We start from the raw sequence: 202,963 nt of genomic DNA, 5'->3' as shown, positions 1-202,963 counted from the left end.
CCTGATCACGCACAAGGTGGACTCTGGAGCTTAGGTCGAGCGATTGGTGTCACCCCACGAATCGCCGGCGCTAGAAGCTCAACGACGCCGCGCCGATAAGCGCGTTTCTCATTGAATGACTTTAAGCCCAAAGCCGGCAAATCGTCTGCTTGCCGGTTCCCCTGCGTCAGGCTTAACCTGCGTGCCATGCGTGGAGGCGCGTGCGGTTGCAAGGGGAGGACATAGCAATGACAATACAAGGCGCATCACCGGACCTGTACAATGAGGATCTCGCTCCGGCGAAGGTTCGAAACTGGGGACCGTTCTCGATCTTCAACGTCTGGACGTCGGACGTCCACAGCCTGTGGGGCTACTATCTCGCTGCCAGCCTGTTCCTGTTCTGCGGCGGCTTCGTCAACTTCATCATCGCCATCGGTATCGGTTCGCTGATCATCTATGCGTTGATGAACATGGTCGGCTATGCCGGCGTGAAGACCGGGGTGCCCTACCCGGTCCTGGCGCGTGCTTCCTTCGGCATCTGGGGCGCCAACATACCGGCGCTGGTGCGCGCCATCGTCGCCTGCTTCTGGTACGGCGCGCAGACGGCGGCCGCCTCCGGGGCGATCGTAGCCCTGCTGATCCGCTCGCAATGGTTCGCCGACTTCAACCAGAGCACACATTTCCTCGGCCACTCCGGGCTCGAGGTGATCTGCTTCGCCGTCATCTGGGCGCTGCAACTCCTGATCATCCAGAAAGGCATGGAAACGGTGCGCCGCTTCCAGGATTGGGCCGGACCGGCGGTGTGGGTGATGATGCTGATCCTGGCGATCTATCTTTGCATCAAGGCAGGCACCTTCGCTTTCACCAGCGACATCCCGATGGATGTGCTGCTGGAAAAGACAAAGGACGCGGGCGTGCCGGGCACGCCGGGCTCCTGGACCTCGCTGTTTGCGGTGGCCGCGATCTGGGTGACCTATTTCTCCGCGCTCTATCTCAACTTCTGCGATTTCGCGCGCTACGCCCCGGACAAGACATCGCTGCGCAAGGGCAACATCTGGGGCCTGCCGGTCAATCTTATCCTGTTCTCGCTGGTCGCCGGCGTTACGACGATCGCCGCCTTCGACGTCTATGGCGAGGTGCTGCTGCATCCCGACCAGATTTCGGCGAAATTCGACAGCTGGTTCCTGGCGGCGCTCGCAGCCCTGACCTTTGCGGTGGCGACGCTCGGCATCAATGTGGTGGCGAACTTCGTGTCGCCGGCCTTCGACTTCTCCAATGTCTTTCCACGCCAGATCGACTTCAAGAAGGGCGGCTACATCGCGGCGCTGATCGCGCTGGTGCTCTATCCATTCGCGCCCTGGGAAGGCAGTGCCGCCTCCTTCGTCAACATCATTGGCGCGACAATGGGGCCTATCTTCGGCGTGATGATGGTCGACTATTACCTGATCCGGAAGGGCGAGGTCGACGTCGAGGCGCTCTACAGGGAGAATGGCGAATTCCGCTTTCAGGGCGGCTGGCATGTCAATGCCTTCATCGCCGCCGGTATCGGCGCGGTCTTCTCCTCGATCCTGCCCAATTTCACCAGCCTGCTGCCGTCATGGTGGGGCGTCTATGGCTGGTTCTTCGGCGTGGCAATTGCCGGCGTCATCTACTACGTGCTGCGCACGATGGCACTCGGTGCCGGAGCCAGGATAGCCAAGGCCTGAGCGATTTGGGGCGGCGCGAGCCGCCCCGTTTATTCTGCGACCATCTTGGCCAGGCGGCGCACCGTATTCCAGTTGCGCGAGGTGCCGATGCCCAGGCGTTTGTGACTGACCGCCGCAAGCAGCCGCGAACTCGGCGTCTCGCTGGAAAAGACGATCCAGATGTCGCCGCCGACAATCCGCAGCTTCTCGTCCTTGCCGGCATACGCCTCAAGCGCCGCGGCGGTCTCGGCGGGAACGGGCGCCCGCATCACGCGCACCGCCACCTGGTCCGCGGCCTCAGCCGATTCGGCTGGGAACGGATTGCCGGCCGCCATCCTCAGCCAGCCGTCGGCGCGGCGCACGATGATGTCGACGTGGCGGCCGAAAGTCTTTGCGAACGTCACCTCCAGCCGCTGCTCCAACGCCGCAAGTTCTGTTTCTTGCGCCTCGAAAACCAGATTGCCGGTCGCCACCAGCGTGCGCGGGTTATTCAGACCCAGGCCTTCGGCCATCGCCTTCAGATCGGACATGACGACCCGCCGCCCCTCGCCCAGGACAATGCTGTAGAGCAGCGCGACGTAAGTTTGCATGGGCGGCTAGTTAGACCAGCCGCGACTGCTCTACCGCCGCCTCGATGAAGCTGGCAAACAGCGGGTGCGGATCGAGCGGCCGGCTTTTCAACTCGGGATGGTACTGCACGCCGATGAACCAGGGGTGGTCGGGATATTCGACCGTTTCCGGCAGCACGCCGTCCGGCGACATGCCGGCAAACACCAGGCCGCAATCCTCGAGCCGCTCCTTGTAGTCGACATTGACCTCGTAGCGGTGGCGATGGCGTTCGGAAATCTGCGTATCGCCATAGATCTCGGCGATCTTCGATCCCTTGGCAAGGTCGGCCTGGTAGGCACCGAGCCGCATGGTACCACCAAGGTCGCCGGTTTCCCTGCGCTTTTCCAGCATGTTGCCCTTCAGCCATTCGGTCATCAAGCCGACAACCGGCTCCTCGGTTGGACCGAACTCGGTCGATGATGCGTGCTCGACGCCGGCCAGCGAACGCGCCGCCTCGATGCAAGCCATCTGCATGCCGAAGCAGATGCCGAAATACGGCACCTTGCGCTCGCGCGCGAACTTCGCCGCCAGGATCTTGCCCTCCGAGCCGCGCTCGCCAAAACCGCCGGGGACGAGAATGCCATGGACCTTCTCCAGCCACGGCGCCGGGTCTTCCTTCTCGAATATCTCGCTTTCGATCCAGTCGAGCTTGACCTTGACCCGGTTGGCGAGGCCGCCATGCGACAGCGCCTCGATCAGCGATTTGTAGGCGTCCTTGAGGCCGGTATATTTGCCGACGACGGCAATGGTCACTTCGCCTTCCGGATTGTGGATGCGGTTGGACACCGCTTGCCACCGTTCCATGCGCGGCTTCGGCGCCGGATCGATGCCGAAGGCCGCCAGCACTTCCGAATCCAGCCCTTCATTGTGATAGGCCATCGGCACGTCGTAGATATGCGGGACGTCGAGCGCCTGGATGACGGCGCTTTCGCGGACATTGCAGAACAGCGACAGCTTTCTGCGCTCTTCCTTGGGGATCGGCCGGTCGGCGCGGACCAGCAGTATGTCGGGTGCAATGCCGATGCCGCGCAACTCCTTGACCGAATGCTGCGTCGGCTTGGTCTTCAGTTCGCCTGCCGTCGGAATGTAAGGCATCAAGGTCAGGTGGACGTAGACGGCGTTGTTGCGCGGCAGGTCGTTGCCGAGTTGGCGGATCGCCTCCAGGAACGGCATCGCTTCGATGTCGCCGACGGTGCCGCCGATCTCGCACAGCACGAAATCGTAGTCGTCATTGCCGTTGAGGACGAAATTCTTGATCTCGTCGGTGACGTGCGGAATGACCTGCACGGTGGCGCCGAGATAGTCGCCGCGCCGCTCGCGCTCGATGATGTTCTTATAGATGCGGCCGGTGGTGATGTTGTCCTGCTGGTTGGCCGAGCGGCCGGTGAAGCGCTCATAATGGCCAAGATCGAGATCGGTCTCGGCCCCGTCATCGGTCACGAAGACTTCGCCGTGCTGATAGGGCGACATCGTGCCGGGATCGACATTGAGATAGGGATCGAGCTTTTTGATGCGTGCGCGATAGCCCCGCGCCTGCAAGAGAGCCCCAAGGGCCGCTGCAGCAATGCCTTTTCCAAGTGAGGAAACCACGCCGCCTGTGATGAATACATATCGCGCCATGGGAGTCATCGCTTAACGCGGCCGAATTGATTCCGCCAGAGAAAAAACCGCCGCGAAGGCTTTTTCCCAAGAAGGCGCTCTGGTCGTTGGCGTATCAAAACAAAAGGGCCGGCGAGGCCGGCCCTTTTGGCACGATCTGTCAAAGCGTCAGATGATGACGACTTTGGTGCCTACTTTCACCCGGCGGTAAAGATCCATGACGTGCTCGTTGATCATACGGAAGCAGCCATTGGAGGCGCTGGTTCCGATTGACTGCGGCGCGATGGTGCCGTGAATGCGCAGGTGGGTATCTTTCTTGCCGTCGTAAAGATAGATGGCGCGCGCACCGAGCGGATTGTCGCCGCCGCCGGGCATGCCGTCCTTGTACTGGCCATAGTGCTTGGGTTCGCGCTTTTGCATATCCAGCGTCGGAATCCAGCGCGGCCATTCCTGCTTGTCGCCGACGGCAACCGTACCCTTGAACTGCAGGCCTTCCCGGCCGACCGCGATGGCATAACGGCGGGCGGTTGACGATGATTCGACGAGGTAGAGACGACGGGCGCTGGTATCGATGACGATGGTGCCGGGGTTGTAGCCGGTGAATTCGACCTCCTGCGGCACGAATTCCGGCTTGACCTTGAACTGCCGCTTGGCCTGCTTCCTTTCGAGCGCGGCGTCGAGCGCGCGTGTTTCCGGAAGCAGCGACATCGACGAAGAGGATGTGCCGCCGAACAGTCCCGCGAACAGCCCGACGCTCTGCGGCTTCTGCCCGACCGGTTCGCTGCGCAACTCGCCATTGTTGCCGGTCAGCGCAACGTTCATGGCCTCGGCCGGGATCGGCTCGGCCGACTGGATCGGCGCAATGGGCGTAATCGGTTCGATGATGTTGACGGTCTTCTTCTTGGCCGGCGTGGCGTCAGCCACCTTGGCCGTTGCGAGCGGCTGGCTCTTCTTGGCAAGGAACGCCTGGCGTTCCGCATCGGCTTTGCCTTTCGCCGCCTCGCGCATCGCCAGCTTCCTGGCTTCGAGTGCCTTGGCGCGAGCGGCGTCCTTGTCGGCTGCGATCTTGGCTTCGATCTTGCGGATCTGCGCAAGGTCGTCCGGCGTCGGATCTTTCTTCTTCTTGAGAAGCTTCAATTGCGCTGCATCGCTTTTGGCAGCGACCTTGACGACGTCGGTTGTTGTTGCGGCTTTGTGGGCCGAGTTTGCCGTCGGCATGGCCGCGAAAGCGGGCGCACCTAGGCTGAGCACGGCACAAAGGCCGGCAAAAATGAAGCTGCGAAGCTGCATGGGGAAGATCCGATCGTTCAATGCTTGTTGCCCACGGCGTCGCCCGGCGCCCCCCAAGGACGCCGAGAATGCCGCGTGCAACGTATAATCGATTAGCCGGAAGCGCCTCAAGCGTGAGGCGCAGTCGAATCTTCGTGATCGTGCGGCATTTGCCGCGACTGTGTTCAAACGACAACAGATCGCGGCATAAGTTGCCCTATTACTGGTTGGGGACCTGCGGCGTAGCCGGCGCGGTGGCGCCGTTTGTCGCTGGCGGCGTCGCCGGAGCGGTTGCCGGCGGCGTCGTTGCCGCGCCATTGCCGGACGGCGGGGTCGGCGCCGTGGTGCCTGAAGGCGGCGTCGGCGTCGTGGTTCCAGGCAATTGGTTGAGTACGCCCTTGCCTGCTCCGTCCGAGGTCGCCGGCACGCGATCGAGAATGTCGATCGGCTTCTCGCCATAGCGCGCAACGATCGACAGTGTCAGCGAGGTGACGAAGAAAGCGGCAGCCAGGATCGCCGTCGCCCGCGTCAGCGCATTGGCGGCGCCACGCGCGGTCATGAAGCCCGATCCGCCGCCGATGCCGAGGCCGCCGCCTTCGGAGCGCTGCAGCAGCACCACGCCGACAAGCGCGAGCACGACCATGAGGTGGACGACGATCAGTACGGTTTCCATAATTTACCCTGGCAAGGCCTTGTGCGGCCGCTGATTTGGAGGCGGCTCAATACAATGCTTTGACGGCATTTCCAAGCCCGTGGCCGGAATATGGGAAGCAATGCGTCCTTTGCAACGATTTCGACGCCGGCCGTCCGCTCAAATGCAGCAACCAGCCCTTGTATCAAGCGATGTTTCGATAGGCTTCCGCGATGCCGAGGAAGTCCGCCGCCTTTAGGCTGGCGCCGCCGACCAGCGCGCCATCGACATTCCTGACGCCGAGCAACTCGATGGCGTTGGACGGCTTGACCGAGCCGCCGTAGAGAATGCGCATCTTGGCCGCCGTATTGCCGAGCTTCCGTGCCAGTTCTTCGCGGATATGCGCATGTGCCTCGGCGACGTCGGCGGCGGTCGGGGTCAAGCCGGTCCCAATCGCCCATATTGGCTCATAGGCAATGACGGTGTTGGAAGCCGTGGCGTTTGGCGGGACCGAGCCAGCGACCTGGCGCGACAGCACGTCGAGCGTGGCTCCTGCTTCTCGTTCGGCTCTTGTCTCACCAATGCAGATGATGGCCACCAGCCCGGCGCGCCATGCGGCGGAGGCCTTGGCCTGGACCAAGGCATCGTCCTCCTTGCGATCGGCGCGGCATTCGGAATGGCCGACGATGACATGGCTGGCACCTGCATCCTTCAGCATCTCGGCCGAAATGCAGCCGGTATAGGCGCCGCTTTCCTCGGTGTGGCAATCCTCTCCGCCGGCCCGCACCGGCGTGCGCGACAGAATCTCGGCGGCGTGCGCAAGCAAGGTCGCCGGCACGCAGACCACCGCTTCGGTCTCGGCGTCTAGCCCACTCATGAAGCCGTTGCCGATCATCCTGATCTCGTTGAGCGAGGCGCTGGTGCCGTTCATTTTCCAGTTGCCGGCGACGAGCGGGCGGATTCCAGTGGTCATGGGATTTGTTTCTCCGGGCAATTTCCAGCTGGCCCTCACTATCAAAATCAGGCCACAAAGCAATCGACAGTGGGCAGGAAGGGCGCTATTGCGCTTGTTTCAGACTCGGCGCATGCGAAATGCGCAAAAATCGGAAGTACTCATGCTTGGTATGTTGAGAAGCGCGGCGGGGACCTGGGTCGCGAAACTGCTGCTGTCATTGTTGGTGTTGAGCTTCGCCATCTGGGGCATCTCGGGGCGGCTGATGGGCGGTCTTGCCGGCCATGACGCCGTGATTACGGCCGGAGGCACCAAGGTCTCGATCAACGAATACCGCCTCGCCTACGATCGCCAGCTCAGCGTCATGTCGCAGCAATTCGGCCAGCGCATCAGCCGTGAGCAAGCGACGGCGCTCGGCATCGACAACCAGGTGCTGGCGCAACTCGTGTCGGGTGCCGTCCTCGACGAGCAGGCCCGCAAGCTCGGCCTCGGCCTTTCCAAGGACCGGCTCGCCGAACTGACGCGTGAAGACCCGGCGTTCAAAGGGCCTGCCGGAACCTTCGACAGGAGAACCTTCGAGTACCTGCTTCGGCAGGTCGGCATGCGGCCGGAAGACTATTTGAAGAACCGCGCCCAGGTCGCGGTCCGCCAGCAGATCGTCGAGGCGGTTTCGGACGGCCTCAAGGCCCCGGATACATTCTTCAAGGCGGTCGCGCTCTATCGCGGCGAAGATCGCACCATCGACTACCTGACCTTGCCGAAATCGCTGGTCGAACCGATAGAAGCGCCGTCCGACAGCGCGCTTTCGGCCTATTTCGAGGAAAACAAGAAAACCTACGCCGCTCCCGAATACCGTAAGTTCTCCTATGTCAGGCTCGAACCGGAGGACATCATGGATTTGAGCGCGGTGACCGACCAACAGGTCAGCGACGACTACAATAAGAACAAGGCGCGCTACACCACGCCGGAGATGCGCACCATCGAGCAGCTTGTGTTCAAGACACCTGATGCCGCAAAGGCGACGCTCGATTCGCTCAGGACCGGCGCGACCTTCGACAAGATCGTCGCTGCCGAAGGCAAGACGCCGGCAGACACGCTGCTCGGCACGCTGGCCAAGGACAAGATCGCCGACAAGGCGGTCGCCGATGCTGCCTTCAAACTGAACGTCAATGAGGTCAGCCCGGTCGTACAGGGCGCCTTTGGTCCCGTTCTGCTGCGCGTCACCGAGATCAAGCCCGAAGTGGTGAAGCCGCTGGCCGAAGTGTCCGAGCAGATCCGCAAGGACCTGGCACTGGGCGAGGCAAGCCGCATCTTGCTGGACGTGCACGACAATTACGAGGATACGCGCGCCTCGGGCAGTTCGCTCGCCGAGGCAGCCGCCAAATTGAAGCTGAAGGTCGTCACCATCGATGCCATCGACCGCACCGGCCAACGGCCGGATGGAAGTATCGTCAAAGACCTGCCGGAATCGCCGGCACTCATCAAGGCGGTGTTCGAATCCGAACCCGGAACCGACAATGAAGGCCTCACCACCGCCGATAACGGCTTCGTCTTCTACGACGTGAGCGCGATCACGCCTGCCCGCGACCGCACATTGGACGAAGTCCGCCAGAAGGTCGTGGCCGACTGGACCGCGGCGGAGACCACCAAACGGCTCACCGCAAAAGCACAGGAGCTCGAGAAGCGTCTCAAGGCTGGCGTCACGCTCGAGGTGATCGCCGGTGAGCTCAAGCTCGAAAAGCAGACCAAGCGCGGCGTCAAGCGCGATGCGGACGACGTCGATTTCGGCAAGGAAGGCGCCGCCGCGATGTTCGGCGTCGGCGAAGGCGGCACCGGGTTGATCCCCTCGCCCACGGGCGACGGACAGATCCTGTTCAAGGTTGCCGAGGTATTCGAGCCTGCCGGGGCCGATGCCAGCTCAGTGCCCCAGGACGCACAGAAGTCCTTCACCTCCGGCATGTCCGACGACCTGCTCGACCAGTTGGTCGCGCAGTTGCAGACGCAATATGACGTCCGCATCGATCAGGCGGCCGTAACCCAAGCCCTGGCCAGATGAGCGCGCTGAAGATCCACATCGCCAAGGTCGCCGCCGGCAGCGCTCTTTCCTTCGAGGAGGCGCGCGAGGCCTTCGACATCATCATGTCCGGCGATGCTACCCCCGGCCAGATCGGCGGCTTCCTGATGGCATTGCGCGTGCGCGGTGAGACCGTCAGCGAGATCGCCGGCGCCGTCGCCACCATGCGCGCCAAGATGCTGCGTGTCGAAGCTCCCGAGGGTGCCATCGACATTGTCGGCACCGGCGGCGACAATTCGCACAGCGTCAACATTTCGACCGCATCCGCTTTCGTCATCGCCGGCAGCGGCGTGCCCGTCGCCAAGCACGGCAATCGCGGGCTGTCCTCGCTGACCGGCGCCGCCGATGTGCTGATCGCATTGGGCGTCAAGATCGACATCCCTCCGGAGACGATCGGCCGCTGCATCCACGAGGCCGGCGTTGGCTTCATGTTCGCGCCGGCGCATCACCCGGCGATGAAGCATGTCGGCCCGACCCGGGTCGAGCTCGGAACCCGCACCATCTTCAACCTGCTGGGCCCGCTTTCCAATCCGGCGAGTGTCAGACGGCAGATGGTCGGCGTGTTCCTGCCCGAATGGATCATGCCGGTGGCAGAAACGTTGAAGGAACTTGGTGCCGACCATGCCTGGATCGTCCATGGCGACGGCTATGACGAGATCACCACCACCGGCGAGACACTTGTCGCCGAATTGGCCGGCGGCGAGATCCGCAGCTTTACGCTGACCCCGGAAGCCGTCGGACTGAAGCGGCACACCAAGGACGAGTTGCGCGGCGGCGACGCCGCCCACAACGCCCAGGCACTGCGCGACATGCTGGGCGGCGCCGCCGGCGCCTTTCGCGATACGGTGCTGATGAATGCCGGCGCCGGGCTGGTGGTGGCCGGCAAAGCGACGACCCTCGCCGACGGCATGGTAACGGCGGCGCAGGCCATCGACAGCGGCCGCGCGCTGAAAGTGCTCGACAGGCTGATCGAGATTTCGAACGGTTAAAACCATGTCCGACATCCTGCGCAAGATCGAGGCTTACAAGCGCGACGAGATCACGGCGGCCAAGGCGCGCGTCCCGCTGGCCGAGATCAAGGCACGGGCGACGGATGCCGACGCGCCGCGCGGCTTTCTTTCCGCCCTTGAAGCAAAGCGCAAATCCGGCAGGTTCGCGCTGATTGCCGAAATCAAGAAGGCTAGCCCATCCAAAGGCCTGATCCGCGCCGATTTTGATCCGCCGGCGCTGGCCAGGGCCTATGCGAAGGGCGGTGCCGCCTGCCTTTCGGTGCTGACCGACGCACCCTCCTTCCAAGGCGCGCCCGAATTCCTCACCACTGCGCGCGCTGCCGTCGAGCTGCCTGCCCTGCGCAAGGATTTCCTGTTCGACCCCTATCAGGTCTACGAGGCCAGGGCATGGGGCGCCGATGCCATCCTGATCATCATGGCCAGCGTCGACGACGCGTTGGCAAGAGAACTCGAAGCGACAGCGTTCGGGCTCGGCATGGACGGGCTGGTCGAAGTGCATGACGAGGCTGAAATGGAACGCGCGCTGCAGCTGTCGTCGCGACTGATCGGTATCAACAACCGCAATCTCCGGACCTTCGAAACCAGCCTGCAGACCTCGGAGCGGCTGGCAGCGATGGTGCCGGCCGACCGCCATCTGGTCAGCGAGAGCGGTATCTTTTCGCACGACGATTGCCGCCGGCTGGAGCAGAGCGGAATTGCGACTTTCCTGGTCGGCGAGAGCCTGATGCGCCAGCAGGACGTGGCCGCGGCAACGCGCCTGCTGTTGACGGGCAAGGCGCCGGCAGAGGCCGTTTGAGGATGGCGGCCACCCTCACCCATCTTGGCGCGCAGGGCGAAGCCAACATGGTCGATGTCGGCGACAAGGCTGAGACGGTGCGCACGGCAATCGCAGAAGGCTTTGTCGCGATGCGGCCCGAGACGCTGGACATGATCCTCGCCGGCGACGCCAAGAAGGGCGACGTGCTGGGCACCGCGCGCATTGCCGGCATCATGGCGGCCAAGAAGACGCATGAACTGATCCCGCTTTGCCATCCGCTGCTGCTGACCAGGATATCTGTCGATATCGAGGCGGACGCCGCGCTGCCCGGCCTGAAGGTGACAGCATTGACCCGCGTCACCGGCAAGACCGGCGTTGAGATGGAGGCTCTGAGTGCCGTCTCGGTCGCTTGCCTGACCATCTACGACATGGCCAAGGCGGTCGACCGCGCCATGGTCATCTCCGGCATCAGGCTGGTCGAAAAGACCGGCGGCAAATCCGGCGACTACAAGATCACCGGAGACGGGGCCACCGAGGCAGGCCGATAATGGCGCTGGTCCCAGTTGCCGAGGCGCTCGAGCGCCTGCTGGACGGCGCAGCAGCGCTGCCGGGCGAACGCGTCGCACTGCTGGATGCCGCCGACCGCGTGCTGGCGGAGCCGGTTGTGGCGCTCCGCACCCAGCCGCCGTTCAACGCCTCCGCCATGGACGGCTATGCCGTGCGGGCGGCCGATATCGCGTCCGTACCGGCAAGGCTTTCGGTGGTCGGCATGGCGCCGGCCGGACGCGGCTTTGCCGGAACGGTGCAGCAGCGGCAGGCCGTGCGCATCTTTACCGGCGCGCCGCTTCCCGAAGGCGCCGACACTATCGTCATCCAGGAGAACGTCCGCGATCTCGGTGGCGGCAGGGTCGAAGTGACGGAACGGACGGTGCAGGGGCGCAACATCCGCCGCCTCGGGCTCGATTTCGCCAAGGGCGATGTCCTGCTGCCCAAAGGCCGCCTGCTCGACCCGGCGGCCTTGTCGCTGGCGGCATCGGCCAATCACCCCGAGGTGCGCGTGGTCAAACGGCCGCTGGTCGCCATCATCGCCACCGGCGACGAATTGCTGCCGCCGGGCAGCGATCTTGGCCCCGACCAGATCATCTCCTCCAACGCCTATGGTGTCGCCGCTGCCGCACAGTCGGTCGGTGCGCGCGCGCTCGACCTTGGCATCGCGCCGGACCGCAGGGAGGCGATCGCTGCGCTGGTTGAAAAGGCCGTGAAGGCTGGCGCGAACGTCATCGTCACGCTGGGCGGTGCCTCGATCGGTGACCACGACTTCGTCCATGACGTGCTGACCGGGCAAGGCATGACGCTCGATTTCTGGAAGATCGCCATGCGGCCGGGCAAGCCACTGATGTTCGGGCGGCTGGGAGACATTCGCTGCATCGGCCTGCCCGGCAATCCGGTGGCAAGCCTGGTCTGCACTCAGCTCTTCCTGAAGCCACTGCTGGCGCGGCTCGGCGGCCGCGCCTTTCAGCAGGATATACGTCGGGCACGGCTCGGTGCCGCCATGCAGGCCAACGATCTCAGGCAAGATTATCTGCGGGCTGTTGTCATAGATGACGCCGGTACGCTCGTGGCGACGCCGTTCGGCATCCAGGACTCCTCGATGCTGAAAATGCTGGCCGATGCCGACGGGCTGATCGTTCGCGCGCCGTTCGCGCCTGCCGCGGCGGCGGGCTCCCCCTGCGACGTACTGATGCTACGCTGAACCTGCCTCACTCCGAAATCAAGGTCCGGGTCAGCGGATGGTCTGGATCGGCCAAACCGTCGATGATGTTGAAATGATGCCGGCCAGGCTCGACCACCGAGCTGGTCGCGGTACCCAGGCCGATCCAGATGTTGGCCAGCAACGCGCTCTGACGCAGGAATTCGGCGCGCTCGCCGCCGCCGGCCCAGCAGGTCAGGCGGGCCTTGTCCATCGGGCGCAGCAGCACCGGACTTTCGGCCTGCGCCTCGGCCTCATCGATCGCCAGCGTCTCGTTCATGCCGGTGCGCATGATCGGGCGCAAATCGTGCACCCCCGAGATCGACACCACATGACGAACGCGCCGGACCACTTCGGTCGCCAGCGGCGTCGTCGCCGTAACCATCCGGCTAACAAGATGGCCGCCGGCCGAGTGCCCGGTCAGCATCAGGGGCCCTGCAACGATCGCCGCCGCCTTGCCGATCGCCGCGCCGACCTCCTTGACGATGCCGCCAATGCGTATCTGCGGACAGAGCGTGTAGGACGGCATCGCCACCGCATAGCCGCGATCAACAGGGCCAGCGGCAAGATGCGACCAGAAATTCTTGTCGAATTCCATCCAGTAGCCGCCATGGACGAACACCACGAGTCCCTTGGGCTTGATGGGAGGCAGGAAAAGATCGAGCCGGTTGCGTGGGTTGTCGCCATAGGCCATGTCCAGCCGCGCCCTGCCCTCGGTCGAAAGCACGTCGCGGAAAATCCGCGCGGGCTCGATCCAGGCCGCCGGCCAGCGATCGCTGCCGGCTATGTTGGCGCCGTTGGCATAGGCGTTGTCCCAATCTGCAATGTGACGTTCGAACACCCTGCGCCCTCCCTGGCATATGGCCTTGCAGCGTAGCCGTAAGCATCGCGCGGCGCGTCGTCGCCAGCCTCACGATTCCAGCTCTCGCATCAATCTCAAGTGACAGCTGCTTTGATGGCGAAGCGCGCATCCTTCCACGCACTGGTGTGCAGGATGTCCTCAAGCACTTTGACGGCCTGCCAGACATCGGCATAGCCAACATAGAGCGGGGTGAAGCCGAAGCGCATGGTCGATGGCGCGCCAAAATCGCCGATCACGCCACGTTCGATCAGCGCGCGCATGACCTGGTAGCCATGCTCATGCATGAATGAAATCTGGCTGCCGCGTTTTTCCCCATCGCGCGTGCTTTCGAGCGTGAGCCCGTAAGTGCCGCACTTTGCCTCGACAAGCTCGATGAACAGATCCGCCAGCGCGATGCTCTTCTTGCGCACCGCCGTCATGTCGACATCGTTCCAGATGTCGAGCGCGCCCTTCAGCGTGCGCATCGACAGGACCGGCTGCGTGCCGCACAGAAACCGGCGGATGCCGGTGCCGGCCGCATAGCCTGGCTCGAAGGCGAAGGGCCGTGCATGGCCCCACCAGCCGGTGAGCGGCTGCTGGATGTCGGAAAGATGCCGCTCAGCCGCATAGATGAAGGCAGGCGCGCCGGGGCCGCCATTCAGATATTTGTAGGTGCAGCCAACGGCAAAATCGGCGTTTGCCTTGTCGAGCTCGACTGGCATCGCGCCGGCGGTGTGGCAGAGATCCCAGACGATCATCGCCCCGGCTTCCTGAGCCCTGCGCGTCAGCGCCGGCATGTCGCGCAGTTCGCCCGACTTATAGTTGACGTGGTTGACCAGCACCACGGCGGTGCGTTCGTCGATCAGATCTTCGATGGTCGGCGCGTCGACCCCCGAGAGGCGCAGCAGCGTATCTTTTCGCGTCGAAACCACACCCTCGGCCATGTAGAGGTCCGTCGGAAAACTATCGCCCTCGGCGACGATGACCTGCCGCTCCGGTCGCATGGCCATGGCGGCGTGCAGCAGCTTGTAGATGTTGACCGATGTCGTGTCGCAGACCACTGTCTGGCCGGCCGCGGCACCGATCAGGCGCCCGAGCTGGTCGCCAAGTTCAAGCGGCATGTTGAACCAGCCGGCCGTGTTCCATGCGCGGATGAGATCATGCGACCATTCTTCGGTCGCGGCCTTGTGCAGTTCATCGAAAGCGGTACGTGAAGCAGCTCCTAGCGAATTGCCGTCGAGATAGATCACTCCTTGCGGCAACACAAAGCGGTCGCGCATCGCGCGCAGCGGATCCGCGGCATCCATCGCCTTTATGGCCACGAGATCGGGAATTCCTGTCATGATTTGTCTGCTCCCCCAAGATCCAACGCAACGCCGGACACGCATCGACTGTTCTTCCATTACCTGGTTGCGCGCAGCAAGGCTCCACCGGCGAGAAGCAGCCTGACCAGGCGGTGGAAACTGGGACTTAACCCGAGGTTGGCGTTTTGAGTTCGTTTCGTTCACGGTGCATCGACCAAACCGCACAGTCGATAAGGGTTCAATTCCGTGCCTTTTACCGACCGACGGCCGATGCCAGCGCCGCCTTCTAGGAGGCCAGAAGGGCGCAAACGAAAGCAGAATCAAGGCGATGAGGCTCGCGGCGGTGAAAATGCGGTACGCCGGTAGGGGACGTCGTTTGTTTCCCGAGCCTTAACGCATTCATTAAACTTTAAACAGTTGCGGAACACAACTGGAACAGATAGTGTTTGTTCTGGGTTTGTTTTTCTGATTCTGTTGGGGGTCGCTATGCTGACACGCAAACAACACGAACTGCTTATGTTCATCCACGAAAGGTTGAAGGAAAGCGGTATCCCGCCTTCATTCGACGAGATGAAGGAAGCGCTCGACCTGGCTTCCAAATCCGGAATCCACCGGCTGATTACGGCGCTGGAGGAGCGCGGCTTCATTCGCCGTTTGCCCAACCGGGCCCGTGCGCTGGAGGTGCTACGCCTGCCTGACTCGATCGCCCCCGGCCTCAATGCGGCACGCAAGTTCTCGCCGAGTGTCATCCAGGGCAGTCTTGGGCAAGGCGCCCCTCGGCAAGGCAAGCCGACATCGTCGCGCGTGCCCGCAGCCGGAAATGACGACGATGTCGTCGCCGCCGTTTCGATCCCGGTGATGGGCCGCATCGCTGCCGGTGTGCCGATCGACGCCATCCAGCACCAGACGCATTCGATTTCGGTGCCGCCGGATATGATCATGGGCGGCGAGCATTATGCGCTTGAGGTCAAAGGCGATTCGATGATCGAGGCCGGCATTTTCGACGGCGACACGGTGATCATCCGCAATGCCGATACGGCGAGCCCCGGTGAGATCGTGGTGGCACTGGTCGACGAGGAGGAAGCGACGCTGAAGCGGTTCCGCCGCAAGGGCGCCTCGATCGCCCTGGAAGCCGCCAATCCGGCCTACGAGACGCGCATCTTCGGACCAGACAGGGTCAAGGTGCAGGGCAAGCTCGTCGGACTGATCCGCCGCTACTGAGCTCCGCCCTTGGCGCCGGCTTTGGGGTTGTCGGCCCGGCGGTATGGCGGCAGGCCCCGTGCCGCGCGTGAAAATTTCCGCTGCACGTGCCAGGGCCGGTATGATTTTTCGACGGCGAAGCGGATCTCGGCGCGTGTTGCCGCTTGTGGATCGAAATAGACGGCGGCACTTCCCGCGCGCGCCAGTTGCCGTTTGGTGACGACGAGGACCAGCCGGTCGTAGTAGCAGGGGTTATGGGCGGTGGCGTCGTCGATGACGATCAAGCTGGCAAAGGCGCAGGCTGGCCGCGCAGTATCGCGGTCCTTGGCTTGCGCGATGATCGCGCCGGATGGATGCCTGGCAAGGCAGAGGCCGTCCGTGCAAATGAACGGCATGCCCGGCGGTAGGTCGGCCGGATCGGCAATGTCGAATTGCGGGTCGTTCTTTCCAGGTGTTTCCGGCGCGACGATAGCCTCTGATGTGAGCGCGCGTTTCCAGTTGTCGATGGTGAACTCATTCGGGCGTGCCCGGTTGACCGCGAGTTCACCGCTGCCGATCGGCAGCGCGACCAGCCGTGCGTCCTCCGAGACCAATACGTCGGGTATGCGTGTCTGCGTTGTCGTCAGCAAGCCGGCGAGCGCAAAAGGAAGTGCCGCCAGCCGCAACCACGTCGTCGCCATGCTGGCAATGACGAGGGCGATCGTCACCAGAAGGACGGATCTCAGCGAAATCAGCCCGACCGCATCGATCGGCGAGCGCTCCGAGATCCACCCGGACAGGGCGATCATCGCCGTCAGCCCCTTGCCCATGACATAGAGAAAAGGGCCATCCGCACCGAACGGCATCGCCAGCGCGCTGAGAACGGCGAAGGGCATGACGACCAGTGACACGATGGGCATGATGGCCAGATTGGCGAACAGGCTGAGCGGCGCCACGCGCTGGAAATGCCATATGGCGAAAAGCGCCGTGGCGCTCCCTGCAATGATCGAGGTCATCGCCAGACCGCACATGCCCAGCAGGACCTTTCGAGTGGCAAAGCGTAGCGGCGACTGCCGCGGCGGCGGCGTGGTGGCCCTGCCGGCGCGGTAATCGGACCAGCCTGCATAGGCGCCGACAAGGGCCGCCGTCGCGGCGAAGGACATCTGGAAACTCGGACCGACCACCTCGTGCGGCGACACCAGGATGACCGCGATGGCCGAGATCGCCAGGTTGCGCATGGTGAGCGCGGCCCGGTCGAACAGCACGGCGATAAGCATCACCGCCAGCATGATGAAGCTGCGTTCGGCCGCCACGACAATGCCGGAAAAGACGAGGTAGGCCGCAATCGAAAAAAGCGCGGCGGCCGCGGCATATTTCTTGACCGGCCGTCGCGATGAGAAATCGGGAAACAGCGCGAAGGCACCCCGCAGCAGCGCCATGATGGTGCCGGCGACCAACGCCATATGCAGCCCCGAGATGGAGATGATGTGGTAGATGCCGGTGCGCCGCATCGCTTCGTTGATCTCCTCGGGAATGCCGGCGCGCACGCCGACGATCAGCGCAGTAGCAATCTCGCCCTCGGCACCGCCGATGCGGCTGCGGATATGGTCGGCGATGGATTCACGCGCGTCTTCGATCGCGGAAGAAAGCTGCGCGGCAAGCGGCATGCTGTCCGACGACACGATTTTCGGATTGCCGAGAAAAAAGCCGCTGCCGCCGATACCGGCGAAATAGCTGTCGAAGGAGAAATCATAGCTGTCGGGCCGCACCGGGCCGGTCGGCGGCAGCAGCCGCACATAGCCGGTGATCTCGGAACCGGCGGTCAGCTCAGCCGGTATCTTCATCGCCGAAACGCGGACCCGTTCCGGCATGTAGCGCAGTGTCGGCCTGGCGGTTGAGATCACATCGATTGTCAGCCTGATGCGGCCGCTCGCCATGGACTCGTACGATACGACGCGACCCGTCAGCCGCGTCGAGATTTCGGAGCCGAGCATATGCGTTCCGACACGCCATGTTTCGAACTTGGCGGCAAGTACGCCAAGCGCGCAGAGCAGCGCCACCATGAAGCACAGGCGCGTCCTGGGCCATGACCGCGAGACGACGGCACAAAGGGTCGCGAGGAGCGCGATTGCGATCGGCTGTGGAAAGGCCGGCTCCACCGACAGCCCGAAATAAACGACCACCCCGCATGCGAGGAACACCGGCACCAGCAGGAAGGCGATGCCGCGGTCGAGTTCCAGACCGGCCGCTGTGGTTACGCTGTTGCGGATACGGGACGGTGACGGGAGGCGGAAACGCCTGCGCAGGCGTACGATAGGCTCGCCCGCGGGCACGAGAACCGTTGCTGGGTCGCTGGCCGGCAGCGACGGAGCATCGAAGCGCGGAGCAGGTAGCAATGCCGGTGCCGGCAGGACAGGCGGGGGAGCGGCAAACAGCAAGCGTTCGCTGACGTCGCTGCCAACGTCCTCGCCCTCGCCCGCACCACGGCCTCGCACAGCCATCGGGTCTGCCCCTTGCGCCCTCGACCTCCTATGCTACATGAACGCGCAACGCGCGAAAGTCCGCAAACCCACTTCCTTCGCCCGCCTGAGAGTTCCATGCCCGATAAGGTCGTCACCCGTTTTGCCCCCTCGCCCACCGGCTATCTGCACATTGGCGGCGCGCGCACGGCGCTGTTCAACTGGCTGTACGCCAAGCACACGGGCGGCACGATGCTGCTGCGTATAGAGGATACCGACCGTGAGCGGTCGACGGATGCGGCGACGGCAGCCATTCTCGACGGGCTTTCCTGGCTCGGACTCACCTGGGACGGCGCGCCTGTCTCGCAGTTCGAGCGCGCGCCGCGCCATCGCGAGGTGGCCGAGGAGCTGGTGCGCGTGGGCAAGGCCTATTACTGCTACGCGACGCCGGCGGAGCTGGAGGCGATGCGCGAGGCAGCGCGAGCCAAGGGGCTTCCGCCCCGCTATGATGGGCGCTGGCGCGACCGCGACCCGTCGGAGGCGCCGCCCGGCGCCAAGGGGGCGATCCGCATCAAGGCGCCGACAGACGGCGAGACGGTGGTGCATGACCGCGTCCAGGGCGACGTGCGCTTTCCCAACAAGGATCTCGACGATTTCATTATTCTGCGCTCGGACGGCAATCCCACCTACATGCATGCCGTCGTCGTCGACGATCACGACATGGGCATCACCCACATCATCCGCGGCGACGATCATTTGACCAACGCCGCACGCCAGACCGTAATCTATCACGCCATGGGCTGGGAGGTGCCGTCGATGTCGCATATCCCGTTGATCCACGGTGCCGACGGCGCCAAGCTGTCGAAGCGGCACGGTGCGCTTGGCGTCGAAGCCTATCGCGCCATGGGCTACCTGCCGGAGGCGCTGCTCAACTATCTGGCGAGGCTTGGCTGGAGCCACGGCGACGATGAGATCATGTCGATCGCCGACATGATTACATGGTTCGACATTGGCGACGTCAACAAGGGCGCCGCCCGTTTCGACTTCGCCAAGCTCGAGGCGCTTAACGGCGTGCATATGCGCCGGATGAACGACGCGGCGCTGCTCGACATCTTCATCGCCACTCTGCCCTATCTAGAAGGCGGCCCGGCAATCGCCGCTCGCCTCGACGACAGACGCAGGGCGCAACTGCTTGCCGCGTTGCCGGGCCTGAAGGAGCGCGCCAAAACGCTGGTCGAACTTGTTGAAGGGGCTGCATTCCTTTTCGTCGAACGGCCGCTGCCGGTCGACGAGAAGGCGGCGGCGCTGCTCAGCGGTGAGGCGCGCGCGATCCTGCGGGGCGCTCATGCGGCACTAGCCACGGTTTCGGCGTGGTCTGCCGCCTCAGCCGAAGCCGCGATCCGCGACTATGCGCAGGCCGCCGGCCATAAACTCGGCGCCGTGGCCCAACCTTTGCGCGCCGCGCTCACCGGCAAAAGTACCTCGCCAGGTGTGTTTGATGTGCTTGCCGTGCTTGGCCGCGAGGAAAGCCTGGCGCGGATCGCTGATCAAATCGATTAGCAAACTGGCCCAAGAAGATTGGCATTGAAAGGTGTGTTTCGCAGTGCAACATTGGGTCTTGGCCTAATCTGCCGCGCAGATTCAATTGCGGGCGCAAATGTGCGTATTCCGATGCTTTTGACGTGTTGGGTTCAGATATTTTGCCTTTGCCGGCCTGTGGAAACAAAAAGGAGTTTGCTATGACCGAACCTGCGACAAAAATGGAATTTGGCGGCAAGACCCAGGCATCGACGGCCAAGCTGGAACTCGGCGGCAAAACCCATGAATTCAAGATACGAAGTGGTTCGGTAGGACCGGACGTCATCGACATCGGTTCGCTCTACAACACCGCCGGCGTCTTTACCTACGATCCCGGTTTTACGTCGACGGCGAGCTGCGAATCGGAAATCACCTTCATCGATGGCGATGCTGGCATTCTTTTGCACCGCGGCTACCCGATCGACCAATTGGCCGAGCACGGCGACTTCCTCGAAGTCTGCTATCTCTTGCTGTATGGTGAACTCCCGACCAAGGCGCAGAAGGACGATTTCGACTACCGGGTGACGCGCCACACTATGGTGCATGAGCAGATGTCGCGCTTTTTCACCGGCTTCCGCCGTGATGCGCATCCGATGGCGGTGATGTGCGGCGTGGTCGGCGCGCTGTCGGCCTTCTATCACGATTCCACCGATATCTCGGACCCCTATCAACGCATGGTCGCGTCAATGCGGCTGATCGCCAAGATGCCGACGATCGCGGCGATGGCCTATAAATACCACATCGGCCAGCCATTCATTTACCCGAAGAACGAGCTGAATTTCGCAGCCAACTTCCTGCATATGTGCTTCGCCGTGCCTTGCGAGGAATACAAGATCAATCCGGTGCTGGCCCGCGCGATGGAGCGCATCTTCATCCTGCACGCCGATCACGAACAGAACGCCTCGACTTCGACCGTCCGCCTAGCCGGCTCGTCGGGCGCCAATCCTTTTGCCTGTATCGCTGCCGGCATCGCCTGCCTGTGGGGTCCCGCACATGGCGGCGCCAACGAGGCAGCCCTGAACATGCTGGGCGAGATCGGTCATGTCGATCACATCCCGGAATTCATTGCGCGCGCCAAGGATAAGAACGATCCGTTCCGATTGATGGGATTTGGCCACCGCGTTTACAAGAATTACGATCCGCGCGCCAAGATCATGCAGAAGACCGCGCACGAGGTCCTGGGCGAGCTCGGCATCAAGGACGATCCACTGCTCGACATCGCCATGGAGCTGGAAAGGATCGCACTGACCGATTCCTATTTCATCGAGAAGAAGCTCTATCCGAACGTCGATTTCTATTCCGGCATCACGCTGAAGGCGCTGGGCTTTCCCACCACCATGTTCACCGTGCTGTTCGCGGTCGCCCGCACCGTCGGCTGGATCGCGCAGTGGAAGGAGATGATCGAGGACCCGCACCAGAAGATCGGTCGCCCGCGCCAGCTCTATACCGGCGCGCCGGAACGGGACTACGTGCCAATCGCGAAGCGGTGAAGGTGGTGAATGGTGAATGGTGAATGGTGAATGGTGAATGGTGAATGGTGAATGGTGAATGGGAGTAGCGAAGCGTCGCTCCCTGTCCATAGAAACCGCTATTCACAATTCACTATTCACAATTCATAATTCACTCACTTCCTCACCATCCCCATCACCACCCCCGCGGCAATCTCGCCTGACGGCTTGGCGGTTGCCATACGCCCGGCAATGTCGGCAAAACCATGCTTCTGCCAGGTGCGGTAGGCGGTATCGGAGCACAGCGCTTCCAACTGCCGCGCCAGATAATGCGGCCGCACATATTGATTGTAGTGTTCCGGCACAACCGGTCGGTCGGCAATGAGATTGGGCAAGGCTGCGCTCCATACTTTGATCAGCGGCTGCGCCATCCGCATGACCGGATCGAGCCGGTAGCAGGAGATCATTGGCACACCCGCCAGTGCCAGTTCCAGCGATACCGTCCCCGACGCGATCAGCGCCGCATCCGCCTTGCCGAAGGCCTGCCATTTGCGTTCGGCATCAAGGATGATCTCCGGCTTCTCGTCCCAGCTCGCGACCGAGGTCCTGACCAGGTCGGCGACGTGCGGCACCGTCGGCAACAGCAGGCGCAAGCGGTGCCCGCGCGCCCGCAGGATCGACAGCGTTTCGCCGAACGGCCCAACCAGGCGCCGCACCTCGCCGCGACGCGAACCGGGCAATACAAGCAACGTTTTCACACGGTCAGCGGCGAGGTTACGCGGCTGCGCCTGCGCCCTTGCGGCACTGACTATGCCCGGATCGTGTGTAAGGCGATGCCCGACATAGGTGCCGGGCGGCCCGCCCAGGCGAGCGAGTTCCTTCACCTCGAACGGCAGGATGCAAAGAATGTGATCGACATATGGCTTCATCGCCGCCGCCCTGCCCGGCCGCCAAGCCCACACGCTCGGGCAGACATAGTGGACGATCGGGATAGTCGGATCGGCGGCACGCACCTTCTTGGCGACGCGCAGCGAGAAGTCCGGACTGTCGATGGTGATAAGGCAATCGGGCTTTTCACCGGCACTCGCGTTTGCCGTCTGGCCGATCCGCCGCATCAGGCGCGGCAGGTCGCGCAGGATGGCGCTAAGCCCCATCAGTGCGATCTCGCTGCCGTCGAACAATGGCGCCAGGTCGAGCGCCTGCAAATGGCGGCCGCCGATGCCGACAAGCCGAACCTCGCGCCCGGTCATGCGCTTGAGCGCCTGCACAAGGTCGGCGCCAAGCAGGTCGCCGGACTCCTCGCCGGCGACGACGGCTATCTTCAACGGCCGCTCATTCGCCATGCGCCGGCTCCGCAGCAGGCAGGCCGATTACGAACAGGCCGAGCGCATTGGCACGTCCGATGGTGGCGGGACCTTCGAGCACTAGCGAGCGACCGGCTTCGACGGCAATGCCGGCCAGTCCGGCGGCATGCGCCGCCTCGACGGTCAGCGGGCCGATGGAGGGCAGATCGGCACGCAGTTCCTGACCGGGCTTGGCGCATTTGACCAGAACACCGCGGCTCCCGCCGGCCAGCCTGCCGTGCCCGCGCAACTCCCTTGTCCGCTCGAGCAGCCCGTCGGTGCCTTCGACGCCTTCCAACGCAATGGCGCGGCCGCCGACCGCAACAGCCGCTTGGCCGATATCCAGCGCGCCGATGGCTTTTGCCGCCGCGTGCGCCGCCTCGATGTCACGCCAGTCGGATTTGCGTGGCGCCGCCTTGGTCAGCAGGCCTTCGGCGGCGACCAGCTCCGGCACGATCTCGTGAGCGCCGACGACCTTGATGCCGCTGCGCTCGATCCTGCGCACGAACAGTTTCAGCACCGTATCGTCCCCCCGGGTTACACCGACGAAGAGGCTGGGTAGCCACGCGAGCAGGCCCAAATTGAGGCGCATGGCGCTCAGCCTGGGGCGGCGCGTGATATGACCCGCGGTTACGAGATGCGTGACGTGGTGCCGCTTAAGGATCGGCAGCAGCGAGCCGACGTCTTCCAGCCTCAAGGTTGCCTGCTCATAGGGCTCGAAATCGGCTATGCGATCGACCTCGCCGGCCGCCATCACGACGAAGGGCAATTTGCCTTGCCGGGCGAGCGCTCGGGCAATTTCGACCGGGAGACTGCCGCCGCCGGCGATGATGCCGACCTTGGCATTTGGCGCGAGATCAAGGCCTTTTCCGGCAGCCTCAATCTTCGTCATCTGCCCTCAGTCTTCATCATCGGTATCGTCGCCGTCGCTACCCTTGAGGGACGGCACGGCGTAGTGCCGCTTGCCGCGACCGGCGATGAAGTCGACGATCTTCATGGCAGTCGGCGACGAGGCGAATTCCGCCTTGGCAAATTCGATGTTTTCGCCGACGGTCCGGGAGCGATCGAAGATCGTCTTGTAGGCTTTGCGCAGCAAGTGGATCTCCGAACGCGGCAGGCCGGCGCGCTTCAGGCCAATGATGTTGAGGCCGCGAAGGCTGGCACGGTTGCCAACGGCGATGGCGTAAGGAATGACGTCGCCGACGATCGCCGAGCAACCGCCGAGAAAGGCGTTATCGCCGATGCGGACAAACTGATGAACCGCGGTAAGGCCGCCGATGTAGACATTGTCACCGACTTCGCAATGCCCGCCTAACGTCGCTTGATTGGCGAAGGTGGCGTTCTTGCCGACCACGCAGTCATGGGCAATATGGGCATAGGCAAGGAAATTGCCGTTGTCGCCGATCGTCGTCTCGCCGCGACTGGAATCGGTGCCGACATGCATGGTGACACCTTCGCGGATCGTGCAGTTCTCGCCGATCACCAGCGTGGTACGGCCGCCCTTGTGCTTGGTGTTCTGCGGCGGCCCGCCCAGTATCGCCATCGGATAGACCTTGGTCGATGCACCGATGGTGGTCGCGCCAATCACCGAGACATGGCTGACCAGTTCGACGCGGTCGCCGATCACGGCGTCGGGGCCGACGTGACAGAAGGGCCCGATGCGGGCGCCTTCGCCGATTTGGGCGCCTGCCTCGATGACCGAGGATGGATGGATGACTGTCTGGATTTTCATTAGCATTCGTTTGTCAGCCGCTTGCGACCATCATCGCCGAGATCTCGGCTTCCGCCGCCTTGGCGCCATCGACGAGGGCCTCGCAAGCGAATTTGAGAAGATTGCCGCGTTTCTTGATTTTCTTCACATGAATTTTCAGCTGGTCGCCTGGAACGACCGGCTTGCGGAACTTGGCATTGTCGATGGTCAGGAAATAAACCAGCGACGGCTTTTCCGTACCAAGGCTGCGGATGCAGATGGCGCCGGCCGTCTGCGCCATCGCCTCGATGATCAGCACGCCGGGCATGACCGGCTGGTCGGGGAAATGACCTTGGAAATGCGGCTCGTTTATGGTGACGTTCTTGATGCCGACGGCGGATTCGTCGCCATCTATGTCGACAATACGGTCGATCATCAAGAACGGATAGCGGTGCGGCAGGAGCTTCATCAGCCGCATTATGTCAACCGCTTCGAGCGTCGCCGCTGCGATGTCAGCCATTTCCCCCCTCACCCTGTTTGCGCGTCCGTGCAAGTCTGCGCAAGGCCGCTATCTCGCGCATGGCTTCCGCCATCGGCTGCGCCGGATATCCTCCCCAAATCTCACCGGCAGGCACATTGCTCATAAACCCGCTTCTTGCCGCAAGCTTGGCCCCGGACCCGATGGTCAAATGATCCGCAAGGCCGACACCGCCACCCATGGTGACGTTGTCGCCTACCGTCACGGAACCGGAAATACCCGAAAGCCCGGCTATAATGCAATTGCGGCCGATGCGAACGTTGTGCGCGATCTGCACCAGATTGTCGATCTTGGTGCCCTGGCCGATGATCGTGTCGGACATGGCGCCGCGATCGACGGTCGTATTCGACCCGATCTCGACGTCGTCCTGGATGATGACACGGCCGATCTGCGGAACCCGCTCCGGACCCTTGGCGCCGGCCACGAAACCGAAGCCATCCTGGCCGATCCTGGCACCGCCATGGATGATGACGCGATTGCCAATCAACGCATATTGCACGCTGGCACCTGGACCGACATAGCCGTCGCGGCCAATCTGCGAAGACGGACCGATGACCGCATGCGGGGCAATGACGGTCCCGCTGCCGATGGCAGCGCGAGGTCCGATGACCGCACCCGCTTCGATGATCGCACCGGACTCGACATGGGCGGTCGCATCGATATGGGCGTGCGGCGAGATACCGGTTTCGCCGGTCATCGGTCCAGGCGTTGCAGCGGCCGGAAAAAGCAGACGCCCGACCATTGCGAAGGCCTGCTGCGGGCGCGGATGCACCAGCACCGCGATGCCCGCCGGCGCCTTGCCGGCAAATTCGGCAGGGCAGAGAACCGCCGCCGCCCGCAGTGACTGCATCAGGGCGAAATTGCGCCTGCCATCGACGAAGACAAGGGCGTTCTCGCCGCCTTCGTTGGCGGGCGCCAGAGCCTCGATCGATACATCGAAGAGACCGGAATCAACAAGCGTCGAGCCGGTCAGATTCGCGACTTCGCCGGCCGTATACCGGCGTGAGGGCGCGAAGAACACCGGATCGGTCATTCCAGAAGCAATATCCAGCTAGCGCATGACCCCGAAATCGGAAATCGACCCTCGGAAAGGATCATGCGCAAATCAAAATGCTACAACGTCCTTTGCGCGTCCGATAGGACGCGCTGCGCTGTAGTGTCGGATCACTGCCATCCGGATCCAAACGAGCCGGAAGCATCATTGCCCGCACATCAGAAGCGGGTCGATATGCCGAAGTTGAATTCCTGCACGTCGTCGGTCTTTTCCTTCTTGACCGGGATCGCATAGTCGATGCGGATCGGGCCGAAAGGCGATGCCCACATCAAACCGACACCGACGGAAGCGCGCCATTCCATGCCGGTTGTCGAAGAATTGACAAGGCCACTTGCGATTTTGCTGCCGTAGAGCGTTGCCGCATCGGCGAACACAGCGCCACGCAAACCGAAGCTTTCGGGGATGACCGGCAGCGGGAACTGAGCTTCCGCCGAGGCATTGAAGTAGGTGGTGCCGCCGAGATGGTCATTGCTGTTGTCCAAAGCAACCGGGCCGATGCCGCCATATTCGAAACCGCGGATCATACGGTCGCTGCTCTGGAAATGATCGAAGACACGCAGATCGCCGTTGCCATAGCCTTGGACATGGCCGGCGCCGCCCGAAACGAGGCCCACTAGGTCCAATTGTTCGGACAGCGTCTGATAAATGCTGCCGCGCGCCGTGACCTTGATGAATTTGGCATCGCCGCCGACGCCGGCCACTTCGGTGCCGACATTGGCATAAATGCCGTCATGCGGGTTCTTCATGTCGTCGATCGTATTGTAAATCAGACCGAGACTGACCGAAGACTTGAGCCATGGGCTCTCGTTAACGCCGTTTTGGATCGCCTTGGAGACGTCGCAACTGCCCGTTGGAGGGGGGGTGCAGCCCTCGTCGAACTCGTACTTCTCTTGCGCAATATTATAAGCGAGTTGCGTCGAGATATTGTCGGTGATCGGCAGGCCGAAGCGAACGGTCGCGCCTGTCGTGTCGCTGTCGTAATGGTCGTAGTTTCGGCTCTGCTTGTAGATGTCGAAGCCGGCCGCGATGCGGCGTCCGAGGAAATAGGGTTCGGTGAAAGAGAAGCTGTAGTCGCGCGAGTTCTTGCCACCGCCCGCTGCCACCTTGATGAATTGGCCGCGACCGAGGAAGTTGCGCTCACTGATGGAGCCTTCGACGGACGGACCTGACGTTTCACCGCCGCTCGAATAACCGGCGCCGACGGTGAACTCACCGGTCGATTTCTCGACCACATCCACCACCAGCACAACCTGATCCGGCTCAGAACCCGGAACGGTGGAAATTTCGACTTTTTCAAAATAATCGAGCGCTTCCAGCCGCCTCTTCGCGCGCTGGATGAGGACCTGATTGAAAGCGTCGCCTTCGCTGACATCGAACTCGCGGCGAATGACGTAGTCGCGCGTCCGATCGTTGCCGCGAATCTCGATGCGCTCGATATAGGCCTTGGTACCCTGGTCGACCGTATAGACGACCGAGATCGTGTGGTTCTCGAAGTTGCGGTCGCCGCGCGGCGTCACCTGGGCGAAGGCATAGCCGGATCCAGCGACCTTTTCGGTCAAGGCGATGATCGTGTCCTCGACGTTCTTGGCGTTGTAGACATCGCCCTTGTGGGTCTCGACCACCGATTCAAGTGACTTGGCGTCGACCTCGGGGATCGTGCTTTCGACGCTGACATCCCCGAACGTATAACGCTCGCCCTCCTGCACCGTGATGGTGACGGTGTATTTGTTGGTGGTGTCGTCGAGTTCGCCGACAGCCGAGACGACCTGGAAGTCGGCATAGCCATGATTATAATAGAAGCGGCGCAGCAGTTCCTGGTCGGCGCGCAGCTTGTCCTCGTCATAGACGTCGTCGCGCAGCACGAACGACAGGAAGGACGAACGCTTGGTGGAGATGATGTCCGACAGCCGGCGGCTCGAATAGGCGCTGTTGCCGACGAAATTGATCGCTGCGATCTGGGTGCGGCCGCCTTCGTTGATGTTGAAGACCACGTTTACCCGGTTGTCGCCGAGATCCATGATCTGGGTGGTCACGGCGGCATCGTCGCGGCCGATACGCCGGTATGCGGCCTTGACCGCCTCGACATCGGCGTCGAGCTGCTGTTGCGAGAAGGTGCCGCGCGGCTTCAATTGCACCGCGGCCTCAAGCGCGTTGTCCTTGAGCTTCTTGTTGCCCTGGAACAGCACCTGGTTGACGACCTGGTATTCGGACACCTTGATGACCAGCGTCGATCCGACCTGGTTGATCTGCACATCCGAAAACAGCCCGGTGCCAAACAGCGCCTTGACCGCATCGTCGATATCCGAACTGGAAAACGCCTTGCCGGGCTTGATCGTCACGTAATTGCGGATGGTGTCCGCGTCGACACGCTGATTGCCGGTGACTTCAACTCTGGAGACGACAGCCGCCTCGGCGGCCGATGTGGCAACGAACTGCACTGCGAGCGCGCCTGGTACAACCAGAGCGGCGGACATAGCCACCGCGGACGCGGCGCTCAGAAACTTGGATGCTGCCTTCATCGGGCTTTTGTACCTTTTCTCGAAGTCCCCACGGCGAGAAAACCGGACGTGCGGTAATTTCCCCTACCGTATTAACCGGATTTTCCCTACACGCAAGGCTTCTGGTTAATTTGTATTTACTTAACCCTGCGGCGTGGCTTTCGCGTCACGCATATCCCCACGCATGGTAAACGGCGTCTCAACATTGCTCGTGCCGAAGCCAAATTCCTTCATGATTTCAGCACCCAAACAGATCGTTCCAGAAAACAAAGCCCATGAACCCGAGCACCAATATGAGGCCGCTTCGGTAAGCCATTTCCATCATGCGTTCGGACACCGGCCGCCGGATGACAGCCTCCACGCCGTAGAACAGAAGATGCCCTCCGTCGAGGGGGGGAATCGGCAAAAGGTTGAGAATCCCTATCCCGACTGACAGGAATGCAACAAGCTGCACGAGCCATTCAAAGCCGAGCTTTGCCGCCTGACCCGACATCTTGGCGATCTTGATGGGGCCGCCCAGCTGGCACTTGTCCTCGCGACCGACAACGAAACGTTGCAGGAACTGGCCGGTACGCTGGATGACGTGTCCGGTTTCCTGGACCGCTGCCCCGACCGCCCCGGCCGGACTATAGGTGATCAGCCGCGGCTGGCCGAGTTCGTTGTTGTTGACGACGCCGATCACGGCCACCTGGACCTTGTTGCCCAGTGCGTCTTGTTGTTCCATCAAGCGCGGCGTCGCCGTGACGGTGATTTCCTTGCCGCCGCGTAGCATGACGAAGGTGATGCTGTCGCCGGCGCGGCCAGAGACCAGACGCTGGACGTCGGCGAAGGTCTCGACCTTGCTGCCGTCGACGCTGACGAATCGGTCGCCGGGCATGATGCCGGCCGCGGCGGCCGGACTGCCGACAGTGACCTCAGCCACCATCGGCTCCAGCACGGGCCGGCCATGGACGGAAAACAGCACGGCAAAGACGGCGATCGTCAGCAGGAAGTTGAACAGCGGCCCCGCCACGACGGTCGCCGCGCGCTTCCAGATCGGCTGCGTGTGGAAGGCCACCTTGCGTTCTTCGTCGCTCAGTGCCTCGATCTCCTCCGAGCTGGGCTGGCTCGACGTCGCGTTCATGTCGCCGACGAACTTGACGTAGCCGCCGAGCGGTATGGCGCAAAGCTTCCAGCGCGTGCCGCGGCTATCGTTGAAGCCGATGATCTCTGGGCCGAAACCGATGGAAAAGGCTTTTGCGCCGATACCGCACCAACGCCCGACGAGGTAATGGCCCATTTCGTGGACAAAAACGACCACGGTCAGCACGAACAGGAAAGGCACCAGCGTGCCGAGGACAAAGCCCTCTGTGCTGAAAACCGCGTGAAAAATCTCGTTCAATTCATGCCCTCAAATTCATCCACGGCACAGATCACGCCGCGACTGTGACATCAATCCAGGCGAATCCATGACGCAGCCCCGCGTCGGCCCACCGACGATGCCGTTCAAACCGGAAACAGCCCCTGTGCCGGATGGTCGGCGGTCGCGGAAATCCAGCCGATGACGTATAGGGCGAAAGCCGCCGCGACAAGCCCATCTACCCGATCCATGATGCCGCCATGGCCGGGTATCAGCGTGCCGGAATCTTTACGGCCGTGGCGTCGCTTGACCCATGATTCGAACAGGTCGCCGGCCTGCGCGACAATCGAAAGCACCAGTGCGACCACGCCAAGCACGACGAGGTTGCCCGTTCCGGCTACGGCGGCCAGAAGCAGCCCGGCCACTACGCCGCCGACCAACCCACCGAGCGCCCCGCTCCGCGTCTTGCCCGGCGAGATCGACGGCGCCAGCCTTGGACCACCGATGGAGCGGCCGACGAAATAGGCAAAGATATCGGTCGCCCAAACCACGGCGAATAGGAACAGAATGGCCAGCAGCCCTGAATGGTCGCCGTCACGCAAGAAGGCCAGCGACAAGCCGGACACGGCCGCATAGGCAAGGCCGGATGCTTCCCACGGTCCTGCCCTGCGCATGGAAGAAGCGACGGCAGTGACAGCAACCAGAGCCGCGACGAGCGGCAGCAGCAAAGACGCAGGCAGGCCGGCGACGAGGGCACCAATAAAGACCACGATCAGCGCCTCGGGCAGAAAGCCGAGACCTGCCGTAGCACCAGCACCTGCCGGGGCAACGGGGCGGCTCATCCGCGTCCACTCGTAGAAGATGACCGCCGCCATGGCAGCGCAAAGCAACCGGAAGGACAGTCCGCCGAGCCAGGTCAGGGCAAGCGTGACGATGGCAAGCACGACGGCCGAAATGACCCGGAGTTGGAGGTTGCTCATTCCTCAGCCTGAGGCGACATCTTGGGCGGCAAGTCCGCCGAAGCGGCGCTCGCGGCCGGCGAAATCGCGCAGTGCATCGGACAGGTGCTCGCGACTGAAGTCGGGCCAGTAGCAAGGCAGGAAAACGAGTTCGCTATAGGCTGCCTGCCATAACAGAAAGTTGGACAGCCGAAGCTCGCCGCTGGTGCGGATGACCAGTTCCGGGTCCGGAATGCCCTCTGTATCGAGCGAGCTGGCAAAGGAATCGGCCGTGATCGCCTCGCTCTCGATCTCACCGCGCGCCACCGCCGCTGCGAGCTTGCGCGCGGTGCGCACGATCTCGTCGCGCCCGCCGTAATTGAAGGCAATGACCAGTGTCAGCGCCTCGTTGCTGAGAGTGAGCATTTCGGCTTCCTCGAGCAGCCCCCTTATGTCGGGCTGCAGCCCCGCCCTGTCACCGATGACCCTGATCCGCACCCCACTCTGGTGCAGCTCGGCGAGGTCACGTCGGATGAAAAGCTTAAGCAGGCCCATGAGGTCGCTGACTTCGGATTTCGGCCGTGACCAGTTTTCCGACGAAAAAGCGTAGACGGTCAGGAAGGAGATGCCGAGGCCGGGTGCGGCGCGCACTGTCTTGCGCAGCGCCTCGACGCCGGCGCGGTGACCGGCCAGCCGCGGTAAGCCGCGCGCCTTGGCCCAGCGTCCGTTTCCGTCCATGATGATCGCGACATGCGCGGGCGTTGCCATATTCTCGCTTCCGGGCCAGGCGTGGCCAGACCCTAGACCTGCATGATTTCCGCTTCCTTGTCGGAAAGCAGGTGGTCGATGGTGCTGATTGTCTCGTCGGTCAGTTTCTGAACCTGGTCGGCCCGTTTGCGATGGTCGTCCTCACTGATGTCGCCGTCCTTTTCCGCCTTTTTCAGAAAGTCCATGCCGTCCCGGCGAACGTGGCGTGCGGCGACGCGGGCATTCTCGGCATAACCGTGCGAGATCTTGACCAGCTCCTTGCGGCGCTGTTCGTTGAGCTCGGGCAGCGGAATCCTGAGATTGGTACCGTCGACGATAGGATTGAAGCCGAGATTGGCTTCACGGATGGCGCGGTCGACTGCGCTGACCATCGACTTGTCCCAGACCGAAACCGAAATCATGCGCGGTTCCGGCACCGACACTGTTGCCACCTGGTTGATCGGCATGGTGGTGCCATAGGCCTGCACCTGGACGGCATCGAGCAGGTTGCTCGACGCGCGGCCGGTGCGCAGCGAAGCCAGATCATGCTTGAACGCGGCGATCGCCCCGTCCATGCGCCGTTTGAGATCGTCGTACTCGCCACTCATCATCGTCTCCTCGACCCGTTAACCCGGGTTCACTGCTTAGGCCCTGTTCGAGCCTCATCCGCAACCGGTCCCTTTCGGGTTCATGGTCCGGTCAATCGTCTGCGACAACCGTGCAACGGCCGCCGCCCCTCAGGATATCGCCGAAGCCACCCTTCTCGTGGATCGAATAGACGATTATCGGAATGTTGTTTTCGCGCGCAAGTGCAATCGCCGCCGTATCCATGATCGAAAGCCTGCGTTTGATGACTTCGTCATGGCTGATCCGCTCGAAACGTGTCGCATCCGGGTCCTTCTTGGGATCAGCCGAATAGACACCATCGACCTGGGTGCCCTTGAACAGAGCATCGGCGCCGATCTCGGCGGCGCGAAGGGCTGCAGCCGAATCGGTGGTGAAGAACGGATTGCCGGTGCCGCCGGCGAAGATGACGACCTTGCCCTGGTTCATGTAGGCGGTCGCCTGACGCTGCGAAAAACTTTCGCAAAGCTCGGGCATGGCGATCGCCGACAGCACCACGGCGTCGACGCCGATCTTGTTGAGCGAGGTGCGCAACGCCAGCGAATTGATAACCGTGGCAAGCATGCCCATATGGTCGCCGGTGACGCGGTCTCCGCCTTTTGACGCAACCGCGACGCCACGGAAGATGTTGCCGCCGCCTATGACGACACCGACTTCGATGCCCAATGCGCGGGCCTCGGCGATGTCGGCGGCGATGCGGTCGACCACCGATACGTCGATGCCGAAATGCTGCTCGCCCATCAACGCTTCGCCCGACGCTTTCAGCAAGACACGTCGGTAGAGGGGCTTCACCGTCATCTGGTCCTCGTCATCGTGCGTGTGACGCGTTTCGGTGCGCCCCGAAACACTGGGCGTTCCGATACACGAAGGGCGCCGCGATGTCACGCGGCGCCCGAGCCGGAAGTTGAGATCGTGGACCTGGATAGCCGTCAGCTCACGCCGGCAAAAGTGCCTCGCATGAGCAGATCCGGCAGATAGCTTGCCGGCTTACCGCCAACCGCCTGCCCACCGGTCAGGCCGCCTTGTATTTCAGGGCCGAAGAACGAATACGGAAAGGGCGTGACCGGCCGGCTCACCGCATCGAGCCGTACCCGAAGATCTTCGGGAATGTCGAAATCAAGCGCGCCGAGATTGTCCTTGAGCTGGTCAAGCCTGGTGGCGCCGACGATGACGGACGCAATGCCTGGCCTGTTGGCCGTCCAGTTCAGGGCGACCTGGGCCATGCTGCGGCCGAGCTGGCCGGCAACCCTCTCCAGTTCGGCGACGATTTGCCAGTTGCGATCGGTGAATTTCTGGAAACCGGGATTGGTCGAACCACGCATTGTCTCCAGCCGGCCACCATCCTCGACGACTGTATCGAAACGGTATTTTCCGCTGAGCAGGCCGCTGGCCAATGGACTCCAGACCATGATTCCGGCGCCATAGCGCGTGCCGAACGGTACGAACTCGTGCTCGATGTTGCGCTCGGCCAGCGAATATTCGAGCTGAAGCGCCGAAACCGGTTCATAGCCGCGATGCTCGGCGACGGCCTGCGCCCGGCTTGCGTACCAGGCCGGCACGTCGGACAGACCGACATGCCGGATCTTTCCGGCGCGCACCAGATCGTCCAGCGTCCGCATCACCTCCTCCGGCGGCGTCAGCCTGTCCCAGGTATGGAGGATGTAGAGATCGATGTAGTCGGTGCCGAGCCGCTTCAGCGAACCGTCTATCGCCCGCAGGATGTTCTTGCGGCCGTTGCCCCCGGCGTTCGGGTTGCCCGGTTCGGCGTTGTAGGTGAATTTGGTACTGATCACCGCCTTGTCGCGCAGCCCGCGCTCGGCGATGAATTCGCCGAGCCAGGTTTCGGCCGTGCCACCGGTATAGAGATCGGCGGTATCGAAGAAATTGCCACCGGCTTCGACATAGGCATCAACCAAGGCGCGCGCGGTTTCCTTCTCCGCGCCCCAGCCCCATTCCGTGCCGAACGTCATGGTGCCGAGCGCCAGGCGGGTGACACGCAGCCCGCTGTTGCCGAGCGTGTAGTAGGACATGGTCATGGATTTCTCCTGAAGTTTGAAAAGCGGGATTGAGGTCTTGCCTGGGATACGCAGTCAGGCCTTGGCCAGCGCATCGACCACCACCTGGAAGCGGCGCGGATCGAAATAATCGTGGTAGGCGCTGATCAGACCGCTCTTGAAGTGGAAAATCGCGATATTGCTGTTGGTGTATTCAGTGCCGCCGATCAGCACCGCGCGGTTCTTGTACTCAACGACGATCGCGTCCGAATCCGCTGCCGGATAGATGGCTGTCAGCTGCGAATCGAAGGATTCGAAATTACCGAAGAGGCCTCGGAAGGCCGCCAGGATCGCGGCCTTACCATCGATGCTGTTTCCAAATCCTGCCGGCGGGTAGAAGACAAGTATACGGCCATCTTCAGCCCAAAGGTCGCCCCATGCCTCAATGTCCTTGCGGTGCATCAGATCAAAGAATTTACGCACGGTCTCGATATTACGGGTTCGTCCGGAATCGAGGTCGGTCATTAGACGTCTCCTTGGCTGCTCGGCGATTGCCGTGTGATGTAGCCAAAGATGCGCCCTCCTTTCCCCACCGATAAGATTGCATTATCCGAATGGACTATGCGATATCATGCATGAATGGACCGCGATCTGCTTAGCCACCTACCTATAATCGTTGCCGTCGCGCGGCGTGGCGGCTTCGCGCCGGCAGCCGCCGAGCTCGGCATGAGCCCGTCAGCGGTCAGCCATGCGGTTCGGCTGGTAGAGGAGCGAATCGGCCAGCCGTTGTTTGCCCGCACCACGCGCAGCGTCTCGCTGACCAGGCTGGCACCGCGCTTGTCGCTGCGGCGGAGCCGGCGCTGGAAGACATTGCCGACCGGATCGAACGTATCCGCTCTGTCAAAGGCCGGGCAAGCGGACTGCTCAGGATAAACGCGCCGCGTTTGGCGCTGCCTCTGGCGCTGATGCCCATCCTGACGGCGATGGCGGAACGTTACCCTGACGTGACGGTGGAGATCGTCACCGACGAACGTCTGAGCGATATCGTCGGCGAGGGTTTTGACGCCGGCATCCGGCTGGGCGAGATGATCGCCGAGGATATGGTGACGGTGCGACTGACAGGGCCTTTCCGCAGCATCATCGTTGCCTCGCCGGCCTATGTCGCCCGGCGCGGGCGGCCATGGGCGTTGGCCGATCTCGCCGTGCACAACTGCATCGGCTATCGGCTGTTGCGATCACGTGCGCTCTATCACTGGGATCTATCCGATCAGGGCAAGGATATCAGCGTCGAGACACGCGGCAGCGTGGTCGTCAGCGATCCGCTGTCGGCAAGGGAAATGGCGCTTGCCGGCATCGGCCTCGCCTATCTGTTCGAGCCGCTTGTCAAGCCTGACATCGAGGCAGGCCGGCTGGTCGAAGTCCTTGGCGAGGCATCGATCGAGGAACCGGGACTGTTCCTCTATTTCCCGCGCCGCGCCGCGATGGCCCCGAAGCTCCGCGCCTTCATCGACACCGCGCAAGAAATCGGCCGGGCATCCTCGCGGATACCCGGCCGAAAAAAGCCTTTCAAACGAATAGTTACTTCTTGACCGCTGCCGCGACTTCCGCCGCGAAATCGGTCTCTTCCTTCTCGATACCCTCACCGAGCGCGAAGCGCAGATAGGCAGCGATTTTGGCTGGCGCGCCTATTTCGCTCTCGGCATCCTTCAGCGCCTTCTCGACGGTAATGTCGGGATTGAGCACGAAAGCCTGCTTGAGCAGCACGACCTCTTCATAGAACTTGCGCAAACGGCCTTCGACCATCTTCTCGATGATCGCTTCCGGCTTGCCGGACTGGCGCGCCTGGTCGGCGAAGATCGCCTTCTCGCGTTCCACTGCGGCCGGATCGAGCTCTTCGGTGGTCAGGGCCATCGGATTGGTGGCAGCGACATGCATGGCAACCTGACGGGCGAAGGCGTTGGCGGCATGCGCGTTGCCCGTCGTCTCGATGGCCACCAGCACGCCGAGCTTGCCAAGGCCGTCGGCGACCGCATTGTGAACGTAGGTTGCGACAGCGCCGTGCTCGACCGTGAGCTTGGCCGAGCGGCGGAAGCCCAGATTCTCACCGATGGTGCCGACAGCGTCCTTGATGGTCTCGGCGACCGATTTGCCCGATCCCGGATAGGGAGCGGCGGCAACGGCCTCGGTCTTGCCGCCATAGGCAAGCGCGACCTTCGCGACATTGGCGACGATCTCCTGGAACGCAGCATTGCGGGCAACGAAGTCCGTCTCGGAATTGACCTCGACGATCGCTGCCTCGCGGACGCCGGAATCTACGCCGATCAGGCCTTCGGCAGCGGTACGGCCAGCCTTCTTGTCGGCCTTGGAAATGCCCTTCTTGCGCAGCCAGTCGATGGCTTCTTCCATATTGCCGTTGGTCTCGTTCAACGCCGCCTTGCAGTCCATCATGCCCGCGCCGGTCAAGTCGCGGAGTTCTTTGACCTGTGCAGCCGAAATGCTCATTGTCGCCTCTTTGTCTAAATGCACTGACGCACCATCGATTTTCGATGATGCGCCTGGTGCTGGTAGCGCTTACCGCGCCAACATATTGGAAAGATGAAGGCCGCAGCCGGCCTTCGCTACTATGCTTCCGGGGTCTGGGCTGCCGGGCTCTCGGCGGCCGGGGTCTGATCGAGCGCCGGCTCGACCGGAGCCTCGACCGATGCGCCGATATCGACACCGAGCGCGCCCTGCTGACGGGCGATGCCGTCGATAGCTGCCTTCGCGATCAAATCGCAATACAGCTGGATGGCGCGGGCCGCGTCGTCATTGCCGGGGATCGGGAAGTCGATCTTGTCCGGGTCGCAGTTGGAATCGATGATGGCAACGACCGGGATGCCGAGACGCTTGGCCTCGAGAATGGCGATCGCTTCCTTGTTGGTGTCGATCACGAACATCAAATCGGGCGTCGAACCCATATCCTTGATGCCGCCCAGCGCCTTGTCGAGCTTCTCACGCTCGCGGTCGAGGTTGAGGCGCTCTTTCTTGGTCAGGCCCTGAGCCTCGCCGGCCAGCATTTCGTCGAGCTTGCGCAGGCGCTGGATGGAATTCGAGATCGTCTTCCAGTTGGTCAGCATGCCGCCGAGCCAGCGCGAGTTGACATAGTACTGGGCCGAGCGCTGCGCGGCATCGGCGACGATGTCGGAGGCCTGGCGCTTGGTGCCGACGAACAGCACGCGGCCGCCCTTGGCAACAGTGTCGGAAACCTGCTTCAGCGCCTGGTGCAGCAAAGGCACCGTCTGCGAGAGGTCGATGATGTGTATGTTGTTGCGGGCGCCGTAGATATAGGGCGCCATTTTCGGGTTCCAGCGGTGGGTCTGGTGGCCGAAGTGAATGCCAGCTTCCAATAGCTGGCGCATGCTGAAATCAGGCAGAGCCATTCTTATTTCCTTTCCGGTTAGCCTCCACGGACACAGGCATTTTTGGACTTTGTCCTCGAACGCCACCGGAGGTTTCAGCCGGATTTCTCCCGGGCAGACACCAAAGTCCGTGTGTGGAATGAGCGCGCATATAGAGGGGAAGCGCGACAAACGCAAGCGTTGTGGCATCTTGTGGTTCAGCGCGCGGCGATCAGCGCACCGGTGTCATCGCAGCATCTTCCCCTTCGGCACCCGCACACGCCGGAAAACGGCGACGATCTCCTCGCGGCTGCACTCGATGGCGCCTAACCGCACTGCGCGGTCGCGCTCGAACCCGGTTATGTCATAGTGCGGCGCAGATGTCTTTGGCGGTCCTTGGTAGGACGCGCGCTTGATGCCGAGCTGCCCGGCAAAGCGATGCAGCTCGTCGGTGTCGTCTGCCAGCAGATGACACCAGCGGTGGCCGACCCATTTCCAGATCGCCGCATCGACATAGACCGCCACAGGCTTGCCGCACTCCTTCATCTTGCGCCGACCAACACACCGCTAACGATGATAGAAGGGATTGGCATAGAAAATGAAGCCGCCGCCAGCCTCGAGTTGCGTCATCGTCTTGGTGACGGTCTCCTGCATCCGGTCGTGCAGTTCGGCGAGTGCCTCCTCGACGGAGCCTTGATAGGCGTGCAAGCCTAGCGGCTCCGGTACCCGGACATAGGCGCGACGTGGGCCTGCCGGCTGCGGCACGAAACGGTTGATCGCATCGCGCAGCGTACCCTTGCAATAATCGTTGCGGATCCGCTTCAAATGTTCGGCGATCTCCTCCTGCGTGATGCGCGGGTTGGCTGAGGCCCACGGCCCGACACGCTGCAGGCGCTGGATCGCATCTGCCAGCGTTCGGACCTGCTTCTGGCTTCCGCTGCCATCCGTGCTTTCCCGCAGCCAGCGCCGCGAACGGCGCAAAAGGTCGGCATTGTCGAGCGTGCCGGCGTCGACCGAGACAAGTTCGGCAAGGCGACGGCCGAGTTCGGTCAGCAGGTCCTTTTGACGTGCGTCATACGAAGCCCGCTCATCGGACCGCAGGCCATATGCAGCCTCATCGCGAGACAGCAACGTCGCATAGATATGATGGATGCGCTCCGGCAGCGAATCGGCGGCACGGCGTTCGATTTTCAGGCTGTGCTCGACATAGGCGCATTCCTTTGCCAGCGCTGCCTCGACATTCCCCGTGAAAGCAAGCTTCCAGATCACGGGCGCGATCCAAACCTTGAAATCCGGATCCGTCAGGCGGCCGCGCTTCAACGCCTCGAACCCCATTTCGACCGCGCCCGGCAGCAGCGGGGCAATGATGTTGGCATGCCAGCCGACACCGCCTTCGGGATGCAGGAGCACGCCGTGCCCCTTCAGCGCCCAGGCCACCGAATGTTCCTTGGCGGCCGCGCTGTTGCCCGGGATTTGCGCGATCAGATTGTTGGCCAACCAGAATTTCTGCATCAGCCGGCCAAGCCCGTTGACGACGCCGTGCGTGGCCCAGGATGCCGCCAGCGGGCTTACCCGCGAGACGACCTCCTTGTCGATCATCCAGTCGGTAAAGAATTCAGGATGGTTGGGCGTGATGAACGTCGCCTTGCCCGCGCCGCAACAAGCCTTCAGCCTTTGCCGGTCATCCTCCGGAAAATCGATGTGGCGGACATTGGCGACGCCGCGCAAACCGGCCAGACGGTTGAATGGCAACAGGTCGCGAAACCCCGGAATGCCGTGCAGCATGACAATCCGGTTGACGAATGTCATAGCGTTGATCAGTGTCGCATTGGGCCGCGGCGCCACAAAAACGTCGATCCTGCTCAACCTGCTCCCCCGCGGCGCATACGGTAATAAAACGTTGATAGGCAATTGCGGCATGCTCAAGTCGATGCGACTTGCCCCGCAAGATTAAGCGCTACTATCCCGGATAGCGGCCGGCGGCTTGCCGTTCACTCGAGCTTATTTAGACGGGCAGGTCTTAGGCTGATCGAACAGTGACAGATTGACCAATTTGCCGGTCATCGAGAACTCGCCATAGTCCATGACGAGATCGCGCGTGATGCCGTTCTTGTGCAGCTTGAAGCTGATCCGGTATTCCGGCACCTCCTCGCCGCCTTTGTCGGCATCATCGAAATAGGCGATGTCGACCGGCCAGTATTTGTCGGTGGCGAGCTTGGCCAGCGCCGGCGCTTCCGGATCGGCATTGTCGGCATCGGCTTGCTTGCCGACGACGACGGTGGTGGTCACCACCTTGTTGGCGTCCTCAGAGCCGTCGAACAGGTTGGTTTCGTAGAAACGCTCGCCCTTTTCCGCCTTGCCGATCATTTCGACCATTTGCTGGGTCGGGAACTGGGTCGGCGCGAGTTCCAGGCTGTTCTTCTCGGGCTTGTCGATATCGACCTTGAGACCGTTGGCTTCCTTCGTTGCGGTACCCTTGACCTCCTTGTCGAGGTTCTGGTCGACAAAGGATTTGTTCACGAAGGAGAAGGTCTTGCCCTCGGCATCCTCGAAGGTGGTCATCTGCTGGTCGGTCAGCCTTGTGTTGTCGCTGGTTACGATCTGGGTCACCAAACGGAACTTTACCGTATAGCCCTCGCAAGGCGAGCCGTTGAACTCGTAGACCATGCGGCCGGTGATGCCGGTAATGCCGGAACGGTCTGAAGCCTTGTCGAGTGAAATGTCGTAAACAGCACGATGCGCCTGCAGCGCAGGCACCGCAAAAGCGGGAGCCGCCCAGGAAGCCGCTGTCAAGAGAACGGCGTTGAATGCGAGGCGCGTTGCGCGCATGGGGTGCTCCGATCATCGCGGCTAGTGGCAAGCCGCATGGAAAGATGGTCCAGCTTAAAAAAAGTCGTGGCGGAAGCGAGGCAAAAATAGCAATTTCGGCCCGGCCTGCGCGGCACCTTCAAGCAATAGGGAAATAGCATGAGCGAAACAATCGAAAAGCGGCTAAGCGATCTCGGCGTGACGCTGCCGGCCGCCGCCGCGCCCGCCGCCAATTACGTGCCCTATTGCCGGACCGGCAATCTGCTGTTCACCGCCGGGCAGTTGCCGCTCAAGGAGGGCAAGCTCCAGGCGAGCGGACTGCTTGGCCGCGATGTCGACACCGCGACCGGCAAGGAAGCCGCAAAATACTGTGCGATCAACATATTGGCCCAGGCTCAGGCGGCACTTGGCGATCTCGAGAAAATCCGTCGCTTGGTGAAGATCACCGTCTTCGTCGCCTCGGCACCGGATTTTGTCGAACAGCATCTGGTTGCCAACGGCGCCTCGGATTTTCTCGCCGCCGTGCTCGGCGATCGTGGCAAGCACGCTCGCTCCGCCGTCGGCACCGCCTCCCTGCCGCTTAATGCCGCAGTGGAAATCGAAGCGATCTTCGAAGTCGAATGACCGGGACTGCAACCATGACCGATCTTTCCTGGCTGACCGCCCGGCCCGTCGCCCATCGCGGCCTCCACGACATGAACAAGACGCGCTGGGAGAACACCCTTTCCGCCTTCGCTGCGGCGACCGAGCGCGGCTACGCGATCGAATGCGATGTGCACCTATCATCCGACGGCGTCCCCGTCATCATCCACGATGGCGATCTGCGGCGGCTGACCGGCGAGGACGGCTTCGTCTGGCAGCGTACGGCTGCCGAGATCACGGCGCTGAAGGTCGGCGGCACCGCCGACCATTTGCCGACGCTGCAGCAGGCGCTTGATCTGGTCGACGGCCATGTGCCGATGGTTGTCGAGCTGAAAGGTGCTGCCGGGCACGACGAAGGCCTGGTCGAAAGCGTCGGCAAGATGCTCAAGCATTACAAGGGCAAGACCGCGATCATGTCGTTCGACCATTGGCTGATCCGCGAGTTCCCGAAATATGCACCCGGCATACCCGGCGGGTTGACCGCCTATGGCAACGACAACCACCTGATCGAGGCGCATTTCGCCATGCTGGCGCATGACATCGCCTTCACCTCCTACGCTGCCGGCGACCTGCCGAACCGGTTCGTCTCCTTCGTGCGAGAGAGACTCGGCATGCCGGTGATCACCTGGACCGTGCACGACCAGCCTGCCGTCGACCTGACCTTCAAATATGCCGACCAGATGACGTTCGAAGGATTCGAGCCAGATCTGGTACGGCTCGCCTGAGCGGGCTTGTATGGGTCCGCAGCGAGCTTAAGTAAACCTCATGGATCAAGGGGACGACTGCGAAAGACAAACGGCGAATGCGGAGCTGTCGATCCGCATCGCCGCGGGCATCGGCGCCTTTACCAGCGCTGAATGGGACAGCCTCGGCGGCACTACACGCGGCGATGCAGAATACGGCTACAACCCGCTTGTTTCATTCGCTTTTTTGAGCGCGCTGGAAGATTCCGGCTGCGCTGTTCGGCGCACAGGCTGGCAAGGCCATCACCTCAGGCTGGAAACCGCGCGAGGCAAGTTGCTCGGAGCGGTCCCCTGCTATCTGAAGTCGCACAGCCAGGGCGAATATGTCTTCGACCATGGCTGGTCGGACGCGTTCGAACGCGCCGGCGGGCGCTACTATCCGAAGCTGCAATGCGCGGTGCCGTTCACACCCGTCACCGGCCCTCGCCTGCTGGTCGGCAGGGGCGAGGACAGCCCCACCGTCAAGGCCGGTCTTGCGGCGGGCCTGAAGGCGGTGACGGATAAGCTCGGCGTGTCTTCCGCGCATGTTACTTTCGCGCCGGAGGACGACGTCCAGGTATTGGCGGCGGCCGGCTTCCTGCATCGCACCGACCAGCAGTTTCACTTCTTCAACGAAGGCTTTTCGAGCTACGACGATTTTCTCGCAACGTTAGCCTCGCGCAAGCGCAAGGCAATGAAGAAAGAGCGGCGCGAGGCCCTCGCCGACGGCATCTCGATCGACTGGCTGACCGGCAAGGATCTGACCGAAAAGGCCTGGGACGACTTTTTCGCGTTCTACATGGATACCGGCAGCAGGAAATGGGGCCGGCCCTACCTCAACCGCGATTTCTTCTCACTTATCGGCGAACGCATGGCCGACGACATCCTGCTGGTCATGGCCAAACGCAGCGGGCGCTACATTGCAGGTGCCATCAACTTCATCGGTTCAGACGCGCTCTACGGCCGCAATTGGGGCTGCATCGAGGACCACCCGTTCCTGCATTTCGAGGTCTGCTACCATCAGGCGATCGATTTCGCCATCTCGCGCAAGCTGAAGGTGGTTGAAGCCGGTGCGCAGGGCGAGCACAAGCTGGCGCGCGGCTACCGGCCCGTGACGATGCATTCGGCGCACTACATCGCCCATCCAGGTCTGCGCAATGCAGTGGCCGACTACCTCCAGCGCGAGCGGCGCGAAGTCGAGCGGATGAGCGAATATCTGGAAGAGCACACCCCGTTCCGCAAGGACATGGCGGAGTAGAGCAGCGAGACCCCACTCGCTCAGCCGCACGGGCCGCATGGCCGATGTCGGCCGATCGTCTTGCCCGCCCGGAATAGCTTCGCTACACCAGACAGCGAGCCAAGAACCGGAGCGCGCCGCATGGCCGAAGCAACCTACGACAGCAGCAACATCTTCGCAAAAATCCTGCGCGGAGAAATCCCTTCGCACCACGTCTACGAAGATGACGCGGTCATCGTCTTCATGGATGTGATGCCGCAAGGGCAGGGTCACACGCTGGTGGTGCCGAAAGCGCCGTCGCGCAACCTGCTCGACGCGGATCCGGCGGTGCTTGGCCCGCTCTTCGTTCACGTCCAGAAAGTTGCGCGGGCCGTAAAGAAGGCCTTCGATGCCGATGGCGTCACGGTTATGCAGTTCAACGAACCAGCTTCGGGGCAGACCGTTTTCCACCTCCATGTCCATGTCATTCCGCGCTTCGACGGCATTCCCTTGAAGCCGCACAGCGGACAGATGGAAAAGCCTGAAGTCCTGGCCGAAAACGCCGGCAAGATACGGATGGCGCTGGCAAGCTGAACCGGCGCAACCGCCCTGGCGGGCGCCGGGCGGTTAACCGGAAAATGTCATAAAAAAAGCCCCGGTGCCGGGGCTTTTTTGACTTGTGGATTCGTCAGTTCTTACGCGGCAGTTGCGGCACAAGGCTGCGCTTGCCACCATCCTTGCCTTTCGGCTCCGGCTTCGGCGCCACCGCCTTTTTCGCGGCGGGCTTCTTCGCCACGGCCTTCTTGGCCTTCGGCACGTCGTCCGGCTCTTCCTTCTTCGGCTTCACCGGCGCCTCGTCGGCGAGCGATTCGAGCTTCAGGCCGGTCTCGCCGGTTTCCTTCTTCTCGACGGTGACACGTACCGTGCCGCCCTTCTTGAGCTTGCCGAACAGCACCTCGTCGGCCAGCGGCTTCTTGATGTGCTCCTGGATGACACGGCCAAGCGGCCGGGCGCCCATGCGCTCGTCATAGCCCTTGTCGGCCAGCCATGCGATCGCCTCCTGCGACAGGTCGAATGTCACGCCGCGCTCGGAAAGCTGCGCTTCCAGCTGCATGACGAACTTCTGCACCACCTGATGGATGACCGGCACCGGCAGCGAGCCGAACGGAATGATCGCATCGAGACGGTTGCGGAACTCCGGCGTGAACAGCCGGTTGATCGCTTCGACATCGTCGCCTTCGCGCTTGGTCGAACCGAAACCGATGGCCGCGCGCTGCGCATCGGACGCGCCCGCATTTGTGGTCATGATCAGGATGACATTGCGGAAGTCGATCTGCTTGCCGTTATGGTCGGTCAGCTTGCCGTGGTCCATGACCTGCAACAGGATGTTGAACAGGTCCGGATGCGCCTTCTCGACTTCGTCCAGCAACAGCACGCAATGCGGATGCTGGTCGACGCCATCGGTCAGAAGGCCGCCCTGGTCGAACCCGACATAGCCGGGAGGGGCACCGATCAGCCGCGAAACGGTGTGGCGTTCCATATACTCCGACATGTCGAAGCGGATCAGCTCCACGCCGAGCGACGCGGCGAGTTGCTTGGCCACTTCCGTCTTGCCGACACCGGTCGGACCCGAGAACAGGTACGAGCCGATCGGCTTTTCCGGTTCCCGCAGGCCGGCTCGCGCCAGCTTGATGGCCGAAGTCAGCGCGGTGATCGCGGTGTCCTGGCCGTAGACGACGCGCTTCAACTCGATGTCGAGGCCTTGCAGCACCTTCTCGTCGTCGGCGGAAACCGTCTTCGGCGGGATACGCGCCATCGTGGCGATCGTCGCTTCGATCTCCTTGATACCGATGGTCTTCTTGCGCTTGGCTTCCGGCACGAGCATCTGCGAGGCGCCGGTCTCGTCGATCACGTCGATCGCCTTGTCCGGCAGCTTGCGGTCGTTGATGTAACGCGCCGAGAGCTCGACCGAAGCCTTGATCGCCTCGCTCGTGTAGCGGACCTTGTGGAACTCCTCGAAATAGGGCTTGAGGCCCTTCATGATCTCGATGGCGTCCTCGACAGTCGGCTCGTTGACGTCGATCTTCTGGAAGCGCCGCACCAGCGCGCGGTCCTTCTCGAAGAACTGGCGGAACTCCTTGTAGGTGGTCGAGCCGATGCAGCGGATCGCGCCCGAAGACAGCGCCGGCTTCAACAGGTTCGACGCATCCATGGCCCCGCCGGAGGTGGCCCCTGCCCCGATCACGGTGTGGATTTCGTCGATGAACAGCACGGCGCCGGGATAATCCTCGAGCTCCTTGACGACCTGCTTCAGCCGCTCCTCGAAATCGCCGCGATAGCGGGTGCCGGCCAGCAACGTGCCCATGTCGAGCGCGAAGATGGTGGCATTGTGCAGCACTTCGGGAACGTCGCCCTCGACGATGCGCTTGGCGAGGCCTTCGGCGATTGCCGTCTTGCCGACGCCAGGATCACCGACATAGAGCGGGTTGTTCTTGGAGCGGCGGCACAGCACCTGGATGGTCCGGTTGATCTCGCTCTCGCGACCGATCAATGGATCGATCTTGCCGGCCTTGGCCTTATTGTTCAGGTTGACGCAATAGGCAGTCAGCGCGTCCTGCTGCTGCTTCTTCTTGCCGCCTTCCTCTTGCGGCTCGGCTCCGCTCTGGCTGCCTTGCTCGTCGTCGGCGCCGCGCGGCGTCCGCGTCTCGGAAGCGCCGGGGCGCTTGGCGATGCCATGCGAGATGTAGTTGACCGCGTCGTAGCGGGTCATCTGCTGTTCCTGCAGGAAGTAAGCGGCGTGGCTCTCGCGCTCGGCGAAGATGGCGACGAGCACGTTGGCGCCGGACACTTCCTCGCGGCCTGACGACTGCACATGGATCACCGCGCGCTGGATGACGCGCTGGAAACCGGCAGTCGGCTTGGAATCTTCATCGTAGCCGGTGACGAGGTTGTCGAGCTCGGTGTCGATATAGGTGAGGACCGTATGCTTCAACTCGTCGAGATCGACGTTGCAGGCACGCATGACAGCGGCCGCCTCGGTGTCGTCGATCAGGGCGAGCAGCAAATGTTCAAGGGTTGCATATTCATGGTGCCGCTCATTGGCGAGCGTCAGCGCTTGGTGAAGCGCCTTTTCCAGGCCTTGGGAGAAAGCCGGCATGTTACCTCACTTCTTCTCCATCACGCATTGCAGCGGATGCTGATTCTGTCGGGCGAAATCCATGACCTGAGACACTTTGGTCTCGGCCACCTCGAATGTATAGACCCCGCACTCGCCCACCCCATGATTGTGAACATGAAGCATTATGCGTGTGGCGGCTTCGCGGTCCTTCTGGAAAAAGCGCTCCAGCACGTGGACCACGAATTCCATGGGTGTGTAGTCGTCGTTAAGAATGAGGACCCGATACAGACTGGGCTTCTTGGCCTTGGTTTTTGTGCGCGTGATGACGGCCGTGCCGCGACCGGCCTCATTGCCGTTGCTGCCGTTCTGCATTCGCACCACGTAGCTCGTGGCAGTCAAACCTATAGTCACGTAGTCCTGCCTCTTTCGAATCCTCATGCATGCTCGACATGTAGGTGTTCGATGGACGATTTTAAGCCCTTCTGTTTAGCTGACAATATGGCTAGGTGGCCAAACTTGACCGATTTTTCAAATCGTGAAGACCGCAGGCCCCCGATTTCGAGCTGGCATGAAAAAACCCGGCCGCGCGTTCGCGACCGGGTCTGTCTTTGCAAGCCCAAGGGCCGGCTCGGAATGTTCGTCGAATTTACTTCGCCTTGGCGACGATCGATTCGAACGGCTTGTAAGCTTCCTTGGCGAGTTCGGCATAGAGATCGCCAAGCTTGGTGGCCTCGGTGACGAAGCTCTCATAGGACTGCTTGGCATAGTCGGACTGGATATCGATCGCCTTGTCCAGCGACTTGGCGGAAAAGAGCTTCTCGACAGCGGCGCTACCGGCTTCGAAGCTTTTCTTGGTGTACTCACCCGCCTCGGCGGCGATAGCCTGCGCCCCCTTGGACAGCGAGGCGAAGCTCTTCAATCCGGTGTCCGCAAATTCCTTGCCGTATTTGCTGAAATCTTCATAGGTCTGGGTCATTTCACGCATTCCCTTGAACGGTTGCCTTGGACGATAGACGCGGCTTGTCCGGGCCGCGTTGTGCAATGCGTGTAAATATATTGTGCAGTGCACAAAAGTCAAGATTCCCGCGGCAATGCGGATCGTGAGCTGCCGGCATTCGCTAAGATTCGAATAAAGAGAAGCTCAATCCCACAGAAAATGGTGAACGCGGCGGTTACCATAAACGGATTGGTAACGCTGCTTGCGTTAGCGTGGCCGGAGGTGAGGCAGGACCCTTTGCCGCCTCCAAGGCAACGGAAATTCAAAGGAACTATCAGTGCGTAAGGCGTTGTCGGGCTTCGTTTCCAAATCCGTGTCCCCCTTCAAAACGATCATGATCCTCGCCATGGCGATGAGCTTCGTCGTCGCGGACGCGGCTTCATCCATGGCGGCCAAGTCGGCGGCCATCGTCATCGATGCCAAGACCGGCAAGGTGCTTTATTCGTCGGATGCCGATGGCCGGCGCTATCCGGCTTCGCTTACCAAGATGATGACGCTCTATCTGACGTTCGAGGCGTTGGCGAAGGGCAGGATCAGCAAGAATTCCCCGGTCGTGTTCTCGGCCAATGCCGCTGCCGAACCGCCGACGAAGCTCGGCGTCAAGCGGGGCGGCTCGGTCACGGTCGAGACCGCGATCCTGTCGATGGTGACCAAATCGGCAAACGATTCCGCAACGGCGCTTGGCGAGACGCTCGGCGGCAACGAAGCCAATTTCGCCCGCATGATGACCGCCAAGGCGCGGGCGCTGGGCATGAGGGGAACCGTTTTCCGCAACGCCAACGGCTTGCCTGATCCCGGCCAGTTCACGACCGCGCGCGACATGGCGATGCTCGGCATCGCCCTGAGAGAGCATTTCCCGCAATATTACGGCTATTTCTCGCAGCGCTCCTTTCTTTACGGGCGGCAGCGCATCAACGGCCACAATCGTCTGCTCGGACGCATCAAGGGCGTCGACGGCATCAAGACCGGTTACACCCGCGCCTCCGGTTACAATCTGGTCTCCTCGGTCTCGGATGGCGATCGGCGCATCGTAGCGGTGGTCATGGGCGGCAGGTCCGGAGGCAGCCGCGACAGCCAGATGGCCGGGTTGATCAATGCCTACATGCCGCAGGCGTCGTCGCGCGGCGGCGGCGTGCTGATTGCCAAGGCCGGCGGCGGCAATCCGATTTCAGCCTTGGCCAAGGTGCTTCTACCGAAGCATGACGCGCCGACACCGGACAGTAAGCCGGACGACGATGCCGTTGCCTCTCTTGTCGAGGAAAATGCGCCCGTCGTTGTAGAGACCGCTCCGGTCGTTCAGGCCAAGAGGGTCAAGACGACGGCTGTGTCGACGGTGGACGACGTGGCGACAGCCCGGGTCGCCGCAGCCTATGCCGAACCGGCGGCAGAGGTCGATCCGGTCAGCACGGCGTCGGTGCCATCCGGCTGGGCAATACAGGTCGCCTCTTCGCCAAAACAGGCCGAAGCGAAGGCTTTCCTCGACAAAGCGACGAAGCAGGCGCCCTCCGTTCTGACCGATGCCTCCGGTTTCACCGTCGCCTTCGACAAGGACGGTGTCACCTACTACCGCGCCCGGTTCGGTGGTTTCGGTTCGAAGACGGCTGCCTGGAAAGCCTGCAACGCTTTGAAAAAGAAGAAGATCGAGTGCTACGCCGTCCAGCAGTAAGCGGCGCGCGAAACGATATCTGTCCCGAAGTTCTTGCGTCGAAGGAGACTAGTTGTGATTGGAGAGCAAGACGTCCTTGGCTTCATTGATCCGCGCCGCCAGGAAAGACGTGCCACCGATATCGGGGTGCAGGCGCTGCATCAGGCGGCGGTGCGCCTTGCGGACATCCGCCGCGGCAGCCCCCGCTTCAAGACCAAGGATCTTGTAGGCCTCCTCCTTAGTCATGGCGCCAGAACCTGGCGCAACACCCAGCCCTTCGCCACCATTCGCATCAGCGTCTTTGCGCCAGATGGGAAATCGGCCGTCAAGATACGTCTCTAGCAATTGGCGGCTCTCCGGATCGCCGGAGAGTTCGCGATAGAGTTGCTGCAATTCGGCAAGCCCCATCGAGCCAAGCATCTTGCCTTCATGGCGCCCGGCCAGCACAAGGCCTTCGAGGCCGCCGGTATCGTGATCGAGTTCCATCTCAAGCGCCGCCGTACGAACTGTCGAACGCTTGCCTGCCGCCAGTTTGGCTGCCGGCCGATTCATGCGCATGGAGCCGTACCAGGCGAGCGCAGCCGACAGGATCAAGCCCCCGATGCCCTCGCGCCCGACCAGCAGCACGGCGACGCCGACCAGCGCGAGCAGCACAGGTCCAAGCGTCCTCATGCCGCCTGCAAGCTTCGCCGGATCGGCGCGCAGGAAGATGGTGAGCATGCCGAGAAACACCAGAAGCAATGCTACGAAAGCGATAATCGCGCCCATCAGTTTCCGCCGCCCCGCATATGCTCGATCATCAGTCGGTCCTCCGGCCTACCCCGGGCCTCCAGTGCCTTCAGCCCGCCGGTCGCAAACACGGCGACGGACGAAAGCAGGCCGGCCAACGTCGCGGCAGCCCGCCGATCGAACCGGAACCAGGCCCCTTTCGACAGCCGCGCAATTTCCCTGAACGCCTTTTCCGCAGCGGCATCATGGCCCTCCTGAAAGACGAAGACAGGAACGCCGTGCAGACCGAGGCTGCCGGCCTTTTCGGCCAGATCATCTATGTTTTCTTCCATCGCGTCGCCGATATAGACCAGCGCGTTGACCTTGGCCGCCGCCGTCTGTTTCAGCGCGTGGGCGAGCACCTTGCCGATCTGGGTATGGCCGCTGCGGCAGTTGATGCGCGTCATCAGCTGTTTCAGAGCTGCGGTATCGGTGACGAATGCGGATGAGCGGCACTCGCCAAGGCCGCGAAAATAGACAAGTTGAACCTTGAGCGCCCCGGCCTTGCCGACGGCGTCGAACATCTCGGCCTGCAGCGCACAGGCGAGATCCCAGGTCGGCTGGCGGCTCATTGTCGCGTCGAGGGACAGGATCAGCCTGCCTGAACCGGTGGCGGATGCAGCGAGCGTCCTTGCCTGACGGAGAAACGCGTCGATCTCGCCGGTGCTCGATTGAGACTCGACCGGCGCAGGATTGGCCCTTGCAGGCACGGGCTGCTTCTTGTCGCTCATGACATTCAAGATGTGGCGTTGTTCCCCGGCTTGCAAGCCCAGATGAGGCGACCTGGAGGACCTGTGATGATGGCACCTGCGGACAGCGCTTCGGCTGGTGGTCTTGGCGTTTGCGTTTCTCGGCGTCAGAGCAGGCCGAGATCGGCAAGCTCACGCCTGAGCTTCGGCGGCATCTCGATCAGCCCGGCTTTGCCCTTGCCGAGATCGGCCGGCGCGTCCGCCGGCTTCAGGTAGCGCCACCCCTGGAATGCACGGCGCGGTTGCCAGTCAGTGCGCACGACCTCGGGATCGAGGATCAGATGGCAACGGCCGATGCCCTCGTCATCGGTGAAGGGCCGGATTTCGGTGATCAGCTGGCGGCATTGGACATTGCCCTTGATCACCCAGTAGAGCGAGCCGCCGTCGGTAATCTCGGCGCCACGCGTCGGCACCATGCGGGTGGTGTGGTAGTGCTCGGCCGGTTCGCCGGCGCGGCGCCGCTCGTCGAGACGGAAGGCAATCCACTCTTCCAGATCCTCGACGCTGTCACAGCCGACGCAAAGCTTTATGAGATTGAGAGACATCGTTTAAGGTTTAGTCCAGCACGCGAACGCGTCAACGGCCTGATCGACTTCTCCACAGTGGTGGTCCATGCCGCCAGATTGGCGCTCAGCACTCCACGACATTGACGGCCAATCCGCCAAGGCTGGTTTCCTTGTACTTTTCGTTCATGTCGAGGCCGGTCTGGCGCATCGTCTCGATCGCGGCATCGAGCGGCACGAAATGAACGCCGTCGCCCTTGATGGCCAGCGAAGCGGCGGTCACCGCCTTGACGGCACCAAGCGCGTTGCGCTCGATACACGGCACCTGCACCAGGCCGCCGACCGGATCGCAGGTCATGCCGAGATGATGTTCCAGCGCGATCTCGGCAGCATTCTCGACCTGCTCGGGCGTGCCGCCCATGACGGCGCACAATCCCGCCGCAGCCATTGCCGAAGCCGAACCGACCTCGCCCTGGCAGCCGACTTCCGCCCCCGAGATCGAAGCATTGGTTTTGATGATGCCGCCGACGGCCGCCGCCGTCAGCAGGAAATCGCGGATGCTGGGCTGGTCGGCTTCGGGATGGAAATGCAACCAGTAGCGCAGCACTGCGGGCAGAGTGCCGGCCGCCCCATTGGTTGGCGCGGTGACGACACGGCCGCCGGCAGCGTTCTCCTCATTGACCGCCATCGCATAGATCGACAGCCAGTCGTTGGCGAGCAGCGGGTTAGGCCGGTTCTGCTGCCATTGCTCCTGCAGCTTGTCGTGCAGCATCCGGGCACGGCGGCGCACCTTGAGTCCGCCCGGCATGATGCCGTCTTGCGACAGGCCGCGCTCGATGCAGCCCTTCATGGCGCTCCAGATGCCGTCGAGGCCGGCGTCGAGCTCCCCGCGCGACATCTGTGTCTCCTCGTTGACGCGCTTCATCTCGGCAATGGAAAGCCCGCTTTTCGCTGCCATGGACAGCATTTCGACGGCGTTCTTGAACGGATACGGAACCTTCTTGCCTTCGGTTGTCGCCGAGCCCCTCGCCTTGATCCGCTGCAGTTCTTCCTCGGACACTACGAAGCCGCCGCCGATCGAATAGTAGACGCGCCTCAGCAGCAACCGGTCGCCGGCATCATGGGCAGAAAACGCCATGCCATTGGCGTGACCCGGCAGCGGCGTCTTGCGATCCAGCACAAGATCCGTTGCCGGGTCGAAACGGTAGGACGGATGGCCGGGCGGCGAAATCCGCTTCTCGGCGGCGATGCCAGCGACGATGCCGTCTGCTAGGTCGGGATCCACCGTCTGCGGCGTCTGGCCGGCGAGGCCGAGCACCACGGCACGATCGGAGCCATGGCCGATGCCGGTATAGGCGAGCGAGCCATGCAGGCTGGCAGCGATCCGGTCGACCTTGGCGCCGGCCGGGCGCGGCCAGTCGTCTCCCGCAATCTCGTCGAGAAACCGCCGCGCGGCCGTCATCGGCCCCATCGTGTGCGAACTCGATGGGCCGATGCCGATCTTGAACAAGTCGAAAACCGAAAGGAACACGTGGGCGTTTTCTCCTGGGACCCTGTTGAGGTCTACATATAGGAATTCCCATCGTGTTTTCCGCTGTTTTGAAGATTGCGGCGCTGCGCCTGCCGACCTTGTTTGCTCCGGCAGCGACATTCCAGCTTCGGCCATCGAAGCGTTACTGCCGCCTGTGGTAAAAGCAACGCATGAGCGATTCCTTTCACCTATCGACGGCCGACCTTGCGGCGCTGGGGTTCTTCCTTACCGCGTGGGTGCTGCATACGCTCGCCGCCGATGGAATGCTGGTCAGCCGCATGTCGCTGACGAGGGCTATGAACACGCAGCGCGAGGCCTGGATGCGGACCATGGCCGAACGCGAGATCCGCATCGTCGACACCGCCATCATGAGCGGGCTGCAACAGGGGACCGCCTTCTTTGCCTCCAGTTCGCTGATTGCGATCGGCGGCTGTTTTGCCCTGCTCGGCGCCTCCGATCAGGTTCTGACCGTGCTGAGCGACCTGCCGTTTGGCGCCACGTCCTCACGCGCAGCCTTCCAGACGAAGGTGCTCGGGCTGGTGCTGATCCTGGCCTTTTCCTTCTTCAAATTCGGCTGGGCTTACCGGCTGTTCAACTATTGCTCGATCCTGATCGGCGCCGTGCCGATTCCGCATGGCGAGGCGTCGCGCAATCCGGTCACCGAAACGGCGGTGTGGCGTGCCGCGCGCATGAACATGTTGGCCGGAAAGCATTTCAATTCGGGCCTGCGCGGCGTGTTCTTCTCGATCGGCTATCTCGGCTGGTTCGTCGATCCCACGGTGTTCGTCCTGTCGACGCTGCTGCTCCTGGCGGTGCTGGTGCGCCGGCAGTTTTTCTCCGCGGCGCGACAAGCAGTGCTCGGTCAGCCGCCCGGCCCAACATCCGGCGCCGGAAAAGGCCGGTCTATCCGGCCTGACAGCCAGTAGGCAATCAGCCCGATCCATTCACGGGTCGCGATGGTTGTGGTCTGCAGTGCTTCGTTGGCATCCGTGCGGAACAGGCCGATGCCTTCCTTGCCGGAGGTGCGGTAGTCGACCGGCCACGGAACCGTCGGAAAGCCGGCTTTGTCGAACAGCGCCTTGGCGCGCGGCATGTGGAAGGCCGAGGTCACCAGCAGCCAGGTCTCGCCCGGTTTTGGCGTGATCAGTTGCTTGGTGAAGACCGCATTCTCGTAGGTGTTGCGTGATTTGCCCTCAAGGACCAGCCGATCGGCCGTCACGCCGAGCGCAGTGAACAGGCGTGGAGCTGTCGCCGCATCGCCCTCGTCTTCGCGGACCATTGCAATGGGGCCACCTGAAATGACGACCTTAGCTGTCGGAAAACGCAGTGCCAGCACCGCTGCCTCGACCATTCGATCGCCACTGGCGTTGAGTTCATAGCCGCTGCGGACGAAGTTGATGGCGCTCTCCATACCGCCGCCGAGCACAATGATTCCGTCAACTCGTTCCGGCAGGGCTGGCCTAGGGAAACGCTCCTCGAGCGGATTAAGCATCACTGCGCCGAGCGAGGTCCACGCCGAGAGTCCAAGGACAAGGAATGCCAGCACGCTGCCGGTGGCAAACAGCCTCTTGCGCCCGACCAATGCCGCAAGCAATCCAGCCAGCAGCAGGATGATCGCGAGATTAAGCGGCTGGACGAAGAGCCACAGAACCTTGGAGACATAGAAGAACATCCCTCACCCCTCAGATGAGAAACGATCCTACCACCATTTTTCCGGCTGAAATGTGCCGGCCGCCTGTTCGATGACGTGGGCGGTCTGGAACAGCGTCTCCTCGTCGAAAGGCCGGCCGATCAGCTGCAGGCCGAGCGGCAGCCCCTTGGCGTCGAGCCCGGCTGGAACCGCTATGCCTGGCAAGCCGGCCATGTTCACCGTCACCGTAAAAATGTCATTGAGATACATCTTGACCGGGTCGGCGGCCATGTCCTCGTCGGCGATGCCGAAGGCAGCGGAAGGCGTTGCCGGCGTCAGGATGACGTCGACGCCTGCTGCAAATACATTTTCGAAGTCACGCTTGATCAGGGTTCGAACTTTCTGCGCCTGCAGATAGTAGGCATCGTAATAGCCGGCGGAAAGCACATAGGTGCCTATCATGATGCGGCGCTTGACCTCCCGCCCGAAGCCGGCGGCGCGGGTCTTTTCATACATGTCGACAATGTCCTTGCCGGGCACGCGCAAGCCATAGCGGACGCCGTCGTAACGGGCGAGGTTGGACGAGGCTTCGGCCGGCGCCACGATGTAATAGGCCGGCAGCGCGTATTTTGTGTGCGGTAGCGAGATATCGACGATCTCGGCGCCGGCATCCCGCAGCCAGGCAATGCCTTTCTGCCACAGCGCCTCGATCTCCGCGGGCATGTCGTCGACACGATATTCCTTTGGGATGCCGACCTTCATGCCTTTGATCGGGCGGCCGATCGCCGCCTCGTAGTCCGGCACCGGCAGGTCGACGGACGTCGTGTCCTTCGGGTCGACCGAAGCCATCGACTTCAACAGGATCGCGGCATCGCGGACGTCGCGCGCGATCGGCCCGGCCTGGTCGAGCGAAGAGGCGAAAGCTACGATCCCCCAGCGCGAGCAGCGGCCATAGGTCGGCTTGATGCCGACTGTGCCAGTGAAGGCGGCGGGCTGGCGGATCGAGCCGCCGGTGTCGGTGGCGGTGGCGCCGGCGCACAGGAAGGCCGAGACCGCTGATGCCGAGCCTCCGGACGAACCGCCCGGCACCAGTTGGGCATTGTCCAACGTGCGCGCGGTCCTGGTGCCGCCCGCCGAAACGAAGCCGCCCTCGCCCTGATGTGTCGTCGGCATCACAACCGTGTCGAGGCGCGAACGCCGCCACGGGTTGATGACCGGCCCGTAATGCGAGGTCTCGTTGGACGAGCCCATGGCGAACTCGTCCATGTTGAGCTTGCCGAGCATGACGGCACCATCCGCCCACAGATTGGCGGTGACCGTCGATTCGTAGCGCGGCTTGAAGCCGTCCAGCACATGGCTGCAGGCCTGGGTGTGGACGCCTTCGGTGCCGAACAAATCCTTGATGCCGAGCGGGATACCCTCGAGCGACCCGCCCTCGCCCTTGGCCAGTTTCGCGTCGGAGGTCTTGGCCATGTCGCGCGCCTTGTCGTCGGTGACCACGACGTAGGCATTGAGCGCCGGATTGGCTCGCTCGACCGCCGATAGATAAGCCTCGGTGATTTCGGTGGCTGTGATCTCTCTGGAGCGCAATTTGGTGCGGGCCTGCGAAATCGTCAGCTGGGTAAGGTCGCTCATCAGGCAAGGCTCTTTTCGTAAAACACCGACCACTCGGAATCGGGATAATTCAGCACCGGCCCGCAACGCGAAAAACCGGCGCGTTCGTAGACGGTCCAGGCGGCGGGATGACGGTCGCCCGTCTCCAGAACCAGACGCTTAAGCCCTTCTTGGCGCGCCAGCGCCTCGATACGCTCGACAATCTTCGCGCCGATCTTGCGGCCGCGATGCGAAGGTCGCGTATACATGCGCTTGACCTCGCCGACGACAGCATCGTGGCGCTTCAGTGCGCCGCAACCGATGGCAAGGCCGTTGTCGCGGGCGATGAAGACGGTCGTGTCGCGGTCCGCCATCTGCTCGACCGTCAAATGGTAGCAATGCTCCGGCGGCGTCAGCTCCAGCAATGTGGCGTTGAGCTCCTCGACCAGCCCACGCACATCGTCCTGCAGCGGCGTCTCAGCCGCGATGTCGATTGCCATCGGCCTGCTACTCCACGACCTTCGGCACAAGGAAGAAATTTTCTTCGGTCGCCGGTGCATTGGCGACGATGTCGGCTGCCTTGCCGCCGTCGGTGACGACGTCCTGGCGCTTTTTCATTGCCATCGGCGTGACCGAGGTCATCGGCTCGACGCCGGAAACATCGACCTCGTTCAACTGCTCGACAAAGCCCAAAATGGCGTTCAATTCGCCGGTCATGCGCTCTGCATCCTCCTCGCTCACCGCAATACGGGCAAGATGCGCGACGCGCTTCACAGTTTTTATATCAACGGACATGTTTGTGCCTCTGGAAAACCAGCGCTATAGCGGCGCGGCGCGTGCCACGCAACATGCATCGTGCCTTCAACTGCCCTATGGCATCGCCACGCCGTCGCAGAGGAAATAACTGCCGCCGTTGCCGCTCTGCTCGCCTTCGTCGGCGGCAGGCCGAACCGATACCAGGTCGATCTGCTTCGGGCTCATCTGTGTCAGTGAGAGAACATCGGGAAAGACGTAGCCCGGCTCCTGGCATATAGCGGTCACCGCCCAGCTCGGTGAGCGTGTCGCTTTGGTGATCTGCAGGAATTCACAATTATATTCGATGCTTTCCAGGCCATTTGCCGACAGCACGATATTGCCGCCCTCGATCACCGTCTGCAGCGTATCCTTTTTGGCCTGCGCGCAGAGGTCCTCCGATTGCAGATAGACGCCCTCGATGAAATTTTCCGCGGCCAGCGTCGGCGACGCGGCAACCAGCATTGAAATGCAAAGAGAATTTCTCAAGCGCATCGTATCGTTCCGGACCGGCTTTCTTTACAGCGTAATCGTCTCGCCGATCTTCGGCAACGCAACTTTCACACCCGATCCATCCAGCCCGGCCACGAATTTGTCGGCAGTCTGATCGATCATCGGAAATGTGCCGAAGTGAGCGGGAACGACCGTCTCGAACTTGAAGAAACGCTGGCAGGCAAGGGCTGCTACCGCGCCACCCATGGTGAAGCGGTCGCCGATCGGCACGATGCCGATCTTCGGTTCGTGCAACTCGTTGATCAGCGCCATGTCGGAAAAAATGTCGGTGTCGCCCATATGATAAAGCGTCTTGTCCTCGGGAAAGTGCAGGACGAGCCCGCCCGGATTGCCGAGATAGGTATTCTGGCCACCCTCGCCCGGAAAGGACGATGAATGCAGAGCCTGAACGAAGGTGGTGGTGAAGCCGCCGCAATCGACGGTGCCGCCGATATTGCCGGGATTGATCTGCTTGTCACCGACACCCTTGCCGACCAGGTACATGCAAATCTCGAAATTGGCGACCAGCATCGCGCCGCTCTTCTTGAGCACTTCGACGGCGCCGCTGATGTGGTCACTGTGGCCATGGGTGAGCAACACGTGCGTGATCCCTTCGGCCGGCCCTTCCCAGCCGCCCGCCCATGACGGATTGCCGACCAGATAGGGGTCGATGAGGATTTTCGCGCCTTCGATTTCGATTCTGAATGCCGAATGTCCGTACCAGGTCAGTTTCATCAATGCTTTCCTCGATTTTTGCTTCGGTAGAGGATAGAACGCCGACGGCGAAATTAAAGTGCCGCGCACGCTTTGCGCGTATAGGACGTGCGGCGTCGCGGTCAAAGGAAAAGCCGTTGGGCATCATCACCATCGAGGAGTTGCCGGCCCGGCTGGGCGGCGGCAAGACCCTGGCCGGTCTCGACCTTGGCGACAAAACGATCGGCGTGGCGGTTTCGGACCGCGGCTTGTCGTTCGCGCACCCGCGCCCCGTCATCATGCGCAGGAAATTCTCGCTCGATGCCGCAGTGCTGCTCGCCCTATTGCAGAAGGAGAATGCCGGCGCCGTGGCAATCGGCCTCCCCATCAACATGGACGGCTCGGAAGGCCCGCGCGCCCAAAAATCCCGCGCTTTCGTCCGCAACATGGCTGGATTGACCGATCTGCCGTTCGTCTTTTGGGACGAAAGGCTGTCGACGGTGGCGGCCGAGCGAACACTGATCGAGATGGATTTTTCCCGCAAGAAACGCGCCGGCAAGATCGATTCAGCGGCGGCCGCTTTCATCCTCCAGGGCGTTCTCGACCGGCTTCAGGCGCTCGGCGTCGATGCCTGGTCGAAATAGCGGTTGCGCATCGCCGTGATCCAGCCACCAATCGTCTTGCGGCGGCGAAATGCCCAGAACGCCACCAGCAGCACGCCGTCGAATACGCAAGCTTTCGCCACCATGCCCGGAATGAGCGCCGGATCGACGCCCAGCATCTGTCCATAGAGCTGGAAGACGAGATCGTGTAATTGGCGGCTCAGCATGACATAGCCGAAATTGATGTCGTTGAGCGACAGAAAGAACCAGCCCCAAAACAAGAGGAGCGGAGCCGCCCACAGCGCGAACAAGGTGCGCATCAGCGGTCATCCCTCGAATCCAGCCGGCCGGAAATGCGGGCAAGCGAGGAATTATGCGCCGCTGCCTTGGCCATGACATGCGCGGCCGCTCGGATTTCGCCGGTCCCTGGAACTGCCGCGGCAACGGTCGACCGCCGCTCCGCGAGCACCGCGACATAGGACGCCAGAAGTGCCGCCAATTGCACCGCGACAATCATGAACAGCCCATTGATGCCTTGCGCGGCGCCGCCGATGACGATCAGCGACAGCACGCCTAAGGCGGAAATGAAGGCGATTCGCATGACGCTGTCGGCGGGATCCGGGTTGGTCGTGTCGCTGGTCAGTGCTTCAACAAAGGCCCAGCAGAACAGCACCGCGACGACAAGCAGTGCCACGGCGAGCGGCGCCACGACGACGGCGTTTTCGAGATCGGCAAATCGAGTGTTCTGGACGGGAACGCCCAGTACGCCAAGGGCCGTCGCCACGCCTCGATTCCCGTCGATGCAAATGAACGCCAGCAGGGCGAAAACGGCCGCCCAATGCAATGCCAGAAAAGAGCTCAGAATATGCCGCATGACGCTCCTGCTTCGCAGGGCAAAGCCGCTCAAGCTGAACAATCCTTGCCTTAACCATAACACTGGGCTTTGCCACCGGCCGCCGCAATGGAAACCATTCGTTAAGGTTAACGGCCATCCAAAGGCTCGCGAGAGCGGCTGCGAATTGGGCGACGGCCCTTAGTTGATCGGCGGGTAGAGCGTATCGATGATCATGCGCGCATCATGGCGGGAATCGATCATGCCATAGGTATTGCGCCACTGGCCGGCGAGGCGCGTTTCGACGAAGGCGTCGGCGATCCGCCCTGCCCCGAGCCTGCGAAGCTCTGCCGCCGCCGCCGACAATGCCAATTGCTCGGTCAAGAGCCGCGCCGAGCCCTCGTCGGTTGCAGCGACCTGCATTGCCGCCTTGAGCACGCCGACGGTGCCGCGTCCGCCGGCGCCGAGATCGCGGTCGATGCCGGCCAGCACGTCATCGAACAGGCCGGGTGCACGCCCCAGCACACGTAGCACGTCGAGCGCCATGACGTTGCCGGATCCCTCCCAGATCGCGTTGACCGGAGCTTCGCGATAGTAGCGGGCGAGCGGCCCCTCCTCGACATAGCCATTGCCGCCGAGGCACTCCATCGCTTCATAGAGCAGCGGCGGCGCAATCTTGCAGACCCAGTATTTGACGACCGGCGTCATGGCGCGCGCGAAGGCCGCCTCGCCGCGGTCGCCGGCCGCCTCGTCGAAGGAGCGCGCCAGCCGGAACGACAGCGCGGTAGCGGCGGCAACGTCGAGCGCCATATCGGCCAGCACACGCTGCATCAGCGGCTGCTCGACCAGATTGGTTCCAAACACCTTGCGGTGACGCGTGTGGTGGACGGCCTCGGCCAGTCCGGCCCGCATGATCGCCGATGAGGCGACGGCACAGTCGAGCCGCGTCAGGGTCACCATGTCCATGATCGTCTTCACGCCCGCGCCCGGCTCGCCGACCATCTCGCCGATAGCGTTGACGAATTCCACCTCCGACGAGGCATTGGAGCGGTTGCCGAGCTTGTCCTTCAGCCGCTGAAAGCGGAAGCCGTTGCCGGATCCGTCGCCGAGCAGGCGGGGAACAAGAAAGCACGACAGTCCCTCCGGCGCCTGTCCGAGCACCAGGAAGGCATCCGACATCGGCGCCGACATGAACCATTTGTGGCCGGTCAGGCGATAAAACCCGCTGCCCGCGCGCTCCGCCCTGGTGACGTTGGCGCGGACATCGGTGCCGCCTTGCTTCTCGGTCATGCCCATGCCGAGTGTCAGCCCGGCTTTTTCGACCGGCGGCTTTTGGCTTTGATCGTATTTGCGCGTCGTCACCCGGGGCGCCCATTCGCGAAACAGCTTCGGGCTGGCCATCAGCGCCGCCAGCGAAGCGCTGGTCATGGTGATCGGGCAGAGATGCCCGGTCTCGAGCTCAGCCGTGAGGTAAAAGCGCGCGGCGCGCACCTGATGGCGGCGGCCTATCTCGGCATCGCCATTCTCCCAGACCGACGAATGCAGCCCGTTGGCGACTGAGCGGCGCATCAGTGCGTGATAGGCGGGGTGAAACTCGACCTGGTCGATGCGCCGGCCCTGGCGGTCGTGGGTCCTGAGCTTCGGCGTCTCGACATTGGCAAGACGGGCCAGTTCCTGCGCCTCATGGGTCAGAACGAAACGGCCAAGCCCGTCGAGGTCCTTGCGCACCGGATCGGAAAAGCGCTCGGCTAGCTGGATCAGCAACGGATCGCCCCGCCAGGCGTTGCCGCCGGCCAGCGGCGGCGGCTGGTTGGTCACGTCGTCGGTCACGCTTCGTCCTTATCACCTGAAGTCTGCGAATCCAAAGTCATCGCGGTTTATAGCCTATGGCCGGCGGCGCGCGACGAAAATACCGGGGAGAACCAATCCAATCCCAAGCCAGTGCTTGCAGCCGCGGAGCCTCCCCCCTATAGCAGCGACTTGAGATGACCGACGCATCGTCCCTGCCACTTTATCCCCACCGCCATCTTCTGGGCATCCGCGACCTTTCCCCTGCCGACATCGAGCTTCTGCTCGACCGGGCGGACAGGGCCGTTGCCATCTCGCGGCAGTCGGACAAGAAGACATCGACGCTGCGCGGCCGCACTCAAATCAATCTCTTCTACGAAGCCTCGACCCGTACGCAATCGTCATTCGAGCTGGCCGGCAAACGGCTCGGCGCCGACGTCATGAACATGTCCGTAGCGAGTTCGTCGGTGAAAAAGGGCGAGACGCTGATCGATACGGCGATGACGCTGAATGCCATGCGTCCCGACATATTGATCATCCGCCATCAATCGGCCGGCGCGGCAGCACTTCTTGCCCAAAAAGTCGGCTGTTCGGTGGTCAATGCCGGCGACGGCGCCCATGAGCACCCTACCCAGGCGCTGCTCGACGCACTGACCATCCGCCGTGTCAAGGGTCCGCTCTCGAAGCTGATCGTGGCGATCTGCGGCGACATCCTGCATTCGCGCGTGGCCCGCTCCAACATCATCCTGCTCAACGCGCTTGGTGCCCAGGTCAGGGTCGTCGCCCCTTCGACGCTTTTGCCCGCCGGCATCGAGAAGATGGGCGTCATCGTCACACGTTCCATGGCCGAGGGTCTGAAGGACGCCGACGTGGTAATGATGCTGCGCCTGCAGCGCGAACGCATGGAAGGCGCTTTCGTACCGTCGGTGCGCGAATATTTCCGCTATTTCGGCCTCGACGCGGAGAAGCTGAAGGCGGCCAAGGACGGTGCGCTGGTCATGCATCCCGGCCCGATGAACCGCGGCGTCGAGATCGCCTCCGAGATCGCCGACGGCCCGCAAAGCGTTATCCAGGAACAGGTTGAGATGGGCGTCGCCGTGCGCATGGCGGTTATGGAAGCGCTGCTCGACCCCCGTCGAAATCACGAGGGCCGCGCCTAATGAGCATTACGGTCTTCCGCCGGGCCCACATCGTCGACCCGTCGCGCGGCATCGATGAGGTCGGCACCGTCATCGTTGAAGGCCGCAAAATCGTTGCCGCCGGCAAGGCGGCCTTGAACCAGGGCGCGCCCGACGGCGCCACCATCATCGACTGCGCCGGCAAGACTATCATCCCCGGATTGATCGACGCGCGCGTCTTCATCGGCGAACCCGGCGGCGAACACCGGGAGACCATTGCTTCGGCGAGCATCGCTGCGGCGGCCGGCGGCGTCACCTCAATCGTCATGATGCCCGATACCGACCCGGTGATCGACAATGTCGCACTGGTCGAGTTCGTGCTGCGCACCGCCAAGGACACCGCCATCGTCAACATCTTGCCGGCAGCAGCGATCACCAAGGGGCTGGAAGGCCGCGAGATGACCGAATTCGGCCTGCTGCGCGAGGCCGGCGCGGTCGCCTTCACCGATGGCCGGCATTCTATTGCCAGCGCGCTGGTGATGCGCCGCGCGCTGACCTATGCGCGCGATTTCGGTGGCGTCATCGCGCATGAAACCCAAGACGCCGACCTCGCTTCGGCCGGCGTGATGAACGAAGGCCTTTACGCAAGCTGGCTTGGCCTTGCCGGCATTCCGCGCGAAGCCGAATCGATCGCCTTGGAGCGCGATCTCGCGTTGGCTCGCCTGACCGGCGGCGCCTATCACGCTGCCAAGATTTCGACGGCTATGGCGGCAAGCGCGGTAGCACGCGCGAAAGCCGATGGCGCCAATGTCACATCAGGCGTGTCGATCCACAATCTGTCGCTCAACGAGAATGATGTCGGCGAGTACCGCACCTTCTTCCGGCTGACGCCGCCGCTGCGCGCCGAGGAAGACCGGCTGGCGATGATCGAAGCGATCAAGGACGGCACCATCGACCTCATCGTCTCCTCCCACGACCCGCAGGACGTCGACACCAAGCGCCTGCCCTTTGCCGATGCCGCGGCCGGCGCCATCGGGCTGGAAACGCTGCTAGGCGCAGCGCTGCGGCTCTATCACAATGGCGACGTGACGCTGCTCCGGCTGGTCGAGACACTGTCGACCGCGCCGGCAAGATTGTTCGGCCTGCCCGGCGGCACGCTGAAACCGGGGGCATTGGCCGACCTTGCGCTCGTCGATCTGGACGAGCCATGGGTCGTCAGCGAGAGCGGCATCCGCTCACGCTCGAAAAACACCTGTTTCGAAGGCGCACGACTGCAAGGCAAGGTCTTGCAAACGATGGTGGCGGGCCGCACAGTGTTTTCGGCCTAGGACGAAAACAGGCGTCACGGCTTAAAATCCGCTCAGCCAAGGAAAGTTCGGGGGAACAATGGCTTACAGTCCCGTCTTGGCATTGGTGTTCGGCTATCTTCTCGGCTCGATCCCGTTTGGCCTGCTGATCACCCGTGCCGCCGGCCTCGGCGACGTGCGCAACATCGGCTCCGGCAACATCGGCGCCACCAATGTGCTGCGCACCGGCAACAAGAGCTTGGCCGCGGCCACGCTTCTGCTCGACGCCCTTAAAGGCACCGCGGCGGTGCTGATCGCAGGCCGCTTTGCGCCCGAGCTCGGACTTTGGGCCGGCTTCGGCGCGTTTTTAGGTCATCTCTTTCCGGTCTGGCTCGGCTTCAAGGGGGGCAAGGGTGTCGCCACTTACCTTGGCGTGCTGATCGGCCTTGCCTGGCAGGCGGCGCTGATCTTCGCCGTCGTCTGGCTGGCGGTGGCCTTCCTGTTCCGCTTCTCCTCGCTTGCGGCACTGACGGCAGCAGTCGTGGTGCCCATGGCGCTGTATTTCCTGAGCACGCCGCAGATTGCCGGGCTTTTCGCGGCGATGAGCCTAATCGTCATCGTAAAGCACCGCGCCAACATTGCGCGGCTGCTTGCCGGCACCGAGGGTAAGATCGGGGCCAAGGAGTGAGCGAGCCCGACGCCGGGCCGCGCCTCAGCGACCGGCAGCGGCTGAGCTGGCTTCGTCTGATCCGCACGCCGAATGTCGGCCCGGCTTCCTTTCGCGACCTGATCAACCGGTTCGGTTCGGCCGAAGCAGCGCTATCGATGCTGCCCGAGCTGATGATTTCGGGTGGCGCCAAAAAAATCGTCCGCATCCCGTCCATTGCCGAGGCCGAGGCGGAGCTGGAGACCGCCCGGCGGGCTGGCGCCCGCTTCGTCGGCATCGGCGAAGCGGATTATCCGCCGCTGATGAAAAGCATGGATCATCCGCCGCCGCTGCTCGCGGTCAGGGGCAATAGCGCGGTGTTCCGCTTGCCAGCGGTCGCCATCGTCGGCGCTCGCAACGCATCGCTGGCCGGCATCAAGATGGCGCGGATGCTGGCGGCGGATCTTGGCCGCGACGGCTATGGCATCGTCTCCGGCCTGGCGCGCGGCATCGATACGGCCGCGCACCAGGGCAGCCTTGCGACTGGCACAATCGGCGTGCTCGCCGGCGGCCTCGATTTGCCCTACCCGCCCGAAAATGCCGGCCTGTGCGACGAGATCGCCGAGCGCGGCGGCGCCATCATTTCCGAAATGCCGTTTGGCTGGCAGCCACGCGCACAGGATTTTCCGCGCCGCAACCGGCTCGTCGCCGGTGCTGCATTGGGATTGGTGGTGGTCGAGGCCGCACAGCGCTCCGGCTCACTGATCAGCGCCCGGCTTGCCGGCGAGATGGGCCGGCTGGTTTTCGCCGTTCCCGGTTCGCCGCTCGATCCGCGCGCTGCCGGCACCAATGGCCTGCTCAAGGACGGCGCCATCCTTGTCACCGAGGCCGCCGATATCACCAGTGCGATAGCGCCGCTGGTCGGCGGCTGGTCGCCAAGGACATCGCCGCTTGAAGAGCCGCCCGACTTTTCAGCAACACCGCCGCCGCGCGAGGACGACCGCGACCGCGTCGTCGAGGCGCTCGGCCCGACGCCGGTAGCAGTCGACGAGATCATCCGTCACACCGGCCTGCATCCCGCTCAAGTGTTCATGGTGCTGCTGGAGCTCGACCTCGCCGGACGGCTCGAACGCCATCCCGGCGGCAACGTCTCGCTGATCTGACCGAGAGCTTGCGCATGTCACCGCAAGCAATCCCGACGTGATTCCGATGGCCGATCCGAGCAACAAACCAAAGCAGATGCTGTTCACTCGTATGACGGCCCTCGTCTGGTCAGCACTGAGTGTCATGCTGGCGCTGCAATGGTCGATGGATCTCGGCATGTCGGGTTTTCCCGACGGCTACATAACGCCCTTCGCAAGAGCGACCAGCACGCTTCTGGGCATTCTGACGGCAGCCTGCATGGCCCAGGGTCTCTACTTTTTCCTGGCCGGTGTGTTCGGCAGGAAGGTAAGCGCCGTCGGTCTTTGCCTGCAAATCCTTGCCGCAGCGGTTCTCACCGTGGTGCCAGTGCTTATCTTGAAGGATTGTCCGCATTCACAGCTGTGCAGCAGAGCGTATGAGGCGCTCACCGGCACGATGATGGACGATGGGGCGGGCGGCTAAAGCCACTGCATGCGTTCGGCACGAGGTTGTCACCCATGTCTTAGGTACAATCTGTTACCTATGTCTCCGGGTTGGACAATCTTGATTTTGGTGAGCGCGATGGGATTCGAACCCATGACCTACTGATTAAAAGTCAGTTGCTCTACCGGCTGAGCTACGCGCTCCCGCGGGCTCAGAAAGGCCGCCCTCGAAATTGCGCGGAACATAGGGAGAGTGCCTCTGCCGGTCAACCGGAAAAAGACGGCTCCCAAACCGGACTTTCCTGCGGCGTCATCATGCCGTGCGGTGCGCTTCGGCGTTGACGGAACTGCCTCCCTCTAGCGCAAGGCCGAAGCTCGCGCTTTGCGGGACAAGCGCAAGCAGCGAATCGAGAGAACCTTTGCAGATCAGCAACTTGGGATTTTTGGCGGAACAATTTGCGCAGCCTGTCCGTTTTTCCGCGACAAGGGACACGCGTTTCAAGGAGAAGATCATGAATAGGATCATGTCGGGCCTGCTGGCGACCACCCTTTCGATCTCATTCGCTGCCGCGGAGATCGTGCCAGTCAACGCTCAGCCCAGCTATGCGCCCCCTGCCCAGGGGCTCACCTCGAATGTCCAGACCGTCCAGTACGAGCCGTGGCGGAGGCACCGGGGTTTCAATCGCGATTTCTCGCGTCGCAATTTTTCGCGTGACGACGGCATGTACTGGCGTGGCCATCGCGGCTATCGCTACTACCGTCCCGGCTACCGCCGCCACGGCGACTTCTGGTTCCCGCTGGCCGCGTTTGCTACCGGAGCGCTGATCACCGGCGCGATTGTCAACCAGAATCGTGTCTATCGTGGCGATGCCCACGTGCAGTGGTGCTATGATCATTATCGGAGCTATCGCGCTTCTGACAACACTTACCAGCCCAACTACGGTCCGCGCCGGCAGTGCCGGTCGCCTTACTGAGTCCCAGATTAGAGGCTGCAAGCCCGCGCCCGCAACGGCGCGGGTTTTTCATTAGTGCGAATCCGGTGGCATCCCTGCCTATTGCGCACTTAGCGTCCTGCGCACAGCGTGGCGCCAACCTGCCAGCTTGGCGGCACGTGTCGAAGCATCCATGTCCGGCTTGAACCGGCGCTCGAGCGCCCAGCTCCTGGCGAATTCCGCGGCCTTCGGCCAGACACCCGCCTTCGAGCCGGCCAGCCAAGCCGCACCGAGTGCTGTCGTCTCGAGAATTGTCGGCCGGTCGACCGGCGCATCGAGAATGTCGGCCAGCCGCTGCATCGTCCAGTCCGACGCCACCATGCCGCCATCGACCCTGAGCACGGTCTTGACCGAGGCGCCTTTCCAGTCCCGGCGCATGGCGTCAAGCAGATCGCGCGTTTGGAACGCAACGGATTCCAGTGCCGCGCGGGCAAATTCCGCCGGCCCCGAATTGCGGGTCAGCCCGAAGATGGCGCCGCGCGCCTCGGCATCCCAGTGCGGTGCGCCGAGCCCGACGAAAGCCGGCACCAGATAGACGTTCTGCGTTGGATCGGCTTCCGCCGCCAATTTGCCGCTCTGCTCGGCCTTGCCGATCACTTTGATGCCGTCCCGCAGCCATTGCACGGCGGCGCCGGCGATAAAGATCGAGCCCTCCAGCGCATAGGTGGTCTTGCCGTTCAGCCTGTAGGCGATGGTGGTCAAAAGCCGGTTCTTAGAACGCACGAGATCGCTTCCGGTGTTGAGCAGCGCAAAGCAACCGGTGCCGTAGGTCGACTTCATCATGCCTGGCTCGAAACAGGCCTGGCCGATTGCCGCCGCATGCTGGTCGCCGGCCACACCGAGGATTCTGATCTCTGCACCAAACAGGCTTTTGTCGGTTATTCCAAAATCATCGGCACAATCTTTCACCTGCGGCAGCATTCTTGCAGGTATGCCAAGAACGGCCAGCAGCTCGTCATCCCAGGCGTTTTGTTCGATGTTGTAGACCAGCGTGCGCGAGGCATTGGTGGCGTCAGTGGCGTGGATATTGCCGCCGGTCAGCCGCCAGATCAAAAAACTGTCGATGGTGCCGGCCAGCAGTTCGCCCTTCTCGGCGCGTTTTCTGGCGCCCTTCACCTTGTCCAGCATCCAGGCGATCTTGGTGCCGGAGAAATAGGGATCGAGCAGCAGGCCGGTCTTTTTCGTGAATTTCTTCTCCAGCCCCAGCTTCTTCAGTTTCTGGCATAGCGGCGCGGTGCGGCGGTCCTGCCAGACAATCGCGTTGTGGATCGGCTTGCCGGTCTCCTTGTCCCAGATGACGACGGTTTCGCGCTGGTTGGTGATGCCGATCGCGGCGACTTCCGCTGCGTTGCGGCCGGCTGTCTTCAGCGCAGCCTCTACCGTTTCCACGACACTCGACCAGATCTCCTCGGGATCGTGCTCGACCCAGCCGGAGGCCGGATAATATTGGGTGAATTCCTTTTGCCCGCTGCCGACGACCTTCATCTTGTCGTCGAACAGGATCGCCCGGCTCGATGTCGTCCCCTGGTCAATTGCAAGGATATATCCGGTCATTCTCTCTCCCGTCGAAGCGAATTCAAGGTGCTACGATGTCTCGACGCCAGATGGCGCGGAGCCGTTCACGCAAACAGGGGAGACGGCAACATGCCGCCTCCCCTGAGCGTGGCGATGCGGGCGCGGACGCCCGCATCAAACGGTCCTATTGCTGCCAGCTTTTCACCAGCTCGTCGTAGTTGATGGTGACCGGCTTTTCCTTCTCGTTCTCGATCTTGAGCTGAGGAGCGAGATTGCCCTTCTTGACCGCGTCCGCATTCCAGTAGGCGAGGTCATGCTCTTCGGCCATCTTCGGGCCAATATCGCCCTGGACGCCCGACTTCTCGATGCGGCTCATCACCTTTTCCTGCTCGGCGCAGAGCGAGTCCATCGCTTCCTGCGCGCTCTTGGCGCCCGACGAAGCATCGCCGATCGCCTGCCACCAGAGCTGTGCCAGCTTCGGATAGTCCGGCACGTTGGTGCCGGTCGGCGACCACTGGACGCGTGCCGGCGAGCGGTAGAACTCGATCAAGCCGCCGAGCTTTGGCGCACGTTCGGTGAAGCTCTTGTCGTGGATCGTGCTCTCGCGGATGAAGGTCAGGCCGACATGGCTCTTCTTCACGTCGACCGTCTTCGAGGTGACGAACTGCGCGTAGAGCCAGGCGGCCTTGGCGCGGTCGGTCGGCGTCGACTTCATCAGCGTCCAGGAACCGACGTCCTGATAGCCGAGCTTCATGCCGTCCTTCCAGTAGACGCCATGCGGCGACGGCGCCATGCGCCACTTCGGCGTGCCGTCGTCGTTCAGCACCGCCTTGGCGCTGGCGTCGACCATGCTGGCGGTGAAGGCGGTGTACCAGAAGATCTGCTGGGCAACCGCGCCCTGCGCCGGAACTGGCCCCGATTCGGAGAAGGTCATGCCTTGGGCTTCCGCCGGTGCATAGGCCTTCAGCCAATCGAGGTACTTCTGGATGGCATAGACGGAAGCCGGACCATTGGTGTCGCCGCCGCGCGCCGTGCAGGAACCGACCGGACGCGAATTCTCGTCGACCTTGATGCCCCATTCGTCGACGGGCAGACCGTTCGGAATGCCCTTGTCGCCATTGCCGGCCATCGACAGCCAGGCGTCCGTGAACCGCCAGCCGAGCGACGGGTCCTTCTTGCCATAGTCCATATGGCCGTAGACCTTCTTGCCGTCGATCTCACGCCCGGTGAAGAACGCTGCAATGTCCTCATAGGCCGACCAGTTCACCGGCACGCCAAGGTCGTAGCCGTATTTGGCCTTGAAGTCTGCCTTGTTCTTCTCGTCGTTGAACCAGTCGTAACGGAACCAGTAGAGGTTGGCGAACTGCTGGTCGGGAAGTTGGTAGAGTTTCTTGTCGGGCGCGGTGGTGAACGAAGTGCCGATGAAATCCTTCAGGTCGAGATTCGGGTTGGTGACATCCCTGCCGTCGCCTGCCATCCAGTCGGTCAGGTTGCGCACCTGCTGGTAGCGCCAGTGCGTGCCGATCAGATCGGAATCGTTGACCCAACCGTCATAGAGGTTCTGGCCGGTCTGCATCTGGGTCTGGATCTTCTCGACGACGTCGCCTTCCTGGATGACGTCATGCGTAACCTTGATGCCGGTGATGGCCGTAAAGGCCGGCGCCAGCACCTGCGATTCATACTGATGCGTGGCGATGGTTTCGGAAACCACCTTGATATCCATGCCGGCGAAAGGTTTCGCGGCATCGATGAACCATTGCATCTCGGCTTCCTGGTCGGCGCGCGAAAGCGTCGAAAGGGGCCCGATTTCCTTATCGAGGAAGGCCTTGGCCTCGTCCATTCCGGCATAGGCATTGCTTGCCCCGAGCAATAGGACAAGCGCAGTTGTTGATGTCAAGAATTGCCGTCGCATGTATTTCCTCCACTGTTAAAGTTCAAAGTGCGATCTGGATCGGCGGCCGGCACGCCGCCGTTCCAACAGTTTCCCCCTCTATACGTAGCGGAACACGCCGACGGCGTAGACCACGGAGAGAGCGAGAGCCCACCACAGATTGGGTCCGACTAGACCCAGCCAAGCGAGATGGATAAAGGCGCTGCCAAGCAGCGACAGGAACAGGCGGTCGCCGCGCGTCGTTTCGAACCGCAGCACGCCGACGCGCGGATTGCCGCCCGGCGAGACGTATTCCCACACCGCCATGCCACAAAGCAGCAGAAAGATGGTTCCAAAGAAGGCCGCGGTCGGCCACGTCCAGGCCATCCACGAAAAATCGAGGTTGGACGAGAGGTTAAATCCCCACAGGCGGATATTAGCCGGATCGCTGAAGCCTACCGTTATTGCCACGAAATCGATTTGAAGTGCCACCCAGGCCACGACGACCAGAGCGAGAAGCAGCACGGCCCACCACCATGGGCTTCTGTCGACCTTCTCCATCATACCCTCCCCAGGGCAAAGCCCTTGGCGATGTAGTTGCGCACAAACCAGATGACGAGCGCGCCGGGAATCAGCGTCAGCACGCCGGCTGCGGCGAGCAGCCCCCAATCCATGCCGGCGGCCGAAACGGTGCGGGTCATGGTCGCGGCGATCGGCTTGGCATCGGTTGTCGTCAGCGTACGGGCGATCAAGAGCTCCACCCACGAGAACATGAAGCAGAAGAAGCACGCCACGCCGATGCCGCTCGCAATCAGCGGCATGAAGATCTTGATGAAGAAGCGCGGGAACGAATAGCCGTCGATATAGGCGGTCTCGTCGATCTCCTTGGGCACGCCCGACATGAAGCCTTCGAGGATCCACACCGCCAGCGGCACGTTGAACAGGCAATGCGCCAGAGCCACGGCGATGTGGGTGTCGATAAGGCCGAAGGCCGAATAAAGCTGGAAGAATGGCAGCGCGAACACCGCCGGCGGCGCCATGCGGTTGGTCAGCAGCCAGAAGAACAGATGCTTGTCGCCGAGGAAGCGATAGCGCGAAAAGGCATAGGCAGCAGGCAGTGCCGCAGCCACCGAAATCACCATGTTCATAACCACATAGGTGATCGAGTTGATGTAGCCCGAATACCAGGACGCGTCGGTGAAGATGGTGCGGTAATTCGCCAATGTCGGTGCGTGCGGGTAGAGCGTCAGCGACGAGACGATCTCGCCATTGGTCTTGAAGCTCATATTGATGAGCCAGTAGATCGGCAAAAGCAGAACGATGATGTAGAGCGTCGGCACGATCCACCACCAACGCGACTCCTCGCCGCGACGGCGCATCAGCCGTGCGATCTCGTCCTGCCGTAGCCTGCTGGCGAGCCCTTCCGAAGCTGTCGTCTCGCTCACCCTGTCGGCTCTCTCTTCGGTGCGGCTCATCTCAACGCTCCGCGTCGTAATTGGTCATCACGGTGTAGAACACCCATGACAACAACAGGACGATAAGGAAGTAGACCAGCGACATCGCCGCCGCCGGGCCGAGGTCGAACTGGCCGAGCGCCGTCTTGACGAGATCGATCGAAAGAAAGGTCGTCGAGTTGCCGGGTCCGCCGCCGGTCACCACGAACGGTTCGGTGTAGATCATGAAGCTATCCATGAAGCGCAGCAGCACGGCGATCAGCAGCACGCGGTTCATCTTCGGCAGCTGGATGTAGCGGAACACCGCCCAGCGCGAGGCACCGTCGATCTTGGCCGCCTGATAAAAGGCATCCGGGATCGAGACCAGGCCGGCATAGCAGAGCAGAACGACGAGGCTGGTCCAATGCCAGACGTCCATGATGATGACCGTGACCCAGGCGTCGTATGGGTCTTGCACATAATTATAGTCGATGCCGAGCGCGTTGACGTAATAGCCGAGCAGGCCAATGTCGTTGCGCCCGAACACCTGCCAGATGGTGCCGACGACGTTCCACGGGATCAGCAGCGGCAACGCCATCAAAACAAGGCAAACAGGCACGCCCCAACCCTTCTTCGGCATATTGAGCGCAATGAAGATGCCGAGCGGCACTTCGATCGCCAGGATGATGAAGGAGAAGACAAGGTTGCGGATCATCGCCTGCCAGAAGCGGCTGGAGGAAAGCAGTTCCTCGAACCATTCCGTGCCGGCCCAGAAGAAGACGTTATTGCCGAAAGTGTCCTGCACCGAATAATTGACGACCGTCATCAGCGGTATGACCGCCGAGAACGCCACCAGCAGCAGCACCGGCAGCACCAGGAACCAGGCTCTGTTGTTCCAGGTCTTTTCCACTTCAGGCTCCCATCTCGACGCGCCAGGAATTGGCATAGATGTTGATGCCGGCCGGGTCGAACCGCACCTTCGGATCAGCCGGAACTGTCTCGTCCTCGCCGATGACGGCGGCGATCTCGCGCCCTTCAAGATTGGCACGGACCACCTTGTGGCGGCCGACGTCCTCGACCTTCCTGATCCGGACGGCCATGCCCTGGCTGCCTAGGCGCACATATTCGGGACGGATGCCGAGTTCGATGGCGCCGCCGCCCGCCTTGGGCACGCCCGGCAGTTCGATCTGCTGCGAGCCCAGCTTCGCTGTCTTGCCGTCGATCGCCACCGGCATGACATTCATGCCGGGCGAGCCGATGAAATAGCCGACAAAGGTGTGGCGCGGGCGCTCGAACAGCTCTGCCGGTGTGCCGATCTGCACGATTTCGCCGTCATACATGACGACCACCCTGTCGGCGAAGGTCAACGCCTCGGTCTGGTCGTGCGTGACATAGACCATCGTATAACCGAAGCGGCGGTGAAGCTGCTTCAACTGCGAGCGCAGCACCCATTTCATATGCGGGTCGATGACTGTCAAAGGCTCGTCGAACAGGATGGCGTTGACGTCGGAGCGCACCAGCCCGCGCCCGAGCGAGATCTTCTGCTTCTGGTCGGCGGTCAGTCCGCGCGCCTTTCGTTTGGCCATATCGGCCAGCCCGGTCATCTCCAGCGTCTCGCGCACCTTGCGGTCGACGTCGGGCTCCGGCACGCCGCGATTGCGCAGCGGGAACGCCAGATTGTCGTAGACGGTCATCGTGTCGTAGATCACCGGGAACTGGAAGACCTGGGCGATGTTGCGCTCTTGGGTCGACAGATTGGTCACGTCCCTGCCGTTGAACAGCAGCTGGCCATGCGAGGGATGCAGCAATCCCGAAATGATGTTGAGCAGCGTGGTCTTGCCGCAGCCGGATGGGCCGAGCAGCGCATAAGCGCCGCCATCCTCGAAGGTGTGGTGCACTTCCTTCAGCGCGAAATCGGCATCCGTGCGCGGGTTCTGCAGATAGGAGTGGCGGATATGATTAACATCGATGCGCGCCATCGCTTCCTCCTAGGCCGCCAGCTTCGGCGCGGCCACGGCACGGCCGTGCTCGTCGAAGACCATGATGTGGCGCGGGTCGATGAACACCTCGACCTCCTCGTCCGGCTCGAAGTCGCGAATGCCATGGGTCAGCATGACCCAGCGCGCATCGGCAAAATCGAGATGGACGAAGCTTTCCGATCCGGTGATCTCGGTGATCGTCACCTTTGCGCGCACCGGCACTGCGGCGGCGTTGGGCCGATCGAGGGACAAATGATGCGGCTGGAAGCCGATCGTATAGATCGCATCGGCAATGCCGAAGAGTTCCGCCGGCACCGGCAATTTCACGCCGCCCTCGAGCAGGAAATCCAGACCCTTCTTGGCAAGCACGATGGTGTTGAGCGGCGGATCGGCGAAGGTTCTCGCCGTCACCAGATCAACCGGTTTGCGGAACACTTCGATGGTCGGCCCGAACTGGGTGATGCTGCCTTCGGAAAGCGTCGCCGTGTTGCCGCCGAGCAGCAAGGCTTCGTGCGGCTCGGTCGTGGCATACACAAAGATTGTACCGGCGGCCGCGAAGACTTTCGGCAGTTCCGCGCGTAATTCTTCGCGCAGCTTGTAGTCGAGATTGGCGAGCGGCTCGTCGAGCAGCACGAGGCTGGCATTCTTGACGATCGCGCGGGCCAGCGCGGTGCGCTGCTGCTGGCCGCCCGACAGACTGAGAGGCGTCCGGTCGAGATAGGGCGTTAGTTTGAGAAGGGCGGCGGCATTGCGCACCTCCCTGTCGATCGTTGCCTGCTCAGTGCCGGCCACCCGCAGCGGTGAGGCGATGTTTTCGTAGACCGTCATCGCCGGATAATTGATGAATTGCTGGTAGACCATGGCGACGTTGCGCTTTTGCACCGGCATGCCGGTGACATCCTTGCCATCAAACCAGACCGAGCCCGAGGTCGGCACGTCGAGGCCCGCCATCAGCCGCATCAGGCTGGTCTTGCCGGAGAGCGTCGGCCCGAGCAGGACGTTGAGCGAGCCGTGCTGAAGCGTCAGCGAGACGTCGCGGATATGTTCCGCCGCACCCACCGTCTTCGTCACGTTTCTCAGTTCAAGCATGATGCCTCCTCCCAGGCTTTCTCCATCAGTCGGCCGTTCCTATTCGGCAGCCGCCACGTGCTGCCGGCTTATTCCGCGCATGAACTCGTCGAGCACTGCCGCCTGCTCACGGCTGAGACGCAGGCCGCGCTTGGTCCGGCGCCACAATACATCCTCGGCAGTCATCGCCCATTCGTTTTCGACGAGGTAGCGCACCTCGGCTTCGTAGAGATCGGCGCCAAAGTTGCGGCCAAGATCGACGTTCGACTTGGCGAGGCCCAGCAGCTTCCTTGCGCGGGTGCCGTAGAGCCGGGTCAACCGGCGGGCCAGCCGGGCGTCGAGGAACGGGTACGCCGTTTTCAGTTTCGCCACCTCGGCATCGAAGCCGGTGACGGGAAAGTCACCGCCGGGCAGCGGCGCGTTTGCCGTCCATGGTTTGCCGCGCTTGCCGAGAAAACCCTCGATCTTCTCAAGCATCGATTCCGACAATCGGCGGTAGGTCGTGATCTTGCCGCCAAAGGCGTTGACAATCGGGGCGGCACCCTCGCCTCCATCGGCCTTCAGCACATAGTCTCGGGTGGCTTCCTGCGCCTTTGAGGCGCCATCGTCGTAGAGCGGTCGCACCGCGGAATAGGTCCAGACGATATCCGACGGCTTGACCGGCTGCGCGAAATATTCGCTTGCCGCAGCGCAGAGATAGTCGATCTCGGCGTCATTGATCCTGACGTTGTGCGGATCGCCGGGATAGTCACGGTCGGTGGTGCCGATGAGCGTGAACTCGTCCTCGTAAGGGATGGCGAAAATGATGCGCCCGTCCTTGTTCTGAAAGAAATAGGCGCGTGGGTCGTCGAATTTCTTGCCCACGACGATGTGGCTGCCTTGTACGAGGCGGACATTGTGCACGTCGTTCAAGCCGACGGTGGCCGACAGCACCTGATCGACCCACGGGCCGGCGGCATTGACCAGCAGCCGCGCCTTGACCTCCTCGGTATCGCCGGTCCGCACATTTTCAAGCCTGACCGTCCAGAGATTGCCTTCGCGGCGTGCGCTGACGACCTTTGTTCGGGTTCGAATGGTTGCACCGCGTTCGGCAGCGTCGCGGGCGTTCAACACAACCAGCCGGGCATCGTTGACCCAACCGTCCGAATATTCGAACGCCTTTCGAAACAGCGGCTTCAGCGGCTTGCCGGCCGGATCCTTAGCCATGTCCAGCGTTTTCGTCGGCGGCAGCAATTTGCGCCCGCCAATATGGTCGTAGAGGAAAAGCCCGAGCCGGATCAGCCAGGCCGGACGCAGCCCCTTGGCGTATGGCAGCACGAAGCGCATCGGCCAGATGATGTGCGGCGCGTTCCTCCACAGGACCTCGCGTTCCATCAGCGCTTCGCGTACCAGGCGGAATTCGTAGAATTCGAGATAGCGCAAGCCGCCATGGATCAGTTTGGTCGAGCCGGAAGAGGTCCCGCTGGCCAGATCGTTCATCTCGGCAAGAAAGACCGAAAAGCCACGTCCAACGGCATCGCGGGCGATGCCGCAGCCATTGATGCCGCCACCGATGACGAAAATGTCATGAATCGGTGATGCGCTCAAAGAATCCTCCCTCGACTTCGCATTGCAGCATTTTTGGGTTCTTGCGAAACCGTAGCGGAATTATTTCGAAATGATAACGAATGTCAAACGAAATATGATGGGCGGAAGATGCCGCTACGGCATCTCTAGGAGAGCGACGTTTCGATCAGCTGAACTTCTGCCTCCTGGCAGATCTTACGCACCGACGGGATGTCGCAACGATCGGTGATAAAGGTGTTGACCTGCGACAGATGGCCGATGCGGACGGGCGCGGTGCGCTCGAATTTGGTCTGGTCCGACACCAGGATCACATGTCGGGCGTTGGCGATGATCGCCTGAGCCACCTTCACCTCGCGAAAATCGAAGTCGAGCAGTGCGCCGTCATGGTCGATGGCCGAGGCGCCGATCACCGCAAAATCGACCTTGAACTGCCTGATGAAATCGACCGCGGCCTCGCCGACCACACCGCCGTCGGAACCGCGCACGACACCGCCGGCGATCACCACCTCGATCGAAGGATATATACGCATCCTGTTGGCAACATTGATGTTATTGGTGATGACCATCAGGCCGCTGTGATCGAGCAGCGACTTGCTGACAGCTTCCGTCGTTGTCCCGATATTGATGAATAGAGACGCGTTATCGGGGATCAGCCGGGCTGCTGCGCGGCCGATCGCCTCCTTCTCCTCGGCGGCGATCTTGCGCCGAGCCTCATATTCCATGTTCTCGATGCCGGAGGGGAACAATGCCCCGCCATGGATGCGGGACAAAAGCCGCTGGTCGCAGAGATCGTTGAGATCCTTGCGGATCGTCTGCGGCGTCACGTTGAAATGCGTCGCCAGCTCCTCGACCAGTACGCGGCCATGGTCCTTGGCCATCTGGATGATTTCGGAATGACGCGGCGACAGATACATCTAGCAACCTCTCATTTTCGTTTTTCTCGTCTATAGCTGAAAACGAAAGCCATGAACAGGTATGGGCCGGCTAATGAAAATCGGGCGACTGCAGCGAGAAAAGCTCCGGCGCAATCTCGACGAGGCTATCAACTCAGCCCCCGCGCGATCTCAGTGATGACCGAGAAAGCAGTATCGACGTCCGCCGCAGTCGTTTCGAACTGCCCGACCTGAAAGCGGATCGCCACCTGCCCGTCCACCCGGGTCTGCGTCAGGTAAATGCGGCCGTCATCGTTGATCGCGCTGACCAACCGCAAATTGTGCTCGTCAGAGTCGATGGCCGCAGCCGCGAGATGGCGGAATGAGAATAGCGACAGCATGGGTTCCGTGACGATCTCGAAATCCGGTTCCCGAGCCAGCCGCGCGGCGAGGCTCTCGCTCCAGGCAACATGGTTGCGGATCATGTTCCGCAGATTTTCCAAGCCATACGCACGCAGCAGGAACCAAAGTTTCAGAGCGCGGAACCTCCGTCCGAGCGGCACCGACCATTCGGAGTAGTTGATGACCCCGTCGCGGCCATGCGTTTTCAGGAATTCGGGCTTGATCGCCAGCGTGCGGACCAGCTCTTCCGGCTGGCGGATGAACTGCATCGAGCAATCGAACTGTGCCCCCAACCATTTATGCGGGTTGAAGACGATGGAATCGGCATTTTCGGCGCCGGTCCAGAAATGCCGGAACTCGTGGCAGATCATGGCGGAGCCGGCCCATGCGGCATCGACATGCAGGTAGAGCCCGTGCCGCTTCGCCACCTCGGCAACAGCCGCCACATTGTCGGTGCCGCCGGTACTTGTGCCGCCGACGCTGGCGATGATGCCCGCCGGCAGCATGCCGTTTTCGCGGTCGGTAACGATCGCGGCTTCCAGAGCCGCCGTCTGCATGGCGCGGAAGCGTCCGGCGACCGGAATGCGCACGAGGTTCGCCTCGCCGATGCCCGACACCCAGATCGCCCGGTCGATAGAAGTATGGACCTGGTCGGAAGAATAGATCCGCACGACCGGCTGCCCTTGCAAGCCGTTCTTGTTGCCTTGCCAGTCGAGCGCGCGCTCGCGCATTGTCAGCACGGCGGCAAGCGTCGCCGATGAAGCCGAATCCTGCATGACGCCGGAAAATCCCTCCGGCAAACCAAGCGCCTGCCGCATCCAGTCGACGACACGCGTCTCGAGCTCGGTTGCCGCCGGCGAGGTCTGCCAGAGCATGCATTGCGCGGCCATCGCGGAAACCAGATACTCGGCCACGACGGAGACCGGTGCCGCGTTAGCCGGGAAATAGGCGAAGAAACGCGGATGCTGCCAGTGCGTCATGCCCGGCAAGATCTTTTGTTCGAAATCGGCGAAGATTGCCTGCATCGTTTCGCCGTCTTCCGGCGGCGCGGCATCGATGCTTTTGAAGATTTCGCCCGGCTCGACAAGCGGCCGCACCGGTTTTTCGCGAAGGCTGTTTCTGTAGTCGGCGCCCCATTCAGCCGCTCGCAGCGACCATTCGCGGAATTCGTTGCTATTCATCTTCGCCTCCGTAGCGCCTCATCGAGCCGCGATCAAAGAGCACGAAAAACGAAGGTTTTCATTCGGGAAAATCAGGCAGACTGGCAAAGGCGGTCTTCAGCGCGTTCGACCAGCTATCCGAGATCGTACGATAATATTGATCGTCCTGGGTTATTCGCTTTTTGAGGCCGACCTTGAAAGTGTCCTTTTCATAGAACAGCAGGTCGAGCGGCAGGCCGACCGACAGGTTCGACTTCAGCGTCGAGTCGAACGACACCAGCAGCAACTTCACCGTCTCGGCGAAACTCATGGTCTTTTCATACGCACGGATAATGATCGGCTTGCCGTATTTGGTCTCACCGATCTGGAAGAACGGCGTGTCGTCGGTGGATTCGATGAAATTGCCTTCCGGATAGATCATGAACAGGCGCGGCGCGCTGCCCTTGATCTGACCGCCGAGGATGAAGGAGGCGTTGAAGTAGGAATCCGCCTTTTCGCCCGCCGGCGACGAACTGGCGATGACCTCCTTGACGGTGTCTCCGACCAACCGGACTGTCTGGTACATGGAGGGCGTTTCGAGCAGTGTGGCACGGCGCTCCGCCACTGCCTTGGTGCGTTCGTCGAGCAGGCTGACCACGGCCTGCGTCGTCGCCAGATTGCCGGCCGACATCAAAACGATGACGCGCTCGCCCGGCTCTTCCCAGACATGCATCTTCCTGAAGGTCGAGATCGAATCCATGCCGGCGTTGGTGCGCGTGTCCGACATGAACACGAGCCCGCGATCGATCTTCAGGCCGACGCAATAGGTCATCGAATCTCTTTGGCAACAATCTTGCCGGGGATTACTGCTCCACGGTGACGGTGACCGCAAGCTGTTCTTCCGCCTGTCCCAGCCGAATTCCAGATACCGGCGTGGCGTCGCGATAATCGCGGCCGGTCGCCACCTTCACATAACGCTCGTCCGGAGAAATGCCGTTGGCGACATCGAAGGCGACCCAGCCGAGGCCCGAGACATGCGCCTCGGCCCAGGCGTGGCTTGCCGCCTGCTCGATGGCCGCATCCATCATCAGGTAGCCGCTGATATAGCGGGCCGGAAAATCCATGGCACGCGCCGCGGCAACGAAGATGTGGCTGTGGTCCTGGCAAACGCCGGTCTTGAGCGCCAGGGCCTCTTCGGCCGGCGTCGTCACGTTGGTGGTGTCCGGCGTATAAGCGACGCGCTCGCCGATCACCGCCATCAACCGGTGCAGCCTTTCGATGTCGGTACCCTTGCCCACCGAGGCAGCAAGCTCGCGAATGCCGCTGCCGATCGTCGTCAGCGGCGTTTCCTGGCCGAACAGCCAGAGCGGCGCGAAACCCTGGTGCGGTCCGCAGACGCCAGCGGTGTCGCGCGTCACCACTTCGCCGGCTGCTTCGACGGTGATGAAGTCGCGCTCGCCCTCGACGCTCAACAGCCGGGTATCATTGCCGAAATGGTCGGTGAAGCGCACTTCCTCGCGTGCGCCTTCGATCTTCAGCGCCCAGGACAGTACCGTCTGGGTGCGCCCGTTCACCGGGAGCAGCCGCAAACGCTGCAACAGATAGTGCACCGGCGCATCGTAGCGGTATTCGGTCCGGTGGGTGATCTTCAGCCGCATCGCACTCGTCCCTGGAGCATGAGCTTTTCCGAAAACCGGTCTCCGCTTTTTGGGATCATGCTCAATAGAACCTGTAATCCTGCGCGATCTCGTCGCCGAGCCTGGTGTTGTCGCGGATGAAATTGGCCAGGAATTCGTGCAGGCCGGCGTCGAAAATATCCTTGATCGACCCGGCCGTCAGCATGGCCTGGGTCTTGGCAGCCGTCGCATGACAGGCGTGGCGCTCCCCATAGTCGTCACCCAGGAATTTGAGATGCTCCGTCAGGAAGCGGTAGCAAAAGGTCAGCGAGCGCGGCATGCGGACGTTGAGGATCAGATAATCGGCGATGTTGCTCGGCTTGTAGTCGGCATCATAGACCCAGCGATAGGAACGGTGCGCCGACACCGAGCGCAGGATCGATTCCCACTGGTAGTTGTCGAGCGTCGAGCCGACCCAGGAGATCGACGGCAACAGCACGTAGTATTTCACATCCAGGATGCGCGCGGTGTTGTCGGCGCGTTCGACATACGTGCCGAGCTGCGAAAAATCGAAAATTTCGTTGCGCAGCATCGTGCCGTAGAACGAGCCGCGGATCAGCGCCGTCTCGCGCTTGATTGCGTCGAGCGCGTTGGGCAGGTCGCGCTCGTCGATCGGCTTGGCCAGTATCCGCTTCAGCGACATCCAGGCTTCGTTGATGCTTTCCCAGGTCTCACGCGTCAGTGCGGTACGCACCATGCGGGCATTGTTACGGGCCGTTTCGATAGACGACATCGTGCTCGACGGGTTCGATGTGTCGCGCAGCAGATAGTCGGCGACATTGGCGGCGGTGTAGTCGGAATATTTCTGCGTGAAGCTGGCGTCCGAACCGGCGCTGAGCAGCACCGAATTCCACTCCTCCGAAGCGTTCTGAGTACGAGTCAGCGCCATGCGCAAGCCGGCATCCACCAGCCGCGCCATGTTTTCCGCCCGCTCGATGTAGCGGTTCATCCAGTAGAGCCCGTTGGCGGTGCGGCCGAGAAGCATGTCAGGCGGTCCTGTGGTGAATAGTGAAAGGTGAATGGTGAATGGTGACTATCCGGATTCCAGGGCACGATTCCGCGCGCTTCACTTCAGGGCATTTCACCAACATCAACGACCCACATCCTTACCTATTCACTATTCACTATTCACTATTCACTATTCACTATTCACTACTTTCACTCTAATCATCCAACACCCACGTATCCTTCGTGCCCCCGCCTTGCGAGGAATTGACGACCAGCGAGCCTTCCTTGAGCGCTACTCGGGTCAGCCCGCCGGGCACGATCTGGATACGGTCGGAAACCAGCACATAGGGGCGCAGATCGACATGGCGCGGCGCCAGCCCCTTGTCCGTCAGGATCGGACAGGTCGACAGCGCCAGCGTCGGCTGGGCGATGTAGTTCGACGGTTTTGCCGCGAGCTTTTTGGAAAACTCTTCGCATTCCTTCTTGGTCGCCGCCGGACCGACCAGCATGCCGTAACCGCCGGAGCCGTGGACCTCCTTGATCACCAATTCGTCGATGTGTTCGAGCACGTATTTCAGGCTGTCCGGCTCCGAGCAGCGCCAGGTCGGGATGTTGCCGAGGATCGCCTTGCGGCCGGTGTAGAATTCGACGATCTCGGGCATGTAGGAATAGATCGCCTTGTCGTCGGCGATGCCGGTTCCCGGCGCATTGGCGATCGTGATGTTGCCGGCGCGGTAGACGTCCATAATGCCCGGCACGCCAAGTGCCGAGTCGGGGCGGAAGGTCAGCGGATCGAGGAACGAGTCGTCGACACGACGGTAAAGCACGTCGATCTGCTTGTAGCCCTCGGTGGTGCGCATCGCGACATGGCCATCGACGACGCGCAGATCCTGCCCCTCGACAAGCTGCACGCCCATCTGGTCGGCAAGGAAAGCATGTTCGAAATACGCCGAGTTGAAGCTGCCCGGCGTCAGCACGGCAATGGTCGGCGCGCCCTTGGTGCTTTGCGGCCGCACTGCCGCCAGCGACTGGCGCAAGAGCTGCGGGTAATTCTCAACCGGCCGCACCTTGATCTGCTGGAACAGCTCGGGAAAGAGCTGCATCATCGTCTCGCGGTTCTCCAGCATGTAGGAGACGCCGGACGGCGTGCGCGCGTTGTCCTCCAGCACGTAGAACTCGTTCTCGCTGATGCGTACGATGTCGACGCCGATGATGTGCGTATAGACGCCGGCCGGCGGCCGCACCCCGATCATCTCGGGCAGGAACGCCTCGTTCTTGGCGATCAACTCCTTCGGCACCCGGCCGGCGCGTAAGATCTCCTGGCGATGGTAGATGTCGTCGAGAAAGGCGTTCAGCGCCTGGACGCGCTGCTCGATGCCTTGCGTCAGCCGTCGCCATTCGTTGCCCGAAATGATGCGCGGAACGATATCGAAGGGTATCAGCCGCTCCGATGCTTCCTGCTCGCCGTAGACGGCGAAAGTGATGCCTGTCTTGCGAAAGACGCGTTCGGCGTCCTGCATCTTCTCGGTAAGTCTGGCCGGGTCCTGTTCCTTCAGCCAGCGATCGTAAGCCGAATACGGTTTTCTCAGCCCGGAAACTTCCGGAAGCATTTCATCGAACGCTGCCAATCGCATACTCCCCTGTGGCGCCATTTCACTGGCCTGGCTGGAGAAAATCAAGCGCAATCGGTGATTTGTTGGGCGCCGGCGATCAGTATATCGCACTTGCCTAAAATTAAGGCAGCACCAATAGGGCCTTGATCAGGCTTTGCCTGGTGTCCGGGCAGATGCCGGATGCGGATCAAAACGCGCGAAAGGTGACGACCGTGAACGTGTCCTTGATGCCGGGAAGAATCTGCACTTTCTCGTTGACGAAGTGGCCGATGTCTTCCTCGTCGTCGACATAGAATTTGGCGAGCAGGTCGTAGTTTCCGGCTGTCGAGTAGATTTCCGAAGCGATCTCGGCATCGGCCAGGGCGCTGGCAACGTCGTAGGCCTTGCCCAGATCGCATTTTATCTGCACGAAAAATGCCTTCATTGCCTGGTCCTGCTCACATCGCACGCTCTAATCGAGCGGCCCTTGTGGCAGACTGCCGCCCGGCTTTCAAGCATCGGCAATCGCTCAGGCTGTTCTCGCCTCGACAATGCTTTCTCGGCTCGGACACGGACTGCCACGCCGAATGTTTGCGCTCGGCTGAAACCCTGAAGCACTGCAAAGCGTATGGTATCATGTACCTTCAGGCAGCGATTTCTCAGGGACAACGGAGACAGGCCATGCGCCGCGCGTTTTTCGCATTCGCAGTCGTTCCATTCATTTTCGCATCCCAGGCCTTTGCTGGCGACGCCGAAGTCAAAGCGGCGCAGACAGTCATCGATGGGCAGTTGAGGGCGTTCATCGCCAATGACGGAATGACGGCCTACAGCTTTGCCGCACCGAATGTGAAACGCATCTTTCCGACCGTCGATACCTTCATGAACATGGTGACAAAAGGCTATCCGCCGGTGCGCCAACCGCAGACCTACTCCTTCGGCAAAGTTCGCGAGACGAGCCCGACCTCGATCATCCAGCAAGTGCTGATCGTCGGCCCGGATGGCAAGGACTACGAGGCGGTCTACACGCTCGAACTACAGCCTGACGGCAGCTTTCGGATCACCGGCTGCAGCCTGCGTGCGTCCACGTCGCTCAGCACCTAAAGGGGTGTTTCAATCCTGTCGCCGGTAGAGCGTCCAGCTCAGGCCTGAAAACCCCCAATGCCTCGACGCATCGGCCCGTTCATACGCCAGAGCGCATGCGGCCGTAGGTTGGACATGTTCGGCTTGTTTGTCCACGTCCCCTTCGAGGACCAGCCAGGCGGGCCGTTCGGTGCACATCCCGTCGTCTGTGACCAGCAATGCCCGACGATCCATTCGCGCCGCAAAATAGTTGACGACAATGGGGGTGCGGAAATTACCGTCGCTGGCATAGGTGGTTGCGCCGTTCCTGGTCATTTCATCAACGATAGCGGCGTAGGAGCCGCGTCCATATTGATAGAACTGAAGCACCGACGAAATGCTTCCACTCACCACGATCGCCAGCGCTCCCATCGCAAGCAGCCTGGCAGTTCCGCGAGCATCCAGGCCGCGGCCAATCATCTCGCCGGCCCAGAGCAGCAGCAATGTTCCGCTGATGATGAAATAGCGCGGGAACTCAAGGTTGGGCAGATGCGCCGCCGCCATGAGCAAAGGCAGTCCGATAATCCCGATGGCATAAAGGCTGGCTCGACGACCGCGCCAGACACCGGCGGAGAGGCCGACAAGACCGCAGGCGGCAACGATATAGGGCCCGTCGCCAAACCAGGGTGGCAGGCCGAACAGAGAGCGGATCATCCCGCCATAGCCCTGCGCGAAGGCGGCAATCGAGAATGGCGAAACACCACCGACACTGAAGCCGAACAGCCTGCAGCCGACAAACACGCCGACAGCCAGCGGCAGCACGGCAAGCAAGCCCGGCAGGAAGATCGACGCCAGGTCCGCAACGACGCGGCCGACCTTCGCCGTACGCTGCCAGGCGAGCCAGGCGGTCCAGATTGCGAGGACCGCCACCATTCCGATCATTGTGAGATGGCACAGGAAGCCGAAAAGGATCGCCGCTGCCAAGGCCGCGCCAGACCACCGTCTATTGTCGAGCCGGCGCTCCAGAAAAACCACCGAAAGCAGCGTGAACAGCACAAGGCCGGCATAGCCGCGCGCCTCCGAGCCGTAATGGACCATTGGGTAGCTCACGGCAAACAACAGGCTTGTGGCAATCATCGCCTGTCGTCCGCGCGATGCGGCGCTCGCTGCCGCCGCAGCGATCGTGGCAACGCCTAATGCTATCGACAGACCTCGCTGGATCAGCGGCGAAGCATCGGGGCCAATGAGATAGAGATAGACCGAGTTGAGGAAATGATTGTTGTCGTGATTGACGTGCCAGAATATCTGGTCGATCGACGTCAGCGGCTTGATCAGCGCAAAGCTCCAGATCTCGTCCAGCCAAAGGTCGCCGCGCGCGCCAAGCAAGCGCAAGACCAGACCGGTCACGGCGATTATCAGAGCGGCAAGCAACGACCCAGCCGTCCATCGCTGGACAGCCACGGAGGGCGAAGGCGAAGCGATGCCGTTCGTCCGCACCGTCGTGCCAGGAACTGAAACGTGCCGCGAAACGAACAGGTTCTTGATCCTCGCCCGATGTCGTCCGGCAATGCTTATTAGGCAGTCGTTTCAAAACAGTTCATGGCAGGGGCAACTCCTCCCTGGAGCCGGATTCCTGGCGAGCATGCCTACCGGACGGCGAGGTCACCGTTTGCCCATTGCTGCGTGATGATCTCGGCTTGTTCGGCGAACCTGCCAGCCTCGATCGCTTCACGAATATCGCGCATCAGCTGCTGGTAATAGGACAGATTGTTCCAGGTCAGGAGCATCGCCCCAAGCGCCTCTTGCGAGCGCACCAGATGGTGCAAGTAGGCCCGCGAATAGTCGCGTGCGGCCGGGCAGTCGCTTTCCTCATCGAGCGGACGCGGATCGTCGGCATGGCGGGCGTTGCGCAGATTGACCTTGCCGCGCCGTGTGTAGGCAAGGCCGTGGCGCCCTGCCCGCGTCGGCATCACGCAGTCGAACATGTCGATGCCGCGCGCAACCGACTTCAAAATGTCGTCCGGGGTGCCGACGCCCATCAGGTAGCGCGGCCGGTCAGCCGGCAGCTCCGGGCAAGTGATGTCGAGCATCTCCAGCATCACCGCTTGCGGCTCGCCGACAGCCAGCCCGCCGATCGCGTAACCCTTCAGCTCCATTGCCTTCAGCGCCTGCGCCGAGCGCAGCCGCAGATCCGGCACGTCGCCGCCTTGCACAATGCCGAACATCGCCTTGCCGGGCTGCTCGCCGAATGCCGTCTTGCAACGCTCGGCCCAGCGCAACGACAACTCCATGGCACGCTCGATCTCGTTCTGCTTGGCCGGCAGAGCCGTGCATTCGTCGAGCTGCATCTGGATGTCGGAATCGAGCAGCCCCTGGATCTCTATCGAACGCTCTGGCGACATCTCGTAGGCGCCGCCGTCGATATGCGAACGGAAGGTAACGCCGTTCTCGGTCAGTTTCCGCAGCTTCGACAGCGACATCACCTGGAAGCCGCCGCTGTCGGTCAGGATTGGATGCGGCCAGCGGGCGAATTCATGCAGGCCGCCGAGCCGCGCCACGCGCTCGGCGCCGGGTCTTAGCATCAGGTGGTAGGTGTTGCCGAGGATAATGTCCGAGCCGACGCCGCGCACCTGATCCATATACATGGCCTTCACCGTGCCGCCGGTACCGACCGGCATGAAGGCAGGCGTGCGGATTTCCCCGCGCGGCATGGTGATTGCACCACGCCGCGCCCTGCCGTCGGTCGCCAGCACCTTGAAGGTGAATGCGTCAGTCATTGAATTCCCTAGCCATCGAACTCCTTGTCGAATACCGGCGCGTCCGGGGCCTGCTTGTCGAGTGATTGCCGGTAGCGGATGCAGCCGCGCATGAATTTCGGCCACGGCGGCACGGCAATCGCCGGGTCGGTCTTTTCGGGCAAAAGTGACCAGAGGTCGGGATGGTGCCAGCACAGATCATGGCCGGTGGCGTCGCGGTGTTGGCGGATGCCGGCGCGCAGTTTCCTGACCTCGGCGATCAAGGCTTCCCGGTCGAAGGTTTCCAGGTCATCGTCCATCGGTATCCTCCCTGAACAGAAGACTTGCGTCTCCATAGGAATAAAACCTGTAGCGATTCTCGATGGCATGCGCATAGGCCGCCCGCATCGTCTGCAAACCGCAGAAGGCCGAAACCAGCATGAACAGCGTCGAACGCGGCAGATGGAAATTGGTCATCAGCAAGTCTGCGGTCTTGAAACGATAGCCGGGCGTGATGAAGATGTCTGTCGGGCCTGACCATGCGGCCAGCCTGCCGTCCTCGCCAGCCGCGCTCTCCAATAAGCGCAGCGATGTCGTGCCGACGGCGATAATGCGCCCTCCTTTTGCTTTCGCCGCATTCAGCGCCTCGGCGGTTTCCGGGCTGACCGAACCGGTTTCGGCGTGCATCTTGTGGTCGGCGGTGTCGTCCGCCTTCACCGGCAGGAACGTGCCGGCGCCGACATGCAGCGTGACGAAACGGCGCTCTATGCCCTTGGCGTCGAGCGTCGCAAACAGCTCCGGCGTGAAATGCAGCCCTGCCGTCGGCGCGGCGACCGCGCCCTCCTCCCTCGCATAAATGGTCTGATAGTCGCTGCGGTCGCGTTCGTCGTCGTCACGCTTGGAGGCGATGTAGGGCGGCAGCGGGATGTGGCCGACTGCATGCAGCGCCTCGTCGAGGAACGGACCTGACAGGTCGAAGCCGAGCAGCACCTCGCCGCCTTCTCCCTTCTCGATCACGGTCGCGTCGAGCTGGCCGAGAAGGCAGGAATTGGCGTCATGACCGAAATGGATACGATCGCCGGCGGCGATGCGCTTGCCCGGACGCATGAAGGCGAGCCAGCGGTCGGGCGCCATCCGCATATGCAGCGTGGCTTCGACCTGCGCCGCCGCCTCGCCGCGCCGCCTGATGCCTTTCAGCTGTGCCGGAATGACCTTGGTGTCGTTGAAGACCAGCACATCACCGGCCTTGAGCAGGGCCGGCAGGTCGCGCACCGTCCGGTCTTCGAGCCCCTCACCCGGCCTGACCACCAGCATCCTGGCACTGTCGCGCGGCTCGGCTGGGCGAAGCGCGATGCGCTCCTCCGGCAGATCGAAGTCGAAAAGGTCGACGCGCAAGAGATCCCCGCCTCAAGGTTCCGGGCAGGTCACCGCCCAGGCGCCGACACCGTCTATGCTCAATGTGCCGCCCATCGAGAAGCTGGACTGCTCGCTGGCCTTGACCAGCCGCAATTTGGCGACGATCGAGCTGATGCCTTCGTCGGTGAGGTCGATCAGCATGCGCTCGTCGTCTTCGAATGCCCGTCCAACGATGACTTTCGTTGAGCCTGGCTGTCCATCCGTGGTCCATGTCTTGCCGCCGGCATCCAGCCACACACGCGCGACCGCAATGACGGCCGTGTGTCCCATCAAAACGTCGATCGATGCCGCGCCGCCGTCGGCGCTGCAGACGATCGATTCCGTTGCCAGCGCCGGAGTGGCCGCCGCGACGAGCACAAATGCGATTGCCGCGACAGCCCGGCCGGTCATTTCACGTCGGCCGCGACCTTGAGCGACACGATCTTGTCAGGATCCTGCACCGGTTCGCCGCGCTTGATCTTGTCGACGTTGTCCATGCCTTCGATGACCTGGCCCCATACCGTGTACTGGCGGTTGAGGAAGGCGGCATCGTCGAAGCAGATGAAGAACTGCGAATTGGCCGAGTTCGGGTTCTGCGAGCGCGCCATCGAGCAGGTGCCGCGGCCGTGGTTGGCGTTGGAGAACTCGGCCTTCAGATCGGGTTTGTCGGAACCGCCAGTGCCGGCGCGCGATGGCGCGAAAGACGGCTTGTTGGAATTGCCGAACTTCACGTCGCCGGTCTGCGCCATGAAGCCGTCGATGACGCGGTGGAAGACCACGCCGTCATAGGCGCCTTCGCGCGCCAGCTCCTTGATACGGTCGACATGGCCGGGCGCCAGATCTGGAAACAATTCGATGACGACCTTGCCCTTGGTCGTGTCCATGATAAGCGCGTTCTCGCGGTCCTTGATTTCGGCCATGTCAGAAATATCCTTTTGAACAATTGGGGTTACTTGCCGTCCGCGGCGATGCGCACCTTGATCATGCGATCGGGGTCGGTCACCGTGCCGTTCTGCGCCTCGTCGCCTTTCTTGATGTGGTCCACCAACTCCATGCCGCTGACGACATTGCCAACGATGGTGTACTGGCCATCGAGCGGCGGTGCCGGCGCGAACATGATGAAGAATTGCGAATTGGCGGAATTCGGATCGTCGGAGCGGGCCATGCCGACCACGCCGCGCTGGTAGTGCTCCGTGCTGGAGAATTCGGCCGGCAGGTCAGGAAGATCGGAGCCGCCGGTGCCGACAGCGTCGGCATTGAAGCCGCTCTTCATGTTGCCGAACTTGACGTCGCCGGTCTGCGCCATGAAGCCGTCAATGACGCGGTGAAAGGCGACGTTGTCGTAGGCGCCCTGGCGCACCAGCTTTTTGATCTGCGCGACGTGCTTCGGCGCAAGGTCGGGCCTCAGCGCGATGGTCACGTCGCCGTCCTTCAGCGTTACGATCATGGTGTTTTCCGGATCGGCGGCAAAGGCCGACACGGATGCGGTCACAAGACCGGCAAGCACGGCAAGCAAGAAGGCAAGCTTTTTCAGCTGCATGGGATCTTTCTCCGAATATCTTCGTTCATGCATGTCGTTACCCAAAGCCGGGTTCCACTTTTGGGTGACATGCATTTTATTTCGCGAATTTGGCGGTGAGCGCGCCGGCCACGGCCGCCGGCACGAAGGGGCGGATGTCGCCTCCCATCGAAGCTATCTGGCGCACAAGTGTGGCGGTAATGGTGCGCACTGAAGGGCTGGCGGGCAGGAACACCGTCTGCAGCTCCGGCGCCATGGTCTCGTTCATGCCGGCCATCTGCATCTCATAGTCAAGGTCGGTGCCGTCGCGCAGGCCGCGGATCATGATCGAGGCGCCATGCTTCCTGGCCGCGTCGATTACCAACCCGTCGAAGGCGACTACTTTGATACGCGCACCGTCGCTGCCGAATTCTGCCTTCGCGGCCGTTTCGATCAGGCCAACCCGTTCCTCGAAGGAAAACAACGGCTTCTTGCCGGGATGGATGCCGATCGCCGCATAGATTGTATCCGCCACGGCCAGCGACGCCTTCAGCACGTCGAGATGGCCGTTGGTCAGCGGGTCGAAAGAGCCGGCATAAAGGGCGATGCGTTCGGTCATGGCAGGTGCTTCTAGCGAGCCTCTCTCCTAAAGGCAAATCCGATCGCCAGCCCGCGCCGTGAACCTTTTGGCCGACGTGAACGACAGATGAATGTGCCGCTCACAACAGCTTCACGCAGTGTTCACTAAGTTGCAGCTGCAGGAGATGAAACCAAACACCCATCTAATCGTTGTTAGGCGCAGGAGAACACGCACATGCTGATCTACATGCTCGCCACCGCAATGACCGTCGCCATGCTGATCGCCACCGTATTCGGGTTGCATCAGGAAGCACAGCGCGTCCGCGCCAAGGCCAACACCAAGCGGTTCGAAGGCTTCGGCAACCGCAGGCCTTATCGCCGCTTCTAGATTGCGGGTGTCTTCACACGCCGGCCCACAGGGCTGGCGTCGCCGTGCCAAACTCACTCGACGGAAGTATCGGGCTCCCTACCATCGGCATCGGCAACAGCGCCGCTTTCAGCATTCTCTTCGATCTCTTCATCCGCTTGCGGTTCTGAAATTCGCTCCACCGAAACGACCTTCTCGCCCTCTGCGGTATTGAAGATGGTAACGCCCTTGGTGGCGCGGCTGGCGAAACGAATGCCGTTCACTGGAACACGGATAACGGTGCCGCCATCCGAAACCAGCATGATCTGATCGTCATTGCCGACCGGGAAGGTCGCCACCAGGCGGCCGATTTCGGCCGTTTTCGAGACGTCGGTGGCGCGAATACCCTTGCCGCCACGGCCGGTCAGGCGGAAATCGTAGGACGATGAACGCTTGCCGTAGCCATATTCCGTCACCGTCAACACGAACTGCTCGTGCGCCTTGAGGAACTCATAGCGGTCGTCGGAAAGCTCCGCCTCTTCGCCGACCTCTTCATTGGTGAGCTGGATTTCTTCCTCCTCGCCGGCCGCGATGTCAGCAGCGAGCCGGCGTTCGGCCACCACCCGCTTGAGGTAGGCGGCACGTTCCGCCGGCGGCGCATCGACATGCTCGATCACCGCCATCGAGATCACCCGGTCGCCATCGGCCATCGCAATGCCGCGCACGCCGACCGAATTGCGGCTCTGGAAGACGCGTACGTCGCTGACCGGAAAGCGGATGCACTGGCCGGAACTTGCCGTCAAAAGCACGTCGTCATTGTCGGTGCAGGTCTCGACGCCGAGGATCTCGTCGCCTTCCTCGTCCAGCTTCATGGCGATCTTGCCGTTGCGGTTGACCTGGACGAAGTCCGACAACTTGTTGCGACGCACGGTACCGCGCGTGGTGGCAAACATGACGTCGAGCTCGCCCCAACTCGTCTCATCCTCCGGCAGCGGCATGATCGTGGTGATGCGCTCGCCCTGTTCGAGCGGCAGCATATTGATCAGCGCCTTGCCGCGCGATTGTGGGTTGCCGATCGGCAGGCGCCAGACCTTTTCCTTGTAGACGATACCGCGCGAGGAGAAGAACAGCACCGGCGTGTGCGTGTTGGCGACGAACAGCCGGGTGACGAAATCCTCTTCTTTGGTCGACATGCCGGAGCGGCCCTTGCCGCCGCGGCGCTGCGCCCGGTAGAGCGACAGCGGCACGCGCTTGATGTAGCCGGAATGGCTGACCGTGACGACCATGTCCTCGCGCTGGATCAGGTCCTCGTCTTCCATGTCCGCCCCGCCCTCGGCGAGCTCGGTACGGCGCGGCGTGCCGAACTCGTCGCGAACGGCGATGAGCTCGTCCTTGACGATCTGCTGGACGCGGGCGCGGGACGAGAGGATGTCCAGGTAGTCCTTGATCTCGTCGCCGATCGTGTTCAGCTCGTCGGCGATCTCGTCGCGGCCGAGCGCGGTCAGGCGCTGCAGGCGCAGTTCGAGGATGGCGCGCGCCTGCTCCTCGGAGAGATTGTAGGTGCCATCCTCGTTGATGCGATGGCGCGGATCGTCGATCAGAAGAATCAGCGATTCCACGTCGCCCGAAGGCCAGCGCCGCTCCATCAACTGCTCGCGCGCCGTCTGCGGGTCCGGAGCGCTGCGGATCAGCTTGATGACTTCATCGATGTTGGCAACAGCGATGGCAAGGCCGACCAGCACATGGGCGCGGTCGCGCGCCTTGCGCAGCAGGAATTTCGTGCGCCGGCTGATCACCTCCTCACGGAAGGCGACGAACGCCTTCAGCATGTCGGTCAGAGTCAGCAATTCCGGCTTGCCGCCGTTCAGTGCCACCATGTTGGCGCCGAAGGACGTCTGCAGCGGGGTGAAGCGGTAAAGCTGGTTGAGAATGACATCGGCGACGGCATCGCGCTTCAGTTCGATGACGACGCGGTAGCCCTGGCGGTCGCTCTCGTCGCGAATGTCGGAAATGCCTTCGATGCGCTTGTCGCGCACCAGCTCGGCCATCTTCTCGATCATCGACGCCTTGTTCACCTGATAGGGAACCTCGGTGATGACGATCGATTCACGATCGTTGCCGCGCGCCTCGACGTTGACGCGGCCGCGCATGACGATGGAGCCGCGGCCGGTCGAATAGGCGCTGTAGATGCCGGAGCGGCCAAGCACGATGCCGCCGGTCGGGAAATCCGGTCCCGGAATAATCTCCATCAGCGCCGGAAGGTCGATCGCCGGATTATCGATGAGGGCAATGGCGCCGTTGCAGACCTCGCCCAGATTGTGCGGCGGGATGTTGGTGGCCATGCCGACGGCGATACCGCCGGAGCCGTTGACCAACAGGTTCGGAAAGCGCGCCGGCAGGACTTTCGGTTCGCTGCCCGACGCATCGTAAGTGTCCTGGAAATCGACGGTGTCCTTGTCGATGTCTTCCAGCAACTCATGCGCGACCTTGGTCAGCCGCGATTCCGTGTAGCGCATCGCCGCCGGCGGATCGCCGTCGATCGAGCCGAAATTGCCCTGCCCGTCGATCAGCGGCACGCGCAGCGACCAATCCTGCGCCATGCGCACCAAAGCGTCGTAGATAGAGGCGTCGCCATGCGGATGGTATTTACCCATCACGTCGGCGACCGGGCGTGCCGATTTCACATATTTGCGGTTCCAGTGATAGCCGCTCTCATAGGCAGCGTAGAGGATGCGGCGATGCACCGGCTTGAGGCCATCGCGCACGTCCGGCAATGCGCGGCTGACGATCACGCTCATGGCGTAGTCGAGATAGGAGCGCTGCATCTCCTCGATGATGGATATCGGCTCGATGCCGGTGGGGCCGCCGTCGGCGCCGCGCGGTGTCTTTTGGTCGGTCAAATCGGATCACAATCTAATCAGGAATCACTTGGTGCTTATATAGGAAGCCAGCCTGAAACTCCAACAATCGCGGCAGTTTTCCAGTGTGGTTTTTAGCGGCAAATTCAAAAGGATAAACCAATTGCGACGATATGGCCGTGGCACCATTTTCACGGGCCTCGCCGGCGGGCGCGATAAGTACCCGGCGCCTCGCCCATCAGCCGCCGGAAACGGCGATTGAAGGTTGATAGATCGTTGAATCCCGCCGAAAAGGCAATCGCCGAAATCGTCCGATCCGACGTCCGCAGACGCACGGCTGCCCTGTGCAGCCGCGCTCTCAGCAGGAATTGGTAGGGCGTCATACCGGCAACGTGCCGGAAGGTGCGCAGGAAATGGTAAGGGCTGGTGGCGGTCTCGTCGGCGAGTTCGGCAAGCGAGATCGGCCGGTCGGCATCGACTTCGATGCGCCGCACCGCTTCGGCGACACGCTTCTGGTCACGGCGGCTCGGCGTCCGCCCCCGATCCGTAGCGCTGCAAGCCGCTGTTACCGCGGCACCGGCAATGCGCAGGGCGAGTTCCTCGAACGCGCCGGTGTCGGCCATCTCGCGCGCCGCCTCCGCTTCGGCAAGCAGCGACACCAGCGCCGGCAAGGGCGGCAGGCGCGGCGTGCCGAAATCGAGCGTCTTGGCGCCCGGCACGTCGGCGACGATCCGCTCCATATAGGCCGGTCCGAAATGGAAGGAGAGGCAACGGTCGCCGGCGCCATGCTCGTGCCCGCATTCGTAGCATGTGCCGGGATTGCCGAGCAGGAGCGCGCCTGGCGCCAGCATCGCCGTGCCCTCGCGCGCACGATAGCGGAAGGTGCCGTTGGTTACGGCGGCAACGCAGAAATCCCGATGCTCCTCCTCGAATGGCCTGTCGGCGGCGCTAGCGGTGCAGATGACATCCGACACCTGCCAGCCTCGGCCCGACGCCAGCCCGTGCGCGCTCGTCGTCATCGCCGAAACATAGCAACTTTTCCCAAGCGCAGAACCCCTGTCGGCCTCTATGCTTGCCGGTCTCCTGACAAGATGAGAGCGAAGCCATGTCCAATTCCTTTACCACGGTGCTGCACAGCGATGGGCCCGTACCGGCCCTTGCCGAGAAACTGAATCTTTATGGCCGCTTCGTCGGCGCCTGGACGTTCGACGCCACGCGCCATCTCGAGGACGGTCAGGTGCTGACCGGGCGCGGCGAAGTGCATTTCGGCTGGGTGCTCGAAGGCCGCGCGATCCAGGACGTATGGATCCTGCCTGCCCGTGACGCCGGCCCCTCGCCCTCGCTCGGCAAATGGACCTTCTATGGCACGACGTTGCGTGTCTATGATCCCGGCGTTGACGCCTGGCACATCTTCTGGAGCGATCCGCGCAATCAGTACTACAGCCGCCAGCTCGGCCGTGCCGAGGGCGACACCATCATCCAGCAAGGCGCAGACGGCACCGGATCTGCTGTGCGCTGGAGCTTTTCGCGCATCACCGAAAATTCGTTCCGCTGGCTGGGCGAACGCTCACAGGACGACGGCGCCACCTGGCGTCTCGAAGTCGAGTTTCTGGCGCGCCGGGCCGTCAGCCCCTGATCCGCACGGTTTCCACTGCCTCCGCTTTGCTCTACCAATCCCGTTATCCGGCTTTGCCGGCGGGGGAGGGTCAGCATGCCGAGCTTCGACAGCCTGTTCAACGCCTTCGTCACCATACTGGTGACGATCGATCCGCCCGGCCTGGCGCCGCTCTTCCTCGCCGTGACCCGCGGCATGAACCGCGAGGAGCGCAACCAGGTCTCCGTGCGCGCCTCGGTCATCGCCTTCCTGGTAATGGCGTTGTTCGCAATCGCCGGCGCGTCGATCCTGTCAGTCTTCGGCATCACTCTGCCGGCCTTCCGCGTCGCCGGCGGCTTTCTGCTGTTCTTCATCGCCTTCGAAATGGTGTTCGAGCGCCGGCAGGACCGCAAGGAGAAGATCGGCGACGTCGCCATCACCAGGGACATGATCCACAACATCGCCGCCTTTCCGCTGGCGATCCCGCTTATTGCCGGTCCCGGCGCGATTTCGGCGACCGTCCTGCTCTCAAGCTCGTTTCAGGGTTTGGGCGCGCAGACAGCCCTTGTCGGCATCATCGCCATCTGCCTCGTCATCACCTACCTGGTGTTCGTGCTGTCAGAGCGCATCGACCGTATCCTCGGCCAAACCGGCCGTTCGATCCTGACAAGGCTGCTCGGCGTCATCCTGGCGGCGCTCGCCGTACAGTTCGTCGCCGACGGCATCAAGGCGCTGATGGCGACGTAGGAACAGCCCTACTTCGCTGTCGTTTCAATGACTTCGAAGTCGTGGGTAATCTCGGCAGTCTTGGCCATCATTGCCGAGGCCGAGCAGTATTTCTCGATCGAAAGCCCGATCGCCCGCTTCACCTTGTCGTGTGATAGCGCCCGCCCCTTGACGACAAAATGCATGTGAATGCGGGTGAACACCCTGGGATCGGCTTCTGCACGGTCGGCATCGAGTTCGACCACGCAATCTTCGACCGCCTCGCGCCCCTTTTCGAGGATATGGACCACGTCATAGGCCGAGCAGCCGCCAGTGCCGATCAGCACCAGTTCCATTGGGCTCGGCCCCGGCGTCTTGCCCTCCGGCCCGAACGCAGTGCCTAGCACCAGCTTGTGCCCATTGGCGGACTCGCCAACGAAAGTGCGCTCCTCGACCCATTTGACCCTTGCCTTCACCTGATACGTCCTTTCACCGCTCAAACGCACAACGTCCCAAAAATCCAAGACAGATTTTCGGGACGCCATTTCGTGGCCAAGGTGCCGGCGCTTTTCGCCGCAAGGGCAGTCCGCTCCGAGAAATCAGAACGGGATTTCGTCGTCCAGCTCGCGCGACGAACCACCGCCGCCGCCCTTGTTGGCGCCACCGCGATTGAAACTTTCGCCCGGGCCGGACTGGCCGAAATCGGAACCGCGGCTCGCACCACCACCGGCATAGTTGCCGACCTGGCCGCCGCCCTCGCCCCGCGCATCGAGCATCTGCAGCTCGCCGCGGAATTTCTGCAACACGATTTCGGTCGTATAGCGGTCATTGCCGGTCTGGTCCTGCCATTTGCGCGTCTGCAGCTGGCCCTCGACATAGACCTTCATGCCCTTCTTCAGATACTGCTCGGCCACCTTGGCGATCTGGTCGTTGAAGATCACGACATTGTGCCACTCGGTCTTTTCCTTGCGCTCTCCGGACGTCTTGTCGCGCCAGCTTTCCGACGTCGCGATGCGGATGTTGACGACCGGGTCACCCGAATTCAGGCGGCGGATTTCAGGGTCCGCCCCGAGGTTGCCCACCAGAATGACCTTGTTGACGCTACCCGCCATGATACTTCTCCGCGCTCATCCGAAACCGAATTTTTGTCGCCGCACCTTACAGGCTATGGACAATCCCTGCCTGCCGTCGCTGCCTTTTCCCACAAGGTTTTTGTTCTCTTTTCGTTCTATAGGAGAGGCCCTGCACTGTCAATAGTTGTCAGTAAGAAGTAGTGTCTTGGCGTCGAATTTCCACAGACCATGGGATCGAGGCGAACGCATGAAGATGGTTGCGCATAACGATCAGCCGCAAGAAGAGTGGCGGACGGGAGTAAAGACCCGCATGCATGTCTCTGCCCGCAACGGCGCAACTCAACTTTGCATGTTTGAACAATGGGTCGAACCCACCGTTGGCGCCCCGACACATTGGCACCCGGTCGAGGAAGTACTTACCGTCATCGCTGGCAGGGCCGAGATGTGGATCGACGAAGAGCATCTCGTCTTGACTGCCGGACAGTCGCTTGTTGTCGCCGCGTACAGGCAACATGGCTTCCGAAACGTCGGCTCCGAATTGCTTCATATTCATGTTGTGCTCGCGTCACCAGTTTTCGAGGCGACGTTCAACGGATCCCCCGACATGGTGAGACGCTGGCTTCCAGCGAGTTTGTAAAACCTCGCCTGTCTTAAAAAATACCGCCTGTCTTAAAAAACATGGCTTGCCAAACCGATAAGTATTGACTTATGCTTTCGGCATGATCGAAGCAGACATTTTTCGGGCACTAGCGGATCCAACGCGTCGCGCCGTCTATGAGCGGCTCGCCGACGGCGAGATGACGGTGTCGGAACTGCGCACTGGCATACCGGTATCGCAGCCGGCGGTATCGCAACATCTCGCAGTGCTGCGCGGCGCCGGCCTCGTGGTCGAGCGCCGGGCCGGTCGCAACGCCTATTACCGCGTCGATCCGAAGGGGCTTGCGCCACTGCTCGGCTGGATCGAACGCTACCGTGCGTTCTGGCCAGAGCGCATCGAAAGGCTCAAGACGGTTTTGAAGGACATGGACCAATGACCAACCGAGGCAAAGAACGCGCCGAAATGGCCGCAGACAAGATCGAGTTCGAGTGCGAGCTGCCCGAACCGCCGGAACAGGTGTGGCGGGCGCTGACGGTGCCGGACCTGCTCGCGGCCTGGATGATGCCGAACGACATCAAGCCCGAAATCGGCAACCGCTTTGCCTTTAAAGCGCCGAATGCGCCGATCGAGTGCGAAATCCTCGACGCGGATCCCGGACGGCTGCTGCGCTATTCCTGGCGGGAGCGGCCGACGCCCGGCGATACGCAGGTGCCGCCCGGCAATCCCCTGGACAGCGCAATGAACGACAGCCCAGTGGACAGCATCGTCACCTTTACGCTCGACCGCACCGTTTCCGGCGGCACGCATCTGCGCATCGTCCATGATGGTTTTGCTCGGGCAGCAGTGCCGGAGATCGCGATGGCAGGCGCCGGTTGCCGGCTTTCCTTTGACGCGCACACTCCCAGGCACAAGCAGATCGCCGCAAACACCCCGCGCCTCTTCCTGCGCGCGGCCTGAACGACAACAGTCAACGGAGACAACCGATGAGCGGCCTTGCCAATCTGGTGCCGATGGTGATCGAGCAGTCGAGCCGCGGCGAACGTGCCTTCGACATATTTTCGCGGCTGCTGCGCGAGCGCATCGTCTTCATCAACGGCCCGATCGATGACGGCACCTCAGCGCTGGTCTGCGCCCAGCTTCTGTCGTTGGAATCCGACAATCCCGACAAGGAGGTCTCGCTCTACATCAACTCGCCGGGCGGCGTGGTGACCAGCGGTTTCGCGATCTACGATACGATGCAGTATATCAGTTGCCCGGTCTCCACGGTTTGTATGGGCTTCGCCGCCTCGATGGCCTCGTTCCTTTTGATGGCCGGCACACCGGGGCGGCGCATCGCGCTACCCAACACCAGCATCGTGCTGCATCAGCCTCTCGGCGGTTTCCAGGGCCAGGCCTCCGATATCCAGCGCCATGCCGAGGGCATCCTTCGCACCAAGCGGCGCATGACCGATCTTTACGCCGGCCATTGCGGCCGCACCTACGAAGAAGTGGAACGCACGCTCGACCGCGACTTTTTCATGACCGCGCAGGAGGCCAAGGATTGGGGCCTCGTCGACCATGTTTTCGACACTCGCAAGCAGGCCGCATGAACGTGCCGGGCCGGCGGACGGAACTGAGGCGATTGAGCGCCCGCAATTTCAGCGCCATCGGTCTGGTCTTGCCGCTATCGCGGCACTATAGTCCGGCGATGACCGCCAGCCGCTCATCCAGCCTGTTATGCCTTGCCATCGCTACCGTTGCCGGCACGAACATGCTGGTGGGTATGGCACTTGCCCAAGATAATTCGACGTCTTCGCAAAAGGGCACCCTGCCCGGTGTGACCAGCGATTATCGCATCGCCGAGCCAGCGCCGCGGCCTGAGCCTGACGATATGGCTCTAGGCAGCGGCAACGGCACCTTCAAGATTGGCGATACCGACGTTCGGATTTCCGGTAGCATCACCATTGATGTCGCTACCGGCGGGATCAGGCCCTCCAGCCGCTAAGTTCGCCTGGTGTGAACCACAAATATTGCGCTTCAAACGAACAGCCCCGCCATTGCTTTGCAACTGACGGGGCTTTCTTGGATCTGAAATCCAAATTGCCGGGAGTGTACTGCCGGCTTTTTATTTCGGATGCTTCGCGGCGTTCAGCCGACGATCCGACTAGCAGTCTCTGATTGTTGTGGGGATCGGCAGGTCAATGTGGGCAGGTAGCGCTAAACGCCTGACCTGGCTACTTATACCTGCCGCGGCTCCAGCGACACGTGGAGCCTCAAGGAACAATCCGGTGGAGTCATGCCTCTGCTCTCCTTCTGTTCGTTGCGACTGTCGTCGAAGCGCTCATCGCATAACCCGCGGCGTCTCGCAGGCTAGCCCCAGGCCGCGAGGCCATCGAAAGACGGCCGGCTTCGTTGACAATTGGATTCTGCCCCCATGACGCGGGGACGTCAACCTTGAATAGCCGGGTTGCCGAAAAATGTGATCGCGAGACGCTTTGTGAAGCCGGCTGCGCGGGCAGCTTTTGTCAGGAGCGTGTTCGGCCTTTGTTCTTTCCGCTTGCCCGTTCGCGCGAAAGGCGGTTAAACGCTTTGGTCGGGAGTTGTGGCGTCTCTCGAAAAGGCGGCGAAATTACCTACATAGGGGGTGGTCGGGAAAACCCGCCCATCCCACGAATTCCAGATTCTGAGGCGGCGACCGGCGATGGCCGACCATAAATATCTCTCCATTCGCGGGGCACGCGAACACAATCTGAAGAATGTCGATCTCGACCTGCCGCGTGACAGCCTGATCGTCATGACCGGCCTGTCGGGGTCGGGCAAGTCGTCGCTTGCCTTCGACACCATCTACGCCGAGGGCCAGCGCCGCTATGTCGAGAGCCTTTCGGCCTATGCACGGCAATTCCTCGAAATGATGCAGAAGCCGGACGTCGACCAGATCGACGGCCTGTCGCCGGCCATCTCCATCGAGCAGAAGACCACCTCGAAGAACCCTCGTTCGACGGTCGGCACCGTCACCGAGATCTACGATTATATGCGGCTTTTGTTCGCCCGCGTCGGTGTACCCTATTCGCCGGCCACCGGCCTGCCGATCGAGAGCCAGACGGTCTCGCAGATGGTCGACCGGGTGCTTGCGGTCGAGGAAGGCACCCGGCTGTTCATTCTGGCGCCGATGGTGCGCGGCCGCAAAGGCGAGTACCGCAAGGAACTGCTGGAGCTGCAGAAGAAGGGTTTTCAGCGCGTCAAAGTCGATGGCGTCTTCTATGAGATCGCCGACGTGCCGGCGCTGGACAAGAAGTACAAGCACGACATCGACGTCGTCGTCGACCGCATCGTCGTGCGCGGCGATCTGGCGACGCGGCTCGCCGATTCTATCGAGACCGCGCTGAAGCTGGCCGACGGGCTGGCGGTGGCGGAATTTGCCGACAAGCCGCTCGACGCCAGCCAGACCGGCGAGGATTCGGTCAACAAATCGAAGAACGAGACGCATGAACGCATGCTGTTCTCGGAAAAGTTCGCCTGCCCGGTGTCCGGCTTCACCATTCCCGAGATCGAGCCCAGGCTGTTCTCCTTCAACAATCCGTTCGGCGCCTGCCCGACCTGCGACGGGCTCGGCAGCCAACGCGCCATCGACGCCAGCCTGGTCGTGCCCGACGAGAATGTCTCGCTGCGCGCCGGCGCCGTCAGCCCGTGGGCGAAGTCGACCTCGCCCTATTATGCGCAGACGCTGGAAGCGCTGGGCATTGCCTATGGCTTCAAGCTCGGCGACAAGTTCAAGGATTTGAGCGAGGAGGCAAGGCAAGCCGTCCTGCACGGCACCGGCGAGCGCGAAATCACCTTCCATTATGATGACGGTCTGCGCTCCTACAAAACGACGAAAACCTTCGAGGGCGTCATCCCCAATCTCGAGCGCCGCTGGAAGGAAACCGAATCCGCCTGGATGCGCGAGGAGATCGAGCGCTTCATGTCGGCCACGCCCTGCCCGGCCTGCCGCGGCTATCGGCTGAAGCCCGAGGCGCTCGCGGTCAAGATCGCCGGCAAGCACATTGGCGAGGTCACCGAGCTGTCCATCCGCAAGGCCGACCAGTGGTTCACCGATCTGCCCGCTTCGCTCAACGACAAGCAGAACGAGATTGCGGTGCGCGTGCTCAAGGAAATCCGGGAGCGGCTGCGCTTCCTCAACGATGTCGGTCTCGACTATTTGACGCTGTCGCGCAACTCCGGCACGCTTTCAGGCGGTGAGAGCCAGCGCATCCGTCTGGCGTCGCAGATCGGCTCCGGCCTGACCGGCGTACTTTACGTGCTGGATGAGCCGTCGATCGGTCTGCACCAGCGCGACAACGCCCGCCTGCTCGACACGCTGAAGCATCTGCGCGACATCGGCAACACGGTCATCGTCGTCGAGCATGACGAGGACGCCATCCTGCATGCCGACTACGTCGTCGATATCGGCCCGGCGGCCGGCATCCATGGCGGCCACATCATCGCCCAGGGCACGCCGCAGCAGATCATGGCGACGCCCGCTTCGATCACCGGCAAATACCTGTCGGGCGAGCTCGAAGTGGCGACGCCGGCAGCGCGGCGTGAGGCCAAGAAGAACCGCCGGCTGAAGGTCGTCGGCGCGCGCGGCAACAACCTGAAGAACGTCACCGCCGAAATCCCGCTCGGCACGTTTACCGCCGTCACCGGCGTATCCGGCGGCGGCAAGTCGACCTTCCTGATCGAGACCCTGTTCAAGGCGGCGTCGCGCCGCATCATGGGCTCGCGCGAGCATCCGGCCGAGCACGACCGCATCGAGGGGTTGGAATTCCTCGACAAGGTCATCGACATCGACCAGTCGCCGATCGGGCGCACCCCGCGCTCCAACCCCGCCACCTATACCGGCGCCTTCACGCCGATCCGCGACTGGTTCGCCGGCCTGCCGGAGGCCAAGGCGCGCGGCTACCAGCCGGGCCGCTTCTCGTTCAACGTCAAGGGCGGCCGCTGCGAAGCCTGCCAGGGCGATGGCGTCATCAAGATCGAGATGCACTTCCTGCCCGATGTCTACGTCACCTGCGACGTTTGCCACGGCAAGCGTTACAATCGCGAGACGCTCGACGTCCTGTTCAAGGGCAAATCGATCGCCGACGTTCTCGACATGACGGTCGAAGAAGGCGTCGATTTCTTCGCCGCCGTGCCCGGCGTGCGCGACAAGCTGGAGACGCTGAAACGGGTCGGCCTCGGCTACATCCATGTTGGCCAGCAGGCAACGACTTTGTCGGGCGGCGAGGCGCAGCGCATCAAGCTCGCCAAGGAACTATCACGCAAGGCGACCGGCAAGACGCTCTACATCCTCGACGAGCCAACCACCGGCCTGCATTTCCACGACGTAGCCAAGCTGCTCGAAGTGCTGCACGAGCTGGTCGACCAGGGCAACACGGTCGTCGTCATCGAGCACAATCTCGAGGTGATCAAGACGGCTGACTGGGTACTCGATCTTGGCCCCGAAGGTGGTGACGGCGGCGGTGAGCTGGTGGCGTCCGGCACGCCGGAGGACATCGTCCGCGAAAAACGCAGCTATACCGGGCAGTTCCTGAGGGACTTGCTGGAGCGGCGCCCCGGAGGCAAGCGCGAAGCGGCGGAGTGATGGCAAAGAACGGTCTCATCACGGTCCAAAGCCGCTTCGGCGTGGCCGAAACGATCGATCGCCTGGTCGGGACTGTGGAACGTGCAGGATTGCTGGTCTTCGCCCGCATTGACCACGCCGCCGGTGCGCGCATTGTCGAAGCTTCCCTGCGTCCGACCCAGCTTCTGATTTTTGGCAACCCGAAAGGCGGCACGCCGCTGATGCAGGACCGGCAGCTTGCCGGCATCGATCTGCCGGTCAAGGCACTAGCTTGGGAGGACGAGCAAGGCAAGGTCTGGCTCTCCTACAATGACGCGCACTGGCTCGCTGAGCGCCACGGCTTGGGCGACGCCAGTCGCAATGCCGTCGCCGCGATAGCGGCCGGTATGGACAAGGTGATTGCGGCCGCTGCCGGCGCGGGCCAGTTTTGATCATGAGAGCCGCTCGGGCCGATGATCTCCCCACGGTGATCTCGCTCACCACCGACGCCTACGCGCCCTACACTGCCCTGCTCGGCGCACCGCCGATCCCTGTCACCGAGGACTACGCGCCGCGCATAGAACGCGGCGAGGTCTGGCTTTCGGAGCAGGACGGACACCCGGCCGGCTTGATCGTTCTCGAACGACATGCGGACCATACAATGATCTTCAGCGTCGCCGTTGCGCCCGCCTTTCAGGGCAAGGGTTTCGGCATCGGGCTGCTCGACTGGGCCGAGCAACAGACGCGCCTGTGGAGCTTGCCTGAAATCCGACTCTACACCAATGCCAGAATGGAACGGAACGTTTCGTTGTATAAGGCCTACGGCTTTCGCGAAACGGGTCGCCGGCCCAATCCATATCGGCCAGGATGGACGGTCGTCGACATGGCGAAAGCCGTCGAGACGACCGCCATCGCGTGATCCTTTTCTGCAAACCGGGAGGACGACCATGACTCAATCAGGAACAATCCGCGCCGGCATGGGCGGCTGGACCTTCGAGCCGTGGGACACGTCCTTCTACCCGGACAAATTGTCGAAGGCCAAGCAACTGCATTATGCCAGCCGGCAGGTGCCCACTGTCGAGGTCAACGGCACCTATTATTCGAGCTTCAAGGAGCCGACCTTCGTCAAATGGGCCAACGAGGCGCCGGATGGTTTCGTCTATTCGCTGAAGGGCAACCGCTTCGTCACCAACCGCCGCGTGCTCGGCGAGGCCGGGGAATCGATCATGCGCTTCCTCGGGTCGGGCGTCGCGGCACTTGGCGACAAGCTCGGGCCGATCTTGTGGCAGTTCGCGCCGACCAAGAAATTCGACCCGGACGATTTCGAGGCCTTCCTCAAGCTGTTGCCGGAAAAGCAGGACGGCGTTGCGCTGCGCCACGCGGTCGAGGTGCGCAACGACAGCTTCGTCGTGCCGGAGTTCGCCGCCTTGGCGCGAAAGCACAAGGCCGCCATCGTCTATGCCGACCACGCCAAATATCCGGGGATTGCCGACGTCACCGGCGATTTCATCTATGCCCGGCTGCAGACCGGCAGCGACGACAATCCCGATTGCTATACGCCAAAGGCGCTCGACGAATGGGCGGCGCGCGCAAAAACCTGGGCGGAAGGCAAGGTGCCGGCCGACCTGTCGCGCGCCGATCCTTCAACCGACGCGCCGGTCAAGCCACGCGATGTGTTCGTCTACTTCATCACCGAGGGCAAGGTCCGCGCTCCATTCGGCGCCATCGCGCTGATGAAGCGGGTCGCAGGCTGACGCCCCGCTGTCGGTGGTCCGCCTGGCTTGGTCCTAAACTACCGGCTATGCGGCGCGTTCGTCCGGACGCCGATCAACCCTGACGATCTCGTTAAAGGCATCGAGATCGACATAGAAGACCTTGGTGATCTCCGCGATGAGTTCGTCGTGGTCATACCCCTGCGATTTCAGAATGTTGATGGCTGTCAGGATGTCGACGCGCTCCGTGAGCCGTCGTTTCTGGTAGTCCTCGACATAGCGCTCCATTGACTGGCCCTGGCTCCCAAGCACCCGAAATGTTGGACGACAACAGATCGCTGGAAGGGCTTGCGCGCAAGCGTGCGGACGCAGCCGCGCCTTCCCCTGATCTGCCAAGTTGAAACTGGTACGGAAAGCGGCCGACTCACCAAGGCCAAGCAAAATCTAGCACGCAATCTGCAGCGCGCCAGAGTTGCAAAGTAATGGAATCAATAAGAATTCAGACAGTCAGGAATTTGCGGACGTCCGCCCGGTCGAGATCCTCGGCGGGGCCGGTATGGACGATCTGACCGCGGTCCATGATGTTGACCTCGTCGGCCAATTCCCGGCAGAAGTCGAGATATTGTTCGACCAGAAGCACGGCGATACCGGCCTGGTCGCGCAGATACCGGATGGCGCGGCCGATGTCCTTGATGATCGACGGCTGGATGCCTTCGGTCGGCTCGTCGAGCACCAGCAGCTTCGGCCGCATCACCAGCGCCCTGCCGATGGCAAGCTGCTGCTGCTGGCCGCCGGAAAGATCGCCGCCGCGGCGCGCGAGCATCTGCTTCAGCACCGGAAACAATTCGAAGACGTGACCGGGAATGTTGCGATCGGCGCGCTTCAACGGCGCAAAACCCGATTCGAGGTTTTCCCGCACCGTAAGCAGCGGAAATATCTCCCTGCCCTGCGGCACGAATGCGATGCCCGACCGGGCGCGATCATACGCCGCGCTCCGGTCGAGCGCCTTCCCCTCGAAGGCAACGCTTCCGCTCGTCAGCCGGTGATGGCCGACGATCGATCTCATCAAACTGGTCTTGCCGACGCCGTTGCGGCCGAGCACGCAGGTGATCTTGCCGGCGCCGGCCTTCAGCGAGACGCCGCGCAGCGCCTGGGCAGCGCCGTAGTGCAGCGCGGCATTGGAGACTTCGAGCATGGTCAGCGCTTTCTCCAACGCGTGAAGAACGAAAGATCGAAATGATAGAACGGAACGCGCCAGACCATGTTCATCTCCCCAGATAGACTTCGACGACGCGCTCGTCGGCCGAAACGAAGTCGAGACTGCCCTCGGAAAGCACCGAGCCTTCGTGCAGGCAGGTGACCTTGACGCCGAGCTCGCGCACGAAATGCATGTCGTGCTCGACGACGATGACAGAATGGTCGCGCGCGATGTCCCTGAGCAGCCGCGCGGTTTCCTCGGTCTCGGCGTCGGTCATGCCGGCAACCGGTTCGTCGACCAGCAGCAGCTTCGGATCCTGCGCCAGAAGCATGCCGATCTCGAGCCATTGCTTTTGGCCGTGGCTCAGATTGGCGGCGAGTTCGTCACGCTTGTCGCCAAGCCGAATGATGCCGAGGATGTCGTCGATCTGCCGCACGTCCGCGGCCGAGCGACGGTGGAACAGTGCCGGGAAGATCGAGCGCGGGCCTTTCAGCGCCAGCATCAGATTGTCCTCGATCGTGTGGCTTTCGAAGACCGTTGGCTTCTGGAATTTACGGCCGATGCCCATCATGGCGATTTCGGCCTCGTCGTGTTTGGTTAGGTCGACCTCACCGTTGAAGAAAACTTCACCCGCGTCGGGCCGCGTCTTGCCGGTGACGATGTCCATCATCGTCGTCTTTCCGGCGCCGTTGGGGCCGATGATCGCCCGCATCTCGCCCTTGTCGAGCACCAGCGAAAGGTTGTTGATAGCGCGAAACCCGTCGAAGGAAACCGACACGCCGTCGAGATAGAGGATGGTGTTGCTCTTCGACATCAGGCCATCACTCCGCCGGCTGCGGTTCGGCGCCGGAGGCCGACCAGTCGCCCGGCCTTCTCGCCGCCGAGCGGTCGGTTTTCGGCGGCACCGGCGCATCGGGATCGATGCCGACTTCCTCGGCAACCGAGGCCGCCCGCAGCGCCTTGGCGTTGCCGCGCCAGGAATCCCACATGCCGATGATGCCCTTGGGCAGGAACAGCGTGACGGCGACAAACAGTCCGCCCAGCGCAAACAGCCAGAATTCCGGCAGCACGCCGGTGAACCAGGATTTACCGGCATTGACCAGAAGCGCGCCGATGATCGGCCCGACGATGGTGCCGCGCCCGCCGACGGCCGCCCACACCACCACCTCGATCGAATTGGACGGCTCGAATTCGCCAGGGTTGATGATGCCGACCTGCGGCACGTAAAGCGCACCGGCGATGCCGGCCATCACCGCCGACACGGTGAAGGCGAACAGTTTGACGTTCTCCGCCCGCCAGCCGAGAAAGCGCGTGCGGCTCTCGGCATCGCGCACCGCCATTAAAAGCTTGCCGTACTTGGAACCGACGATTGCCCAGGTGACGAAGACGGCAAACGCCAGCATGACGGCGCTGGCCGCGAACAGCGCCGACCGCGTCATGTCGGCCTGCACGTTGAACCCTAGAATGTCCTTGAAATCAGTCAGGCCGTTGTTGCCGCCGAAACCCATGTCGTTGCGGAAAAACGCAAGCAGCAGCGCATAGGTCATCGCCTGGGTGATGATCGACAGGTAGACGCCGGTGACGCGGCTGCGGAAGGCAAACCAGCCGAAGACGAAGGCGAGCAGGCCGGGCACCGCAAGCACCATGATCGCGGCAAACCAGAAATGGTCGAAACCATACCAGAACCATGGCAATTCCTTGTAGTTAAGGAACACCATGAAATCCGGCAGCAGCGGATTGCCGTAGACGCCGCGCGAGCCGATCTGGCGCATCAGATACATGCCCATCGCATAGCCGCCGAGTGCGAAGAAGGCGCCGTGGCCGAGCGAGAGGATGCCGCAATAGCCCCAGACGAGATCGAGCGCCAAGGCGAGCAGTGCGTAGCAGAGGTATTTGCCGGTGAGCGCGACGATATAGGACGGCACGTAAAACGCACTTGTCGGCGAGACCGCAAGATTGAGCAGCGGCACGACGATTGCAACCGCCAGCAGGATGAAGATGGTGATGGCGACGCGGCGGTCGGCGCCGGCGGCAAAGAAGCGTCCCGTGATCATGCTTCCACCGACCGGCCCTTTAGCGCGAACAGACCGCGCGGCCGTTTCTGGATGAACAGGATGATCAGCACCAGGACGACGATCTTGCCGAGCACTGCTCCGGCATAAGGTTCGAGGAACTTGTTGACGATGCCGAGCGAGAAAGCGCCGACCAGCGTGCCCCAAAGATTGCCGACACCGCCGAAAACGACGACCATGAAGCTGTCGATGATGTAGCCGCGGCCGAGATTGGGCGAGACGTTGTCGATCTGGCTGAGCGCGACACCGGCGATGCCGGCAATGCCGGAGCCGAGTGCAAACGTCAGGGCGTCCACCCACGGCGTCCTGATGCCCATCGAGGCAGCCATGCGGCGATTGGCGGTGACGGCACGCATCTGCAGCCCCCAGGGCGTGCGTTTCATCACGTAGAGCAGCACCGCGAACACGCCGAGCGCGAATACCAGGATCCAGAGTCGGTTCCAGGTCACGGCAAGCTGGCCGATATTGAACGAGCCGGACATCCAGGACGGGTTGCCTACCTCCTGGTTGGTCGGTCCGAACATGGTGCGTACGGCCTGCTGCAGGATCAGCGACACACCCCATGTCGCCAGCAGGGTTTCCAGCGGCCGACCGTAGAGGTAGCGGATCAGCCCGCGCTCGATGACAAGGCCGACGAGCGCCGCCACCAGGAAGGCCAGCGGCAGGGCGATGACCAGCGACCAGTCGAACAGGCCGGGAAAGGAATTGCGGATAACCTCCTGCACGACGAAGGTCGTGTAGGCGCCGAGCATGACCATCTCGCCATGCGCCATGTTGATGACGCCCATGACGCCGAAAGTGATGGCAAGGCCAATCGCCGCCAGCAGCAGCACCGATCCAAGCGATATGCCATACCAGATATTCTGGCCGGCATCCCACAGCGCCAGCGTCGAATTGATGTTGGCGATCGCAGCCGTCGCCGCGTCCTTCACCGCACCTTCGGAACTGGCCTCTACCGACGTGAGCAGCGACACCGCATCGCGGTCGCCGCGCGCACCGATGAGCGCGATCGCGCCCAGTTTGTCGGTCTCCGGCCTGTCGGAAACGAGAATCGACGCGGCGCGGGCCTGTTCTAGCAGCGCCTTGACGCTTGCCACGCTCTCATTTGCGATCGCGGTGTCGAGCGGCTCGATGTTTGCCGCGTCCGGCGTCTTGAACATTGTGTCGGCGGCGGCAATGCGCACGGCCGGATCCTTGGAGCCAAGCGTCAGTGTGCCCAGCGCGTCGCGGATAACGCGGCGCAGCGTGTTGTTGACCTTGATCTTGGTGATGTCGGCCTTGGCAGCTTCGCCCGATCTTTCGCCGGTAAGCGCATCGAGCAGCTCGATGCCGTCGCCGCTCTCCTTGCCGACAAAGACCAGTGAATCGGCCTTGCGCACGTAAAGGCTGCCCTCCGCAAGCGCGGCAAGCGGCCGTTCTACGGCCGGATCGCCGGAAGCCGCAAGCTCCCGCACCACGGCTTCTATCGCCGGAAAATTGGCGGCGGTAGCGAATTTGGCGATGACCACGCGCAGATCTGCTTCGCTGGCGTTCGACGGCAGCAGCATCCCCAGGAGAAGGAGCAGCATCAGGCCAATCGCGCGGATCAGGATCATTGGTTTCTGGTGGCTCTTGAAGATTGAATGTCGCCTCCGGGCAGGCTGGAGGAGGAGCCTGCCCGGAGGCTTGCGGGTCTGGGAGGACAGACCGGGAGGATCAGTTGGTTCCCTTGCCGCCGCATTTGCCGGTGGCAACGTTGAAGTTGCCGCAGGACAGAGGCGCGCGCCAATCGGAGATCAGGTCCTTGGAGTCAGGCAGATAGTCGGACCACTCGTCGCCCATCACCAGGCCGGGCGTCTGCGAGACGGTTTCGAACTGGCCGTCGGCCTGGATTTCGCCGATCAGCACCGGCTTGGTGATGTGATGGTTCGGCATCATCGTCGAATAACCGCCGGTCAGGTTCGGCACCGAGACGCCGACCATGGCGTCGATGACCTTGTCCGGATCGGTGGTGCCGGCCTTCTCGACCGCCTTCACCCACATGTTGAAGCCGATATAATGGGCTTCCATCGGGTCGTTGGTGGTGCGCTTGTCGTTCTTGATGAATTTGTGCCAGTCGGCGATGAACTTCGCGTTCTCGGGCGTGTCGACGCTCTCGAAATAGTTCCAGGCGGCGAGATGGCCGACCAGCGGCGCAGTGTCCAGACCGGCAAGCTCTTCCTCGCCGACCGAGAAGGCCATGACCGGGATGTCCTCGGCCTTGATGCCCTGGTTGCCGAGCTCCTTGTAGAACGGCACGTTGGCGTCGCCATTGACGGTCGAGACCACGGCGGTCTTCTTGCCGGCCGAGCCGAACTTCTTGATCGCCGAAACTTCGGTCTGCCAGTCGGAGAAGCCGAACGGCGTGTAGTTGACCATGATGTCTTCCGCAGCGACGCCCTTGGCCTTCAGATAGGCCTCGAGGATTTTGTTGGTGGTGCGCGGGTAGACGTAGTCGGTGCCTTCGAGAACCCAGCGCTTCACCGAACCGCCGTCCTCGCTCATCAGATAGTCGACCGCGGGAATGGCTTGCTGGTTCGGCGCCGCACCGGTGTAGAACACGTTGCGTTCGCTCTCCTCGCCCTCATACTGGACGGGATAGAAAAGGATGTTGTCGAGTTCGCTGAACACCGGCAGCACCGATTTGCGCGACACCGAGGTCCAGCAGCCGAACACCGCCGCGACCTTGTCCTTGGAGATCAGCTCGCGCGCCTTTTCGGCGAACAGCGGCCAGTTGGAAGCCGGATCGACGACCACCGCCTCGAGCTTCTTGCCGAGCAGGCCACCCTTGGCATTCTGCTCTTCGATGAGCATCAGCATGGCGTCCTTCAGCGTCGTCTCCGAGATCGCCATGGTTCCCGACAGCGAATGGAGGATGCCGACCTTGATGGTGTCGTCGGCCGCCTTGGCGGGAACGCTCATCAGCAAGCCGGCGGTGACCACGCCGGCCGAAAACATTTTTGTTATTGTCGAGAAACTGCCCCTCATACTTTTAAACTCCCAAGCTGGTTAACTGCATCGGAACAGACCATGCAACGGCTGTGCCAATCACCGGCGAAAGATCGGAACGTTTGAGATTTCCAAGCTCTGTCAGTCGGTTAATGTATTAGCCGCAGGAGATGAACCTCGCCTGCCAGGTTTGAAATGAGAAAAGATCACTCGTATCAGCCTAAGTTTTACTCATATACAGGCCAATGCCCGAATTTTGAGCAGCATCATATGAGCGCTGGCGAGGATTGCAGCGCCGCAGCGAAATGGGGCAAGTTCGAACCCTTAAACGAGCGACGCCATGGCCTTCCGAACGTCTTGCATTTTCATCACCATGCTTCTGTTGGCGACGACGACCGTAGCGCGCGCCGGCTTCAGCGACGGCAAGCTGCCGGACGGCTCCTATCATTGCGAAGTCTATCTGCTGGGCATGTTCCTCAGCCTCGGCGACATTACCATCAAGGGAAACGTCTATAGCGGTCCGGTTAGCTTCGGCACCGCGCCGCAGAGTTATAACTACCAGATGGATGCAGACGGGGTGATTACCTGGCTGGGTCCGCTGGGCGGCTACACCAGCGGTGGCAACTCGATCTCGCTTACGCAAGCGACGCTGGAAAGCGGAACCACCCCGTCCTTCGACATCATCATGAAGCAGCCAGACGGCGCCTTTACCGCCTCGACCTGCACGAAGCGTTGAAAAGTACGGAACCTGGCGAGCTTCCCTACTCCGAAGTAGAAGCCGCCTAGCTCTCCGCCGCCATGTCGAGCGCCAGCCGGGTCATATCGGTGAAAAGCCCCTGGCGTTCGGAATAGTCGGTCTGCTCGCCGGTTGCCACATTGTCGACGACGGTCAGGATGGACAGCGCCCGGGCGCCGAAATCGGCCGCAATGCGGTAGAGTGCGCTGGTTTCCATATCCACGGCGAGCGCCCCCTGTGCCTGTGCTTCGGCAAAGCGTTCGCGCCCCAGCGGATGATAAAAAATGTCGCTGCAGATCGTCAGCCCGGCCCGATGGTCGATGCCGAGTTCCGCAGCCCGGGCCAACGCCTGGGCCAACAATGCCGGATCGGGGCCGGCATCGGCACGATAGAGCCCAAAAACCTGGCCGCTCTCGGCATTTTCGCCACGCACCGATTGTGCGATCACCAGGCTGCGCAGCGCCGTCTCGGCGGTCAGGCCACCGCAGGTGCCGGTGCGGATCAACGTTTTCGCACCGTAGAAATCCAGCAGCTCGTGCACGTAGACCAGGAATGACGGGACGCCAATGCCGGTGGACTGGACGCTGACAGGCTTGCCGCGAAACAACCCGGTAAAGCCGAGCGCGCCGCGGCGGCGGTTGACGCAGCGCGGCGCTTCCAGAAAGGTCTCCGCCATCCATTCAGCGCGCTGCGGGTCGCCCGGCAGCAGCACCGTGCTTGCGTAGTCGCCTTTGCTAGCCTCGTTGTGTGGCGTCACGGCATGCTTTCCAAAACCCGTCGCCCGTTTCGCCTGCAATCATGGCAGTCTCACGACATTGCGCAAGCGGAGCGTTGGAAGGGTCAGGATTCCAGCATGTCCTTTACGATCGTGGCCAATTGCTTGAGCGAAAACGGCTTCGGCAAGAAGCCGAAATGCGCGTCGGCCGGCAAGTTCTTGGCGAACGCGTCTTCGGCATAGCCGGACACGAAGATAAACTTGATGTCGGGTTGCCGTTTGCGCAATTCGCCAAGCAGCGTCGGGCCATCCATTTCCGGCATCACCACGTCCGACACCACGACGTCGACCTTGCCGCCGAGCGCTTCGTAGACTTCAAGCGCCTCGACGCCCGACGACGCCTCGTGGACGGTGTAGCCGCGCGATTTCAGCGCCCGCATGCCGCCCATGCGCACGGCGTCCTCGTCCTCGACCAGCAGCACCGTGGCCGAGCCCGACAGATCCTTGGCTGAGTCGGCGATCTTGGCAGGGGCGGCCGGCACTTCTCCAGCCTCGCCCGCCGTCCTTGCCTCCGCAATGTGCCGCGGCAGGAAGATGCGGAACACGGATCCCTTGCCGACTTCGGAATCGCAGAAGATAAAGCCGCCTGTTTGCTTGATGATGCCATAGACCATGGACAGGCCGAGGCCGGTTCCCTTGCCAACCTCCTTTGTCGTGAAGAAGGGCTCGAAGATCTTTTTCAGCACATCAGGCGCGATGCCGCTGCCGCTGTCCTCGACCTCGACCAGCACATAGTCGGCCGGAGTGAGTTCGCGGTAGGAAAAGGTCTTGCATTCCCCGGCGCTGACGTTGCGGGTGCGCACCGTGAGGTCGCCGCCGGCCGGCATCGCATCGCGCGCATTGACCGCCAGATTGACCACCACTTGCTCGAACTGCCCGATATCGACCCTGACCGGCCACAGGTCGCGGCCATGGTCGATCTTGAGCTTGATGTCGTTGCCGACCAGCCGGGCAAGCAGCATCCTGAGATCGGCGAGCACGTCGGTCAGGTTGAGCACCTCCGGCCGCAGCGTCTGCTTGCGCGAGAAGGCCAGCAACTGCCGCACCAGCGAGGCCGCCCGGTTGGCATTCTGCTTGATGTTCATGATGTCCGGGAATGACGGATCGGACGGCCGGTGGTTGGTCAACAGCAGGTCCGAGGCCATGATGATGGCGGTCAGCACATTGTTGAAATCATGCGCGATGCCGCCGGCGAGTTGGCCGACCGCCTGCATCTTCTGGCTCTGCGCCATCTGGCCCTCGAGGGCCTTTTGCTCAGTGGTCTCCACGGCATAGACGATGGCCGATTCCTCGGCGCCCTCGCCACCGGTACCGTCTGCGACCGCGTTGACGTAGAAGCGTATGTGGCGCTCCTCATTGCCGGGCAGCACCGTATCGATCGGCTCGATGTCAGCCTGTTGCTGGCGTGCCTTTTCAAAGGCCGCGGCGAAAGCCGGCCGGTCGCGCTCGTGGATCACCGTATCCAGCCGCACACGCCGATCGACCGCGTCGCGGTCGACGACCGAGGAAAACAGCGACAGGAATGGCGCATTGGTGCGCAGGATGCGGCCGGCATGGTCGACGCCGGCTATCGCCATCGGCGTCGAGTTGAAGAACCGCGTGAAGCGTATTTCCGATGCGCGGAGGTCGGCCGAAGCGTCCTCGCCTTGCGTCCGGTTGAGCACGATGGTGCGAGTCGGGCCGTTGAGACCCTCTCGGCTGGCCGAGACACGATGCATGAAGCGCACCGGCAGCGCCTCGCCGGTCATCGTCGTCAGATCGAGGTCGATAACGGCATTGCGGGTGGTACCAGCGTCGGCCTTGACCGAACGGACCAGCGCCATGCCGTCCCCGGCGACGATCTCCGGCAGCGTGATGGCGCCGGGAGTGAAGCTGGCCAGGTCGATGCCCAGCCACTCCGCAAGGGTCGCGTTGATATAGGTTACGCGGCCTTCCTGGTCGGCCGAAAAGAAACCGGCCGGCGCATGGTCGAGGTGATCGATCGCCTTTTGCAGGTCGAGAAAGAACCGCTCCTGCTCGGCCCGTTCCTGCGAGATGTCGGCAAGCTGCCAGGCAAGCATGGGCAGCCGCTGGCCGGGAACGCTGAAGGCGCGGGCCCGAACGCGGTACCAGCGAGCGCCGGGTTCGGCGCCTGGCCGAATGGACTGCGCGAGCCGAAACTCGCCGTCGCCAGGCTGGCCGTCACGCAGGCCTGACGCCAGCCGGTATATGGTCACCGAGGCCTCGGGAACGTCTGAAAGCAAACCTTCGACGGTCTTGAGGTCGGCGGCCGACTCGGCACCCGTCATATCGGCATAGGTCCGGTTGGCGTAGATGATACGGCCTTTGGTGTCGGTGACCAGGAGACCTTGCGACATCGAATCGACGAAAGCTTTCGACAGTTCGTCGCTTGTCGAGCGCGGCGTGATGTGCACGAAGCCGATCGCAGTGGCGAATAGAAAGCCGACGCCGATCATCGCCAGCACGCCAAGCATGCCAAGCAGGAATGGATCGCCAAGGCGCTCGCGGAAAAGGCCGAAGACGATCGCTGCCCCAGTCAGGACGACGATGAAGACGATGAGCCGGGTGACCGCTCCCGGTCGCGTGTTCTGGTCGACGATAGGTACCGGATAGAAATCGCCGCGCGCTTCCTTGGCCATGTGCCCCCTGCTCGTGAATTCCGGTGTCGGTTGAATCATATTCTCAGGGTTGGGAAAAGGCCCGGCTGCAGATGTCCGCTAAAAATGACGCCGTTCGGCTCCCGGCGTTTCAAGCTGTTCACGAAGCGTGAAAGGCAACTTGCGGTGGCCTGCCGCAACAGTCTAGTGTCGCTTCTCTTCGAAAGCTGATTTTGGGGGAACCAATGCTGCAATGGCTGGATGGCGTGGCGGGTCCTGGTTATGCCGCAGCAATCCTATGGACGTTTGCAGTACTTGTCCTTCTGCTCATCATTCTTCTTATCATCAGGCTGGTCCGCAGCCTGACGTTCGGGACATTCGTCGCCGGCGGCAGGAACCGCAAGACGCGGCTGGCTGTCATGGATGCCACAGCGGTCGACAGTCACCGGCGGCTGGTGCTGGTGCGCCGTGACGATATCGAGCACCTGCTATTGATCGGTGGTCCGACCGACGTCGTCGTCGAGCGCGACATCAGGCTCTCGGCGTTGCGGCGCCCGGCATTGACCGGAGACAACGGCCACCAGCCGGCAGCAAGGTCTGCTTCGACCACAGCCGCGCCGGTGAGGCAAGCGCCACCGCAGCCGGCAAGCGTAACCGCGACCCCTGTCCGAGCCCGCCAGACGGCGACGATGCCGGCAACAATGCCGGCGCCGGCGCCGAAACCGGCATCGAACGTCACGCCGTTGCCAAGTTATGGATCCGTCAACGCCAGTGCCTCGCGGCATGCGCAGCCGCCGGCAAGACAGGACTCCCCGGCAAGATACGAGCCGCCGGCACAGCACGAGTCGATTGACGATGCGCTGATGAAGGAGCTGGAGGTTTCCCTCGACGAGCCACGCTTCAGCCAAACGCCGAGCAAGCCGGTGGCGAAGGCATCACCCTCTCTCGACGACGAGATGACGAAGCTCCTCGGCGAGTTGTCCAATCAGAAAAGATAGGCCGATAGCGAACGGCCAATGAAAATGGCCGGAAAACCGGCCATTGTGAACGCTTTACCGATGCCGCTGTTTTTCCCGGCGACTCAGTCGTCGCGGTAGACCTTCTCGCGCCGCTCATGGCGCTCCTGTGCCTCGATCGACAAGGTCGCGATCGGGCGCGCGTCGAGCCGCTTCAGCGCGATCGGCTCGCCCGTCTCCTCGCAATAACCGTAAGTGCCTTCGTCAAGGCGCTGGAGGGCCGAATCGATCTTGGAGATGAGTTTTCGCTGGCGATCGCGGGCGCGAAGTTCGATGGCGCGGTCGGTTTCTGAGGAGGCGCGATCGGCGAGGTCGGGGTGGTTGGCGTTTTCCTGCTGCAGGATTTCGAGAGTTTCGCGCGCTTCGCGCAAGATGTCGTTCTTCCAGGTGACGAGCTTCATGCGAAAGTAGGATTTCTGCCGCTCGTTCATGAACGGCTCGTCTTCGGAGGGTACGTAATCGGCGGTAACGATGTCGTTCATTCGACTCACCCAACAAACCCCAAATTTGGCGCCTATATATTCGCGGACCGAAAGCTGCACAAGGTCAATCGACGACAGTTTCACGCAATTGTTAGTCTCGGACAAAACGGCATCGGCGATGCCCTTTTTGCGAAGAATACGACCGAATCCGTACATGATTCGCTATGCTTGAGGGGCGCTTGCCATTGCGCACGGAGCTCTTCTGATGGCAAATCCTGCGGCGTGCTGACGGGTTCGGTGCCCGGCACAACGGGGATCCGGTGACCAGACTGTACCTGCTGAGGCATGCGAAGGCCGGCTGGGCGCTGCCTGGTGTGGCTGACTTCGACCGCCCGCTCGATCCATCCGGCTTCGCCGATGCCGAAGCGATGGGCGTCCTGATGCGTTCCCGCAAATACGCACCGGCCCTCACCCTTTGCTCAAGCGCCAAGCGCGCCCGCCAGACGCTGGAAAGCCTGGCTGGCCACACGGACACGGGCCGGGTGCTGTTCTGTGACACCCTCTACAGCGACGATGCCGCCGCGTACCTCACTGCCATCCGGCAGAATGGCGGGCTGGATGCCTTGCTCGTCATCGGCCACAATCCGATGATTGAGGATCTCGCCATGGCGCTCTCGGGCGACGGCGACGAGACCGCGCGGGTCATGCTGAACCACGGCTTCCCGACCTCCGCACTTGCGGTGGTCCGGTTCGACGGCAGACTTGCCGAGGCTGCGCCAGGCACCGGCTATCTCGGAGCCTTCCTGACGCCTGCCGATATCTGAGGCCATTTCAAAGCCGCGCATCAAAGCCTATATCGGATCCTGACCGGCCCGCGAGAACAGATTTGCCATCAGCGCTGACGACTTTTACCGACGAGGCGAAGATTGCCTTGGATACGTTGTCAGGCCGCGCTGCCGGGCTTTTCGCTCCGTCGCTGCGTCTTGGCGTGACCGGGCTGTCCCGCGCCGGCAAGACGGTGTTCATCTCGGCCCTTGTGCACAATCTCGTCCATGGCGGACGCTTGCCGCTGTTTGAGGCACAAAAATCGGGGCGCATCGCCCGGGCTTTTCTCGAAGAGCAGCCGGACGACGCGGTCCCACGCTTCCAGTACGAGGATCACATCGCGGCTCTTGTCGACGATCGCGTCTGGCCGGATTCGACGCGTGCGATTTCCGAACTGAGGCTCACCATCGAATACGAATCGGCCTCTGGCTGGAGCCGCATGTTTTCCGCCGGCAAATTGTCGGTCGACATCGTCGATTATCCCGGCGAATGGCTGCTCGACCTGCCGCTGCTCGGCAAGTCCTACGCCGATTTTTCGCGTGAGGCCTTCGAGATGGCCGTGTTGGCGGTGCGTGTCGACCTTTCGCGGGAATGGCGGGCGCTCTCCGATCCGGTCGACCCCAACGCCGAGGCCGACGAGATGACGGCGCGCCGTCTCGCTGAGAGCTTCGCGGCCTATCTCAAGGCCTGTAAACTCGACGAGCGGGCGCTTTCGACCTTGCCGCCCGGCCGCTTCCTGATGCCCGGCGATCTTGAAGGCTCGCCCGCTCTCACCTTCGCGCCGCTGCCGAATCTGGGCGGCCGGCGCGCCCGCTCGGGATCGCTGCAGGCTATGATGGAGCGGCGCTACGAGGCTTACAAGACGCATGTCGTCAAACCGTTTTTTCGCGAACACATCACGCGTCTCGACCGCCAGATCGTGCTGATCGACGCATTGCAGGCATTGAATGCCGGCCCCGGTGCGATGGCCGATCTAGAGCGCGCGGTCACCGAAATCCTGTCCTGTTTCCGGCCCGGCCGGGGCAATTTCCTGACCGACCTGTTTTCGAGGCGTATCGACCGTATATTGGTGGCCGCGACCAAGGCCGACCATCTGCACCACGAAAGCCACGACCGGCTGCAGGCGATCGTGCGGCGGCTAGCCGACCGAGCCGTGGCGCGGGCGAATTTCACCGGCGCCGACGTCAACGTCGTCGCTATGGCTGCCATGCGCGCGACCCGGGAAGGCACGGTCAAGCAGGGCCGCGAGACTTTGCCGGTCATTATCGGCATGCCGTTGCGCGGCGAAAAAATCGATGGCGAAACCTTTGACGGAAAGACAGAAACAGCCATATTTCCCGGTGACTTGCCGGAGAAAGTTGATGCGGTGTTCGATGTTTCCGAATCGACCCGCCGGCAGAACGATGACGACCCCGCGATCCGCTTCGTGCGCTTTCGCCCGCCGAAACTCGAGCGCACCGCCGAGGGCGTCACGCTGTCGCTGCCGCATATCAGGCTCGACCGCGCGCTGCAGTTCCTGATCGGAGATCATCTCGCATGAGTGCGCCCCGCAGACCGGCGGCCTTTCGCATCGAGCCGGAGCCCCAGCAGAAGGAAGATTCGACGGCTCACCATGCTGCGTCCGGGGCCGCGCCGGCGCGAAAGCCGCGTACCGTGACGGCGGATCTTGCCGTGGTCACACCGGCGGAGATCGACGTCTTCGACGAGCCTGATATCGTCGCCGCCGAACCGCCGCCGGCGATTGCGCCGCGAAAACGTTCGCTGCTTGGCAGCCTGTTCTTCGGCGCGCTGGGCGTTCTGGTTTCGCTCGCCGTCGGCCTCTGGACCGACCAGCTGATTCGCGACCTGTTCGAGCGCGCCGAGTGGCTGGGCTGGCTGGCTGCCGCTATGGCCGCGATCGCCATCCTGGCGCTTCTGATCATCCTCGTGCGCGAATTCATGGCGATTGCCCGCCTTGCCGAGGTCGAAAAGTTGCAGAAGCGGGCGCTCGATGCGATTGCCCGTGACGATCCGAAGGCCGCCCGCGCCGTGGCCGACGAGTTGTCGGTCTTTGTCTCGGCCAAACCTGAAACCGCGGCCGGCAGGCGCTCGCTGGCCGAATTGCGCGGCGAGATCATTGACGGCGGCAATCTGGTGCGGCTGGCCGAGACCGAGATACTCGGCCCGCTCGACGCCCGTGCCAGGGTGATGATCCTCGAAGCGGCGAAGCGCGTCTCCCTGGTGACCGCGGTCAGCCCCCGCGCGCTGGTCGACGTCGCTTATGTCGTGTTCGAAGCCGGCCGGTTGATTCGCCGGCTGTCGGAGCTTTATGGCGGCCGCCCCGGCACGCTTGGCTTTTTTCGCCTGGCGCGCAGCGTTCTGGCCCATCTCGCGGTCACCGGGTCGATCGCCGTCGGCGACAGTTTCGTCCAGCAGATCGTCGGCCACGGCCTTGCCGCCCGGCTCTCGGCCAAGCTCGGCGAAGGCGTCGTCAACGGCATGATGACTGCGCGCATCGGCATTGCAGCGATGGAAACCGCAAGGCCCCTGCCCTTTTACGCGGTCAGGCGGCCCGGATTGGGCGATTTCCTCTCCGCGCTGACCTCCTTTGCAGCAAAGAAAGAAAAAGAAACATCCGCTTCCGGAACGTGACTATTGCCTTGGGGTGACAAAGCATTAACCAATCTTGTCCATGGTCGGAAGCGTCCAAACCAGTCTCTTTGTTGCCGGGTGTCGTCGATGAAAAGCGTTATTCTGTCCAGCGGGCTGCCCGTGGCGCTCGCGCTTGTCGCAACCGTCGGCATTGCCGGAAAGACCTCGGCGGCGGAACCGGACAAGCAGTTCTTTCGGTCGGTCGAAGGCAAATGGGTCGGCCCCGGGGAAATCGTTGCCGGCAAATACAAGGGCACGAAATTCACCTGCAGCTTCATCGGCTCGACGCCTGACGGCAAGGTCGGCATGTCGCTCGACGGCGGCTGTCGGGTAGGCATGTTCACCCAGCAGATGTCGGCAACGATCGAACACAAGGGCCGGCAGGGCTACAAGGGCAGCTTTATGGGCGGGGCCGCCGGCTCCGGCCTCGACATTATCGGCGGCAATGTCGTCGATGCGCACAAGGTGGTTTTCACCATCAATCGCAATCAGTTGCGCGGCGTTATGCAGGCGCTTGTCCCCGACGACAATTCAATGACGGTGACCGTTGCCGTGCGCGTCGACCAGCTGCTGGTCCCGGTCATCGGCATGAAGTTGAAGCGGATCGATGCAGTCGAGGTCGGCTCTGTAACTCCGAACTGAGCTTTCGGCGTGAAAAAGGCGGCGGCCAAACGGCGCCGCCATCTTTTGATTTGCAAATAAGTGCTCAGCCCTTGATCGCGGCAATCACCTCGTCATAGGCCTTGCAGGCCTCGGCTGCTGTCGTGCCGCCCTGATACTTGGTTGTCACCGCCTGAAAGGGCCGCGACTTGATCGACGCTCGCCCTTCACTGGCCGAAGCCGGGCGTCCTTAGCGCCGGACTGCTGGAACAAGCAACGCGCGGGAGCCCATTATCCTGTTCGGTGCGCCTGCAATATCGCCTTCACAACGCGCCGGATTCGCACTGTTCGATCCGCCCCGAAGCCCCTATCTTGGCCGCTTGTTGCAAGAGAGCGGAACGGCAGGCATGGCGGCAGAGGCATCGAACGGCGATCTGATCCAGGTGGTGGCGCTGCTTGCCGCCGGCGTCGTTGCGGTGCCGATCTTCAGGCGTATCGGACTTGGCTCCATCCTCGGCTATTTGACGGCCGGCGTCGTGATCGGTCCGTTCGGGCTGCGCATTTTTTCCGAATCGGAAGCCATTCTTCATGTCGCCGAACTCGGCGTCGTCATGTTCCTGTTCATTATCGGGCTGGAGATGCAGCCGTCACGGCTATGGGGCATGCGCCGCGAGATTTTCGGGCTTGGCGCGCTGCAGGTCGGCGTCTGCGCGGTCCTGCTGACCGGCGTCGGCCTGGCGGGAGGTTTCCCGATCGCGCAATCCTTCGTCGCCGGCGCCGGTTTCGTACTCACCTCGACGGCAATCGTCATGCAATTGCTGGAAGAACGCGGCGACCTGGCCACGCCCAAGGGCCAGCGCATCGTCTCGGTCCTGCTTTTGGAAGACCTGGCCATCGTGCCGCTGCTGGCGCTGATCGCCTTCCTCGCGCCGGGCGGCGCCGACATGAGCCTGTCGGATCGGTTGACGGAGGTCGGCATCGGCCTTGCCGCGATCGTCGGGCTGGTGCTTGCAGGACGCTATCTGCTCAATCCGTTCTTCCGTATCCTGGCGGATGCGCGCGCCCGTGAGGTGATGACCGCAGCCGCCCTTCTGGTCGTGCTCGGGTCGGCGCTCGCCATGCAGCTTTCCGGCCTGTCCATGGCGATGGGCGCCTTCCTGGCCGGCGTGCTTTTGTCGGAATCGACCTTCCGCCATCAGCTGGAGGCGGACATCGAACCGTTCCGTGGCATTCTGCTCGGACTGTTCTTCCTCGCCGTCGGCATGTCGCTCGACCTGCATGTGGTCGTCGTCAACTGGCAGCTCATTGCCATCTATGTCGTCGCCTACATGATGATGAAGGCGATCGGCATCTATATCGTCGCCCGCATTCTCAAAACCGGCCACCGGGAAGCGCTCGAGCGCGCGGTCTTCATGGCGCAAGGCGGCGAATTCGCCTTCGTCCTCTATTCCGCAGCGGCGGCTGTCGGTATCATCGATAGCCAGGCCAATGCGATGCTGACCGCCATCGTCATCATTTCCATGGTGCTGACGCCCTTAGCGATCATAGCATTGCGGTATCTGACGCCACGCGACGAGCAGTCGCTTGAAGGCGTCGATGTCGCCGAAGGCCTGACCGGCAGCGTGCTGATCATCGGCTTTGGCCGGTTCGGCCAGATCGCCAGCCAGCCGCTTTTGTTGCGCGGGATTGATGTGTCGATCATCGACAATGAGGTCGAGATGATCCAGGCGGCGGCCGATTTCGGCTTCAAGGTCTATTACGGCGACGGCACGCGGCTGGACATTCTGCGTGCCGCGGGAGCCGGGCGCGCACGCGCCGTCCTGATCTGCGTTGACAAGCCCGATGCCGCCGTGCGCATCGCCGAGCTCATCAAGGCGGAGTTTCCATTGCTGACGGTGCTGGCGCGGGCTTTCGACCGCGGCACGGCATTGCAGCTCATTCGTGCCGGCGTCGACTATCAGCTCCGCGAGACGTTCGAATCGGCGCTTGTCTTCGGCGGCTCGACACTGGAAGCTCTCGGCGTCGATCCGGAAGAGGTCGCCGAGGTAGTCGAGGACGTCCGCCGCCGCGATGCTGCCCGTTTCGAACTTCAACAGGCAGAAGGCATCCGCGCCGGGCGGCGCTTCCTCAAAGGCAATATCGGCACCCCCATCCCGACGCCGCTCAGCACGCCACGGCGCGTGGGCCAGGCGCTCAACGAGGAGACCGCCGGCGTGCTGCAGAAATCCGAGCCGGCCGATTAAACGTTGGAAAGACGCGAATGATGAACGAACTGGACGAGCGCGCTGTCTCCATCACCAGATTCTGGCGCGACGCCGGGGAGGACGCGTGGTTCGAGAAGAACGACGCCTTTGATGCCGACTTCCGCACCCGGTTTCTCGATTTGCACTTTGCCGCCGCCCGCCGCGAATGCGACGGCTGGTCCGAACACGCCGAAGGGTCGCTGGCACTGATGATCCTGCTCGACCAGTTTCCGCGAAACTGCTTTCGCGCCACCGGCCACATGTACGCCACGGACCCTCTGGCGCGGCATTTCGCCGGGAAAGCGATCGCTGCCGGCCATGACCTGGCACTCGACGAAGAGCTCCGCGTTTTTCTCTATCTGCCCTATGAGCATTCGGAGGACCTCGCCGATCAGCTCAAATCGGTAGAGCTTACCGCCGCCAAAGCCCCGATCTATCTGAAATATGCGATCGAGCATCGGGACATCATCCAGCGCTTCGGCCGCTTTCCGCATCGAAACAGGATGCTTGGCCGCGAGACGACACCGGACGAACAAATGTTCCTCGACGGAGGTGGGTTCTCCGGCTGATTTCAGGCACCGATGGCGACAGCATCAGGTTTTCCACCAATCCCGGCCTGACGCCAGCCGTTCAATGCCCGATGTGTCGACGGCGGCCAGCCGCTCCGATACGCTCTTGCCGTCGACCACAAGCTCCGGCGCAATTTCTGCCAGCGGCGCCAGCACGAAGGCGCGCTCCAGCATGCGCGGATGCGGCACCTCCAGTCCGGTCTCGTGGATGATGCGGTCGCCGAACACCAGAATGTCGATATCGATCAGGCGTGGACCCCAGCGCTCCTCGCGCACCCGCTTCAGTTTTCGCTCGGCGTCGAGGCAAAGGTCGAGCAAAGCCCGCGGCGCGAGCGCGGTCGAGATTTCGGCCGCCGCGTTGAGGAAATCCGGCTGATCGAGCTTGCCCCAGGGCGGCGTGCGGTAGAGCGACGAAACGGCAACGACGCGTGTTCTCTCGTTGGCATCCAGAATGCCCAGTGCCGCAGCCATCGACTTCGCCGGATCACCGAGATTGCCGCCAAGGCTGAGATAGACGGTGTTGTTGTTGTTACTATTCTGGCCAGACAACGGTCACCTCGACATGATCGAGCACACCCGGCACCGGGGCGTTCGGCTTGCGCACGGTGATCTCGGCCTTCTTGATCTGCGGAAACCGCGCCGTCAGCGCCCTCGCCACTTCGAGCGCCAGCGCTTCGATCAGAAAGCGCCGTTCGCCGGTAATGATCTTCTCGATGACCGCAAAGGCGATGCCGTAATTGACGGTGTCCTCAATGGAATCCTCGACCAGCGCCCGCCCGGGATCCACCATGAGTGCCGCATCGACATAAAAGCGCTGGCCGAGCGTCTCTTCTTCGTCCAGCACACCGTGCCGGGCAAAGAAGGCGCAGTTCTTCATGCGGATGACATACATGGCTCAGCTTTCCCCGATCTCACGTGCCAGCATAGCATCGGCGATGGCCAGCGCATCCACGTTGATTGCGACATCGTGGACGCGAAAGAGATGCGCGCCTTTGAGCCTCAGGATGACGCTGGTGGCCGCGGTCCCGGCGCCTCTTGCGGCTGCGTCGCGGCCGGTGACGGTGCCGATAAAGCGCTTTCGCGATGTGCCGGCCATCAGTGGAAAACCCAGCGCATGAAGTTCCGAAAACCGTGCCATCAGGTCAAGATTTTCCGCTGCCGCCTCCTTGGCAAAGCCGAAGCCCGGATCGAGCACGATATGATCGTCGGCAACACCGCTCCGCCGCGCGATTTCCAGCGACTTCCTGAGGAAGAAGAGCTGATCGGCAATCACGTCGGGCAGTTTCTGCCGGTCCCGTCCCGTGTGCATGACGACAAGGCCAGCGCCGGTTTCGGCCGCGACGCGGGCAATGCCCGGCTCGCGCTGCAGGCCCCAGACGTCATTGACGATATGCGCGCCGGCTTGGACGGCAAGCCGGGCCGTATCCTCGCGATAGGTATCGACCGAGATCAGCGTTCCGCCGGCCTTCACCAGCGCCTCGATGACGGGCAGTATGCGGGTTTGTTCCTCCTTTGCGGAGACCGCAGACGCCCCGGGACGTGTCGATTCTCCGCCGATGTCGATGACGGAGGCCCCCTCCTCGACCATGCGGCGCGCCTGGGCCACTGCCTTTTCCGGCGCATCGAACAGGCCGCCGTCGGAAAAACTGTCCGGCGTAATGTTGAGGATGCCAACGACCACGGCCTTGCCGCCAAGGTCGAGATGGCGTCCGTGCGCCAACTGCCATCGCCCTGTCATCATTGCCCATCAACCATGTTCGATCCCGCGGCGTGGCGGGGGGATCAATTCCGTTGCGCCGAGGACGGCGGTAAAGCAAGGTGGGGAAAGAGGCAACACGATGAAACGATCCCTCCTCTGCACCCTGATGCTCGCTCTGACCGCATTCCCGGCCGGCGCTGCAACTCTCGTCAAGACATATAGTTATTTCCCGATCGGCGGCAGGACGCTCGACGACATCGAGACCCAGCTGTCGAAACTCGGGCCTCAGGTGAAAAGCACCGGGTCGCGGCATCCGGGAGCTACCCAGATGGCGTTCACCACCCGCGTCAGCTATGCGCAAAAGCCGGGCTCGTGCTGGATTGCCGACGCTGTCGTCACCGTCAAGGTCAAGGTCATCCTTCCTGAGTGGCTTCGCCCGCGCAAAGCCGATGCCGGCGTCAGGCTGTTCTGGGATACGTTGTCCGCCGACATCAAGCGCCATGAGGAACGCCACGTCGAGATTGCCAAGAACCACGGCCGCGAACTAGAAGACGCCTTGAAGGCGAGCTACCCGGAAAAGACCTGCGAACTGGCAAAGGCCCACGCCGCAAAAATCACTGCGGCCATGCTTGCCAAACACGACCAGGACCAGATGCGCTTCGATCGCGTCGAAAGCGCCAATTTCCAAAGCCGCATCCTGCGGCTTTTGCACTATCGCATCGAGCGCATTGAGAACGGCCGACTCGCTCCCGGCTGAACTCCGCGTCGTCGGACAAAGCCAATTTTGCCGAAACATAGTGCCAGCTTCGGAAAACTTTCGAGCCGCTGTCGAAATCGGCCTATAGCGAACGACATATGCCAGGTTCGCAGGGATCAGCCTCCGGCAAACGCCAATCGGCGTACTGGATGCTTCCCAGCCCGTCGCGGACGTGCACGCAGGCATAATGGATGAACGGATATGGACCAGGCTGTCGACAAGCAAACGATGGTGGAAACCAGCGCGCCGCTGACCGAAACCGAGAAAAACGCCATCATCGGCGGCGTGCTTTTGTCGATGCTGCTGGCGGCGCTCGACCAGACCATCGTCGCGCCGGCGATGCCGACGATGGCACGTCTGCTCGGGCATGCCGAATATCTGCCATGGATCGTGACCGGCTATCTTCTGACCGCGACCGCCGTGGCGCCGCTCTACGGCAAGATCTCCGATATTTATGGTCGCCGGCCGACCGTCTATGCTGCAATCCTGATCTTTCTCGCCGGCTCGCTGGTCAGCGCCACGGCCCCTAACATGCTGGTCCTGGTTGTCGGCCGGGCGATCCAGGGCGCCGGTGGCGGCGGCCTGTTCGCCCTGACGCAGACCGTGATCGGCGACCTCGTGCCGCCGCGCGAGCGGGCCCGATACGCCGCCTGGATCTCGGGCACATGGGCCGTCGCCAGCATCGCCGGGCCGCTGCTCGGCGGCACCTTCGCCGAACATCTGCATTGGTCGCTGATCTTCTGGATCAACATTCCGCTCGGCCTGCTGGCCATGGCGATCATCAACAACCCGCTCAAGAAGCTGCCGATCGCCGCAAAACATCACCGCATCGACGGCCTCGGCGCGCTGCTTCTGGTCGCGGCCACCTCGCTGCTGCTGCTTGCCTTGAACTGGGGCGGCAGCGAGTATCCGTGGCTGTCGCCTGAAATCCTTGGACTGCTCGCCTGCTCGGCGGTGTTCTGGAGCGCGTTCGCGCTGCGGCTCATGCGCGCGGCCGAACCGCTGATCTCGCTCGAAGTGCTCGGCAATCCGATCGTTCTCGCCGGCACATTGTCGATGTTCCTGCTGCAGGCCGCCAATGTCGGCTTGTCGGTCTATCTGCCGGTCTACCTGCAATCGGTCGTCGGCCTGTCGGTCAGTCAATCGGGCACCGCGTTGCTTGGGCTGATGCTCGGCACGGTGGCCGGTGCGACCTTCAGCGCGCGAATGATCCCGCACTTTTTCCACTATAAGCGCATTGCCATGATCGGAACTGTTTTCTCGATCCTGTGCCTCGGCGTGCTCAGCCTGGTCGCCGGGCATGCCTCACTGTTGCTCGTCGAGGTGTTGACGACCTGCGTAGGCCTGGGCACAGGCACGACCTTTCCGGTTGCCACCGTCTCGGTCCAGAACGCCGTCGATCGTATGCACCTTGGCGTGGCGACCGGCGTTCTCACCTTCCTGCGCTCGCTGGGCAGCGCGCTTGGCGTCGCTATGCTCGGTGCCGTCGCCCTTGGTTACGGGCTGCCGCTGGCCAGCGAAGGCACGCAGCCGGCCGGCCATATCGCCTCGGCCATGCCGTTCGTGATGATCTTTCTTGCCGCGGCCGCGATCTTGCTGTTGTCGCTCATCACGCTCTGGCTGATGCCGGAGAAAACGCTTCGCGGCCATGCCGAGGCTGTGGCCCCAACCCTGGCCGAATAGACCTGTCCGGCGAAATCCGGCGAGCTTCAGTCGACCACGCCGAGCTTCTTGTGCAGGCTGGTCGACGAGGTCGTATACTGGAATACGATGCGCTCGCCGGGGCTGATGATGCGCTTGGCTGCCTGCGCCATTAGAGCGACCTCATGGAAGCCCGACAGGATCAGCTTCAGCTTGCCGGGGTACCAGTTGATGTCGCCGACGGCGAAGATGCCGGGCACCGACGTCTGGAATTTTTCGGTGTCGACCGGGATCAGGTTCTCGTGGAGGTTGAGCCCCCATTCGGCGATTGGGCCGAGCTTCATCGTCAGGCCGAAGAACGGCAGCATCCGCGTGCACGGCACTTCGACATCGCCCTCCGGCCCCTTGATCGTGGCCGAGACTAGCTGGCCGTCGCTGCCGGTCAGGCCAGTCACCTGTCCAACCTGGAATTCCAGCTGCTTCATCTCCTGCATGGCATACATCTTGTTGACACTGTCGGGCGCTGCGCGGAATTCGGGCCGCCGGTGCACCAGCGTCACGCTCTTGGCGACCGGCTGCAGGTTCAGCGTCCAGTCGAGCGCCGAATCGCCACCGCCGACGATGAGGAGGTCATGGCCGCGAAAGTCCTCCATCCGGCGCACCGAGTAGAACACGCTCTTGCCTTCGTAGGGTTCGATGCCTGGAATCGGCGGCCGCTTCGGCTGGAACGAACCGCCGCCGGCGGCAATCACCACAATTTTGGCTTCGAACACCTCGTTTTCGTCGGTAATGACGCGGAAGCTGCCGTCGTCCAGCCTTTCCAGGCTCGAAACCATGCGGCTATAGGTGAATTCGGGCTTGAACGGCGCGATCTGCTCAAGCAGCTTGTCGACCAGGCCTTGCGCCGAGATCGAGGGCCAGCCCGGAATGTCGTAGATCGGCTTTTCCGGGTAGAGTTCGGCGCATTGCCCGCCGGGCCGGTCGAGTATGTCGATCAGATGGCACTTCATGTCGAAGAGGCCGAGCTCGAATACGGCAAACAGGCCGACAGGCCCTGCCCCGACAATGAGTACGTCCGTCTTGGTGATAGCGGTCATGAAGCATGCGCCTTTATGGGAAAACGGCGCGACACTGCATGACCATTGGTCCGCTGCCAAGCGGCAGCCGCAAAAATCGGCTTCAGCCCTGGCGGGCCGGCACGCGCACGACCAGCCCGTCGAGAGCGTCGCGCACCTTGATCTGGCATGACAGCCGCGAGTTCGGCTGGACCTCGTAGGCGAAATCCAGCATGTCCTCTTCCATGGCTTCCGGCTCGCCGACCTCCGCCGTCCAGGCTTCGTCGACATAAACATGGCAGGTCGCGCAGGCGCAGGCGCCGCCGCATTCCGCTTCTATTCCCGGCACCGCATTGCGGATCGCATTTTCCATGACGGTCGAGCCGTTTTCGGCATCCACGTCAAAATGCGTGCCGTCATGGGCGATGAAGGTCAGTTTGGTCATTTGTCACCTGAAGGGAGTCTGAGCCGACATAATCACTCTGCCGGACAAGTCAACTGCGGCGCCAAAGCGCCCGTGCGTGGCGTCTTTGGGATAAGTCCTATCGGCTGATGGCGGCGACGAAGTCGCGCACTTCTTCGATCAGCGAGCCAAGCCGCTTCAGCGTGCTGGCGTCTTCGGGCCGGCATTCGATCGCGCTGGCGCAATCGGCAATGGCGAAGGCGCCGACCCCGCGCGCCGAACCTTTGAGCCCGTGTGCCAATAGCAGCCGCTGCCTGACATCCGCATCGACGATCTTGTCGCGCACCGACAGCGCCTGCTGCACGAACAGAGTCAGCACCTCCTGCTCGAGGCTCCGATCGCCCATCGTCTGGCGCGCAAGATGCGCCAGGTCGATCGGCCGCGCCCCGGCTGTCCCCGACACGTCGCCACCGGGCATCGAAAAGGCAATGCCGTTTTCGCCACGTATCACTTTGAGACTCCGTTCTTCGACCGCCGCAAAAACTAGGCGTATCCGGTGGACAACGGGTTAATGATTGGCCCGGAAAAATGTCGCGATAACGGCGCCGGAATCACGGCTGTGTTAACCTTATATTTAAAGTTTTACGTATCGGGCGGAATGCATGTTTTCTTTACCCGGCTGTGTCATTACGATACGACAGGTCCATTTTCAGCCTCCTGCGTGGGACACGCTAGGCAGAATCAATAAGCACAACCATAAGTCCCGCGGCAGCTTGTACAGGGTAGCGAAGGCATGGCGAAGAAACCAACGACGACAAGAACGCTCGACAGCGACGTAGCCAGGGAACTTGAAAAGGCACTTGATATCGATCTGAGCGGCGATGCCGGCGGCGACTTCGACATGGCTGCATCCATGGAAGATCTCGAAGCACAAATATCGCAAGCCGCCGACGAACTGGCGCGCGAAGGTCGCAGCCAGAACGAAGCGCCTGCCCCGGACCAGACCCAGAACGCGGCACCTGCCGCCAATCAAGGCCAGATCGCAAATCCCGCGCCAAAGGCCAAGCCGGCTGAGTTGCGTCCTGTCGCAACGCGCAATGGCTCCCAGCCGGCAGCTTTCTCGCCGGCCAACGACGATCGTCAAAAAGACTATAAGACGCTCCTGCACACCCTCAATCGCCGCGCCTCGAACACGATCTACTGGGTCGTGGCTTTCGTTTCGCTGGCCTGGATCGCCGGCGCTGGCGGCCTTGCGAACCTGTTGTTCGGACCTGGCATCTGGAACATCCGCACCTTCGATCAGTTTTTCGCCCGTCCGGAGCTGATCGGCCTGGCGGTCGCGGCAATAGTGCCCGTCATCCTGTTCTGGGCATTCGCAGTGATGATTCGCCGCGCTCAGGAGATGCGCCTTGCCGCGCAGTCGATGACCGAGGTGGCCTTCCGTCTGGCCGAGCCGGAAAATCTTGCCCAGGATCGCGTCATGATGATCGGCCAAGCGGTTCGCCGCGAGGTGGCAGCCATGGGCGAAGGCATCGAACGCACGCTTGCGCGTGCCGTCGAGCTCGAAACGCTGGTCCACAGCGAGGTGAACCAGATCGAGCGCTCCTATTCAGAGAACGAGTCCCGCATCCGCTCGCTGGTCGACGGGCTGGGCAGCGAGCGCGAAGCGGTCGTCACCCATGCCGAGCGCGTGCGCGCCTCGATCACCGGCGCCCACGAGACACTGAAAGACGAGATCAACGCCGCCAGCGATATCATTCGCGACAGCATTCTCAACGCCTCGACCAAGCTGTCGATGACGATCAACGAATCCGGCGACACGCTGATCGACAGGATCAACGGAAGCTCGATGTCGATCTTCGATTCGGTGGAAGGCCGGCTCGAATCGATCACCGATCGGCTGTCGACGTCGGGCGAGGCCTTCGCCAGCCTGCTCGACACCCGGATCGCCAAGCTGACGGACACCACCGACGGCCTGACGCGGTCACTGACCGACCTGCTCGACGACCGCACGAGCGGCATGGTGTCGCTGCTCGGCGGTGCCGCCCGCACACTCAATTCGGAATTCGAAGCCAGTCTCAACGGCATCGAGCGGACGCTTGCTGAACGTGGCCAGGCGCTGATCAGCGAGTTCCAGACCCGCGCCGAGGCGCTCGACACCGGCACGCAGAAGCTCAACGCCGCGCTGGAGGCTCGCGCACGCCAGATCAACGAGACGCTGGTCGAGCGCGCCCGCGAAATCGCCCACACCTTCCAGGATAGCAAGGAGACGCTGTCGGCGATGATCGATCAGGGCAAGACCCAGATCGGCGCCGACATGGCCGACATCATTTCATCGACCTCGACCATGCTTGAAGCCCGCGCCGGCGATTTCGCCGGGCGCATGGAAGCGGCGCGCCATGTCGTATCGCGTTCGTTCGATACGGACATCGAGCGGCTTGCCGATGCTCGCGCCGGCATCGAGGAAGCCGTCGAGAACCACAGCCGCAAGCTTTCCGAAAGCCGCGACCGGATGGCGGCGGCAATGCAGGCCGATCTGGCGAAGTTCGCCGAAGGTCGCGCCGAAATCGACGCAGCGGTGGCTAACCAGGTGCAGAAGCTAGCCGAAGGCCGCGGCCTGATCTCGCGCGCCCTTGAAGAGGATCTGCGCAAGGTCAACGAATCGCGCGCAGCGATCGACGCTTCGCTGGGCAGCCATCTCGAAAGCCTTGAAGAGGGTCGCAACAGGCTTGCCCAGGCCTTGAACGAAGACTCTGGAAAACTCGTGCAAGCCCGCACGATAATTGATGAAATGGTTGCCGGGCATGTCGGCAAGCTCGCCGAGGGCCGCAGCATCCTTTCGCGCGCGCTCGAGGCCGACCTCGGCAAACTGGCAGAGAGTCGCGCCAGCATCGACGGCCTCGTCGCCGGTCAAGTCGAAAAGATCGCCGAGGGTCGCGCCATACTCGCCAGTGCGCTGGAAGCCGACATCGCCGGCATCAATGGCCTCATTGAGGCCCATTCGGCGAAATTGGCGCAAGACCGCAGCGGGCTTTCCCAGTCACTCGATAACGACCTGTCCGACATCAGGAGCCTGATCGCCGATCATTCTGGCAGGCTCGCCGACGACCGCAGCCTGCTTTCGAAGACGCTTGAAGACGATCTTGCCAAGCTGGCCGAAAGCCGGTCGAGCATCGATGGGCTGGTTGCCGGCCAGGTCGAGAAGCTGGCCGAAGGCCGCGACATCCTCAAGCGCGCGCTTGAATCGGACCTAAACGCGATCAAGGGCGTCATCGCCAGCCAGTCTGAAAAGCTGGCGGAAGACCGTGGCCAGTTGTCGCGGGCACTGGAGAGCGACCTGGAGGCTGTGCGGGGCGTTGTCTCCGATCACATGAACAAGCTCGCCGAAGACCGTTCGACCCTTTCGAAGGCGCTCGAAGACGATCTCGCCAAGTTGGCCGAAAGCCGCTCGAGCATCGATGTGATGGTTGCCGGCCAGGTCGAAAAGCTGGCAGAGGGCCGCGACATCCTCAAGCGTGCGCTCGAAGCCGATCTGAGCACCGTCAAGGGCGTCATCGCCAGCCAGTCCGAAAAGCTGGCGGAAGACCGTGGTCAGCTGTCGCGGGCACTGGAGACCGATCTCGAGACCGTGCGGGGCGTCGTCTCCGAACATATGAACAAGCTTGCCGAAGACCGTTCGGCCCTGTCGAAAGCGCTCGAGGACGATCTTGCCAGGCTGGCAGAGAGCCGTTCGAGCATCGACGGGCTGGTCGCCGGCCAGGTCGAGAAGCTGGCTGAGGGTCGCGACATCCTCAAGCGCGCCTTGGAAGACGATCTTGCCAAGCTGGCCGAAAGCCGCTCGAGCATCGACGGACTGGTTTCCGGCCAGGTCGAGAAACTGGCCGAAGGCCGCGATATCCTCAAGCGCGCCTTGGAGGCCGATCTCAACACGATCAGGGGCGCCATCGCCGATCAGTCGCAGCTATTGACCGATAATCGCGCGCAGTTTTCGCGTGCGCTGGAAGCCGATCTCGGCAACGTCAACAGCCTTGTCGCAACCCACGCAGAGAAGCTCGTCCAGGACCGCTCGACCCTGTCGAAGGCGCTCGAGGACGATCTCGCCAAGCTGGCCGAAAGCCGCTCGAGCATCGATGGGCTGGTTGCCGGCCAGGTCGAGAAACTGGCGGAAGGCCGCGACATCCTCAGGCGCGCGTTGGAAGCCGACCTGGAGAGGCTTGCAATGAGCCGCAGCGAGGTCGACGAGATTGTCGCCGGTCATGTCGGCAAGCTGAGCGAGGGTCGCGACATGCTGACCCGCGCACTGCAGGACGATCTCTCCAGGCTCGCCGAAACGCGCAAGGATGTCGACCGTTCGCTGTCCGGCCATATCGACCAGATCGCCGCCAGGAGCACCGACATCTCCGATGCGATCGCTGCGGACGTAGAAAAGATCGAGCAGGCGTTCAGCCGGCAGACAGGCATCATTGAAGAGCGCGCCAGCACAATGGAGCGGGCGCTGTCGACGGGTGTCGACAACGTGCGCAGTGTGCTCGAAAGAAGCGCGGTCTTCGTCGCCGGCGCGCTGCGCGAGAAGGTCATGGAAGTTACCAGCGCGCTGCATGAGCAGGCGGGCGCGGCATTCAGCGATGCCGACCGCAAGATCGCCGAGCGCGCCGAGCAGACCTCGGCCGCCCTGCTCGCCAGGGCGGAGGACATCGCCCGCACCTTTGAAGAGGCGGATCGTCGCCTCGCCGCCCGCGCCGAGGATACGTCGAGCGCACTGATTGCCCGCGTCGACGACACGTCGAACAGCTTGCTCGCGCGTGCCCAGGAAACGGCCGATCAGCTGGCAGCCAGAGCAAGTGAGATTGCCGGCACCTTCGACGCGGCGGACCACAGGCTGGTCTCTCGCGCCATCGAAACGGCCCAGTCGCTGGCGGCGCGTGCCGGCGACATCCTGCGCAATTTCGAAACAGCCGACGAGCGGCTGGGCGTGCGCATCGGCGAATCCGCCGAAGCGCTCGCGGCACGCGCGTCGGATCTCGGCCGCATTTTCGATGCCGCCGACCAGCAACTTATTTCGCGCATTGCCGAGGGCTCCGAAGCACTTTCGGCCCGTGCGTCCGAGATCGGCCGCATCTTCGAGGAGGCCGATCATCGCCTGGTGTCCCGTATCGCTGACAGCAGCACCGCAATCGGCGAACATGCCGACACCATTGTCGGTGCCTTCACCAGCACCGAGCAGCGGGTTGCCGAACGCGCCAGGCAGACTGGCCAGGAACTCGCAGTCCATGCCCGTGAAATCGAGCAACTGCTTGCCGGTGCCGACGAACGCCTGGCATCGAGTGCTGCCGCCACTGCGGCCCGCGTCGAGGAGCAGGTCGCCAGCGTCGAGAACCGCCTCGCTTACTCCGCCGAGACAATGGGCCAAAAGCTCAACGAACAAGTCTCGGGTGCCGAAGCGCAACTGGTCTCGCGTGCCAACACCATCGCCGAAACCTTCACCGCGGTCGGCCAGCATATCGGTCAGAGCACCAATGACGCTGCAAAGACCATCGGTGCCAATACTCGCGAGCTCAGTACGATGCTTGCGGCCCGTTCGGCAGAAATATCGAAAATCCTGGACGAGACGGCGCGGCCTCTGGTCGAGCGCTTCGCCCAGGGCGGCTCCGAGCTGCAAAAGAGCATGGAAGAGGTCACCGAACGTGCGACCGAGAAGCTGCGCAATCAAAACGCCGCCCTCGTCGACGCCATCGCCAGCCGCACGGCCGAAACCCTGTCGGCCGTCGAAGGCGCGCGCTCGACGCTTGCCGACAGCGTTGCCGACCTCATCGGCCGCATGACCACCTCCAGCTCGCAGCTCGGTCAATTGATCGAGCAGGCGGCGACCAATCTCGGCCAGGTCGACGAACGCCTGACCGGGAGCACGCAAAGCTTCGCGGCGACCACGGAAAAGACCGCGCAGACCTTCGCCAGTTCGGCGCGTCTGGTCGATTCGAACACGACGCGGCTCACCGAGCTGTCGTCGTCGACCTTGCGCGAGGTTGCTTCAATCGCCACCAAGTTCGACGAGCACAGCCGGTTGCTTTCCAGTGCCTCGGACCTGTTGAGCTCGGCCCAGAGCAATCTTGAGCACACGCTCGAAAGGCAATCGTCGCTGGAGGACCTTGCCGTCGGCCTTGTGAAGAAGTCGGAAGATCTCGAAAGGGTCATGCGCTCGTTCGAGAATCTGGTCGGCCAGACGCTGCAGAACGCCGAGGGCAAGACGCTGGAATCCGCCGACAAGATCCGTACCGCGATTTCCGAAGTGGTCGATTCGGCAACCAAGCGCTTTGCCGATGCGACCGAGGAGATGCGGCGTACCGCCGGCTCGATCAAGAGCGAGCTCGACCTCACCCGGGCCGAGCTTAAGAAAGGCGTCATCGAGATGCCGGAAGAGGCAAAGGAATCAACCACGGCTATCCGCCGTGCCGTTTCAGAGCAGATCAACGCGCTGAAGGAACTTTCTGAAATCGTTGCGAAATCTGGCCGCAGCGCCGACAGTTCGGAACAGCGCAACCTGCGTCCGGCGCCGCAAGCGCCTGCCGCACGCCCCGCCGAACCGCCACGTCGCCCGGCTCCGGCTCCCGAACAGCGCCGTGCACCGCAGGCGCCTTCGGGCGAGACGGCGCTGCGCGGCACGCTCGACCTCGAACGTCCCGCAGACCAAGCGCCGCGCCAGCGCGACCCCAACGGCCGCACGCCGCAGGGCGGTTGGGTGCGTGACCTCCTGACCGGTGCATCGCGCGAAGACGACGCCAAGCCGGCAGCGCCTGCCGAAGCGCCGCGCCCGGCTCCCGCTGCGCGTTCGCCGCTTCATGTCGTGGAATCGCTGAACTCGCTCTCGGTCGATATCGCACGCGCCATCGATCACGACGCCTCGATCGAGTTGTGGAACCGCTACCGGCGCGGCGAGCGCGACGTCTTCACGCGCCGACTTTACACGCTGAAGGGCCAACAGACGTTCGACGAGATCCGCCGCAAATATCAGTCAGAGGCGGAGTTCCGCGCTGCTGTCGATCGTTACTGCGACGATTTCGAAAAGCTGCTCAAGGACGTGTCGCGCAACGACCGCGACAACATCATGGCGCAGACCTACCTGACGTCGGACACCGGCAAGGTCTACACCATGCTTGCCCATGCCAGCGGCCGTCTGCACTAAGCGGCGGGACAGGAAAACAGAAAGTGCACTCTGCCCTTTCTGCTTAGACCCGATACTGAAAAAGATAGTCCGCAAATCTCCTGATTTGGTCGGATGTTTGCGCCCAGAGCAGAGGCCGGTATCTCGTGGCAATGCAGACAATTCGCGGTGATCTGCTTCAGCTTGCGCTCGACGGAACGTTCGATGTCATTGTGCATGGATGCAACTGCCAGTGCCAGATGGGCAAAGGAATTGCTCTTTCCATAAAGCAGCGTTTTCCCGAAGCATATGCTGCGGATTGCGCGACATTGAAGGGTGACCCAGCCAAGCTGGGAAGCATATCCGTTGCCGAAATCAAGCGAGGCAGCCGCATTTTCCATGTTGTCAACGGCTACACTCAGTTCCATTGGCAGGGCAAAGGCGTGAAAGCCGACTACCAGGCAATTCGAAAAGTCATGCAGGCCGTCAAAGGTAAATTCGCGGGCAAAAGAATCGGCTACCCGAAAATTGGCGCAGGGCTGGCTGGAGGTGATTGGGAAACCATAGCCTCAATCATCAACGATGAACTCGCGGGCGAAGATCATACGCTTGTCGAATACGCTCCGTGAGCTGCTTCGGTCTCCAGCCGCCTCACAGCAGCTAGCCCGGTTCAGATCACGGTGTCCGTCCAGCGGACGATTTGCCCGGCCGCATCGCCGAACGCGGCATCGAGCGCGCCGACATAGGCCTGGTTGCCATTGCCCGAAACGGGCGCGATGGCGCTAAACGTCTTCGAAGCGCGCACTTCACCGTTGCGGTCATTCAACAGGCGCACGAACAGCTCGACCTCGGCATGTTCGCCGCCATCGACACGCACCTCGAACGAGCGGATCTCGACGATCACCTGATAGTCGATCGCCAGCCCCTCGCCTGGCTTGCCGACGCCGGTGAAGCTGCCCGAGCGCTGGAACGTCTCTGCCAGCCGCGCCTGTACGATCATCGGCAGCCGGTCGGCCCATTGCGCGCCCTTGAGATACTGGATCGATCGCGGCGATGGCTTAATGACGATGTTCTGGCTGTCCAGCGCCTTGAGCGCCGATGGCTGAGCGATGAGTATCTGGCGACGGCTGTGGGCACGCGCTTCCAGCGACGGCGCCGAAAGCTCAAACGTATCCAGCGGCGCCGGCTTGCCGCCCAGCGCCGCGCAGCCGGCGAGCGAAAGCGCCAGCAGTGCCGCTCCGGTCTTGAACCCACTCGATCTGACGCTGCCTGAACTGATCGATTTCAAACGCGATCCCCCCCGGATCGTGGAAACAACGCGCATCCGCAAGCTATGTTCTTGCGGTGGGCGCAGGCCGAAGTCAACGGCGCACCCTGCCGTCGAACTGCCGGACCTCACCCTCGCCGCCGGACAGGATCCGCTGTGGATTGCGGCTGAGGTCGGTCACCGCCTCTTCGATGCGGTTGATCGAACGACGGCTGTCCTGGACCAGCGATTCGACGTTTTGCAGCCCCTGTCCCGAGAACCGCGCCAGATTGTCGGTGATGGTGCCGAGGCGGGCGTTCAGCGTGTCGGCGACCTGCTTGAACGATTTGAGCGTCGCCCTCGCATCGGCCATGACGCCGTCGGCCTGACCGGAGCCGAGCAGTTTGTCGACCTTGGCAAGGATACCGTCGACTCGCACCGAGGCATCGTTGAGGCGTCCTGCGAGCTGGTGCGCGTCTTTGATGGTTTCATCGATGTCGTCGGCTCGGTTGGCGAACTTGTTGGTCACCTTGGCGATGTCGGCGGCAGCCTCGTTGGCGTTTTCGCTGGCCTTTTGGATATTGGCCAGCGCGGTGCGAACCTCAGCCGGATCGATGCCGTCGAGAACGCCGTCGACCTTGGCCAGCGTGCCTTGCGTCTTCTGGGCGAAGTCGTTGATCGAGCCGACCGCGGTGTCCACGTTCTTGATGACCGTGTCGAACTGCTTGCTGGTTTCCTTGAGGTTGGAAGTGACTGTGTCGACATTGGCGACGATGCTCTTGATCTGGTCCTTGTCGACGGCGTTGAGTAGCCCTTCCGCCGCCTTCAGGGTGCCGTCGAGCTTGCCCGAAACACCCTTCAGTTCGTCCGCCAGCGAGCTGACGCTGGCCAGGAACTTGTCGACGCCGTCCGCATTCCTGGCCAGTGCATCGGAGAAGGTCTGGACATTGTTGACGGTTTGCGTCAGCGGCCCGCGAACATCCTTGGTGAAGCCTTCGAGCTCCGAAAGGACCTTGTCGGCGCGGGTGAAGATGTTCTGCGCCGTCTGCAGCAGGTTGGTGACCGCCGACGGATTGGCGACGATCTCGGCGACACGGCCTTCCTTTTCCGCCTCGTCGAGAAGTTTTGGCTCCTTGGGGTCGGCGCCCTTGAGCTCGATGTTGGCCTGGCCGGTGAGGCCGGCAAGCCCGATATCGGCCTGCGTCGACTTGGTGATGGGTGTATTCCGGTCTATTTCGGTGTCGGCGATAGCAGCGGTCGGATTGTCGACGTCGATATAGACACGGCGCACGTCGCCGACTTTGACGCCATTGAACAGCACGAAACTGCCACGGCCGAGCCCCGAAGCGGAGCCTGGAATGCGCACGCGCAGCACCGTCGTCTCACCCTTTTCGCCGATTGCCGCCGTCCAATAGACGAAAGCGAAAGCCGCGAGGATCGCGGCCAGCGTGAAAATGCCGACAATGACGTAGTTGGCCCTGGTTTCCATTGCTCACTTATGGCTATGCGCGCGCCGCAAGATCAAGTTGCCGGGCGCGTTTTCCGCGGAAATAGGATTTTACCCAGGGTTCCTCGCTCCTGAGCATGTCGTCGATCGTGCCCTCGACCAGCACTTTCTTTTTGCCAAGCACCGCCACGCGGTCGCACGCCGTAAACAGCGTGTCGAGATCGTGCGTGACCATATACACGGTCAAATCCATCGTATCGCGCAGCTTGACGACCAATTCGTCGAACTCAGCCGCGCTGATCGGATCGAGCCCGGACGTCGGTTCGTCGAGAAAAACGATGTCCGGGTCGAGTGCCAGGGCGCGCGCCAGCGCAGCACGCTTGATCATGCCGCCCGAGAGCTCGGAGGGGAATTTCTGCGCCGCATCCGGCGGCAATCCGACCAGCTCGACCTTGAGCATGGCAAGTTCGTCCATCAGCTTCTTCGGCAAATCGAGATATTCGCGCATCGGCACCTGAACGTTTTCGAGGACCGTCAGCGCCGAAAAAAGGGCGCCATGCTGGAACAGCACGCCAAGCCGCATGTCGATGCGAAGGCGCTCCCTTTCGGTTGCCTTCTCGACGTCGACGCCGAACAGTTTGATTGTTCCCGATTGCTTGCGCGTCAAGCCAAGGATGGTGCGCAAGAGAACAGATTTGCCGGCACCGGAGGCACCGACGAAGCCGAGAATCTCCCCGCGCCAGATATCGAGCGACAGTTTGTCCAGAACGACCTGATCGGCGAACGACACCGTGACGTCGTGCGCCGACAGCACGATCTCGTCTTCTTTGGCTTTCGCCGCCACCTTGGTCGTGTTTGTGCCCGGCAGCGCCATCTCAGAACTCGATCGCTGCATAGAACATGGCGAAAAGCCCGTCGAGGATAATGACCACGAAGATCGACTTCACCACGGAGGCGGTCACATGCTGGCCAAGCGATTCGGCGCTGCCGCCAACCTTCATGCCCTCGACCGAGGCAATTATGCCGATGATCATGGCCATGAACGGCGCCTTGATCAGGCCGGCAAAGATGGTGCTGAGGTCGATTGCGACACGCAGCCGGTCGATGAACGCTGCCGGTGCAATATCGGAGTAGAGCCATGCAGCCAAAATGCCGCCGCCCAGTGCGGCAAAGTTGGCGATGATCGTCAGGCAAGGCAACGCGACGACCAGCGCGACGAGCCGCGGAAACACCAGCACGCCGATTGGGTTAAGACCGATCACCTTCAGCGCATCGACCTCCTCGCGCATCTTCATCGAGCCGATCTCGGCGGTGATCGCACTACCGGAGCGGCCGGCGATCATGATCGCCGTCATCAGCACGCCGAGCTCGCGCAGGATCAGCACCCCGACCAGGTCGACGACGAAGATGTCGGCGCCGAAATAGCTGAGCTGATAAGCGCCTTGCTGGGCGACGATCGCACCGACGATGGCCGACATCAGCACGACTACCGGTATGGCGCCGACACCCATGCGATCGATCTGGTTGAAGATTGCCGCCATGTTGACGGCATGGCCACGGCCAAGCTTCATCTGCGAGCCGCGTATCGTGGCGCCGAGGATATTCATTGCGGCCAGGAAATCGTCGCGCATCTCATAAACGCGCCGGCCAACCGCCTCGAGCCCGCGAATGATGAAGTTGGGCGGCTTTGCCGGACCTGATTCGGGCTCGCGACGAACGGCGTCCCCGACGGCGCCAAGCAGGATCGAGGCTATCTCGCTTTGCCCCTGCATCGTGATCTCGACGCCCTTCTTTTCGAAGCTGCTGACCAGGCGGTCGATCAGCCACGCCCCGGCTGTGTCCATCTTCTCGATTTGTGAAAGGTCGAGCGCCAGCGTCTTGAAGCCGCTGCGCTTCTCGATCTTGCGCATCTCGGCATCGACCAGCGCCACGGTGCGCGTCGTCCAGGTTCCCGAGAAAGCGCAGCCGAGAACGCCGCCCTCCTCGCCGATCGCGATGCGCGGCTGGTGATCGGGCTCCTTGGCAGGGCCGCTTGCGTCGCGTTTGCGGATGGTCAACATGGCGTCCTGTTTAGCCTGACGGGGCCGACCTGTCGATTTGCCGATATCCTCCTTGTTGCACAGCCGGAGCAGAAAAATATGGCGCGTGTCATTTCGGTCGAGGCCGAGCGCTTTCCGATAGCCGGGACCTTTACCATTTCGCGCGGCTCGAAGACCGAAGCGGAGGTGATTTCCTGCGCCATCACCGAAAACGGCCGTACAGGACGCGGCGAATGCGTCCCTTACAAGCGCTATGGCGAAACCATGGAGGGTGTGCGCGACGCGATCGAGGCGATGCGCAGCGAGATCGCGCGCGGCATCAGCCGCATCGCCCTGCTCGATGCCATGCCTGCCGGCGCGGCACGCAGTGCCATCGACTGCGCGCTCTGGGACCTGGAAGCGAAGATCAGCGGAACACCCGTGGCGCATACGATACGAACCGTTCCGTTACGACCGCTTGAGACGGCGTATACATTGTCGCTCGCCGAGCCGGAGGCGATGGCGGCGCAGGCCCGCGCTAACGCCCAGCGCCCGCTACTCAAGGTCAAGATCGGCGGCGACAACGACATCGCGCGCATCCGTGCAGTGACGGCGGCAGCACCCGACAGCCGAATCATTCTCGACGCCAATGAGGGCTGGAATGACGACAATATCGTCGCAAACCTCGCCTTTGCCGCCGAGCACGGTATCGTCTTGATCGAACAGCCGCTGCCGGCGGGACATGACGGTATTCTTCGCCACATCGCGCATCCGGTACCGATCTGTGCCGACGAAAGCGTGCACGAGGCGAAGGACCTTGAAGCGCTTGTCGGCCTTTACGACGCCGTCAACATCAAGCTCGACAAATCGGGTGGCCTGACCGCTGCACTCGTGCTTCGCGACCGCGCCCGCGAACTGGCTCTTGGTGTCATGGTCGGCTGTATGGTCGGCACATCGCTTGCGATGGCGCCGGCCGTGCTGTTGGCGCAGGATGCCGATTTCGTCGATCTCGACGGTCCGCTGCTGCTGGCCAGCGACCGCGTTCCCGGTCTCGTCTACCAAGGTTCGCTGGTGTCACCGCCCGAGCGGGCGCTGTGGGGCTGACCGCGCGGCAAGCCCGATCAGAGCCAGGCCCGTCAGAGCGATCGGGATCATCGCAAAGAAGCCATTTGCGCCGAAGCGGTCGTAAAGAGGACCGGAAATCAGCGTCGCCGCCGCCATGAAGAAGCCATTGGAGAAGTAGGCGATGCCTTGCGCCGCCCCGGTGCGTTCTTCCGCGACCGTCTCACCGATCATCTTTTGCAGGCCGATCAGCACCAGCGCCACCGAAACCGCGTGCAGCGTCTGGATCGCGAAAAACCCGCCAACGCCAAGCCCAAGCGGCCAGATCAGCGGAAAGGCGAACCAGCGCACGATCGCGCCGATCCCGGCAATCAGCATGATTGAGACGACCGAGAAGGAGGCGAAAGCGCGGGTGAAAACGACGAACATGCATATCTCGGCGACGACGCCCCACCCCCACAGAAGCCCGACAACCGAATCGCTGATGCCGATCGACTTCCAGTAGATCGACACGAAACCGTAGAGAAATGCGTGGCTGGCGGTGATGACGCCGACGCCTGTCGAAAAATAGAGGAAGTACCGGTTGAGGAGTTTCGGTACCGATTGCTGGATATCGGCGGCCGAAAGCGGCGAGGCGCGGCGTGGACGGCCGAGGCGCGGCGCAATCAGTCCGGCGGCTAGCGCGGCACACAGCGCCGCGAAGATGACCACCGGGACAGCCTGGGCACCGCTCGCCGACAGGATGAAACCGCCGGCGAGATTGGCGCAGAGATAGGAGATCGAGCCCCATTTGCGCATGCTTGCGTAATTCGAGTCGAAGCGGCGAACACCTGAAAGGGCGAGCGAATCGGCAATCGGCGAATGCGGCGTCCAGACCACCGTCAGGGCCAGCGACACGGCAAGTACCGTTGTGTAGGTCGGCGGCAGGAGGTAGCCGGCGGACAGGATCAGCGATGCGGCGACCAGCGCAACATAGACATTGGCGCGATCGCTCGCTTTGTCTGCCAGCGCAGTAAGAAAAGGCGTCGTCGCCACGCGCAGGAACATCGGCGCGGCGAGGATCACGGCTATCTGTTCGGCATGGAACCCCTTCGCCTGCAGCCACAGCGGGAAATACGGCACATGCGTCCCGAGCGGAACGAAGAGCGTAAAGAAGATCAAGCTCATGCGCAGTTCGAAATGGCGTGGCTTGACGAGCTGTTCGGGCGAAAGCGGCGGCAGCGAGGACATTGACAGGCGATCCGTCGGCACGGCATTCAGCCGGGTCGGCCCGCCACACCTGCCGCTGCTTAACACGGCGAAAAAGTCGATGAAACCGCTGGACTAACCGATTGAAGCGAGATGCGGCCGGATTTGGTCAAGCCGCCTGGACTGCCCTGCCCTTGATGTCGATCGGCACGAGCACCTCGCTGCCGACCGGAGTCTCCGGCAGGACATGCGCCCAGTGCAGGATCTCCATCCTGCCGTCAAAATGCTCGACCACCGCCGTGCAGCTCTCCACCCAGTCGCCCGTGTTGATGTATTGCACGTCCTCATAGCTTTCGATCGCGGCATGGTGGATGTGCCCGCAGATCACGCCGTCGACATGCGAGCGGCGCGCCTCCTCGGTCAGCACGGTCTGGAACGAGCCGATGAAATTCACCGCCTTCTTGACCTTGACCTTGGCCCAGGACGAGAACGACCAATAAGGCAAGCCGAGCACCTGGCGCAGACGTGTGATGACGCGGTTGAGCAGCATCGCCGCGTCGTAGGCATAGTCGCCGAGATAGGCCAGCCAGCGCGCATTATGGACGACGGTGTCGAACTGGTCGCCATGGATGACAAGAAGGCGTTTGCCATCGGCGGTGTCGTGGATGGCGCGGTCGGCGACGACAATGCCGCCGAAATGAACGCCCTGGAACTGTCGCGCGAACTCGTCATGGTTGCCGGCGATGTAGGTGATGCTGGCGCCCTTGCGCGCCTTGCGCAGCAATTTCTGGATCACGTCGTTATGGCTTTGCGGCCAATGCCAGCTTCGTCTCAGGCGCCAGCCGTCGACGATGTCGCCGACGAGATAGATGATATCGGCATCGTGATGGCGCAGGAAATCGATCAGGAATTCGGCCTTCGCCGCCTTCGATCCGAGATGGACGTCGGAGATGAACATGCTGCGGAAAGTGCGAGGCTCTGCGCCGTACATCATTTGTCACCGTTGCTTTCGCCTGAGCCTATGCCCCGATTCATGCAACAACCGTATGACGGTTGCGATTGGTCCAGCCATCCGGATAGGTTGCGGCGGCAATCAGAGGAGAAAATCACCATGGATCTCGGCATTCGCGGCAAGAAGGCCATCGTCTGCGCTTCGAGCAAAGGCTTGGGACGCGGCTGCGCCATGGCACTGGCAGAGGCAGGTTGCGATCTGGTGATCAATGGCCGCAACGCCGACGTGCTGGCCAAAACCGCCGCTGAACTGCGCGAGAAATTCGGCGTCAAGGTGACCGAAATCGTCGGCGACGTATCCAAGCCCGATGTCCAGAAGGCGCTGCTTGCCGCCTGCCCCGATCCCGACATCCTCGTCAACAACAATGGCGGTCCGCCGTTTCGCGATTTCCGCGCGCTCGACCGCGAAAAGATCCTCGAGGGCGTCACCCAGAACATGGTGACCCCTGTCGAACTGGTTCAGGCCGTGATCGACGGCATGGCGGTGCGCGGCTTCGGCCGCATCGTCAACATCACCTCGCTGTCGGTCTATGTGCCTATCCCCGGCCTCGACCTGTCGTCCGGCGCCCGCGCCGGCCTCACTTCGTTGCTTGCCGGCGTCGCGCGGACGGTGATCGACCGCAATGTGACGATCAACAACATGCTGCCGGGAAAACTCGACACCGACCGGCTGCGCGGCCCGCACGAGGCCGGCACGCCCGAAGATCCAGCCGCCGCCGCCGCGCGCAAAGCGCAAGCAGCAGCCAACGTTCCGGCCAAACGGCTCGGTACACCGGAGGAATTCGGCCAGATCTGCGCCTTCCTGTGCTCGGTCCATGCCGGTTACCTGACCGGTCAGAACATACCGGTCGACGGCGGCCTCTATGTCAGTGCGTTCTAGCGAGAATCCAATGCTCAATGCCCACTGAATAGTGGGAGACGACCTCAAAAAGGGCGCCCAGTTCACAAGAACTAGGGTTAGTCCGCATGCTATGTCCTGCCTCGCAAATGAAAATGAGACCGGCGAATGGCGTCTATTTATCGCTTTGTTGCGCAAAAACTGCTGTCGCACGGGGTTCGAGACACGGCCGACGGCAACCTTGCAATTACCGACCGGAGATTGTTCCTTGACTTCGTTCGTCTAGAACGAGCGGTTAGGCTAGAGGATTTCGCCACAGTCCAGTCTGCGGTGGTGGCGATTGAAAATCGTTGCTTATCAATGGGTAAACGTCATATCGCGGTGTTTGCATACATGTATCTCAGGTTTTCGGATGCGGCCCCAAAGTTTACTCACCTGGACATCGAGCTTGAGGAAGAAGGAGGTATCCGCCGAACAGTCGACTACCGGCGTAGGGTGTCGTCGACAGAGCGACTTGTCGGCGAGTGGGCTGCCGCTTGGTACGATCGCTATTCCAAGAGTTTCTTTCGTGCACTTTATAGGAGCAACAGCCCCACAGCGAACTAGCGAAAGAATACCTAATCGTCCGCAAACCACCACCTGAAGCAGACATTCGGCTCGCAGCTCGCTCCAGCAACGCGCCTATCGCCCCAACATTTCAATGGCAGACCGTACAGGGCCGGCGGGCGGTGCAAGCCGTAAGCTCGCGCTTGCGACATATCACCTCTCGAAAAGCCTCGGCTGCATGCTAAGAGACTCAAAACACCAAACGGACTGAACTGAGGAGGCGGCCGTCATGACAGGCGAAAGCAAGAAGGCGGCCCGATCCGACCTCGACGAAGCGGCGCTTTATTTCCACAAGCATCCCCGTCCCGGAAAACTTGAAATCCAGGCGACGAAACCGCTGGGCAACCAGCGCGACCTGGCGCTTGCCTATTCGCCGGGTGTCGCCGCCCCCTGCCTTGAAATCCGCGACGATCCGGCAACCGCTGCCGACTATACAGCCCGCGCCAATCTTGTTGGCGTCGTCACCAACGGTTCGGCGGTGCTCGGCCTCGGCAATATCGGTCCGCTCGCCTCCAAGCCGGTGATGGAGGGCAAGGCGGTGCTGTTCAAGAAGTTCGCCGGCATCGATGTCTTTGACATCGAGATCGACGCACCGGGCATCGAGCGCATGGTCGAGACGATCTCGGCGCTGGAACCAACCTTCGGCGGCATCAACTTGGAAGACATCAAGGCGCCCGAATGCTTCGAAGTCGAGGAGCAGTTGAAAGCTCGGATGGGCATACCAGTCTTCCATGACGACCAGCACGGCACCGCCATCATCGTCGCCGCCGCCGTGCTCAACGGGCTGGAATTCGCCGGCAAGTCCATCTCAGACATCAAGATCGTCACGTCGGGCGCTGGTGCTGCGGCGCTTGCCTGCCTCAACCTACTGGTCTCGCTCGGCGCGCGGGTCGAAAACATCTGGGTCACCGACCGGTTCGGGGTCGCCCATAAGGGCCGCGTCGAGGAGATGGACCGCTGGAAAGACCCCTATGTCAAGGATACCGAGGCGCGCGCGCTGGCTGACGTTCTGCCCGGCGCCGACGTGTTTCTCGGCCTGTCTGCCGCCGGCGTACTGAAACCGGAACTGCTCCACCACATGGCGCCCAAGCCGTTGATCCTGGCGCTGGCCAACCCCAATCCCGAGATCATGCCGGAAGCGGCACGGGCGGCGCGACCCGATGCGATGATCTGCACCGGCCGCTCCGATTTCCCCAATCAAGTCAACAACGTACTCTGTTTTCCTTACATCTTCCGTGGCGCGCTGGATTGCGGCGCAAGTGCCATCAACGAAGAGATGAAAATGGCCGCCGTTCGGGCGATCGCAGCGCTTGCCCGCGAAGAGCCGTCCGACGTTGCCGCGCGCGCCTATTCCGGCGAGACGCCGATCTTCGGCCCGGAGTTCCTGATCCCCTCGCCTTTCGATCCGCGGCTGATCCTGCGCATTGCCCCCGCCGTTGCCAAGGCAGCCTGCGAGACCGGCGTCGCGACCCGGCCGATCACCGATTTCGCCGCCTATATCGACAAGCTGAACCGCTTCGTCTTCCGCTCCGGCCTGGTCATGAAGCCCGTGTTCTCGATGGCCAAGACGTCGAGCGCTAAGCGCGTCATCTATGCCGACGGCGAGGACGAGCGCGTGCTTCGCGCCGCGCAGGTCGTGCTCGAGGAAGGCATAGCCGAACCGATCCTGATCGGCCGCCCGCACGTCATCGACGTGCGGTTGAAACGCTATGGGCTGCGCATCAAGCCGGGCGTCGATTTCGGCCTGATCAACCCGGAAGACGATCCGCGTTACCGCCACTACGTCGACCTTTTGATCGAGCTTGCCGGCCGCCGTGGGGTGACTACGGAAGCGGCACGCACCATGGTGCGCACCGACAATACGGTGATCGCCGCCCTTGCCCTGAAGCGCGGCGACGCCGACGCCATGGTCTGCGGCCTTGAGGGCCGTTTCGAGCGCCATTTGCGCAACGTCACGCTGATCATCGGGCCACGCGCCGGCATTAGGGATCGCGACCTGTCGACGCTTTCCATGCTGATTTCGCAGCGCGGCATCATCTTCCTCACCGATACCCATGTCTCCGTCGATCCGACCGCCGAGGAGATTGCGGAGATGACCGTTCTGGCGGCCGAGGAGATTCAGCGTTTTGGCATCGAGCCCAAGGCAGCCCTGCTTTCGCATTCGGATTTCGGCTCCCGCGATTCGCCAAGCGCCATGAAGATGCGGCAGGCGGCGGCGATCCTGGCGCGCATCGCGCCCGACCTGCAATGCGACGGCGAGATGCATGCCGACTCGGCACTGTCGGAGCAGCTGCGCCAGCGCGTCTATCCGCATTCGCGGCTGAAGGGCGAAGCCAATCTGCTGGTGTTCCCCAATCTCGATTCGGCGAACATCACGCTGACCGCGCTGCGCACGATGATGGACGCGCTGCATGTCGGCCCGATCCTGCTCGGCACCGACAGCCCGGCGCACATATTGACGCCGTCGGTCACGTCGCGCGGCGTCGTCAACATGACCGCACTGGCAGTGGTCGAAGCCGCGCATAAGGCGCAAGCCATCGTCGAACTGGGATAGCCGCGGGCTTTCTCAGACTGGCTTGAACCGGAAATGCCCTGTCTGCCTGAAGGCAGACAAAGTGTCCTCTTCCCTGGCGCCGCCGCCGATATTGTGAATGACCAGTCTTCTTGTCGGTACCAATGTGGAGCGATTGGACGACACGATGGCAATATGCGGCAGATTGCCGGGCAGCATCTGGGCGACGAGATCCCCAGGCCGATAATCGGCGGGGTCTTGGCTGACGGGCAAGGTGGCACCGCGCCGCTCGAAATAGACCGCAAGATTGGGCACACGGCGGTGGTCGATGTTGCGGTCCGGCGCTTTCAGGCCCCAAGCCTTCGGATAGGCGGCAAAATTGGCCCGCATATCCTCATGCACCAATTTTTGCAGGTCGAGATCGAAGGCGCGGCGATAGGCACGGATCACGACATCCGTGCAAACACCCCGCTCGGGCCCAACGTCCCCGCCCGGATAGGCCAGGCGTGTATAGGTCGGATCGTAGAGTGTGGTGACGCCGATCTGCTCACGGGCAGCTTCAACCAATCTGGTACCCCAATCCAGCGCGATGGGCTTTTGCTGCGCCATGGCATCCGGCATCGCCAGGCACAAAAGACCAAACTGCAGCGCGGCTCGACGGGTAATCGCGGTCATGCCAAGCCTCCGGGCGTTACTGAATCCAGGCATTCTTCTGGGCGAATACGCCTTTTTCGTGCAGTGCCAGGACGTCGCGGTTCTGGCTCTGTCCGAATACGCAGTGTGGCGTGGTCGAAATGACAGCACCGGTCGTGATCGAAGCCGCGCACTGGCGCAAGCCATCGCCGATTTGGGCTGAAGGCGGAATCGGCGGTATGCTAAACAAACGGTTAACCGCAAGCGCGGTAGCTTTCTGAACGACAGGCAGGCGGAGTTCCGGAGGGATGACGGGCGCAAGTTGGAAGCTGACGCGGGCCGCTGCGCTGCTCGGCGCCGTGGTGCTGTGCGGCATTGCCGCCACTCAGGCACAGGCCGCTTCCCGCCTCTGCCGCCAGCTTGAAGCCGATCTTGCCGCCGCTTCTCGTGGTGGCGGCGGCAAACCGGCATTGCTCAGGAAATATGACGACGCAATCGTCCGGCAGCGCCAGCAGATTTCAAAGGCCGTCAGGCAGGCCAGCAGCGCCGGCTGCGGCTTTTCGCTGTCTCGCCGCAACGCCAACGCATGCGCAGCACTCGACGCCACCATCGATCGCATGGCAGCCAATCTCGACGCCCTGCAGGCCAAGCGCGGCGACCTTGCCGGCGGTGGTTCGCGACGTGATCGTGCGCGCATATTGACGTTGCTTGACGCCAATGGCTGCCGCGATGATGCGGCGGCCCGGACGCCCGCGCCGGTCCGCGAAGCCAGCCGTGAAAACGGCAAGCGAAACCTGCTCGACCAGCTTTTGGGCAGTCAGCCCGAAGAGGCCGACCAGGCTGAAGAACTGAGCCAGCCGGGCAACATCCGCACCGTGCTCAACAGCGCCGACATGGGCCAGCCCCAAGGCGAATTCCGCACCATGTGTGTGCGGACCTGCGACGGCTATTTCTTCCCGATGTCGAATGCTGCCTCGCTGGGCGATTTCGAGCGCGATCAGAAGAATTGCGAATCGAGCTGCCCCGGCACCGAGATGCAGGTTTTCTACACGCGCGGCATGAACAGCGATTCGGCGTCGATGACGTCTTCGGTGACGGGCAGGCCTTATATCGAACTGCCGACGGCCTACCTCTACAAGCAATCCGACATGCCGCGGCCGCCGACCTGCGGCTGCAATGCCGGGCAAAATTTCGAGATCATTGCCGGCAACCCGCCAACCCCGGGACAATCTGAGGCGAACGTGGCGACCACCCCGTTCGTTCCGCTGCTGGTTGCCAGGCCTGATCCGGCCGCCGACCCGGAGACCTTGGCCAATGCAGAAGGCGGCCTCGACCGTGAGGCGATCAAACGGCTTGCTGTCAAACCTGTGCCCTCGCCGACATCGCTGCCGCCGCCGGAGCAGCGCAAGGTCAGGGTCGTCGGGCCAACGTTCCTTCCCGACCCAGCAGCGGCAACAGATCTGCAAGCTCCGGACCCGAAGGCTGTCCCGTAAGCGCCAGCCTGAGCGGCATGAACAGCGCCTTGCCCTTACGGCCGCTCGCCGCTCGGATCTTGCCCGTCCAGTCCTTCCAGACGGTGCCGTTCCAAGGCTCTTCCGGCAGCAACTCGAATGCCTGGCGAAGAAAGTCGCGGTCCTCGTCGGAAAACTCCGCCGGCTCCTCTGGACCGTCTCGAAGCGTACGCCACCAGATCGCCGCATCGGCCAGCCTGTCGAGATTGCCGCGCACGGCCAGCCAGAAAGACTCGGCCTGTTCGCCGGAGATGCCGAGCACGATCAGCCGGTCGCGCGCCTCGGAAAACGGCATGTGATGCAGCAGCGTGCGGTTGAGCACGAAGAGCTCGTCCGGGTCGAATTTGGCGGCGGATTTCGATGTTGCAGCCGGATCGAAGCGCTCGACTAGCTCGGCCATCGTTGGCACCGCCACGACGTTTTCCGAGGTGCCGACGAGCACCGCCAGCGAAGCGATCGCCATCGGCTCGATGCCGCTCTCACGCAGGCTCTGGATGGACAGCGCGCCGGTGCGCTTCGAAAGTCCCTCGCCTGATGCCGTTATCAGGAGATTGTGGTGGCCCAACACCGGCGGCTCCGCGCCAAGTGCTCGGAACAGGGCTATCTGGACGCCGGTATTGGTGACGTGGTCGTCGCCGCGAATGACATGGCTGATGCCCATGTCGATGTCGTCGACAACCGAAGGCAATGTGTAGAGGTAGGTGCCGTCCTCACGCCGCAGAACCGGGTCTGAAAGCGAGGCGAGGTCGACGGTCTCTTCGCCGCGCACCAGGTCGTTCCAGTGGATTTCGGTGCGCTCCGGCTGTAGCGGATCGCTGCTGAAGTTGGGCAGCAGAAAGCGCCAGTGCGGCCGCCGGCCATCGGCCTCATATTCCGCCACCTGCTCGGGTGCCAGCGTCAGCGCCTCGCGGCCATAGACTGGCGGCAGGCCACGCGTGCGGCGCACCTTGCGCCTCAGGTCGAGCTCTTCAGGCGTCTCATAGCAAGCATAGACGAGGCGCGCCTCCTTCAGCCTCTCCAGTGCGGCATCGTAGATTTCGACCCGCCGCGACTGGTACTCCGTGGCATCGGGGAAGATGCCCAGCCAATGCAGGTCATATAGGATAGCGTCGGAAAACTCCTGCGTCGAACGGGCGACGTCGGTGTCGTCGAAGCGCTGGATGAAGCGGCCTTTGTTCTTGATGGCGAACAGCCAATTGAACAAAGCGGTGCGCGCATTGCCGATATGGATGCGGCCGGTCGGTGACGGGGCGAAACGGACGGTAACTGTCATGAGCAGGGCGTACCGGATGGTTTTGCTGTTGACAAGACGCGCCCCCGCGCTCGGCGGCAGACATAGAACATGACAAAGGCGAAGAAAAGACTGCAGCGCCGCACGTCTATCAAGACGCGCGGCACCGCAACCGTCAGATCACCAGGCCTTTGGTCAGTTCAAGCGCCTGGCGTTCGAACAGCCGGCGGTAGATGCCGCCTTGCAGCCGGATCAGTTGGTCATGCGAGCCCTCTTCGACGATGCGGCCGCGATCGAACACCAAAAGCCTGTCCAGCGCCCGCACCGTCGACAGCCGGTGGGCAATGACCAGCGTCGTGCGGCCGACCATCAACCGCTCCATCGCCTGCTGGATCAGCACCTCCGATTCCGAATCGAGGCTCGACGTTGCCTCATCCAGGATGAGAATGCGCGCATCGGCAAGAAAGGCGCGTGCGATTGCAACGCGCTGACGCTCACCACCCGATAGCTTTACGCCACGCTCGCCGACCAGCGTGCCATAGCCTTTCGGCAAATTGGCAATGAAGTCATGCGCGCTGGCCAATCGCGCCGCGTGCTCGATCTCGGCCTGCGTGGCGGCCGGCCGAGCATAGGCGATGTTTTCGGCCAGCGACCGGTGAAACAGGATCGGCTCCTGCTGGACGATTGCGATCTGTGCGCGCAGCGACGCCTGCGCCACATTCGCAATATCCTGGCCGTCGATCAGGATATTGCCCGCAGTCACGTCGTAGAGGCGCTGGATCAGCTTGACGAATGTCGTCTTGCCGGAGCCCGAATGGCCAACCAGCCCAACCCGTTCGCCCGGCGCGATGTCCACCGAAAAGTCGCGATAGAGCGGCAGGCGGTGGCTGCCATAGTGGAACGTGACATTGTCGAAGGTGATACGGCCATCGGTGATCCGGATCGGTTTGGCTCCGGGCCGATCCTCGATGCCGAGTGGTTCGGACTGGAAGTCGACCAGTTCCTCCATGTCGTTGATCGAGCGCTGCAGATTGCGGATATGTGTGCCGATGTCGCGCAGATAGCCTTGCAGCACGAAGAATGAGGTCAGCACGAAGGCGACATCGCCGGCGCTCGCCTGCCCCCACGACCACAACAGCAGGGAGAACCCGATGACCGCTGCCCTCAAAAGCAGCAGCATCGTCCCTTGCGTGGTGCCGTTGACGGTGCCGCGCATCCAGGTGCGGCGCGTGCGACCGCGCCATTTGGCGACGACCTCGGCGAGCCGCGTCTCCTCGCGTTCCTCGGCGCCAAAACCCTTGACCACGGCGTTGCAGCTTACCGCGTCGGCCAGCGAGCCGCCGAGCCGTGTATCCCACGCATTGGCAAGCCTTGCCGCTGGCGCGACATAGCCAAGCGACAGCATCGTCGTCACCGCGATGAACAGAACCGAACCGGTGGCGACGACAGCACCCATCAGCGGCCAGAACCAGCCAAGCAGCAGCGTCGAGCCGACGAGCATGACGACTGATGGCAGCAGCGCGATCAGGATCGTGTCGTTGAGCAGGTCGAGCGCCCACATGCCGCGCGTTATCTTGCGCACCGTCGATCCGGCGAAGCTGTTGGCGTGCCAGTCGGTGGAGAAGCGCTGGACGCGGTGGAAGGCGTCGGCGGCGATATCCGCCATCATCTTCAACGTCAGCTCGACAATGGCCATGAAGGCGAGATTGCGCAGCACGACACCGGTGAGCGCCAGGGCCACCAGCATCGAAAAGGCCGCTGTCGCCGCGTTCCACGCAACATCGTCGGCCGCAGCACTGCTGGCGACGGCATCCACCAGCCGGCCGGAATAGAGCGGCGTCAGCACGTCGGCCAAGGTCGACAGCAGGAATGTGCCCATAATGCCGGCAAGCCGCCACGGCTGACACCGCCAATGGCTGAGCGTGAAGCCAAGAACGCTGCGAAAGGCGCCCGCGCGCAAATCTATTCGAAAACGAGTCATGATGTCATTCGGGCGCAAACGAGCCCGATCCCACGAAAGTAGAAATTGAAAAACCGCGTCGGCGCCGTTTGGCGCCCGGAGATGCGGAGGTTTGGCGTATTTGGCGGCCCTGTAGAGGGGCGGCGACCGGCAGCGGCGAAATACCTGCCTCGGTTCAGCCTTGCCGCGAGGCTATCTCGCGGCGCACTGACCAAGACCTAGGCTTCGCAGCCTCGCATAACGATGTCAAATCCTGGCATTCGGTTCCTCCTGAAGGGGAATCGCGGAGAGGTGTTTATAGAGACGCCTCAACGCCGCGCCAAGTCAGTAGATAGCCAAAAGCGCATCTGGTCCAAGCAGTGAGACGATTTTGCAACAATCGCGGGTTGTGCGCTGCCTCTGTTCAGGTTGCCGGGATACGGTCGAGGCGCATATAGCGGCCATCGGTGGAAGGCCTGAAGCCGAGCTTCTCGTAAACCGCATGGGCGTCGTTGGTCGACAGGCTCCAACGCGTGACCGTCTTGACGTCCGAGTGGTCGATAAGCGCCTGGACAAGCCGGGTTCCGATGCCTTGTCCGCGATACCCGGGCCAGACAATTATGTCGGCGAGATAGGCAAATACCGTACGGTCGGTGATCGCCCGGCCGAAGCCGACCTGATTGCCGCCGACATAGGCGCCGACGCACAGTGAGTTGGCAAAAGCGCGGCGGTGCAGTTCATCGCTGCGGCCGCTGCCCCAATAGCTCGCCTTCAAAATGTCGGATGTCGCCCGGAAGTCGATCCGCGACAGGTCAAAGCTGATTTCAAGGTTGGCCATGGCTAAACCGTTACGCAGGCCAATGGCCTACCCGCGATCCCTGAACCGGTTGGTGATGGGATAACGGCGATCGCGGCCAAAGTTCTTCCTGGTGATCTTCACGCCGGGCGCCGCCTGCCGACGCTTGTATTCTGCGACGTAAAGCAGGTGCTCGACACGCGCCACCGTCGCCCGGTCATGGCCGCGCGCAACGATCTCGTCGACGCCCATCTCGTTCTCGACCAGACACTCCAATATGTCATCGAGCACTGGATAGGGCGGCAGCGAATCCTGGTCGGTCTGGTTCTCTCGCAGTTCCGCCGAGGGCGCCTTGTCGATGATGTTGGTCGGGATCACCTCGCCGGACGGACCGAGCGCACCCGGCGGCACGTGCGCGTTGCGCCAACTCGACAACGCATAGACCTGCATCTTGTAAAGATCCTTGATCGGATTGAAGCCGCCGTTCATGTCGCCATAAAGCGTGGCATAGCCTACCGACATCTCGCTCTTGTTGCCGGTAGTGACCACCATCGAGCCGAACTTGTTGGAAATCGCCATCAGGATAGTGCCGCGTGCACGGCTCTGCAGGTTCTCCTCGGTAATACCTTCCTTGGTACCCTCGAAAAGCTGCGTCAGCGCGTGCAGGAAACCTTCGACCGGCTCGAAGATCGGCACGATATCGTAGCGGCAGCCGAGTGCGCGGGCGCAGTCCTCGGCATCCTTCAGCGAGTCCTTCGAAGTGTAGCGGTAAGGCATCATCACGGCGCGCAGCCGTTCCTCGCCGAGCGCATCAACGGCAAGTGCCGCGCAGATCGCCGAATCGATGCCGCCGGAGAGGCCGAGCACGACATTCTTGAAGCCGTTCTTGTTGACGTAATCGCGCAGGCCCAACATGCAGGCGCGGTAGTCGGCCTCCTCCTTCTCCGGGATTTTCGACATCGGTCCGTCAGAGCAGACCCAGATGTCATTCTTTCGCTTCCAGGTGGTGACGTTGACCGTCTCCTCGAACTGGCTCATCTGGAAGGCCAGCGTCTTGTCAGAACCTATGGCAAACGATGCGCCATCGAAAACCAGCTCGTCCTGGCCGCCAAGCTGGTTGGCATAGATAATCGGCAGTCCGCATTCGATGACCTGGCGGATAACGATCTGGTGGCGGACGTCGACCTTGCCGCGGTAATAAGGCGAGCCGTTCGGGACCAGCAGGATTTCCGCGCCGCTTTCGGCCAGCGTCTCGCAGACGGCAACCTCGCCCCAGATATCTTCGCAGATCGGCACTCCCACGCGCACGCCGCGGAAATTGACCGGCCCCTGGATCTCGGGGCCGGCCTGGAAGACGCGCTTCTCGTCGAACTCACCGTAATTCGGCAGATCGAGCTTGTAGCGTTCGGCAAGGATCTTGCCGCCATCGGCAAAGATGATCGAATTGTGCGTGCCGGTCTTGCGCTTCAACGGCGTGCCGATGACGAAACCCGGGCCGCCGTCGGCGGTATCGCCGGCGAAATCCTCCGCCGCCCGCTCGCAGGCCTTCAGGAAGGCGGGCTTCAGCACCAGATCCTCAGGCGGATAGCCGGCAAGGAAAAGCTCGGTAAACAGCACGAGGTCGGCGCCTTGGCGGGCGGCATCCGCCCTCGCCTCGCGTGCCTTGGCAAGATTGCCGGCGACGTCGCCGACCGTCGGATTGAGCTGGGCGACGGCGATGCGCAATATGTCTGGAGCGGTCTTGTCTGTCATGCCCGTGGGTTTAGCGCGGCAAAATTCGTCGAGCAATGGCGTTCGTTTGGACCAAACAGTCGATCCTATTCGCCCATATATTCGCGCAAGGCTTCCGGCGGATGGTTCTCGCCGATCGACATTGCCAGAATGCGCGAAATGTGCCGGCGCGGCAGCCCGGTTTCCGCCGCCCAGGCGTTTATCTGTACTTGGATCTTGTCCAGGTCCTTCTTCGATGTCGGGCTCTGCGCGATGTCGAGCCCGGCGTCGCGCAGCGCTGCCGCCATGTCGGCCGAGACGATGAAGGCGTCCCACTCCAGCCAGCGCAGAAAATACTGGCCGGTATTGCCGCCGAGCCGGCTGCCATGCTTGCCGAGATAGGCCATCAGTCCGACCTGGTCATCCGCCGGCCAATTGGCCAGGAACTTGCCGAAGCTGCCATGCTCCTTCGACACGCGCTCGACGAAGGCTGCGTTGTCGCGTACGGATTTGATCTTCTGCGGATTGCGGACGATGCGCTTGTCGAATGTGAGATCGTGCCAGAAATCGTCAGGCTGGAACAGCAGCCGCTTCGGCTCGAAGCCAAGAAATGCTTCCTCGAAACCCGGCCATTTCTGCTCGATGACGCGCCAGACAAAGCCGGCGGCAAAAACCCGCTCGGCCATGGTCGACAGGATCCGGTCGTCCGTAATCTTTGCCACCTCGGCATTGTCGGGCATAGGACCCAGCAGCGACGTCAGCGCTGCCTCACCGCCTTTGCGCTTCGCTGCACGGGCGCGAATTTTCTGAAAATCCACCATTGTTTCCTGACCCCATCGCGTCAATCTACCACTTCCCGTAGGAACCGGCAGCGTCTACCTCATCGCGGACGACGGAGGCGACGATGAACAAAACGATCGAGGACCTGGCAAGCCGCTGGCTGAAGCGAAAGCCGGACGGCCTCAGCGCGCTCGAAAGCCGGGTACTGCAATCTACGCTCGAGCGCACCACGATCTCCAAGGACACCAACAAGGCCGTCGCCTTTCACCAGACGTTTGGAGATCGCCTGGCCGACACCATCGCCCGGATCGGCGGCTCTTGGTCCTTCATCCTGGCATTCATTGGCTTCCTGATCCTGTGGACGGCAGGCAATGTCTGGCTCTTGTCGCGCGCCGCCTTCGATCCCTATCCCTTCATCTTCCTCAATCTCGTGCTTTCCATGGTTGCCGCCCTGCAGGCGCCAGTGATCATGATGGCGCAAAACCGCCAGACGGAGCGCGATCGAATCGACGCCGCCCACGACTATGAGGTTAATCTCAAGGCCGAGATCGAGATCATGGCGTTACACGAAAAGCTCGACGAACTGCGCCACAGCCAGATCATCGGCATGCGAGACGAGATCGCCCGGCTGGCCGAGCAGGTGAAGCGCATCGACGACATTCTGTCGAAGCAGCGAACGTCTTCATGACGGAAGTCATCCATCGTCTCATTGAGCAATATGGATTGGTCGCGGTTTTTCTGGGCTGCGTCGCAGAGGGCGAAAGCGCCGCAATTCTTGGCGGTTTTTTTGCGCATCAGCATGTCTTCATCCCGTGGCAGGCGTTTCTCGCAGCCGCGCTCGGCGCCTTCGGTGGCGACACGTTCTTCTTCATCTTGGGACGGAGCTTCGCCGACCATAAATTCGTGATCAGGCTCCGAGCCCGGCCGGGCTTCAGCCACGCCTACCGCCTTGTCACCTCTCATCCCAACATTTTCGTGCTGTCGAACCGCTACATCTATGGCCTCCGCCTGGTCGGCGGCATCGCCGCCGGGCTGTCGGGCATTGCGGCGGCGCGCTTCGTCATCCTCAACGCCATCTCATCGGTGGTCTGGGCGGCACTGTTCTGCACTGTCGGTTATGTCTTCGGGCTGGGCGCGGAGCACATCGTCGGCCAAGCGCTGGCTCGTCACGAGCGATTACTGATCGCTCTGGCAATCGGCCTCGTTGTGGCCATCCTCGGCTGGCTCGCGGCCCATATCGTCGCCAAGAAGGAACTCCACAAGGGAAGCTGATCGTCAATCAATGCCGAGCGCACGATCACCCTTCTCGAGGATCAGCGGAATGATCAGGTCTTCCTCGTCGGCAAGATGCCGGGTCAACATGGCGATCAACCGGCCGTTCTCGTCGGCATAGGCATCGGCGGCGAAACGCTGTTTGTCTTCGCTCTCCTGAAGCGTGCGGATGAAGGCATTTGCCGCCTCGGCATTGCGCTCCAGTCCCTCATGGATTGTGTGGTGATCGGCATCGAGAATCTCGAAGCCGCGCTTCAGACGGGTCTCGGCCCTGGCGAAGACCGGGAAATAATGATGGTCCTCGACATTGTGATGGCCGTCGAGATTGCCGAGGAAATGGTTGAGGCGCGGCGCGAACCAGCGCGCGAATTCCGGCGCGTTCAGCCTACTTTCTCGATAATCGCCGATACCATTGGTGAGCATGCCGCCAAGCTCGCGGAACATGTCGTGCCGCTGCAGCCACATATTGGCTATGCCGTGGATATTGGCATGCGCCTGCCAGTCCTCGCGCGGATATTTTTCGACCAGCCAGTGCAGATCGTCCGGCAGGCCGTCACGTTCAAGCAACAGAAATCCGGTGGTATCGGCCATGTCGGGCCCCTCAGTTGACCGGCATGTAGTGTCTGAAACGTCAGATCGGTACCCCGAGGATCCGCTCGATGACGGCGACGCCCCATACCCCGGCAGCGATCACCACCGAAATCAGCACCGCCAGCGAACCGCAATCCTTGGCCAGTTGGATATCGACGTTGAATTCGCGGCTGAACGCGTCGCATGCCGCCTCGATGCCGGTGTTCAGCACCTCGATCATGATCATGAGCAGCACCGCGCCGATCAGCAACGCATAGCCGCGCCACGATTCCGAAAGGAACCAGCCGAGCGGCAAGGCAAGCACGAGCAGCGTCAGCTCCAGCTGGAAGGCCTCCTCGCCGGCGGCCAGTTTGCGAAACGCCCGCACCGAATTGTAAAAAGCGTCGATCAGTCGCTGCATGCCAAAACCCTTCGGAATCACCGGCAGGGGATAGCGCAATGGCTGGACCAAGGGAATAAGGCGGCCTCTGCAAAGAATCAGCCGTCTGCCACCTTGATCGACGGCGTCGACTTCTCGAACTGCGGCAGCCCGTCATCGATGGCGTAATAATCGCCCTTGTCGCCGACGAAGATATGACATTCGCCTTGGAGCCTGGTTGGCGCGTCGAACAGCCCTGCCATCACCGAAACATAGCCGTCATCGCTCGGCTTCCAGAACAATAGAGAGCCGCATGTCTTGCAGAAGCCGCGCCTGGCGAACGAAGAGGCCTCGTACCAGGTGATGCTCTCCGCGCCGGCGATTGTAATGTCGCGGTCGGCAACGTTGGTCGCCGCATAAAAATGCCCGCTCTGCTTCCGGCACTGCGAGCAATGGCAGTAGATGACACCGCGTAGCGGTCCTCGTGTCTTGAACCGCACTGCCCCGCACAAGCATGATCCGGTGTGACTGTCAGCCATGTCGGCCTCCCGATGCAATTGCCATCGCCTGGCAGGATTCCAGTTTTGCGCGCGTTAGGCACGAGCAAATGCGACACCGGCGGGATTGAATACAAAAAGCGCCGGTTTTCGCCCGGCGCTTCTTCAACGACATCAAAGTTCAGATCATATCAGCCGTTAACGGCCTGCTTGTGCTGGACCGGATGGCTCTTCTTGAGCAGATCGGACACCAGGAACGCCAGCTCGATCGCCTGATCGGCATTGAGGCGCGGATCGCAATGGGTGTGGTAGCGGTCCTGCAGTTCTTCGGCGGTGATGGCGCGGGCACCACCGGTGCACTCGGTGACGTTTTTGCCGGTCATCTCGATGTGGATGCCGCCCGGATGCGTGCCTTCGGCGCGGTGCACCTCGAAGAAGGTCTGCACTTCCTTCAGGATGCGGTCGAACGGCCGTGTCTTGTAGCCGGCGGCCTCGATCGTATTGCCGTGCATTGGGTCGGACGACCACACCACGCTGCGGCCTTCCTTCTGCACCGCGCGCACCAGTTTGGGCAGATGGTCGGCAACCTTGTCGGAGCCGAAGCGGGCGATCAGCGTCAGCCGGCCGGGCTCGTTCTCCGGATTGAGCAGGTCGATGAGCTGCAACAGGCCATCCGGCGTCAGCGACGGACCGCATTTCAGCCCGAGCGGGTTCTTGATGCCGCGGCAATATTCGACATGCGCATGGTCGGGTTGGCGCGTGCGATCACCGATCCAGATCATGTGGCCAGAGGTGGCGTACCAGTCGCCGGAGGTCGAATCGACGCGGGTCAGCGCCTCCTCGTAGCCGAGCAGCAACGCTTCGTGGCTGGTGTAGAAATCCGTCTCGCGCAGCGCGTAATTGGTCTCCGAGGTGATGCCGACGGCCTTCATGAAGTCCATCGTCTCGGTGATGCGGTTGGCGAGCGACTCGTATTTCTCGCCCTGCGGGCTGTCGGACACGAAGCCGAGCATCCATTGATGCACGTTCTCCAGGCTGGCGTAGCCGCCCTGGGCGAAGGCACGCAACAGGTTGAGCGTCGCCGCCGACTGGCGGTACGCCATCTCCTGTCTTGCCGGATCTGGAATGCGCGACTTGGCGTCGAACTCGATGCCATTGATGATGTCGCCGCGATAGCTCGGCAGCGTCACACCGCCCTTGGTCTCATTGTCGGACGAGCGCGGCTTGGCGAACTGGCCGGCGACACGGCCGACCTTCACCACCGGCTGGGCGCCGGCGAAGGTCAGCACCACCGACATCTGCAGGAAGACCCGGAAGAAGTCGCGGATATTGTCGGCGCCATGCTCGGCGAAGCTCTCGGCGCAATCGCCGCCCTGCAGAAGGAATGCGTCACCGGCAGCGACGGCTGCAAGCTGCTTCTTCAGCTTGCGTGCCTCACCTGCAAAAACCAACGGCGGAAACGTGGCAAGCTGGGCTTCCGTGTTCCTCAGCGCGGCAAGATCCGGATAGGCAGGAACCTGCTGGATCGGCTTGGCTCTCCACGAATTCGGCGACCATTTCGTCATCGAAGCACCTAACGCTCTTTCACACGGACGCCATCGCCCGCCAATCCGCCCCATATGGGGTCGCGGCTCCATACACGAAGCCGATTTCCTATTCTAGACCGGAAGTGGTCGCGTGGCGAATGAGCACGGCACTGCGAAAGTGCCGATGCGGCTGTGCCCAGAGCACCAGCCACGCGCTGCTACGCCGCCTTCTCCACCAGCCGCGCCAGCTGCGTCATGACAACCGCTGAGCCAGCCAGCCGCTTCTCGGGCGTCGCCCAGTCACGGCTGAAGACGACGCTCTGGTCGGGTCGGATCTTGGCCAGCGAGCCCTGTTCGCCGATGAGCTTGACCAGCCCGACCGGATTGGGGAATTCCCGCTTGCGGAAATGGACGACGACACCTTTCGGCCCGGCGTCGAGCTTCTCCACGTTGGCCTTGCGGCAAAGCGCCTTGATGAAGACGATCTTCAACAGATGCTTTACCTCTTCCGGCAACGGTCCGAACCGGTCGATCAGCTCGGCGCCGAAAGCATCGATCTCTTCCGTATTTTCGAGATCGCCAAGACGGCGATAGAGCGCCAGCCTGAGCTGCAGATCCGGGACGTAGCTTTCCGGGATCATCACCGCCGTGCCGACGGCGATCTGCGGCGACCAGCCGCCGTCCTGCACCTCGCCGGAATCCTTCACTTCGGCCACCGCCTCCTCCAGCATCTGCTGGTAGAGCTCGAAGCCGACCTCCTTGATGTGGCCCGACTGCTCTTCGCCAAGCAGATTGCCGGCGCCGCGGATGTCGAGGTCGTGGCTGGCCAGCTGGAAACCGGCGCCTAGCGTATCGAGCGATTGCAGCACTTTCAGCCGACGCTCGGCTGTATCGGTTAGCTTGCGGTTGGCGGGCAGAGTGAACAGCGCATAGGCGCGCACCTTCGAACGGCCGACGCGGCCACGCAACTGATAGAGCTGAGACAGGCCGAACATGTCGGCGCGGTGTACGATCAGCGTATTGGCGGTCGGTATATCGAGGCCGGATTCGACGATGGTGGTCGACAAAAGCACATCGTACTGGCCGTCATAAAAGGCATTCATGATATCGTCGAGCTCGCCGGGCGGCATCTGGCCGTGGGCCACCGCCACTTTCAGCTCAGGCACGGATTCGCGCAGGAAATCATGGATTTCCGTGAGATCGCTGATACGCGGTACGACGTAGAAGGAATGGCCGCCACGGTAGCGCTCGCGCAGCAGCGTCTCGCGGATGACCAGCGGATCGAAAGGGGAGATGAAGGTACGCACGGCCATGCGATCGACCGGCGGCGTGGCGATCAGCGACAGCTCACGCACCCCGGTCAAGGCAAGCTGAAGCGTTCGCGGGATCGGCGTCGCCGACAGCGTCAGAACGTGGACGTCGGTCTTGAGATCCTTCAGCCGCTCCTTGTGCTTGACGCCGAAATGCTGCTCCTCGTCGATGATCAGCAGGCCGAGATTCTTGAACGAGATCGAGGAGCCGAGCAGCGCGTGCGTGCCGATGACAATGTCGACTTGGCCTTCGGCGACGCCCTTCTTGGTCTCGGCCAGTTCCTTGGCGCCGACCAGCCGCGAGGCCTGGGCGACGCGGATCGGCAGGCCGGAGAAGCGCTGCGAGAAGGTCTTGAAATGCTGGCGCGACAACAATGTCGTCGGCACCACCACCGCGACCTGAAAGCCTTCCATCGCCGCGATGAAGGCGGCACGAAGCGCGACTTCGGTCTTGCCGAAGCCGACATCGCCGCAGATCAGCCGATCCATCGGCTTTCCAGCGCCCAGATCACCCATGACCGAATCGATTGCCGTTTGCTGGTCGTCGGTTTCTTCATAGGGGAAACGCGCCGCAAACTCGCCATAGAGGCCTTCCGCCGGCACCAGCGCCGGTGCGGCCCGCATTTGTCGCTCGGCGGCGATGCGGATCAGCTCCCCGGCCATGTCGAGCAGACGTTTCTTCAGCCGTGCCTTGCGCGATTGCCAGGCGCCGCCGCCAAGCTTGTCGAGCGTCGCCTCGGCCGAATCCGAGCCATAGCGCGACAGCAGCTCGATGTTTTCCACCGGCAAGAACAGCCGATCGTCGCCGGCATAGTGGATTTCAAGGCAATCGTGCGGCGCACCGACCGCCTCGATGGTGCGCAGCCCGATGAAGCGGCCAATGCCATGGTCGGCATGCACGACGATATCGCCTGAAGACAATGCCGAAGCCTCGGCGATGACGTCGGACGCGCGCTTCTTGCGCTTCGAGCGCCGGATCAGCCGGTCGCCGAGAATGTCCTGCTCTGCGATGACGACCAGTTTCTCGGTCTCGAAGCCGGATTCGAGCGGCAGCACGGCCAGGGCCGCCTGCCCTGGCTCAAGCCTTTCGGCTTCGGCAAGCGTCGCCACCGGCTCCAGATTGCCAAGGTGATGCTCGACCAGGATCTGGCCGAGCCGGTCGAGCGAACCTTCAGTCCAGCCGGCGACGACGACACGGCGGCGTGTAGCGCGCTCGTCGGAAATGTGTTTGACGACGACGTCGAAGACGTTGGCGTTAGGGTCGGCGCGTTCCTCGACGAAGCTGCGGCCATGGCGCGAGCCGGCATGGAACACCTTTTTCGCACCGGCATCGGGCGCGTCGAAGGAGGTGAAGTCGATCGCTTCGCGCGGACCAAGCGAGGCAATCAGGTTCTCGGGCGACAGATAAAGCTGATCCGGCGACACCGGCTTGTAGGGCACGGCATCCTTCAAGGCGCCGTCGGCCTGTTTTTTTCGCGCCTCGTAATGATCGAGGATCAGAGTGTGGCGCTCGGCCAGTGCCTCATGCGCCAGATGATCAAACACCACGGGCGCATCCGGCAGGTAATCGAACACGGTTTCCAGCCGCTCATAGAAGAACGGCAGCCAGTGCTCCATGCCGGCAAACCGCCTGCCCTCGCTGACCGCCGCATAGAGCCCATCGTCGCGGGAGGGCGCGCCAAAGGCTTCGATGTAGGCGCGGCGGAAGCGGCTGATGGTTTCCGGCGTCAGCGCCACCTCGCTCATCGCCTGCAGCGCCATCGATTTGCGTTGGCCGATGGTGCGCTGGGTTGCGGTGTCGAAGACGCGGATCGATTCCAGCGTATCGCCGAAGAAATCGAGGCGCAGTGCCTCCGTCCAGCCGGGCGCGAAGAGATCGAGAATGCCGCCGCGCACCGCAAATTCGCCGATGCCGCGCACCGTCGGCACCCGCTCGAAGCCGGAAGTCTCCAGCCGTGACACCAGCGCGTTCATGTCGATCTGGTTGCCGGGCTTGGCGTGAAAGGTCTGCGCCTCGACGAGTTCCGCCGGCGGAATGCGTTGAAGCAAGGCATTCGCGGTGGTGAGAATGACGGCGCGGTGCGGCTTCTTCGCCAGCGCGATCATCGCTGCCAGCGCATCGAGCCGCCTTGCGGCGGCGTCGGCGCCGGGCGAGACGCGGTCGTAAGGCAGGCAGTCCCAGGCCGGCAGTTCCAGCACCGGCAGGCCCGGCGCGGCAAAGGCAAGCGCCTCGACGATCGCCGGCAGGCGCTGGCCGTCGCGCGCCACGAACAGCACCGGCTTGTCAGGGGCGATCTCGTGCGCAGCCTGCACCAGCGCAAAGGCTTCGTAGCCGTCGGCGACGCCATCGACGATGAACTGGCCGGCGCGGCCTTTCGGCAGACCGATCGTAGGGATAAGGCTCATGGCTACACGTTGTTCAGAAGGTCATCTCCCGGCGCGAAGCCAGGATTTTTTGCAGGACGGTACAGTCGATATCCGCCGGAACCGGGCGTTCGCCAGTGACGAGAGGCAGGAATTCGGTGTCGGGAATGTCGAGGAGCCTCTCATATTGGTCGATTTCGTCGCCGGTCAAGGCGCCGATCTCGGCATCGGCGAAGCTGCCGAGTATAAGGTCCATCTCGCGCATGCCGCGGTGCCACGAACGAAACAGAAGCTTGCGGCGGCGGGCATCGAGGCCCTCGCTTGATCGTTTCGTTCCGGTCATCTTGCAATATCCTTGCCCAGGCGGCGCATATAGCGTGGATAGAAGGCGGTGTCAGCCTTGCGCGACAGTCGCCGCAACATAAGCTGACATCATGCGTCCCTCCCTCCTCGATCCGCTGTTTGTCCCGATCACCTCGCTTGCCGGGGTCGGGCCAAAAGTTGGCGCCCTGATCGAAAAAGTCGTAGCAGCCGACCTCGGCGACCGGGCCGCGCGCGCCGGGGATCTCTTGTTCGTGCTGCCGCATACTGTCATCGACCGCCGCAACCGGCCTGGCATCGCCGGCTCGGCGGAAGGCGCCATCGTTACGCTCGACGTCCGCATCGACCGCCACCAGCCGCCGCCACGCGGCAACAGGTCGGTCCCGTACCGGGTCTACGCCCATGACGACACCGGCGAGATCGCGCTGACCTTCTTCCATGCCCATGCCGCCTATCTCGAAAAAGCAATGCCCGTAGGCGAGCATGTCGTCGTCTCCGGCCGCATGGAATGGTTCAACGGCCGCCCGACCATGGTTCACCCCGACCATATCGCACTTGCCGGTGACGCGGAAAACCTGCCGCTGGTCGAGCCGGTCTATCCGCTGACCGCCGGGCTCTCGGGCAAGGTGCTGCGCCGGGCCATCGGCCAGGCGCTGGCCCGCCTGCCGGTGCTACCCGAATGGCAGGACGGTGAGTTCCGGCGCCGCCATGCCTTTCCTGCTTTCAGCGATGCGCTCAACCGCATCCACAATCCTGCCGACCCGATCGACGTCTCTGTCGACGGCGCAGCGTGGCGGCGCCTTGCCTATGACGAGTTCTTGGCCGGCCAGGTATCGCTGGCGCTGGTGCGGGCCAAGGTCCGCCGATTATCTGGCCGGCCATTGGTCGGCGACGGCCGCATAGTCGAACAACTGCGCGTGGCACTCCCCTATTCGCTGACCATGTCGCAGGAAATGGCGCTTGCCGAAATCAACGCCGATCTCGGTGACCCCGAACGCATGCTGCGCCTTTTGCAGGGCGATGTCGGCTCCGGCAAGACGGTGGTCGCGCTGCTTGCCATGGCGCGTGCCGTCGAGGCCGGCGGCCAGGCGGCATTGATGGCGCCGACCGAAATCCTGGCGCGCCAGCATCTGGCAACAATTGCGCCGTTGGCGGAACGGGCCGGCCTGCGTGTCGCCGTCCTCACAGGTCGCGAAAAGGGCCGCGAGCGTGCCGACACGCTGACCGGGCTGGCCAATGGTGACATCGACATCGTCGTCGGCACCCATGCGCTGTTCCAGGAAACGGTGACGTTCCGTGACCTCGTGTTCGCCGTCGTCGACGAGCAGCACCGTTTCGGCGTCCATCAGCGCCTTGCCATTACCGCCAAGGGCGATGCGCCCGACATGCTGGTGATGACAGCAACGCCGATACCGCGGACGCTGGTGCTGACTGCATTCGGCGACATGGATGTGTCGAAGCTGACGGAAAAGCCGGCCGGCCGCCAGCCGATCCGCACCGTCACCTTGCCGCTTGAACGGCTCGACGAACTGATCGGACGCATGCTCGACGCCGTCGCCGATGGCCAGAAAATCTACTGGATCTGTCCGCTGATCGAGGAATCCGAGGAGATCAAGCTGATGTCGGCCGAGGACCGTTTTGCCTCGCTGAAGCCGCTGTTCGGCGACCGCATCGGCCTGGTGCACGGCCGCATGAAAGGCACCGACAAAGACGAGGCGATGCGCGCCTTCAAGCAGGGCGACACCCGTATCCTGATCGCCACCACCGTCATCGAGGTCGGCGTCGATGTGCCTGATGCGACGATCATGGTCATCGAGCATGCCGAGCGTTTTGGCCTCGCCCAGTTGCACCAATTGCGTGGCCGGGTCGGGCGTGGCGACAAGCCTTCATCCTGTGTGCTGCTCTACAAGGACCCGCTCGGCGAGACGGCAAAACGCCGTTTGTCGGTGATGCGCGAGACCGAGGACGGCTTCCGTATCGCCGAAGAGGATCTGAAGCTGCGCGGCGAAGGCGAGTTGCTCGGCACTCGCCAGTCTGGCACGCCGGGCTTCCAGGTGGCGCGCATCGAGGTGCATGCCGACCTGCTCGAGGCCGCTCGCGACGATGCGCGGCTGATCCTGTCGCGCGATCCGGAACTGCAGTCCGAACGCGGCACGGCGCTGCGCCTGTTGCTCTATCTGTTCGGCCGCGACGAGGCCGTGCGGCTCCTGCGTGCCGGCTGAGGCATCGTGTCGAGCGGAGGATTGGCAAGCGCGCCGTGGATATGCTCGCCGTTCACCGTCACCATTTTGACAGCTGGCGCCACCAGGCCGGCCGACACGATCAGCTTGGCTCCGTCCTCGATTGTCATGTCGAGCAGCACAATGTCGGATTTCGGCACATACATCAGAAAGCCGGTCGTCGGGTTGGGCGTACACGGCATGAACACGGCAATCAGCGGATCGCCTTCCCGGTCGAGCTTCTGGTTGATCTCGGTTTCCTTCTCGCTGGCGACGAAGACAAGCGACCAGACCCCTTTGCGCGGATATTCGACCAACCCGACCTGCCGGAACATGTCGCCCTTGTTCGACAGCACTGTCTCGAAAATCTGCTTCAGCGAACGGTAGATGCCGCGCACCAGCGGCATGCGGCCAAGCAGGCGCTCGCCGAAGTTGACGATGGCGCGGCCAACGATATTTGCAGTCATAAAGCCGATGAAGGTGATGAGGATCAGGGCAACGATCAGCCCAAAACCCGGCACTGGAAACGGCAGGTACGTGTCCGGATTGTAGCGTACCGGAATGTAGGGTTTCACCCAGGAATCGACCCAGCCGATCAGCGACCAGGCAATGTAGGCGGTAATCGCCAGCGGCGCGCAAACGACGAAGCCGGTCAGGAAATAGTTTCTCAGCCGGGTCATGCCTGAGGTCTTGAGAGCATCCGACATGGTTCACCGCAGCGTGTGTTTGCAGCGCGACACTACTGAACCCCAAGGCGCTTTGGAATGGCGAAGTTTTTAAAAGATCAACTATGCCGCGGCTTCCAGCGGTTCGATCTTCTCGAGCTCCGGTGCGAGTTTCTTCGCCTCGGTTTCAAGTTCATAAGCCTGCTGAAAATTCATCCAGAATTCCGGCGTGGTGTTGAAGAACCTGGCGAGGCGAAGCGCGGTATCAGGAGTCAGGCCGATCTCTTCCTTGGCAATGCGTTCGATACGGGTACGAGGAAGATTGAGCTTCTTCGCCAACGCACCGGCACTCATACCGAGCGGGACGAGATATTCCTCGCGCAGGAACTCTCCGGGGTGAATTGGACGTACGAACTTGAGCATGGTTCAGAGACCTCAAGGGTTTAGGGCAAGTGCCCGCTCAATGGTAGTCGACGATCTTCACCTCTTCGGCGCCAGCGTTGGTCCATTTGAAGCAGATACGCCATTGGTCGTTGATACGAATTGAATGCTGCCCAGCTCTGCTCCCTTTCAGGGCTTCAAGGCGATTTCCGGGTGGCGATCGAAGGTCGACCAATTGTGCGGCGTTTTCGATCGCTCGAAGACGACGTTCGCCACGGGCAACCAGATCCGGTGGAAAACCTTTCGGAGTCTTCCCCTCGGCAACCGCTTCCACCGCTTTGCCTTTGAACGAAACGATCAACTTCTGCCCTCGTCTTGTATCATACATTGATACAAGACAGGGTGCAAGAAATACGTATCAATAACTGATACTAAATTGTCGCTGGACCCTATCGGCAGCCGTTTGGAAACCGATCATTCCACCGTTACCGATTTCGCCAGATTGCGCGGCTGGTCGACATCCGTGCCCATGAACACGGCGGTGAAATAGGCGAGCATCTGGATCGGCAGTGCGTAGATGATCGGCGAGATGATTTCCGGCACGTCCGGCAAAACGATCGTCTCCATCGTCTTCACCGTGGCGTGCGCGGCGCCCTTGCTGTCGGTGATCAGGATGATCTTGCCGCCGCGCGCCGCCACCTCCTGCATGTTCGAGACGGTCTTTTCGAAGATACGGTCATGCGGGGCGATGACGATGACGGGCATGTTCTCGTCGATCAGCGCGATCGGGCCGTGTTTCAACTCGCCGGCGGCATAGCCTTCGGCGTGGATATAGGAAATTTCCTTGAGCTTCAGCGCGCCTTCCAGGGCCAGCGGAAAATTGGTGTCGCGGCCGAGATAAAGCACGTTCTTGTAGTGCGAGAGGTCGCGCGCGATCTTTTCGATCTGCCCGTCGAGCTTTAGCACCTGGTTGGCATAACGCGGCGCTTCCGACAGCTCGCGTATCAGCGTTTTCTCCTGCTCCTGCGAAATCGTTCCGCGCGCCACGCCGGCCCGCACCGCCAGCGAGGCCAGCACGGAAAGCTGGCAGGTGAACGCCTTGGTCGAGGCGACGCCGATCTCCGGGCCGGCCAATGTCGGCAGGATGACGTCGGATTCGCGCGCCATGGTCGATTCGCGCACATTGACGACCGCGCCGATCTTCATGCCGGCCTTGCGGCAGTAGCGCAGCGACGCCAGCGTATCGGCGGTCTCACCCGATTGCGAGATGAAGAAAGCGGCATCGTTCTTCGACAGCGGCATCTCGCGATAGCGGAACTCCGAAGCGACATCGATGTCGACCGGCAGCCGCGCATAGCGCTCGAACCAGTATTTGCTGATCAGCCCGGCGAGATAGGCGGTGCCGCAGGCCGAGATCGCCAGCCGGTCGATCTTGGCGAAATCGAACGGCAGGTCGAGCGGCTTCGAGACGCCGCTGATGAAATCAACATAATGCGCCAGCGTGTGCGAGATCACTTCCGGCTGCTCATGGATTTCCTTTTCCATGAAATGGCGGCGGTTGCCTTTGTCGACCATGAAGCTCGTGCTGAGCGACTGTTGGCGTTTGCGGTCGACCTTGTTGCCGCCCATGTCGAAGATATCGACCTCGTTGCGGCGCACCACCGCCCAGTCGCCGTCTTCCAGATAGGTGATCGAATTGGTGAAAGGGGCAAGCGCAATGGCGTCGGAGCCAAGGAACATCTGGCCGTCGCCATGACCGACCGCGAGCGGCGGGCCATTGCGCGCGCCGACGATCAGATCCTCGTCGCCCTTGAACATGATGGCGAGCGCAAAGGCGCCTTCCAGCCGCTTCAGCGCCTTGTGCGCCGCCTCAACCGGCTTCAGCCCCCTGGCCAGTTCGCGCGCCACCAGATGCGCGACGACTTCGGTATCGGTCTGCGAGGTGAAGCTGTAGCCGTCGCGCATCAGCTCGTCGCGCAATTCGGCGAAATTCTCGATGATGCCGTTATGGACGATGGCGACGCCGTCGGAAAAATGCGGATGCGCATTACTCTCGTTCGGAACGCCATGCGTGGCCCAGCGCGTGTGGCCGATGCCGATCATGCCGTCGAGCGGTTCGTCCTTCAGCAGGCGCTCGAGATTGACCAGCTTGCCCTCGGCGCGGCGGCGGTCAAGCCTGCCGTGCTCGATCGTGGCGACGCCGGCCGAGTCATAGCCGCGATATTCGAGCCTTTTCAGCGCATCGACGATAAGCGGCGCGACCGGCGAGTCACCGACAATTCCAACGATACCGCACATGGCGCTTGCCCCCGATTCCGACCTCAAACCCGGCGCTATTTAGAGACTGCCGGGCTGCCGCGAAAAATCACATTCCATTTCGTCCGGTATCAGCCGGACTATCCTGCACAGATGCACCATGACAGGGCGCACTTGCAATCCGGTTACTGCAATTGCTCAGTTTCTCCGCTTATGTATCCTATCTCGGCTCAACGGCTCCAGAAATCAGTCAAAGACATGATGCGGCTATGAACGAACGAATTGACACGGTGACGCTTTGGCGTCCGGTTGGTCCCCGCGAACTGGCGTTGATCCAGAGGGCAGGGATGCGCGCCTTTCCTCCTCGACCTGCTGATCAGCCGATCTTCTATCCGGTTACCAGCGAGGCCTATGCCACCCAGATCGCCCGAGACTGGAACGTGCCCGCGAGCGGATCAGGTTTCGTGACGCGTTTCGAGGTGCGTCGCAGCTTTCTGGACCGTTACAGCGTCCAGCATGCCGGCAGCCGGGCGCATCTGGAATACTGGATCCCGGCCGAAGACCTGTCGGCCTTCAACGATGCAATCGTTGGCGAAATCCAGCTTGTCGCCGAGTTCCGCTAGTCTACCCTTTTTTGCGGGCCGCCGCGGCCTGAGAAAAACGCTCTCGCAACTCCTTGCCCTTGCCGGGTAGAGTCCGCTGGCGGGCGCGGCCGAAAGCCAGCGCATCGTCGGGTACGCTTTCGGTAATGACGCTGCCCGAGGCGATGTAGCCGCCCTTGCCGATCGACACCGGCGCCACCAGCGAGGAGTTCGAGCCTATGAAGGCGCCCTCGCCGATATCGGTGAAGAATTTCGAATAGCCGTCATAATTGCAGGTGATGGTGCCGGCGCCGATATTGGCGCCGGCACCGATGCGGGCATCGCCGATATAGGTCAGATGGTTGACCTTCGCGCCCTCCTCGACGATCGCCTGCTTGACCTCGCAGAAATTGCCGACCTTGGCCTTGGTTCTCAGATCGGCCCCGGGCCGCAGCCGCGCGAACGGCCCGACATCGCAATTCGACGCGATGGTGGCGCCTTCGATATGGCTGAAGGCATGGATCTTGGCCCCCGTCGCGATTTTCACGCCCGGCCCGAACCAGACATTGGGTTCGACGACCGTATCGGCGCCGATCTCGGTGTCGTGCGAGAAGAACACAGTTTCGGGCGCGATCAGCGTAACGCCAGAAAGCATCGCCTCGCGCCGCCGGCGCTGCTGCCAGATACCTTCCGCCTGGGCAAGCTCGGCACGGTTGTTGATGCCGAGCGCGTTCTCGAAACTGGCTTCGGTGGCGACGACATCAAGTCCCTGCGCAGCGGCGATCTCGACGATGTCGGTGAGATAATACTCGCCCTTGGCGTTCTTGCTGCCGACTTGATCGAGCAGCTTCAGCGCGTGCCTGCCGGCGACCGCCATCAGCCCGCCATTGCAGAAGGTGATCTTTTTCTCCTCGTCCGAGCAGTCCTTCTCCTCGCGGATGGCCACGAGCTTGCCGGCCTTTTCGATAAGCCGGCCGTAGCCCGAAGGATTTTCCGTACGGAAGCCGACCACGACGACGGCCGCACCTTCCGCCAGCTTCAGCCTCGCCGCCGCGAGCGCTTCCGGATCGATCAACGGCGTGTCGCCAAACATCACCAAGATATCGTCATAACCTTTTGATATTGCTGCACGTGCGGCAAGCACGGCGTGCGCGGTGCCGAGACGTTTTTCCTGAACGAAAGCCTCGGCCTTCGGCGCAAACTTGAGTGCAGCCTTGCGCATCTCATCGGCGCCATGGCCGATCACCAGCGCCAATTCGCCGCTGCCGGCGGCTTCGGCCGCCTTGACGACATGGGCAACCATCGGCAGGCCCGCGATTGTGTGCAGCACTTTCGGCACTGCACTCTTCATGCGCGTGCCTTCACCGGCGGCGAGGATGATGGACAGGCAGGATCTCTGGCTCATGGGGACAGCAACCGTTGAAAGGGGTCTGGAATCGAAGCGTTAGTAGCACCGGCGCCATGCTGCACCAATGCGGTTAAATTCCGGTGAGACGGTGGAACCTCCAACCCGCGACACGCTCAAGCCGATCGGCTCAGGCGGCTTCCGCCTCGTTGCGTGATGCGAAGCTGGGGGCTCGGCCACGGCCGTATTGCCGTGGCGAACAGTTCATGACCCGCTTGAAGGCTGTGCTGAAGGCGCTTTCGGATTCGTAGCCGAGCGAAAGCGCTATGACGGCGACGGGATCGCTGGAATTCGTCAGCCGGTCGCCAGCCAGCAGCATTCGCCAGCGCGTCAAATAGTCCATCGGCGACGCGCCAACCGTCTCCTTGAATCTGAGCGCAAAGGTCGATCGCGACATGCCGGCCCGTTCCGCCAGTTCCTGTAGCGTCCAGCCATGCGCCGGATCGTCATGCATGGCGCTGATCGCCGCGCCGATCTGTTTGTCCGCGAGGGCAAAGAGCCAGCCGATGCCACCTTTCAATCCTTCCGAAAGATGCAGCCGCAGCGCCTGAACCAGCATCATGTGGGCGAGGTGCTGGATCATCAGAAAGCCGCCCGGCTGCGGCTCGCGCAGCTCCTGCATCATCCGCTCCACAGACCAGCGCAGCGCCGACTGGTCCGACTCTTTGCGGATATGCACAATGGCTGGCAGCATCCGCAACAGCATGCCGGCATGATTGCCGCCAAGCGCGAAGCGGCTGCTGACCAGAAAGAAATCACCACCGCCATTGTGGGTCACGACACCGCCGGCTCGCGCAGGCGGAAAAATCTTGACGGCTTCAACAGGCGTCAAGCTCATGTCGCTTGCAAGGCGGAAAGGCCGTCCACTCGGCAGCAGGAAGCAGTCTCCCGTCTCAAGGCGCACTGCGTCAGCAACGCCCTCCACAGACAGCCAGCACCGGCCGGAGACCACCGCTCCGGTCTTGATGCTTTGCTGCTGGTCGGGGAACTGGATCGACCATTCACCACCAGCATCGAAACCGGCCGACATATAGTTTCGCGGCTTCAGCAGCGAGAGCACATCTGAAAGGGGATCCACAGGTCATTCCGGACGATTGCGAAGATAATACGGACTTTACCGCATAGATCGTATTTTCTCAAGCGCCTATCACGACACAACTGAGCCGCGAAAATGGTCGTGGCCAGAAACGGACAGGAGAAGTCGTGATGCGTGTTTTCGTTACCGGAGCGACCGGATTCGTCGGTTCTGCCGTCGTTCAAGAACTCATCGGCGCCGGCCATCAGGTGCTCGGCCTCGCCCGCTCGGCGGCGTCGGCCAAGTCGCTTGCAGCCACCGGAGCCGAGGTGCATCGAGGTGACCTCGAAGACCTCGAAAGCCTCAGCAGGGGCGCAGCGGCAGCTGATGGAGTGATCCATACCGGCTTCAACCACGACTTCTCGAAGTTCGCGCAAAACTGCGAGATGGACCGGTGCGCCATCGAGGCCTTGGGCGGTGCACTCGAAGGCTCCGAGCGGCCCCTGCTCGTCACCTCCGGGACCGCGCTCCAGGCGCGGGGCCGTATCGCGACCGAGGAAGATGCGCCTGTCCCATCTTCCGCTTCGTATCCCCGCGCCTCCGAAGCGACAGCCGCCGCGCTGGCGGCACGCGGCGTGCGCGCGTCGGTTGTGCGCCTTCCTTCGTCGGTCCATGGCCAAGGCGACCACGCTTTTGTTCCTATTCTCATCGACCTCGCTCGCAAGAAGGGCGTGTCGGCCTATATCGGCGAAGGGCTCAATCGCTGGCCTGCCGTGCATCGGTTCGATGCAGCCCGCGTTTACCGGCTTGCGCTCGAGCATGGAGCCGGTGGCGGGCGATATCACGCGATCGCCGAAGAAGGCGTGCCGTTCAAGGACATCGCCGGCGTGATCGGCCGGCGCCTGAACGTGCCGGTCGTCGCCAAGTCCGCGGAAGAAGCCGCCGATCATTTTGGCTGGTTCGCTATGTTCGCGGCGATGGATGTCCCGACCTCGAGCGAACGGACCCAGGCGCTGCTGGGGTGGCAGCCGAGCGGACCCGGGCTGATCGCTGATATCGACCAGCCGGGCTATTTCGAAGGCTGAACAGACCCATGTCGGGCGGCAAACCTATCCCAATTGCCCCAGCACCGGAAAATTCTCGAGCAACCAATAGGACACCGCCTGCACGCCGCCGGTCAGGAAAAACACGCCGGCGACCACCAGCAACGCGCCGATGGCCTTTTCGACGCGGCCGAGATGGACGCGGAATTTCCCGAGAAAGCGCATGAAGGCGCCTGAAAACAGCGCCGCAACGAGGAAGGGAATACCGAGGCCGAGCGAATAGGCGGCGAGCAGCAGCGCGCCCTCGCCCACCGTCTCGCGGCCGCCGGCAAGCGTCAGGATCGGCCCCAGCACCGGGCCGATACAGGGCGTCCAGCCAAAGGCGAAGGCCAGGCCCATGACGTAAGCGGCGATCAGGCTGGCCGGCTTGCCTTGTGACTGGAAGCGCGCCTCGCGTGAAAGCAAAGGGATGCGCAGTACGCCGAGGAAATTCAGCCCCATCAGGATGATCAGCACGCCTGCCGCCATTGCCAGCGGCTCCTGCCAGACTCGCAGCAAATGGCCGATGGTCGAGGCGCCGGCGCCGAGTGCGACGAAGACGGTCGAGAAGCCGAGCACGAAGGCGATTGAGGAATTAATCAGCGCGCCTCGCGCGCCGGCCTTTGCCGTAATGCCGGCCTCGCCGCGGAAATCGTCGACCGACACGCCGGCCATATAGCACAGGTAAGGCGGCACCAGCGGCAGCACGCAGGGGGACAGGAAGGAAATTGCTCCCGCCCCGATCGCACTGACATAGCCGACGTCCAATGCCATTTCCGTCTCCCGATGACTGCGCAGCCATATAGCCGCGACAACAGCCGTCCGCCAATCACCATCGCGTGGCCCCATCACATTGGGTAGCAAGTCGACGCCCGCCCGGGAAGAAAGGGCGGCCAGGCAGCGTTGATCAAACGAAACTGCGTTGTTCCGCGCGCTTTTCGAATGATCCAGGGAGAAGTCCATGAAAACGATCGCAATTGGCATGGCCGCGCTTTTGCTCGGCACTGCCGCATCCTTCGCTGCCGAGGCGTGGAAGGAAGCGGAGGTCGGCGGCACCAAGATCTACACCGACGCCAGCGGCATGACGCTCTACACCTACGACAAGGACGAGGCGGGCAAGTCGAACTGCTACGACAAATGCGCCGCCAATTGGCCGCCGCTGAAGGCTGACGCCAACGCCAAGGCCGAGAGCGAGTGGACGATCGTCGACCGCACCGACGGCACCAGGATGTGGGCTACGAAGGTAAGCCGCTCTACACGTTCATCAAGGACAAGAAGGCCGGCGACGTGACCGGCGAGGGTGTCGGCGGCGTCTGGCATATCGCCAAGGCCGACTAGGCCTTGAGCTTCTGATCGGCCGTAACGGGCGGTAACACGGCTGGTCGCTGGGAACTCGACCCAACCGCCCCGGCGGCCAGCTTTTCAGCACGGTACTTCCTTGCGACTGTCCGAGCAAAATGCCGGGCAAGCGATTGCGCGCTTTACAGCATCTGTTCAAGCAGGGCTGGCGCGTGCTCGATGTTTCTCTTATATCCGCGGGAGAGTTTGTCCCGTTCTCCAGGATCAATTGCCGGGTTTGTCCAGCGATAGGCTGCTCATTTCCCTTGTCCAGGATTGCGGAAATCGCATGGCGCGCCGTTGGGTTGCGCATTCGGTACAGGGCCGCATTTTGACTGCTTGGCCTTGACCGGATGCAAAAGCGCGGCCATGTGAGCGACACATTGAACGAGATTTCGTCGCGCGCAGCGGAATTCTTCTGCCGCATCACAACTGATATGAGACCGTATGGACGTCGTCGTCGTCGAATCGCCGGCCAAGGCGAAGACAATCAACAAGTACCTCGGCAAGAACTACAAGGTTCTGGCCTCGTTCGGCCATGTCCGCGATCTGCCGGCCAAGGATGGCTCGGTGCGTCCGGATGAGGACTTTGCCATGTCCTGGGCCGTCGACACGGCGTCTGGAAAGCGTCTCGCCGATATCGCCAAGGCGGTCAAGGACGCCGACGGGCTGATCCTCGCCACCGATCCGGACCGCGAGGGCGAAGCGATCTCCTGGCATGTCCTGGAAGTGCTGAAGCAAAAGCGCGCGTTGAAGGACAAGCCGGTCAGCCGCGTCGTCTTCAACGCCATCACCAAGGCGTCCGTGCTGGAGGCGATGGCCAATCCGCGCCAGATCGACGCGCCGCTGGTCGATGCCTATCTCGCTCGCCGCGCGCTCGACTATCTGGTCGGCTTCACGCTGTCGCCCGTGCTGTGGCGCAAGCTGCCCGGCGCCCGCTCCGCCGGCCGCGTCCAGTCGGTGGCGCTGCGTCTGGTCTGCGACCGCGAATCCGAGATCGAGCGCTTCATCCGCGAGGAATACTGGCAGGTCGCCGCCATTCTCGGTACGCCGCGCAAGGATAATTTCGAGGCGCGGCTGACCGCCTTCGAGCGCAAGAAGCTGCAAAAGCTCGACATTTCCAACAAGGCGCAGGCCGACGACATCAAAGCGATGCTCGAAGGCGCCAGCTTCAAGGCGGCGTCGGTCGAAGCCAAGCCGACCAAGCGCAATCCCGGGCCGCCCTTCACCACCTCGACGCTGCAGCAGGCAGCCTCATCGGGCCTCGGCTTTTCGGCCAACCGCACCATGCAGGTGGCTCAGCGGCTCTATGAGGGCATGGAGATCGGCGGTGAGACCACCGGCCTGATCACCTACATGCGAACCGACGGCGTGCAGATGGCGCCGGAGGCGATCTCTGCCGCGCGCGATGCGATTGCCAAGGAATTCGGCCCTAAATACCTGCCTGAAAAGCCGCGCTACTATTCCGCCAAGGCCAAGAATGCCCAGGAGGCGCACGAAGCGATCCGTCCGACCGATTTCATGCGCACGCCGGCTTCCGTCAGGCAGTATCTCGACGCTGACCAGGCGCGGCTTTACGAGATGATCTGGAAACGCGCCATCGCCAGCCAGATGCAGCCGGCCGAGATAGAGCGCACCACGGTCGAGGTCGAGGCCATCAACGGCCCGCGCACCGCCGAGCTTCGTGCTGTAGGCTCGGTTGTTCGCTTCGACGGCTTCCTTGCCGCTTACATCGAGCAGAAGGAAGAAGATTCGGAAGACGAGGAAAGCCGCCGCCTGCCCGAGATCCGTGCCGGCGAGCAGCTCACACGCGAGGCGATCAACGCCACCCAGCACACCACCGAACCGCCGCCGCGTTATTCGGAAGCTTCGCTGATCAAGAAGCTGGAAGAGTTGGGCATCGGCCGGCCGTCGACTTATACGGCGATCCTGAAGACGCTCGAGGATCGTGACTATGTCACCATCGACAAGCGCAAGCTGGTGCCGCAGGCCAAGGGCCGGCTATTGTCGGCCTTCCTCGAAAGCTTCTTCGAGCGTTATGTCGAGTACGACTTCACCGCTTCGCTGGAGGAAAAGCTCGATGAGATTTCCGACGGCAAGCTCGCATGGAAGGACGTGCTGCGCGATTTCTGGAAGGATTTTTCCGGCGCCGTCGCCGACATCAAGGAGTTGCGCGTCACCGACGTCCTCGATGCATTGAACGAGGAACTGGCGCCGCTGGTCTTTCCCGCGCGGGAAGACGGTTCGAACCCGCGCATCTGTCCGAAATGCGGTACCGGCAACCTGTCGCTGAAGCTCGGCAAGTTCGGCGCCTTCGTCGGCTGTTCGAACTATCCCGAATGCTCCTTCACCCGCCAGCTCGGCGACGCCGCCAATCCCAATGGCGAGAACGGCGGTGGTGAAGACGGCACCAAAGTGCTCGGCAAGGACCCCTATACCGCCGAGGAGATCACGCTGCGCAATGGCCGGTTCGGCCCCTATATCCAGCGCGGCGACGGCAAGGATGCCAAGCGCTCCAGCCTGCCCAAGGGCTGGACGGTCGATTCGATCGATCACGAAAAGGCGCTCGCCTTGTTGTCGCTGCCGCGCGACGTCGGCAAGCATCCGGAATCCGGCAAGATGATTTCGGCCGGGCTGGGGCGCTACGGGCCGTTCGTGCTGCATGACGGCACCTACGCCAATCTCGACAGCATCGAGGACGTGTTCTCGATCGGCCTCAATCGCGCCGTCTCGGTGATCGCCGAGAAGCAATTGAAGGGCAAAGGCGGCCGCAATGGCGGCACAGCCGCTGCGCTCAAGGAACTAGGCGAGCATCCTGCCGGCGGCGGCAAAATAGTCGTGCGCGACGGCAAATACGGGCCTTATGTGAATTTCGGCAAGGTCAATGCGACGCTGCCGAAGGGCAAGGATCCGCAATCGGTGACGATCGAGGATGCGGTGGCGCTCATTGCGGAAAAGGAAGCCAAGGGCGGCAACGGTGCCAGGAAGCCCTTCCGCAAAGCGGCCGCGCCTGCGAAGAAACCGGCTGCGGCCAAAAAACCGGCCGCCAGGAAAAAGGGATAGGACGGGTTGGCGCGCAAAGTCTCCGGAAGAAGGCACGGCGATCTGCGCACCGCCGATACCCGTGCCAAGGTCAGGGACAATTACCGGCCTTCACGCGACGAGATACTGCGTTACATCGCCGAAAATCCGGACCGCGCCGGAAAACGCGACATCGCCAAGGCGTTTGCGCTGCGCGGCGAAGACCGTATCTGGCTGAAGGACGTCTTGCGCGACCTGCAGGATGAAGGCCTGCTGACCAAGGAGCGCAAGCGGCTTGCCCGTGTCGGCGCCCTGCCCCACGTCGCGGTGCTCGACATCTTCGGCCGTGACGCCGACGGTGTGCTGCTGGCGCACCCGACCGAAGTGATTGGCAATGGCGAACCTCCGGTCATAGCGATCCGCGTGTCGCGCGGCGGCAATGGCCCGACGCCGGGCATCGGCGACCGCGTGCTGGCCAAGACCTTTCCGACCGACGATCCGGCAGGCCCGGCCTATACGGGCCGGGTGATGAAGATATTCGAGAAGCGCACCGATGCGGTTCTCGGCGTTTTCCGTGTGCTGAAGGACGGCACGTTCCGCATCGAACCGGTGGAAAGGCGTCAGCCGGAGCTGGTCGTCGACAAGGAATTCCAGAACGGCGCCAAGAACGGCGACCTGGTCGAGGTCGAGCCGGCGCGGGCCTCGCGCTACGGGCTGCCGCGAGCCAAGGTTCTGGCGGTGTTGGGGTCGCTGACCAGCGAAAAGGCGGTCTCGATGATCGCCATCCACGCACACGACATTCCGCATATTTTCCCAGCCGACGTCATCGCCCAGGCGGAGGCGGTCAAGCCGGCGACGCTTGCCGGCCGCGAGGATTGGCGCGAGCTGCCGCTGCTCACCATCGATCCGGCCGATGCCAAGGATCATGACGACGCGGTGTTCGCCATGCCTGACACCGACGAGAAGAACGCCGGCGGCGTGATTGTCACCGTCGCCATTGCCGATGTCGCTGCATACGTGCGCTATGGCACGGCGCTCGATCGCGAAGCGCTGAAGCGCGGCAATTCGGTCTATTTTCCCGACCGAGTCGTACCGATGCTGCCGGAGCGCATCTCGAACGACCTCTGTTCACTGCGTGAGGGCCAGGATCGTCCGGCGATAGCGGTGCGTATGACTTTCTCGGCCGATGGCCACAAACTCAGACATTCCTTCCATCGCGTCATGATGAAGTCGGCGGCGAAACTCGCCTATCAGCAGGCGCAAGCGGCGATCGACGGCGCACCGGACGACACGACTGGCCCGATCCTCGATACGGTGCTGAAGCCGCTATGGGACGCCTACGCGATCCTGAAGCGCGGCCGCGACACCCGCCAGCCGCTCGAACTCGATCTGCCCGAGCGCAAGATCCTGCTCAAGCAGGACGGCACCGTCGACAAGGTCGTCGTGCCGGAGCGGCTCGACGCGCACAAACTGATCGAAGAGTTCATGATCCAGGCCAATGTCGCCGCCGCCGAGACACTCGAGGCGAAGCGCCAGGCGCTGGTCTACCGCATCCACGATGCGCCCTCGCTCGCCAAGCAGGAATCGCTGCGTGAATTCCTGCAGACGCTCGGCCTGTCGCTGGCGCGCGGCGCGCAAATGCTGCCGAACCAGTTCAACGGCATCCTCGCTCGCGTGCGCGGCGCCGATAATGAGGGGCTGGTCAACGAAGTGGTGCTGCGCTCGCAGAGCCAGGCCGAATATTCGCCCGCCAATATCGGCCATTTCGGCCTCAACCTGAAGCGCTACGCGCATTTCACCTCGCCGATCCGTCGCTATGCCGACCTGATCGTGCATCGTGGGCTGATTGCCGCACTCGGCCTTGGTCCGGGGGGCCTGACGCAGGACGAGGCGGAGCGGCTGGAAGAGGTCTCGGCGCTGATTTCGGCGACCGAGCGGCGCGCGATGGCCGCCGAGCGCGACACGGTCGACCGGCTGATCGCCGCCTTTCTCGCCGAGCGCATCGACGACCGTTTCGACGCCCGCATCTCGGGCGTCACCAAATCGGGCCTGTTTGTCCAATTGCCGCAGTACGGCGCGGATGGCTTCATTCCGGTTTCAACCCTGGGCGGCGACTACTATATATACGACGAAACTGCTCGATCGCTTTTCGGAGAACGCACCGGCAAGGGCTATCAGCTTGCTGATCGCGTCGAGGTTCGCCTGATCGAGGTGGCGCCGATGGCCGGCGCGATGCGTTTCGAGATGCTGACCGAGCCAAAGCCGCTGCCCGGCTCCAAACGGTCGTTCCACAAGGCCAAAGGCCGCGCCCGGGCGTCGCAATCGCGTCCAGGCTCGCGCGGCAGGAGACGGTAATGCCCACAGAACTGCAGGTGGAAGAACGGATTTTCGGTGGCGAACATCACTCGGGCCGGACCGCCCGGCCGCTATGGACGGCAATGAAGCGCGGTATGCTCGGCCGCTGCCCGCATTGCGGCGAGGGCAAGCTGTTTCGCGCCTTCGTCAAGACCGTCGACAAATGCGATCATTGCGGCGAGGAGCTCCACCACCATCGCGCCGACGACCTGCCGGCCTATCTCGTGGTCGTCATTGTCGGCCACATCGTGCTCGGGGCCTTCATGGGTGTCGAGGCGACCTCGACGCTATCTACCTGGCAGCACATCGCCATCTGGGTGCCATTGACCATCATTCTGGCCGTCGTCCTGCTGCAACCGGTCAAGGGCGCTGTCATCGGCCTGCAATGGGCGTTTTATATGCACGGCTTTGGCGGTGAAGAAGATCTGATCGAGTCGCATCCCGAGGCTTGAAACCGAGGCTGGCGCAATCGGCATGGCTGGACGCCACTTTCGCATCGGAGAAGATTCCGCTAGGTCGACCGCATGGACGTTATGACCAAGGCGGAAGTCGACAAGGTTGAGCGGATCGCGCTCGAGGCCAAGCCTATACGCCCACGCGACGCCGCGACGCTGATCCTGCTCGACCGCAAAGGCGACGAATTCCTGGTGCTGATGGGCCGGCGCCACGCCGGTCATGCCTTCATGCCGGGAAAATTCGTGTTTCCTGGCGGCCGCACAGATCCGGCCGACAGCCGCATCTCAATAGCCACCGCACTTCATCCCGAGGAAGAAGCGAGATTGACCGCTGATATCGGTCGCACCAGCCCGGCTCGCGCCCGCGCGATTGCCCTGTCGGCAATCCGCGAAACCTATGAGGAGGCCGGCCTGCTGATCGGTCAAAAAGGCGTGTTCGCAACCGCCAGGCGCGACTGGCAGGGCTTTGTCGAACACGGGGTCATCCCATCACTGCAAGCGCTGCGCTTCGTCGCACGCGCCATCACCCCGCCCAACCGGGTGCGCCGCTTCGATACGCGCTTTCTCGCCGCATGGCGCGACGATGTCGCCGTTGAACTGCCGGGTGGCGGTCCGACCAACGAGTTGGAGGACGTCGTTTGGCTGCCGCTGGCCAAGGCCAGGCAAGCCGATATTCCAGACATCACGCGCACGGTCCTGGAGGAACTGGAAATGCGGCTCGCCTGGGATCCGTTGCTGAGCCCCGGCAGTCCCGTGCCGTTCTACCGGCTTGTCCGCAATCGCTTCGTCCGCGAAATTCTCTAGAGCAGCCAGGCATTCCATGACAGTCGATACCCAGCCGCAGGGCAAGGAACGCGTACACTGGCTGCCGATGGTCGCGGCGATCTCGTCGATCAGCGTCGTCGGCATTGCCATCGGCCTTGGCATGCCGCTGCTCAGCGTGATCCTGGAAACGCGTGGCCATTCCGCGTCGATGATCGGTCTCAACACCGCGGTCGCCGGCCTCGCCTCTATCGCCGGCGCGCCGCTCGCCACCCCGCTTGCCATGCGGTTCGGGGTCGCCTGGACGATGCTTGCCATGATCGCCGCCGGGGCGCTGGCCTTTGTCGGTTTCCATTTCGCGCCAGCTTTCTGGATGTGGTTTCCGCTGCGCGTGCTGCTGCATATCGCGCTGACGGTACTGTTCATCCTGTCGGAATTCTGGATCAGCACCTCGGCGCCGCCACACCGGCGCGGACTGGTCCTCGGCATCTATGCCACCGTGCTGTCTCTCGGCTTTGCCGCCGGGCCTTGGCTGTTCGCCCATCTCGGCAGCAGTGGCTTCCTGCCCTTCGGCGTTACCATCGCCTTGGTTACGCTCGCTGCCATACCGGTCCTGGCGGCACGCAACGAGAGCCCGACGATCGTCTCGGACGGCGAAACCAGCAATTTCCTGCGTTACATCTGGCTGGTGCCGACGGCGACCGCGGCCGTGCTGGTGTTCGGCGCGGTCGAGACCGGCGGCTTTGCACTGTTCCCGGTCTACGGTAGCCGCATCGGCTACTCAGAGGCGGACGCCGCCCTTTTGCTCACCATGATCGGGCTTGGCAACGTGCTGTTGCAGATCCCGATCGGCATGATCAGCGACCGCGTAAGCGACCGTCGCTATCTGCTGATGGCCTGTGCCACCGTCGGGCTTGCCGGCACGGTCTTCATGCCGTACTTCGCGCAGAACTGGCATTTGATGGCAGCGCTTCTGTTCGTCTGGGGCGGTGTGGTCGCTGCCATGTACACAATCGGCCTGGCGCATCTCGGCTCGCAGCTTTCCGGCCACGAATTGGCCTCCGCCAACGCCGCCTTCGTGCTCTGCTACGGCGTCGGCATGGTGCTTGGCCCGCAGGCGATCGGCATCGGCATGGACGCTTTCGGTCCGTCGGGCTTCGGTTGGGCGCTCGGCCTGTTCTTCGCCTGCTATATCGTGCTGGTCGGCACCAGGCTGCTCCGCAAAATCCTCTGAGTCGGCCCAGCTGCCGACATCGCTCCCACTGCTGACCAACTCCTGACACAACCATGTCAGGAGGGCTCGAGTATATGCTCCCCCAAAGTGCATAAGCAGGGAGACCTCGGATGATCGATAGTGGCTTTGAAACGAAATCGCTGCGGATGGAATTGCTGCTGCTGGTGACCTTTCAGGCACCGGCAGCCGATGTCGACCGCATCATGGAGGCGGTGGTCGCGATCGCGCCGCTCGAAATGGGCAAATATGACAGCAATGCCTTTCAGTCGGCGGACGGCATCGAACGTTACCGGCCGCTTGAAGGTGCCGCCGCCGGCGCCGAGACGGAATTGCGCAGGCGGTCGGGGACTGTCGAGGTGTCGTTCGAACTGCCTGATGACCAGAAGCTCGCCGCACGCGTCGTCGAGGCGATTTATCAGGTTCACAGCTATCAGGAACCGGTGATCCGCATTCAGCCACTGCTTGCCAGCCGCTCCAAGGGTCTCGACGACCGCACCAACCCGAACCGCTGGTGGAACACGACGGGAGACTGGAAGAAGGCGTTACAACCGGAAACCGTCGCGGCGGAGTGACCGGAACCTGGTCGTATCTCGGTTTGAATCTGGCTGTCAGGAAGCCTGCCGATGAATGATGAAGCAAACCGCAAACCGGCAAGCGATCCCCAGGACCTGGCGCGGCTATTGGTTTCTCGCGAGCAAGCGGGAGACGCGGAAGGAGTGGCTGCTCTTTACGAACCCGGTGCCATCCTCGATACCGGCAACGGACAGTTGGCCTGCGGCAGAGATGCCATCCGCCGATTTTACGCCAAGTTGGTGGCAGCGGGACGAAAGTTTGATCTCGGAGATCAGCGTCCGGCTATCATCAACAGGGATTTGGCGCTCACTTCCACGCGCCTTGCCGACGGCACCGTTACTGCGGAAATCGCTCGCCGGCAAGGTGACGGGAACTGGCTTTGGGTGATCGATCAGCCGTCCATCGCTCGATATTCATAGCCAGCATTCAAACTGAGACGCCACCCAGAGGACGGCCGGAGGCACACAGGAGCCTCCCGCGGCTGTCGGCACCCAATCAACTTGTCGGGTTTTGGTAGCACTCAATGTCCGCTTCGTCCCCAGCCTCCATCGGCTGGCATAAACCCGGACAACTCATGTGCTACCTAATCCGGACAACTCATCTGCTTACGACACAGAACCTGGACAAGGGTTGACTTTCCGGGCGCGTTCTTTATGTGTCGCGGCAAGTTTCCCGCGTCCGGGTGTTTCCCGTGCTCCAGCGGCCAAAACTCCACGAACATTCAACGGACGAACATCATGGCCAAAGCCGCAAACATCAAAATCAAGCTTCTGTCGACCGCCGACACCGGTTTCTTCTACGTGACCAGCAAAAACAGCCGCACCAAGACGGACAAGCTGTCGTTCCGCAAATACGACCCGGTCGCCAAGAAGCACGTCGAATTCAAGGAAACCAAGATCAAGTAATCGGGTTTTCTCTCGCAGTACCGAAACGCCGCCTTCCGGGCGGCGTTTTTCATTTCGGGGATACAGGGCTAGCCGATGCGATCGCCGCTTGCCGGATCGAACAGATGGAGCGATGCCGGATCAGCCGACAGGCGCACGGCCTCACCCGGCTTCACGCTGGCCCGGCCCATGGCAAACACGCAGACCTGCTGGCCGGCAAGCCTGGCATAGAACTGGGTGGACAGGCCGAGCGGCTCCACGACACCCACCTCGCCCTTCAGCGCGCCATTGTCGGCGAGCCGGATATGCTCGGGCCGCAAGCCGACGGTGATCGCATCGCCATCCCTGAGCGGCAGGCCGTCCGGCAGCCTCAGCTTCTGGCCGTCGGCCAGGATGGCATCCGGCTTGGCGCCCTTTTCAACCACGGCAGACAGAAAATTCATGCCGGGCGAGCCGATGAACCCGGCGACGAACATGTTGACCGGCCGGTCGTACAGATCGAGCGGCACACCGACCTGCTGGACGAGGCCGTCATGCATGACGACGATGCGGTCGGCCATTGTCATCGCTTCGGTCTGGTCGTGGGTGACATAGACTGAAGTGGTCTTCAATTGCTGGTGCAGCGCCTTGATCTCGGCACGCATGTGAACGCGCAGCTTGGCATCGAGGTTCGAAAGCGGCTCGTCGAAGAGAAAGACCTTCGGGTCGCGTACGATGGCACGGCCCATGGCGACGCGCTGACGCTGGCCGCCGGACAATTGCCGAGGCAGGCGCTGCAGAAGCGCATCGAGCCCGAGCCGCTTGGCGGCACTGTCCACCCTTGCATCGATCGCCGGCTTCCCGGCCTTTCTCAGCATCAGGCTGAAGCCCATGTTCTTCGACACGTCCATGTGCGGATAGAGCGCGTAGGACTGGAATACCATGGCAATGTCGCGGTCCTTTGGCGCAATATCGTTGACCAGGCGCTCACCAATATGGATTTCGCCGTCGGAGACCTCCTCCAGCCCGGCGATCATACGCAGCAGTGTCGACTTCCCGCAGCCGGACGGACCGACCAGAACGACGAACTCGCCGTCGGCGATTTCGAGATCGACTGCGTGCAGAACGCGCACCGCTCCATAGTCTTTGCGGACTTTGTCGAGTGTAACGGAGGCCATCGATCTATCCCTTGACGGCGCCGGCGGTAAGGCCGGTGACGAGGTAGCGTTGCAGGAAGGCAAAGAAGACGCAGACCGGGATCAGCGCCAGGATGGAAGCCGCCATCATCTGTCCCCAGTCGACCGCGAATTTGCCGATATAGGTGAGCAGGCCGACCGCGAAGGTCTTCTGGTCGTCGCTGGAAATCAGCATCAGCGCAAACAGCAACTCGCTCCAGGCGGCGGTAAAGACGAAGCCGAGCGTCGCGCCCATGCCGGGCAGCGTCAGCGGCACGATCACCTTGCGCATCGCCTGCAGGCGCGTGCAGCCGTCGATCATCGCTGCCTCTTCCAGGTCTCGCGGGATGCCGTCGAAGAAAGATTGCATCAGGAAGGTCGCAAAGGCCGTATTGAACGCGGTGTAGATGATGACGAGGCCGGTCAGGCTGTTGATGAGGCCGATCTGCCCCATGATGCGGTAGATCGGCGGAATGACCATCACCAGCGGAAAAGTCTGGGTGAGCAAAAGCAGGATGGCCAGGGTCGCCTTGCCGCGGAAGGAAAATCGCGACATGGCGTAGCCGGCCAGCGTGGCAATGACCGTTACGAAGGCTGCCGTCGACACCGAAACGATAACGCTGTTCAGGAAGTAGCGCGGGAAATCGGTGGCTTCGAGCACGGTGACGAAGTTCTGCAGCGTCGCTTGCGACGGCCAGAAAGTGATGCCTTCGGAATAGAGCAGCCGCTCCGGCGTAACCGAGATCTTCAACGTCCAGAAGATCGGGAACAACGCGAAGGCCATATAGGCGGCGATGGCGCCGTAAAGGCCGATACCGCCGAGGACGCGCGAGGAAGCGGAGCGTCCGGCAATCATCAGACGTGCCTCACCAGCGAACGGCGGATGCCGATAAGCGCAACCGCGTAGACGATGAGCAGCACAAGCAGCAGGACCGCCACTGCGGAGGCATAGCCTTTGTCCAGCGACTTGAACGCGCTGACATAGATATAGACCGGCACTGTGGCGGTCGAACCGGCAGGCCCGCCTTCGGTCATGACGAAGATCAGGTCGGCGAATGTGGCGATCCATATCGTGCGCAGCATGACGGTAATGACGATGGTCGGCGCCAGGAACGGCAGCGTCACCTTGGTGAAGCGCTGCCACGGCGAGGCGCCGTCGATCGCCGCCGCCTCATGCAGTTCTGACGGGATCGACTTCAACGCCGCCAAAAGGGTGATGGCAAAAAAGGGAATGCCGAACCAGACATTGGCGACGATCGGCCCCCACATGGCTGTCGAGGGATCGGAGAGCACGTTGGTTGGCTCGGCTTTCAGCCCCAAGGCGTAGAGCCAATGCGGCAGCGGCCCGATGATCGGGTTGAACAGCCAGGCCCAGGTCAGGCCCGAGAGGAAGGACGGTACCGCCCAAGGCAGGAACACCACGGCCTGCACGATCTTTCTGCCCCGGAACGGCGTATCGAGCAGCAGCGCCAGGCCAAGTCCAAGGAAAAATTGGAAGAACAGGCTGGCTGCCGTCCACCATAGCGTGTTGACGAGCGCCTGCCCGAGCACAGGATCCGACAGCATCGCCTGATACTGCCCAAGCCAGACATATTCGGATTTGAAAGCGGAGAATTTGCGGAACGAGTAGCCGACACCGATAACCAGCGGCACCAGGAGCACGACGACCAGCAGCGCGATCGCCGGGCTGAGATAGAGCCAAGGCTCGATCACGGCATGGGATAGCCGCTTCTTTCGCGGCCTGCCGGCGGATCGGATTTCGGACACGGCATAGGTCATTGGTACTGGATCGTCTCCTGGGTAAGCACGGGCTGGCGACAGCGCCTTCCCCGTTTACGGGGAGATGCCGGTCCACCCTCCGCAGCTGCAGCGCAGCTGCTGCGGAGGACGGGCAGGCAGATGAGAGGCAACACGAGCCACGACGGGTTGGCGCCGCCCTCATCCGTCACTTCGTGACACCTTCTCCCCGTGAACGGGAGAAGGAAGAAGAGCTATTTCTTGTTCTTGGCCAGCCAGTCCTGCTGTTCTTTGGTCAGGAACTTGGCCCATTCGTCAGCCACGTCCTTGGCCGCTTTCTGGCCAAGCAGCACTTCCTGAAAATTCTTGATCGCCACCTGGTCTACGAAATTGCCAAGGTTTTCCAGGTGAGTCGGCGGCGTCACCATCTCGTATTTGTCGCCGTTGTTCAGTTCCTCGAACCAGCCTTTGAACTGCTCGGTCCTGAAGTGGGCGTCCTGGTCGGCGCCGTTGTGGATTGGAATGACGCCGACTTCCTTTGCCCATTCCAGATTGTCCTTGGGCGACAACAGCGTCGCCATCAGCTTCCATGCATCGTCCTTGTGCTGGGAATTGGCGAACATCGCCCAGCCGGCATAACCGAGCGTCGGATAGGATTTGCCGCTCGGTCCGACCGGCATCGGCGCCACGGCGAAATCGTCGGCGCTCATCTTGTCGGCGATGCCGAGCAGCGCGTCGGGATCCTGGTTCAGCATGGCGCAGGTGCCGCTGTAGAACCCGGTGACGGTCTCGTTAAAACCCCAGCTCACCGCATCTTTCGGCGCCAGGCCGTTCTTGTACATGTCGGCGAGCATCTGCAGGCCCTTGACCGAGCCTTCCTCATTGATGGTCGAGGTGCCGTCCTCGTTGAAATAGCCGCCCTTGCCGGCTGCGATGTTCATGAACATATGCATGCCGTTGAAGGCGCCCGGGCCGCCGCGCAGGCAGTAGCCATATTTGCCCGGTATCGCCGAGATTTTTTTGGAGTCCTCGACGAATTCATCGAGCGTCGCCGGCGGACCGTCCAGACCGGCCTCCTTGAACAGCTTCTTGTTCCAGAACAGCGCGTTCAGGTAATAGCCGTAAGGGATCATGTACTGCTTGTTATCGACCGTCGAGCCGAACTGCTTGGCACGCTCGCCAAGCGTTTTGGCATCGTCCCATTTGGCCATGTATGGCCCGAGATCCTCGAGCTGGCCGTTGGTCGCATAGAGGCCCATCCAGCGCTCCGGCATCTCGACGATGTCGGGCGTGTCGCCGGCCTGCACCATGGTGAGGAACTTCTCGAACGCCTGGCCCCAGGGCAGCGATACCAGCTCGACCTTGACACCCGGATTGGCCGCCTCGAATTCGGCGATCTGCTTCTTGAGGAATTCGGTACGCGGCGGGCTGGTGATGACCTCGACCATCTTGACCGTGGAATCGGCCAGCACGCTGCCAGCGGAAATCGCCAGACCCAAGACGGCACCAAGAAGGATGCTCAGTTTTTTCATGTTCAGCACTCCCATTTTGAACGGCTCCTTTATCTTTTTGCTCTGTCGAAGGCCCGGGCAACATCCGCCCACAAGTCTTCGACACTTTCCAATCCGACACTGAAGCGGATGGTTCGTGGGCTGACGCCGAAGCGCGCCATCGAATTCAGGCCCGGCGTCTGCTCGAGCGAGGCCTTTGCCGGAACGACCAGGCTCTCATGGCCGCCCCAGCTGACGCCGATGCGAAAGAGTTTCAGCGCATCGACGAAAGCCGGGATGTCGACGTCTTCCGTCACTTCGAACGAGAACAGCCCGGCATAGCCGGCAAGCGTCGCCTTGCCTGGATGGTTGGAATAGGCCGGGTGGTTGACCCGCTCGACATGGTCATGCGCTTTCAGCCGTTCGGCGATGGTCAGCCCGCTCTTCATGTGGTGCGGCAACCGCAGCGGCAATGTGCGCAGGCCACGCAGCAACAGCCAGGCCTCGAAAGGCGAAAGTTTGCCGCCGAGATAGGAATAGGTCTGCTCGTTGATATGTCGGATATGGGCGGCCGAACCGGCCACCACACCGGCGACGGTGTCGCTGTGGCCGCCGAGATATTTCGAGGCCGAATGCAGCACCAGGTCGACACCGTGCGAAATCGGCTTCTGGAACACCGGCGTCGCCCAGGAATTGTCGATCGAGGTGATGATGCCCTGCTCTTTGGCCAGCCGCGCGAGCTGGGTTATGTCCTGGAGCTCGAACATCATCGACGTCGGGCTTTCCAGGTAGAGCAGCTTGGCGCCGGGAAGTGCTGCCGCGACCGCGTCCGGATCGGCACCGTCGACATAGTCGACCTTGATGTTGAGCCGTGGCAAAAGCCGTTCGAACAGCCGGTAGGCATCGCCGTAGCAATTGCGCACGACAACCATGCGCTCACCGGCGCCGACGAAAGCAAGCACCGTGGCGCTGATCGCCGCCATGCCGCTGGAAAAGCCGCGCGCGGCCTCCGCGCCTTCGAGAGCGGCGACACGCGCCTCGAACTCCATGACCGTCGGGTTGTCGCCGCGCGAATAGATCGGCTGACGTCGCCTGCCGGCGAATGTGTCGGCCATCTCGGAATAGTTGGCGAAGGTGAAGAGCGAAGTCTGGTAGATCGGCGGGACCACCGCGCCGCCGGGGAAAGGCTCGTCATGGGCGAGAAGCGTCGCTGCCTCGGCGAGATAGTCGTTTTCGAAACCGGCGGGATGATCGCTCATTTCTGGCCTGAAAGTTCGAGTTTGGCCGCGCCGCGCTTCAGATCGTCCTCGACGGTGGCGATCAGCTTGAGCGCCTCGGCCCGGGCCCCCTCCGGATCGTGCGCGGCAATGCGTTCGTAGATGGTGCGGTGGTAAGGAAAGCTGGCGTGGCCGAAATCACGAACGCCGAGCGGATGCTCCCAGAAACGATGGAACAGTTCGTGCATGGCGGCGATGATCTGCTCGAACAGCGGATTGCCGGAACTGCGGTAGATCGACTGGTGGAATTCCCAGTCCTCCTCCGCCGACATCCCGGCGCGGGTGTGGAAGGCCTGCTCCATAATGTCGAGCTTGCGCCCGATCTCGACGAGATCTGCCTGGCCCGCGCGGACGGCGCACAGGGCGGCGGCTTCCGCTTCCAGCGCCCGGCGGATTTCCAGCGTCTGCATCAGGCTGGTGAAATCATTGCCGCCGGCCAGCGTCAGCGGCATGTGCAGCATGTCCAGCGAGACCACTCCCTTGAGATAGGTGCCGCTGCCTTGGCGCCGTTCGACCAGGCCGAGCCCTTCCCACCGCGTCAACGCCTCGCGCACGGTGTTGCGGCTCACCTTGAGGCGCTCGGCAAGGATTCGTTCGGTCGGCAGTCTCTGGCCGGGCCCGAGAGCTTCCCGCATCACAAAGCCGGCCAGCGCCTTGAGCACCGCGTCGTCACGAGCAGTTGCCTGTATGGGGGAAAGGCCGAATTCGGTCATGCCAACGGGTCACCAAATGGCTCAATGGTCCAACCAATTTCTGCATAGAAGACAGGGGCCTGTCAATCGACTGCGGGCGCATACGCCCTGCCCAGCCGGCTATTTCAAAGGGCGCTGTCGCTGCCGCAACAAAAACCAAGCGTTTTCCGGGTCTTGGCGTAGAATCCTGATGTGTTCTGAAAATTGGGGGCCGGCCGGCGTTTGGCAGCGGTACGAGGAGGCCACTATGTGCCAGCGCCGGCCGGCCGACCCCACGGACCCAGGAGATGCGGCGGACCTGAGCATCATGGGGTATTCTTCGGGTCGAACCGGCGATCTAGCCTCGTGCCGGTTACGTCTAAGGGCTGCACATTTGCGCAACAACTTATGGAAATCAACCGTTTCTTAACCAAGCCTCGCAAATCGCTTGGATTAAGGTAAATTCGTAACCTTGTCGCGTTGACCCGGCAATTGGTGTTCGGTGCTAAGCCGCCTTGGCGACGACGCGATTGCGGCCGCCGCTCTTGGCTTCGTAGAGCGCAAGGTCGGCGCGTTTCATTAGCGCGGAGACCGTGTCCACCCCTTTCAGCACCGACGAAACGCCGACGCTGACGGTGACTTCGACGGCTTTGCCTTCGGCGCCGACGGGAAACGGCAGTTGGGCGATTTCGGCGCGAATGCGCTCGGCGACCTTTTCGGCCACCGCGCCGTCGGTGTCCGGCATCACCACGACGAACTCCTCGCCGCCGAAGCGGCAGGCTAGGTCGATGCCGCGCACATTCTTGCGCAGCCGCCGCGCGAATTCGCGCAGCACGTCGTCGCCGCCGTCATGGCCATGCGCGTCATTGATGCTCTTGAAGCGGTCCAGATCGGTGATCATCACCGACAGCGGCCGGCGCCGTGCCACGGCGCGGTCGAACAGCGTCTGCAGATGGCTGTCGAGATAGCGCCGGTTGTGCAGGCCGGTCAGGGCATCGGTCACCGCCATCTCGATGGTCTGGGTGACGCTGGCGCGAAGCTGGTCGTTGTAGCGCTTGCGGCGCACCTGCGTACGCAGCCGCGCGGTCAGCTCCTGCTGGTCGATCGGCCGCATCAGATAATCATTGATGCCGAGTTCGAGGCCGCGGATGATACGCCCCTCCTCGCCCTCGTCCGCCAGAAGGATGATCGGCAGGAAACGGGTGCGATCGAGCGAGCGCAATTGCGAGCAGAGCCTCAGCGGGTCGAAATCGGCGAAGGCCGTCGAGATCATCACGCATTCATACGGCTGCTCGGCGGCCTGGAAGAAGCCTGCATGCGGATCGTTGGCGACGTCGAGATCGGCACTGCCGCGCAGCATCTTCTGGATGCGCTCGAACGAGGATTTGCGCTCGTCGACCAGCAGCACCTTCGGCACCGCATCGTCGGTAGCGAAGTTGCGGCTCAAAAGCTCCTCGATGCCGATATTGCGTGTCGTCGAGGCGCGCAGCCGCAGCTCGTCGGTCAGCGATTTCAGCCTGACCAGGCTCTTGACGCGCGTCATCAACTGCAGATCGTTGACCGGCTTGGTCAAAAAATCGTCGGCGCCGGCCTCGAGGCCGCGCACCCGGTCCGAAACCTGGTCGAGCGCGGTGATCATCACGACAGGGATGTGCGATGTCGCCGGGTCGCCCTTCAGCCGCCGGCAGACCTCGAACCCGTCCATATCGGGCATCATCACGTCGAGCAGCACGACGTCGACCTTGCCGTTCTCGCAGATCTCGATCGCGTCCGGCCCGTTGGTGGCGGTCAGGACCTCGAAATATTCGGCGAGCAGCCGAACCTCCAGCAGCCTGACATTGGCTGGGATGTCGTCGACGACGAGGATCCGCGCGGTCATTTCACAAAGCTCCGGCTCGGCTGAGAAGGTACATCAGGCATCGCCCAGGTAGGATTTGATGGTTTCGATGAAACGCGGCACCGAGATCGGCTTGGAGATATATGCCTCGCAGCCGCCCTGGCGAATGCGCTCCTCGTCCCCCTTCATCGCGAAGGCGGTGACGGCGATGACCGGGATGACGTGGAGATCATCGTCCTCCTTCAGCCATTTGGTGACCTCGAGGCCCGACACTTCCGGCAGCTGGATGTCCATCAGGATGAGGTCCGGCCTGTGCTGCCGCGCCAGATCCAGCGCTTCCAGGCCGTTGCGTGTGCGCACCGTCTCGTAGCCGCTCGCTTCGATGAGGTCGCGAAAGAGCTTCATGTTGAGCTCGTTGTCTTCGACGATCATAACCTTCTTTGGCATCGATTTCCCGTCCCGGCTGACCTTCCACTCGAAGGGTGCCGTCATGCGCCCCTTGTCGGCACGCACCAAACCTGTTCCCACTATACGGCAATATGATTGACGAAACGCAAACCGGCCGCCCTAAAAGCGTTCGGATTCCAGGTGGGCGAGCTTGCTGCCGGCGACACTTGCCACTACTGCGAAAACATAACGATTCCGCCCATGAAGGAAGGTAGCGATGGCAAACGCAGCGTCAATGCGCGAGGAAGCGGAAACCATTGCCGTAAAGGCGTTGGGCTTCGTCGCCGCCGATCCGGAACTTCTGCCCCGCTTCCTGGCGATCACCGGCATCGAAGCCCATTCCATCCGCCGGGCGGCGGGCGAGCCTGGATTCCTGGCCGGCGTGCTGCAGTTCATCCTTGCCCACGAGCCGACGCTGATGCGTTTTTCCGAGGAGACCGGGACGCCGCCGGCCGCAGTCGGCAAGGCATTGCGGGCGCTGCCGCTCGGCGACGACAATCATGAGCATTCGGTATGAGCGACGATCCCGAGACGGCGCGGCAGATCGAGGAGCTGGCCGACGACGACCGGCCGCTGCTGGTGCTCGACGTCGACGACGTCGTGCTCGAATTCATCCGGCCGTTTCCGCATTTCCTCAAATCGCGCGGCTTCGGCCTGACGCTGGCTTCCTTCCGCCTCACCGGCAACATCACCGAAACGGCGAGCGGCCGTTTGATCGAACAGCCCGAGGTTACGGCACTTCTGGGGGAATTCTTTGACGCCCAGGCCGATTGGCAAAGCATCACCGACGGTGCCGAGGATGCTCTTGCAGCGCTTAGCGACAGCGCCGAGATCGTTCTGCTAACCGCCATGCCGCACAAGCACCGCGTGGTGCGCCGTGCGCATCTCGACGCGCTCGGATTGCCCTACCCGCTTTTGACCACCGAAATGGCCAAGGGACCGGCGGTGGCCAAATTGCGCGGCAACAAGGGCCGCCCGGTCGCTTTCGTCGACGATCAGCCGTCCAATCTTGTGTCGGTGCAGAACTCGGTCGCCGATGCGTATCTCTTCCATCTGATGGCCGACAATTCGCTGCGCGCTTTCCTGCCGCCGCCGCCGGACGGCGTCAGAGTCGTCGAAGACTGGCGCGACGCCGCGCCGAAGATCGCGAGCGCTCTGGGGCTTTAATGCGAGCGCTCAGGGCTGCAGCTTCGGTCCTGCCCCGCCATTGTCGCCGCCGTCCGAATCCTCGCCCCCGGTCGAATTGTCCGTTCCATTCGCGCCATCATCGCCCGAGTTGTCATCCTGGCCGGCGCTGTCGTCCTGGACTTCATCCGGCCCCTTCAGCATGGCGCCGTTGACCGCAACGGACCCATCGGCCTTGGTGTTGATCACCCATTCCAGCCGGCCATCCGGCATCGTCTTGCCAAAACCTTTGACGGCCAGCGCAAAGGGGAAGGCCTGCGCCATCTGCTCATCGCTCTTGGCGCCTTCCTTCAAGGCATCGACGATCCTGTCGTAGCCGGCCACAGCGACGGTCACGGTCGCATCAGGCTTTTCGCCGCCCGGGAAAGTCATCTCGCCTTCCATGGCGACTTCGACGTCGCCATTCTTCACGGTCGAGTGGCCGAGGATTACTTTGGGTTTCTTGGCCTTGAAATCGGCGACCAAAGCCTTGCCGAATTCCCCCGGCAACGGCGGATTCTTATTGAGATCAAAGGCTTCGATCGCCTTCTTCGCCATCGTGTCGAGATCGATATTGGCACCGCCGAAGTTGAGGTCGATATCCGTCGGCACCAGTGGACCAGTCCAGGCGGGCAGCAATTGCCGGGGGATCGTCAGACCGGAGGCCTTGATCCCATAGTTGATTTTGCCGTTCTGGGAGACGCCATCCATGCCACTAGCCAAATCCAACTGCTTCGCACCCCACTTGCCGACTGGGCTCTCAATTGCGAAATCCTTGAAGGCGTACGTTCCGTCGATTCTTTCCCAGACAGGCAACGCCGCAAGAAGACGTGACTTAAGTTCCGCCTGATTTACTTTCAGTTTCGCCTCGTCTTCATTAGCGACGGCAAAAGCAAGCAGATCCATCAACGGCTTTGTCCGAACACCCTTGCCGTTTGCATGCACCGAAAGTTCCGGCGCATTGAGGGTGACCGGGAAATTCAACCCTCGCTCGGGATCGTTGATTTTGAGGACTTCAGCAAAATTCAAGATCTTTTCCGCGACAGTGAAATCGATGCCGCCGTTCGCCGATTTCGTCGAATTTAGCGTGGCGGTGCCGGCACCGGCAGAGACATCGGCCTCTTGCTTCGGCTCCCGGGTTTTCATCGTCATAGCGTCCATTGACCCCGTGGCGCTGACGAAGGCCACCAGGGCCGGATCATATACACCGGTGAACTTGTTGTTCGACACCGAAAAGTCGATGTGCTGCGGCCCTTGAGGCCCCTTGAAATCGAACGATCCGGTCAGCGACGTATCCGCCGACACGTCCCACTGCCCGTCCTGGCGCGGCTTGACCCGCATGTCGTAAGGCGTGACGTCGAACTTGAAGGAATCCTGTTTCGACAGCAAAGCGACGAGCGGCTTGAAATCGACGGCGAGTTTGTACGCATCGCCGTCGGCAGTGATTTTCACCAGCCCGATATCGAAACCCTGCCTGCCGAAATAATGTGCCAGATCATCGGTAAGCTTCTTCGCGCCTTGGCTGTCGACGGTCTGGGCGAAAGCGGGCGCGCTAAACGCGACGGCGAGAACAAGTGGCAATACACGCTTCACGTCGATTCTCCGTTGTCTCGGGCCAAATCATTGCTTGTGTTAGTGAAACAGCGTTACAGCGGCAAGACGCCGACTGTAGGCCAAAAGCGCATCCGGCTAAAGCACCAGCCGCACCAGCGGTCGGCCTGGCTTACGTTCGACCAATCGCTGGAACCCGGCCTTGTCGAAGACCCGCGACGAGCCGACGAACAGCCCGATCGAGCGCGAATCCTTCGACAGGTCGATCGGGCAGGCCTCGATCAGCCGCGCGCCGTTCTCGCGGGCGAACTCGATGCCGCCTTGGACCAGGCGGTGCGACAGGCCCTTGCCGCGTGCTTTGGTGTGGATGAAGAAGCAGGAGATCGCCCAGACGCCCAGATCGCTGGCGTCGGCGGGGTCGATCGGCGCCGACCCCCTGCCCTGGTTGTTCCATTCGGGCACGTCCGCACGCGGGCCGATCTGCATCCAGCCGACCGCCTGGCCACCCTCGAAAGCCAGCAGGCCGGGCGGCGGCCCGGCCTCGATCCGCGCCTTGATGTGGTCCTTGTTGCGCTCCCGGTTGCTCGCGCGGCGTGCTGCGGGCGACAGCCGGAAATGTGTGCACCAGCAGCCGTAGCAGGCGCCTTGCCTACCGAAAAGATCTTCGAAATCCGCCCAAAGCTCGGGCACTAGCGGCGCTATGGTCGTATTCATGAGCTCTCTCCCGGCCCACCGCCTTGTCGTGGCATCCGTCCTGACGTACCATTGCATTTGTTCTCTTTATGTTCGCAGCGATGGCGGCCCCTGTCAACAATTCCGAACACGGTTTTTGCCGCGACTGCCTGAGTTTTCAGTGCAGCGAGGCACGCCGTTGCGAGCGCTGCGGCAGTCCACGGCTCGCCCGCCATCCGGAGCTCTACCGGCTGCGCCTTGCGCATATCGATTGCGACGCGTTCTACGCGGCGGTCGAAAAGCGCGACAACCCGGCGTTGAAGGACCGGCCATTGATCATCGGCGGCGGCAAGCGCGGCGTCGTCTCTACCGCATGCTACATTGCCCGCATCCACGGCGTGCGCTCGGCAATGCCGATGTTCAAGGCGCTCGAAGCCTGTCCGGAAGCGGTGGTCCTGCCGCCGGACATGGAAAAATACGTCCGCGTCGGCCGTGAGGTGCGCGCTATGATGCAGGCGCTGACGCCGCTGGTCGAGCCGCTCTCGATCGACGAGGCCTTTCTCGACCTCGCCGGCACCGAGCGCCTGCATGGCCTGCCGCCTGCGGTGGTGCTGGCGCGCTTCGCACTCGGCGTGGAAAAGGAGATCGGCATCACCGTTTCGGCCGGTCTTTCCTACTGCAAGTTCCTGGCCAAGGTGGCATCGGACTTCCGCAAGCCGCGCGGCTTTTCGGTGATCGGCGAGGCCGAGGCTATCGGCTTCCTGGCCGAGCAGCCGGTGACGCTGATCTGGGGGGTCGGCAAGGCCTTTGCCGCCACCCTCGAGCGCGACGGCATCCGCACCATCGGCCAGTTGCAGCGCATGGAACGTGGCGATCTGATGCGCCGCTACGGCGTCATGGGCGACCGGCTCTACCGGCTTTCGCGCGGCGAGGACGACCGTCGCGTCGTTCCCGACCAGGACGCGAAAAGCGTCTCGGCGGAAACCACTTTCGATACCGACATCGCCTCCGTCGACGAACTGGTTTCGGTGCTGAGGGCGCTGTCGGAAAAAGTCTCGGCCCGGCTGAAGAAATCCGGCATTGCCGGACGCACCGTCGTCCTCAAGCTGAAGACCCAGGATTTCAAGATCCGCACGCGCAATCGCCAGCTCGGCGATCCGACCCGGCTGGCCGACCGCATCTTTCAGACCGGGCTCGAGCTGCTGCGCAAGGAAGCGGATGGCACGAAATACCGGCTGCTCGGCATTGGCGTCAGCGATCTCTCCGACGATGACCGGGCGGACCCGCCCGATCTGGTCGACGTCCAGTCACGCAAGCGCGCCATGGCCGAAGGCGCCATCGACACGCTGCGCGGCAAGTTCGGCCGCAGGGCGGTGGAAACCGGCTATACCTTCGGCAAGGGCCGCGATGCCCATCCGCCCGAACCGGTCGAGGAATGATACCGGCATGTTTGAGATTCAGGTCAGGCCGAGTCGAGAAGGGTGGTTTCCGAGAACCGGAGCGGAGCGCACTTGTGAATACGTGAGCACTGGATGCGCAGGAAACCGCCTTTCGCAGGCCGGCCTCACCTGAATATCAACTTGCCCCAGTCACGTGCGCTGCAGATCGATCCGGGTGGTCACCACACTCTTCCCGGTTTTCGGATCGGTATCGACGACGATCAGCCGCATGCCATTCTCGCCGTTCTTCTCGACCGTCATTTGCGCCTTGCGATCGCCATTGACCTCCTTGGCCCAACGGATGCCGAGATTGATTGCGTTGCCGGAGCGGCTGCCGCTCAATTGCGCCGGCCCGGTGCGCGATCCGACATAGGTGCCGGTGTATTTCGTCCCGCTCGATTTGAGATCGGCGCTGATGGCGCGCGTTACCACGATAAGACCGCGGCAGCTGCCGTCGAGCGATAGCGAGCTCGACGTTGCGTCGGAATTGAAATGACAGGAGACATTCACCGTCGGCGCATCGGTGGTCACCTTGACGATGCCTTTGCCGGCGAAATTCCCCTGGAATGAGCTAAGAAAATCCGGATCGTCGGCATGCGCTGCCCCGGCCCCGGCCCCGGCCGTCAGGCAGCCGGCAAGTACAAATCGTGCAAGTGATTTCATCGGACCGCTCCTCGTTGGTATCCAAAACACAGCACGCAAACACTGAGGGACCAACGCTTCCCTCAGCGGCGGGTTCCGGCTTCAACATCACTGTTTGCAACGCTGCACGGCTGGCCCAGTCGAATGCGTCGGCTAGCGGTTGCGATGAGCGCTCCGGCTTGCGACATAGCCGCATGGCACCCGCACCCTCGATCCCCAAGGCCGCGTTCTGGATGGCGCTGTCGATCGCCTCGTTCCTGGCGATGTCGGTGGCCGGCCGTGCCACGACGGCCGAACTAAACGTCTTCCAGGTGCTCGAGCTGCGCTCGGTGATCGGCTTTTTCATCCTGTTGCCGCTGGTCATGATGTCAGGCGGTTTTGCGGCGATGCGCACCGGACGCCCGCTGGCTCATATCGCCCGCAACGTCGTCCACTATACCGGCCAGGCTGCCTGGCTCTACGCCCTGACGCTGATCCCGCTTGCGGTACTGATCTCGATTGAATTCACGACGCCGATCTGGACCGCTTTGCTGGCCGTCGCTTTCCTCGGCGAAAGGCTCTCCCGGCCACGGCTGGCGGCAATCGTGCTCGGGCTGATCGGCGTTGTGATCATCGTGCGTCCGGGCGTCGGCGCGGTCAATCCGGGACATGTCATCGTGCTGGGAGCCGCGGTCTGCTTCGGCGTCTCGGTGGTCCTCGTCAAGTCGCTGACGCGGACGGACAGCGTCGTGCGCATCATCTTCTGGATGTTGATCATCCAGTCGCTGCTTGGCCTCGTCCCGGCGCTTTACGAATGGCGCAACCCGCCGCTTGAGCTCTGGCCGTGGATCCTGCTCATCGCCTTCACCGGCATGTCGTCGCATTTCTGCATGGCCCGCGCACTTGTCTATGCCGATGCGACGGTCATCTCGCCAATGGACTTTTTGCGCGTGCCGCTGTCGGCGGTGATCGGATGGCTGCTCTATCACGAGCAGATCGACGCCTTCACCGCCGGTGGCGCCCTGCTGATCCTGCTCGGCAATCTGCTCAATCTGCAGCGGAGAGCACCGCAACCGGCGGAGATCGCCGCTTCATAAGCGTGCGCTAACTCTTAGACCAGTTCCACCTCGACCACGCCCGGCACCGCCCGCATCGCCGACGCGATCTGCGGCGATACGCGGTAGCGGTTGGGCAACTCGATCTCGACCTCGCCCTCGCCGCCTTCCTTGATGACGATGATGCTCACCTGACTGTCGCCACGCTGGCCAAGCTGCGATTGGATTGTCGATGCCGGTGCGTCATTTCTGACGAAGATGCGCAACGCTTTCTGGATACGGCTTGCCTCTTCCTCCAACGACTGCACGGTCTGGATGCGCAGATTGACGCCTTCAGGCCTGTCCTCGGCCGAAACGGTGATCACCACCGAGCGGCCGGGTTCGAGCAGGTCGCGGTATTGCGCCAGCCCCTCGGAAAACAGCACCGCTTCATACTGGCCGGAGGTGTCGGAGAACTGCACGACACCCATCTTGTTGCCGGTGCGCGTCTTGCGCTCCTGCTTGGTGGTCACCGTGCCGGCGAGCCGGCCGGCGGCAGCACCGCGTTTGACGGCGGCCGAAAACTCGCCCCAGGTCTGCACCCGCATTTTCTGCAGCGCCGCCTTGTATTCGTCGAGCGGATGCGCCGAGAGATAGAACCCGACCACCTGGAATTCACGGTGCAGGCGGTCGGCGGCGAGCCAGGGATCGGTCGCCGGCAAGTTGAGCGCCTGCGACTGTGCGCCGAGCGAGGCGCCAAAGATGTCATGCTGGCCGGTGACGGCATTCTGCTGCGCCAGCGACGCCAGCCCCATCATCCGCTCGACGCCGGCCATCATCGCCGCGCGGTCATGACCGAAGCAGTCGAGCGCGCCGGCCATGATCAGGCTTTCGAAGACGCGCTTGCCGACGATCTTCGGATCGACCCTTTCACAGAAATCGGCGAGGCTCTTGAAGGGTTTTTCGCCGCGCGTGGCGACGATGTGCTCGACCGCCGCATCGCCGACGCCCTTGAGCGCGGCCAGCGAATAGAAGATGCGGTTCTCGCCGACCTCGAAATCCCGGAACGACGTCATGACCGACGGCGCCACCACCTCGATGCCGAGGCGCAGCGCATCCTGGCGGAAATCGGCGAGCTTGTCCGTATTGCCCATGTCGAGCGTCATCGATGCCGCCAGGAATTCGACGGGGTAATGCGCCTTCAGATAGGCGGTCTGGTAGGAGACGACGGCATAGGCGGCGGCATGCGATTTGTTGAAACCGTAGTCGGCAAACTTTGCCAGCAGGTCGAAGATGAAGTCGGCTTGCGGCTTGCCGACGCCGCGCTCGACCGCGCCCGAAACAAAGCGCTCGCGCTGCTTGTCCATCTCGGCGCGGATCTTCTTGCCCATGGCGCGGCGCAGCAGATCGGCTTCGCCCAGCGAATAGCCGGAGAGCTCCTGCGCGATCTGCATCACCTGTTCCTGGTAGACGATGACGCCTTGCGTCTCCTTGACGAGATGGTCGATCTTCGGGTGGATCGACGCCATCTCCTCCTCGCCGTGCTTTCTGGCGTTGTAGGTCGGTATGTTCTCCATCGGCCCCGGCCGGTAGAGCGCGACCAGCGCGATAATGTCCTCGATACAGTCGGGCCGCATGCCGATCAGCGCCTTGCGCATGCCGGCACTTTCCACCTGGAACACGCCGACCACCTCGCCGCGCGACAGCATGGCGTAGGTTTCGGGGTCGTCGAGCGGAATGTGGGCAAGATCGATCTCGATGCCGCGGCGGCGGATCAGCTTGACGGCCCTGTCCAGCACCGTCAGCGTCTTCAGGCCAAGGAAGTCGAATTTCACCAGCCCGGCCTGCTCGACATATTTCATGTTGAACTGCGTGACCGGCATGTCCGAGCGCGGATCGCGGTACATCGGCACCAGCTCCGACAGCGGCCGGTCGCCGATGACGATGCCGGCGGCGTGCGTCGAGGCGTGCCGATAAAGACCTTCCAGTTTCTGCGCCGTATCGAGCAGCGTCTGCACGATCGGCTCACGCTCCGCCTCTTCGGCAAAGCGCGGCTCGTTGGCGATGGCGTCGGCGAGCTTGACCGGATTGGCCGGGTTCGACGGCACCATCTTGCTCAGCTTGTCGACCTGCCCGTAAGGCATCTGCAGCACGCGGCCGACGTCGCGCAGCACCGCGCGCGCCTGCAACGTGCCGAAGGTGATGATCTGGCCAACCTGGTCGCGGCCGTATTTCTGCTGGACGTAGCGGATGACTTCCTCGCGCCGGTCCTGGCAGAAGTCGATGTCGAAGTCGGGCATAGACACGCGGTCGGGATTGAGGAAGCGCTCGAACAGCAGCGAAAAACGCAGTGGATCGATGTCGGTGATGGTCGTGGCATAGGCGACCAGCGAGCCGGCGCCCGAACCGCGGCCCGGGCCGACCGGAATCCCTTGTGCCTTGGCCCATTTGATGAAGTCGGCAACGATCAGGAAATAGCCCGGATATTTCATCTTCTCGATGACGCCGAGCTCGAAATCCAGCCTTTCGCGATATTGCTCGACCGTGTAGCCCGGCGTCGGGCCGTGCGCCGCCAGCCGCGCCTCTAGCCCTTCATGCGCCTGCCTGGCAAGCTCCTGCGCCTCCGCCTTGACCGCAGCATCGGCGTCGGCGACATCGCGGCCGGCAAAGCGCGGCAGAATCGGATTGCGGGTCTTCGGGTAATACGAGCAGCGCAGCGCGATCTCGACGGTGTTGTCGATTGCTTCCGGCAGGTCGGCGAACAGCCTCGCCATATCGGCCTGGCTTCTCAGGAAGTGGTCGGGCGAAAGGCGGCGGCGATTGTCGGCCGCAACCACGGAACCTTCGGCGATGGCGATCAGGGCGTCATGCGCCTCATAGTCTTCACGAGAGAAGAAAAACGCCTCGTTGGTGGCAACCAGCGGCAGATCGTGGCGGTAGGCGAGATCGACCGACGACTGCTCGATGGCGCGGTCATAGCCGGACACGCGCTCAAGCTCGACATAGAGCCGGTCGCCGAACAGGCTCTTGAGCGCCGAGAGCCGGGTCTCGGCGAGTTCGCGGCGATCCTGTTTCAAGGCAGTGCCGATCGGACCGCGCGGCCCGCCCGTAAGGCAGATCAATCCGTCGGTGTGGCCCTGCAGCATCTCGCTCGTCAGATGCACCGCTTCGCCGGGCGGTGTCTCGAGGTAGACGCGGCTGACCAGCCTGACCAGATTGCCGTAGCCGGCCTCGGTTGCGGCGATCAGGACGACCGGCCGCATCTCCGGTCCTTGCCGCCTGCGGTCGCGCTGGCTGTCGCTCGCCTCGCCGGAAAAGGCGAGGTCGATCTGGCAGCCGATGATCGGCTGGATGCCATCCTTTACCGCCTTCTGGGCGAATTCCAGCGCGCCGAACAGATTGTTGGTGTCGGTGACGGCGATTGCCGGGCATTCGTCCTGCACCGCATGGCCGACGATCTTGCCGAGCTGCAAGGCACCTTCGAGCAGCGAATAGGCCGAATGCACGCGCAGATGAATGAATCGACGCGCCGCCGCCTCCGCCCGCGACGCCTTTGCATAGGCCTCGCGCAGCAAGGGATCGCGTGGAAGTCTTTCATCCGCCATGGTTTTTTCGCGCCGCCTCACAAGGACTCAGTCGATGAAGATGTATTGTATTGTCCGGCACCGGGTAACACGAGTCCAGCGGTAGTGATTGGAGCTTTGTGAACTTAGCAATCGCTTCCGCCGGCAGAAAGGCGCTGCCACCGAAGCTGCCAATCTCCCCC

The 202,963-nt window shown here is 62.4% G+C and carries 193 protein-coding genes, 1 tRNA gene and 1 pseudogene; 72 read left to right on the top strand and 123 right to left on the bottom strand.

Annotation, left to right across the window (positions count from 1 at the left end; all coding sequences use genetic code 11):
• Window positions 1-227 precede the first annotated feature (227 nt).
• Complete coding sequence (locus NKH93_RS18690) at window positions 228-1,685, top strand: NCS1 family nucleobase:cation symporter-1 (RefSeq protein WP_352971314.1); 1,458 nt, start codon at window positions 228-230, stop codon at window positions 1,683-1,685.
• Window positions 1,686-1,714: 29 nt separating this feature from the next.
• Here NKH93_RS18690 and NKH93_RS18685 read toward each other — a convergent pair whose 3' ends face one another.
• The 5 genes from NKH93_RS18685 to tpiA all read right to left on the bottom strand — a co-directional run bounded on the left by NKH93_RS18685 (window position 1,715) and on the right by tpiA (window position 6,745).
• Window positions 1,715-2,254, bottom strand: coding sequence for a DUF1697 domain-containing protein (locus NKH93_RS18685; RefSeq protein WP_352971312.1), 540 nt, complete (start codon window positions 2,252-2,254; stop codon window positions 1,715-1,717).
• A gap of 10 nt (window positions 2,255-2,264) precedes the next feature.
• Entirely contained in the window at window positions 2,265-3,893 is a 1,629-nt protein-coding gene (gene pyrG, locus NKH93_RS18680; RefSeq protein WP_352448839.1) for a CTP synthase, read from the bottom strand.
• A gap of 147 nt (window positions 3,894-4,040) precedes the next feature.
• Entirely contained in the window at window positions 4,041-5,162 is a 1,122-nt protein-coding gene (locus NKH93_RS18675; protein ID WP_352502401.1) for a L,D-transpeptidase, read from the bottom strand.
• A gap of 199 nt (window positions 5,163-5,361) precedes the next feature.
• Complete coding sequence (secG, locus tag NKH93_RS18670; protein WP_254817294.1) at window positions 5,362-5,814, bottom strand: preprotein translocase subunit SecG; 453 nt, start codon at window positions 5,812-5,814, stop codon at window positions 5,362-5,364.
• A gap of 163 nt (window positions 5,815-5,977) precedes the next feature.
• Window positions 5,978-6,745 (bottom strand): triose-phosphate isomerase, encoded by a 768-nt coding sequence (tpiA, locus tag NKH93_RS18665; RefSeq protein WP_352474263.1) that lies wholly within the window; start codon window positions 6,743-6,745, stop codon window positions 5,978-5,980.
• 142 nt (window positions 6,746-6,887) lie between these two features.
• Here tpiA and NKH93_RS18660 point away from each other — a divergent pair, with 142 nt between their 5' ends.
• Genes NKH93_RS18660 through NKH93_RS18640 form a run of 5 tightly spaced genes read left to right on the top strand, consistent with a single transcriptional unit; the run spans window position 6,888 to window position 12,318 of the window.
• The gene (locus tag NKH93_RS18660; RefSeq protein WP_352772201.1) at window positions 6,888-8,780 is read left to right on the top strand and encodes a SurA N-terminal domain-containing protein; all 1,893 of its coding nucleotides are present in this window, start codon (window positions 6,888-6,890) and stop codon (window positions 8,778-8,780) included.
• Entirely contained in the window at window positions 8,777-9,787 is a 1,011-nt protein-coding gene (gene trpD / locus NKH93_RS18655) for an anthranilate phosphoribosyltransferase (protein ID WP_352616138.1), read from the top strand. Before NKH93_RS18660 ends, trpD begins: the two co-directional genes overlap by 4 nt.
• Window positions 9,788-9,791: 4 nt before the next feature.
• The gene (trpC, locus tag NKH93_RS18650; protein ID WP_352772199.1) at window positions 9,792-10,604 is read left to right on the top strand and encodes an indole-3-glycerol phosphate synthase TrpC; all 813 of its coding nucleotides are present in this window, start codon (window positions 9,792-9,794) and stop codon (window positions 10,602-10,604) included.
• Window positions 10,605-10,606: 2 nt separating this feature from the next.
• The gene (gene moaC / locus NKH93_RS18645; protein WP_352971309.1) at window positions 10,607-11,113 is read left to right on the top strand and encodes a cyclic pyranopterin monophosphate synthase MoaC; all 507 of its coding nucleotides are present in this window, start codon (window positions 10,607-10,609) and stop codon (window positions 11,111-11,113) included.
• A complete protein-coding gene (locus tag NKH93_RS18640) occupies window positions 11,113-12,318 on the top strand; it encodes a molybdopterin molybdotransferase MoeA (RefSeq protein ID WP_352971307.1) in 1,206 nt (401 codons plus the stop codon). Before moaC ends, NKH93_RS18640 begins: the two co-directional genes overlap by 1 nt.
• A gap of 7 nt (window positions 12,319-12,325) precedes the next feature.
• Here NKH93_RS18640 and NKH93_RS18635 read toward each other — a convergent pair whose 3' ends face one another.
• Window positions 12,326-13,156: a hormone-sensitive lipase gene (locus tag NKH93_RS18635; RefSeq protein ID WP_352971306.1), complete on the bottom strand. Its 831-nt coding sequence runs from the start codon at window positions 13,154-13,156 to the stop codon at window positions 12,326-12,328.
• Between the two features lie 95 nt (window positions 13,157-13,251).
• Entirely contained in the window at window positions 13,252-14,499 is a 1,248-nt protein-coding gene (kynU, locus tag NKH93_RS18630) for a kynureninase (RefSeq protein WP_352971304.1), read from the bottom strand.
• 447 nt (window positions 14,500-14,946) lie between these two features.
• Between kynU and lexA the strand changes: the two genes are divergently transcribed.
• Entirely contained in the window at window positions 14,947-15,681 is a 735-nt protein-coding gene (lexA, locus tag NKH93_RS18625; RefSeq protein WP_023674949.1) for a transcriptional repressor LexA, read from the top strand.
• Here lexA and NKH93_RS18620 read toward each other — a convergent pair.
• A complete protein-coding gene (locus tag NKH93_RS18620) occupies window positions 15,675-18,140 on the bottom strand; it encodes a ComEC/Rec2 family competence protein (protein WP_352772193.1) in 2,466 nt (821 codons plus the stop codon). The genes lexA and NKH93_RS18620 overlap by 7 nt on opposite strands.
• A gap of 96 nt (window positions 18,141-18,236) precedes the next feature.
• Here NKH93_RS18620 and gltX (NKH93_RS18615) point away from each other — a divergent pair, with 96 nt between their 5' ends.
• Both gltX (NKH93_RS18615) and gltA read left to right on the top strand, forming a co-directional pair.
• Window positions 18,237-19,658 carry a glutamate--tRNA ligase gene (gltX, locus tag NKH93_RS18615; protein ID WP_352971300.1) on the top strand — a complete coding sequence of 474 codons (1,422 nt, stop codon included), beginning with the start codon at window positions 18,237-18,239 and terminating at the stop codon, window positions 19,656-19,658.
• Window positions 19,659-19,837: 179 nt separating this feature from the next.
• A complete protein-coding gene (gene gltA, locus NKH93_RS18610) occupies window positions 19,838-21,166 on the top strand; it encodes a citrate synthase (protein WP_023674946.1) in 1,329 nt (442 codons plus the stop codon).
• 134 nt (window positions 21,167-21,300) lie between these two features.
• Here the strand turns inward: gltA and lpxB are convergent, their stop codons facing one another.
• The 13 genes from lpxB to NKH93_RS18545 form a co-directional block, all read right to left on the bottom strand.
• A complete protein-coding gene (gene lpxB / locus NKH93_RS18605) occupies window positions 21,301-22,467 on the bottom strand; it encodes a lipid-A-disaccharide synthase (RefSeq protein ID WP_352971297.1) in 1,167 nt (388 codons plus the stop codon).
• Complete coding sequence (locus NKH93_RS18600; protein ID WP_352971295.1) at window positions 22,457-23,359, bottom strand: LpxI family protein; 903 nt, start codon at window positions 23,357-23,359, stop codon at window positions 22,457-22,459. Before NKH93_RS18600 ends, lpxB begins: the two co-directional genes overlap by 11 nt.
• A gap of 6 nt (window positions 23,360-23,365) precedes the next feature.
• A complete protein-coding gene (gene lpxA / locus NKH93_RS18595; protein WP_352474276.1) occupies window positions 23,366-24,199 on the bottom strand; it encodes an acyl-ACP--UDP-N-acetylglucosamine O-acyltransferase in 834 nt (277 codons plus the stop codon).
• Between the two features lie 13 nt (window positions 24,200-24,212).
• On the bottom strand, window positions 24,213-24,677 hold the full coding sequence (fabZ, locus tag NKH93_RS18590; RefSeq protein WP_352502391.1) for a 3-hydroxyacyl-ACP dehydratase FabZ: 465 nt from the start codon (window positions 24,675-24,677) through the stop codon (window positions 24,213-24,215).
• Window positions 24,670-25,728, bottom strand: a complete 1,059-nt coding sequence (gene lpxD / locus NKH93_RS18585) for a UDP-3-O-(3-hydroxymyristoyl)glucosamine N-acyltransferase (protein WP_352971293.1) — start codon at window positions 25,726-25,728, stop codon at window positions 24,670-24,672. Before lpxD ends, fabZ begins: the two co-directional genes overlap by 8 nt.
• 179 nt (window positions 25,729-25,907) lie before the next feature.
• The gene (gene bamA, locus NKH93_RS18580; protein WP_352971291.1) at window positions 25,908-28,268 is read right to left on the bottom strand and encodes an outer membrane protein assembly factor BamA; all 2,361 of its coding nucleotides are present in this window, start codon (window positions 28,266-28,268) and stop codon (window positions 25,908-25,910) included.
• 217 nt (window positions 28,269-28,485) lie between these two features.
• A complete protein-coding gene (gene rseP, locus NKH93_RS18575) occupies window positions 28,486-29,628 on the bottom strand; it encodes an RIP metalloprotease RseP (RefSeq protein ID WP_352685775.1) in 1,143 nt (380 codons plus the stop codon).
• Window positions 29,629-29,732: 104 nt separating this feature from the next.
• Window positions 29,733-30,566, bottom strand: coding sequence for a phosphatidate cytidylyltransferase (locus NKH93_RS18570; protein WP_352448820.1), 834 nt, complete (start codon window positions 30,564-30,566; stop codon window positions 29,733-29,735).
• A gap of 3 nt (window positions 30,567-30,569) precedes the next feature.
• Window positions 30,570-31,292 (bottom strand): isoprenyl transferase, encoded by a 723-nt coding sequence (locus NKH93_RS18565; RefSeq protein WP_352971289.1) that lies wholly within the window; start codon window positions 31,290-31,292, stop codon window positions 30,570-30,572.
• A 32-nt stretch (window positions 31,293-31,324) separates the two neighbouring features.
• A complete protein-coding gene (gene frr / locus NKH93_RS18560; protein ID WP_084640965.1) occupies window positions 31,325-31,879 on the bottom strand; it encodes a ribosome recycling factor in 555 nt (184 codons plus the stop codon).
• 91 nt (window positions 31,880-31,970) lie between these two features.
• A complete protein-coding gene (gene pyrH, locus NKH93_RS18555; protein WP_352474282.1) occupies window positions 31,971-32,693 on the bottom strand; it encodes a UMP kinase in 723 nt (240 codons plus the stop codon).
• A 131-nt stretch (window positions 32,694-32,824) separates the two neighbouring features.
• Complete coding sequence (locus NKH93_RS18550) at window positions 32,825-33,931, bottom strand: aldo/keto reductase (protein ID WP_352471651.1); 1,107 nt, start codon at window positions 33,929-33,931, stop codon at window positions 32,825-32,827.
• A gap of 54 nt (window positions 33,932-33,985) precedes the next feature.
• Window positions 33,986-34,414, bottom strand: coding sequence for a nuclear transport factor 2 family protein (locus NKH93_RS18545; RefSeq protein WP_352471652.1), 429 nt, complete (start codon window positions 34,412-34,414; stop codon window positions 33,986-33,988).
• A gap of 114 nt (window positions 34,415-34,528) precedes the next feature.
• Between NKH93_RS18545 and NKH93_RS18540 the strand changes: the two are divergent.
• Window positions 34,529-35,478: pseudogene (locus tag NKH93_RS18540) on the top strand (LysR family transcriptional regulator).
• Here NKH93_RS18540 and tsf read toward each other — a convergent pair.
• The 5 genes from tsf to NKH93_RS18515 all read right to left on the bottom strand — a co-directional run bounded on the left by tsf (window position 35,468) and on the right by NKH93_RS18515 (window position 40,095).
• Window positions 35,468-36,391 (bottom strand): translation elongation factor Ts, encoded by a 924-nt coding sequence (tsf, locus tag NKH93_RS18535; protein ID WP_352471655.1) that lies wholly within the window; start codon window positions 36,389-36,391, stop codon window positions 35,468-35,470. The pseudogene NKH93_RS18540 and the gene tsf sit on opposite strands and share 11 nt — an antisense overlap.
• 119 nt (window positions 36,392-36,510) lie before the next feature.
• Complete coding sequence (rpsB, locus tag NKH93_RS18530; protein ID WP_031211288.1) at window positions 36,511-37,308, bottom strand: 30S ribosomal protein S2; 798 nt, start codon at window positions 37,306-37,308, stop codon at window positions 36,511-36,513.
• A gap of 204 nt (window positions 37,309-37,512) precedes the next feature.
• Window positions 37,513-37,791 (bottom strand): DUF4031 domain-containing protein, encoded by a 279-nt coding sequence (locus NKH93_RS18525; RefSeq protein ID WP_352971321.1) that lies wholly within the window; start codon window positions 37,789-37,791, stop codon window positions 37,513-37,515.
• Window positions 37,792-37,833: 42 nt separating this feature from the next.
• The gene (locus tag NKH93_RS18520) at window positions 37,834-39,132 is read right to left on the bottom strand and encodes a lysophospholipid acyltransferase family protein (protein WP_352540569.1); all 1,299 of its coding nucleotides are present in this window, start codon (window positions 39,130-39,132) and stop codon (window positions 37,834-37,836) included.
• Window positions 39,133-39,267: 135 nt separating this feature from the next.
• Complete coding sequence (locus NKH93_RS18515) at window positions 39,268-40,095, bottom strand: cell envelope integrity EipB family protein (protein ID WP_023674927.1); 828 nt, start codon at window positions 40,093-40,095, stop codon at window positions 39,268-39,270.
• A gap of 138 nt (window positions 40,096-40,233) precedes the next feature.
• Between NKH93_RS18515 and NKH93_RS18510 the strand changes: the two genes are divergently transcribed.
• The 4 genes from NKH93_RS18510 to NKH93_RS18495 all read left to right on the top strand — a co-directional run bounded on the left by NKH93_RS18510 (window position 40,234) and on the right by NKH93_RS18495 (window position 43,248).
• Entirely contained in the window at window positions 40,234-40,698 is a 465-nt protein-coding gene (locus NKH93_RS18510; RefSeq protein WP_352448812.1) for a RidA family protein, read from the top strand.
• Window positions 40,699-40,712: 14 nt separating this feature from the next.
• Window positions 40,713-41,441, top strand: coding sequence for a glycerophosphodiester phosphodiesterase (locus tag NKH93_RS18505; protein WP_352540570.1), 729 nt, complete (start codon window positions 40,713-40,715; stop codon window positions 41,439-41,441).
• A 40-nt stretch (window positions 41,442-41,481) separates the two neighbouring features.
• The gene (locus NKH93_RS18500) at window positions 41,482-42,696 is read left to right on the top strand and encodes a GNAT family N-acetyltransferase (RefSeq protein WP_352971283.1); all 1,215 of its coding nucleotides are present in this window, start codon (window positions 41,482-41,484) and stop codon (window positions 42,694-42,696) included.
• Window positions 42,697-42,816: 120 nt separating this feature from the next.
• On the top strand, window positions 42,817-43,248 hold the full coding sequence (locus tag NKH93_RS18495; protein WP_352540572.1) for an HIT family protein: 432 nt from the start codon (window positions 42,817-42,819) through the stop codon (window positions 43,246-43,248).
• A 94-nt stretch (window positions 43,249-43,342) separates the two neighbouring features.
• Here NKH93_RS18495 and clpA read toward each other — a convergent pair whose 3' ends face one another.
• The 3 genes from clpA to NKH93_RS18480 all read right to left on the bottom strand — a co-directional run bounded on the left by clpA (window position 43,343) and on the right by NKH93_RS18480 (window position 46,748).
• Window positions 43,343-45,811, bottom strand: coding sequence for an ATP-dependent Clp protease ATP-binding subunit ClpA (clpA, locus tag NKH93_RS18490; RefSeq protein ID WP_352613749.1), 2,469 nt, complete (start codon window positions 45,809-45,811; stop codon window positions 43,343-43,345).
• 6 nt (window positions 45,812-45,817) lie between these two features.
• On the bottom strand, window positions 45,818-46,144 hold the full coding sequence (gene clpS, locus NKH93_RS18485; RefSeq protein WP_352971281.1) for an ATP-dependent Clp protease adapter ClpS: 327 nt from the start codon (window positions 46,142-46,144) through the stop codon (window positions 45,818-45,820).
• A 274-nt stretch (window positions 46,145-46,418) separates the two neighbouring features.
• Window positions 46,419-46,748 (bottom strand): phasin family protein, encoded by a 330-nt coding sequence (locus NKH93_RS18480; RefSeq protein WP_352471661.1) that lies wholly within the window; start codon window positions 46,746-46,748, stop codon window positions 46,419-46,421.
• A 298-nt stretch (window positions 46,749-47,046) separates the two neighbouring features.
• Between NKH93_RS18480 and NKH93_RS18475 the strand changes: the two genes are divergently transcribed.
• Window positions 47,047-48,435, top strand: coding sequence for a D-alanyl-D-alanine carboxypeptidase (locus NKH93_RS18475; protein ID WP_352971278.1), 1,389 nt, complete (start codon window positions 47,047-47,049; stop codon window positions 48,433-48,435).
• Window positions 48,436-48,483: 48 nt separating this feature from the next.
• Here NKH93_RS18475 and NKH93_RS18470 read toward each other — a convergent pair whose 3' ends face one another.
• The 4 genes from NKH93_RS18470 to NKH93_RS18455 form a co-directional block, all read right to left on the bottom strand.
• Window positions 48,484-49,182, bottom strand: coding sequence for a DnaJ domain-containing protein (locus NKH93_RS18470; protein WP_352471663.1), 699 nt, complete (start codon window positions 49,180-49,182; stop codon window positions 48,484-48,486).
• Window positions 49,182-49,913, bottom strand: a complete 732-nt coding sequence (locus NKH93_RS18465; RefSeq protein ID WP_352971276.1) for a vWA domain-containing protein — start codon at window positions 49,911-49,913, stop codon at window positions 49,182-49,184. Before NKH93_RS18465 ends, NKH93_RS18470 begins: the two co-directional genes overlap by 1 nt.
• A gap of 125 nt (window positions 49,914-50,038) precedes the next feature.
• Entirely contained in the window at window positions 50,039-50,476 is a 438-nt protein-coding gene (locus NKH93_RS18460; protein WP_352466463.1) for a DUF1489 family protein, read from the bottom strand.
• Window positions 50,477-50,561: 85 nt separating this feature from the next.
• Window positions 50,562-51,965, bottom strand: coding sequence for an L-serine ammonia-lyase (locus NKH93_RS18455; RefSeq protein ID WP_352816524.1), 1,404 nt, complete (start codon window positions 51,963-51,965; stop codon window positions 50,562-50,564).
• A gap of 170 nt (window positions 51,966-52,135) precedes the next feature.
• On the opposite strand from NKH93_RS18455, the gene NKH93_RS18450 reads away from it, so the two are divergent.
• Complete coding sequence (locus NKH93_RS18450; RefSeq protein ID WP_352971273.1) at window positions 52,136-52,891, top strand: DUF599 domain-containing protein; 756 nt, start codon at window positions 52,136-52,138, stop codon at window positions 52,889-52,891.
• Here the strand turns inward: NKH93_RS18450 and NKH93_RS18445 are convergent.
• The 6 genes from NKH93_RS18445 to NKH93_RS18420 form a co-directional block, all read right to left on the bottom strand.
• Window positions 52,828-53,637: a YdcF family protein gene (locus NKH93_RS18445; protein WP_352766619.1), complete on the bottom strand. Its 810-nt coding sequence runs from the start codon at window positions 53,635-53,637 to the stop codon at window positions 52,828-52,830. The two genes, NKH93_RS18450 and NKH93_RS18445, sit on opposite strands and share 64 nt — an antisense overlap.
• 27 nt (window positions 53,638-53,664) lie before the next feature.
• The gene (locus NKH93_RS18440; protein WP_352971270.1) at window positions 53,665-55,230 is read right to left on the bottom strand and encodes an amidase; all 1,566 of its coding nucleotides are present in this window, start codon (window positions 55,228-55,230) and stop codon (window positions 53,665-53,667) included.
• Window positions 55,230-55,688 (bottom strand): GNAT family N-acetyltransferase, encoded by a 459-nt coding sequence (locus tag NKH93_RS18435; protein WP_352471668.1) that lies wholly within the window; start codon window positions 55,686-55,688, stop codon window positions 55,230-55,232. Before NKH93_RS18435 ends, NKH93_RS18440 begins: the two co-directional genes overlap by 1 nt.
• A 7-nt stretch (window positions 55,689-55,695) precedes the next feature.
• Window positions 55,696-55,983, bottom strand: coding sequence for an Asp-tRNA(Asn)/Glu-tRNA(Gln) amidotransferase subunit GatC (gene gatC / locus NKH93_RS18430; RefSeq protein WP_023674910.1), 288 nt, complete (start codon window positions 55,981-55,983; stop codon window positions 55,696-55,698).
• Window positions 55,984-56,058: 75 nt separating this feature from the next.
• Entirely contained in the window at window positions 56,059-56,475 is a 417-nt protein-coding gene (locus NKH93_RS18425; RefSeq protein ID WP_352471669.1) for a hypothetical protein, read from the bottom strand.
• A gap of 24 nt (window positions 56,476-56,499) precedes the next feature.
• Window positions 56,500-57,207 carry a metal-dependent hydrolase gene (locus NKH93_RS18420; protein WP_352471670.1) on the bottom strand — a complete coding sequence of 236 codons (708 nt, stop codon included), beginning with the start codon at window positions 57,205-57,207 and terminating at the stop codon, window positions 56,500-56,502.
• Between the two features lie 116 nt (window positions 57,208-57,323).
• Between NKH93_RS18420 and ruvX the strand changes: the two genes are divergently transcribed.
• Entirely contained in the window at window positions 57,324-57,809 is a 486-nt protein-coding gene (ruvX, locus tag NKH93_RS18415; RefSeq protein WP_352471671.1) for a Holliday junction resolvase RuvX, read from the top strand.
• Here ruvX and NKH93_RS18410 read toward each other — a convergent pair.
• The 3 genes from NKH93_RS18410 to NKH93_RS18400 all read right to left on the bottom strand — a co-directional run bounded on the left by NKH93_RS18410 (window position 57,776) and on the right by NKH93_RS18400 (window position 60,429).
• Window positions 57,776-58,087, bottom strand: coding sequence for a DUF6105 family protein (locus NKH93_RS18410; protein ID WP_352471672.1), 312 nt, complete (start codon window positions 58,085-58,087; stop codon window positions 57,776-57,778). The two genes, ruvX and NKH93_RS18410, sit on opposite strands and share 34 nt — an antisense overlap.
• Complete coding sequence (locus tag NKH93_RS18405) at window positions 58,087-58,641, bottom strand: hypothetical protein (protein WP_352971267.1); 555 nt, start codon at window positions 58,639-58,641, stop codon at window positions 58,087-58,089. Before NKH93_RS18405 ends, NKH93_RS18410 begins: the two co-directional genes overlap by 1 nt.
• A gap of 159 nt (window positions 58,642-58,800) precedes the next feature.
• Window positions 58,801-60,429, bottom strand: coding sequence for a DNA alkylation response protein (locus NKH93_RS18400; RefSeq protein ID WP_352971264.1), 1,629 nt, complete (start codon window positions 60,427-60,429; stop codon window positions 58,801-58,803).
• A gap of 155 nt (window positions 60,430-60,584) precedes the next feature.
• Between NKH93_RS18400 and NKH93_RS18395 the strand changes: the two genes are divergently transcribed.
• Genes NKH93_RS18395 through NKH93_RS18375 form a run of 5 tightly spaced genes read left to right on the top strand, consistent with a single transcriptional unit; the run spans window position 60,585 to window position 65,042 of the window.
• On the top strand, window positions 60,585-61,547 hold the full coding sequence (locus NKH93_RS18395; protein WP_352448791.1) for an aspartate carbamoyltransferase catalytic subunit: 963 nt from the start codon (window positions 60,585-60,587) through the stop codon (window positions 61,545-61,547).
• The gene (locus NKH93_RS18390; RefSeq protein WP_352971261.1) at window positions 61,547-62,833 is read left to right on the top strand and encodes a dihydroorotase; all 1,287 of its coding nucleotides are present in this window, start codon (window positions 61,547-61,549) and stop codon (window positions 62,831-62,833) included. Before NKH93_RS18395 ends, NKH93_RS18390 begins: the two co-directional genes overlap by 1 nt.
• A gap of 58 nt (window positions 62,834-62,891) precedes the next feature.
• Entirely contained in the window at window positions 62,892-63,479 is a 588-nt protein-coding gene (gene plsY, locus NKH93_RS18385) for a glycerol-3-phosphate 1-O-acyltransferase PlsY (protein ID WP_352455728.1), read from the top strand.
• Window positions 63,476-64,600, top strand: a complete 1,125-nt coding sequence (gene dprA / locus NKH93_RS18380) for a DNA-processing protein DprA (protein ID WP_352971258.1) — start codon at window positions 63,476-63,478, stop codon at window positions 64,598-64,600. The genes plsY and dprA overlap by 4 nt, the downstream gene beginning before the upstream one ends.
• A gap of 46 nt (window positions 64,601-64,646) precedes the next feature.
• Window positions 64,647-65,042 (top strand): hypothetical protein, encoded by a 396-nt coding sequence (locus NKH93_RS18375; protein ID WP_352471679.1) that lies wholly within the window; start codon window positions 64,647-64,649, stop codon window positions 65,040-65,042.
• Window positions 65,043-65,130: 88 nt separating this feature from the next.
• Here NKH93_RS18375 and NKH93_RS18370 read toward each other — a convergent pair.
• Both NKH93_RS18370 and NKH93_RS18365 read right to left on the bottom strand, forming a co-directional pair.
• A tRNA-Lys gene (locus NKH93_RS18370) sits at window positions 65,131-65,206 on the bottom strand.
• A gap of 109 nt (window positions 65,207-65,315) precedes the next feature.
• The gene (locus NKH93_RS18365; protein WP_352816609.1) at window positions 65,316-65,528 is read right to left on the bottom strand and encodes a hypothetical protein; all 213 of its coding nucleotides are present in this window, start codon (window positions 65,526-65,528) and stop codon (window positions 65,316-65,318) included.
• On the opposite strand from NKH93_RS18365, the gene NKH93_RS18360 reads away from it, so the two are divergent.
• Complete coding sequence (locus tag NKH93_RS18360; protein WP_352766632.1) at window positions 65,515-65,976, top strand: BA14K family protein; 462 nt, start codon at window positions 65,515-65,517, stop codon at window positions 65,974-65,976. The two genes, NKH93_RS18365 and NKH93_RS18360, sit on opposite strands and share 14 nt — an antisense overlap.
• Before the next feature lie 78 nt (window positions 65,977-66,054).
• On the opposite strand, the gene glpK is transcribed toward NKH93_RS18360, so the two are convergent.
• From glpK to NKH93_RS18285, 15 genes are all read right to left on the bottom strand, one after another.
• A complete protein-coding gene (gene glpK, locus NKH93_RS18355; RefSeq protein ID WP_352971254.1) occupies window positions 66,055-67,548 on the bottom strand; it encodes a glycerol kinase GlpK in 1,494 nt (497 codons plus the stop codon).
• Between the two features lie 145 nt (window positions 67,549-67,693).
• Window positions 67,694-69,421 (bottom strand): ABC transporter substrate-binding protein, encoded by a 1,728-nt coding sequence (locus tag NKH93_RS18350; RefSeq protein ID WP_352971251.1) that lies wholly within the window; start codon window positions 69,419-69,421, stop codon window positions 67,694-67,696.
• A 78-nt stretch (window positions 69,422-69,499) separates the two neighbouring features.
• Entirely contained in the window at window positions 69,500-69,766 is a 267-nt protein-coding gene (locus NKH93_RS18345) for a DUF2160 domain-containing protein (RefSeq protein ID WP_031193610.1), read from the bottom strand.
• 173 nt (window positions 69,767-69,939) lie between these two features.
• Entirely contained in the window at window positions 69,940-70,854 is a 915-nt protein-coding gene (locus NKH93_RS18340) for a carbohydrate ABC transporter permease (protein ID WP_502896460.1), read from the bottom strand.
• A gap of 1 nt (window position 70,855) precedes the next feature.
• Window positions 70,856-71,722, bottom strand: a complete 867-nt coding sequence (locus tag NKH93_RS18335; protein ID WP_023674893.1) for a carbohydrate ABC transporter permease — start codon at window positions 71,720-71,722, stop codon at window positions 70,856-70,858.
• A 1-nt stretch (window position 71,723) separates the two neighbouring features.
• Entirely contained in the window at window positions 71,724-72,791 is a 1,068-nt protein-coding gene (locus tag NKH93_RS18330; protein ID WP_352971248.1) for an ABC transporter ATP-binding protein, read from the bottom strand.
• A 9-nt stretch (window positions 72,792-72,800) separates the two neighbouring features.
• On the bottom strand, window positions 72,801-73,880 hold the full coding sequence (locus NKH93_RS18325) for an ABC transporter ATP-binding protein (RefSeq protein ID WP_352682851.1): 1,080 nt from the start codon (window positions 73,878-73,880) through the stop codon (window positions 72,801-72,803).
• A 39-nt stretch (window positions 73,881-73,919) separates the two neighbouring features.
• A complete protein-coding gene (glpD, locus tag NKH93_RS18320) occupies window positions 73,920-75,446 on the bottom strand; it encodes a glycerol-3-phosphate dehydrogenase (RefSeq protein WP_023674890.1) in 1,527 nt (508 codons plus the stop codon).
• A gap of 125 nt (window positions 75,447-75,571) precedes the next feature.
• On the bottom strand, window positions 75,572-76,339 hold the full coding sequence (locus NKH93_RS18315) for a DeoR/GlpR family DNA-binding transcription regulator (protein WP_023674889.1): 768 nt from the start codon (window positions 76,337-76,339) through the stop codon (window positions 75,572-75,574).
• 128 nt (window positions 76,340-76,467) lie between these two features.
• On the bottom strand, window positions 76,468-77,880 hold the full coding sequence (locus NKH93_RS18310; RefSeq protein WP_352872383.1) for a pyridoxal phosphate-dependent decarboxylase family protein: 1,413 nt from the start codon (window positions 77,878-77,880) through the stop codon (window positions 76,468-76,470).
• A 58-nt stretch (window positions 77,881-77,938) separates the two neighbouring features.
• The gene (locus NKH93_RS18305; RefSeq protein ID WP_352448780.1) at window positions 77,939-78,670 is read right to left on the bottom strand and encodes a proteasome-type protease; all 732 of its coding nucleotides are present in this window, start codon (window positions 78,668-78,670) and stop codon (window positions 77,939-77,941) included.
• Window positions 78,671-78,701: 31 nt separating this feature from the next.
• On the bottom strand, window positions 78,702-79,496 hold the full coding sequence (locus tag NKH93_RS18300) for a transglutaminase family protein (protein WP_352455718.1): 795 nt from the start codon (window positions 79,494-79,496) through the stop codon (window positions 78,702-78,704).
• Between the two features lie 61 nt (window positions 79,497-79,557).
• Window positions 79,558-80,499 (bottom strand): alpha-E domain-containing protein, encoded by a 942-nt coding sequence (locus NKH93_RS18295; RefSeq protein ID WP_352540590.1) that lies wholly within the window; start codon window positions 80,497-80,499, stop codon window positions 79,558-79,560.
• Between the two features lie 178 nt (window positions 80,500-80,677).
• Window positions 80,678-82,090 (bottom strand): circularly permuted type 2 ATP-grasp protein, encoded by a 1,413-nt coding sequence (locus NKH93_RS18290; RefSeq protein WP_352613762.1) that lies wholly within the window; start codon window positions 82,088-82,090, stop codon window positions 80,678-80,680.
• 172 nt (window positions 82,091-82,262) lie between these two features.
• The gene (locus NKH93_RS18285) at window positions 82,263-82,499 is read right to left on the bottom strand and encodes an Lrp/AsnC ligand binding domain-containing protein (protein WP_023674883.1); all 237 of its coding nucleotides are present in this window, start codon (window positions 82,497-82,499) and stop codon (window positions 82,263-82,265) included.
• 236 nt (window positions 82,500-82,735) lie between these two features.
• Between NKH93_RS18285 and NKH93_RS18280 the strand changes: the two genes are divergently transcribed.
• A complete protein-coding gene (locus tag NKH93_RS18280) occupies window positions 82,736-83,155 on the top strand; it encodes a DUF4864 domain-containing protein (RefSeq protein WP_352455762.1) in 420 nt (139 codons plus the stop codon).
• Between the two features lie 9 nt (window positions 83,156-83,164).
• On the opposite strand, the gene NKH93_RS18275 is transcribed toward NKH93_RS18280, so the two are convergent.
• From NKH93_RS18275 to coaD, 8 genes are all read right to left on the bottom strand, one after another.
• On the bottom strand, window positions 83,165-84,520 hold the full coding sequence (locus tag NKH93_RS18275) for a glycosyltransferase family protein (RefSeq protein WP_352971241.1): 1,356 nt from the start codon (window positions 84,518-84,520) through the stop codon (window positions 83,165-83,167).
• A 239-nt stretch (window positions 84,521-84,759) separates the two neighbouring features.
• Complete coding sequence (tgt, locus tag NKH93_RS18270; RefSeq protein WP_352448774.1) at window positions 84,760-85,890, bottom strand: tRNA guanosine(34) transglycosylase Tgt; 1,131 nt, start codon at window positions 85,888-85,890, stop codon at window positions 84,760-84,762.
• A gap of 8 nt (window positions 85,891-85,898) precedes the next feature.
• Window positions 85,899-86,168: a hypothetical protein gene (locus tag NKH93_RS18265; RefSeq protein ID WP_352471691.1), complete on the bottom strand. Its 270-nt coding sequence runs from the start codon at window positions 86,166-86,168 to the stop codon at window positions 85,899-85,901.
• Window positions 86,158-87,243: a tRNA preQ1(34) S-adenosylmethionine ribosyltransferase-isomerase QueA gene (queA, locus tag NKH93_RS18260; RefSeq protein WP_352540593.1), complete on the bottom strand. Its 1,086-nt coding sequence runs from the start codon at window positions 87,241-87,243 to the stop codon at window positions 86,158-86,160. Before queA ends, NKH93_RS18265 begins: the two co-directional genes overlap by 11 nt.
• Before the next feature lie 12 nt (window positions 87,244-87,255).
• The gene (locus tag NKH93_RS18255; protein ID WP_352971237.1) at window positions 87,256-87,654 is read right to left on the bottom strand and encodes a hypothetical protein; all 399 of its coding nucleotides are present in this window, start codon (window positions 87,652-87,654) and stop codon (window positions 87,256-87,258) included.
• The gene (locus NKH93_RS18250; protein ID WP_352471694.1) at window positions 87,651-88,163 is read right to left on the bottom strand and encodes a peptidylprolyl isomerase; all 513 of its coding nucleotides are present in this window, start codon (window positions 88,161-88,163) and stop codon (window positions 87,651-87,653) included. The genes NKH93_RS18255 and NKH93_RS18250 overlap by 4 nt, the downstream gene beginning before the upstream one ends.
• A gap of 29 nt (window positions 88,164-88,192) precedes the next feature.
• A complete protein-coding gene (locus tag NKH93_RS18245; protein ID WP_352471695.1) occupies window positions 88,193-88,783 on the bottom strand; it encodes a peptidylprolyl isomerase in 591 nt (196 codons plus the stop codon).
• 76 nt (window positions 88,784-88,859) lie between these two features.
• On the bottom strand, window positions 88,860-89,360 hold the full coding sequence (gene coaD, locus NKH93_RS18240) for a pantetheine-phosphate adenylyltransferase (RefSeq protein ID WP_352448768.1): 501 nt from the start codon (window positions 89,358-89,360) through the stop codon (window positions 88,860-88,862).
• Between the two features lie 195 nt (window positions 89,361-89,555).
• On the opposite strand from coaD, the gene NKH93_RS18235 reads away from it, so the two are divergent.
• Window positions 89,556-89,708: a hypothetical protein gene (locus NKH93_RS18235; RefSeq protein WP_352540595.1), complete on the top strand. Its 153-nt coding sequence runs from the start codon at window positions 89,556-89,558 to the stop codon at window positions 89,706-89,708.
• Window positions 89,709-89,761: 53 nt separating this feature from the next.
• On the opposite strand, the gene gyrA is transcribed toward NKH93_RS18235, so the two are convergent.
• The gene (gene gyrA, locus NKH93_RS18230) at window positions 89,762-92,566 is read right to left on the bottom strand and encodes a DNA gyrase subunit A (protein WP_352471697.1); all 2,805 of its coding nucleotides are present in this window, start codon (window positions 92,564-92,566) and stop codon (window positions 89,762-89,764) included.
• A 149-nt stretch (window positions 92,567-92,715) separates the two neighbouring features.
• Window positions 92,716-93,543: a helix-turn-helix transcriptional regulator gene (locus NKH93_RS18225; RefSeq protein ID WP_352816630.1), complete on the bottom strand. Its 828-nt coding sequence runs from the start codon at window positions 93,541-93,543 to the stop codon at window positions 92,716-92,718.
• Between the two features lie 86 nt (window positions 93,544-93,629).
• Between NKH93_RS18225 and NKH93_RS18220 the strand changes: the two genes are divergently transcribed.
• Window positions 93,630-94,160 carry a hypothetical protein gene (locus tag NKH93_RS18220; RefSeq protein ID WP_352816633.1) on the top strand — a complete coding sequence of 177 codons (531 nt, stop codon included), beginning with the start codon at window positions 93,630-93,632 and terminating at the stop codon, window positions 94,158-94,160.
• Window positions 94,161-94,235: 75 nt separating this feature from the next.
• The gene (locus NKH93_RS18215; RefSeq protein WP_023674869.1) at window positions 94,236-94,865 is read left to right on the top strand and encodes a MarC family protein; all 630 of its coding nucleotides are present in this window, start codon (window positions 94,236-94,238) and stop codon (window positions 94,863-94,865) included.
• 8 nt (window positions 94,866-94,873) lie between these two features.
• Here NKH93_RS18215 and NKH93_RS18210 read toward each other — a convergent pair whose 3' ends face one another.
• A complete protein-coding gene (locus NKH93_RS18210; protein WP_023674868.1) occupies window positions 94,874-95,299 on the bottom strand; it encodes an OsmC family protein in 426 nt (141 codons plus the stop codon).
• A 123-nt stretch (window positions 95,300-95,422) separates the two neighbouring features.
• Complete coding sequence (locus NKH93_RS18205) at window positions 95,423-95,935, bottom strand: single-stranded DNA-binding protein (RefSeq protein WP_352448761.1); 513 nt, start codon at window positions 95,933-95,935, stop codon at window positions 95,423-95,425.
• 208 nt (window positions 95,936-96,143) lie between these two features.
• On the opposite strand from NKH93_RS18205, the gene NKH93_RS18200 reads away from it, so the two are divergent.
• The 9 genes from NKH93_RS18200 (at window position 96,144) to NKH93_RS18160 (ending at window position 103,808) form a co-directional block, all read left to right on the top strand.
• A complete protein-coding gene (locus NKH93_RS18200; RefSeq protein ID WP_352816638.1) occupies window positions 96,144-96,533 on the top strand; it encodes a cupin domain-containing protein in 390 nt (129 codons plus the stop codon).
• Window positions 96,534-96,615: 82 nt separating this feature from the next.
• Window positions 96,616-96,930, top strand: coding sequence for an ArsR/SmtB family transcription factor (locus tag NKH93_RS18195; protein WP_352448759.1), 315 nt, complete (start codon window positions 96,616-96,618; stop codon window positions 96,928-96,930).
• Window positions 96,927-97,451 carry an SRPBCC family protein gene (locus tag NKH93_RS18190; RefSeq protein WP_352816641.1) on the top strand — a complete coding sequence of 175 codons (525 nt, stop codon included), beginning with the start codon at window positions 96,927-96,929 and terminating at the stop codon, window positions 97,449-97,451. The genes NKH93_RS18195 and NKH93_RS18190 overlap by 4 nt, the downstream gene beginning before the upstream one ends.
• Before the next feature lie 26 nt (window positions 97,452-97,477).
• Window positions 97,478-98,083 (top strand): ATP-dependent Clp protease proteolytic subunit, encoded by a 606-nt coding sequence (locus tag NKH93_RS18185; RefSeq protein WP_352971233.1) that lies wholly within the window; start codon window positions 97,478-97,480, stop codon window positions 98,081-98,083.
• Window positions 98,080-98,478 carry a hypothetical protein gene (locus tag NKH93_RS18180; RefSeq protein ID WP_352971230.1) on the top strand — a complete coding sequence of 133 codons (399 nt, stop codon included), beginning with the start codon at window positions 98,080-98,082 and terminating at the stop codon, window positions 98,476-98,478. The genes NKH93_RS18185 and NKH93_RS18180 overlap by 4 nt, the downstream gene beginning before the upstream one ends.
• A gap of 696 nt (window positions 98,479-99,174) precedes the next feature.
• Entirely contained in the window at window positions 99,175-102,096 is a 2,922-nt protein-coding gene (gene uvrA / locus NKH93_RS18175; RefSeq protein ID WP_352471703.1) for an excinuclease ABC subunit UvrA, read from the top strand.
• The gene (locus tag NKH93_RS18170; RefSeq protein WP_352540604.1) at window positions 102,096-102,506 is read left to right on the top strand and encodes a DUF302 domain-containing protein; all 411 of its coding nucleotides are present in this window, start codon (window positions 102,096-102,098) and stop codon (window positions 102,504-102,506) included. The genes uvrA and NKH93_RS18170 overlap by 1 nt, the downstream gene beginning before the upstream one ends.
• Window positions 102,503-102,973 (top strand): GNAT family N-acetyltransferase, encoded by a 471-nt coding sequence (locus tag NKH93_RS18165; RefSeq protein ID WP_352816648.1) that lies wholly within the window; start codon window positions 102,503-102,505, stop codon window positions 102,971-102,973. Before NKH93_RS18170 ends, NKH93_RS18165 begins: the two co-directional genes overlap by 4 nt.
• A gap of 28 nt (window positions 102,974-103,001) precedes the next feature.
• On the top strand, window positions 103,002-103,808 hold the full coding sequence (locus tag NKH93_RS18160; RefSeq protein ID WP_352816651.1) for a DUF72 domain-containing protein: 807 nt from the start codon (window positions 103,002-103,004) through the stop codon (window positions 103,806-103,808).
• Window positions 103,809-103,853: 45 nt separating this feature from the next.
• Here the strand turns inward: NKH93_RS18160 and NKH93_RS18155 are convergent, their stop codons facing one another.
• The 6 genes from NKH93_RS18155 to urtA all read right to left on the bottom strand — a co-directional run bounded on the left by NKH93_RS18155 (window position 103,854) and on the right by urtA (window position 110,042).
• On the bottom strand, window positions 103,854-104,054 hold the full coding sequence (locus NKH93_RS18155) for a hypothetical protein (protein ID WP_023674857.1): 201 nt from the start codon (window positions 104,052-104,054) through the stop codon (window positions 103,854-103,856).
• A gap of 211 nt (window positions 104,055-104,265) precedes the next feature.
• Window positions 104,266-104,961 (bottom strand): urea ABC transporter ATP-binding subunit UrtE, encoded by a 696-nt coding sequence (gene urtE, locus NKH93_RS18150; protein ID WP_352682903.1) that lies wholly within the window; start codon window positions 104,959-104,961, stop codon window positions 104,266-104,268.
• A gap of 70 nt (window positions 104,962-105,031) precedes the next feature.
• Window positions 105,032-105,778, bottom strand: coding sequence for an urea ABC transporter ATP-binding protein UrtD (gene urtD, locus NKH93_RS18145; RefSeq protein ID WP_023674855.1), 747 nt, complete (start codon window positions 105,776-105,778; stop codon window positions 105,032-105,034).
• Window positions 105,779-105,785: 7 nt separating this feature from the next.
• Complete coding sequence (gene urtC, locus NKH93_RS18140; RefSeq protein WP_352455696.1) at window positions 105,786-107,018, bottom strand: urea ABC transporter permease subunit UrtC; 1,233 nt, start codon at window positions 107,016-107,018, stop codon at window positions 105,786-105,788.
• On the bottom strand, window positions 107,015-108,631 hold the full coding sequence (gene urtB / locus NKH93_RS18135; RefSeq protein WP_352816657.1) for an urea ABC transporter permease subunit UrtB: 1,617 nt from the start codon (window positions 108,629-108,631) through the stop codon (window positions 107,015-107,017). The genes urtC and urtB overlap by 4 nt, the downstream gene beginning before the upstream one ends.
• A 100-nt stretch (window positions 108,632-108,731) precedes the next feature.
• On the bottom strand, window positions 108,732-110,042 hold the full coding sequence (urtA, locus tag NKH93_RS18130) for an urea ABC transporter substrate-binding protein (protein WP_352455694.1): 1,311 nt from the start codon (window positions 110,040-110,042) through the stop codon (window positions 108,732-108,734).
• Window positions 110,043-110,343: 301 nt separating this feature from the next.
• Here urtA and NKH93_RS18125 point away from each other — a divergent pair, with 301 nt between their 5' ends.
• Complete coding sequence (locus NKH93_RS18125) at window positions 110,344-110,739, top strand: hypothetical protein (RefSeq protein WP_352502497.1); 396 nt, start codon at window positions 110,344-110,346, stop codon at window positions 110,737-110,739.
• Window positions 110,740-110,785: 46 nt separating this feature from the next.
• Here the strand turns inward: NKH93_RS18125 and NKH93_RS18120 are convergent, their stop codons facing one another.
• Together NKH93_RS18120 and cckA are read right to left on the bottom strand one after the other, a co-directional pair.
• Entirely contained in the window at window positions 110,786-111,496 is a 711-nt protein-coding gene (locus NKH93_RS18120; protein ID WP_352682887.1) for a purine-nucleoside phosphorylase, read from the bottom strand.
• A gap of 83 nt (window positions 111,497-111,579) precedes the next feature.
• Window positions 111,580-114,153: a cell cycle histidine kinase CckA gene (gene cckA / locus NKH93_RS18115; RefSeq protein WP_352971227.1), complete on the bottom strand. Its 2,574-nt coding sequence runs from the start codon at window positions 114,151-114,153 to the stop codon at window positions 111,580-111,582.
• Between the two features lie 203 nt (window positions 114,154-114,356).
• Between cckA and NKH93_RS18110 the strand changes: the two genes are divergently transcribed.
• Window positions 114,357-115,109, top strand: a complete 753-nt coding sequence (locus NKH93_RS18110) for a hypothetical protein (protein ID WP_352925254.1) — start codon at window positions 114,357-114,359, stop codon at window positions 115,107-115,109.
• Window positions 115,110-115,192: 83 nt separating this feature from the next.
• On the opposite strand, the gene dksA is transcribed toward NKH93_RS18110, so the two are convergent.
• On the bottom strand, window positions 115,193-115,609 hold the full coding sequence (gene dksA, locus NKH93_RS18105) for an RNA polymerase-binding protein DksA (RefSeq protein ID WP_023674847.1): 417 nt from the start codon (window positions 115,607-115,609) through the stop codon (window positions 115,193-115,195).
• A 260-nt stretch (window positions 115,610-115,869) separates the two neighbouring features.
• Between dksA and NKH93_RS18100 the strand changes: the two genes are divergently transcribed.
• The 6 genes from NKH93_RS18100 (at window position 115,870) to NKH93_RS18075 (ending at window position 122,417) form a co-directional block, all read left to right on the top strand.
• Window positions 115,870-116,373, top strand: a complete 504-nt coding sequence (locus tag NKH93_RS18100; protein WP_352971222.1) for a SixA phosphatase family protein — start codon at window positions 115,870-115,872, stop codon at window positions 116,371-116,373.
• 62 nt (window positions 116,374-116,435) lie between these two features.
• A complete protein-coding gene (locus NKH93_RS18095; RefSeq protein ID WP_352502493.1) occupies window positions 116,436-117,914 on the top strand; it encodes a YcjX family GTP-binding protein in 1,479 nt (492 codons plus the stop codon).
• Window positions 117,911-119,005 (top strand): YcjF family protein, encoded by a 1,095-nt coding sequence (locus NKH93_RS18090; protein WP_352770349.1) that lies wholly within the window; start codon window positions 117,911-117,913, stop codon window positions 119,003-119,005. Before NKH93_RS18095 ends, NKH93_RS18090 begins: the two co-directional genes overlap by 4 nt.
• An 87-nt stretch (window positions 119,006-119,092) precedes the next feature.
• A complete protein-coding gene (locus NKH93_RS18085; protein WP_352816669.1) occupies window positions 119,093-119,647 on the top strand; it encodes a hypothetical protein in 555 nt (184 codons plus the stop codon).
• Between the two features lie 365 nt (window positions 119,648-120,012).
• A complete protein-coding gene (locus NKH93_RS18080) occupies window positions 120,013-121,848 on the top strand; it encodes a monovalent cation:proton antiporter-2 (CPA2) family protein (protein ID WP_352682898.1) in 1,836 nt (611 codons plus the stop codon).
• Window positions 121,849-121,868: 20 nt separating this feature from the next.
• Window positions 121,869-122,417, top strand: coding sequence for a DUF924 family protein (locus tag NKH93_RS18075; RefSeq protein WP_352448961.1), 549 nt, complete (start codon window positions 121,869-121,871; stop codon window positions 122,415-122,417).
• A 24-nt stretch (window positions 122,418-122,441) separates the two neighbouring features.
• Here the strand turns inward: NKH93_RS18075 and folK are convergent, their stop codons facing one another.
• The 3 genes from folK to folP are packed head-to-tail and all read right to left on the bottom strand — an operon-like array spanning window position 122,442 to window position 124,158.
• The gene (folK, locus tag NKH93_RS18070) at window positions 122,442-122,966 is read right to left on the bottom strand and encodes a 2-amino-4-hydroxy-6-hydroxymethyldihydropteridine diphosphokinase (protein ID WP_352471720.1); all 525 of its coding nucleotides are present in this window, start codon (window positions 122,964-122,966) and stop codon (window positions 122,442-122,444) included.
• Entirely contained in the window at window positions 122,950-123,309 is a 360-nt protein-coding gene (folB, locus tag NKH93_RS18065) for a dihydroneopterin aldolase (RefSeq protein WP_352471721.1), read from the bottom strand. Before folB ends, folK begins: the two co-directional genes overlap by 17 nt.
• Window positions 123,310-123,312: 3 nt before the next feature.
• Window positions 123,313-124,158 (bottom strand): dihydropteroate synthase, encoded by an 846-nt coding sequence (gene folP, locus NKH93_RS18060; RefSeq protein WP_352471723.1) that lies wholly within the window; start codon window positions 124,156-124,158, stop codon window positions 123,313-123,315.
• A gap of 97 nt (window positions 124,159-124,255) precedes the next feature.
• On the opposite strand from folP, the gene NKH93_RS18055 reads away from it, so the two are divergent.
• Window positions 124,256-124,873, top strand: coding sequence for a DUF922 domain-containing Zn-dependent protease (locus NKH93_RS18055; RefSeq protein ID WP_352971217.1), 618 nt, complete (start codon window positions 124,256-124,258; stop codon window positions 124,871-124,873).
• A 201-nt stretch (window positions 124,874-125,074) separates the two neighbouring features.
• Window positions 125,075-126,556, top strand: coding sequence for an MDR family MFS transporter (locus NKH93_RS18050; protein ID WP_352971214.1), 1,482 nt, complete (start codon window positions 125,075-125,077; stop codon window positions 126,554-126,556).
• 26 nt (window positions 126,557-126,582) lie between these two features.
• On the opposite strand, the gene NKH93_RS18045 is transcribed toward NKH93_RS18050, so the two are convergent.
• The 3 genes from NKH93_RS18045 to NKH93_RS18035 all read right to left on the bottom strand — a co-directional run bounded on the left by NKH93_RS18045 (window position 126,583) and on the right by NKH93_RS18035 (window position 128,480).
• Entirely contained in the window at window positions 126,583-127,611 is a 1,029-nt protein-coding gene (locus NKH93_RS18045) for an NAD(P)/FAD-dependent oxidoreductase (protein WP_352925259.1), read from the bottom strand.
• Window positions 127,612-127,693: 82 nt separating this feature from the next.
• The gene (locus NKH93_RS18040) at window positions 127,694-128,014 is read right to left on the bottom strand and encodes a 2Fe-2S iron-sulfur cluster-binding protein (protein WP_023674833.1); all 321 of its coding nucleotides are present in this window, start codon (window positions 128,012-128,014) and stop codon (window positions 127,694-127,696) included.
• 97 nt (window positions 128,015-128,111) lie between these two features.
• A complete protein-coding gene (locus tag NKH93_RS18035) occupies window positions 128,112-128,480 on the bottom strand; it encodes an Hpt domain-containing protein (RefSeq protein ID WP_352971317.1) in 369 nt (122 codons plus the stop codon).
• Window positions 128,481-128,765: 285 nt separating this feature from the next.
• Here NKH93_RS18035 and NKH93_RS18030 point away from each other — a divergent pair, with 285 nt between their 5' ends.
• On the top strand, window positions 128,766-135,152 hold the full coding sequence (locus tag NKH93_RS18030; RefSeq protein ID WP_352971211.1) for an apolipoprotein A-IV repeat region-like domain-containing protein: 6,387 nt from the start codon (window positions 128,766-128,768) through the stop codon (window positions 135,150-135,152).
• A gap of 131 nt (window positions 135,153-135,283) precedes the next feature.
• Window positions 135,284-135,739 carry a macro domain-containing protein gene (locus NKH93_RS18025; RefSeq protein ID WP_352448960.1) on the top strand — a complete coding sequence of 152 codons (456 nt, stop codon included), beginning with the start codon at window positions 135,284-135,286 and terminating at the stop codon, window positions 135,737-135,739.
• Window positions 135,740-135,780: 41 nt separating this feature from the next.
• On the opposite strand, the gene NKH93_RS18020 is transcribed toward NKH93_RS18025, so the two are convergent.
• Genes NKH93_RS18020 through NKH93_RS18005 form a run of 4 tightly spaced genes read right to left on the bottom strand, consistent with a single transcriptional unit; the run spans window position 135,781 to window position 139,863 of the window.
• On the bottom strand, window positions 135,781-136,434 hold the full coding sequence (locus NKH93_RS18020) for an ABC-type transport auxiliary lipoprotein family protein (RefSeq protein ID WP_352502487.1): 654 nt from the start codon (window positions 136,432-136,434) through the stop codon (window positions 135,781-135,783).
• Window positions 136,435-136,471: 37 nt separating this feature from the next.
• A complete protein-coding gene (locus NKH93_RS18015) occupies window positions 136,472-137,845 on the bottom strand; it encodes an MlaD family protein (protein WP_352540616.1) in 1,374 nt (457 codons plus the stop codon).
• A 13-nt stretch (window positions 137,846-137,858) separates the two neighbouring features.
• On the bottom strand, window positions 137,859-138,677 hold the full coding sequence (locus NKH93_RS18010; RefSeq protein ID WP_352613792.1) for an ABC transporter ATP-binding protein: 819 nt from the start codon (window positions 138,675-138,677) through the stop codon (window positions 137,859-137,861).
• Between the two features lies 1 nt (window position 138,678).
• Window positions 138,679-139,863 carry an ABC transporter permease gene (locus tag NKH93_RS18005; RefSeq protein ID WP_352613793.1) on the bottom strand — a complete coding sequence of 395 codons (1,185 nt, stop codon included), beginning with the start codon at window positions 139,861-139,863 and terminating at the stop codon, window positions 138,679-138,681.
• A gap of 78 nt (window positions 139,864-139,941) precedes the next feature.
• On the opposite strand from NKH93_RS18005, the gene dgcA reads away from it, so the two are divergent.
• Window positions 139,942-140,925 (top strand): N-acetyl-D-Glu racemase DgcA, encoded by a 984-nt coding sequence (gene dgcA / locus NKH93_RS18000; protein WP_352971208.1) that lies wholly within the window; start codon window positions 139,942-139,944, stop codon window positions 140,923-140,925.
• Here the strand turns inward: dgcA and NKH93_RS17995 are convergent.
• Together NKH93_RS17995 and NKH93_RS17990 are read right to left on the bottom strand one after the other, a co-directional pair.
• On the bottom strand, window positions 140,896-142,113 hold the full coding sequence (locus NKH93_RS17995; RefSeq protein ID WP_352971206.1) for an MFS transporter: 1,218 nt from the start codon (window positions 142,111-142,113) through the stop codon (window positions 140,896-140,898). The two genes, dgcA and NKH93_RS17995, sit on opposite strands and share 30 nt — an antisense overlap.
• Window positions 142,114-142,240: 127 nt before the next feature.
• A complete protein-coding gene (locus NKH93_RS17990; RefSeq protein ID WP_502896459.1) occupies window positions 142,241-143,062 on the bottom strand; it encodes a UDP-2,3-diacylglucosamine diphosphatase in 822 nt (273 codons plus the stop codon).
• A 120-nt stretch (window positions 143,063-143,182) separates the two neighbouring features.
• Here NKH93_RS17990 and NKH93_RS17985 point away from each other — a divergent pair, with 120 nt between their 5' ends.
• The 3 genes from NKH93_RS17985 to NKH93_RS17975 all read left to right on the top strand — a co-directional run bounded on the left by NKH93_RS17985 (window position 143,183) and on the right by NKH93_RS17975 (window position 147,080).
• On the top strand, window positions 143,183-143,962 hold the full coding sequence (locus tag NKH93_RS17985) for an SDR family oxidoreductase (RefSeq protein ID WP_352471735.1): 780 nt from the start codon (window positions 143,183-143,185) through the stop codon (window positions 143,960-143,962).
• Window positions 143,963-144,088: 126 nt separating this feature from the next.
• A complete protein-coding gene (locus tag NKH93_RS17980) occupies window positions 144,089-144,526 on the top strand; it encodes a hypothetical protein (protein WP_352471736.1) in 438 nt (145 codons plus the stop codon).
• A gap of 229 nt (window positions 144,527-144,755) precedes the next feature.
• Complete coding sequence (locus tag NKH93_RS17975; protein WP_352971203.1) at window positions 144,756-147,080, top strand: NADP-dependent malic enzyme; 2,325 nt, start codon at window positions 144,756-144,758, stop codon at window positions 147,078-147,080.
• A gap of 12 nt (window positions 147,081-147,092) precedes the next feature.
• Here NKH93_RS17975 and NKH93_RS17970 read toward each other — a convergent pair whose 3' ends face one another.
• On the bottom strand, window positions 147,093-147,713 hold the full coding sequence (locus NKH93_RS17970) for a DUF1287 domain-containing protein (RefSeq protein ID WP_352971201.1): 621 nt from the start codon (window positions 147,711-147,713) through the stop codon (window positions 147,093-147,095).
• A 266-nt stretch (window positions 147,714-147,979) separates the two neighbouring features.
• On the opposite strand from NKH93_RS17970, the gene NKH93_RS17965 reads away from it, so the two are divergent.
• Window positions 147,980-149,164, top strand: coding sequence for a DUF2865 domain-containing protein (locus NKH93_RS17965; protein ID WP_352971199.1), 1,185 nt, complete (start codon window positions 147,980-147,982; stop codon window positions 149,162-149,164).
• On the opposite strand, the gene gltX (NKH93_RS17960) is transcribed toward NKH93_RS17965, so the two are convergent.
• The 5 genes from gltX (NKH93_RS17960) to NKH93_RS17940 all read right to left on the bottom strand — a co-directional run bounded on the left by gltX (NKH93_RS17960) (window position 149,082) and on the right by NKH93_RS17940 (window position 155,679).
• Window positions 149,082-150,455: a glutamate--tRNA ligase gene (gene gltX / locus NKH93_RS17960; RefSeq protein ID WP_352770326.1), complete on the bottom strand. Its 1,374-nt coding sequence runs from the start codon at window positions 150,453-150,455 to the stop codon at window positions 149,082-149,084. The two genes, NKH93_RS17965 and gltX (NKH93_RS17960), sit on opposite strands and share 83 nt — an antisense overlap.
• 133 nt (window positions 150,456-150,588) lie before the next feature.
• On the bottom strand, window positions 150,589-152,394 hold the full coding sequence (locus NKH93_RS17955; protein ID WP_352613797.1) for an ABC transporter ATP-binding protein: 1,806 nt from the start codon (window positions 152,392-152,394) through the stop codon (window positions 150,589-150,591).
• Between the two features lie 382 nt (window positions 152,395-152,776).
• Window positions 152,777-153,190 (bottom strand): GNAT family N-acetyltransferase, encoded by a 414-nt coding sequence (locus NKH93_RS17950; RefSeq protein WP_352770323.1) that lies wholly within the window; start codon window positions 153,188-153,190, stop codon window positions 152,777-152,779.
• A gap of 27 nt (window positions 153,191-153,217) precedes the next feature.
• Window positions 153,218-154,900: an NAD+ synthase gene (locus NKH93_RS17945; RefSeq protein ID WP_352770321.1), complete on the bottom strand. Its 1,683-nt coding sequence runs from the start codon at window positions 154,898-154,900 to the stop codon at window positions 153,218-153,220.
• Between the two features lie 65 nt (window positions 154,901-154,965).
• Complete coding sequence (locus NKH93_RS17940; RefSeq protein WP_352770319.1) at window positions 154,966-155,679, bottom strand: DNA-3-methyladenine glycosylase I; 714 nt, start codon at window positions 155,677-155,679, stop codon at window positions 154,966-154,968.
• Window positions 155,680-155,762: 83 nt separating this feature from the next.
• Between NKH93_RS17940 and NKH93_RS17935 the strand changes: the two genes are divergently transcribed.
• Window positions 155,763-156,326, top strand: coding sequence for a DUF1003 domain-containing protein (locus NKH93_RS17935; RefSeq protein ID WP_023680015.1), 564 nt, complete (start codon window positions 155,763-155,765; stop codon window positions 156,324-156,326).
• A complete protein-coding gene (locus NKH93_RS17930) occupies window positions 156,323-156,910 on the top strand; it encodes a DedA family protein (RefSeq protein WP_352502473.1) in 588 nt (195 codons plus the stop codon). The genes NKH93_RS17935 and NKH93_RS17930 overlap by 4 nt, the downstream gene beginning before the upstream one ends.
• 3 nt (window positions 156,911-156,913) lie before the next feature.
• Here NKH93_RS17930 and NKH93_RS17925 read toward each other — a convergent pair whose 3' ends face one another.
• The 6 genes from NKH93_RS17925 to NKH93_RS17900 form a co-directional block, all read right to left on the bottom strand.
• Window positions 156,914-157,501 (bottom strand): hemerythrin domain-containing protein, encoded by a 588-nt coding sequence (locus NKH93_RS17925; protein ID WP_352770316.1) that lies wholly within the window; start codon window positions 157,499-157,501, stop codon window positions 156,914-156,916.
• Between the two features lie 40 nt (window positions 157,502-157,541).
• Window positions 157,542-157,901 (bottom strand): diacylglycerol kinase, encoded by a 360-nt coding sequence (locus NKH93_RS17920; RefSeq protein ID WP_352471749.1) that lies wholly within the window; start codon window positions 157,899-157,901, stop codon window positions 157,542-157,544.
• A 77-nt stretch (window positions 157,902-157,978) separates the two neighbouring features.
• Window positions 157,979-158,398 carry a GFA family protein gene (locus NKH93_RS17915; protein ID WP_352770313.1) on the bottom strand — a complete coding sequence of 140 codons (420 nt, stop codon included), beginning with the start codon at window positions 158,396-158,398 and terminating at the stop codon, window positions 157,979-157,981.
• Between the two features lie 149 nt (window positions 158,399-158,547).
• The gene (locus NKH93_RS17910; RefSeq protein ID WP_254820158.1) at window positions 158,548-159,921 is read right to left on the bottom strand and encodes a class II 3-deoxy-7-phosphoheptulonate synthase; all 1,374 of its coding nucleotides are present in this window, start codon (window positions 159,919-159,921) and stop codon (window positions 158,548-158,550) included.
• 179 nt (window positions 159,922-160,100) lie between these two features.
• The gene (gene mfd, locus NKH93_RS17905) at window positions 160,101-163,598 is read right to left on the bottom strand and encodes a transcription-repair coupling factor (protein ID WP_352971197.1); all 3,498 of its coding nucleotides are present in this window, start codon (window positions 163,596-163,598) and stop codon (window positions 160,101-160,103) included.
• Between the two features lie 13 nt (window positions 163,599-163,611).
• Window positions 163,612-163,899 carry an FAD assembly factor SdhE gene (locus NKH93_RS17900; RefSeq protein ID WP_352471754.1) on the bottom strand — a complete coding sequence of 96 codons (288 nt, stop codon included), beginning with the start codon at window positions 163,897-163,899 and terminating at the stop codon, window positions 163,612-163,614.
• Window positions 163,900-163,990: 91 nt separating this feature from the next.
• Between NKH93_RS17900 and recG the strand changes: the two genes are divergently transcribed.
• Window positions 163,991-166,099, top strand: a complete 2,109-nt coding sequence (gene recG / locus NKH93_RS17895) for an ATP-dependent DNA helicase RecG (protein WP_352471755.1) — start codon at window positions 163,991-163,993, stop codon at window positions 166,097-166,099.
• Here recG and NKH93_RS17890 read toward each other — a convergent pair.
• From NKH93_RS17890 to glmS, 4 genes are all read right to left on the bottom strand, one after another.
• On the bottom strand, window positions 166,051-166,803 hold the full coding sequence (locus NKH93_RS17890; RefSeq protein WP_352471756.1) for a DUF502 domain-containing protein: 753 nt from the start codon (window positions 166,801-166,803) through the stop codon (window positions 166,051-166,053). The two genes, recG and NKH93_RS17890, sit on opposite strands and share 49 nt — an antisense overlap.
• Window positions 166,804-166,884: 81 nt before the next feature.
• Window positions 166,885-167,184 carry a HigA family addiction module antitoxin gene (locus NKH93_RS17885; RefSeq protein WP_031212869.1) on the bottom strand — a complete coding sequence of 100 codons (300 nt, stop codon included), beginning with the start codon at window positions 167,182-167,184 and terminating at the stop codon, window positions 166,885-166,887.
• Between the two features lie 37 nt (window positions 167,185-167,221).
• Complete coding sequence (locus NKH93_RS17880; protein ID WP_352471757.1) at window positions 167,222-167,503, bottom strand: type II toxin-antitoxin system RelE/ParE family toxin; 282 nt, start codon at window positions 167,501-167,503, stop codon at window positions 167,222-167,224.
• A gap of 113 nt (window positions 167,504-167,616) precedes the next feature.
• Window positions 167,617-169,440: a glutamine--fructose-6-phosphate transaminase (isomerizing) gene (glmS, locus tag NKH93_RS17875; protein WP_352971194.1), complete on the bottom strand. Its 1,824-nt coding sequence runs from the start codon at window positions 169,438-169,440 to the stop codon at window positions 167,617-167,619.
• 227 nt (window positions 169,441-169,667) lie between these two features.
• Between glmS and NKH93_RS17870 the strand changes: the two genes are divergently transcribed.
• The gene (locus NKH93_RS17870) at window positions 169,668-170,021 is read left to right on the top strand and encodes an ADP-ribosylation/crystallin J1 (RefSeq protein ID WP_352971191.1); all 354 of its coding nucleotides are present in this window, start codon (window positions 169,668-169,670) and stop codon (window positions 170,019-170,021) included.
• A gap of 1 nt (window position 170,022) precedes the next feature.
• Here NKH93_RS17870 and glmU read toward each other — a convergent pair whose 3' ends face one another.
• Window positions 170,023-171,384 (bottom strand): bifunctional UDP-N-acetylglucosamine diphosphorylase/glucosamine-1-phosphate N-acetyltransferase GlmU, encoded by a 1,362-nt coding sequence (gene glmU / locus NKH93_RS17865; RefSeq protein ID WP_352502465.1) that lies wholly within the window; start codon window positions 171,382-171,384, stop codon window positions 170,023-170,025.
• Window positions 171,385-171,514: 130 nt separating this feature from the next.
• Complete coding sequence (locus NKH93_RS17860; protein ID WP_352502464.1) at window positions 171,515-172,462, bottom strand: AraC family transcriptional regulator; 948 nt, start codon at window positions 172,460-172,462, stop codon at window positions 171,515-171,517.
• Window positions 172,463-172,590: 128 nt separating this feature from the next.
• On the opposite strand from NKH93_RS17860, the gene NKH93_RS17855 reads away from it, so the two are divergent.
• Complete coding sequence (locus NKH93_RS17855) at window positions 172,591-173,484, top strand: SDR family oxidoreductase (RefSeq protein ID WP_352971188.1); 894 nt, start codon at window positions 172,591-172,593, stop codon at window positions 173,482-173,484.
• Window positions 173,485-173,508: 24 nt separating this feature from the next.
• Here the strand turns inward: NKH93_RS17855 and NKH93_RS17850 are convergent, their stop codons facing one another.
• Window positions 173,509-174,255, bottom strand: coding sequence for a cytochrome c biogenesis CcdA family protein (locus tag NKH93_RS17850; protein WP_352471765.1), 747 nt, complete (start codon window positions 174,253-174,255; stop codon window positions 173,509-173,511).
• A gap of 187 nt (window positions 174,256-174,442) precedes the next feature.
• Here NKH93_RS17850 and NKH93_RS17845 point away from each other — a divergent pair, with 187 nt between their 5' ends.
• The 10 genes from NKH93_RS17845 to rpmG all read left to right on the top strand — a co-directional run bounded on the left by NKH93_RS17845 (window position 174,443) and on the right by rpmG (window position 184,124).
• Window positions 174,443-174,772 carry a COG4315 family predicted lipoprotein gene (locus NKH93_RS17845; RefSeq protein WP_502896461.1) on the top strand — a complete coding sequence of 110 codons (330 nt, stop codon included), beginning with the start codon at window positions 174,443-174,445 and terminating at the stop codon, window positions 174,770-174,772.
• Complete coding sequence (locus NKH93_RS34330) at window positions 174,745-174,819, top strand: hypothetical protein (RefSeq protein WP_502896462.1); 75 nt, start codon at window positions 174,745-174,747, stop codon at window positions 174,817-174,819. The genes NKH93_RS17845 and NKH93_RS34330 overlap by 28 nt, the downstream gene beginning before the upstream one ends.
• A 447-nt stretch (window positions 174,820-175,266) precedes the next feature.
• Window positions 175,267-177,882: a type I DNA topoisomerase gene (topA, locus tag NKH93_RS17840; RefSeq protein ID WP_352471768.1), complete on the top strand. Its 2,616-nt coding sequence runs from the start codon at window positions 175,267-175,269 to the stop codon at window positions 177,880-177,882.
• A 6-nt stretch (window positions 177,883-177,888) separates the two neighbouring features.
• On the top strand, window positions 177,889-180,195 hold the full coding sequence (rnr, locus tag NKH93_RS17835; RefSeq protein ID WP_502896458.1) for a ribonuclease R: 2,307 nt from the start codon (window positions 177,889-177,891) through the stop codon (window positions 180,193-180,195).
• Complete coding sequence (locus tag NKH93_RS17830; RefSeq protein WP_023679976.1) at window positions 180,195-180,647, top strand: DUF983 domain-containing protein; 453 nt, start codon at window positions 180,195-180,197, stop codon at window positions 180,645-180,647. The genes rnr and NKH93_RS17830 overlap by 1 nt, the downstream gene beginning before the upstream one ends.
• Before the next feature lie 72 nt (window positions 180,648-180,719).
• A complete protein-coding gene (locus NKH93_RS17825) occupies window positions 180,720-181,454 on the top strand; it encodes an NUDIX hydrolase (protein WP_352971186.1) in 735 nt (244 codons plus the stop codon).
• A gap of 16 nt (window positions 181,455-181,470) precedes the next feature.
• Complete coding sequence (locus NKH93_RS17820) at window positions 181,471-182,646, top strand: MFS transporter (protein ID WP_352502459.1); 1,176 nt, start codon at window positions 181,471-181,473, stop codon at window positions 182,644-182,646.
• A 110-nt stretch (window positions 182,647-182,756) separates the two neighbouring features.
• Window positions 182,757-183,218, top strand: coding sequence for a YqfO family protein (locus NKH93_RS17815; protein ID WP_352471771.1), 462 nt, complete (start codon window positions 182,757-182,759; stop codon window positions 183,216-183,218).
• Window positions 183,219-183,269: 51 nt separating this feature from the next.
• Window positions 183,270-183,638 carry a YybH family protein gene (locus NKH93_RS17810; protein ID WP_352816715.1) on the top strand — a complete coding sequence of 123 codons (369 nt, stop codon included), beginning with the start codon at window positions 183,270-183,272 and terminating at the stop codon, window positions 183,636-183,638.
• Between the two features lie 318 nt (window positions 183,639-183,956).
• Window positions 183,957-184,124 carry a 50S ribosomal protein L33 gene (gene rpmG / locus NKH93_RS17805; protein ID WP_006201775.1) on the top strand — a complete coding sequence of 56 codons (168 nt, stop codon included), beginning with the start codon at window positions 183,957-183,959 and terminating at the stop codon, window positions 184,122-184,124.
• A 68-nt stretch (window positions 184,125-184,192) separates the two neighbouring features.
• On the opposite strand, the gene NKH93_RS17800 is transcribed toward rpmG, so the two are convergent.
• The 8 genes from NKH93_RS17800 to NKH93_RS17765 all read right to left on the bottom strand — a co-directional run bounded on the left by NKH93_RS17800 (window position 184,193) and on the right by NKH93_RS17765 (window position 192,716).
• Complete coding sequence (locus NKH93_RS17800) at window positions 184,193-185,260, bottom strand: ABC transporter ATP-binding protein (RefSeq protein ID WP_352682943.1); 1,068 nt, start codon at window positions 185,258-185,260, stop codon at window positions 184,193-184,195.
• A gap of 4 nt (window positions 185,261-185,264) precedes the next feature.
• Entirely contained in the window at window positions 185,265-186,113 is an 849-nt protein-coding gene (locus tag NKH93_RS17795) for a carbohydrate ABC transporter permease (protein ID WP_352502457.1), read from the bottom strand.
• Window positions 186,113-187,036, bottom strand: coding sequence for a carbohydrate ABC transporter permease (locus NKH93_RS17790; RefSeq protein WP_352816719.1), 924 nt, complete (start codon window positions 187,034-187,036; stop codon window positions 186,113-186,115). The genes NKH93_RS17795 and NKH93_RS17790 overlap by 1 nt, the downstream gene beginning before the upstream one ends.
• Before the next feature lie 212 nt (window positions 187,037-187,248).
• Window positions 187,249-188,526 carry an ABC transporter substrate-binding protein gene (locus tag NKH93_RS17785; RefSeq protein ID WP_352770278.1) on the bottom strand — a complete coding sequence of 426 codons (1,278 nt, stop codon included), beginning with the start codon at window positions 188,524-188,526 and terminating at the stop codon, window positions 187,249-187,251.
• Window positions 188,527-188,555: 29 nt separating this feature from the next.
• Complete coding sequence (locus tag NKH93_RS17780) at window positions 188,556-189,743, bottom strand: PLP-dependent transferase (protein WP_352971184.1); 1,188 nt, start codon at window positions 189,741-189,743, stop codon at window positions 188,556-188,558.
• A complete protein-coding gene (locus NKH93_RS17775) occupies window positions 189,740-190,474 on the bottom strand; it encodes a FadR/GntR family transcriptional regulator (protein WP_023679986.1) in 735 nt (244 codons plus the stop codon). Before NKH93_RS17775 ends, NKH93_RS17780 begins: the two co-directional genes overlap by 4 nt.
• 463 nt (window positions 190,475-190,937) lie before the next feature.
• Window positions 190,938-192,311 (bottom strand): PleD family two-component system response regulator, encoded by a 1,374-nt coding sequence (locus NKH93_RS17770; protein WP_352540644.1) that lies wholly within the window; start codon window positions 192,309-192,311, stop codon window positions 190,938-190,940.
• Window positions 192,312-192,344: 33 nt separating this feature from the next.
• The gene (locus NKH93_RS17765) at window positions 192,345-192,716 is read right to left on the bottom strand and encodes a response regulator (protein WP_006334976.1); all 372 of its coding nucleotides are present in this window, start codon (window positions 192,714-192,716) and stop codon (window positions 192,345-192,347) included.
• Window positions 192,717-192,933: 217 nt separating this feature from the next.
• Between NKH93_RS17765 and NKH93_RS17760 the strand changes: the two genes are divergently transcribed.
• Both NKH93_RS17760 and NKH93_RS17755 read left to right on the top strand, forming a co-directional pair.
• The gene (locus tag NKH93_RS17760; protein ID WP_352502452.1) at window positions 192,934-193,233 is read left to right on the top strand and encodes a DUF3572 domain-containing protein; all 300 of its coding nucleotides are present in this window, start codon (window positions 192,934-192,936) and stop codon (window positions 193,231-193,233) included.
• Entirely contained in the window at window positions 193,230-193,883 is a 654-nt protein-coding gene (locus tag NKH93_RS17755) for a hypothetical protein (protein ID WP_352971182.1), read from the top strand. Before NKH93_RS17760 ends, NKH93_RS17755 begins: the two co-directional genes overlap by 4 nt.
• 9 nt (window positions 193,884-193,892) lie before the next feature.
• Here the strand turns inward: NKH93_RS17755 and NKH93_RS17750 are convergent, their stop codons facing one another.
• Both NKH93_RS17750 and NKH93_RS17745 read right to left on the bottom strand, forming a co-directional pair.
• The gene (locus NKH93_RS17750) at window positions 193,893-195,473 is read right to left on the bottom strand and encodes a hypothetical protein (protein ID WP_352971180.1); all 1,581 of its coding nucleotides are present in this window, start codon (window positions 195,471-195,473) and stop codon (window positions 193,893-193,895) included.
• Between the two features lie 96 nt (window positions 195,474-195,569).
• Window positions 195,570-196,145, bottom strand: coding sequence for a GNAT family N-acetyltransferase (locus tag NKH93_RS17745; protein WP_352971178.1), 576 nt, complete (start codon window positions 196,143-196,145; stop codon window positions 195,570-195,572).
• Between the two features lie 68 nt (window positions 196,146-196,213).
• Between NKH93_RS17745 and NKH93_RS17740 the strand changes: the two genes are divergently transcribed.
• Complete coding sequence (locus NKH93_RS17740) at window positions 196,214-197,542, top strand: DNA polymerase IV (protein WP_352742541.1); 1,329 nt, start codon at window positions 196,214-196,216, stop codon at window positions 197,540-197,542.
• 150 nt (window positions 197,543-197,692) lie between these two features.
• Here NKH93_RS17740 and NKH93_RS17735 read toward each other — a convergent pair whose 3' ends face one another.
• Entirely contained in the window at window positions 197,693-198,205 is a 513-nt protein-coding gene (locus NKH93_RS17735) for a hypothetical protein (RefSeq protein WP_352971176.1), read from the bottom strand.
• A 173-nt stretch (window positions 198,206-198,378) separates the two neighbouring features.
• Between NKH93_RS17735 and NKH93_RS17730 the strand changes: the two genes are divergently transcribed.
• On the top strand, window positions 198,379-199,260 hold the full coding sequence (locus tag NKH93_RS17730) for a DMT family transporter (RefSeq protein WP_352816381.1): 882 nt from the start codon (window positions 198,379-198,381) through the stop codon (window positions 199,258-199,260).
• Between the two features lie 14 nt (window positions 199,261-199,274).
• Here NKH93_RS17730 and dnaE read toward each other — a convergent pair whose 3' ends face one another.
• On the bottom strand, window positions 199,275-202,802 hold the full coding sequence (gene dnaE, locus NKH93_RS17725; RefSeq protein ID WP_352971172.1) for a DNA polymerase III subunit alpha: 3,528 nt from the start codon (window positions 202,800-202,802) through the stop codon (window positions 199,275-199,277).
• Window positions 202,803-202,963 lie beyond the last annotated feature (161 nt).

It is taken from the genome of Mesorhizobium sp. M0954, from assembly GCF_040319155.1.
GTDB lineage: Bacteria > Pseudomonadota > Alphaproteobacteria > Rhizobiales > Rhizobiaceae > Mesorhizobium.
This window is presented reverse-complemented; position numbering and strand designations above follow the sequence as displayed.

Coding starts and splice junctions, on each gene's coding strand:
- NKH93_RS18690 (WP_352971314.1), top strand. CDS start 228: ATGACAATACAAGGCGCATCACCGGACCTGTACAATGAGGATCTCGCT.
- NKH93_RS18685 (WP_352971312.1), bottom strand. CDS start 2,254: ATGCAAACTTACGTCGCGCTGCTCTACAGCATTGTCCTGGGCGAGGGG.
- pyrG (WP_352448839.1), bottom strand. CDS start 3,893: ATGGCGCGATATGTATTCATCACAGGCGGCGTGGTTTCCTCACTTGGA.
- NKH93_RS18675 (WP_352502401.1), bottom strand. CDS start 5,162: ATGCAGCTTCGCAGCTTCATTTTTGCCGGCCTTTGTGCCGTGCTCAGC.
- secG (WP_254817294.1), bottom strand. CDS start 5,814: ATGGAAACCGTACTGATCGTCGTCCACCTCATGGTCGTGCTCGCGCTT.
- tpiA (WP_352474263.1), bottom strand. CDS start 6,745: ATGACCACTGGAATCCGCCCGCTCGTCGCCGGCAACTGGAAAATGAAC.
- NKH93_RS18660 (WP_352772201.1), top strand. CDS start 6,888: ATGCTTGGTATGTTGAGAAGCGCGGCGGGGACCTGGGTCGCGAAACTG.
- trpD (WP_352616138.1), top strand. CDS start 8,777: ATGAGCGCGCTGAAGATCCACATCGCCAAGGTCGCCGCCGGCAGCGCT.
- trpC (WP_352772199.1), top strand. CDS start 9,792: ATGTCCGACATCCTGCGCAAGATCGAGGCTTACAAGCGCGACGAGATC.
- moaC (WP_352971309.1), top strand. CDS start 10,607: ATGGCGGCCACCCTCACCCATCTTGGCGCGCAGGGCGAAGCCAACATG.
- NKH93_RS18640 (WP_352971307.1), top strand. CDS start 11,113: ATGGCGCTGGTCCCAGTTGCCGAGGCGCTCGAGCGCCTGCTGGACGGC.
- kynU (WP_352971304.1), bottom strand. CDS start 14,499: ATGACAGGAATTCCCGATCTCGTGGCCATAAAGGCGATGGATGCCGCG.
- lexA (WP_023674949.1), top strand. CDS start 14,947: ATGCTGACACGCAAACAACACGAACTGCTTATGTTCATCCACGAAAGG.
- NKH93_RS18620 (WP_352772193.1), bottom strand. CDS start 18,140: ATGGCTGTGCGAGGCCGTGGTGCGGGCGAGGGCGAGGACGTTGGCAGC.
- gltX (WP_352971300.1), top strand. CDS start 18,237: ATGCCCGATAAGGTCGTCACCCGTTTTGCCCCCTCGCCCACCGGCTAT.
- gltA (WP_023674946.1), top strand. CDS start 19,838: ATGACCGAACCTGCGACAAAAATGGAATTTGGCGGCAAGACCCAGGCA.
- lpxB (WP_352971297.1), bottom strand. CDS start 22,467: ATGGCGAATGAGCGGCCGTTGAAGATAGCCGTCGTCGCCGGCGAGGAG.
- NKH93_RS18600 (WP_352971295.1), bottom strand. CDS start 23,359: ATGACGAAGATTGAGGCTGCCGGAAAAGGCCTTGATCTCGCGCCAAAT.
- lpxA (WP_352474276.1), bottom strand. CDS start 24,199: ATGAAAATCCAGACAGTCATCCATCCATCCTCGGTCATCGAGGCAGGC.
- fabZ (WP_352502391.1), bottom strand. CDS start 24,677: ATGGCTGACATCGCAGCGGCGACGCTCGAAGCGGTTGACATAATGCGG.
- lpxD (WP_352971293.1), bottom strand. CDS start 25,728: ATGACCGATCCGGTGTTCTTCGCGCCCTCACGCCGGTATACGGCCGGC.
- bamA (WP_352971291.1), bottom strand. CDS start 28,268: ATGAAGGCAGCATCCAAGTTTCTGAGCGCCGCGTCCGCGGTGGCTATG.
- NKH93_RS18570 (WP_352448820.1), bottom strand. CDS start 30,566: ATGAGCAACCTCCAACTCCGGGTCATTTCGGCCGTCGTGCTTGCCATC.
- NKH93_RS18565 (WP_352971289.1), bottom strand. CDS start 31,292: ATGGCAACGCCCGCGCATGTCGCGATCATCATGGACGGAAACGGACGC.
- frr (WP_084640965.1), bottom strand. CDS start 31,879: ATGAGTGGCGAGTACGACGATCTCAAACGGCGCATGGACGGGGCGATC.
- pyrH (WP_352474282.1), bottom strand. CDS start 32,693: ATGACGGTGAAGCCCCTCTACCGACGTGTCTTGCTGAAAGCGTCGGGC.
- NKH93_RS18550 (WP_352471651.1), bottom strand. CDS start 33,931: ATGACCATGTCCTACTACACGCTCGGCAACAGCGGGCTGCGTGTCACC.
- NKH93_RS18545 (WP_352471652.1), bottom strand. CDS start 34,414: ATGACCGACCTCGATTCCGGACGAACCCGTAATATCGAGACCGTGCGT.
- tsf (WP_352471655.1), bottom strand. CDS start 36,391: ATGAGCATTTCGGCTGCACAGGTCAAAGAACTCCGCGACTTGACCGGC.
- rpsB (WP_031211288.1), bottom strand. CDS start 37,308: ATGGCTCTGCCTGATTTCAGCATGCGCCAGCTATTGGAAGCTGGCATT.
- NKH93_RS18515 (WP_023674927.1), bottom strand. CDS start 40,095: ATGCGCGCAACGCGCCTCGCATTCAACGCCGTTCTCTTGACAGCGGCT.
- NKH93_RS18510 (WP_352448812.1), top strand. CDS start 40,234: ATGAGCGAAACAATCGAAAAGCGGCTAAGCGATCTCGGCGTGACGCTG.
- NKH93_RS18505 (WP_352540570.1), top strand. CDS start 40,713: ATGACCGATCTTTCCTGGCTGACCGCCCGGCCCGTCGCCCATCGCGGC.
- NKH93_RS18500 (WP_352971283.1), top strand. CDS start 41,482: ATGGATCAAGGGGACGACTGCGAAAGACAAACGGCGAATGCGGAGCTG.
- NKH93_RS18495 (WP_352540572.1), top strand. CDS start 42,817: ATGGCCGAAGCAACCTACGACAGCAGCAACATCTTCGCAAAAATCCTG.
- clpA (WP_352613749.1), bottom strand. CDS start 45,811: ATGCCGGCTTTCTCCCAAGGCCTGGAAAAGGCGCTTCACCAAGCGCTG.
- clpS (WP_352971281.1), bottom strand. CDS start 46,144: ATGCAGAACGGCAGCAACGGCAATGAGGCCGGTCGCGGCACGGCCGTC.
- NKH93_RS18480 (WP_352471661.1), bottom strand. CDS start 46,748: ATGACCCAGACCTATGAAGATTTCAGCAAATACGGCAAGGAATTTGCG.
- NKH93_RS18470 (WP_352471663.1), bottom strand. CDS start 49,182: ATGGGCGCGATTATCGCTTTCGTAGCATTGCTTCTGGTGTTTCTCGGC.
- NKH93_RS18465 (WP_352971276.1), bottom strand. CDS start 49,913: ATGAGCGACAAGAAGCAGCCCGTGCCTGCAAGGGCCAATCCTGCGCCG.
- NKH93_RS18460 (WP_352466463.1), bottom strand. CDS start 50,476: ATGTCTCTCAATCTCATAAAGCTTTGCGTCGGCTGTGACAGCGTCGAG.
- NKH93_RS18450 (WP_352971273.1), top strand. CDS start 52,136: ATGAGCGATTCCTTTCACCTATCGACGGCCGACCTTGCGGCGCTGGGG.
- NKH93_RS18445 (WP_352766619.1), bottom strand. CDS start 53,637: ATGTTCTTCTATGTCTCCAAGGTTCTGTGGCTCTTCGTCCAGCCGCTT.
- NKH93_RS18440 (WP_352971270.1), bottom strand. CDS start 55,230: ATGAGCGACCTTACCCAGCTGACGATTTCGCAGGCCCGCACCAAATTG.
- NKH93_RS18435 (WP_352471668.1), bottom strand. CDS start 55,688: ATGGCAATCGACATCGCGGCTGAGACGCCGCTGCAGGACGATGTGCGT.
- gatC (WP_023674910.1), bottom strand. CDS start 55,983: ATGTCCGTTGATATAAAAACTGTGAAGCGCGTCGCGCATCTTGCCCGT.
- NKH93_RS18425 (WP_352471669.1), bottom strand. CDS start 56,475: ATGCGCTTGAGAAATTCTCTTTGCATTTCAATGCTGGTTGCCGCGTCG.
- NKH93_RS18420 (WP_352471670.1), bottom strand. CDS start 57,207: ATGAAACTGACCTGGTACGGACATTCGGCATTCAGAATCGAAATCGAA.
- NKH93_RS18410 (WP_352471672.1), bottom strand. CDS start 58,087: ATGCGCACCTTGTTCGCGCTGTGGGCGGCTCCGCTCCTCTTGTTTTGG.
- NKH93_RS18405 (WP_352971267.1), bottom strand. CDS start 58,641: ATGCGGCATATTCTGAGCTCTTTTCTGGCATTGCATTGGGCGGCCGTT.
- NKH93_RS18395 (WP_352448791.1), top strand. CDS start 60,585: ATGACCGACGCATCGTCCCTGCCACTTTATCCCCACCGCCATCTTCTG.
- NKH93_RS18390 (WP_352971261.1), top strand. CDS start 61,547: ATGAGCATTACGGTCTTCCGCCGGGCCCACATCGTCGACCCGTCGCGC.
- plsY (WP_352455728.1), top strand. CDS start 62,892: ATGGCTTACAGTCCCGTCTTGGCATTGGTGTTCGGCTATCTTCTCGGC.
- NKH93_RS18375 (WP_352471679.1), top strand. CDS start 64,647: ATGGCCGATCCGAGCAACAAACCAAAGCAGATGCTGTTCACTCGTATG.
- NKH93_RS18360 (WP_352766632.1), top strand. CDS start 65,515: ATGAATAGGATCATGTCGGGCCTGCTGGCGACCACCCTTTCGATCTCA.
- NKH93_RS18365 (WP_352816609.1), bottom strand. CDS start 65,528: ATGATCCTATTCATGATCTTCTCCTTGAAACGCGTGTCCCTTGTCGCG.
- glpK (WP_352971254.1), bottom strand. CDS start 67,548: ATGACCGGATATATCCTTGCAATTGACCAGGGGACGACATCGAGCCGG.
- NKH93_RS18350 (WP_352971251.1), bottom strand. CDS start 69,421: ATGCGACGGCAATTCTTGACATCAACAACTGCGCTTGTCCTATTGCTC.
- NKH93_RS18345 (WP_031193610.1), bottom strand. CDS start 69,766: ATGGCCTGGACGTGGCCGACCGCGGCCTTCTTTGGAACCATCTTTCTG.
- NKH93_RS18340 (WP_502896460.1), bottom strand. CDS start 70,854: ATGAGCCGCACCGAAGAGAGAGCCGACAGGGTGAGCGAGACGACAGCT.
- NKH93_RS18330 (WP_352971248.1), bottom strand. CDS start 72,791: ATGGCGCGCATCGATGTTAATCATATCCGCCACTCCTATCTGCAGAAC.
- NKH93_RS18325 (WP_352682851.1), bottom strand. CDS start 73,880: ATGCTTGAACTGAGAAACGTGACGAAGACGGTGGGTGCGGCGGAACAT.
- NKH93_RS18315 (WP_023674889.1), bottom strand. CDS start 76,339: ATGTATCTGTCGCCGCGTCATTCCGAAATCATCCAGATGGCCAAGGAC.
- NKH93_RS18310 (WP_352872383.1), bottom strand. CDS start 77,880: ATGAATAGCAACGAATTCCGCGAATGGTCGCTGCGAGCGGCTGAATGG.
- NKH93_RS18305 (WP_352448780.1), bottom strand. CDS start 78,670: ATGACCTATTGCGTCGGCCTGAAGATCGATCGCGGGCTCGTGTTCATG.
- NKH93_RS18300 (WP_352455718.1), bottom strand. CDS start 79,496: ATGCGGCTGAAGATCACCCACCGGACCGAATACCGCTACGATGCGCCG.
- NKH93_RS18295 (WP_352540590.1), bottom strand. CDS start 80,499: ATGCTTCTCGGCCGCACCGCCAACGGGCTCTACTGGATGAACCGCTAC.
- NKH93_RS18285 (WP_023674883.1), bottom strand. CDS start 82,499: ATGAAGGCATTTTTCGTGCAGATAAAATGCGATCTGGGCAAGGCCTAC.
- NKH93_RS18280 (WP_352455762.1), top strand. CDS start 82,736: ATGCGCCGCGCGTTTTTCGCATTCGCAGTCGTTCCATTCATTTTCGCA.
- tgt (WP_352448774.1), bottom strand. CDS start 85,890: ATGACTGACGCATTCACCTTCAAGGTGCTGGCGACCGACGGCAGGGCG.
- NKH93_RS18265 (WP_352471691.1), bottom strand. CDS start 86,168: ATGGACGATGACCTGGAAACCTTCGACCGGGAAGCCTTGATCGCCGAG.
- NKH93_RS18255 (WP_352971237.1), bottom strand. CDS start 87,654: ATGACCGGCCGGGCTGTCGCGGCAATCGCATTTGTGCTCGTCGCGGCG.
- NKH93_RS18250 (WP_352471694.1), bottom strand. CDS start 88,163: ATGGCCGAAATCAAGGACCGCGAGAACGCGCTTATCATGGACACGACC.
- NKH93_RS18245 (WP_352471695.1), bottom strand. CDS start 88,783: ATGCAGCTGAAAAAGCTTGCCTTCTTGCTTGCCGTGCTTGCCGGTCTT.
- coaD (WP_352448768.1), bottom strand. CDS start 89,360: ATGACCGAACGCATCGCCCTTTATGCCGGCTCTTTCGACCCGCTGACC.
- NKH93_RS18235 (WP_352540595.1), top strand. CDS start 89,556: ATGCTGATCTACATGCTCGCCACCGCAATGACCGTCGCCATGCTGATC.
- NKH93_RS18225 (WP_352816630.1), bottom strand. CDS start 93,543: ATGACGACGAGCGCGCACGGGCTGGCGTCGGGCCGAGGCTGGCAGGTG.
- NKH93_RS18220 (WP_352816633.1), top strand. CDS start 93,630: ATGTCCAATTCCTTTACCACGGTGCTGCACAGCGATGGGCCCGTACCG.
- NKH93_RS18215 (WP_023674869.1), top strand. CDS start 94,236: ATGCCGAGCTTCGACAGCCTGTTCAACGCCTTCGTCACCATACTGGTG.
- NKH93_RS18205 (WP_352448761.1), bottom strand. CDS start 95,935: ATGGCGGGTAGCGTCAACAAGGTCATTCTGGTGGGCAACCTCGGGGCG.
- NKH93_RS18200 (WP_352816638.1), top strand. CDS start 96,144: ATGAAGATGGTTGCGCATAACGATCAGCCGCAAGAAGAGTGGCGGACG.
- NKH93_RS18195 (WP_352448759.1), top strand. CDS start 96,616: ATGATCGAAGCAGACATTTTTCGGGCACTAGCGGATCCAACGCGTCGC.
- NKH93_RS18190 (WP_352816641.1), top strand. CDS start 96,927: ATGACCAACCGAGGCAAAGAACGCGCCGAAATGGCCGCAGACAAGATC.
- NKH93_RS18185 (WP_352971233.1), top strand. CDS start 97,478: ATGAGCGGCCTTGCCAATCTGGTGCCGATGGTGATCGAGCAGTCGAGC.
- NKH93_RS18180 (WP_352971230.1), top strand. CDS start 98,080: ATGAACGTGCCGGGCCGGCGGACGGAACTGAGGCGATTGAGCGCCCGC.
- uvrA (WP_352471703.1), top strand. CDS start 99,175: ATGGCCGACCATAAATATCTCTCCATTCGCGGGGCACGCGAACACAAT.
- NKH93_RS18170 (WP_352540604.1), top strand. CDS start 102,096: ATGGCAAAGAACGGTCTCATCACGGTCCAAAGCCGCTTCGGCGTGGCC.
- NKH93_RS18160 (WP_352816651.1), top strand. CDS start 103,002: ATGACTCAATCAGGAACAATCCGCGCCGGCATGGGCGGCTGGACCTTC.
- NKH93_RS18155 (WP_023674857.1), bottom strand. CDS start 104,054: ATGGAGCGCTATGTCGAGGACTACCAGAAACGACGGCTCACGGAGCGC.
- urtE (WP_352682903.1), bottom strand. CDS start 104,961: ATGCTCGAAGTCTCCAATGCCGCGCTGCACTACGGCGCTGCCCAGGCG.
- urtD (WP_023674855.1), bottom strand. CDS start 105,778: ATGTCGAAGAGCAACACCATCCTCTATCTCGACGGCGTGTCGGTTTCC.
- urtC (WP_352455696.1), bottom strand. CDS start 107,018: ATGATCACGGGACGCTTCTTTGCCGCCGGCGCCGACCGCCGCGTCGCC.
- urtB (WP_352816657.1), bottom strand. CDS start 108,631: ATGATCCTGATCCGCGCGATTGGCCTGATGCTGCTCCTTCTCCTGGGG.
- urtA (WP_352455694.1), bottom strand. CDS start 110,042: ATGAGGGGCAGTTTCTCGACAATAACAAAAATGTTTTCGGCCGGCGTG.
- NKH93_RS18125 (WP_352502497.1), top strand. CDS start 110,344: ATGGCCTTCCGAACGTCTTGCATTTTCATCACCATGCTTCTGTTGGCG.
- cckA (WP_352971227.1), bottom strand. CDS start 114,153: ATGGCCAAGGAAGCGCGCGGCGATTTCTATCCGGTACCTATCGTCGAC.
- NKH93_RS18110 (WP_352925254.1), top strand. CDS start 114,357: ATGCTGCAATGGCTGGATGGCGTGGCGGGTCCTGGTTATGCCGCAGCA.
- dksA (WP_023674847.1), bottom strand. CDS start 115,609: ATGAACGACATCGTTACCGCCGATTACGTACCCTCCGAAGACGAGCCG.
- NKH93_RS18090 (WP_352770349.1), top strand. CDS start 117,911: ATGAGTGCGCCCCGCAGACCGGCGGCCTTTCGCATCGAGCCGGAGCCC.
- NKH93_RS18085 (WP_352816669.1), top strand. CDS start 119,093: ATGAAAAGCGTTATTCTGTCCAGCGGGCTGCCCGTGGCGCTCGCGCTT.
- NKH93_RS18080 (WP_352682898.1), top strand. CDS start 120,013: ATGGCGGCAGAGGCATCGAACGGCGATCTGATCCAGGTGGTGGCGCTG.
- NKH93_RS18075 (WP_352448961.1), top strand. CDS start 121,869: ATGAACGAACTGGACGAGCGCGCTGTCTCCATCACCAGATTCTGGCGC.
- folB (WP_352471721.1), bottom strand. CDS start 123,309: ATGTATGTCATCCGCATGAAGAACTGCGCCTTCTTTGCCCGGCACGGT.
- folP (WP_352471723.1), bottom strand. CDS start 124,158: ATGATGACAGGGCGATGGCAGTTGGCGCACGGACGCCATCTCGACCTT.
- NKH93_RS18055 (WP_352971217.1), top strand. CDS start 124,256: ATGAAACGATCCCTCCTCTGCACCCTGATGCTCGCTCTGACCGCATTC.
- NKH93_RS18050 (WP_352971214.1), top strand. CDS start 125,075: ATGGACCAGGCTGTCGACAAGCAAACGATGGTGGAAACCAGCGCGCCG.
- NKH93_RS18045 (WP_352925259.1), bottom strand. CDS start 127,611: ATGACCGCTATCACCAAGACGGACGTACTCATTGTCGGGGCAGGGCCT.
- NKH93_RS18040 (WP_023674833.1), bottom strand. CDS start 128,014: ATGACCAAACTGACCTTCATCGCCCATGACGGCACGCATTTTGACGTG.
- NKH93_RS18030 (WP_352971211.1), top strand. CDS start 128,766: ATGGCGAAGAAACCAACGACGACAAGAACGCTCGACAGCGACGTAGCC.
- NKH93_RS18025 (WP_352448960.1), top strand. CDS start 135,284: ATGCAGACAATTCGCGGTGATCTGCTTCAGCTTGCGCTCGACGGAACG.
- NKH93_RS18020 (WP_352502487.1), bottom strand. CDS start 136,434: ATGCGCGTTGTTTCCACGATCCGGGGGGGATCGCGTTTGAAATCGATC.
- NKH93_RS18015 (WP_352540616.1), bottom strand. CDS start 137,845: ATGGAAACCAGGGCCAACTACGTCATTGTCGGCATTTTCACGCTGGCC.
- NKH93_RS18010 (WP_352613792.1), bottom strand. CDS start 138,677: ATGGCGCTGCCGGGCACAAACACGACCAAGGTGGCGGCGAAAGCCAAA.
- NKH93_RS18005 (WP_352613793.1), bottom strand. CDS start 139,863: ATGTTGACCATCCGCAAACGCGACGCAAGCGGCCCTGCCAAGGAGCCC.
- dgcA (WP_352971208.1), top strand. CDS start 139,942: ATGGCGCGTGTCATTTCGGTCGAGGCCGAGCGCTTTCCGATAGCCGGG.
- NKH93_RS17995 (WP_352971206.1), bottom strand. CDS start 142,113: ATGTCCTCGCTGCCGCCGCTTTCGCCCGAACAGCTCGTCAAGCCACGC.
- NKH93_RS17990 (WP_502896459.1), bottom strand. CDS start 143,062: ATGTACGGCGCAGAGCCTCGCACTTTCCGCAGCATGTTCATCTCCGAC.
- NKH93_RS17985 (WP_352471735.1), top strand. CDS start 143,183: ATGGATCTCGGCATTCGCGGCAAGAAGGCCATCGTCTGCGCTTCGAGC.
- NKH93_RS17980 (WP_352471736.1), top strand. CDS start 144,089: ATGGCGTCTATTTATCGCTTTGTTGCGCAAAAACTGCTGTCGCACGGG.
- NKH93_RS17975 (WP_352971203.1), top strand. CDS start 144,756: ATGACAGGCGAAAGCAAGAAGGCGGCCCGATCCGACCTCGACGAAGCG.
- NKH93_RS17970 (WP_352971201.1), bottom strand. CDS start 147,713: ATGACCGCGATTACCCGTCGAGCCGCGCTGCAGTTTGGTCTTTTGTGC.
- NKH93_RS17965 (WP_352971199.1), top strand. CDS start 147,980: ATGACGGGCGCAAGTTGGAAGCTGACGCGGGCCGCTGCGCTGCTCGGC.
- gltX (WP_352770326.1), bottom strand. CDS start 150,455: ATGACAGTTACCGTCCGTTTCGCCCCGTCACCGACCGGCCGCATCCAT.
- NKH93_RS17955 (WP_352613797.1), bottom strand. CDS start 152,394: ATGACTCGTTTTCGAATAGATTTGCGCGCGGGCGCCTTTCGCAGCGTT.
- NKH93_RS17950 (WP_352770323.1), bottom strand. CDS start 153,190: ATGGCCAACCTTGAAATCAGCTTTGACCTGTCGCGGATCGACTTCCGG.
- NKH93_RS17945 (WP_352770321.1), bottom strand. CDS start 154,900: ATGACAGACAAGACCGCTCCAGACATATTGCGCATCGCCGTCGCCCAG.
- NKH93_RS17940 (WP_352770319.1), bottom strand. CDS start 155,679: ATGGTGGATTTTCAGAAAATTCGCGCCCGTGCAGCGAAGCGCAAAGGC.
- NKH93_RS17935 (WP_023680015.1), top strand. CDS start 155,763: ATGAACAAAACGATCGAGGACCTGGCAAGCCGCTGGCTGAAGCGAAAG.
- NKH93_RS17930 (WP_352502473.1), top strand. CDS start 156,323: ATGACGGAAGTCATCCATCGTCTCATTGAGCAATATGGATTGGTCGCG.
- NKH93_RS17925 (WP_352770316.1), bottom strand. CDS start 157,501: ATGGCCGATACCACCGGATTTCTGTTGCTTGAACGTGACGGCCTGCCG.
- NKH93_RS17920 (WP_352471749.1), bottom strand. CDS start 157,901: ATGCAGCGACTGATCGACGCTTTTTACAATTCGGTGCGGGCGTTTCGC.
- NKH93_RS17915 (WP_352770313.1), bottom strand. CDS start 158,398: ATGGCTGACAGTCACACCGGATCATGCTTGTGCGGGGCAGTGCGGTTC.
- NKH93_RS17910 (WP_254820158.1), bottom strand. CDS start 159,921: ATGACGAAATGGTCGCCGAATTCGTGGAGAGCCAAGCCGATCCAGCAG.
- mfd (WP_352971197.1), bottom strand. CDS start 163,598: ATGAGCCTTATCCCTACGATCGGTCTGCCGAAAGGCCGCGCCGGCCAG.
- NKH93_RS17900 (WP_352471754.1), bottom strand. CDS start 163,899: ATGACCGGAACGAAACGATCAAGCGAGGGCCTCGATGCCCGCCGCCGC.
- recG (WP_352471755.1), top strand. CDS start 163,991: ATGCGTCCCTCCCTCCTCGATCCGCTGTTTGTCCCGATCACCTCGCTT.
- NKH93_RS17890 (WP_352471756.1), bottom strand. CDS start 166,803: ATGTCGGATGCTCTCAAGACCTCAGGCATGACCCGGCTGAGAAACTAT.
- NKH93_RS17885 (WP_031212869.1), bottom strand. CDS start 167,184: ATGCTCAAGTTCGTACGTCCAATTCACCCCGGAGAGTTCCTGCGCGAG.
- glmS (WP_352971194.1), bottom strand. CDS start 169,440: ATGTGCGGTATCGTTGGAATTGTCGGTGACTCGCCGGTCGCGCCGCTT.
- NKH93_RS17870 (WP_352971191.1), top strand. CDS start 169,668: ATGAACGAACGAATTGACACGGTGACGCTTTGGCGTCCGGTTGGTCCC.
- glmU (WP_352502465.1), bottom strand. CDS start 171,384: ATGAGCCAGAGATCCTGCCTGTCCATCATCCTCGCCGCCGGTGAAGGC.
- NKH93_RS17855 (WP_352971188.1), top strand. CDS start 172,591: ATGCGTGTTTTCGTTACCGGAGCGACCGGATTCGTCGGTTCTGCCGTC.
- NKH93_RS17850 (WP_352471765.1), bottom strand. CDS start 174,255: ATGGCATTGGACGTCGGCTATGTCAGTGCGATCGGGGCGGGAGCAATT.
- NKH93_RS17845 (WP_502896461.1), top strand. CDS start 174,443: ATGAAAACGATCGCAATTGGCATGGCCGCGCTTTTGCTCGGCACTGCC.
- topA (WP_352471768.1), top strand. CDS start 175,267: ATGGACGTCGTCGTCGTCGAATCGCCGGCCAAGGCGAAGACAATCAAC.
- NKH93_RS17830 (WP_023679976.1), top strand. CDS start 180,195: ATGCCCACAGAACTGCAGGTGGAAGAACGGATTTTCGGTGGCGAACAT.
- NKH93_RS17825 (WP_352971186.1), top strand. CDS start 180,720: ATGGACGTTATGACCAAGGCGGAAGTCGACAAGGTTGAGCGGATCGCG.
- NKH93_RS17820 (WP_352502459.1), top strand. CDS start 181,471: ATGACAGTCGATACCCAGCCGCAGGGCAAGGAACGCGTACACTGGCTG.
- NKH93_RS17815 (WP_352471771.1), top strand. CDS start 182,757: ATGATCGATAGTGGCTTTGAAACGAAATCGCTGCGGATGGAATTGCTG.
- NKH93_RS17810 (WP_352816715.1), top strand. CDS start 183,270: ATGAATGATGAAGCAAACCGCAAACCGGCAAGCGATCCCCAGGACCTG.
- rpmG (WP_006201775.1), top strand. CDS start 183,957: ATGGCCAAAGCCGCAAACATCAAAATCAAGCTTCTGTCGACCGCCGAC.
- NKH93_RS17800 (WP_352682943.1), bottom strand. CDS start 185,260: ATGGCCTCCGTTACACTCGACAAAGTCCGCAAAGACTATGGAGCGGTG.
- NKH93_RS17795 (WP_352502457.1), bottom strand. CDS start 186,113: ATGATTGCCGGACGCTCCGCTTCCTCGCGCGTCCTCGGCGGTATCGGC.
- NKH93_RS17790 (WP_352816719.1), bottom strand. CDS start 187,036: ATGACCTATGCCGTGTCCGAAATCCGATCCGCCGGCAGGCCGCGAAAG.
- NKH93_RS17785 (WP_352770278.1), bottom strand. CDS start 188,526: ATGAAAAAACTGAGCATCCTTCTTGGTGCCGTCTTGGGTCTGGCGATT.
- NKH93_RS17780 (WP_352971184.1), bottom strand. CDS start 189,743: ATGAGCGATCATCCCGCCGGTTTCGAAAACGACTATCTCGCCGAGGCA.
- NKH93_RS17775 (WP_023679986.1), bottom strand. CDS start 190,474: ATGACCGAATTCGGCCTTTCCCCCATACAGGCAACTGCTCGTGACGAC.
- NKH93_RS17770 (WP_352540644.1), bottom strand. CDS start 192,311: ATGACCGCGCGGATCCTCGTCGTCGACGACATCCCAGCCAATGTCAGG.
- NKH93_RS17765 (WP_006334976.1), bottom strand. CDS start 192,716: ATGCCAAAGAAGGTTATGATCGTCGAAGACAACGAGCTCAACATGAAG.
- NKH93_RS17760 (WP_352502452.1), top strand. CDS start 192,934: ATGGCAAACGCAGCGTCAATGCGCGAGGAAGCGGAAACCATTGCCGTA.
- NKH93_RS17755 (WP_352971182.1), top strand. CDS start 193,230: ATGAGCGACGATCCCGAGACGGCGCGGCAGATCGAGGAGCTGGCCGAC.
- NKH93_RS17745 (WP_352971178.1), bottom strand. CDS start 196,145: ATGAATACGACCATAGCGCCGCTAGTGCCCGAGCTTTGGGCGGATTTC.
- NKH93_RS17740 (WP_352742541.1), top strand. CDS start 196,214: ATGTTCGCAGCGATGGCGGCCCCTGTCAACAATTCCGAACACGGTTTT.
- NKH93_RS17735 (WP_352971176.1), bottom strand. CDS start 198,205: ATGAAATCACTTGCACGATTTGTACTTGCCGGCTGCCTGACGGCCGGG.
- NKH93_RS17730 (WP_352816381.1), top strand. CDS start 198,379: ATGGCACCCGCACCCTCGATCCCCAAGGCCGCGTTCTGGATGGCGCTG.
- dnaE (WP_352971172.1), bottom strand. CDS start 202,802: ATGGCGGATGAAAGACTTCCACGCGATCCCTTGCTGCGCGAGGCCTAT.